General features: G+C 47.1%; 210 protein-coding genes, 4 pseudogenes and 1 riboswitch. Of the genes and pseudogenes, 153 read left to right on the top strand and 61 right to left on the bottom strand.

Features of this window, described 5'->3' with window-relative positions:
- Positions 1–85 precede the first annotated feature (85 nt).
- Positions 86–442 (bottom strand): winged helix-turn-helix transcriptional regulator, encoded by a 357-nt coding sequence (locus AB1L17_RS11375; protein WP_412844751.1) that lies wholly within the window; start codon positions 440–442, stop codon positions 86–88.
- A gap of 113 nt (positions 443–555) precedes the next feature.
- On the opposite strand from AB1L17_RS11375, the gene AB1L17_RS11370 reads away from it, so the two are divergent.
- From AB1L17_RS11370 to AB1L17_RS11355, 4 genes are all read left to right on the top strand, one after another.
- Positions 556–1842 (top strand): MFS transporter, encoded by a 1287-nt coding sequence (locus AB1L17_RS11370; protein ID WP_412844752.1) that lies wholly within the window; start codon positions 556–558, stop codon positions 1840–1842.
- 296 nt (positions 1843–2138) lie between these two features.
- Entirely contained in the window at positions 2139–3731 is a 1593-nt protein-coding gene (locus AB1L17_RS11365; protein ID WP_412844753.1) for a sensor domain-containing diguanylate cyclase, read from the top strand.
- A 136-nt stretch (positions 3732–3867) separates the two neighbouring features.
- Positions 3868–6162 carry a S9 family peptidase gene (locus AB1L17_RS11360; RefSeq protein ID WP_412844754.1) on the top strand — a complete coding sequence of 765 codons (2295 nt, stop codon included), beginning with the start codon at positions 3868–3870 and terminating at the stop codon, positions 6160–6162.
- A 127-nt stretch (positions 6163–6289) separates the two neighbouring features.
- Positions 6290–7126: an alpha/beta fold hydrolase gene (locus tag AB1L17_RS11355; protein WP_412844755.1), complete on the top strand. Its 837-nt coding sequence runs from the start codon at positions 6290–6292 to the stop codon at positions 7124–7126.
- Positions 7127–7158: 32 nt separating this feature from the next.
- Here the strand turns inward: AB1L17_RS11355 and AB1L17_RS11350 are convergent, their stop codons facing one another.
- The 3 genes from AB1L17_RS11350 to AB1L17_RS11340 all read right to left on the bottom strand — a co-directional run bounded on the left by AB1L17_RS11350 (position 7159) and on the right by AB1L17_RS11340 (position 9303).
- Complete coding sequence (locus tag AB1L17_RS11350; RefSeq protein WP_412844756.1) at positions 7159–7485, bottom strand: hypothetical protein; 327 nt, start codon at positions 7483–7485, stop codon at positions 7159–7161.
- 8 nt (positions 7486–7493) lie between these two features.
- Complete coding sequence (locus AB1L17_RS11345; protein WP_412844757.1) at positions 7494–7910, bottom strand: hypothetical protein; 417 nt, start codon at positions 7908–7910, stop codon at positions 7494–7496.
- 307 nt (positions 7911–8217) lie between these two features.
- Positions 8218–9303 (bottom strand): RDD family protein, encoded by a 1086-nt coding sequence (locus tag AB1L17_RS11340; protein WP_412844758.1) that lies wholly within the window; start codon positions 9301–9303, stop codon positions 8218–8220.
- A 194-nt stretch (positions 9304–9497) separates the two neighbouring features.
- Between AB1L17_RS11340 and AB1L17_RS11335 the strand changes: the two genes are divergently transcribed.
- The 10 genes from AB1L17_RS11335 to AB1L17_RS11290 all read left to right on the top strand — a co-directional run bounded on the left by AB1L17_RS11335 (position 9498) and on the right by AB1L17_RS11290 (position 21042).
- Positions 9498–10301, top strand: a complete 804-nt coding sequence (locus tag AB1L17_RS11335) for a hypothetical protein (protein ID WP_412844759.1) — start codon at positions 9498–9500, stop codon at positions 10299–10301.
- On the top strand, positions 10302–11207 hold the full coding sequence (locus tag AB1L17_RS11330) for a DUF3307 domain-containing protein (protein WP_412844760.1): 906 nt from the start codon (positions 10302–10304) through the stop codon (positions 11205–11207). It abuts the gene before it with no gap.
- Between the two features lie 269 nt (positions 11208–11476).
- The gene (locus AB1L17_RS11325; protein WP_412844761.1) at positions 11477–14074 is read left to right on the top strand and encodes a winged helix-turn-helix domain-containing protein; all 2598 of its coding nucleotides are present in this window, start codon (positions 11477–11479) and stop codon (positions 14072–14074) included.
- 159 nt (positions 14075–14233) lie between these two features.
- Positions 14234–14404 (top strand): hypothetical protein, encoded by a 171-nt coding sequence (locus AB1L17_RS11320; protein ID WP_412844762.1) that lies wholly within the window; start codon positions 14234–14236, stop codon positions 14402–14404.
- 351 nt (positions 14405–14755) lie between these two features.
- Positions 14756–16501 carry a peptide-binding protein gene (locus AB1L17_RS11315; protein ID WP_412844763.1) on the top strand — a complete coding sequence of 582 codons (1746 nt, stop codon included), beginning with the start codon at positions 14756–14758 and terminating at the stop codon, positions 16499–16501.
- Positions 16502–16586: 85 nt separating this feature from the next.
- The gene (locus tag AB1L17_RS11310; protein WP_412844764.1) at positions 16587–17558 is read left to right on the top strand and encodes an ABC transporter permease; all 972 of its coding nucleotides are present in this window, start codon (positions 16587–16589) and stop codon (positions 17556–17558) included.
- The gene (locus AB1L17_RS11305; RefSeq protein ID WP_412844765.1) at positions 17555–18535 is read left to right on the top strand and encodes an ABC transporter permease; all 981 of its coding nucleotides are present in this window, start codon (positions 17555–17557) and stop codon (positions 18533–18535) included. The genes AB1L17_RS11310 and AB1L17_RS11305 overlap by 4 nt, the downstream gene beginning before the upstream one ends.
- On the top strand, positions 18511–19557 hold the full coding sequence (locus AB1L17_RS11300; RefSeq protein ID WP_412844766.1) for an ABC transporter ATP-binding protein: 1047 nt from the start codon (positions 18511–18513) through the stop codon (positions 19555–19557). The genes AB1L17_RS11305 and AB1L17_RS11300 overlap by 25 nt, the downstream gene beginning before the upstream one ends.
- Positions 19554–20528 carry an ABC transporter ATP-binding protein gene (locus tag AB1L17_RS11295; RefSeq protein WP_412844767.1) on the top strand — a complete coding sequence of 325 codons (975 nt, stop codon included), beginning with the start codon at positions 19554–19556 and terminating at the stop codon, positions 20526–20528. The genes AB1L17_RS11300 and AB1L17_RS11295 overlap by 4 nt, the downstream gene beginning before the upstream one ends.
- A gap of 298 nt (positions 20529–20826) precedes the next feature.
- The gene (locus AB1L17_RS11290; protein ID WP_412844768.1) at positions 20827–21042 is read left to right on the top strand and encodes a hypothetical protein; all 216 of its coding nucleotides are present in this window, start codon (positions 20827–20829) and stop codon (positions 21040–21042) included.
- 71 nt (positions 21043–21113) lie between these two features.
- Here AB1L17_RS11290 and AB1L17_RS11285 read toward each other — a convergent pair whose 3' ends face one another.
- Positions 21114–21284 (bottom strand): hypothetical protein, encoded by a 171-nt coding sequence (locus tag AB1L17_RS11285; protein WP_412844769.1) that lies wholly within the window; start codon positions 21282–21284, stop codon positions 21114–21116.
- A gap of 423 nt (positions 21285–21707) precedes the next feature.
- Here AB1L17_RS11285 and AB1L17_RS11280 point away from each other — a divergent pair.
- The 5 genes and pseudogenes from AB1L17_RS11280 to AB1L17_RS11260 form a co-directional block, all read left to right on the top strand.
- Positions 21708–21965 (top strand): annotated as a pseudogene (locus AB1L17_RS11280) (peptide ABC transporter ATP-binding protein); the annotation flags it as partial.
- Between the two features lie 74 nt (positions 21966–22039).
- Positions 22040–22576: an oligopeptide/dipeptide ABC transporter ATP-binding protein gene (locus tag AB1L17_RS11275; protein ID WP_412844770.1), complete on the top strand. Its 537-nt coding sequence runs from the start codon at positions 22040–22042 to the stop codon at positions 22574–22576.
- A gap of 564 nt (positions 22577–23140) precedes the next feature.
- A complete protein-coding gene (locus AB1L17_RS11270) occupies positions 23141–24196 on the top strand; it encodes a DUF5050 domain-containing protein (protein ID WP_412844771.1) in 1056 nt (351 codons plus the stop codon).
- 623 nt (positions 24197–24819) lie between these two features.
- Positions 24820–25650 (top strand): hypothetical protein, encoded by an 831-nt coding sequence (locus AB1L17_RS11265; RefSeq protein ID WP_412844772.1) that lies wholly within the window; start codon positions 24820–24822, stop codon positions 25648–25650.
- Between the two features lie 12 nt (positions 25651–25662).
- Complete coding sequence (locus AB1L17_RS11260; protein WP_412844773.1) at positions 25663–25845, top strand: hypothetical protein; 183 nt, start codon at positions 25663–25665, stop codon at positions 25843–25845.
- Between the two features lie 77 nt (positions 25846–25922).
- Here the strand turns inward: AB1L17_RS11260 and AB1L17_RS11255 are convergent, their stop codons facing one another.
- Positions 25923–27221, bottom strand: coding sequence for an MFS transporter (locus AB1L17_RS11255; RefSeq protein ID WP_412844774.1), 1299 nt, complete (start codon positions 27219–27221; stop codon positions 25923–25925).
- A 191-nt stretch (positions 27222–27412) separates the two neighbouring features.
- A complete protein-coding gene (hisC, locus tag AB1L17_RS11250; protein WP_412844775.1) occupies positions 27413–28528 on the bottom strand; it encodes a histidinol-phosphate transaminase in 1116 nt (371 codons plus the stop codon).
- 229 nt (positions 28529–28757) lie between these two features.
- Between hisC and AB1L17_RS11245 the strand changes: the two genes are divergently transcribed.
- Positions 28758–30215, top strand: coding sequence for an aminotransferase class I/II-fold pyridoxal phosphate-dependent enzyme (locus AB1L17_RS11245; RefSeq protein WP_412844944.1), 1458 nt, complete (start codon positions 28758–28760; stop codon positions 30213–30215).
- A 131-nt stretch (positions 30216–30346) separates the two neighbouring features.
- On the opposite strand, the gene AB1L17_RS11240 is transcribed toward AB1L17_RS11245, so the two are convergent.
- From AB1L17_RS11240 to AB1L17_RS11230, 3 genes are read right to left on the bottom strand one after another with little or no spacing between them, the layout of a single operon-like run.
- Entirely contained in the window at positions 30347–31441 is a 1095-nt protein-coding gene (locus AB1L17_RS11240; RefSeq protein ID WP_412848869.1) for a GerAB/ArcD/ProY family transporter, read from the bottom strand.
- Positions 31442–31444: 3 nt separating this feature from the next.
- Positions 31445–32566, bottom strand: a complete 1122-nt coding sequence (locus AB1L17_RS11235) for a Ger(x)C family spore germination protein (RefSeq protein ID WP_412844777.1) — start codon at positions 32564–32566, stop codon at positions 31445–31447.
- On the bottom strand, positions 32563–34089 hold the full coding sequence (locus AB1L17_RS11230) for a spore germination protein (RefSeq protein ID WP_412844778.1): 1527 nt from the start codon (positions 34087–34089) through the stop codon (positions 32563–32565). The genes AB1L17_RS11235 and AB1L17_RS11230 overlap by 4 nt, the downstream gene beginning before the upstream one ends.
- 262 nt (positions 34090–34351) lie before the next feature.
- Between AB1L17_RS11230 and cyoA the strand changes: the two genes are divergently transcribed.
- The 8 genes from cyoA (at position 34352) to AB1L17_RS11190 (ending at position 40472) form a co-directional block, all read left to right on the top strand.
- On the top strand, positions 34352–35257 hold the full coding sequence (gene cyoA / locus AB1L17_RS11225) for a ubiquinol oxidase subunit II (protein ID WP_412844779.1): 906 nt from the start codon (positions 34352–34354) through the stop codon (positions 35255–35257).
- A gap of 36 nt (positions 35258–35293) precedes the next feature.
- Positions 35294–37267 carry a cbb3-type cytochrome c oxidase subunit I gene (locus AB1L17_RS11220; protein ID WP_412844780.1) on the top strand — a complete coding sequence of 658 codons (1974 nt, stop codon included), beginning with the start codon at positions 35294–35296 and terminating at the stop codon, positions 37265–37267.
- The gene (cyoC, locus tag AB1L17_RS11215) at positions 37267–37863 is read left to right on the top strand and encodes a cytochrome o ubiquinol oxidase subunit III (RefSeq protein ID WP_412844781.1); all 597 of its coding nucleotides are present in this window, start codon (positions 37267–37269) and stop codon (positions 37861–37863) included. Before AB1L17_RS11220 ends, cyoC begins: the two co-directional genes overlap by 1 nt.
- Positions 37864–38196: a cytochrome o ubiquinol oxidase subunit IV gene (gene cyoD / locus AB1L17_RS11210; protein WP_412844782.1), complete on the top strand. Its 333-nt coding sequence runs from the start codon at positions 37864–37866 to the stop codon at positions 38194–38196.
- A gap of 12 nt (positions 38197–38208) precedes the next feature.
- Positions 38209–38466, top strand: coding sequence for a UbiA family prenyltransferase (locus tag AB1L17_RS11205; protein WP_412844945.1), 258 nt, complete (start codon positions 38209–38211; stop codon positions 38464–38466).
- 66 nt (positions 38467–38532) lie between these two features.
- Positions 38533–38859, top strand: a complete 327-nt coding sequence (locus AB1L17_RS11200; RefSeq protein ID WP_412844783.1) for a c-type cytochrome — start codon at positions 38533–38535, stop codon at positions 38857–38859.
- Positions 38860–38874: 15 nt separating this feature from the next.
- Positions 38875–39447, top strand: coding sequence for an SCO family protein (locus tag AB1L17_RS11195; RefSeq protein ID WP_412844784.1), 573 nt, complete (start codon positions 38875–38877; stop codon positions 39445–39447).
- Between the two features lie 68 nt (positions 39448–39515).
- A complete protein-coding gene (locus tag AB1L17_RS11190) occupies positions 39516–40472 on the top strand; it encodes a carbon-nitrogen hydrolase family protein (RefSeq protein ID WP_412844785.1) in 957 nt (318 codons plus the stop codon).
- Positions 40473–40960: 488 nt separating this feature from the next.
- Here AB1L17_RS11190 and pdxR (AB1L17_RS11185) read toward each other — a convergent pair whose 3' ends face one another.
- From pdxR (AB1L17_RS11185) to AB1L17_RS11170, 4 genes are all read right to left on the bottom strand, one after another.
- Complete coding sequence (gene pdxR, locus AB1L17_RS11185; protein ID WP_412844786.1) at positions 40961–42421, bottom strand: MocR-like pyridoxine biosynthesis transcription factor PdxR; 1461 nt, start codon at positions 42419–42421, stop codon at positions 40961–40963.
- Between the two features lie 262 nt (positions 42422–42683).
- Positions 42684–43541, bottom strand: coding sequence for an SDR family NAD(P)-dependent oxidoreductase (locus tag AB1L17_RS11180; protein ID WP_412844787.1), 858 nt, complete (start codon positions 43539–43541; stop codon positions 42684–42686).
- A 160-nt stretch (positions 43542–43701) separates the two neighbouring features.
- The gene (locus tag AB1L17_RS11175) at positions 43702–44367 is read right to left on the bottom strand and encodes a hypothetical protein (RefSeq protein ID WP_412844788.1); all 666 of its coding nucleotides are present in this window, start codon (positions 44365–44367) and stop codon (positions 43702–43704) included.
- A 207-nt stretch (positions 44368–44574) separates the two neighbouring features.
- Positions 44575–45453, bottom strand: a complete 879-nt coding sequence (locus tag AB1L17_RS11170) for a hypothetical protein (RefSeq protein WP_412844789.1) — start codon at positions 45451–45453, stop codon at positions 44575–44577.
- Between the two features lie 454 nt (positions 45454–45907).
- Between AB1L17_RS11170 and AB1L17_RS11165 the strand changes: the two genes are divergently transcribed.
- A complete protein-coding gene (locus AB1L17_RS11165; RefSeq protein WP_412844790.1) occupies positions 45908–47110 on the top strand; it encodes a hypothetical protein in 1203 nt (400 codons plus the stop codon).
- Positions 47111–47222: 112 nt separating this feature from the next.
- On the opposite strand, the gene AB1L17_RS11160 is transcribed toward AB1L17_RS11165, so the two are convergent.
- Positions 47223–47885, bottom strand: a complete 663-nt coding sequence (locus tag AB1L17_RS11160; RefSeq protein WP_412844791.1) for an NAD(P)H-dependent oxidoreductase — start codon at positions 47883–47885, stop codon at positions 47223–47225.
- Between the two features lie 334 nt (positions 47886–48219).
- Between AB1L17_RS11160 and AB1L17_RS11155 the strand changes: the two genes are divergently transcribed.
- The 7 genes from AB1L17_RS11155 to AB1L17_RS11125 all read left to right on the top strand — a co-directional run bounded on the left by AB1L17_RS11155 (position 48220) and on the right by AB1L17_RS11125 (position 53882).
- Positions 48220–48582: a winged helix-turn-helix transcriptional regulator gene (locus tag AB1L17_RS11155; RefSeq protein ID WP_412844792.1), complete on the top strand. Its 363-nt coding sequence runs from the start codon at positions 48220–48222 to the stop codon at positions 48580–48582.
- Positions 48583–48688: 106 nt separating this feature from the next.
- On the top strand, positions 48689–50215 hold the full coding sequence (locus AB1L17_RS11150; protein ID WP_412844793.1) for a YcdB/YcdC domain-containing protein: 1527 nt from the start codon (positions 48689–48691) through the stop codon (positions 50213–50215).
- An 83-nt stretch (positions 50216–50298) separates the two neighbouring features.
- Positions 50299–50847, top strand: a complete 549-nt coding sequence (locus AB1L17_RS11145) for an RNA polymerase sigma factor (protein ID WP_412844794.1) — start codon at positions 50299–50301, stop codon at positions 50845–50847.
- Positions 50834–52531: a YcdB/YcdC domain-containing protein gene (locus tag AB1L17_RS11140; RefSeq protein ID WP_412844795.1), complete on the top strand. Its 1698-nt coding sequence runs from the start codon at positions 50834–50836 to the stop codon at positions 52529–52531. The genes AB1L17_RS11145 and AB1L17_RS11140 overlap by 14 nt, the downstream gene beginning before the upstream one ends.
- A gap of 145 nt (positions 52532–52676) precedes the next feature.
- Complete coding sequence (locus tag AB1L17_RS11135; RefSeq protein WP_412844796.1) at positions 52677–53153, top strand: DUF1579 family protein; 477 nt, start codon at positions 52677–52679, stop codon at positions 53151–53153.
- A 136-nt stretch (positions 53154–53289) separates the two neighbouring features.
- Positions 53290–53592 (top strand): DUF2089 family protein, encoded by a 303-nt coding sequence (locus tag AB1L17_RS11130; protein ID WP_412844797.1) that lies wholly within the window; start codon positions 53290–53292, stop codon positions 53590–53592.
- The gene (locus AB1L17_RS11125) at positions 53589–53882 is read left to right on the top strand and encodes a hypothetical protein (RefSeq protein WP_412844798.1); all 294 of its coding nucleotides are present in this window, start codon (positions 53589–53591) and stop codon (positions 53880–53882) included. The genes AB1L17_RS11130 and AB1L17_RS11125 overlap by 4 nt, the downstream gene beginning before the upstream one ends.
- An 89-nt stretch (positions 53883–53971) precedes the next feature.
- Here the strand turns inward: AB1L17_RS11125 and AB1L17_RS11120 are convergent, their stop codons facing one another.
- Together AB1L17_RS11120 and AB1L17_RS11115 are read right to left on the bottom strand one after the other, a co-directional pair.
- Positions 53972–54556: an N-acetylmuramoyl-L-alanine amidase family protein gene (locus AB1L17_RS11120; RefSeq protein ID WP_412844799.1), complete on the bottom strand. Its 585-nt coding sequence runs from the start codon at positions 54554–54556 to the stop codon at positions 53972–53974.
- 116 nt (positions 54557–54672) lie between these two features.
- Positions 54673–55209, bottom strand: coding sequence for a hypothetical protein (locus tag AB1L17_RS11115; RefSeq protein ID WP_412844800.1), 537 nt, complete (start codon positions 55207–55209; stop codon positions 54673–54675).
- A gap of 218 nt (positions 55210–55427) precedes the next feature.
- Here AB1L17_RS11115 and AB1L17_RS11110 point away from each other — a divergent pair, with 218 nt between their 5' ends.
- The 4 genes and pseudogenes from AB1L17_RS11110 to AB1L17_RS11095 form a co-directional block, all read left to right on the top strand.
- Positions 55428–55778, top strand: a complete 351-nt coding sequence (locus tag AB1L17_RS11110; RefSeq protein ID WP_412844801.1) for a sigma factor-like helix-turn-helix DNA-binding protein — start codon at positions 55428–55430, stop codon at positions 55776–55778.
- A 173-nt stretch (positions 55779–55951) separates the two neighbouring features.
- Complete coding sequence (locus AB1L17_RS11105) at positions 55952–56506, top strand: C39 family peptidase (RefSeq protein WP_412844802.1); 555 nt, start codon at positions 55952–55954, stop codon at positions 56504–56506.
- Between the two features lie 106 nt (positions 56507–56612).
- On the top strand, positions 56613–56909 hold the full coding sequence (locus tag AB1L17_RS11100) for a transposase (RefSeq protein WP_412844803.1): 297 nt from the start codon (positions 56613–56615) through the stop codon (positions 56907–56909).
- A pseudogene (locus AB1L17_RS11095) lies at positions 56857–57516 on the top strand (IS3 family transposase); the annotation flags it as partial. The gene AB1L17_RS11100 and the pseudogene AB1L17_RS11095, both read left to right, overlap by 53 nt.
- A gap of 81 nt (positions 57517–57597) precedes the next feature.
- Here AB1L17_RS11095 and AB1L17_RS11090 read toward each other — a convergent pair.
- Positions 57598–58431 carry a leucine-rich repeat domain-containing protein gene (locus AB1L17_RS11090; RefSeq protein ID WP_412844804.1) on the bottom strand — a complete coding sequence of 278 codons (834 nt, stop codon included), beginning with the start codon at positions 58429–58431 and terminating at the stop codon, positions 57598–57600.
- A gap of 141 nt (positions 58432–58572) precedes the next feature.
- Positions 58573–59661 (bottom strand): suppressor of fused domain protein, encoded by a 1089-nt coding sequence (locus AB1L17_RS11085; RefSeq protein WP_412844805.1) that lies wholly within the window; start codon positions 59659–59661, stop codon positions 58573–58575.
- Positions 59662–59806: 145 nt separating this feature from the next.
- On the opposite strand from AB1L17_RS11085, the gene AB1L17_RS11080 reads away from it, so the two are divergent.
- The 7 genes from AB1L17_RS11080 to AB1L17_RS11050 all read left to right on the top strand — a co-directional run bounded on the left by AB1L17_RS11080 (position 59807) and on the right by AB1L17_RS11050 (position 65947).
- A complete protein-coding gene (locus tag AB1L17_RS11080; RefSeq protein ID WP_412844806.1) occupies positions 59807–60985 on the top strand; it encodes a DUF4272 domain-containing protein in 1179 nt (392 codons plus the stop codon).
- A complete protein-coding gene (locus tag AB1L17_RS11075) occupies positions 60966–61694 on the top strand; it encodes an alpha/beta fold hydrolase (RefSeq protein WP_412844807.1) in 729 nt (242 codons plus the stop codon). The genes AB1L17_RS11080 and AB1L17_RS11075 overlap by 20 nt, the downstream gene beginning before the upstream one ends.
- Entirely contained in the window at positions 61691–62536 is an 846-nt protein-coding gene (locus AB1L17_RS11070) for a DUF2785 domain-containing protein (RefSeq protein WP_412844808.1), read from the top strand. The genes AB1L17_RS11075 and AB1L17_RS11070 overlap by 4 nt, the downstream gene beginning before the upstream one ends.
- Positions 62537–62895: 359 nt before the next feature.
- Complete coding sequence (locus AB1L17_RS11065) at positions 62896–63468, top strand: TetR/AcrR family transcriptional regulator (RefSeq protein WP_412844809.1); 573 nt, start codon at positions 62896–62898, stop codon at positions 63466–63468.
- 57 nt (positions 63469–63525) lie between these two features.
- Complete coding sequence (locus tag AB1L17_RS11060) at positions 63526–65409, top strand: alpha/beta fold hydrolase (protein ID WP_412844810.1); 1884 nt, start codon at positions 63526–63528, stop codon at positions 65407–65409.
- The gene (locus AB1L17_RS11055; protein WP_412844811.1) at positions 65406–65702 is read left to right on the top strand and encodes a hypothetical protein; all 297 of its coding nucleotides are present in this window, start codon (positions 65406–65408) and stop codon (positions 65700–65702) included. The genes AB1L17_RS11060 and AB1L17_RS11055 overlap by 4 nt, the downstream gene beginning before the upstream one ends.
- A complete protein-coding gene (locus AB1L17_RS11050; RefSeq protein WP_412844812.1) occupies positions 65699–65947 on the top strand; it encodes a hypothetical protein in 249 nt (82 codons plus the stop codon). The genes AB1L17_RS11055 and AB1L17_RS11050 overlap by 4 nt, the downstream gene beginning before the upstream one ends.
- A gap of 33 nt (positions 65948–65980) precedes the next feature.
- On the opposite strand, the gene AB1L17_RS11045 is transcribed toward AB1L17_RS11050, so the two are convergent.
- Together AB1L17_RS11045 and AB1L17_RS11040 are read right to left on the bottom strand one after the other, a co-directional pair.
- Positions 65981–67612: a peptide ABC transporter substrate-binding protein gene (locus tag AB1L17_RS11045; RefSeq protein WP_412844813.1), complete on the bottom strand. Its 1632-nt coding sequence runs from the start codon at positions 67610–67612 to the stop codon at positions 65981–65983.
- A gap of 235 nt (positions 67613–67847) precedes the next feature.
- Complete coding sequence (locus AB1L17_RS11040; RefSeq protein WP_412844814.1) at positions 67848–68417, bottom strand: DoxX family protein; 570 nt, start codon at positions 68415–68417, stop codon at positions 67848–67850.
- Between the two features lie 247 nt (positions 68418–68664).
- Here AB1L17_RS11040 and AB1L17_RS11035 point away from each other — a divergent pair, with 247 nt between their 5' ends.
- On the top strand, positions 68665–70731 hold the full coding sequence (locus AB1L17_RS11035) for a methyl-accepting chemotaxis protein (RefSeq protein WP_412844815.1): 2067 nt from the start codon (positions 68665–68667) through the stop codon (positions 70729–70731).
- A 36-nt stretch (positions 70732–70767) separates the two neighbouring features.
- Positions 70768–71364, top strand: a complete 597-nt coding sequence (locus AB1L17_RS11030; RefSeq protein ID WP_412844816.1) for a histidine phosphatase family protein — start codon at positions 70768–70770, stop codon at positions 71362–71364.
- A gap of 84 nt (positions 71365–71448) precedes the next feature.
- Here AB1L17_RS11030 and AB1L17_RS11025 read toward each other — a convergent pair whose 3' ends face one another.
- The gene (locus AB1L17_RS11025; RefSeq protein WP_412844817.1) at positions 71449–72315 is read right to left on the bottom strand and encodes an RNA polymerase sigma-70 factor; all 867 of its coding nucleotides are present in this window, start codon (positions 72313–72315) and stop codon (positions 71449–71451) included.
- A gap of 43 nt (positions 72316–72358) precedes the next feature.
- Positions 72359–73531 carry an NAD(P)/FAD-dependent oxidoreductase gene (locus tag AB1L17_RS11020; protein WP_412844818.1) on the bottom strand — a complete coding sequence of 391 codons (1173 nt, stop codon included), beginning with the start codon at positions 73529–73531 and terminating at the stop codon, positions 72359–72361.
- Positions 73532–73677: 146 nt separating this feature from the next.
- Here AB1L17_RS11020 and AB1L17_RS11015 point away from each other — a divergent pair, with 146 nt between their 5' ends.
- The 3 genes from AB1L17_RS11015 to AB1L17_RS11005 all read left to right on the top strand — a co-directional run bounded on the left by AB1L17_RS11015 (position 73678) and on the right by AB1L17_RS11005 (position 76537).
- A complete protein-coding gene (locus AB1L17_RS11015; RefSeq protein WP_412844819.1) occupies positions 73678–74418 on the top strand; it encodes a GNAT family N-acetyltransferase in 741 nt (246 codons plus the stop codon).
- A 179-nt stretch (positions 74419–74597) separates the two neighbouring features.
- The gene (locus AB1L17_RS11010; RefSeq protein WP_412844946.1) at positions 74598–75155 is read left to right on the top strand and encodes a sigma-70 family RNA polymerase sigma factor; all 558 of its coding nucleotides are present in this window, start codon (positions 74598–74600) and stop codon (positions 75153–75155) included.
- Positions 75152–76537 carry a hypothetical protein gene (locus tag AB1L17_RS11005; protein WP_412844820.1) on the top strand — a complete coding sequence of 462 codons (1386 nt, stop codon included), beginning with the start codon at positions 75152–75154 and terminating at the stop codon, positions 76535–76537. Before AB1L17_RS11010 ends, AB1L17_RS11005 begins: the two co-directional genes overlap by 4 nt.
- Before the next feature lie 152 nt (positions 76538–76689).
- On the opposite strand, the gene AB1L17_RS11000 is transcribed toward AB1L17_RS11005, so the two are convergent.
- Positions 76690–77565, bottom strand: a complete 876-nt coding sequence (locus tag AB1L17_RS11000) for a dimethylarginine dimethylaminohydrolase family protein (protein ID WP_412844821.1) — start codon at positions 77563–77565, stop codon at positions 76690–76692.
- Positions 77566–77756: 191 nt separating this feature from the next.
- Between AB1L17_RS11000 and AB1L17_RS10995 the strand changes: the two genes are divergently transcribed.
- A complete protein-coding gene (locus AB1L17_RS10995; RefSeq protein ID WP_412844822.1) occupies positions 77757–78494 on the top strand; it encodes an IclR family transcriptional regulator in 738 nt (245 codons plus the stop codon).
- A gap of 277 nt (positions 78495–78771) precedes the next feature.
- Complete coding sequence (locus tag AB1L17_RS10990; protein ID WP_412844823.1) at positions 78772–78963, top strand: hypothetical protein; 192 nt, start codon at positions 78772–78774, stop codon at positions 78961–78963.
- 166 nt (positions 78964–79129) lie between these two features.
- Here AB1L17_RS10990 and AB1L17_RS10985 read toward each other — a convergent pair whose 3' ends face one another.
- Positions 79130–80383, bottom strand: a complete 1254-nt coding sequence (locus tag AB1L17_RS10985; RefSeq protein ID WP_412844824.1) for an ATP-binding protein — start codon at positions 80381–80383, stop codon at positions 79130–79132.
- Positions 80384–80583: 200 nt separating this feature from the next.
- Positions 80584–80705: riboswitch (SAM riboswitch) on the top strand.
- Positions 80706–81015: 310 nt separating this feature from the next.
- Here AB1L17_RS10985 and AB1L17_RS10980 point away from each other — a divergent pair.
- The 36 genes from AB1L17_RS10980 to AB1L17_RS10805 all read left to right on the top strand — a co-directional run bounded on the left by AB1L17_RS10980 (position 81016) and on the right by AB1L17_RS10805 (position 112574).
- Positions 81016–82038 carry a sugar ABC transporter substrate-binding protein gene (locus AB1L17_RS10980; protein ID WP_412844825.1) on the top strand — a complete coding sequence of 341 codons (1023 nt, stop codon included), beginning with the start codon at positions 81016–81018 and terminating at the stop codon, positions 82036–82038.
- A 74-nt stretch (positions 82039–82112) separates the two neighbouring features.
- Positions 82113–83603, top strand: a complete 1491-nt coding sequence (locus tag AB1L17_RS10975) for a sugar ABC transporter ATP-binding protein (RefSeq protein WP_412844826.1) — start codon at positions 82113–82115, stop codon at positions 83601–83603.
- A 1-nt stretch (position 83604) separates the two neighbouring features.
- The gene (locus AB1L17_RS10970) at positions 83605–84603 is read left to right on the top strand and encodes an ABC transporter permease (RefSeq protein ID WP_412844827.1); all 999 of its coding nucleotides are present in this window, start codon (positions 83605–83607) and stop codon (positions 84601–84603) included.
- 144 nt (positions 84604–84747) lie between these two features.
- Positions 84748–85932 carry a glycerate kinase family protein gene (locus tag AB1L17_RS10965; protein ID WP_412844828.1) on the top strand — a complete coding sequence of 395 codons (1185 nt, stop codon included), beginning with the start codon at positions 84748–84750 and terminating at the stop codon, positions 85930–85932.
- Between the two features lie 56 nt (positions 85933–85988).
- Complete coding sequence (locus AB1L17_RS10960) at positions 85989–87329, top strand: SLC13 family permease (RefSeq protein ID WP_412844947.1); 1341 nt, start codon at positions 85989–85991, stop codon at positions 87327–87329.
- A 98-nt stretch (positions 87330–87427) separates the two neighbouring features.
- Positions 87428–88114, top strand: a complete 687-nt coding sequence (locus tag AB1L17_RS10955) for a response regulator transcription factor (protein ID WP_412844829.1) — start codon at positions 87428–87430, stop codon at positions 88112–88114.
- Between the two features lie 3 nt (positions 88115–88117).
- A complete protein-coding gene (locus AB1L17_RS10950) occupies positions 88118–89482 on the top strand; it encodes a HAMP domain-containing sensor histidine kinase (RefSeq protein WP_412844830.1) in 1365 nt (454 codons plus the stop codon).
- Positions 89483–89494: 12 nt separating this feature from the next.
- Positions 89495–90373 (top strand): PepSY domain-containing protein, encoded by an 879-nt coding sequence (locus AB1L17_RS10945; RefSeq protein ID WP_412844831.1) that lies wholly within the window; start codon positions 89495–89497, stop codon positions 90371–90373.
- Positions 90374–90443: 70 nt separating this feature from the next.
- A complete protein-coding gene (locus AB1L17_RS10940) occupies positions 90444–91955 on the top strand; it encodes a YcdB/YcdC domain-containing protein (RefSeq protein WP_412844832.1) in 1512 nt (503 codons plus the stop codon).
- 336 nt (positions 91956–92291) lie between these two features.
- Positions 92292–92621, top strand: coding sequence for a DUF2085 domain-containing protein (locus AB1L17_RS10935; protein ID WP_412844833.1), 330 nt, complete (start codon positions 92292–92294; stop codon positions 92619–92621).
- A gap of 99 nt (positions 92622–92720) precedes the next feature.
- The gene (locus AB1L17_RS10930; protein WP_412844834.1) at positions 92721–93536 is read left to right on the top strand and encodes an alpha/beta fold hydrolase; all 816 of its coding nucleotides are present in this window, start codon (positions 92721–92723) and stop codon (positions 93534–93536) included.
- A 135-nt stretch (positions 93537–93671) separates the two neighbouring features.
- Positions 93672–94415, top strand: a complete 744-nt coding sequence (map, locus tag AB1L17_RS10925) for a type I methionyl aminopeptidase (protein ID WP_412844835.1) — start codon at positions 93672–93674, stop codon at positions 94413–94415.
- Between the two features lie 125 nt (positions 94416–94540).
- Positions 94541–95098, top strand: a complete 558-nt coding sequence (locus AB1L17_RS10920) for a DNA-3-methyladenine glycosylase I (protein WP_412844836.1) — start codon at positions 94541–94543, stop codon at positions 95096–95098.
- 29 nt (positions 95099–95127) lie between these two features.
- Positions 95128–95604 (top strand): DinB family protein, encoded by a 477-nt coding sequence (locus AB1L17_RS10915; RefSeq protein WP_412844837.1) that lies wholly within the window; start codon positions 95128–95130, stop codon positions 95602–95604.
- A 462-nt stretch (positions 95605–96066) separates the two neighbouring features.
- Complete coding sequence (locus AB1L17_RS10910) at positions 96067–96405, top strand: sigma factor-like helix-turn-helix DNA-binding protein (RefSeq protein WP_412844838.1); 339 nt, start codon at positions 96067–96069, stop codon at positions 96403–96405.
- Positions 96351–96578, top strand: a complete 228-nt coding sequence (locus AB1L17_RS10905; protein WP_412844839.1) for a hypothetical protein — start codon at positions 96351–96353, stop codon at positions 96576–96578. The genes AB1L17_RS10910 and AB1L17_RS10905 overlap by 55 nt, the downstream gene beginning before the upstream one ends.
- Entirely contained in the window at positions 96575–96772 is a 198-nt protein-coding gene (locus tag AB1L17_RS10900) for a hypothetical protein (protein WP_017251814.1), read from the top strand. Before AB1L17_RS10905 ends, AB1L17_RS10900 begins: the two co-directional genes overlap by 4 nt.
- Before the next feature lie 252 nt (positions 96773–97024).
- Positions 97025–97678 (top strand): hypothetical protein, encoded by a 654-nt coding sequence (locus tag AB1L17_RS10895; RefSeq protein WP_412844840.1) that lies wholly within the window; start codon positions 97025–97027, stop codon positions 97676–97678.
- A gap of 359 nt (positions 97679–98037) precedes the next feature.
- Positions 98038–98529 (top strand): hypothetical protein, encoded by a 492-nt coding sequence (locus tag AB1L17_RS10890; RefSeq protein ID WP_412844948.1) that lies wholly within the window; start codon positions 98038–98040, stop codon positions 98527–98529.
- Complete coding sequence (locus AB1L17_RS10885) at positions 98529–98720, top strand: hypothetical protein (protein ID WP_412844841.1); 192 nt, start codon at positions 98529–98531, stop codon at positions 98718–98720. Before AB1L17_RS10890 ends, AB1L17_RS10885 begins: the two co-directional genes overlap by 1 nt.
- Before the next feature lie 2 nt (positions 98721–98722).
- Positions 98723–100060, top strand: coding sequence for a phage tail sheath subtilisin-like domain-containing protein (locus AB1L17_RS10880; protein ID WP_412844842.1), 1338 nt, complete (start codon positions 98723–98725; stop codon positions 100058–100060).
- Entirely contained in the window at positions 100061–100513 is a 453-nt protein-coding gene (locus AB1L17_RS10875) for a hypothetical protein (protein ID WP_412844843.1), read from the top strand.
- Between the two features lie 14 nt (positions 100514–100527).
- Complete coding sequence (locus AB1L17_RS10870) at positions 100528–100914, top strand: phage tail assembly chaperone (protein WP_412844844.1); 387 nt, start codon at positions 100528–100530, stop codon at positions 100912–100914.
- A 238-nt stretch (positions 100915–101152) separates the two neighbouring features.
- Positions 101153–103702 (top strand): glycine zipper domain-containing protein, encoded by a 2550-nt coding sequence (locus tag AB1L17_RS10865; RefSeq protein WP_412844845.1) that lies wholly within the window; start codon positions 101153–101155, stop codon positions 103700–103702.
- Positions 103699–104289: a hypothetical protein gene (locus AB1L17_RS10860; RefSeq protein ID WP_412844846.1), complete on the top strand. Its 591-nt coding sequence runs from the start codon at positions 103699–103701 to the stop codon at positions 104287–104289. Before AB1L17_RS10865 ends, AB1L17_RS10860 begins: the two co-directional genes overlap by 4 nt.
- A 15-nt stretch (positions 104290–104304) precedes the next feature.
- A complete protein-coding gene (locus tag AB1L17_RS10855) occupies positions 104305–105258 on the top strand; it encodes an XkdQ/YqbQ family protein (RefSeq protein WP_412844847.1) in 954 nt (317 codons plus the stop codon).
- Positions 105259–105261: 3 nt separating this feature from the next.
- Positions 105262–105510 (top strand): hypothetical protein, encoded by a 249-nt coding sequence (locus AB1L17_RS10850; protein WP_007727547.1) that lies wholly within the window; start codon positions 105262–105264, stop codon positions 105508–105510.
- Complete coding sequence (locus AB1L17_RS10845; protein ID WP_412844848.1) at positions 105510–105944, top strand: DUF2634 domain-containing protein; 435 nt, start codon at positions 105510–105512, stop codon at positions 105942–105944. Before AB1L17_RS10850 ends, AB1L17_RS10845 begins: the two co-directional genes overlap by 1 nt.
- Positions 105932–106753 (top strand): baseplate J/gp47 family protein, encoded by an 822-nt coding sequence (locus tag AB1L17_RS10840; RefSeq protein ID WP_412844849.1) that lies wholly within the window; start codon positions 105932–105934, stop codon positions 106751–106753. The genes AB1L17_RS10845 and AB1L17_RS10840 overlap by 13 nt, the downstream gene beginning before the upstream one ends.
- Positions 106750–107394 carry a hypothetical protein gene (locus tag AB1L17_RS10835; protein WP_412844850.1) on the top strand — a complete coding sequence of 215 codons (645 nt, stop codon included), beginning with the start codon at positions 106750–106752 and terminating at the stop codon, positions 107392–107394. Before AB1L17_RS10840 ends, AB1L17_RS10835 begins: the two co-directional genes overlap by 4 nt.
- A gap of 3 nt (positions 107395–107397) precedes the next feature.
- Positions 107398–107709 carry a hypothetical protein gene (locus tag AB1L17_RS10830; RefSeq protein WP_412844851.1) on the top strand — a complete coding sequence of 104 codons (312 nt, stop codon included), beginning with the start codon at positions 107398–107400 and terminating at the stop codon, positions 107707–107709.
- Positions 107706–110681, top strand: coding sequence for a hypothetical protein (locus tag AB1L17_RS10825; protein WP_412844852.1), 2976 nt, complete (start codon positions 107706–107708; stop codon positions 110679–110681). Before AB1L17_RS10830 ends, AB1L17_RS10825 begins: the two co-directional genes overlap by 4 nt.
- Before the next feature lie 11 nt (positions 110682–110692).
- On the top strand, positions 110693–111055 hold the full coding sequence (locus tag AB1L17_RS10820) for a YomQ N-terminal domain-containing protein (protein ID WP_412844853.1): 363 nt from the start codon (positions 110693–110695) through the stop codon (positions 111053–111055).
- Position 111056: 1 nt separating this feature from the next.
- Positions 111057–111194 (top strand): XkdX family protein, encoded by a 138-nt coding sequence (locus tag AB1L17_RS10815; protein WP_412844854.1) that lies wholly within the window; start codon positions 111057–111059, stop codon positions 111192–111194.
- Between the two features lie 81 nt (positions 111195–111275).
- Complete coding sequence (locus tag AB1L17_RS10810) at positions 111276–111731, top strand: phage holin family protein (protein ID WP_412844855.1); 456 nt, start codon at positions 111276–111278, stop codon at positions 111729–111731.
- 6 nt (positions 111732–111737) lie between these two features.
- Positions 111738–112574: an N-acetylmuramoyl-L-alanine amidase gene (locus tag AB1L17_RS10805; RefSeq protein ID WP_412844856.1), complete on the top strand. Its 837-nt coding sequence runs from the start codon at positions 111738–111740 to the stop codon at positions 112572–112574.
- Between the two features lie 46 nt (positions 112575–112620).
- Here AB1L17_RS10805 and AB1L17_RS10800 read toward each other — a convergent pair whose 3' ends face one another.
- Complete coding sequence (locus AB1L17_RS10800) at positions 112621–113124, bottom strand: S4 domain-containing protein (RefSeq protein ID WP_412844857.1); 504 nt, start codon at positions 113122–113124, stop codon at positions 112621–112623.
- Between the two features lie 361 nt (positions 113125–113485).
- The gene (locus AB1L17_RS10795) at positions 113486–114592 is read right to left on the bottom strand and encodes a glycosyltransferase (RefSeq protein WP_412844858.1); all 1107 of its coding nucleotides are present in this window, start codon (positions 114590–114592) and stop codon (positions 113486–113488) included.
- Positions 114593–114742: 150 nt separating this feature from the next.
- On the opposite strand from AB1L17_RS10795, the gene AB1L17_RS10790 reads away from it, so the two are divergent.
- Together AB1L17_RS10790 and AB1L17_RS10785 are read left to right on the top strand one after the other, a co-directional pair.
- Entirely contained in the window at positions 114743–115846 is a 1104-nt protein-coding gene (locus AB1L17_RS10790) for a glycosyltransferase (protein ID WP_412844859.1), read from the top strand.
- 128 nt (positions 115847–115974) lie between these two features.
- Entirely contained in the window at positions 115975–117117 is a 1143-nt protein-coding gene (locus AB1L17_RS10785; RefSeq protein WP_412844860.1) for a histidine kinase N-terminal domain-containing protein, read from the top strand.
- A 72-nt stretch (positions 117118–117189) separates the two neighbouring features.
- Here the strand turns inward: AB1L17_RS10785 and AB1L17_RS10780 are convergent, their stop codons facing one another.
- The 6 genes from AB1L17_RS10780 to AB1L17_RS10755 all read right to left on the bottom strand — a co-directional run bounded on the left by AB1L17_RS10780 (position 117190) and on the right by AB1L17_RS10755 (position 125336).
- Positions 117190–118233 (bottom strand): acyltransferase family protein, encoded by a 1044-nt coding sequence (locus tag AB1L17_RS10780; RefSeq protein ID WP_412844949.1) that lies wholly within the window; start codon positions 118231–118233, stop codon positions 117190–117192.
- Positions 118234–118411: 178 nt separating this feature from the next.
- Positions 118412–118720, bottom strand: a complete 309-nt coding sequence (locus tag AB1L17_RS10775; RefSeq protein WP_412844861.1) for a protein YxiS — start codon at positions 118718–118720, stop codon at positions 118412–118414.
- A 79-nt stretch (positions 118721–118799) separates the two neighbouring features.
- Positions 118800–119003, bottom strand: coding sequence for a cold-shock protein (locus AB1L17_RS10770; RefSeq protein WP_412844863.1), 204 nt, complete (start codon positions 119001–119003; stop codon positions 118800–118802).
- 115 nt (positions 119004–119118) lie between these two features.
- Complete coding sequence (locus AB1L17_RS10765) at positions 119119–121479, bottom strand: ATP-binding protein (RefSeq protein WP_412844864.1); 2361 nt, start codon at positions 121477–121479, stop codon at positions 119119–119121.
- A 189-nt stretch (positions 121480–121668) separates the two neighbouring features.
- Positions 121669–122376: a tyrosine-type recombinase/integrase gene (locus tag AB1L17_RS10760; RefSeq protein ID WP_006211811.1), complete on the bottom strand. Its 708-nt coding sequence runs from the start codon at positions 122374–122376 to the stop codon at positions 121669–121671.
- Positions 122373–125336: a Tn3 family transposase gene (locus AB1L17_RS10755; RefSeq protein ID WP_024631230.1), complete on the bottom strand. Its 2964-nt coding sequence runs from the start codon at positions 125334–125336 to the stop codon at positions 122373–122375. The genes AB1L17_RS10760 and AB1L17_RS10755 overlap by 4 nt, the downstream gene beginning before the upstream one ends.
- A gap of 244 nt (positions 125337–125580) precedes the next feature.
- On the opposite strand from AB1L17_RS10755, the gene AB1L17_RS10750 reads away from it, so the two are divergent.
- The 5 genes from AB1L17_RS10750 (at position 125581) to qacH (ending at position 130622) form a co-directional block, all read left to right on the top strand.
- A complete protein-coding gene (locus tag AB1L17_RS10750) occupies positions 125581–126654 on the top strand; it encodes an endospore germination permease (protein ID WP_006211809.1) in 1074 nt (357 codons plus the stop codon).
- Entirely contained in the window at positions 126651–128177 is a 1527-nt protein-coding gene (locus tag AB1L17_RS10745; protein WP_006211808.1) for a spore germination protein, read from the top strand. The genes AB1L17_RS10750 and AB1L17_RS10745 overlap by 4 nt, the downstream gene beginning before the upstream one ends.
- Positions 128174–129337, top strand: a complete 1164-nt coding sequence (locus AB1L17_RS10740; protein ID WP_006211807.1) for a Ger(x)C family spore germination protein — start codon at positions 128174–128176, stop codon at positions 129335–129337. The genes AB1L17_RS10745 and AB1L17_RS10740 overlap by 4 nt, the downstream gene beginning before the upstream one ends.
- Before the next feature lie 356 nt (positions 129338–129693).
- Complete coding sequence (locus tag AB1L17_RS10735; RefSeq protein WP_486599181.1) at positions 129694–130242, top strand: TetR/AcrR family transcriptional regulator; 549 nt, start codon at positions 129694–129696, stop codon at positions 130240–130242.
- Positions 130243–130244: 2 nt separating this feature from the next.
- Entirely contained in the window at positions 130245–130622 is a 378-nt protein-coding gene (gene qacH / locus AB1L17_RS10730) for a quaternary ammonium compound efflux SMR transporter QacH (RefSeq protein WP_412844866.1), read from the top strand.
- Positions 130623–131173: 551 nt separating this feature from the next.
- Here qacH and AB1L17_RS10725 read toward each other — a convergent pair.
- Complete coding sequence (locus AB1L17_RS10725) at positions 131174–132643, bottom strand: IS1380-like element ISPaen1 family transposase (RefSeq protein WP_412844867.1); 1470 nt, start codon at positions 132641–132643, stop codon at positions 131174–131176.
- Between the two features lie 303 nt (positions 132644–132946).
- Positions 132947–133523: pseudogene (locus tag AB1L17_RS10720) on the bottom strand (recombinase family protein).
- Positions 133524–133669: 146 nt separating this feature from the next.
- On the opposite strand from AB1L17_RS10720, the gene AB1L17_RS10715 reads away from it, so the two are divergent.
- Entirely contained in the window at positions 133670–136636 is a 2967-nt protein-coding gene (locus tag AB1L17_RS10715; protein WP_017474138.1) for a Tn3 family transposase, read from the top strand.
- 37 nt (positions 136637–136673) lie between these two features.
- Here AB1L17_RS10715 and AB1L17_RS10710 read toward each other — a convergent pair whose 3' ends face one another.
- The 4 genes from AB1L17_RS10710 to AB1L17_RS10695 all read right to left on the bottom strand — a co-directional run bounded on the left by AB1L17_RS10710 (position 136674) and on the right by AB1L17_RS10695 (position 139825).
- Positions 136674–137240 carry a hypothetical protein gene (locus AB1L17_RS10710; protein WP_412844868.1) on the bottom strand — a complete coding sequence of 189 codons (567 nt, stop codon included), beginning with the start codon at positions 137238–137240 and terminating at the stop codon, positions 136674–136676.
- Entirely contained in the window at positions 137237–137599 is a 363-nt protein-coding gene (locus AB1L17_RS10705; protein WP_412844869.1) for a response regulator transcription factor, read from the bottom strand. Before AB1L17_RS10705 ends, AB1L17_RS10710 begins: the two co-directional genes overlap by 4 nt.
- A gap of 12 nt (positions 137600–137611) precedes the next feature.
- Positions 137612–139234, bottom strand: a complete 1623-nt coding sequence (locus AB1L17_RS10700) for a GGDEF domain-containing response regulator (RefSeq protein WP_412844870.1) — start codon at positions 139232–139234, stop codon at positions 137612–137614.
- 111 nt (positions 139235–139345) lie between these two features.
- Complete coding sequence (locus AB1L17_RS10695) at positions 139346–139825, bottom strand: hypothetical protein (RefSeq protein ID WP_412844871.1); 480 nt, start codon at positions 139823–139825, stop codon at positions 139346–139348.
- A 78-nt stretch (positions 139826–139903) separates the two neighbouring features.
- Between AB1L17_RS10695 and AB1L17_RS10690 the strand changes: the two genes are divergently transcribed.
- Positions 139904–140107, top strand: coding sequence for a YwbE family protein (locus AB1L17_RS10690; RefSeq protein WP_412844872.1), 204 nt, complete (start codon positions 139904–139906; stop codon positions 140105–140107).
- Positions 140108–140205: 98 nt separating this feature from the next.
- Positions 140206–141462: an aminopeptidase gene (locus AB1L17_RS10685; RefSeq protein ID WP_412844873.1), complete on the top strand. Its 1257-nt coding sequence runs from the start codon at positions 140206–140208 to the stop codon at positions 141460–141462.
- A gap of 188 nt (positions 141463–141650) precedes the next feature.
- Here the strand turns inward: AB1L17_RS10685 and AB1L17_RS10680 are convergent, their stop codons facing one another.
- The 3 genes from AB1L17_RS10680 to AB1L17_RS10670 form a co-directional block, all read right to left on the bottom strand.
- Positions 141651–142076, bottom strand: a complete 426-nt coding sequence (locus tag AB1L17_RS10680) for an NUDIX domain-containing protein (protein ID WP_412844874.1) — start codon at positions 142074–142076, stop codon at positions 141651–141653.
- 124 nt (positions 142077–142200) lie between these two features.
- Positions 142201–142758, bottom strand: a complete 558-nt coding sequence (locus tag AB1L17_RS10675) for a cysteine hydrolase family protein (RefSeq protein ID WP_412844875.1) — start codon at positions 142756–142758, stop codon at positions 142201–142203.
- 267 nt (positions 142759–143025) lie between these two features.
- Entirely contained in the window at positions 143026–143574 is a 549-nt protein-coding gene (locus AB1L17_RS10670) for a GbsR/MarR family transcriptional regulator (RefSeq protein ID WP_048034792.1), read from the bottom strand.
- A gap of 260 nt (positions 143575–143834) precedes the next feature.
- Between AB1L17_RS10670 and proV the strand changes: the two genes are divergently transcribed.
- The 4 genes from proV to AB1L17_RS10650 all read left to right on the top strand — a co-directional run bounded on the left by proV (position 143835) and on the right by AB1L17_RS10650 (position 149000).
- Complete coding sequence (gene proV / locus AB1L17_RS10665; RefSeq protein ID WP_412844876.1) at positions 143835–145061, top strand: glycine betaine/L-proline ABC transporter ATP-binding protein ProV; 1227 nt, start codon at positions 143835–143837, stop codon at positions 145059–145061.
- Positions 145058–145903 carry an ABC transporter permease gene (locus AB1L17_RS10660; protein ID WP_412844877.1) on the top strand — a complete coding sequence of 282 codons (846 nt, stop codon included), beginning with the start codon at positions 145058–145060 and terminating at the stop codon, positions 145901–145903. Before proV ends, AB1L17_RS10660 begins: the two co-directional genes overlap by 4 nt.
- A gap of 17 nt (positions 145904–145920) precedes the next feature.
- On the top strand, positions 145921–146847 hold the full coding sequence (locus tag AB1L17_RS10655; RefSeq protein ID WP_412844950.1) for a glycine betaine ABC transporter substrate-binding protein: 927 nt from the start codon (positions 145921–145923) through the stop codon (positions 146845–146847).
- Positions 146848–147002: 155 nt separating this feature from the next.
- Entirely contained in the window at positions 147003–149000 is a 1998-nt protein-coding gene (locus AB1L17_RS10650; protein WP_412844878.1) for a glycoside hydrolase family 5 protein, read from the top strand.
- Positions 149001–149061: 61 nt separating this feature from the next.
- On the opposite strand, the gene AB1L17_RS10645 is transcribed toward AB1L17_RS10650, so the two are convergent.
- The 4 genes from AB1L17_RS10645 to AB1L17_RS10630 form a co-directional block, all read right to left on the bottom strand.
- The gene (locus AB1L17_RS10645) at positions 149062–150483 is read right to left on the bottom strand and encodes a DUF1254 domain-containing protein (protein WP_412844879.1); all 1422 of its coding nucleotides are present in this window, start codon (positions 150481–150483) and stop codon (positions 149062–149064) included.
- A gap of 81 nt (positions 150484–150564) precedes the next feature.
- Positions 150565–150951 (bottom strand): Type 1 glutamine amidotransferase-like domain-containing protein, encoded by a 387-nt coding sequence (locus tag AB1L17_RS10640; RefSeq protein ID WP_412844951.1) that lies wholly within the window; start codon positions 150949–150951, stop codon positions 150565–150567.
- Positions 150952–151030: 79 nt separating this feature from the next.
- On the bottom strand, positions 151031–152503 hold the full coding sequence (locus tag AB1L17_RS10635; protein WP_412844880.1) for an amidase: 1473 nt from the start codon (positions 152501–152503) through the stop codon (positions 151031–151033).
- A gap of 87 nt (positions 152504–152590) precedes the next feature.
- Positions 152591–153439, bottom strand: coding sequence for a helix-turn-helix domain-containing protein (locus AB1L17_RS10630; RefSeq protein ID WP_412844881.1), 849 nt, complete (start codon positions 153437–153439; stop codon positions 152591–152593).
- Between the two features lie 125 nt (positions 153440–153564).
- On the opposite strand from AB1L17_RS10630, the gene AB1L17_RS10625 reads away from it, so the two are divergent.
- A complete protein-coding gene (locus tag AB1L17_RS10625) occupies positions 153565–154176 on the top strand; it encodes a DedA family protein (protein ID WP_412844882.1) in 612 nt (203 codons plus the stop codon).
- A 10-nt stretch (positions 154177–154186) separates the two neighbouring features.
- Here the strand turns inward: AB1L17_RS10625 and AB1L17_RS10620 are convergent, their stop codons facing one another.
- On the bottom strand, positions 154187–155704 hold the full coding sequence (locus AB1L17_RS10620) for a vWA domain-containing protein (RefSeq protein ID WP_412844883.1): 1518 nt from the start codon (positions 155702–155704) through the stop codon (positions 154187–154189).
- Between the two features lie 227 nt (positions 155705–155931).
- Between AB1L17_RS10620 and AB1L17_RS10615 the strand changes: the two genes are divergently transcribed.
- The 5 genes from AB1L17_RS10615 to AB1L17_RS10595 all read left to right on the top strand — a co-directional run bounded on the left by AB1L17_RS10615 (position 155932) and on the right by AB1L17_RS10595 (position 162370).
- The gene (locus AB1L17_RS10615; RefSeq protein ID WP_412844884.1) at positions 155932–156996 is read left to right on the top strand and encodes an AAA family ATPase; all 1065 of its coding nucleotides are present in this window, start codon (positions 155932–155934) and stop codon (positions 156994–156996) included.
- A gap of 3 nt (positions 156997–156999) precedes the next feature.
- Positions 157000–158799 (top strand): vWA domain-containing protein, encoded by a 1800-nt coding sequence (locus AB1L17_RS10610; RefSeq protein ID WP_412844885.1) that lies wholly within the window; start codon positions 157000–157002, stop codon positions 158797–158799.
- 120 nt (positions 158800–158919) lie between these two features.
- Complete coding sequence (locus AB1L17_RS10605; protein ID WP_412844886.1) at positions 158920–160125, top strand: chromate transporter; 1206 nt, start codon at positions 158920–158922, stop codon at positions 160123–160125.
- A 350-nt stretch (positions 160126–160475) separates the two neighbouring features.
- Positions 160476–161075: a TetR/AcrR family transcriptional regulator gene (locus AB1L17_RS10600; protein ID WP_412844887.1), complete on the top strand. Its 600-nt coding sequence runs from the start codon at positions 160476–160478 to the stop codon at positions 161073–161075.
- Between the two features lie 65 nt (positions 161076–161140).
- Positions 161141–162370 (top strand): MFS transporter, encoded by a 1230-nt coding sequence (locus AB1L17_RS10595; protein ID WP_412844888.1) that lies wholly within the window; start codon positions 161141–161143, stop codon positions 162368–162370.
- Between the two features lie 46 nt (positions 162371–162416).
- On the opposite strand, the gene AB1L17_RS10590 is transcribed toward AB1L17_RS10595, so the two are convergent.
- Positions 162417–163595: an oxalate decarboxylase family bicupin gene (locus tag AB1L17_RS10590; RefSeq protein ID WP_412844889.1), complete on the bottom strand. Its 1179-nt coding sequence runs from the start codon at positions 163593–163595 to the stop codon at positions 162417–162419.
- A gap of 182 nt (positions 163596–163777) precedes the next feature.
- Between AB1L17_RS10590 and AB1L17_RS10585 the strand changes: the two genes are divergently transcribed.
- Entirely contained in the window at positions 163778–163960 is a 183-nt protein-coding gene (locus AB1L17_RS10585) for a DUF4241 domain-containing protein (RefSeq protein WP_412844890.1), read from the top strand.
- Between the two features lie 12 nt (positions 163961–163972).
- Here AB1L17_RS10585 and AB1L17_RS10580 read toward each other — a convergent pair whose 3' ends face one another.
- A complete protein-coding gene (locus AB1L17_RS10580) occupies positions 163973–164536 on the bottom strand; it encodes a YEATS domain-containing protein (RefSeq protein WP_412844891.1) in 564 nt (187 codons plus the stop codon).
- Between the two features lie 153 nt (positions 164537–164689).
- Here AB1L17_RS10580 and AB1L17_RS10575 point away from each other — a divergent pair, with 153 nt between their 5' ends.
- The 12 genes from AB1L17_RS10575 (at position 164690) to AB1L17_RS10520 (ending at position 177979) form a co-directional block, all read left to right on the top strand.
- Positions 164690–165277, top strand: a complete 588-nt coding sequence (locus AB1L17_RS10575; RefSeq protein ID WP_412844892.1) for a TetR/AcrR family transcriptional regulator — start codon at positions 164690–164692, stop codon at positions 165275–165277.
- Between the two features lie 352 nt (positions 165278–165629).
- The gene (locus AB1L17_RS10570) at positions 165630–166718 is read left to right on the top strand and encodes an ABC transporter ATP-binding protein (RefSeq protein ID WP_412844893.1); all 1089 of its coding nucleotides are present in this window, start codon (positions 165630–165632) and stop codon (positions 166716–166718) included.
- On the top strand, positions 166715–167869 hold the full coding sequence (locus AB1L17_RS10565) for an alkaline phosphatase family protein (RefSeq protein WP_412844894.1): 1155 nt from the start codon (positions 166715–166717) through the stop codon (positions 167867–167869). Before AB1L17_RS10570 ends, AB1L17_RS10565 begins: the two co-directional genes overlap by 4 nt.
- On the top strand, positions 167870–168757 hold the full coding sequence (locus AB1L17_RS10560; RefSeq protein WP_412844895.1) for a carbohydrate ABC transporter permease: 888 nt from the start codon (positions 167870–167872) through the stop codon (positions 168755–168757).
- 16 nt (positions 168758–168773) lie between these two features.
- Complete coding sequence (locus AB1L17_RS10555) at positions 168774–169595, top strand: carbohydrate ABC transporter permease (RefSeq protein WP_412844896.1); 822 nt, start codon at positions 168774–168776, stop codon at positions 169593–169595.
- Positions 169596–169627: 32 nt separating this feature from the next.
- On the top strand, positions 169628–170953 hold the full coding sequence (locus tag AB1L17_RS10550) for an ABC transporter substrate-binding protein (RefSeq protein ID WP_412844897.1): 1326 nt from the start codon (positions 169628–169630) through the stop codon (positions 170951–170953).
- Between the two features lie 34 nt (positions 170954–170987).
- Entirely contained in the window at positions 170988–171722 is a 735-nt protein-coding gene (locus AB1L17_RS10545; protein ID WP_412844898.1) for an HAD hydrolase-like protein, read from the top strand.
- The gene (locus tag AB1L17_RS10540; protein ID WP_412844899.1) at positions 171719–172651 is read left to right on the top strand and encodes a sugar phosphate isomerase/epimerase family protein; all 933 of its coding nucleotides are present in this window, start codon (positions 171719–171721) and stop codon (positions 172649–172651) included. The genes AB1L17_RS10545 and AB1L17_RS10540 overlap by 4 nt, the downstream gene beginning before the upstream one ends.
- Before the next feature lie 25 nt (positions 172652–172676).
- A complete protein-coding gene (locus AB1L17_RS10535) occupies positions 172677–173618 on the top strand; it encodes an NAD(P)-dependent oxidoreductase (RefSeq protein WP_412844900.1) in 942 nt (313 codons plus the stop codon).
- Positions 173619–173830: 212 nt separating this feature from the next.
- Positions 173831–176113 carry a DEAD/DEAH box helicase gene (locus tag AB1L17_RS10530; RefSeq protein ID WP_412844901.1) on the top strand — a complete coding sequence of 761 codons (2283 nt, stop codon included), beginning with the start codon at positions 173831–173833 and terminating at the stop codon, positions 176111–176113.
- Positions 176103–177485: a ribonuclease H-like domain-containing protein gene (locus AB1L17_RS10525; RefSeq protein ID WP_412844902.1), complete on the top strand. Its 1383-nt coding sequence runs from the start codon at positions 176103–176105 to the stop codon at positions 177483–177485. The genes AB1L17_RS10530 and AB1L17_RS10525 overlap by 11 nt, the downstream gene beginning before the upstream one ends.
- 32 nt (positions 177486–177517) lie before the next feature.
- Complete coding sequence (locus AB1L17_RS10520; RefSeq protein WP_412844903.1) at positions 177518–177979, top strand: hypothetical protein; 462 nt, start codon at positions 177518–177520, stop codon at positions 177977–177979.
- Between the two features lie 234 nt (positions 177980–178213).
- Here the strand turns inward: AB1L17_RS10520 and AB1L17_RS10515 are convergent, their stop codons facing one another.
- Both AB1L17_RS10515 and AB1L17_RS10510 read right to left on the bottom strand, forming a co-directional pair.
- Positions 178214–178474 (bottom strand): hypothetical protein, encoded by a 261-nt coding sequence (locus AB1L17_RS10515; RefSeq protein ID WP_412844904.1) that lies wholly within the window; start codon positions 178472–178474, stop codon positions 178214–178216.
- An 82-nt stretch (positions 178475–178556) separates the two neighbouring features.
- A complete protein-coding gene (locus AB1L17_RS10510; protein WP_412844905.1) occupies positions 178557–179144 on the bottom strand; it encodes a GNAT family N-acetyltransferase in 588 nt (195 codons plus the stop codon).
- Positions 179145–179260: 116 nt separating this feature from the next.
- On the opposite strand from AB1L17_RS10510, the gene pdxR (AB1L17_RS10505) reads away from it, so the two are divergent.
- The 9 genes and pseudogenes from pdxR (AB1L17_RS10505) to AB1L17_RS10465 all read left to right on the top strand — a co-directional run.
- Positions 179261–180682, top strand: coding sequence for a MocR-like pyridoxine biosynthesis transcription factor PdxR (gene pdxR, locus AB1L17_RS10505; RefSeq protein ID WP_412844952.1), 1422 nt, complete (start codon positions 179261–179263; stop codon positions 180680–180682).
- A 93-nt stretch (positions 180683–180775) separates the two neighbouring features.
- Positions 180776–181345 carry a TetR/AcrR family transcriptional regulator gene (locus tag AB1L17_RS10500; protein WP_412844906.1) on the top strand — a complete coding sequence of 190 codons (570 nt, stop codon included), beginning with the start codon at positions 180776–180778 and terminating at the stop codon, positions 181343–181345.
- Positions 181346–181359: 14 nt separating this feature from the next.
- A complete protein-coding gene (locus tag AB1L17_RS10495; RefSeq protein WP_412844907.1) occupies positions 181360–181722 on the top strand; it encodes a DMT family transporter in 363 nt (120 codons plus the stop codon).
- Positions 181719–182141, top strand: coding sequence for a YvaD family protein (locus AB1L17_RS10490; RefSeq protein WP_412844908.1), 423 nt, complete (start codon positions 181719–181721; stop codon positions 182139–182141). Before AB1L17_RS10495 ends, AB1L17_RS10490 begins: the two co-directional genes overlap by 4 nt.
- Before the next feature lie 222 nt (positions 182142–182363).
- Complete coding sequence (locus AB1L17_RS10485; RefSeq protein WP_412844909.1) at positions 182364–183194, top strand: MIP/aquaporin family protein; 831 nt, start codon at positions 182364–182366, stop codon at positions 183192–183194.
- 54 nt (positions 183195–183248) lie between these two features.
- A complete protein-coding gene (glpK, locus tag AB1L17_RS10480; protein WP_412844910.1) occupies positions 183249–184748 on the top strand; it encodes a glycerol kinase GlpK in 1500 nt (499 codons plus the stop codon).
- A 147-nt stretch (positions 184749–184895) separates the two neighbouring features.
- On the top strand, positions 184896–186566 hold the full coding sequence (locus AB1L17_RS10475; protein WP_412844911.1) for a glycerol-3-phosphate dehydrogenase/oxidase: 1671 nt from the start codon (positions 184896–184898) through the stop codon (positions 186564–186566).
- 13 nt (positions 186567–186579) lie between these two features.
- Positions 186580–187134, top strand: coding sequence for a glycerol-3-phosphate responsive antiterminator (locus tag AB1L17_RS10470; protein ID WP_412844912.1), 555 nt, complete (start codon positions 186580–186582; stop codon positions 187132–187134).
- Positions 187135–187868: 734 nt separating this feature from the next.
- Positions 187869–188180 (top strand): annotated as a pseudogene (locus tag AB1L17_RS10465) (cupin domain-containing protein); the annotation flags it as partial.
- Here AB1L17_RS10465 and pdxR (AB1L17_RS10460) read toward each other — a convergent pair.
- Complete coding sequence (pdxR, locus tag AB1L17_RS10460; protein ID WP_412844913.1) at positions 188144–189601, bottom strand: MocR-like pyridoxine biosynthesis transcription factor PdxR; 1458 nt, start codon at positions 189599–189601, stop codon at positions 188144–188146. The pseudogene AB1L17_RS10465 and the gene pdxR (AB1L17_RS10460) sit on opposite strands and share 37 nt — an antisense overlap.
- Before the next feature lie 127 nt (positions 189602–189728).
- Here pdxR (AB1L17_RS10460) and AB1L17_RS10455 point away from each other — a divergent pair, with 127 nt between their 5' ends.
- The gene (locus AB1L17_RS10455; RefSeq protein WP_412844914.1) at positions 189729–190691 is read left to right on the top strand and encodes a proline dehydrogenase family protein; all 963 of its coding nucleotides are present in this window, start codon (positions 189729–189731) and stop codon (positions 190689–190691) included.
- On the opposite strand, the gene AB1L17_RS10450 is transcribed toward AB1L17_RS10455, so the two are convergent.
- The 5 genes from AB1L17_RS10450 to AB1L17_RS10430 are packed head-to-tail and all read right to left on the bottom strand — an operon-like array spanning position 190692 to position 194484.
- Positions 190692–191822 carry a sensor histidine kinase gene (locus AB1L17_RS10450; RefSeq protein ID WP_412844915.1) on the bottom strand — a complete coding sequence of 377 codons (1131 nt, stop codon included), beginning with the start codon at positions 191820–191822 and terminating at the stop codon, positions 190692–190694.
- Positions 191764–192459 (bottom strand): response regulator transcription factor, encoded by a 696-nt coding sequence (locus AB1L17_RS10445; RefSeq protein ID WP_412844916.1) that lies wholly within the window; start codon positions 192457–192459, stop codon positions 191764–191766. The genes AB1L17_RS10450 and AB1L17_RS10445 overlap by 59 nt, the downstream gene beginning before the upstream one ends.
- A gap of 20 nt (positions 192460–192479) precedes the next feature.
- Positions 192480–193049 (bottom strand): peroxiredoxin family protein, encoded by a 570-nt coding sequence (locus tag AB1L17_RS10440; protein WP_412844917.1) that lies wholly within the window; start codon positions 193047–193049, stop codon positions 192480–192482.
- A 17-nt stretch (positions 193050–193066) separates the two neighbouring features.
- Positions 193067–193774 (bottom strand): cytochrome c biogenesis CcdA family protein, encoded by a 708-nt coding sequence (locus AB1L17_RS10435; protein WP_412844918.1) that lies wholly within the window; start codon positions 193772–193774, stop codon positions 193067–193069.
- Positions 193775–193791: 17 nt separating this feature from the next.
- The gene (locus AB1L17_RS10430) at positions 193792–194484 is read right to left on the bottom strand and encodes a hypothetical protein (RefSeq protein WP_412844919.1); all 693 of its coding nucleotides are present in this window, start codon (positions 194482–194484) and stop codon (positions 193792–193794) included.
- A gap of 192 nt (positions 194485–194676) precedes the next feature.
- Between AB1L17_RS10430 and AB1L17_RS10425 the strand changes: the two genes are divergently transcribed.
- The 8 genes from AB1L17_RS10425 to AB1L17_RS10390 are packed head-to-tail and all read left to right on the top strand — an operon-like array spanning position 194677 to position 207146.
- Positions 194677–197052, top strand: coding sequence for a DUF8815 domain-containing protein (locus AB1L17_RS10425; RefSeq protein ID WP_412844920.1), 2376 nt, complete (start codon positions 194677–194679; stop codon positions 197050–197052).
- Positions 197049–197975, top strand: a complete 927-nt coding sequence (locus tag AB1L17_RS10420) for an ABC transporter ATP-binding protein (RefSeq protein ID WP_412844921.1) — start codon at positions 197049–197051, stop codon at positions 197973–197975. Before AB1L17_RS10425 ends, AB1L17_RS10420 begins: the two co-directional genes overlap by 4 nt.
- Positions 197972–198832 (top strand): ABC transporter permease, encoded by an 861-nt coding sequence (locus AB1L17_RS10415; protein WP_412844922.1) that lies wholly within the window; start codon positions 197972–197974, stop codon positions 198830–198832. The genes AB1L17_RS10420 and AB1L17_RS10415 overlap by 4 nt, the downstream gene beginning before the upstream one ends.
- 3 nt (positions 198833–198835) lie before the next feature.
- Complete coding sequence (locus AB1L17_RS10410; protein ID WP_412844923.1) at positions 198836–200530, top strand: DUF8809 domain-containing protein; 1695 nt, start codon at positions 198836–198838, stop codon at positions 200528–200530.
- 30 nt (positions 200531–200560) lie between these two features.
- Entirely contained in the window at positions 200561–201544 is a 984-nt protein-coding gene (locus AB1L17_RS10405) for an AAA family ATPase (protein ID WP_412844924.1), read from the top strand.
- Positions 201541–202422 (top strand): DUF58 domain-containing protein, encoded by an 882-nt coding sequence (locus AB1L17_RS10400; protein ID WP_412844925.1) that lies wholly within the window; start codon positions 201541–201543, stop codon positions 202420–202422. The genes AB1L17_RS10405 and AB1L17_RS10400 overlap by 4 nt, the downstream gene beginning before the upstream one ends.
- 16 nt (positions 202423–202438) lie before the next feature.
- Complete coding sequence (locus tag AB1L17_RS10395; RefSeq protein ID WP_412844926.1) at positions 202439–204313, top strand: vWA domain-containing protein; 1875 nt, start codon at positions 202439–202441, stop codon at positions 204311–204313.
- Positions 204303–207146 carry a VWA domain-containing protein gene (locus AB1L17_RS10390; RefSeq protein ID WP_412844927.1) on the top strand — a complete coding sequence of 948 codons (2844 nt, stop codon included), beginning with the start codon at positions 204303–204305 and terminating at the stop codon, positions 207144–207146. The genes AB1L17_RS10395 and AB1L17_RS10390 overlap by 11 nt, the downstream gene beginning before the upstream one ends.
- Positions 207147–207208: 62 nt before the next feature.
- Here the strand turns inward: AB1L17_RS10390 and AB1L17_RS10385 are convergent, their stop codons facing one another.
- Positions 207209–209344 (bottom strand): multicopper oxidase family protein, encoded by a 2136-nt coding sequence (locus AB1L17_RS10385; RefSeq protein ID WP_412844928.1) that lies wholly within the window; start codon positions 209342–209344, stop codon positions 207209–207211.
- 305 nt (positions 209345–209649) lie between these two features.
- Here AB1L17_RS10385 and AB1L17_RS10380 point away from each other — a divergent pair, with 305 nt between their 5' ends.
- Both AB1L17_RS10380 and AB1L17_RS10375 read left to right on the top strand, forming a co-directional pair.
- Positions 209650–210348, top strand: a complete 699-nt coding sequence (locus tag AB1L17_RS10380; RefSeq protein WP_412844929.1) for a class I SAM-dependent methyltransferase — start codon at positions 209650–209652, stop codon at positions 210346–210348.
- A 209-nt stretch (positions 210349–210557) separates the two neighbouring features.
- Entirely contained in the window at positions 210558–212282 is a 1725-nt protein-coding gene (locus AB1L17_RS10375; protein WP_412844930.1) for a methyl-accepting chemotaxis protein, read from the top strand.
- 325 nt (positions 212283–212607) lie between these two features.
- Here the strand turns inward: AB1L17_RS10375 and AB1L17_RS10370 are convergent, their stop codons facing one another.
- Both AB1L17_RS10370 and AB1L17_RS10365 read right to left on the bottom strand, forming a co-directional pair.
- Entirely contained in the window at positions 212608–213747 is a 1140-nt protein-coding gene (locus AB1L17_RS10370; protein WP_412844931.1) for an ABC transporter permease, read from the bottom strand.
- On the bottom strand, positions 213744–214487 hold the full coding sequence (locus AB1L17_RS10365) for an ABC transporter ATP-binding protein (RefSeq protein WP_412844932.1): 744 nt from the start codon (positions 214485–214487) through the stop codon (positions 213744–213746). The genes AB1L17_RS10370 and AB1L17_RS10365 overlap by 4 nt, the downstream gene beginning before the upstream one ends.
- Before the next feature lie 214 nt (positions 214488–214701).
- On the opposite strand from AB1L17_RS10365, the gene AB1L17_RS10360 reads away from it, so the two are divergent.
- The 6 genes from AB1L17_RS10360 to AB1L17_RS10335 all read left to right on the top strand — a co-directional run bounded on the left by AB1L17_RS10360 (position 214702) and on the right by AB1L17_RS10335 (position 219415).
- Positions 214702–215121: a hypothetical protein gene (locus AB1L17_RS10360; protein WP_412844933.1), complete on the top strand. Its 420-nt coding sequence runs from the start codon at positions 214702–214704 to the stop codon at positions 215119–215121.
- A 109-nt stretch (positions 215122–215230) separates the two neighbouring features.
- The gene (locus AB1L17_RS10355) at positions 215231–215872 is read left to right on the top strand and encodes a SurA N-terminal domain-containing protein (RefSeq protein WP_412844934.1); all 642 of its coding nucleotides are present in this window, start codon (positions 215231–215233) and stop codon (positions 215870–215872) included.
- Positions 215873–216038: 166 nt separating this feature from the next.
- Complete coding sequence (locus tag AB1L17_RS10350; protein ID WP_412844935.1) at positions 216039–217544, top strand: spore germination protein; 1506 nt, start codon at positions 216039–216041, stop codon at positions 217542–217544.
- 35 nt (positions 217545–217579) lie between these two features.
- Positions 217580–218761 carry a Ger(x)C family spore germination protein gene (locus tag AB1L17_RS10345; protein WP_412844936.1) on the top strand — a complete coding sequence of 394 codons (1182 nt, stop codon included), beginning with the start codon at positions 217580–217582 and terminating at the stop codon, positions 218759–218761.
- 28 nt (positions 218762–218789) lie between these two features.
- Positions 218790–219017 carry a hypothetical protein gene (locus tag AB1L17_RS10340; RefSeq protein ID WP_412844937.1) on the top strand — a complete coding sequence of 76 codons (228 nt, stop codon included), beginning with the start codon at positions 218790–218792 and terminating at the stop codon, positions 219015–219017.
- 47 nt (positions 219018–219064) lie between these two features.
- Complete coding sequence (locus AB1L17_RS10335; RefSeq protein ID WP_412844938.1) at positions 219065–219415, top strand: DUF2512 family protein; 351 nt, start codon at positions 219065–219067, stop codon at positions 219413–219415.
- Between the two features lie 56 nt (positions 219416–219471).
- Here AB1L17_RS10335 and AB1L17_RS10330 read toward each other — a convergent pair whose 3' ends face one another.
- Entirely contained in the window at positions 219472–220308 is an 837-nt protein-coding gene (locus AB1L17_RS10330) for an oxidoreductase (RefSeq protein WP_412844939.1), read from the bottom strand.
- A 336-nt stretch (positions 220309–220644) separates the two neighbouring features.
- On the opposite strand from AB1L17_RS10330, the gene coxB reads away from it, so the two are divergent.
- The 4 genes from coxB to AB1L17_RS10310 are packed head-to-tail and all read left to right on the top strand — an operon-like array spanning position 220645 to position 224534.
- A complete protein-coding gene (gene coxB, locus AB1L17_RS10325) occupies positions 220645–221685 on the top strand; it encodes a cytochrome c oxidase subunit II (RefSeq protein ID WP_412844940.1) in 1041 nt (346 codons plus the stop codon).
- A 57-nt stretch (positions 221686–221742) separates the two neighbouring features.
- Positions 221743–223587, top strand: a complete 1845-nt coding sequence (ctaD, locus tag AB1L17_RS10320; RefSeq protein WP_412844941.1) for a cytochrome c oxidase subunit I — start codon at positions 221743–221745, stop codon at positions 223585–223587.
- Positions 223587–224213 carry a cytochrome c oxidase subunit 3 gene (locus AB1L17_RS10315; RefSeq protein ID WP_412844942.1) on the top strand — a complete coding sequence of 209 codons (627 nt, stop codon included), beginning with the start codon at positions 223587–223589 and terminating at the stop codon, positions 224211–224213. Before ctaD ends, AB1L17_RS10315 begins: the two co-directional genes overlap by 1 nt.
- Positions 224214–224216: 3 nt before the next feature.
- On the top strand, positions 224217–224534 hold the full coding sequence (locus AB1L17_RS10310; RefSeq protein WP_412844943.1) for a cytochrome C oxidase subunit IV family protein: 318 nt from the start codon (positions 224217–224219) through the stop codon (positions 224532–224534).
- Positions 224535–224807 lie beyond the last annotated feature (273 nt).

Below are 224807 nucleotides of genomic sequence, written 5' to 3'. Positions count from 1 at the left end.
AGATGAACCGCCGTATACCGAACGGTACGTACGGTGGTGTGAGAGGACGGGGGTTAGTCACCCCCTCCTACTCGATTGTCTCCACCTAACTCGACTCACTGCGCCCCTCCTCCTGCTCTTTCTCATACAACTGCCGCAAATGATTTCGTCCCCACTGGCTCATCACCTGCAAAATCGGGGTAAGACTTTTCCCATAATCCGTTAGATCATACTCCACCGTAATGACTTTTTCGCTATACTCCGTACGGCTGATCAATCCATCTGATTCAAGCTCGCGGAGGGCCTGCGACAGCATTTTTCCTGTTATTTCAGGTATTAACCGTTTCAGTTCACCATACCGGCATGTTCTGTGGCTGAGGTGCCATAAAATACGGGCTTTCCATTTTCCCCCGATGGAATCAACGGTGACCTCGACAGGGCAGTAGTATCTCTTTTTTTTCATAGACAGGTTCCTCCCAGTGCCAATGATCGGTGGGTAGTTACAAATAAGTGTCTAATTGTCGTACAGTTTTGGCTCCCTTTATGATGAAGGTAATGAACGAAGGGAGACAATCGATGAATCCATGGTTTCCGAGTATTAGCACGTATAAACGGACGGTAAAGCTCATCTTATTATGGAACCTTATTTTCTGCTTAGGTCAAAGCGTTTACCTGGTCTTGTACAATCTTTATTTAAATGAATTTGTACCCGAGTATGAAATTGGACAGATTGTTGGACTTGGCTACCTGTCCTATGCAGGATTCTCTCTTCTAGGTGGCATTCTTTCCGACAGGATTGGACCTAGAAAGACGCTCATCATGGGGATTTTTTTCCTGGCAAGTGGTTATGGTGGTGGGAGCTTAGCAGAATCATCGGATTTTTTGTATTTCTGGTCCATCGTGACAGGGCTTGGTCAGGCGTGTACGATGGCGATGTTTGTGCCTGTTTTGACAGAGTATTCGGATAGGGAAGACAGAATGCGTTTATTTAGTATTGCTTATGGTTCGGGGACGTTTGCGTTATTTGCTGGTACGTTGTTGGCGGGGCTCGTAACAGATTCCTTTCAACAATTTTTGTCCTTTTCGGGAATAGCGAGCATGCGTATCACCGTATTGTTTGCTGCGTCATTTGTCTTACTGAGTGTGATTCCATTACTTTTGGTAAAAACGAATACGTCATCCATGGAATCGAAGCTGATATCCCCTGAGCATTCTGAGGTTGAGAAGAGGAGAGTGTATATACCTGTCAGTCTTTACGGGATGACGCGGTTTATGGAGGGGATGGGTGTTGGCTTAATCATGCCGTTTGTGAATTTGTTTTTGGTCGGCCGTTTTGAGCTCGGAACAACGATGATAAGTGTGGTCATGTCCATTGCTACGTTAGGAACTGTCTTCATGATGTTTCTCACTCCTATCATATCCCGTAAGCTCGGTGAAGTAAAATTACTCGTCATTTATCAAATGATTGGTTTACCGACCTTGATTTTGTTAAGCTTTACCACGAATTTATGGGTAGCAGCCCTATGCTTCCTCTTTTTCCGAACGATGTACTACTCGACCCTTCCGATTCAATCCAAAGTCATTATGGACATCATCGATAAATCGAGAAAAGGCTTGGTTAGCAGCGTTGGATTAATGTCGAATACGATTGGCATCGGTTTGGTCAGTCCACTCAGTATGAATTTGGTAGCAGATTTCGGAAATTATTGGGGTTATGTGTACAGCTTTATTCTGTCCTTCATATGCCTGGTTGTATCTGTAACTAGTTTCTATTGGTTTTTTGAACGGAATAGAGAAAGGCTCATAGTAGTTCACAATCGTACAAAGAAAGAACATATGGACCAATACAACTGTCAGGAGTAATCTATGATGAAAAAAATGACGATAGCAATTTTTGAAACATTTCAAAAGAAAATAGCGGAGTATTATCATCAAATGAGCAAAAAGTCGTAAACAATGAAGCCACCTGATATGGGTGGTTTATTTTATACCCGCGAAGCCAACAGACAGTTGCTTGAACTTCTTTGTGTACTTGAAAGGAATATGACCGAGTGTTAGACTGTTCAATATTCATTGCACCATTGATGATAGAACTTTGCCAATATTGCTGCCGAATTAAGCAAATAGCTACATCCTGAATACAAGCAAGGGGGCATCCGATGCCTATCTTACAAATAAAAGAAAACCACTCGAAAAAGATTAGCCTGGTGACAATTTTAACAGGACTAGTCTCCTTATCTGTTGTTCTGACTGTCACCATTCTACTTATCTCCTTCTATCAATCCAAAAAACAGGCACTGATTAACACGACTTTGACCTTAAATCACACAAGTGCAATAAACATGAGTCACACCATAGACTCTTTGATAAAATCCATGCGGAGTAGCTTACAGTATTCGGCGAGCATCTTTTCCAATATGCACGTGATGAATGGGGAAGAAATATATGCGAAGCTGGAACTGATACGTCGTACAAACAACTATTTTAATTCGGTTACGGTGGTGGATGAAACCGGGCTTGTTCGAAGTGTGTCTCCCGAATCAATTGGTACAACAGGAACATTTATGACAACGGAAGCGGCGAAAACGGCCTTGGCATTAAAAAAGCCCTATATCTCTGTACCATATACGAAGGCAAATTCGAAACGTCTCAGTTTACTTATTAGCGAGCCCATTTTCGATAAAGACGGAATATACCGGGGGTTTATCGGAGGAACGATTTATCTTCAAGAAGATAACATTTTACATTCGATCTTTGGAAGTAATCCAACAGACGAGCTAGGCTCATCTTTCTACATTGTAGGATCGAACGGTCATTTGTTGTTCCACCGTGATACAAGTCGGATCGGAGAGGATATCAGTGTGAATCCAGCCGTACGCAAGTTGATTCAAGGGAAAAGTGGCTATGAACAAATCGTCAACTTGAGGGGACAGATGGTATTAGCGGCTTACGTGAAGGTTCCAGAGAATGACTGGGGTGTCGCTGTCGTGTCACCAATCAGTGTTGTTTATGAACAATTAGATCGTGATATTCAATCCGCTTTGTTGTACATGCTACCGCCATTTTTATTATTAATGCTAGTCGTGATCGGGCTCGCGCACAAGGTAGCAAGACCTTTCGTATCTCTGGCCGACCTTGTGAGCAAAGTTGGGAGAGAAGAGGTTGAACTATCTGAAGGAAAACAGCATTGGAATCGAGAGGCTGAGCTGTTAACTCGTGCCCTTCGCTATGCATATACCAATATCAAAAAACAGACAGATCAATTAGCTCATGACGCCAGGACAGATCCTTTGACAGGACTAACAAATCGAAGAACACTTGAGGAGACCATGCATCAATGGATAGAGGAGCAAACCTCTTTTTCTATTATCATGATGGACCTTGATCGATTTAAATCCATTAACGATACGTATGGTCATCAGTCTGGAGACGAAGTGCTGAAGCATTTTGCGAAAATTATTTCTTCCTCACTTCGACCCGATGATGTAAGCTGTCGCGTCGGAGGAGAGGAATTTGTTGTCCTTGTATCACATGCGCGTGCTGATGAGGCCTATCAAGTGGCAGAACGAATTCGCCATACGCTGGAAACAAGTACAAATCCAATCGGGCAGCCTCTGACAGTGTCACAGGGCATAGCGCACTATCCTTCCCATTCCGATTCGGCTGAAGAGTTGATGCATATGGCTGACGAAGCTTTGTATAAGGCGAAGAGATCGGGAAGAAACCAAACAGTCATAGCGGATGTGGTGTAATCCGTGCTAAGAGCGAAGAGGCGAGTGATCGCCTCTTTCATCATAAAAACGTGAAATTCAGATATATTGTCCTCACAATTACATATGCATGATATAAATGGATAAAAAAGGAAAAATATGAAAGAGAGGGGTTCAAATGAAAAATGTTGTCACACAGGAGCAGTATGAGAAGGCAAAACGCTTGCATCCTTCCAATTATTACGAGGCAGTACTCAACGCTTTTGTCAGGCCACGCTGGATTGGGGGGAATCGGTTCTGGTACATCCGTGAAATCCGTCTGGAAAAGGGTACGGGCAGGCAATATGTGATCGTGGATGCTGAACAGAATACGAGTCAGCCAGCATTCGATCACGCACGATTAGCTATCCATTTATCGGAATTTTCAGGTAAAAAGTACAGTGCTGAAACATTGCCGCTTGGAGAACTTGTGTTTACCGAGAATGGATCGGCATTCCAGTTTGAGGTGGGAGGTACTGTTTGGAGCTGTGATTTACAGGAATACAGCTGCAAGCCCATCGATCATGTTTCTAAGCCGTCGATGGATGAACTGCCGTCTCCAGATGGAAAATGGGTGGCATTCGTATACAAACACAACCTGTATGTTCGGTCCCTCGAAAACGGAAAGCGTATCAAGCTGACCCGCGACGGTAAGGCTTACTATGATTACGGAACCCAACCCGAATGTCGACTCTCGACTGTTGCGGAGCGCTTGGAAAACATCAAGCTTCCTCCAGTGGCCATTTGGTCACCCGATTCCAAGATGCTGTTGACCCATCAGCTTGACCAAAGAAAGGTGCGCGCCATGCATCTGATCCAATCGGTTTCTAACGGAGAAGCAATCAGACCAGTGCTCCACTCGTACCGTTATCCACTGGTTGGCGATCAACACGTTCCGTTGGCAGAGCTGGTCATCTGTGATCTTGAGAGACAAACCACAGTCCGGATGGCAGGCGAGCCGTTAATGGCAAGTCCAGTCTCACCTCTTACACCGGGGATGCAAATGGCCGGATGGTCATCCGACAGTAAACAGGTATATGTCGCCCGAATGTCCCGTGATGCCCGCTCTGTCGATTTTTCCGTAGTCGATCCTTGTTCTGGTGAGGTTTGCACGCTACTACGGGAACAAAGCGATACGTTTTTGCACCAAGACCTGCATAATCTCGGGGCATCTAATCCTAATATTCGGTTATTGGCCGATGGATCGTTCATCTGGCATTCAGAGCGCGATGGGTGGAGCCACCTCTACCATTGCGATGGGATTACGGGGGAGATTCGCAATCCGATCACAGCGGGTTCCTGGACGGTACGTAGGCTGATGGCAGTGGACGAGCAGCAGGGATGGGTGTATATCACCGGAGGGGGGCTTGAGGAGGGGCGCGATCCTTATTATCAACACCTGTATCGTGTTCGCCTGGATGGAACCGGTCTCTCGTTGCTGACGCCTGAAGATGCAGAGCATGATGTTGTGTTTTCTCCCACTATGAAGTTTTTCGTCGACACGTTTTCGAGAGTTGATTTGCCGCCTGTTTCTGTACTCCGCTCGGTAGATGGCAGCCTGATTCGCGAGTTGGAGCGGGCTGATGTGGAATTGTTGCTCGAGATGGGGTACCAGCTTCCAGAAAGAATTACCGTCAAAGCGCGGGACGGCGTGACCGATCTTTATGGGGTGCTGCTGCGTCCATTCCCGTTTGATCCTTCTCGCAAGTATCCGGTTGTGGATTTCATTTACGGGGGACCGCAGATCATCAACACGCCTAAGGCGTTCGCGCTTGATCCGAGTCGGTCGCATGATCCGCTTGGCGGTGGACAATCATTGGCGCAGTTAGGGTTTATCGTATTGATCGTAGATGGAATGGGGACGCCGTATCGATCCAAATCGTTCCATGACATCTCAAATGGAAAGTTGGAGGAAGCAGGAGGCTTGCTTGACCATGTGACAGCCGTAAAGCAATTGGCTGAGCGCTACCCGTATGTGGATGTGGAGCGGGTAGGAATCTGGGGCTCGTCAGGGGGTGGCTACGCCTCGACAAGGGCAATTCTCTCTTTTCCTGAGTTTTACAAGGTTGCGGTTTCAGCGTGCGGCAACCATGATCAACGGCTGTATATCTCAGCTTGGGGAGAAAGGTATCAAGGGATATATGACCCGGAATTGTACAGAGCTCAAGATAATGCGAGTCTGGCACCCAATCTGGCCGGAAAGCTCTTACTGGTGAGTGGAGATATGGATGAAAATGTGCATCCCTCCCAAACGATTCGGATGGCGGATGCACTGATTAAAGCGGATAAAGATTTTGACATGCTGCTTTTACCTAATCGGCATCACGGTTTTTCCTTGGACCCGTATTTTATTCGCAGAAAATGGGAGTATTTTGTCAGGCATTTGCTGGGTGCAGAGCCTCCGTGGGGAAACTGGCAGATTCATAACCCGTAGGGGGATCGCCACCTGAAGGGTCTACGCCTGCTTTTTACAGCACACCTGATAAGGTGTGTTTTTTGTTGCAGGTAAGATAGCTACGCGCGCAGAAAGACTAACTATTCAGAAAGAGGAGGGCTGCAAAATGATGCTTCAAGGCGCTAAGTACATCAAGCTGGAACCGGGTGTTGAACTATTTGTTCAGGACATCGGAAGTGGCGAGCCGATCGTTTTTATTCCGGGCTGGACGTTTACGACGGAAGTGTTTCATAAGCAAGTAGAACATTTTCAGAAAACGAATCGCGTCATTGTCATCGACCCGCGAAGTCATGGCAGATCGTCCATTTCTCTGCATGGAAATGATTATGCGACGCATGGATCAGATTTGGCAAAAGTGCTGGAAGCATTGGATTTGCACAACGTTACCTTGATTGGCTGGTCATTTGGATGCCTTACGATGTGGGAATATATCAGGCAGTACGGAACGCAAAATCTGAAGTCACTGGTCTTCATCGACCTGTCAGCAAAGCCATTATCCAACAATCATGAACAAGACTGGGTAGAGGGACCACTGGATGAGATTGCGGCAGCCTATTGCACTTTTTTGAGAGATTCGGAAAAGCAGCGGGAGTTTATTACCGGATATGCGACGGAAGTGATGGTGCAGAGAGAGCTTGCGGAGCAAGAGTTACAGTGGATCGTGGAGCAATCGTTGAAAACACCACACTACATCGCGGCCAATTTGTTTGCGTCCGGGATGTTCTCTGATTACCGGGAGGAAGCCAAGCGTGGAAGTGCAGCTGTCCCGACCCTGACCATTGTGGCTGAGCATTGGGCGGATAAAGCAAAGGGATTTGTTGAAAAGCATGCACCTCAATCTGCCATAGAAGTGCTTGGTGGACATATGATGTTTTGGGAGCATGACGAGAAATTCAATCAGGTGATTGAGCAGTTCATCACCCATGCTGCGCCGCAAAAATAAAAGAGGCTCTACAAAAGTAGAACCTCCGTCTATTACCAACCTCTTTGATGTGGGGTCTGGATTTGATTGGTTTCTTGATCGATGGTGCGAGCCATCTCTTTGATTTTGGCCAATCCATCATCAATTTGGCGCTTGTTCGCTGCAATACGGTTTGCTAACGAGGTTAATTGAGTGGATTGTGGTGGGTATGGTGCATTTGCCAAAGTCATCAGCTCTTGTTGAGCGCCGTCCAGGTTAATCGCGGCATTGGCTACCATATCCACTGCAAAGGCAATTTTGTCTGCGATATGGTCAACCTTATTTGCCACGTGATTCGTGTGCTGGTTACCCCAACCATTCGAATTATTTACGTACGACATTTTATCACCTACTTTTGTACTTTGTCAGTGATCTCATCAATTTCTTTCACTTTGCGTGCAATTGCATCCGTATGTCCATCAATAGCGTCGGTAAGCTTGTCAACATCCTTCACGTTCTTTTGAACTTCTGCAAGGTTGTTCAAGGTGTTTTTCACTTTACCGGTGATACCATCAGCGATTGTACCAACAAGCACCTTGATGTGATCTGGTGCATTTTGACCAACCTGAGCAACGAGACTTTCGATCAGCGGCTGAATTTCACCCAGTGTTGTTTGCGCATTGATTAACTCACGCGAGCAAGAATTTAATTCGTTGTCAATTTTGTCAGAATCGCGGTCGATTTCTGCCTGGATATCTTTAATATCTGCAAGTACCTTGTCGATTTGATTGCCGAGCTCGCGGACTGTCCCTTTCCCCATGAACATGAAACATGCACCTCTCAAAAAATATTAATAGTAACTCTTAAGGATTAAGAGCGCTACCCATCGTGGTGGAGGCAGAAGACCTGGTGGAATTCTGACCTAATACTAGAAAATTAGAACTAATCGGAATAGAATGGATAGAAAAAATGGTTACTCCTACTACTTTAACATTATATGTAAAGAAGCACTACCCTTCAATTATACATATAAACCATTTTTTTCAATCCTCTTTTTGTCCTGTCTATAAATAGGAATAGAGTCCCTACTTTTAGAAAGAAAGAGAAGCCACCGGATGAGGGTGGCTTCTTTGTTACTTAACCTCACGAAAACTCGAGCTGACCTTCTGGAGCTCTTGCTTGAGGGAGTCAAATCTTCTCTCTTCTGTCCAAGCCATGATTTGGTGAAAATGCGTAGGTGTCTCAACCAATGTTACTATATAGGCAACTTTGATGCCGTCTATCTCGCCTTTGGCATTGAATTGAACAGCAACCTGGTTGTCTACTACGGTAAGATTCGGTTTATCAACCGATACATCCTCCGCTGCTACTAGAATGTTTGCTGCAATGGAATCAGTGTAATCCTGAAGCGTGAAGGAACTGTCTAATTCCTGTTTGGAATCTGATAGTACGAGTAAATACTTTTCCTTGTATCGATTAGAGATTGCCAAGCCAGCCTCGTCGTGAAGGGATGAATCCTTGCCCCAATCGGAAGGCGCAGCGATTTGAAGCTTTTTATCCTTGCTATAGAAGATTTCCTCGGTAGGCGTGTGTGCTGCGATACGTATCACTCCAAAAATCGCAGAAATAACGAGAAAAAGTGCCGTAAGGGAGAAGATGATAGCAAGAACCTTTGTTTGTTTTTTGCTAACGTTATTCAGATCTTTCACTTTCACGACATACGTATTTGCTGCCATATCACCTAACCGCTGTCTCTTGTCTGAAGCTAGCACACTAATACCTGCTGGCAACCCGCCTATAAGGAATGGATTCGTTTCGAATAGACGAATGAGTGAACGAATGAATGATTTCCACAGTCCTGGCGGTCGTCCTTCCGCGTTAACGGCTATGATGCGACATGTGAATTTGCCGATCGTATATCCTGTGAGTCCTTCCAGCACCACATAATAAGAAGGGATCGTAATGACGAAAACAATAACGAAAAAAAGAACATAGTCTTTATCGGCCAGATCGATAAATAAGAATAACCCAAATGTGAAGCAAATGAGAAGAAGATAATCAAGAATATGGGCTCCCCATCTCGTAAAAAAAATCGTTGCCCGGTCGTATGATTTCGATAAATCCCCGATGCTTCTTGGCTCCGGTGGGGGGACTGGGTCTTGTTGGGGAAGGGGAGAAAACTCAGTGGATGCCGGTTGTAATGGTGGTTGTTGCTCCAATTTTGTACACCTCCTGAAAAAATGTAAACATATTACATTTAACCATTTTAAAAATTGTATTGTCAATTCCAAAATGGAAATTGGAACTTCGATAAAAACATCGAATTTTATCAGAATGAGATAAAAACATCGAATTCGGTTATAATTAGATCATAACATCGAATTCGATTGCGAGTTGGATAGGAGGGGCTTGTGTGTTGAATCCAGTCTCCATTTTTATTATGGATGTCAGTAGATCAAGTGAGCTTGGAAATCCGGATGAGTTAACTCGTTATTTAAGTGAAACTGTGCAACGAATTCATGCTTGGACGAACAACGTTGTGTCCGTCAAAGTAAAGCATCGACTGGGTGATGAGATCATTTTCATAAGTGATCATTACTCCACCGCTTATACGATTGCCTTTTTTATTCATTTGAGCTGGAAATATAAGAAAAACACTCCGTACTTTGGGATAACATTTGGTAACATAGATAGAGAGATTTCTTCTATTGATCTTGAAACATGGAATCATCCATTGATTAAACAAGCCAGAGTCGCTAATGATCGGTTAAAGAAGGAAAGCAACAGATTGCCTTTTTTGTTTCAGATAGAGAAAACGACTTTCTATCATCCATACCAGGAGGAGTACCAAGAATATTTGGAAGAGATCATTGCCCTCATTAATCTCATGAATGAATTTCAGGCGCAAGTCATCAATGAGCAAACAGAACAACAGAAGCTGATCTTCTTTTTATACCTGATTTACCAAAAACAAACGCATATCGCAAAGCTGCTAAATAAATCAGGCTCTACCATATCGAATCAATACCGAAATGGGAAAAGTGAAATGATCCAAAAGAGTTATGAGAAAATTCTAGGGAGTCTATCTCTTATTCAAAAGCTGGTTCATCACCGTTCTCATATGGATATGACCGGTAAAGACCTTACGCAATCGATTACTTCCGATCTAAAATCACGTATCACGTCCATTCTTAATGAAAGAAGAGGGCTGGAATGAATGTTAGTATTAGGGCTGATCGTAGCACATTTCATTGCCGATTTTTATTTGCAGACGGATGAGATGGTCGTGCATAAGCAAAAAAACTTACGCAAGCATACCATTCATCATCTTGTCATCATGCTCCTGACATTCACCGTTACTTTTCTGTTTTCATCGACTCCTTCTTATTCATGGAGTGGGGTACTATTCCAAATCATCCTCCCATCATGTCTCATTGCCCTCCTTCATTACCTCATTGACAGCGTAAAAATAAGACTAGAAGGAATGCTCGTACCGAAAGTAAAGGCTAATGTAGAAGGCTTGTATAAATTAGTCATTTTCATGATTGATCAGCTCCTTCATATCGCTATCTTGCTAGTGGCTTGTCAGCTGTTTTTTCAAATCAATTCTATGCAGGTTATCGTTGAAATTTTAAAGGTATTGCAAATAGTAAAAGGGGAGCAAACAGTATTGTCCCCAGTAGAAAGTGTCTTGTTTATGGTCATGATGTTCATCATCGTCACCACGGTTAGTGGACATATGATCAGGATTTTGATTGGAGTCATGCCCAATCATCACACGAATCTGGAAGGGAAATATTTATTTAAAGCAAAAGTCGACGAATTGAAAATGGAAGAATTTTCTAAGCACCTGGATATTTCAGAGGAGTTTTCGTATACCATTATTAAGCAAGCGCAGAGTTCCAGGGGAACCATCATCGGTTACATCGAAAGATTATTGGTTGTATTTCTTACCATTTACGGTGCATATCCTGCAATCGGATTTATTGTTACGGCTAAGTCCTTTGCGCGGTTAAAGCAATTAGATGACAGAGAATGGGCCGAATATTTTATTCTGGGTACATTAACCTCCATGTTCATGGGGTTACTGTGTGGAATCGTCATTCGTAATGTCTTGGGGTAAGTTGCAACCACCTAGGGAAACCCGACTCTTACAACGGTCGGGTTTTTTGTTTGAATACAACGTTCATAAAAAAATTATGCACGCTAGCGTCACTTTGCTGTATCTTTAAGCTGAGCAATATTTCCTATCTTTATATGAGCCAAACTATTCCCCGTTAGCCAGCCACTCAGCGTTTCACATCATCCATGACAAGGCTACTTTCAACGTTTTCCTTCATACAATGACACTTTCCTTTTGCAATGTTATTTCTTCTAGTCAGGGAGATGCGCATGGAATCATTAACGTACAGTCAGCTTATTGCTACCAAGTTTCATATTCCTAAGTACGGTTCGGACTTGTTGTTTCGACAGCAAATATGGAAAGAAATCGATGAGGCGAAAGCTGCCAGATTGATCCTCGTATGCGCGCCAGCCGGATTCGGAAAAACGACAGCAGTCAGCCAGTGGGCACAAAGCTCCGGTAAACCAACCGGATGGATTTCCTTGGATGAATCGGATAATGATCCTGTTCGCTTTTGGCGATATTTTGCCAAGGCAATCGATATGGTACAGAAAGGCTTGGGCAAGACGTCTTCAACGTTACTTCATCCACAGTACACAGCTTCTGCCGAGAAGCTGATGTCCGTGTTACTCGAAGACATTGCGGATATGGAGAGCGATTTTTATCTCGTATTGGACGATTACCATCTTATCAAGGAACCTTCCATTCACGAAGGATTGCAGACATTGATTCAGCATGCTTCTTTCTTTATGCATGTCGTCCTCATTACGCGGGAGGAACCGCCTTTTGCCCTCCATCGTCTGCGGGTCCGGAAACAGTTGAAGCAGCTGGGCTCTGACACCCTTCGGTTTAATGAGGAGGAGTGCCGCCGTTTATTTCATGAGCAATTGGGCCTAACTCTAACTGACCATGATATAGGCTTGCTTAGTAAACGAACGGAGGGATGGGTTGCCGGTCTGCAATTAGCAGCCTTGTCTCTACAGGGGAAGGCCGAAGCGTCCAGGGTCATTCAGCATTTTTCCGGTAACGACAAATATGTGGAGGACTATTTGTCAGAGGAAGTATTGAAACGGCTGCCAGAATCGGTTCAGATGTTTTTGTTGAAAACGTCCATATTGCCGCGTCTGACAGGGGAGCTATGCGCAGCTGTTACTGGAGACTCTGATGCTCACGATATCCTCCGTACGCTGGAGAGATCGAATTCGTTTGTCATCGCGCTGGACGGCGTACATGAATGGTATCGCTACCACCATTTGTTCGCAGACATCCTCCATACACACGTAAGGAAAAAGCATAATGAACTGCTGCCGACCCTGCATATCTCGGCGAGCGGTTGGTTTGAAAGCCACGGATGGATGATGGAGGCGATCGAGCATGCGCTTCTCGGACAAGATTGGAACCGAGCGAGCCGTTTGATCGTGGCGAATGCGCCGTGGATGCTGAAACAGTACGAGAATAGTACACTGCGCAGATGGATGAAATATTTCGAGAAGACCTGGCTGGAGGGCCAACCCGAGCTATGCCTTGCATTTGCCTGGCTGCATGCCGTGTCGGACGAAATTGATCAGGCGGAAATACTCCTTCGATTGGCTGAGGAGGGTACGCTGCTTCAGCATGGAAGCTTCGACGATTGCCGGGTGGAAATTTGTGTGCTTCGAGGTTATATCGAGGTCTTACGGAGAAATGTTGACCTTTCTCTCAAATACATGGAAGAATCTGTTCAAATGAAGCCCAAATTCAGCCGCTATTTTATCGTTGGCATTGAGCTGAATTCGGATGAGCCTTACGTGCTTCGCAGTCGTGTGGCCATGAATGGATATTTGTCCAGCGTGAATGAATACTATCCCAAACTAAGAGCGATCTGGAAGCATAGTGGCCTTGGTATATTGGCTTATGGCTCGATCGTGATGGCCGAGCTTTATTATGAGCAGAACGATTTTGAGCAGTTGAAGTATTTCGTACCACGAGCAATCCAGCTGGGAACGATATCGTTGAACTTCGGAGTATTGGTCCCTGTGTATTTGACTTTGGCCCGATGGCGAAAAGCAGAGAAACGTAGCCACGAGATGTGGCTGGCCATGGAGGAAATCACCGCACTATGCCGTGAGCATGATGCTCCTTTGCATTGGATGTCTTTTGTAGAAACATTTTACGCCAGACTTTGGATCGAAGAAAATCGACGGGAAGAAGTAGTGAAATGGGCGGAAACCTACAGTAAGATGAACGTAGATATGGTCGCTTCCAGACATGAGTTTGAACGAATGACGCTGGCCCGGGCTTACCTCTACTTAAAAAACGACAGTGCGGCAATCATGCTGCTGACCAGCTTAAAGCACGAAACGGAAATGAAGGATCGACTCGGAAGCAGGATTGAAACCGAGCTTCTACTCAGCCAAGCATACCTGCTCCAAAACAAGCAGCATGAAGCAATGGAGAGCATACGCAAGGCGGTGACGTTAGCCGCGCCAGAAGGGTACGTACGCGTATTTCTGGATGAAGGCCCTGGCGTTGCCAAAATGCTATATTCACTCTATAAAAGCAAAAATGTTTCCAAGCAAGAGCTCGCCTATCTCTCTATGCTACTGAAAATTGTCGAGAAAGAATTTCCCACGCTAGATATTCAAATTCGCGTATCCCCTGCACTGGACAAATTGACGGAAAGAGAGTCGGAAGTGCTGGCACTGATCAGTGAAGGGTTATCCAACTCGGAAATTGCGGACAAGCTGCATCTAACGCTGGGGACGGTGAAAGGGCATGTTCATCAAATTTTTAGCAAGCTCCAGGTGCGAAACCGGACACAAGCAATGGTCAGGTTAAGAGAGAATGAAATCGGATTGCCAGAAACCCCTATGAAACCACAAAAATAGTTACCCCGCCTTATTCGGTGGGGTTTTTTCTTTGTGTAAGGAGCATGACAAAAAGACATAACTTTAGTTGGTATTGTTCGCAAAAGACTGTTGATACCATATTTTTGGTTCACCTAGATGTTTGCAGGGTGACGACGTCATTTAATAAAGGTGAGAAATATGGAGAATGCGCTCATTGGATTTATCAGTACTCTTATTGTGGGGACTGTCATTTTCGTCAGTGTCTGGTGGGAAGGTACGTATTTCAGTTGGAAATTTACAAAGTGGTTCTTCGGTATTTTGTTTGCAATAGCGTTAGGAGTCGGAGGGTATTCGTTTACCATTGGATAAGCACTGTCGAAATGGCGGAGATTAACAATATTCTATTGATAAATAAAATTTTATTGAATGAAATAGATTTACCAAAAACAAACAGTTGTCACAATCGCTTCTACCGTGATGACTGTTTGTTTTTGTCTGCCTCCCTTTCTTTTACCTTACCTATCAGCTTTTTGGTCTACTTTTCCTATTAATGAGCCTTTCACACATGATTATTATAGGTCTTTATATTTTACTTATTTTTCTTTATTAAAAAAATATTCTCAAAATAGAAAATTTTATTTAGAATTAAAGACAAACCTTTGCACAGATAGTACTTTCTGGAAAAAGGTTTAGAAATCATGAGAAAGAGGGGGATATGCTTTGAAAAAAGGGAAAGGTTGGTTGAAGCCGTTGGCACTGCTTTCGTTAACCGGCGCGCTGTTAGTCGGTTGTTCGAGCAGCAACACCGCTTCACCAGGGACTGCAACACCAGCACCAACACAGAAACCGGTGGAACAGGTTGCTCCGCAGGCGACCAGTACGGACGATGAGAAGCCAGTAGATGGAGGGACATTTACGCATTCTTCACCTTCTGACATCGTAACCATCAATCCATTATTCCAGACAGACACGACATCCGGTGAAGTCATGGAGTATACGCAGGCTTATCTGTACAACTTGGATAAAACCTTTGCCATGACGGTATACCCTTGGTCAATAGCTGCTGAATTACCGAAAGTGAGTGAAGATGGATTAACTTATACAGTAAAGATGAAAAATACAGCGAAATGGTCTGATGGTAAGCCAATCACTGCAGACGATTTGGTTTTTACGATTAATACAATTATAAATCCTGAAGCGGCTTCACCGTTAATTTCCCAGTTTGAGCAAGTCAAGGAAGTTAAAAAGCTGGATGACTACACGGTAGAAATCCATATGAAAAAATTGCATGCGCCATTTGCTTTCGCGCTCATTCGCCAACTGGTACCGTATCACGTGCTAAAAGATGTTCCAGCAAAAGATTTACAAGCACATCCATATGGAAAAGACCCGGCTAAGACACCGACTTCCGGTCCATTCAAATGGACGGAGTGGAAACAGAAGGAGTACCACGTCCTGGATGCTAATCCTGATTACTGGGGCGAAAAGAAGCCACATATTCAAAAGGTAATCTACAAGATTTATGCGGACCAAAATACGGAAGTACAGGCTCTGATCAAGGGCGATGTCGATCTGGTTAATTCTATTCCTATCCCTCAGATGGAAGCGGTAAAAGCGAAGGAACATATTAGCGTCTCGACAGAACCAGGTCCTTCTTATGAGTACCTTGCTTTCAACTTTGACAAGAAAAACTTCCCGAACAACTACGGTCTGTTTGAGGGCCAAAAAACTCGTCAGGCCATTTCTCATGCCATCAACCGTCAAGGGATCATCGACAATGTCTTGAAAGGAACGGGTAAATTGATGAACGCACCATTCCTGCCAGGTACATGGGCAGATCCGGGTGATGCGGCCGTTCATTACGAATATAGCGCAGAAAAAGCAAAACAACTGTTGAAAGAAGACGGTTGGGTACCTGGCACAGATGGAATTCTCACCAAAGACGGCAATCGCTTCTCCTTCGAATTCATTTTCAACTCGGGGAACAGTCGTCGTGAACAGGCAGCGGTCGTGATCCAGCAAAACCTGAAAGAGGTTGGTATTGAAGCGAAACCAAAAGCTTTAGATTTCTCGGCTCTCGTTGACCAGTATGCGAATCCTGGAAAATTCCAGGCTATGTTACTAGGTTGGCAATTATCTGATCCAGATCCGGATGGCACAACGACTTTCACGAAGAAGGCATTCCCACCTGGCAATAACGCAGGTTGGTATGACAATCCCAAGCTGGATGCGCTGTGGGCAAAGGGTGTATCTACTGTAGTACAAGAAGAGCGGGCAGCAATCTATAAAGAAGTAGGAAAAGAAATCTCGACAAACTTGCCTTACGTATTCATGTACCAGTACGGAACGCCGAAAGGCATGAACAAACGCGTCAAATTTAAAGATGCTGACAAACCATCGTCCATGATTCCTTATGGCGAACTCCATGGCTTCCTGAACTGGTGGATCGTAGAAGAGAAAAAATAGGATTCGCATGTAGCGGTAACAAAACGATCAAGGGAAGGGAATAATTATTTCCCTTCCCTTTTTTCAAATGAAAGGAGGATGCTGATTGGCTGAATATTTGGTACGTCGCGTACTGCAATCCATTCTAGTCTTGTTTTTGATTACAGTGGTGTCATTTGGACTGATGCATGCAGCGCCGGGGGGCCCTCTCAAAGTAATGCTCTCTCCCGGACTATCTCAGGAAGCACAACTCGTTCAAATGAAAAATTTGGGGTTGGATCAGCCTGTCCATGTCCAATACATACGTTGGATTGGTAATTTGCTCCAAGGTGATTTGGGACATACCTTTAAAAATAACATTCCGGTTGGCGATATTTTGTGGCCGACCGTCTGGAATACGTTTGTACTCATGTCTGTGGCGTGGGGGCTTTCCATGCTGATCGCCATCCCATGGGGAATTTACAACAGTACACGTCAGTATTGTCTGTCAGATCAAATCGCCTCGATTGTAGCCTATCTGGGCTTTGCTATACCTACTTTTTGGTTTGGGATTATGCTGCAGCAATTGTTTGCGATGCAGCTAAACCTATTGCCATTATCCGACATGTGGACGATGGGGAAGGAAGGACAAATAAGCGACCTGATTTTGCACTTGATCCTTCCTGTCACGGTGTTAACATTGGTGAACATTGCCCAATATGTCAAATATACGCGCGCGAGTATGCTGGAAGTATTGGAACAGGATTATGTTCGAACGGCTCGTGCCAAAGGAATGAAAGAAAGACGGGTCATTTTCCGCCATACGCTGCGTAACGCATTGATTCCTGTCGTGACCATCATCGGATTAGATTTGCCGACTCTCGTAGCAGGAGCAGCGTTGACAGAGAGTGTGTTTAACTGGCCTGGCATGGGCCGTCTGTTTGTGGAGATGGCTGTAGCCCGTGAGTACTCTGTTTTGATGTCGATCACGCTCTTGATTTCATTTATGGTCATCGTCGGTAATTTGCTGGCGGATTTAATATACGCACTGGTTGACCCGCGCGTACAGCTTGGACGAAAAGGAGGCAGGGCAGCATGAGTCAAGTGCAGCTACAAGATGACACTGTGGTTGAAACGAATCGACCGGGTGGACAGCTACCGACGAATCCTGTTGGCCAAAAGCCTCCTGGACTCTGGGCAACGGCAGGCAAAAAGTTTATGCGCAATCCGTATGCTGTTGGCGGATTGATCGTACTCCTGTTTTTTATTGGGGTTGCTGTATTTGCCGATTGGATTGCACCGCATGACCCGGCAAAGGTTGATTTTATGATCGTGAACCTGCCGCCTGGAACAGAAGGGTATGTGCTTGGTACGGATGAACTCGGCCGCGATATTCTTTCCCGTCTCATTCACAGCAGTCGGGTGTCGATGCTGGTTGGTTTTAGCGTAGCTTTTGCTGCGGTTGTTATCGGAACACTGATTGGTGCAGTTTCCGGATATTTTGGCGGATGGATTGACACCATCTTCATGCGTCTTGTAGATGTGATGAACTCGATTCCGAGCCTGTTTTTCAACATTCTCGTTCTTGCTCTGTTTGGAGCTGAATTTGTCTACATGATCCTGATTCTGTCGCTGACGAGCTGGACAAGTGTGGCACGTCTGGTGCGCGGGCAGTTCTTGCAGCTGCGGGAGATGCAGTATGTGGAAGCAGCGAGAGCAATCGGCGTTTCGCATTGGGGCATTATTACGCGTCACCTGATTCGCAATGCAATGGCTCCGATCATTGTGTACGCAACGCTGATGGTTGCTTCTGCGATTTTATCAGAGTCGGGTCTCTCTTATTTAGGTTTGGGAATCCAACCGCCTGAAACTAGCTGGGGATTAATGCTGAGCAAGGCACAGGAGTTCATGCTGGTCGATCCTTTGCAAGCGCTTTATCCAGGTCTTTGCATTTCGCTCGTCGTGCTTGCGGTCAACTTCGTCGGAGACGGCATCCGCGATGCATTCGACCCACGTAAGAAAAAGAAGAATCCGAAAAGGAGGTTGAACAAGTGGAACGCAACATCCTCGAAATAAAAAATTTGACCACTTGTTTCTTTACGGATGATGGAACTGTCAAGGCAACGGATCGAGTGAGCATCAACGTGGGGAAAGGGCAGACAGTGTGCCTGGTCGGGGAATCCGGTAGTGGGAAGAGTGTGACGTCGCTTGCGGTCATGCGACTGATTGATTATGCAGGTGGATTTATTCAGAGTGGAAACGTCATGTTTCATGGAGAGGACCTCGCGGCAAAAGACCTGGACGAAATGATTGACATTCGTGGCAACAAAATCGCGATGATCTTCCAAGATCCGATGTCGGCGCTCAATCCGGTTTTTTCCGTTGGTGACCAAATTGCAGAGAGCTTGATGCTGCATCAAAATATGAGCCGACAGGATGCGTTTAAAAAAGCGATTGAAATGCTGCGGTTGGTTGGTATCCCGGCTCCAGAAGTACGGGTCAGGCAGTTCCCGCACGAAATGTCTGGAGGAATGTGCCAGCGCGTGGTCATTGCAATGGCGCTAGCCTGCAATCCGCAGATGCTGATAGCAGACGAGCCAACAACTGCACTTGATGTTACGGTTCAGGCGCAAATTTTGGATTTGCTCAGACGGCTGCAAAAGGAATTGGGCATGTCGATTTTGCTGATTACCCACGATATGGGGGTAGCCGCAGAGATGGCGGATCGGATCGCAGTCATGTATGCAGGAACGATTGTGGAGGAGGGGACAGTCGAACGGATTTTTGACGAGCCCCGACATCCTTACACGATCGGCTTACTGCAATCCATTCCCGGATTTGAAGGGGAGCGCGGCGGTGAATTGTATACGATCCAAGGCACAATCCCGAGCATCACCCAATTGCCGACAGGCTGCCGTTTTCACCCGCGTTGTCCGCATGCGATCGACAAATGCCGAAAAGAGGAACCCATCTTGCGCGAGGTGGTTACGGGACAACAAGTGGCTTGCTGGTTGAATGAAGATGTCAACAATCAATTCATAAGAAATCAGCGCGCAAATTCAGCCGCTGGAAACAAAGCAGAGGTGAACCGCCAATGAATCGGGAGTATTTGATCGAAGCAAAAGAAATCAAAAAGTATTTTCCGATTAAGGCTGGCTTGCTGAGCCGTGTCGTCGGTCATGTAAAAGCGGTAGATGATGTATCCTTCGGCATTCGGCCAGGTGAGACATTCGGGCTCGTAGGAGAATCGGGCTGCGGGAAGTCGACGCTCGGGCGTGTCGTGCTGAATTTGCAGAGGGCGACGAGCGGAGAAGTGTTGTTTGACGGAACCAATATCCATCAGGTGAACAGCCAAGAGAATTTGAAGCTGAGACGGGATATGCAGATTATTTTCCAGGACCCGTTTGGTTCGTTGAATCCGCGGTTTCTGGTAAGCGATATTATTGGTGAGCCGTTACGAGTTCATCTGCGTGTGTCGGCAAAAGAAATGGATGAGCGGGTAGTCGAACTGATGAGTCTCGTCGGACTAGATCCTTCGAGGCGGAATCGGTATCCGCATGAGTTTTCCGGCGGACAGCGGCAACGGATCGGTATCGCGCGATCGATTGCGCTCTCTCCGCGGTTTATTGTGGCAGATGAAGCCGTTTCTGCGCTGGATGTATCCGTACAGTCACAGGTTTTGAACCTGATGATGAAATTGCAAAAAGAGATGGGGCTGACCTATCTATTTATCGCGCATGGTCTGAATGTGGTGCGCCATATTTCAGATCGGGTAGGCGTAATGTACTTGGGGAAAATGGTGGAGATTGCACGAACGGATGACTTGTTTGCACAACCACTGCATCCGTATACGGCGGCATTGTTGTCGGCGATTCCGAAGCCTACTCCGCATCGGAGGCAGGAGAGAATCGTCTTGCAAGGGGATGTACCCTCTCCAGCCAATCCGCCGTCTGGTTGTCGTTTTCATCCCCGTTGCCCAATGGCGCAGGAGAGATGCAGCCAGGAGATTCCAGAGCTCATCGAGGTTGGGCAGGATCGACAGGTAGCGTGTCATTTCCCATTGGCATAGAGCTTGGAAAGGTGGAAATTCACTCTCATTTATCTTTTGAGATAAAAAAGGGTTGAGTTTCTATAAGAGGATGTGCTAGTCGCCCCCTCCTGCTCAACTTCCCGAACAACTACGGAATGTTCGAAGGAGAAAAAACCGGTCAGGCAATCGCACACGAAATGAATCGACAAGGTATTATCGATAATATCGTGAAAGGTACCGGAAAATTGATTGACGCGCCGTTTTTACCAGACACATGAGCAGAGCCGGGCGATCGGCAGTCCATTATGAATATAGATCAGAAAAAGCAAAGCAACTGTTGAAAGAAGAGGGTTGGGTATCTGGAAAAGACGGAATCCTCGAAAAAGACGGCAATCGCTTCTGCTTTGAATTCATTTTCAACTCGGGGAACAGTCGTCGTGAGCAGGTAGATTACTTCCTGACAAAGTACTTTGTGAATACCGAGAAACGTGGTATAAGCCATGGAATCAGTGAGACACTCATGAACGACATTCGAAACCATCGGCAAGACTAGAACCACGAGCTGGTACCGACTGCATAACAAAAGAGAAATTAAGAAAGCCCCCAAGTGGAGGCTTACTCAAACTAATTGGGATTATATTGGTCATTGGCACCGCCGCCACCACCGGGGAGATCGGGGCGATTACCACCAGGTATACCATGCCCTCCCCCTCTAGGATCCTTGAATGCAAGCGCAGCACTAGAGACTGACATAACCATCACGATTGCTAAAGCAATGGCTAAAAACTTTTTCATAGTTTCACCTCCTTACTGAATATCATGACAATATATTAACATATTTGGGGTTTTATGTAAATCTATTGAGAGACGAGTAATGAGATTAACAAAATATTTCGGGGGTGAAGGAGGGATGGATAAAGCTCAACAAATTACGGTTCAGGTATTGAAAATACATGACCATGCGGTAGTTCCTCAGTATACGAGAGACTTGTAGCTACAGAAGATGTCATCATCGGTTCAGGAGAAACCGCTGAAGTTCGAACAGGTCTAATAATAGCCCTTCCTCCTGGATACGAGTTGCACATCAGACCAAGGTCAGGTGTAAGTGTGAAACCGAAGCTAATAGTTAGTAATGCACCAGGGACGTTGATGCAGGGTACCGGGGGGAGGTCGCGATTCTGATCGATAACATGTTCCAACCGATACAGAAGCTTGAATATGACCCCTGAAATGCTGATAGCAGACGAGCTAACAAATGCTATTGACGTTAGTTACGGTTCGGGCGCAAATTTTGGATTGGCTCAGACGACTGCAAAAGGAATGGGGCATTTCGATTTGCTGATTACCCATGACATGGGGGGAGCTGCAGAGATGGAGGATCGTATCGCGGTCATGTATGCAGGAACGATTGTAGAAGAAGGGATGGTCGAGCGAATTTTTGACGAGCCCCGACATCCTTACACGATCGGCTTACTGCAGTCCATTCTCGGATTTGAAGGGGAGCGCAGCGGTTTATACGATCCAAGGAACCATAACCGAGCATCACCCAATTGCCGACAGGCTGCCGTTTTCACCCGCGTTGTCCGCATGCGATCGACAAATGCCGAAAAGAGGAACCCATCATTGCGCTATCTCCACGGTTTATTGTGGCGGATGAAGCTGTATCGGCGCTGGATGTGTCCGTACAGTCTCAGGTATTGAACCTGATGATGAAACTACAAAAAGAGATGGGGCTGACCTATCTATTTATCGCGCATGGTCTGAATGTGGTGCGCCACATTTCTGATCGGGTAGGCGTGATGTACTTGGGGAAAATGGTGGAGATTGCACGAACGGATGACTTGTTTGCACAGCCACTGCATCCGTATACGGCGGCATTGTTATCGGCGATTCCGAAGCCTACTCCGCATCGGAGGCAAGAGCGGATCGTCCTGCAAGGGGATGTACCATCTCCAGCCAATCCGCCGTCTGGTTGTCGTTTTCATCCGCGTTGCCCAATGGCGCAGGAGAGATGCAGCCAGGAGATTCCAGAGCTCACCCTGGTTGGGCAGGATCGGCAGGTCGCGTGTCATTTCCCTTTAGGATAGATGCTTTGAACGATCCCACCACTTAGGCTAGCGCCTTGAAGTGGGGGATTCTTGGGTAATCTCTCGCAACCGAGAGAAGTTTACCAAGCTATCCCCGTAGTTCCTACGGTTATGACAAAACGTGTACATTGGACTCTGCTCTCTGACCTACTGCTTGGTTTTCGCTTTTCGGTCAGAGAGGGCGAATGTGCTTGAACATTTTACGTGGCAGAGCGTTTCCTGCCACAACCCCAAATGTTCAGTTTTCAATGAGCAATCTGTACAAGTCAATTATACCCGTTCTTGTAAGTCAATCAAAGAAGTAGTCGGACAATTAGGAAGGCTAAAGCCTTCCCTTGTCCGAAGCCGATTCATCCCCCACTTTCGTCAAGCTATGCATGACTTGGAACTGGGAGTCTCCTCGGCTAAATACGATAAAAGGAAATACTCATCGCTTAGGCGGGTGTTTCTTTTTTTTGTTTGAAAAATTCACTAAAGATATCCATTTTGCGATAGACAAAAGCGAAGGCGCTTTGATACATATAAGTCAGTGCTTGTTTATTGTAAAAAAATGGGGGTGGTATCGTGAAAAGAAAAAGCATTGCGAGTCTGATCGTTTCCGTTACGCTATTCTTGTTGTTTACGCTCTATGGTTGTACCACAAGTACTTCAGAAAGCAGCTCACTGGGTAGCTATGCATCTCCTGGCTCAGTAGCAACGCAAGGAGATTGGATCTATTACAATGACAATGGTTTGTACAAAACGAAGCAGGATGGGAGCTCCTTGCAAAAATTGAGCACCGATTGGGCTGATGACATTACTGTCGTGGGAGACTGGATTTATTACATACGCAATAAGCCTTATGAATCGCTTTACAAGCTGGAGCTTGACACCTACGATATCAACGATACTTATGAAGATATGTATGAGCTCATCAAAATCAAGACGGATGGCAGCTCCAAAACAATCGTGAAAAGCGCAGATATGACACTACTCAATTCGAATGTGGAAGATCCAAATAACGTGTACGGTAGTTATGTAATAGACGACACGATTTACTTTCTTTCTAATTGGGCCGCTCTCTACAGGATGGATATCAATGGCGGAAATGAAAAGCGACTGCTTGATTATGTAGGAGGTCTGTATTTCTATCAGGATTGGATTATTTATACCACGGATAACGTGGGTCAGCTGTATAAAATGAAGAGAGATGGAACGCAAAATACGCTCATGAGCGAGGAGGAGCTAGAGGTAATCGGCGTGTCCAACGATTTTATCTACTATACAAAATGGGTAAACGAAAATGGCGTTGTCGATGTATTCAAAATTGGATTAAACGATTCGAAGGCGTCGCTGGTCAAGCAAGGGTTTTTGGGAACAGAAGATATGATAGTTTCTGGAAGCTTTATGTACTACCTTTCTAATCAGAGCGATGCGATTACCTTGGAGCGAATGAATTTAGAGGATGGCCAAATAACAACGCCCCATCCTTTTAGTGGATATTCCAGTCTGAAAATGAGTGGCAGTCGTGACTATCTCTTCTTAAATGGCTTTAAAAATTTTGATGACTCGACTCAACAGTTTTTCCAACTGAAATGGGGCGATACAAAAGTGGAAAAGGTAGGGCCAAAAGCGAAGTAAGGAGAAGAGCCACCTCAGAGGGGTGGCTCTATTGATATGGTTAATTATTCGGGGCATGAAGCTGACTTCGTTTTGAATATCAAAATCAGGAACACGAGCATATACTGATACGGTATCTTCCCTTTTTTCTCAAAACCGTCATTGAATTTGAAGGCGAGAACGCCAAGGATTGTGGAAATGAATTGTGCCAATGGCAGCAACATTGCCTGTAACAAAACGGGCACGGAAGTGGAAAAGCAGCACCCATAAGAGGGGTCTAAACAAAATCAAAACGGCATAAGGTATGGGGTATTACCAAGATGGATGGATAGCATTCGTGTTTGATAGCGGTGAAAATTGGGCAGACAGATAAGGGAGCGTTACGTGAAGAAGTACATCTCCAACACCGATAGGGGGCACGCACACTTGTTGAGATCATTTAAACCATTGAAGAAGATTGAGGAGAACAGCAAGATCGTACAACAGACGATACAGTACATAGGTAATCAAAAAGTTAGTACGATTACGATAGAAATGCCTAAAAAACTACCTAAATGTAGGTAGTTTTTTCCTATTGTGGAAAGTGAGTAGAATCGTTAAAATAATGAATAATGTAAAACTTTACCAGAAGGAGAGGTTTACAGGTGCTAAAGAATCTCGTGCAGAGCAATGTGAAAATTGTTTTTTCTGTTCTTGGCATCTTGTTCATTCTGGTCTCCTGGATCGTATTTGAAATGTTAAAAGGTTTGCTGCCAGATTTGATAGTAGACATACATACGTGGATGTTTAAACCGATCGAATGGCTGTTTTTTCTAGCACCACCAAATGAGGAAAACAAACTAGCTTCATTAGGCTCTGTACTAGGCTTGTCTATCCTGTATTCCGCCATTTTGGTAGGCATGGTACTCATTATCTTGTTTATCTGCAGCAAGATCAGAGGGAACGACATCGAGTTTCAGATGGAAGTGAAATATTGTGAGAAGGAGTTGGCCAATGCGATCTATAGCCTGGATGGCAGCGGGCAATCAACAGCGATTATCAATGCAAATGCCATCACATTTATGAAGGCATTTGAAATGGAAGTGAAGACGATTTACGGCTTGAAACCGGACGAGCTATGCTGTTATTGGATCGTACCCACGAATAATGACAAGCAGTTTGAAGTGTTTTACTTAACCGAGTTGAAGGATTTCGACACGGTACGAACACTTTTATTGTCTTCAATGCTTCAAGAAGATTGCAGAATTGCCGATAAACAAGTAAAGGGACGTATTCAAAACACCGACATTGAACAATTTGCGATTGTAAAAAACTTTGGCAAGTTCAGGCTCGGATTCGCGGTAGCTGTTTACAAGAATGACACATTTACTCCCGAAAATATGCAGGAGTTCGAGCGGCTAACTACGTATATGTTACTATTGGGATTCGTTACCAAGTTTGTGAATAAGGTCAAAACCTTAAAGAGAGCTAGTTAGGAGTGGGATACGATGAAATTGGCTGAGTTCTTCTCGAAAAGAGGCAACGAAAATGCTGTTTACTCGAAAAATCTCTCTTCCAAGAAGAAGATTCCCAACAGCAAATTTACTCCTGGCTTTGCTAGCTTAAAACAGATTGTTGATGAACATAGTCCGAATGAGCGACATGATGATAAAGCGGTTGGAGGAAAGTAACACTGCCTGTGAGCAGTGTTACTTTTTTGTTTTGGGGCTATTTTGGATAGAGAAGAAGCCACCTGTTGAAGGTGGCTTTAACTTTTCGATATGTCCACGCAATGCTGCTTGCTCTTGCTGTGGGACCAGATCAGGACAGGGACCAGCAGCAACGATAGAACGCCTCCGGCAAGCGAGAGTGTTGCGTAGCTGGAGTTTGCGACAACCATACCAGACAGGGCTCCGCCGGATGCACCAGCCAAGGCAATCAAGACATCAACCGTGCCTTGCGTTTTCGCACGAGTGGCGGGCTGTGTTGCATCTACGATGAGCGCAGTACCACTAATTAAGCCAAAATTCCAGCCCAGTCCGAGCAGCGCAAGAGCGGTAATGAGTAGCGGCATGGAATCTGCTGGCGCAAAAGCAGCAAGCATGCTGGCTGCAAGCAGAATGACTCCGGAGGCATACGCCATTGTGGAGCGCCCGATCTTGTCAACCAGTACACCCGTCAAGAGGGAGGGGAGGTACATCGCGCCGATATGGATACCGATGACGATTCCTACTTCGCCCAGACCATGTCCGTGGTGCTGCATATGTACAGGCGTCATCGTCATAATGGCGACCATGACGATCTGCGTTAAAATCATGACGGTGGCTCCCACGATAAGTCCTCGGTTGTTGCCTGCAAGAGTATGCTCATTCAAGACGGATGGGGAGCTCTGATCTGATTGCTGTGCTTCCGCGATTGCTTTCGAAACGACGAATGGGTCAGGTCGAAGCCATACCAAAAATACGAGACCAGCCAGAATGAAGGCAGCGGCGCCTAGGATAAAAGGACCAGCCAATGCGGGGACACCGATTGACGTAGCAAACCGCCCCATGACTTCCACCAGGTTTGGACCTGCAACTGCCCCGAATGTAGTGGATACCATGGCAATGCTAACAGCAGTAGCTCGTTGTTGAGGCTTTGCCAAGTCTGTTCCTGCATAGCGGGCTTGCAGGTTAGTAGCGGTACCTGCACCGTATAGAATCAAGGAAGCGAACAGAAGGACAACACTATTTGCTACCGCTGCAATTACGACCCCAATCGCGCCTATTCCACCGGCTAAGAATCCGGTTGCGAGTCCGAAACGACGTCCAAAGCGTTGAGAGAGTCGCCCGACCAGCCATGCAGCAACGGCAGAGCCAAGCGTGAGCAATGCGGCAGGAATTCCGGCGAGACTTTCCGATCCGAGCATATCCTGGGCGAGGAGCGCTCCTACAGTGACACCTGCAGCCAGTCCTGCACCACCGAAAATTTGAGAAATGACCACGATCAACAGCGTTCGTTTGTATAGTCTTTGCTGCTTATCTGGAGAGTCGATGTAGCTTTGCAAATCTACGGGTTTGAGTGACATCTGAACCACCTTTCTATGGCGTACAAGCTTTCGTGAAGTTATGAAATTTCTGTCATTACCGCGTGTGGAAATGAATGGAGAAAGCTGCATTCAGTATAGTATTGGGGACGGGTAAACACAAGGATAATCCAGCCTAAAAAGCACTTTGAAAAAGCAAAAACACCGGACTTTTTCTAGCCGGTGTTTTTCGTTCATTTTCCTATCGTAAGCAACAGCTCACGGAGGTTTTCAATCAGAATTTGATTTTCTTCTAGCGTACCTACACTGATCCGGATATGCTCCGGCAACCCCCAAGTGTCCCCATAGCGCAATATAATCCCTCGTGCCAGCAGCTCTTGATAAATAGCACCCGCATTTGGCCCCAATTTTGCCAAAACAAAATTAGACATACTCACGGTATAGGAAATATTCATTTCATCGAACGCGTCATAGAGCTGCTTGCGGCCCTTCGTGTTTTCCGCGAGGGATTTATCATAATGCTCCACATCTCCAAGGGCGGTAATAGCGGCTGTTTGTGCCAACGAATTGACGTTAAACGGCTCTTTTACTTTTAAGATTTTTTGGATCACGAATGGGTGAGCGACGCCAAAACCGACTCGAATACCTGCTAGTGCATAAATTTTGGAGAATGTTTGTAAAACGAGGATGGGGTAACCTTGACGGACAAACTCCATACCGGTTGTGTAATCCTCTGCTGTTGCGTAGTGACTGTAAGCAGCGTCGAGTACCAGGAGCACCCCATCTGGTAATTGATCTAGCAAAACCGCCAAGTCTTGACGAGTCAAGTATGTGCCTGTCGGATTGTTGGGGGAACAAAGGTAGACAAGCTTAGTTCTATCAGTGATCGCTGCCAAAATGGCGGAAACATTGAATGCGTAATCAGCCTCAAGCGGGACTGTTTTGATGGCAGCCCCCATTACATGTGCGCCGAATTCATATTCACGAAAGGTAGGAGAAGGAACAACGATTTCGTCCTCGGGCTCCAAGTAGGTTTCGGAAAGGAGCTTGATCAGTTCGTCACCACCGTTTGTGACAAGCAAGTGCTCCGGGGATAGTTTAAGATGATCGGCCAGATGCTCTTTCAGAGTGGTCGTATTGGCGTCAGGGTAACGATGCAGCTCCGGGAGTGAGCCGAGAATGGCTCGGATGATCTTCGGGGATGGGCCGAGCGGATTTTCATTCGATGCTAATTTTATGACATGGGAAAGTCCGTACATTTTTTTCAATTCCCAAATTGGCATTCCAGGTTGATAGGATTGTATCTTTTCTAATGTTTTTCTTGAGTGGATCGTTGGCAGCTTGCTCATGCTATGGCCTCCCAAACTTCATGGTAGCACCACTGTAAGTGAAATCTACAGCACTGTAACCAGCCAATTCATGAAAGATGAAACGTACCAATTTACGGGAAAGTACACAAATTGGATGGTTCATAAAAGTCAAGATTGGATCATGTAGGAAGGTTCTGCTTGTTCTATAATCAGCCCAGAAACATCACTCATTCAAACAACACGGAAGGATAGTGAGGTGGGAGAAATGTTGATTCAGGGGCAAACGCCGCTTTTTAACGGGCTGAGAAAGCATGCCCAGAAGAATCCAATCCAATTCCATATACCAGGTCATAAGAAGGGGAAAGGGATGGATCCTGAATTTCGATGGTTCATGGGAAAAAATGCACTTTCCATCGATTTGATTAACATTGAACCATTAGATGATTTGCATCAACCAAAAGGAATCATTAAACAAGCGCAGGAATTGGCTGCTGAAGCTTTTGGCGCTGATCACACCATATTTTCTGTTCAAGGTACGAGCGGTGTCATTATGACTATGATTATGGCGGTATGTAATCCTGGTGATAAAATTATCGTGCCACGGAATGTCCACAAATCAATCATGAGTGGAATCGTTCTATCGGGTGCGACACCTATCTTTTTGCATCCAGAAATAGACCCTGTCTTCGGGATCTCGCATGGAATTACACCACAATCGGTGGAGCAAGCATTGGAGCAGCATCCTGACGCGAAGGCTGTTTTAGTCATCAACCCAACCTATTTCGGAATTGCTGGTGACTTGAAGAGTATCGTTCAAATCGCGCATGCAAGAGGAGTGCCTGTCCTCGTAGATGAAGCGCATGGCTCACATGTTCACTTCCATCCAAAGCTTCCGCTGTCAGCGATGCAAGCAGGTGCAGATATGGCTGCAAGCAGCATGCATAAATTAGGAGGCTCTCTGACGCAGAGCTCGTTGTTGAACATTCAGGGAAATCTTGTTTCGATCCAGCGTGTACAAGCTATTTACAGTATGCTCACGACTACGTCCACTTCCTATTTATTGCTCGCTTCGCTGGATGTGGCGAGAAAGCGGTTGGTTACATCCGGGAAAACTCTGCTGGATCAAACGATTCAGCTGGCAAATGAAGCACGGGCACAAATCAATAAAATTGATCATTTGTACTGCATCGGTAGGGAAATTATCGGGACAAATGGAGCGTTTGCTCATGATCCGACCAAGCTGGTCATTTCGGTAAAGGACCTCGGCATTACGGGGTATGATGCTGAAAAATGGCTCCGTGACCGCTATAACATTGAAGTGGAGCTATCTGACCTGTACAACATCGTTTGTATTATCACACCAAGTGATACCAAAGAAGATTTGCAGATTCTTGTCTATGCATTGGAGGAGCTGGCTGCTGGGTCCGAGGACCAAGTAAACAGAGGGGACCGCCCGAAAATGCAGCTGCCCAAAATACCCGTACTCGCTGTCACCCCGCGCGATGCTTTTTACGCACCGACGGAGATGATTCCCGTCGAACAATCCGTGGGAAGAATTATCGCAGAGTTTGTCATGGTATATCCGCCGGGTATTCCGATTTTTATCCCGGGTGAGATCATTTCGGAAGAGAACCTCATCTATACGAAGAAAAACATGGAGGCAGGCCTGCCGGTGCAGGGCTTTGAAGACCCCGCGCTACAGACCATACGCGTCATCAAGGAGTAACCAGACAATAGGAATTGAATGTAAAAGAATAATAATACAAAACTCGCAGCACAAATTGCCGTTGCGTTAAATCGTAGCGAATCATAGGAGGAAAGGCCGCCTTAGGGTGGTCTTTTTCTTGTGCCTACTTATTAGGGGTTCCCTACTGCTTTTCCCCCTTTGATCCGGAAGAGAATGAGTAAAAAAATCGGCAGCAGCAGGAGCACATATCCATACTTGTAATAGGAGTGATTGACCTGCAAAAGTTGTTGATGATTGGAAAACGCGAGTAAAGATATGAAAAGCGTAATCAAACAGACGGGCAAGCTCAGCTTTTTGTAAGTGGTGGAAAGGAGAAAGGCAAGACATTCACAGATGGCGTACAAAAATACCGCTAATCGGATGAAACAGCCTGCTGTCATGGTATACAAACCATAAATGTCCCCTCGGCTTATAAATCCCAATTTTATTTGTCTGACTGTATTTTGCACGGGCCAGTCCAATTTTTCCGAGAGAGGCAACCCAAATACAGCAATGGCACTCATCAGCATCGATGCGCCCAAAAAAACGTTAAATAAAATAAGAAAGGAGAAACCATTGAAATCATGACGCACTCCGACCCTTTTTGTCTGAAGCAGGAGGACCAAGATCAATTCCCCCCACAATGCGACATAGTAAAGCGATCCCTCCAAAGCTGGCCCCCAGCCATTGTCGAGGATCGGTAAAATGCGGGCATATTCTTTTTCTTGCATGAGTGTTAGTCCAACAAGCGGTCCGGTTATCATCGTCATCAAAAAAAAGATGACGGCCATTCTAGCGATGGATTCAATGTTTCTTTGCAAGCCAAACCAGATGAGAAACATGAAGCCCGTTCCAATTGCCCAAAGAGGCGTTTCGGGCAAAAAGGTAATTTTGACAAATTCCTCAAAGCCTCGCAGCGTCGTAACAGAAGCAAATGAAAAATAGGCGATTAAGATCACAGACAAGATCACAACAGTTGCTCTGCCGGCGATCTCAAATGTTCCAGTTAGCAACGAGGTGTTGGGAATCTTGCTTCGCAGAATGCTTAAGAGAAGGACGAATAAGATACCTGCTGGAATGCTGATGAGAGCAGATATCCAGCCGTCTTTGCCAGCCGTATGAATCAGCGGTTTAATCAAGATGACGTGTCCCATTATGGGGAGGCTCAATACATGGATCGAGACCCACTGGAATCTTGAAATCGTGCGGACGTCCAACGATCCCACTCCTTATTTTTCGCCAAGTTGCTCAGCCAGAAGTCCATTTAAGAGGAGCTTGCTCTGAACATTCACCTTTACATCCAGCTGTGAAAATTGTTCTGGCCATTGCTGTTCCCAGACTTTCCATTCTTTTGGATACTTGCGATGCACATATTCATGAAAACCGAAAATGTCCGCTTTGTTCTGTTGCGCGATAGCAACGGCCGAATTGATTTCCTCTTTAATGATATGACTCATTTTCATCTGCAACCATTTATACGTCTCGGTGTCCATAGGAATGGGATGATCGAGACTTCCGATAATTGCCTGTGGATGGACAGTTACCTGGATCTTTAGCTGATTATGTTCGAGAACGGGACGGATTTTTGCTCTGGAATCCAAAACCTCGATTGACCCGTATTGTCCAGGCTTCTTTAGGGGAACGATGACAACCGTGCTTTTTATTTGCCCTGTGACCCACAATAATCCGCGCACCTGCGTTTCATTGATGGAGGAGACAGCCTTTCCGTCTTTGATAATGACTGCCCCCGCTTCTCGACTTTCTTTCAGCGACTTAAATGGATGACTGATTGGTAAATATCCCACCTTTTCTTTGGTCGCGAGCATGCGCATGAGGTCGAGTGAACGGACAGGCGGGTATTTGCCGACAGCTCGACTTGCTATCATTTCTTCATTGATTTGCAGCGGCTGGATGTCGTTCGTATTTCCTTTTGTACGCAGGAGAGATTCTGCTTTCCCTTCTACATAAAGAATCCAGTGGCGTCCGGATAATTCCTGATCGCGAAAAAATAAGTCAAGGGGACCAATGATATCTTTTTTGGCTGCCTCGGTGCCAATGGCTAAGTACTGCATATGATGATAGCTAAGCTTGTACCCCGAGTACTCGATCATATTTCGGGCTGCGTCGAACATGGTATAACCTGTCGATTGGATAATCGTACTTGATGTTCCTCCTGCCTCTGCTTTTCCACTGCTTGGCTTCATGACGTTCACAGTAAGGACATAGCGGCCTTCCTCGTTCAGATCGATCCCGACAGCTGTGACGAATCTCGTTTCCGTGAGCTCGATGTTATTCCAGCATCCACCCAAGAGGAAAGTCAGTAAACCTACCACAACAGCGAGCGTCTTCATGAGCCATCTCCCTTATGCTTCTTCAGCGAGAAAGGGGACCCACCAGAGCTTAGTTTGATTAACCAGAGAGGAAAGCGAATCAAAAAATCCTTCCAATATTGCAGTCTCAAAGGTGCTAAAGGAGCCAGATAGGGTACGCCAAATGAACGGAGATCACACAAATAAATAGCGACCATATAAAAGACGAGAAAATTGCCGTACAGTCCAAGCACCGAAGCGGCAAAAATCGAAACGAATCGCAGAATGACGACCACATCGGAAATGGCAGGGAAAATAAACGAAGTGATGGCCGAAGCGGCAATGACAATAACGGTCGGCGCTCCTACTAACCCTGCACTAACGGCAGCCTCACCAATGACCAAAGCCCCTACAATGCTGACAGCTTGTCCAATGGGACGGGGCATACGTACGCCGGCCTCACGGAGCCATTCATACACGATTGCCATAATAAGCAGCTCGATTGGCAAAGGGAACGGAACACCTTCTCTGGCATTGATAAAACTGAATAACAACGTGGGTGGTACTAAATCTTTGTGGAAATTTTCAAAAGATATATAAAGAGATGGGAGAAATGCTGAGACAAAAAATGCTGCGTAACGAAGCAAGCGTAAAAAGCTGGCATAGAAGGGGCGAGAATAGTAGTCCTCCGGATTCTGGAAAAACTCTTGGAACGTAGCTGGTACCATGAGGGCAACGGGACTGCCATCCACTAAAATAGCAACACGCCCTTCCAAAATTTTGGCTACCAGGATGTCCGGTTTTTCACTGTTGTAGATCGTAGGGAAAATAGAAAACGGTTCGTCTTCGATCCATTGCTCGATATAACCAGAATCCAGGATGGCATCCATTTTAATGACAGATAGGCGCTTTCTCACCTCCTCGATCAATTCTTCCTTCACAATTCCACGGACGTAGGCGAGACATACTCTTGTATTCGATAGTGTACCGATCCAGTAGGTTTCAATTTGGAGATTGGGATTGTGATATCTTTTGCGAATGAGTGAGAGATTTGTGTCAATCGTTTCGATAAAGCCTTCGCGTGGCCCACGAATGACTGCTTCTTTAGAAGGCTCCTCCACACTTCTTTGTCCGAGCGATTTGGCTCCGATAAGAATGCATTGTGTCTGGTTATGAATAAAAAGAACGATATAGCCGCGGGAAAGCTGATCGAGCACTTTTTCAAGTGTGTTTTCCTTCCACGCCATCGAAACATGTAGAACCGAATTCATAATATGATCAACGATGCCTTCGTTTAGATTGCTAATGGTATTCATCAGCGGCCCAATGATATCTCGATCCATTACATCTTGATTCGTCATGCCTTTTAGGAATAGCAAAGAAGCTTGTTGAGATTGATTTGCCCCAAGCCAAAAGGTTCGGACGGCTAGGTCACTTGTGAACCCAAAATGACTGCGAACGGTGGTCACATTTGCCTGAAGGTCTTCCTGCAGGGGAGTTTCTTGGGCTTCTTGCGTCTGTTTTATGTGATGGATGGATAGCTTTCTCCTGAACTTTTTGATCACGTAGCTTCACCTAATCAACCAATTTTGTGGAAGTGCTCTTATCTTACCCACCGATTTCCAATTCCATGCGAGTAGAACAGGACCTTCTTACACATAGAAGGTCCTGTTTATGTCTAAATCGTGTCCAAATTGCTGCGAAATATTGAACATGGCTGGTTGATCCACTTCGTCATTGGCTGGTGACACTCCATCGGTCCGGCTTTAGAGTAAGACTTGTTTCAATAGTACCCCGTGCATGGTGATAGGAGATGAGGACAAGGACATGAAGACGTCCAAGACAGTACGCTGTATGTCATTTTTGTTCATGTTCATCCTGCTGTTCTTGACGACCGGTTGCGCTGATAACTATATCGTGCTCGATCCGAAAGGACCCATTGGTGAACAGCAAAAGGACTTAATGATTTTATCCACGCTTTTAACGTTAATTGTGATTGTTCCTGTACTAATTCTTACTTTTGTCATTGTATGGCGATACCGTGACAGAGAAGGAAGAAAGGCGAAGTACACGCCGAATTGGGAGCACAGCACGAAACTGGAAATCATTTGGTGGGGCATTCCCATCATCATTATTGCGTTAATCGGGATCGTGACTGTTCGGTACACGTATTCTTTGGAGCCATCCAAGCCGTTGGAATCCGAGAAGAAACCGATCACGATTCAAGTGACGAATTTGGATTGGAAGTGGCTGTTCCAATATCCTGAACAAGGCATTGCCACTGTGAACTATGTGCAGTTCCCAGAGGATACGCCAGTACGCTTCGAAGTGACATCTGACGCCCCGATGAATTCATTCTGGATTCCACAGCTTGGCGGTCAGATTTATGCCATGTCCGGGATGTCTATGACTCTTTACCTGCAAGCAGATGAACAGGGTGAGTACATGGGATCTGGTGCGAACTTTACCGGAAAAGAATTTGCGAAGATGTTCTTTACAGCGAATGCGACTTCCCAGGAAGACTTTGATCAATGGGTGAATCAGGTGAAACATACTTCCCCTGAGCTGACGCTGGATGGTTATAAAGAGCTAACCAAACAAGGAACATCGGACGTACGTTATTTCTCCGCTTTCCCTGAAGGTTTGTACGAGATGACTGTGACCAAGTATGCTGCTTCACACAATCATGGCTTATCTACGAGAGTGCAACCGCCAGCGCGGGTGAAAGAATAGTCGGTTGAAATTAAAAGAGGGAGGAGAGGGACAACGATGTGGGAGAGTGTGAAAGAATTCGCCTCTGAATTTTTCGTAACAGGCGATCCACTTATTTACGGTGCGGACGTCAGCATTGTGCTCAGTATCATCGCAATCGTATCGGTGCTGACTTACTTTAAAAAATGGGGATGGCTCTGGCGTGAGTGGCTGACAACTGTCGATCACAAGAAGATCGGTATCATGTACATTCTCGCTTCCGTTCTCATGCTGTTTCGAGGAGGGGTAGATGCTCTCCTGATGCGGGCTCAGCTCGTTATGCCTGAGATGCAGTTTTTGAGTGGGGATCACTACAACCAGATTTTTACGACGCACGGCGTTATCATGATTCTGTTTATGGCGATGCCGCTCATGTTTGGTTTGTTCAATGTCATCGTGCCGCTGCAGCTCGGTGCACGTGACGTAGCTTTTCCGTTTCTGAATGCGCTCAGCTTCTGGCTGTTTTTCTCAGGGGCGATGCTGTTTAACTTGTCCTTCGTTATTGGAGGATCACCGGATGCCGGATGGCTGGCTTACCCGCCGTATTCGGAGCTAGCCTTTAACCCGGGACCGGGTCAGGATTTCTACATTTGGGGGATTCAGATCTCAGGTATCGGTAGTTTGATGACCGGAATTAACTTTATCGTCACGATCTTGAAAGTACGGGCTCCTGGTATGACTCTGATGAAAATGCCGATGTTCTCCTGGTCGGTTTTGTCGAGCTGTATCGCGATTGTTTTCGCATTCCCAATCTTGACTGTGACATTGGCTCTGTTGTTTATTGACCGCTATTTGGGTGGACATTTCTTCACCTTGGATGGCGGCGGTAATCCGATGATGTACATCAATTTGATTTGGATGTGGGGTCACCCGGAAGTTTATATTATCGTTCTGCCAGCATTCGGGATCTTCTCCGAAATCGTTGCGACGTTCTCACGTAAAAAGCTGTTTGGTTACAAATCGATGGTATTCGCGATGATTATCATTAGCGTTCTCTCGTTCCTCGTATGGGCGCACCATTTCTTCACAATGGGCTCCGGGGCGGACGTCAATGCGTTCTTCGCCGTCACGACAATGTTGATTGCGATACCGACGGGTGTGAAAGTGTTTAACTGGCTGTTTACGATGTTCCGAGGAAAAATCACGTTTGAAACGCCGATGCTGTGGATGGTCGGGATTATCCCGAACTTCGTCATCGGAGGGATGACGGGTGTTCTGCTATCTGTAGCACCTGCTGACTTTCAGTATCACAATAGCTATTTCCTCGTTGCGCACTTCCATCAGGTAATCATTGCGGGGGTTGTGTTTGGATTCTTCGCTGGTTTGTACTACTGGTGGCCGAAGATTTTTGGCTTCAAGCTGAATGAGCGTATTGGTCGTTGGGCTTTCTGGCTGTGGAACATCGGGTTCTACCTGTGCTTCATGCCGCAATACGCATTGGGCTTGATGGGAATGACACGTCGCATTTACACGTACGGCTGGGACAAAGGCTGGTTCGAAATGAACCTGGTATCGACAATTGGTGCCGTGATCATGGGTGCTGCCTTCCTTGTTCAAATTTGGGATATTGCGCACAGCATCAAGCACATGAAGAAAGATACAACAGGCGACCCATGGAATGCGCGTACGTTGGAGTGGTCGATTCCTTCTCCAGCTCCGTTCTATAACTTTGCCGTAATGCCGCAGGTCACTTCTCAAGATGATTGGCATGAAAGAAAGCTGCGCATCGAGCAAGGCTTGGAAAAGCCGGCAAAAGTAGAGCTGGAACCGATTCATATGCCGAAAAACTCCGGTATTCCGATTGTGATGTCTATGTTCTGGTTCTTTGTTGGATTCGGTTTGATCTTTGACTGGCTATGGATGGCTGTACCAGGGTTTATCGGTGTGATCGCATGTATGGTTGTTCACTCGTTTAACTACGACACAGACTATTACGTCACGGTAGAAGAAATTAAACGTACAGAGGCTGCAGCAGGGAGGGTGATTTCGTAATGGCTAATGTGAATGCAGGACATCATGATCATCATCCAGACCAAGAGGAATTGCGCACGTTTGCCTTTTGGATCTACCTCATGACGGATGTCATCTTGTTTGCGACCTTGTTTGCGACTTATATCGTACTGCAAGGGAACACGGATGGTGGACCAGGTCCAAAAGATCTTTTTCAGATGAATGGTATTTACGCGAGTACGTTTATTTTGCTGACCAGTAGCTTTACAAGCGGTCTTGCAATTCTCGCTATGAATAAGGGTAATCGTCTTGCTTTGATGAACTGGCTGGGAGTAACCGTATTTCTGGGAGCATCCTTCTTGTTCCTGGAAATTAACGAGTTCATGCACTTGGTAAGTGAAGGCGCAACGATTGGTACGAGTGCATTCCTGTCTGCCTTTTACACATTGGTAGGAACGCATGGCTTGCACGTGGCGCTCGGTATTGGGTGGATGATCATCGTCATCATGCAAATCGCGAAGCGCGGTATTACGCCAGTGACCAAGCGAAAAGTCAACATCATCAGCTTGTTCTGGCACTTCCTTGATGTTGTTTGGATTTTCGTGTTCACCATCGTGTATGTGATGGGGGTGAATTAATTGAGCAAGCAATCTGTACATGGAACGGCAGAACAGCACGGTGGTCATGGCTCGCTGAAATCGTATGTGATCGGTTTCGTCTTGTCGCTTGTATTCACGATCATTCCCATTCTGGCGCTAGAGAACGGTTGGTTGGATAGCGATAAGAGACTCATCATCTATTTAGTAGCGGCTCTGTTCCAGTTTATTGTCCAGTTATTCTTCTTCATGCATTTGAAAGAAGAGGATAAACCGCGTTACAACTTGATGTCGCTCTTACTCGGGCTCTTCATCGTATTCCTCATTGTGATCGGTTCCATCTGGATCATGATGTACAACATGGTTGCCCTATAAGGACCAAATACAATCGGGGGTACCACTCTCACAATGGCTTCGTCCTGCGTGCTAAATAACATTGGGGACTGGCAGCTAGACCAAAAAATGACTCGCACGAAAGACCGGCCACTTGCTTGCGGACGACTGAAATCTCGGGGCGTACTACTGTACGCCCTGATTCTCGGTCTTGCGGGAGAGCAGGTGCTATTTTATAAAGTCAACGCGTTGGTGGGGTGGCTCGGATTATTCGGGATGTTTGTATACGTAGTGTTTTTGGGTGCATGGTAATGGATTCAGCAGGCCGTCCCTTTTTGTAAGGAAAAGTTATTCCCGTAGGAAAGGTAGGGAGTTTTCGTGAAAGCCATCAAGTATCTCATGATAGGTTCGCTGCTCTTGGTAGCAACTGCATGCAGCAGTGGCACCACAGAAGAAGAGACAGCAGTTGCAGATGCAGATAAAAGTGCAATGAAGCTATACAAAAATAATTGCATGAGCTGCCATGGTAACGATTTATCCGGTAGGGTGGGTCCAAGCTTGCAGCAAGTTGGCTCGAAAATGACGGAGGAACAACTCGTTGAAATAATTACGGTCGGCGCAAATGGAATGCCTGGTTATGAAAAAGTGCTTAGCGCAGAGGAAATCGGTCAGTTAGCGAAGTGGCTCTCTGAGAAAAAGGAATAGGAGAGGGGCGTTACAGTGAAAAAAGCAGCATGGTTGGTCTTGCTGAGTATCATGATGGTTCTGGTAACCGCGTGTGGTCCTGCAAGATATGATTACAACTATCCGGTTAATGAATTTGCTTATACGGACCAGGAAGGGAAGCCTTTTTCATCGAAAGATCTGGAAAATAAGGTATGGGTTGCTAACTTTGTCTTTACGTATTGTGGAACCGTTTGTCCTACGATGACAGCAAACATGGCTGAATTGCAGAAAAAAGCAAAAGAAGCTGGCGTTGATGTGGAGTTTGTTTCCTTCTCGGTTGATCCAGAAAGAGATACGCCAGAGGCGTTAAAGTCATATTTGGGTAAATTCAATGCTGACTTCTCCAATTGGCATGCATTGACTGGCTATGGATTTGATGAGATCAAAACGTTTATTCTCAAGTCATTCAAGACTCCGATTGAAAAGGACTCTAATTCCGATCAAATCATCCACGATACGTTTTTATACTTGGTCGATCAAAAAGGAACAGTGGTTAACCGTTATGAAGGAATGACGGACGTGCCTTATGATCAAATTATCGAGGATATAAAATCGTTGCAGGAGTAGGGGAGCTAGTCGGGTACACCGAATAATAGGTAAGCAAGACAGATGCTCTATTTGGGAGGGGATGTAACATGTCAATTCAGCAACATAACGTACGAGTAGCAGTTGTTCAAGCTGCTTCGGTCATAATGGATCGTGATGGAAGTACGGAAAAGGCGGTTTCACTGACATTGGAAGCAGGTGAAAAAGGAGCGAAAATCGTTGTTTTTCCCGAAGCTTTTATCCCTGCGTACCCGAGAGGCCTTACTTTTGGAGCAAAAGTGGGCAGTCGTACCCCAGAAGGGCGTAAAGACTGGTTCCGTTATTGGGACAATTCGATTGTCGTCCCGAGCGAAGAGACAGAGAAGCTCGGGGAGGCAGCCCGCAAGGCTGGCGTGTATATCGTCATTGGCGTGATTGAAAGGGACAATGAAAATAGTGGTGGCACCCTATATTGCTCCGTCTTGTTTTTTGGACCAGATGGTGCGCTGCTCGGCGTGCATCGCAAGCTGAAGCCGACTGCATCCGAACGGTTGATTTGGGGCGAAGGCGACGGAAGCACATTGCCGGTATTTGATACTCCATATGGCAAGCTTGGTGCCTTGATTTGCTGGGAGAATTACATGCCGTTGGCAAGAGCAGCAATGTATGCAAAAGGTGTTCAAATCTATATCGCGCCTACGGCTGATGCGAGAGATGCATGGCAAGCTACTATTCGGCATATCGCATTGGAAGGCAGATGCTTCGTTTTATCCTGCAATCAGTACGTGACCAAAGATATGTATCCGACTGATTTGGCCTGCTACGACGATTTGGTATCTTCACCAGACGAGATGAGCAGAGGTGGAAGTGCCATTGTTGGTCCATTAGGTGACTATATCGTCGAGCCTGTTTTTGGCCGAGAGGAAATTCTCTATGCGGATCTGGATATTCGGGATATCGCTTTGAGTCAATTCGATTTTGATGTCGTCGGACATTACTCGCGGCCCGATGTTTTTCAGCTTCTGGTGAATGAAGAGAAGCAAGAGAATGTGAAGTGGGTTAAATAGTAAAAGACCTCCATTGCTTGATAAAAGCGGTGGAGGTCTTTTTTGTAGTTGCTGTCGTGGGGGGAAGAAGCGCATTTCCAGTCTACGCTTCAACCTACGCCCCGCAAGGGGGGGAGACTGTCCGCTCAGGAAAAAATGGCGGGAGCGCTTCAAACGTGGAAATTTCGAGGAAGTTTTTCATAGGTGAAGCTGAAATTCCCCGCCATTTTTTCCTGAGCTGGGATGGGCTCCAGAGGCGCTTGGACTGGAAATGCGCTTCTTCCTACGTAGCTATGGCAAACACTTGCAGGTGAATCCAAGTAGAAAAATACTGAACCCAAGCGTCCTGTCCTAACATGCAAAACTGTTTAAAAGCCTGAAACAAACAAAAGCTGTACGAAAGTCCTGTCACATGTTTGGAAGGAGACCGCCCGAACGTAGAGAGGATACAGGCGACTGGAAAACATGTGGCAGGGCTTCCCCCGAACACATTCGTTGGTCGACAACTATTACAAAACAGCACTTAACGCAGCTGCAAATTTAGCAACACCCAACGTGATTTCCTCTTCTTTTGGCCGCGCAAATGTAAAGCGGATATAGCCGGAATCTGAACCATACACACTGCCAGGCACGAAAACGACGCCTCTGCGCATGGCTTCTTCAAACAACAGGTTATCATTCACATCCGGGATAATTTTACACCACAAGTGTAAACCACCTTGAGGGACAGTAAAGGATATTTCGTTTGGCAGTTCCTTTTGCAATGCTTCCACAAGCAAATCTCGTCTGTAAAGTAAATGCATGCGTAATCGCTCTAAGTGCGGCAGGAATTTATCGGAATGTAAAAACTGGGCCGCAATTTTTTGGGGAACGACACTCAAGCCAAAATCCATCTGCTGACGGGCATCTGCTAAACGCTCGACAACAGAATGCGGCGCCACCATCCAACCGACTCGTAAACCGGATGCTGCAATTTTGGAAAAGGAACCAATGTAGAGAACGGAACCAAGCTGATCCAACGATTTGAGCGGTAATGGAGGCTTGCCGTCATAGGAAGTGAGACTGAATGGATCGTCCTCCACAATCGGAAGCCCTAGCTCGCTAGCTACATCCAACAGCTGCGCGCGCCGTGCTGGATCAAGACAAATGCCAGTTGGGTTTTGAAAAGTAGGGTTGATAAAGATCATCTTGATCCGATGCTTTTTATATAAGGCCCGTATATCTTCCGGATCGATTCCGTCATTGCTGACAGGCAGGCGGAAGAGACGAAGTCCAGCGGATTGAAACATGGGCAATGAATAGCAATAAGAAGGGTCTTCGATGGCAACCGCATCGCCGGGCGCAAGCAGACATTGTGTGATCAAATGCAGTGACTGCTGTGAACCTGACGTAATGAGAATGGAAGAGTCAGTTGTTTGGACATTACGATATCGGGCCAAATACGAGACCAACTCTTCACGCAATGGCGTAAAGCCTTGAGGATTGTCATATCCCAGATATTCTGTGAAGGGGTTTTCCTTCATCAGAGTACTGATTTCCTTGCCTGGTGAGAGCTGGGAAGACAATTCTCCACTGGCAAAATCGATGAGGCTGCTGTCTTTTTGCAAGGCCTCTCTGATCCGGCGCAGATAGGACAAATTGGGGAGAAATTGACCACCTTCTACATATCGATGCCAGTTGGGTGTATGCTTTGGAGTGGCCTCCCATTTATTTTTACACACACGAGTACCGCTTCCTGTTCTGCTCTCGATGATGCCCAATGCCCGAAGTTCCTCGTACGCTAAAATAACAGTGCTTCGGTTTACTCCTAACTGCTCAGCTAATTTTCTCTCAGAGGGGAGCAGGCTCCCAGGAGGAAACTCTCCATATGAAATTCTGCGTTCAATCTCATCAGCTATTTGGTGGTACAGCGTTTGACTGCTAGACCGATCAGGCTTCCAAATGATAATCACAACCTTGCACATATTCATTGTTTGTTATATGGGGTAAACAATTTCATCATATCATTGTTAGGAAAAGTACATGTGACAAAAGCGTTCCAAACTGTTGAACATGGATGGGTAAAATAATCATAAATTGGATGGTTCCCTTTCTATAGTAAAAGGATATAAAGAAAGGTTAGGTGTGATCTAGTAAGATTAGGTTTCCATGTTGGGGTGATGAATACTCGTGATAATAGAAAAGAGCCACGTTCTTTCGGGAGCGTGGCTCTTTTGTCTTCGATTCATCGTCTTAGATATGCGAGGGGATGACAAATGTCGGATTATTTTGATTCAAAATATCTTCCATGCGCTGTCGTACCGTCTCTTTATAAGAAGGATCAGGCATGATGTAAAAGCGATTGCTTCTAATCGCCAGGAAGGTGAGGTCAGCTACTTCCTGCGGAGAGATTCCTTGCTCGACGCCTGAGCGGATGAATTGGTCAATGGCGGTGCTTATAGGTGATGGGTCTGCGATATCTCCTGGCTTACTGTATTCGGCAGGTCGATTGCGATGAGCGTCACATATTTGCGTTCGTACAAAGCCGGGACATAAGACGGAAACACCGATTTTGGATTGGATTGTTTTCAATTCGTGATAGAGGGATTCTGTCAGGCTGACTAACGCGTGCTTACTAGCGCGATAAATGCTGTTACCTGGTCCAGATTCAAGACCAGCGCGAGAAGCGGTGTTCACGATGTGGCATTCTGTCCCTTGTTGTAGCATCAACGGTACAAAAATACGTGAAGCGTGAATGGCACCCCACAAGTTCACATTCATGACCCATTGCCAATCGGCCAGGGTGCTTTGCCAGATTGTCGTACCTGCGCCAACCCCCGCATTGTTGAATAACAGGTGCACAGCACCGAACGTGTCCATTGTTTTTTGTGCCAGCGTCTGGATATCACTTTCTTTGCCGACGTCGGTTATGACTGTGAGGATGTTTGCACCAGCCGCTGTTAATTCCTGCTCCGCTTTTTGGAGTGCGGCTACCTCCACATCAGCAAGAACAACCTTCATCTGTTCCTCTGCACAGCGTGTTGCCAATGCCCGACCGATTCCACTGGCTGCTCCGGTAATGACTGCTACTTTGTTTGTAAAATGATTCACAACGCACCTCCGAAAGAGATTTTTATAAACGTTTTTATTAATTGTTATGATTATAGTAGATATTTTAACGTATTGTCTATAAAAAATTCGTTGGTTTAGTGTATATGGTGTGCGAATGATTGTTTCAAAAAAAATGCACCCGGTTAAGGGTGCATTTTGATTATTGTACTTTATAAGACTGCAAAATTTCTTGCGCGAGCGGTTTCCATTCTTCCATTTGTTGCTCCGTGCAGTTGAAGGTAGTCATCAGCATTTTGCCATCGAGTTCTGTAAAGAAAATGAGATTGTAAATTTTCGTATCGACGCCAGGAGTCAGCAGTTCGAATACACCAACGTTTTTCCCGTTAATTTGGAGTACCTCGTCTCTATACCAGGTAGCATCTGGGTACATACCGGAAAAAGCTTGTTTCATTGGGTCTTTCATGTCTTTGATGATGCTGTCTTGTACTGGTGTTTCCGTATGGTTAAAGGCGATGTTAATAGAGCCCTTTTCATCGGTATAAATCAAGGATGGGCGATTTTCCATCGGGTATTTTACTTTCGCCATCTCTTCAGTCATGATCGTAAAGCCTTTTGGAATCAGGATTTCTACTTTGTCGTTAAGAACCTTTTTCGCTTCGAGCTTGTCGTTCGTCGGAGCTGTTGGTGCTGGTGTAGCCGAATCAGTTTTTGGCGCTTCTGTCGTTTTTGCGGCCTCTGTCGTTTTTGCGGCCTCTGTTGTTTGTGCTGCATTTTGTTCAGCTGGCTTGGTTTCAGCAGGTTTGTTCGAACAAGCAGAAACAGCCAACATGGAGAGCAGCAAAGCTACGGATACTAGTTTTTTCATCTGAATTGATCCACCTTTTTATACAAAATTGGAAAAGTACGGAATTTCATTTCCGATTCTATCATGGTGTGTATAATACTGGAAATAGATGAGGTTAATTATGAATATTCAAACAAAAGTTATGCTAGCTTACATGCTCAAAGGTCTTAGGACAAAATACACCCATATATTTCGTGTGAAAATGGGTGTATTTTCCTATTTTTTGTACTATCTGTTTCGTATCTTTTCACTCAAATAGCGAACAGCAAATCGGACAAATGCGAAGTTAAATCCCATATAGACGCCAAAATTGTTTAGCTGTGCAACATGCCCGAGCATAACAAAACGATTGAAGCGGGCCTTTTGTCCTTTTGGCACTTGCAGTCTGCCATTAATGCGCAAGGTGCTCCAGCCCCACAGATGGTTGAAGCAGTAATGAAGTGCCTCAGACGACAGATCTACATCACATTCGAGGGGATCGCATGGGAATTCGACTAGCCCGTCTGCCAGAGAGAAGCGAAACGTTTTTTGATAGTCGGATAAATAAAAGGTGACGGGCTTTACGATTGTGAGAAACAGCGAATGATTATCTTCCCGAATTTGTTTCTTGAAGTCCAAGCCAGCGCGGTTGAGCTCGTCCAATTCGATTTTGACCGAAGTAAGAAGAGTAGGAGATGAAGACATATTCTCATAGTCAAGCGAGTAGAGGGAGAGCGCTTTGCTGGGATCGTGATCAGCATGCGGGGTCCACGTATCGCCAGGGTATAAAATAATCGGCTCGGCTTCCGTTTCTTCCTGCAGTAAGCGATACACTTTGTCTACTCGATTGATCGCATCATTCATGTAATAGTTTTCGTCGTGACAAAACCAGGCGAAGCTGGCGAAGGGAATCACATAGAGGGGGTGAAGGACTTCCACCTGTTTTTTCACCCGGGCTAGCTTTTCCATGGCTCGTTTTTTGCGGAGCAGATAGTCTTCCTTGTTCCCCGCCCAGCCCGCATACGAGAATTGCGTCCATAATAGATCGATGTCGCCGACACGGTCAAGGATATCCTTCGCTTCTTGGGTGGTGCTGACCTCGCAATCGTTCAGATTCAGGATGGTCATGTCAGGTGTCCTGATACATAGCCAGGAATCACCTACAGGAAAAGGTCGACACAAGACAGATACATCGTCGGACAGCGAATGCCATTTGTCCGGGGAGAGCTCAATGACTTGCTGAAAGCCAAAAGCACGGCACCATTCGACTACTTTTTTATCTTCTGACTGTTGATAGAGGATTGTGATCCGGTTGCGATACTCCTCGGGTATTTGACGCAGACTCTGTGGATGAAAATGATCGGGATGCTCATGAGAAAACCAAATATGCGTAATCTCGACAAAATCCTCAGGCGTGAAGCGGGTTTTGGTAGCGATTTGCTAAAAGGGATGATCCTGCTGGGGAGGAAAGTGTTACAGGAATTTGAAAAAAATATTTTGTAAGGGATTTGTGTCACAAGCTGTGCATGAGGAGGATCGTAACAAGTGAACAGCAATCAACGAATCGAAAGGATGAACCGATATGAAAAAGCAAGCCCTTGTTACTGTTAGCATGGCAGCACTTCTTCTCTCCGCGGTGTCCCCGTTGGGGATGGCGCAAACACAAACACAAACCAACATGGTAGTCGCTGCGAACAAAGCCCAAGCGATTACTTTAGATCAGCTCGTCAAAGAAATGGACAAAAAGCAGCCTGTCTCCATGTACATAGAATCGACACATACATCGAAGTTCAAGCAAGGTACCAAGACCGAAAAGGCAAAAACATGGGATAACACGATGAAAGGGGAGTGGAGAGAGGAAATCTCAGACGGGAAAAGAGTCCAGCATGCTGTAGGGAAGGCAGGACAGGTGGCTGCGTATCAAGAAGGCGGCAGCGGATTTGTCCACTCCGCAACGATTGGTGCATACGATAATGAAATCAACAAGACGAAGCGGGAGCTGCAACGATTGAAAGTAGCATTGCCGGATTCCAAGGTGGCAATCACCGTGAAGGAAGCACAGCTGTTGGATCGAGCGGTTTATCACGTCGCCAAAAAAGAAGATGCGAAGATAGATGGCAAGTCTCACAACTACCAGGATGACCTGTGGATTGACAAAGAAACAGGGCTGCTACTCAAACGCACATTCACCCACAATCAAGCACAAGCATTTTCGTACACTGTAGACAAGGTGGATTTCCAACCAGTATTTGATGAGAAAATATTCGAAGTAAGCATTCCAGCGGGTGTAGAGCAGCGCAAGTTTTCTCCTGAGGTGGAAAAGGTAATTGCCGAGGTGACGAAGCTGTTCCCAGATACTGCACAGTTTTCCGATTACGATGATTATGGCGTCGAAGGTGACTGGCAGCAACTGAAAATGTTCGAAACGCAAAAACGGGTGTACAGTCCCACTCCTCGCGCAGAGGCATTCGTCGTCATGGATACCCGTACAAACGAATTGAGTAAAGTATTGATTCAAAATCCAGATTGGGTATCGAAAAAGCTTCCTGCTGAGAAGCTGGCAAAAGAAAAAGCAGCCGAATTTCTGAAACAGCTGGTGGGCGATCAGGCTAGCCAGTATAAAGTAGACGCAAAGATCGAGCAGGGCGGTGGCGGCGGCATATACGAAGACTATGAGTATGGCTTTGTGACAGCAGACGTGACGTTCCGTCCAGCCAATGGCAAGGGGATCAAGATTTCTGTGGATCAAGCGGGGCGTATCGTGGGCTTTCAGTATACGGAATAAGACTTAGTATCAACTTGACAGCTGTCGTTTGTGCGATGGCTGTTTTTATGTTTTCTATGCAACAAAGTCGCCATTGCTGGCGACTTTGTCATGTTGAGTGAATAGCCGTTTTTTACCAAATAAAACGTACGATTTCTTCCTTCGCTTGTCTCGTTTTCGCACGGGGCTCATTTTTTCGGTAGCCGAAAGCGACCATGCACGCTACGCCGAAACGCTCTCTGTCGAGGAGTCCCTCCGCTACGAGGATATCCTCGACCTTTTCTTTCACAAAGCCTTCAATCGGGCAGGAATCGATGCCGATCATAGCAGCCGACGTCATCATATTGCCAAGTGCGATGTACGTCTGTCTGGATGCCCATTCGAACATGACTCGCTCGTCGTCAAACAAGGCGAAATCGTTTTTCAGGAAGTGATCGTAAGCAGCTCCTTTTTGCTGTACGACGTTTTCCGGCAAGTCTTGCGTGTTTTTCATTATATGTTGCACATAATCGGAATCAGCGGCCATTTCTTGTTTGGTTCGCGCCAGTACGATTACGAAGTGGCTTGCGGTCGGCAGTTGTTTTTGCGCTCCCCATACTACTGGTAACAGCTTCTCTCTAACAGCTGGATCTTGCACCACGAGGAAGTTCCATGGTTCAAAACCAAAGGAGCTGGGCGACAGGCGTGCCGTCTCCATTATAAAAGCAAAGTCTTCATCGGCAATTTTTTTATTCACATCAAACTCTTTGCACGCATGTCTGAATTGATAGGCTTCGATAATTTGTTCTTTTCGCATGATGTCATCCTTCTTTCGAATATAGTTAGGAAACAGTTGGTAGAAAGCGGGCGATTTCCTCGATGAGGGTCTCTCCCTGTTCCCACGGCACTAAATGTCCGGAGTTGATATCGCAATTGCGATTGAGTAGCCAACGACTATGGATGAGACTGTCCAGCTTCAGTCTTTTTTCACTAGGATCGACGGTTTTACCCGAACTTGTTTTTCCATGACCTACCTCCTTTAAAAGTGTTTTACAAAACTGAGCATACCGAATACACTAAAGAAAAGTAAGTACGCACTTTTTCGGTTAATACTTACGAAAAGGGAAGTGAGTGGGATGAAGAGGCCATCGATGATGTACCTATTAAATGGCAAGGAATATCCTTGCCCGATCGAGCTTGCCGTCTCGGTTTTTGCGGGAAGATGGAAGGTCTCGATCATTTGTCAGCTGCTCAGAGGGAAGAAAAGATACGGAGAGCTAAAGAAAAATATCATCGGTGTGAATCATAAAATGCTGGCAGAACAATTGCGGGAGCTGGAAGAAGCAGGAATCGTCAAGCGTGAGGTATACCCCGTCGTTCCGCCAAAAGTCGAGTACGAGCTGACGGAGCTGGGGCAAGGCTTGGGACCTGTCATTGAGCATTTGCGAGAATGGGGAACGCATTTTCAAACAAAGGCACCTGAAGAGTCTCGATCTACTGGTCACGGCTCATGAATACCGCCACCTGAAAGGGTGGATTTTTTTTGTAACCTCCCTGTGGTTTTTCCGACTATTACATAGGACAAAAAACAAACACAAAATTCCTCGGGAGGGAACAACTGTGAAACATACGAAGAAATTGGCAAGTACGTTATTGATGGCAAGCCTGCTTACGACAACGCCTCTATGGGGGCAAACCCCAACGATGACTGCACAAGCAGCGACTGATCAAGGTCAAGAAGTGAAGCTGTCACCAGCAGCAGAAAAAACACTCCAGACGCTCTACACCATCCAGCCTGAATTGAAGAGCATGGATAAAATGATCTACGGACCGAAAAATGGAGTGTACGAGCTGAGGTTTGACACAGTAGTGGCTCCAGACAAAATGCAGCTGTATGCCAGTGTGAACCTCGATGCAACGACAGGCGCACTGCATAGCTACGAAAACGAACAGGAAATGCAGAAGCAAAACAATAAGCCAACGGAAGAGGTTGCCAAACAAAAATCAGCCGCATTTTTGCAAAAGCTGTTGGGTGACGATTTCAAAAAGTACAAAGCCACCCAGACAACAAAGGGTGAGTGGGATGCGGTCACATACACGCGCCACGAACATGGTGTACCTGTTTTCACAGATCGTTATGTCGTTGGCGTCAACAGTACGAGTGTCATGTACGTGAATACGTTCGAAGGTGCTCCGCTTCGAGCAGCATCTTCCCTGTTTGCCAAGCCGGGAAAGGTATTGTCCCAAGAAGAGGTTACGGGGAAGGTTGCATCGCTTATGGAGCTCACCTATTCGGCGCATAAAAAAGAGACAGGAAAGCCGGCATTGAAATACTCGCTGGAATCGACAGGATACTTGAATGCCGTGACAGGGGAAGAAATCGAGAGTGCTTCTTCCCATAAAACTCGCTACTCTGACGCAATAGCGGTCAAGCCAGGCGGAAAGAGGTTCACAGCCAGCAATGCCGATGAAGCTGCGAAGGTGCTGACAGAGGAGTTCCAAATCAAGATGGATGGAGTCAAGTTAGAGACGGATACGCATACCCCAGCGGAAATGAAAGGGGAAGGGGAAACGATTTACAAGTCCAAGGGAAGAGGCGTCAGTATCACGGTCTATACAAATAATAACGAAGTGACCGGCTTCCAAGTCCGCGGAAAAGCCGAGAGCGCCAGCGCTACACAGCATGGCAACAAACCGGCAAACGCCCAGCTTTCATACGAGCAAGCCAAGGAAAAGGCGGTTCAGTTTTTGCAGCCGTACCTCGACCCTAGTGTGAAAGAGTTGAAGATCGATCAGAACAAGATTATGATGCCTTCTGCTACGGCATACAGCTTCAGCTTTTACGCTCTGCATGACGGTGTGGTTGTGACAGACCAGCAATACCTCGTCAACGTAGACGGACAGACCGGGGAAATCGTGAATTTCATGGACTATTTTACGAAGCCATCTGCTCCTTTCCCGGACAAAAAAATCGCCATCTCCAAAGAAGCAGCCGCAAAGCAGTTTTTGAAAGACCGTCCTGCTGTGCTGGGCTACATGTTCCCTGTTCAGAACGAAAAGGTACAAGCAAAGCCGACTCTGGTTTATTCCATCGACACGGTGTCTTACTTCTTGCTTGATGCGGTAACAGGAGAGTCATTCAAATAATCATATTCGATCCCGCTTCCCATCATGAGGGGCGGGATTCCATCATGTAGACATGTCAATCGCGACAAGAGGAGGAAGCAGCCTTGGATGCTCGAGAAGAGCGAGATCAGCAAGACATATCGGGGATATACAGGATGTATTCCAAAGAAGTCTATCAATATCTCTATCATTTTATCGGAAGTCGAGAAGCAGCAGAGGATTTGACCCAAGAGGTGTTTGTTCGCGTCATTAAATCACTGCACAGGTTCGAGGAGCGCTCGAGCATGCGTACCTGGATTTTACATATTGCCAAGCATGTCGCCATTGATGAATACAGAAAGAAACGGCTGCAAACAATTTTTGCCGGAACATTATTGAAGCTGTTGCCCAGCACAGAGGGTTTGCCGGAAAAAGAGCTGCAGGACAAAGAAGAACGCACTCATTTTGAAAAAGCGCTGCTGCAATTGAAGCCGAAATATCGAAATGTCATTGTATTGCGGGGAATCAGGGAATATACCGTGAAGGAAACGGCGGAAATTCTCGGTTGCACCGAGGCCAAGGTCAAGGTGGATTTTCACCGTGCGATGAAGATGGTAAAAGAAACGGCGTTGCACAACTATGAAAAGGGGGATGTCGTACATGAAATTTCCTAGCGATGAAGAAGTGTTACAGGAATTTCGAAACAGACCGGATGCAGTCCCCCACAGCGAGTTTTTGCACACATTGGAAAGAAAACTGATCGAGGTCGATGAAAAACATCGCAGCAGAGGCAAAATCCGTCGCACGACAGTCCGATTGGGAGTATCCGCTGCGGTTCTGCTCGCGGTCTTTTTGCTTGCGCCGATTTTTACACGTATCATTACCAATCCGGATTCCATCATGACGACTCAGCCAGAAGCACCGCTCGTATTAAAGGGACAGGAGCTAAAGCTTGGGGACGTATCACTCGCAGCCAAACAAACCTTGGAAAAGCTGTTCAATCTCGTCCCAGAACTTAAGACGATAGAGGCAGAAGTTATTGGAAAAGAAGATGGGGTCTATGAGATTATTTTTTATCAAGTGGAGCAAGGAAAAGAACGACGGTACGCGTCTGTCGAGATGATGGCCGCTACGGGGAAAATTAGCAGCTACGATAATGAGATGGCGATAAATGAGGAAGCCCCTCCGCCTACAGAAACGCAAGCGAAGCAAATGTCCGCTGCCTTTTTACAAGTGCTGTTAGGAGACGAATTCAAGCAATACCAAGCGAGTCAAACTAGTGGCAACGAATGGGATGCCGTTACCTATATGCGCTATGAAAATGGGTTACCTGTTTTCTCGGACCGCTACGTTGTTGGCGTCAACAGTAAGGGTGTCACCTATGTAAATACGTTTGAAGGTGCGCCACTTGAAATATCGTCGGAGTCATTTGCCGAACCGGATTCGGTATTGTCCGAAGAAGAGGTCGCAGAGAAAGTCGCGTCACTCATGGAGCTTACCTATTCCGCAAGCGCAAGCCATACTGGACAGCCATCATTGGAGTACTCTCTTCAAACAACTGGATATTTGAATGCCGTGACAGGAGAAGAAGTCTGGGGGGAATCGTCGCATAAGAACCGATACTCTGATCCAATCCCAGTCACGCCAGGAGGCAAGAAGGTCACTGTTCAAACGGAGACGGAAGTGGCGAAGGCTTTGGTAGATCAGTTTCAGATGAAGCTGGACGGATTTAACCTTACCGTAGATGATCGTACCTCAAAAGAGATGAAGGGGGAGCAGAATACGATCTACAAGGCCAAAGAAGGGCGAGGCAGAGTGAACGTCTACTCCCACAACGGGACTATCACGGGCTTCCAGATACAGCGTAGAATAGAGACGGCCAGCTCCACCCAGCATCAGAACAATCCCGTAAATGCCCAGCTTAGCTATGAGGAGGCAAAGGAAAAAGCCGTTCAGTTTTTGCAGCCTTATCTGGACAGCAGTGTGAAGGAATTGAAGATCGATGAGAGCAAGATTGCGATGCCTTTTGCGACGGCGTATAGCTTCAGCTTTTACGCTCTTCATAATGGCGTGGTTGTTTCTGACCAGCATTACCTCGTCAATGTGGATGGGCAAACGGGGGAGATCGTAAATTTCATGGACTATTTTAGCCAGCCGACAGGACCTTTCCCGGATTTGGATTCGGCCATATCGAGGGAAGAAGCAGCCAAGCTATTTTTGCAGAACCATCCAGCAGAATTGGGTTACATACTTCCGATAACGGGTGAGAAGCTGCAACAAAAGCCGCTACTGGTTTATACGATGAACACGATTTCTGGCTTTATGCTGGATGCCGTAACAGGAAAGGTATTCGAGTAAACACATACACTCTCCCGCTTCTCATCATGAGGGGCGGGATTTTTGTTGGCTCGGAGAATGTAAATAGCAATCGATAAGAAGCATGCATTCCATGAATACCCTAGAATAAACAGTAATTCACTGCCCGATAAGGAGGAATTTTTGAATGACGAATGAACATGTCAATCATACTTCACAAGTGGTGCCCGAGCCAGATCCAGCCCTCTCTCGCCTGAACGTTTTTGTAGGGAAATGGATGACAGAAGGACTGATTACGGAAAGTCCGTCAGGGCCAGTCGCGAAGTTGAAGGCAATCGATACATACGAGTGGCTGCCTGGGGGATTTTTTCTGATTCACCATGTAGATGGCATGATGGGTGATAAAGAAGTCAAAACCATTGAGATCATCGGCTATGATGCGTCTAATCAGGTGTACTTCACTCACGCTTATGACAATCAGGGGAGTATGGGTTCCTATTATGCGAATCTTTTGGGCAGAGATTGGACGATCACAGGGAATACCGAACGTTTTTCCGGTAAGTTTAGCGTTGATGGCAAAACACTTATTGGTACCTGGGAATTGTTGGGGAATGATCAGAGTTGGGTGCATTGGATGGATATTCGATTAACGAAGGTAGAGTAAAAAAGTGGAGGATCAGAGAGGGAGCATCAGATGAGGATGCTCCTTTTCACTTGTTGAATTTAATTTTGTTCAAAAATACTTGAATAAAATTAAAATATATATTAATATAATTAAAGAACAGGAGGCGAGGCGATTCATGGAGCGCGACGAAATTCCATCTTGGGTGTTAGCTTTAGACAAGGAGACCCTCGAATTTGTCAGGAAGTTTATCATCAGTTCGGGCTCTCTTAAGGGTATGGCCGATGAGTATGGGGTATCGTACCCGACTGTCAGAGCCAAGCTCGATCGCATCATTAAAAAGATTGAATTACATAGCAAGGAAGCAGAAGTAGAGTTCGTGCAAATGATCAAAAATCTGGTCATCGACGAACGGATGAGTCTGGAGGTAGCCAAGCTCATTATCGAAAAATACAAACAGGAAAGAGATGAGAGCAGATGAGTACAGGGATGACTCAATTTATGGTTGCGGTAGGTATTGTGGGCATTCAAAATGTAATCGGAAGGCTGCTGCCACAGGCTTTTTGGGGAGCTGTTATCCCGGTTAGCTACGTCGGGTATTTGGTCTATGGTTATATGACCGGACTATTTAAAGAGGGCAGTGAGCTTACCATGGTATTGGTAGGCATTGGTGGGATCGTCATTCTATCATTGGCGTGGGCGGAAGGCAGAAGAGCCATGAAGGCGAAGAGGAAGAAAGAGATGGAGAGAATGGAGCTGCTTGATCTTTAACGACTTTGAAAGAATAAACAAATGGCTGCCGATTTTCTCGGCAGCCTAAAGCTCTCCTAGACAAGTCTTTTATAAATCAACGACTGCTATTATTGGAAATACTCAAGCATTGCTCTACGTACACCGCGAGCAAAATCTTCAGCGGCTTCATCCAACGTTGGACCGAGGTTTTCTAATGCTGTCTCATTAGAAATGAATTCTACCTCAATAAGTGCTCGTGGATAGTCAGCATTACGAGGATTACGGAGAATACCTAAAGATTTTCGTGGTGTATCCGTATCTTTAATTACTCCCCGATCTCGTGTGCCAAGGGCATCTACTACTTTTCGCTGAATGGTTTCCGCAAAGCCTTTATCTTGTGGACGGGTTGCAGCATAAATCGTTTCCGTACCCTTAGCGGAGGCCCCTGCTGAATTAAAGTGAACACTAATTACACCATCCACTTTTTTCTGTTCTCCCATATCCGAGCGATCATTAATGGATACCTTAGTATCATCAACCCGCGTCATGTAAACAGTTGCTCCAAAATCCTCTAGGGTATTAGCAACAGCTTGTGCAAACATAAGGCACAAGTCATCCTCGAAAATTTTTTCACCATTCAAAGTGCCACTTGATCCATTGTCCGAACCACCATGACCAGGGTCAACCAAAAACTTCAATCCATCAAGACTCATAATACCTTCCTCCTAAATATTGATGTAGTAAGCGACATGAATTTGACTGTTCAATTGTCGCTTTCATCAATAAAGGAGAAAAATAGAGACCAAATACAACCACATAATAAAATTTATTATCTATCCCCTTGCAAACTACTTAGTTTCCATTCGTTATCTTCCTTTGTGAACATTAGTTCTAGTGTTCCTGAGTAAGTCTCATCGTTTATCCATACTTCATAATTTGTAATAAATCGTCCATCTTTATATATATCGAAAGACCTCTGACGAAAAGTGCTTCCTTCGGTAACGAACGGAATGCTTATGATTTCGTTATTCACTTTATAAATAAAATTCCTTCCATCTACAGTAGCTTCCTTGGAAATATATTGTTTGACTTTTTCATTCTCACCTTTCATCATGGCTCGAAACATTTCTCTTGTCTGTAGATCAATGATATCTCGCATTTCGTAGATTTTAGTATTCGTATCATTTTTCTGTTTTTCCACAACCAAAGAGGCTTCAAGTTCTTTGTTTTTGTTTTTCAATTGAGTGATTTCAGCTTGTAGCCTTTCAATCTCGGCTTGATTCGCATTTACGGTTTGCTCGTTAGAACATGCTACCATGACTAAAGCTATGAGGATAAACATGATTAGAACTAAGCTCTTTTTCATCCCAAAACCTCCCATGATTAATAAAAACCATTATAAACCAAATTTAACACATTTTTATACGATTCATCATTGAGCCCAAAGATGCCTTTTTCAACCTTCACAAAACACGATAGTACATTTTATCGTATTTTCCATCGAAAGAAAAAATGTAATAATTTATGAAAAATGGTTGTTTTTTACCTTGTGTATTTACCTAGTAAGGTAGGACGGTGATAAGCATGAATGATGAATACTTAATAGAAGAGTGCAGGAGAGTTTTAAGAAGGATCGCATGGCGTATACAGTATCGAACAAAGAAGATTTCTGTACAAGAGCTTCCAATCATTGAAAATATATGTGGGCAGAATATAATGTCATCTGTGGATTGCAAGCTGTATGTAGAAGAACTGTTGAATTCCCTTCCATCTAAAGCGAGATTTATTATTGAGCATGTAGTGATTAATGGAGTACCCGAAGAAATAGTCGCGCAGCAATTAGGCATTTCCCAACAAGGAGTAAACAAATATAAGCGAAAGTATTTGCAAATTCTTCGACAAAAAGCAGTCTCGGATAAGTTCACTTCTTTATAATGACTGCTAGAGATTTCTGATCCATATCATAAATCCCTGATTTAATCTTCATGTAACAAAAAATTTGGATTGTGGTTGTATTTTGTCTCTATTTTTCTCCTTTATTGATGAAAGCGACAAATTGACCGGTCGAATTCATGTCGCTATTACATCAACATTTAGGGGGAAGTAATATGTCAGTTAAGCAATTTCAAAGGCTATTTGATATTCAGTATTGGAGCCAAGCTGATGAAAAATGGGGTAGTGTGATAACGTCTTGCGGTAACTCTATGAGAGCAGAAGGTTGTATAATTACAGCCGCAGCTATGATTTTCCATAGTTATGGTGATAAGGTAGACCCTTTGATTGTGCAAAAAGAGTTAAGGGCAATCAAAGCACAGACAGCGTCAGGAAGAGCTGATTGCCCTTTTGATTGGGCATCAGCATCAAAAAAATATAATCATAAATATAGCGGAAAATTTACCGGAACCTTCGAAAAGTTAAAAAAAGATATGATGGATCTTGTGATGAATAAAGGTGTTCCGCTTATGGCACGTGTTCCGAATCATACCGTTACAATCAGAGGATTTTCGGGTCTTCTACCAGTTATTGATCATTGGCCGAATTTCGAGAAAATTACGGCAGATATGTTTCTAGTTCATGACCCTGGTAATGTAAAAAATAAAAATCTCCAAGATGTAATCAATCAACGTGGTGAATTTGAATACTACAATTACTATGAGAATTAAAGAAAATCCCTTGTCTAAGAGGGGTTAAGGCTGCCGAGGAATGATATGCTCCCCTTTAAATAGACAGGTGAAATAATAAAACCTGCTATTGAAGGGGAGCTTTTTCATGTCCAAAGTAAACTATAGTGCGTCAGAGAAACTGGCCGTTCTTAGAGAAATCGAGAGCGGTCAGATCGGTGTGATGGCTGTAGCTAAAAATTTCGGTGTTAGCAAAACAACCTTGGCAAAATGGAGAGGGTGTTATGAGGTATACGGATACGAAGGATTAGAGATTCAATCCCGCAATAGAAGTTACTCGGCGGAGCTTAAGATTCAAGCTGTTCGATATTATTTATCCGGTCAATACTCCCAGGCGACTGACACTTCATTTGCGCCGACAAACCCAAACGCGAATCAACCATAAACGGGTAAGACGCCTGATGAAACTGGCCGGAATCCAGTCGATTATTCGTAGAAAGAGAAAAAAATATGTACGTTCAACTCCTCAGCATACCGCTGAGAATCTGTTAAACCGTGAGTTTTACGCGACAAGATCTAATGAAAAGTGGGTAACAGATGTCACGGAATTCAAATATGGCAGTGGAAAGAAGGCCTATTTAAGTGCGGTTTTGGATTTACATGATAAGGTGATTGTCTCTTATGCTTTCGGGCATTCCAACAACCATGCTCTTGTAATCCGAACGATGAAATTGGCCTTGCAAACCGTACAGGGAAGCAAGCCTATGCTTCACAGTGATCGAGGATTCGAATATACCTCTTCGAGATTCAAAAGGTTGTTTGGGCGCAAAATCACCCAGAGCATATCCCGAGTTGGCAGGTGTATAGACAATGGGCCCATGGAAGCTTTCTGGGGAACACTGAAATGCAAGAGGTATTATTTACATAAATACGCTACCTTTAAGGAACTTGAAAAAGACATTGAGGACTACATTCATTTCTACAATAACGAGCGATTACAGGCAAAATTAGAAGGCCTCAGTCCGATGGAATTCAGGACCAAGGCCGCTTAACCAATGTTTATTATTTGTACGGTCTACTTGACGGGGCGCAGTTCAGAAGTCGCAGCCTCTTTTTTGTTGGATGGCTTACTTTCAATCATTAATTTCATATCCATTTTCAGCAACTTTGACTTCTTTTTTGAGCAGATGTAAATCACTAATGCTTTTTCGATCGACTAGCAGAATCGAAAGTTCTTCAAGTTTGATCAGTGGATGTATAGAAGTTACTTTAGTCCCTCTAATATCTAAATATTCAAGCTTAGGTGTATACTGTACAGCCGCTATATCTGTGACTGGTGCATTCATAATTTGTAGACGTCCCAAATTCGGTATTTCTTTAATAAAATCTATTGAAGTAATAGGATTATTTGATACATCCAAGAAAACAACATTGGGTAGTTCAATGAATGATAAATCCTTTATTCTATTATTCCTAATCGATAAATGTGTAATAGATTTACTATTTTGAAGTATTTTCAAATCTGATAAATCCCCCTCATCCAGTGAGAGGCTAGATAGTTTACTATTAAATAAAGTAGGTAGTTGATCTTCCCGAAAACCGATGATGGAAAGATATTCAAGTTCATTTAAATCCTTTAGAAATAGATAGTCTTTCACATTTATTTTATACAAAGTTAGAGATTTAAGGTTTTTCATTTTAGATATTACAGATAAATCAATCTGTACATCTTTTTGTTCCAGAGGAACACTATTTGTATCTAAACTTAGTTCTTCGATATTTAAAAAATCCTCTACTTTGATATCCTGAACTGTTTTATTTGTTGATTTAGATAAGGCTTCTAATAGAACAGGGGAGAGCTTTTCCATTTGATCGTGTTCTTTCGTGAATTCATGTAAAGTCTTTTCGTTAGCTTCGCATCCACTTATTACGCCTAAAATGATCAACAGTGTAATCCATTTTTTCAAGATTTCATCCCCCACTTTCGATCAGTTGTTATTATGATAGGACGTAAAATTCCATAAAATGGTTTCCTGTAGACCGGCACAAATGAAGCAGCCCATAGCTGACAGGGCTGCTTCACACACTCGATCTAACGAGGAGCACATTCATTTCATAAACTTTGATTCTCCGTTAAAAATCCAATTCGTATCATCACCAGTGGAATGCTGAATCAATTGCTCAGACCCGTTCATTTCGGCATACTGCTGTTCCTCTGCGGTAATCGGGATCATCCATAACAGATTCACGGGATCACCCGCCACGAGCGGAAATGGAATGTTCGGAGCATCCTCTGGCTTCGCGAGCAGCATGGAGGAGAAGCGGCTATCTGCCTCGCTGATTTCCTGGCACGGTATGGTGTGACCTTGTGCGAGGAAAGTCATGTAAGACCACGGCAGAGAGGTTTGACCACTTATGTAGGACAGCAATTGTTTTTCGTTTTTGGCGAGCCAGTTGGTTTCGCAGGCAAAGGCCAGCTCGAATCGGCGCAGGAATTCCGGCTCCTCTGTGTACATCTCGACTTTTGGCTGACGCAAAATCGAGACGCCGAGTGTCAAAGCATAGGTAACATCTCCTTTTTCGATTGTCACCATCGCCTTGGGTGGCCAGTGACCGCCGTCGATGCCGTAATACTGTTTGACCGGGCCGAGAGTGGAAGTGATTGCATCCAGAAACTCCTGCTGAATGTCTGGCCAAGGATTGTCATCCCAGCTCGCCCAAAAATGCTGGGCAGCCTCGATACGGGCAAACATGGCGTTCGTCTCTGGTGTTCCCACCGGAAAGCATAAGTGGGATTCAGCGATACAATCTCTCGCATACGAAGGATAATGGGAGCCGTCCGGGGAAGGGCCAGCCCAGCCAGGGATCACACACAGCACCTCATCCTCATACAGGAGTGCCGCCGCATCGCCTTCCTCCAGCCAGACGATCGCGAGCAGCTCTGGGTCCAGCCTGTCTGCTCCATCCGGATGAGCGCAGCAATCCCGTGTAAGCATAGGAGCTCGACCATCCTCCATGGCAGCAAAATCGATTGAGTCAGGTGCTGGTCCGTAATTTCTAACCCAGCAGGAACGAATGCTGGCATGCTCTTCACCTGGATAATCCCATAAATAAAAAAAGACGCCGTTCTCATCTTCTTCGACAAAAGCTTGAATCGGACAAATGGGGGAGAACTCCTCCAAAAGGATGTTTTTCATAGGATTCACCTTCAATCAACGTGATAGATTCGCCGATAAATATAAAGATTTATGCTTGATTAAACAGGGATAGAATACCATAATTAACTATTGATTACAAAATTCAATACTATGAAAATTTTCCGCCAGCAAAGGAGGGAGCCGGATGAATCATTGCACCATCTATGTCTCCATTCAACAATGCGAGCAAGTAGTCGCAGCGATTGTTGAGGCTTTTCGTGAACAATTGGTAGAGGTATCCGCAGATGAGCGGACCGTGACAGTTACGGATAAAAAGTGGTTTAGCAAGAGCAAGATCACGTTCAATCTTATGCGCGAGGACGATGACCAAGAAGCGTTTCTCCAGATGAAAAAAGGGATGTACGGCTTCTTCGCACAGATTGAAACTTCTCATGAGCAAATTCAACAGAAGCTGTTGCATCAAATTACAGCGCTCAATGTGGCGGTAGGGATCGTGGCAAGCAAGGAAATTGACGAGAAGATGTTTGCATCCATCAGGGCGATTGCAGACGAAGTGCACGGAATCGTTTTTCTTCCAACGGGCGACATGCTGGATAAACAAGGCAGGCTGATTCTCAATACGGCAGGAGAATCGGAGGTGGACGATTTTCTGGTAACGGTCAGCGTGGATCTGATCGATGGACACATTCAGCCTTCCGAGTCAGGAGAAGCACGCAAGGAACGAAGCATCAAGCTGTTGCAAGAGCAAGGTATTCCGTACATTCAGCATCTTCCAGTCATCGTCGGGGATGAGGACGCGGTCATCAGGAGCAAGGATGAGATCGTTAAGCGTGCGATTGCCCTGTGCTTGATTGCGGTATATGCAGGTGGCATCGCTGAAAACGGACAAATCAAGGAAGAGCGGGAGTTCATCGAGGAAGTTATCGAGCAGTTTGGCGCTGCTGAATTTTTCACCGAAAAAGAGAGAGATTTCTTGAATGATCCACAGCCAGATCGTACCGATACGATTCAAATGGTGTGGATGTACGAATGCTACTGGGTGCTGTTGTGGGCCCTCGGGTATGTAGAAGAGCTCGAATTCCCAGATGGAATTTGTGATGTGAACACTGCGATTGACGCTCTCAGAAGCGCAGGTGACTACGGCGCCTTCTACAGCAATGCGGTTGTGAGAAGCAAACAAGAGATTCTCGACCAGGCGGATTTGATCTACCGTTACGACTGGGCATGCGTGGACGCGCGCATCAACAATCGAACGGTTGCGGGCGGTTTGAATGACGAAGTCGTCGTAGAAAGACATCGAGCACTGAATTGGCTGGTCTGTTACATGGAGGACGATTGGGATCATGTGTCGACGGATACATAGGCAGTATTTCCGAAAAAGTGGGACACCGTGCGTCATCTTCCTAGCCGGAATGGGCGATACCGGTGAGACATGGAAGATCGTTCAAGACCGGATATCGCAGGAAGCGTCGACCTTATCCTATGATCGGGCGGGTATTGGCAGGAGTCCAGCGGCGGCAGTCGTACCGCGGACTTGTCGTGATCTGGTCGAGGAGCTGTATGACCTGCTACAGGAGATCGAGGTGCAGACCCCCTGTATCTTGGTTGGCCATTCTTTTGGCGGTTTGGTCGCTAGACTGTTTGCCAGCCTGTATCCACATCTCGTTTCGGGAATGATTCTGGTTGACGCTGCCCCCGAATATAAGGAGCTCGCGTATGAAAAGGTTTTGCCTGAAAAGCTGATAGCAGCCAACAGGGAATATTACGAGAATCCGATGCTGAATCGAGAAAAGATTGATAAGAGACGGAGCTATCAAGAGATCTTTGATCATTTTCGGCAAACCGACATACCACTCTCGATTATCACAAGAGGCTTACCGGACGTATGGGACGAGGAATGGCCGAACGAGGAAATTTTGAAAATCGAACAAAATCTGCAAGCCGATTTCAGTAGGCTATCTACAGCAAGCAAGCATAGAATTGCCGGTCGAAGCAGGCATTATATTCATCATGATGAACCGGATATCGTGATCGAGGAAATTATAATCATGTTGAGGGAGACGAATACGTGAGTGATACAAGAACAAAGCTCAAGCTAGATCTACAAAGATTGGAACAGGAACAATACCGGCTGCGTGAAGGGGAACAGCTGCAGGATTTCGTCGAACTATTGCTGCAATACATTGGTGACCCTGATCCGGAGCTGCGTGATAATCTCATCTACCCGGTATTTTATTATTGGATTCTCGACGAGAACCAGCTGACGGAAGCCCAGTTGCGCAGCCTCCTGAGAGAACTGACTGACGAACAGCATTTGTTCTATCAGATCGGCAACGATGGTGACCCATCCGTATTTACGAGAACATTCTCTGCGCTGCCGATCGCATTGATTGTGCGGCGTCACAGGCAGAAGCCATTTTTGGAGCTCGCTGATTTTCTGCACGTGAAAGATGCCATGCTTCGCTATTTTCAAGAGGAAAAGGATTTGCGCGGCTATTTGTCCGAGGGCGGCTGGGCTCACAGTACGGCTCACGGTGCAGATGTGTTCGTAGAGCTGGTGCAGTGCCAAGAAAGCGATGAAGCTGTGCAGCGAGAAGTTCTTCGTGCGATTCAGGGCGTACTGGATAACGGAAAGCATATTTTCAATGACGAAGAAGATGAACGTCTCGCGAGCATTGTTGATACGATGATAGACAAAAACTTGCTCCCAGAGCACGAGCTCACTGACTGGATCAATGGCTTGGCAAGATGCGTAGAGCTGCCGAAGAGTCGTGCCCAGGTAATTGCTAGGGTGAACAGTAAAAACTTTTTGCGCAGCCTTTATCTCAGACGGGCAAGAGATAGCCGGGAAAATGAGCTGGCGGCTGCCATGCTAGCTGCTGTAACGAAACTAAACAGGTTTGCGATCAATTAATGGGTAAAGGTTGATGCCGGAACAGACGGCATCAGCCTTTTCTTTTATATACTAAGTATTTAAAGGTAGCGATGAACCAACAAAGCTGGTAAGAAGAAAAAGCGCAGGGCTCGCAGACATTGACATCGCCTACCCAGTCGGAGCTTCAAAAAGGGGACCACGCTTGTCGAACACTTCTTCCTCGAGAAACTTCCGCCCGTAGGGTGGCTTTGGCTCGACGGTTCCCTTTTTGAAGTGTAGACGGACAGTAATTCCCCCCTGCAGGCGTGTCAGAGTCGAAGAGAACTGCGCTTTTTCTTCCCCTCCACTACACACCCGAACGATTGACAATCTTTCACTAGGACTATATAGTTCTAATTATGAAACGAACATCGAACCGTGACCATGTTATCGCCACTGCATCTGATTTGTTTTTGCAAAAAGGACTCATGAATACCAGCATGGATGACGTCGTAGCCCACAGCAAAGTCTCCAAGTCCAACATTTATTATCACTTCAAAAGCAAGGAGGAGCTCGTCGTAGCTGTGCTCAGCTACAGAATGCACGTGCTGAGAGTCGCAATGGAAACCATTCTGCAACGAACAGATCAGCCTGTGACAGTACGGATTGAGCTGATTTTTACCACCTTGGCAGAAGAGCTGGAAGGACGCTCCTGCGTAGGAGGCTGTCCGATTCTTTCCTTACTCTCAGCACAAATACCAGAAGTCAAAGCGCGAATTAACGAGTTCCTGATCGAATGGCAGACCATGGCGGAAAAGCTGCTCGTGGAGGGAATCGCCCGTGGAGAGTTCAAGGAAACCATCTCGATTCCACAGACGGCAGTCTTGCTCGTGACCATTGTGGAAGGGGCCATGCTCATGGCTGAATCACATGGCAATGCACAGGTACTCGTAAGCACGGGTCAGACACTTCTACACTTGATTCAAGTGTAGGATTTTTTTGAAGTCAATTAGTACTGAACGGTACTATAAATAAAGGAGGCAGAAACAATGGCTGTCGTTTTTGTAACAGGCGCGACTGGGTTTATCGGAAAGGAGGTCACGAAGCGGTTGGCACGGGATGGTCATACCGTATTGGCTCTCATTCGTTCGTTGGATAAGTGGAATGAATTGCTCATGCAGATGACACTGGCAGAAAGGTCAAATTGTACAGCGGTGCGGGGGGATCTGCGACAAGCGGGCTTGGGATTATCGACGAGTGATTACGAGCAGGTACTGCGCGCAAATGTCATGATCCATGCAGGTGTCCCAATGGATATTTCGATGGATGAATCGGTTGGGCGGGAAGTAATTTTACAGGGAGCAAGTCACCTAATCGCCGTAGCAAACGAATTGCATGAGCAAAAACGTCTGCAAAAGCTGATTCACATTGTTGGGTACATGAGTCCATTTGACGATGAGAGCGGGAAGCTGGCTACGGATGTTTTCTCGCAAAACGATCTGTTCCGCGAGGCAGGTGGCTACGAGAAATACAAGTTCCTTGCTGATTTATATCTCAGACAAGAGGCACATCAAAAAGGACTGCCGCTGGTCGTCGTGAATCCGAGCACGATCATTGGACCGCGAAGCACTGGGAACACAGAACAAACAGATGGCTTGGGGCTCGTGATCAGCTCCATGCGGCGAGGAAAATTCCCTGTTCTTCCGGGTGGGAAGGAGTGGTGGCTGCCCTTGCTTGCCGTAGACGATTTGGCCGAGGTCATTGTCGGTATTGTGGAGGCAAAGCAGATCGAACATCAAACGTATTACGCTTTAAATGAGCGGAGTACTACGCCGTCCTTTTCGGAGCTGATTTCGTTGATGGCCAAAGAATTAAGGATGAAGCCACCAGCGATTCCTTTCCCAGTATCGGTGCTGAAAAAAATCCTGCATAACGGTGGCAGCCGCTTGCTCGGAGTACCCGCCAACTCGATGGATTTCATTGTAAAAAAAGACTTCCCGCTCGCTCCCTTTCAGCAAATGAAAGCGCGAAAAGGCATCGGTGATTACCAGGCAGTTGCTTATCTTCCCAGTGTGATAGCTAACCTGGATTATCGTTTGTCGGTCAAGGATCAGAAAGTACCTCTTCACATTCACCGAGAGCAAATCGCAGGTATGGCCGCGTACAAAAAAGAAGGCGCGGGTACTCCATGGCTGCTCTTGCACGGGCTTTTCAGCGAGATGAGTGATTTGCTGCCGCTAGCGGCACAGCTGGGTGGGTACGCTGTATGGTTACTGGATTTGCCCGGGTTTGGCAGATCGCCCTATCATCATCATGACAAGCCGATCGAGGGCATTATCGAAGCAGTGGCAGATGCATTGCGAGAGATGCCGTCTCCCGTTCATGTGGTGGGGCATTCATTTGGCGGGTATTTGGCGTTGGAGGCCGCAAAACGAGTGCCGGAAAAAGTCGAGAAGCTATACCTTTTGCAGCCGCCACTTCATGCGCCGAAGTATTCTCCACTGCTGGCGGGAGTGGGGAACAACGCAGCCATTCTTCAGCGTTTTTTGCAAAAGGGGGCGTCGCCTGCCAGATTGGAAAAGACATTGCTTGCGCAGGGGGTGTTTCAATCCATGGAAGAAATGCCAATTGGCTACGCAGAGAAAGTGGGAAAGCTCCTGCAATCCCCGCGCATCAGCAAGACGCATACGGACGTGCTGCGCTATTTTATGAATGATTTTCAGCAAATGGCGTTGGAGCAGCCACTTCCTTTTCCTGCCCAGGTCGTCTGGGGGACGCAGGATAAAACGTATCAGCTCACAAAAGAAGCAGAGGCTGCTTTCACGAAAGCGAATGTAGGGATCAAAAGACTCTCTGCCGCTCATCATTTTCCAATTAGCCACCCACAGCTTACGGGAAACGTTTTGCAACAGATGAGGAACGGCAAGGCATGATAGCGATGAATCGTTTCTTCAGAAGGGGCGTGGTAGAACGGGACCACGCTACTTTTGATATAGCCAGAGTGAGCGGGAAGTCGTATGACGTATATGTCAAAGAGCATATTTTGGAACCCGCAGACATGCCGAGCAGCACCTTCCTTCTGAGCGACTTGCCTCATCTACCAGATGTCACTACCATCTACCATTTTAAAGAGAGCACTGGCGGCGAGTCAGAGATTTACCCCGATCCACTTTGGGAGGACGGAAGGGGGCAGCCGATACGTATTTGCGAATGGGGCGGGCCATGAAGCTGCTGGCGACGGCGCGAGGACAGATCGAAGCTGACCACATCAAGGCGATCTTCCGTGATCATATGAGCTTTCCCGAAGCCATATGCCGACATGACGAAGTGGTGGAGGCGACTGGAGCAGAAGAGCTGGTCGGTCGCACCTTGTTTTCCATCGTGATGAATCTGACAGAGGGACAGTTCGAGCTGTCCAACGGTCAGCCGTGCAACACGCCGTACCATACGTACCGGTTTTCAGCCACGTAAAAAGTAAGAGCGTGGGCATCATGCCCGCGCTCTCTATTTTTCAATATATGCGTATTTAAAGTACGAACCGCCGAGCGGGAAGATCACAAAGTCCTTGACCTTGTCGTTTTTCACATAAGCGTTGCCGCGGAAGTGCAGTGGTGCGAGCGGCATTTCTTCCATGAGAATCTTCTCAGCATCGAACATCAGCTGCTTGCGCTTTTGCTCGTCCGTTTCATAGTAGCTCTTGTTTAGCAGCTCTCGGTATTCCTTGTTATCGAAACGAATGACGTTGTTGCCACCCAAGTCCTTGTACATTTCGAGGAAATTGATCGGGTCATTGAAATCGGCTCCCCATAGCCAGATACCGAAGTCGTACTTGCCATTTTGGACATCTTCATTGAACACCTTCCATTCCGAGGTGCGAATGTCAATGTCGACACCCAGCGTTTGCTTCCACTCGTCCTGTAGCGCTTGAGCCAGCTTTTTGTCCGTTTCCCCGGTGTCATAGTAGTACGTGACCTTTGGGAATTGTGTCAGCCCGAGCTCTTTTAAGCCCTCTGCCAAAAGCTGCTTCGCCTTCTCTACATCTTCTTTAAAGTAGCCGTCTGGATTCAGCCCCATGGAAACGGGAACCCAGCCATAAGCGGGCGGAACACCTGTCTGGAGGATGTTATCCACCAATTTCTGTCGGTTGATGGAATACGAGAATGCCTGACGAATTTTTTTGTTGGTGAACGGAGGCTTCTCTGTATTGAAGATAACGGCCTTGGTGCCGGGGTTATCTGCGACGAGCAGCTTGCCCTCCTCTTTGATTTGACCGACCGCATCCGGCGACAAGCCAAAGGAAGGGTAGCCTCCCCAATCCAGATCACCATTTTCAAACATAGACAGGGCGGTGTTGTTATCCTCGATGATGGCAATACGGATCTGGTCTAGCTTGACGTTGGCACGGTCCCAATAGGTAGGGCTTTTGCTGAAGGTGAGCTTGGATTTGTGCTCCCACGTATCCATGATAAACGGGCCATTGCCGACAATCGTTTTCGCTTCTGTTGCCCACTGGGGATTGCTCTCGATGGTCTTTTTATGAAGAGGATAGTAAGTAGTGAATGAGGTCAATTCGCGGAAAAACGGTGTTGGTGAGCGCAAGGTGAAATCTAGCGTGTAGTCGTCCTTTGCCTTTACCCCGACGTCCTCCTGCTTGCCTTTTCCGGTGTAATAATCCTCGCCTCCTTTGATGTAGAAGAGTTGATAGGCGTAGCCGGAAGCGGTTTTGGGATCGAGATTGCGCTTGATGGCATACTCAAAATCGTGCGCGGTAACAGGATCGCCATTACTCCATTTGGCTTCCTTTCGAATGGTAAAAGTAAAATGAGTGAAGTCAGGAGTATGCGTGTAGCTTTCCGCGATGGCATTGATCATCTGGCCCTGACGGTCGACACTGGTCAGTCCTTCGAAGGTGAGGTTGATCATGTCCATTGAGGTCGAATCTGTTGCAATTCCGGCGTCCATGGTAGAGGGCTCACCTGTGATGCTCCATTGCAGGACCATCGGTTCTGTAGCAGCAGGTTTTGTTGTCGCTCCCGTTGGAGGAGATTGGACGTTTTCGACGGGCTTCGAGCTACAGCCGACGGAGAGACTAAACAGCAATACAGCAGTAGAAATGCCTAAGAGCCACTTGTTCATACATACCTCCCGTACAATTATTTGAAAAATAAGAAAATTCAAGGTTCCTCAAAAGAATAATGCACAGGGAGAAGGAGAGTCATTCAACACAATGTATAAATATTCATGAAAAATCACGGTTACAAACGGGGATAAATTCATACAAATTGTCCGTTACCTAATTAAGGATTTATCCGATGCAACAACAAAAGCCACCCGTAGAAGGTGGCTTTTGCATGAAGATGGAGAGACAGATTTACTTGTTCATCGGAAAAACGCCATCCCGCGATTTCCGTGTCCAAGGTGTACCGAGATAAGAAAGTGCCCAGCGATCCAGACCGTACCAGCCGGCTACCTTCCAAGCCATAACGAGCCAGGTTGCAAAAACAAAAAGGAGCGGGTTGCTGCTGACCGTTCCTGCGAACAGAAAGCTGACGTTCATCAAACCACCGAAGAATGCCGCGATCCCTGTCAGGCAGCCGAGAATCAAGCCGAGTCCGACGAGAACCTCACCCCAAGCGACGAGGAAGCCGAACACCTTGGCATTTGGCAATACGACATTTTCCAGGAACCAGGCATACCACGCCGTTACGTCCTTTCCCTCGGCTGCTTTCGCAAGCGATCCTTTTACGAACCCTTGAATCGCTCCGCCCGCCGCATCTCCGGTCCAGTTATCGGCCTGGACTTTTTTCCATCCGGCGGTAATCCATGCATATCCGACATACAGTCTGATGATTAACCAGATCGCAGCAGATTTCGTGCTGGTGAACAGGAAGTGTGATACGGGATTTTCAGGAATAATAATTTCGTTTTGACGATTATGCATGTGGGTTTCCTCCTACATACGTTTTGAACATCTTTGTTCGAGCAGATTTTAACATAACGAATGGCGAAACGGCCCGGTTTTGGGCATAAGTTCATACGGTGTTCATTGACACTATAAGCACGGTGTTAATGGTGAATCGTAGTGTTTATATTCCCAAAATAAAGTAAATTCATGAAAGGATTGACAAGTTAAGTTATGGTAAATTATGTTGAATAATGTTAAAAAATTCACAACATGGAGCAGACCTATGAAACGAATGTATATGTCTTTTCGTACTAAGCTTACCTTGATGATTTCCTTATTTACGATGCTGGTTGCCATCGTGCTGTCCTTTATCGACTATGCACAGTTCAAGACCAGCATTGTTTCTAACCAAGCCGTACAGTATCAGCTGGTAGAGGAGCATGTCACGAATGCAGTGAAAAATGTGGATATGGCGTATAGTGTTTTTGAAAAAGACATGGAAACCCGTATGCAACATACACTGCAAATTTTAACGAGCAACTATCGGGAAAATCCGGCGGTTGAAACGTGGGATTATGCAGCCCTGCGTGAGCAGTTCGGGATGGATATTTTCATTATCGACCGTTCGATTAAGGTTGCTCATTCGAGTGTCAAATCGGATATTGGACTTGATTTCAGCAAGGCCGGGGCATTTACGGAGCTATTGAAAAAGCGCATGGATGGAAATGAGTTTTCTGCCGATGGCATGGAGGTTTCCGTCAACACGGGTCAAATCAAAAAATTTGCTTACCTACCTACGTTTGACCATCAGTATCTGTTTGAAGTGAGCGTGAATTTGCAGGACAGCGATCTTTTTCAGACCTTTAATTTCCTTGCTGTTTCAGAGGCAATCACGGAGAAATACGACATAGTAAAAGACATCCTGGTCTTCTCGCATGATGGGTATGCCTTGGGAAGAACAGGGAGCGACGGGAAAGCCATGCGGGTGATCGACAGTCACTTGCCGATTTTTATGGAGGCATATCAATCTCAAGAGATCAGAGAATTTCATGAGAAAAGAGAGGAGCACGACCTCACCTATCGCCTCATCCCGTACAAGCTAGGCAAAGATCCGAACGATCTCAGTCGCTCACGTGTCATCAAGATTGTGTATGACAATACCGAGCTGAACAAGAAGCTGGCGGATAATCTGGAGTCTGTTGTCTGGAAGCTGGTTTGTTCAGTAGCAGGAGCGTTGCTGCTATCCTTCCTGCTGAGTCGCTGGATTACCCGCCCGATTGACCGAATGAGGGAGATCATTACGCAGACGGCTCAATTTGATTTGCGCGAAAAAATCGTGGTCAGCGAGCAGGGTACACAGGATGAGATCGGATTGACAACGAAGTCGATCGTCGTCATGCGCGAGCAATTGAGCGAGGTCGTAAGCAAGCTGTCTGTGGTATCCCGCTCGGTCGCTGAAAATGCGCAAAACGCGAAGCAGTCCACCGATAAAGTGAGCGAGCAGTCCAGCGGAACCGCGGAGGCTACGGGTATTTTGCTAGCGCACATGCAGGAGACGATGGCTGCCACAGAAGAAATGAATGCGACCTTGAACGACATGGAGACAGTCATTCACACGATTTCGAAAAGAACGGAAGAAGCGGCTTCCACCGCACAAGATGTCAGCTCGCGGGCAACTGCATTGCGAGAACATACGGTTGCTGCAGATAAAATGACGACAGAGCTCTATATGAATGTGAAGGCGCAAACGGAAATCGCAATCGCCGAATCGAAGGAATCGATGGAAAAAATCAATCTGTTGGCAGAGACGATACTCATGATTTCTGAGCAGACGAACCTGTTGGCGTTGAATGCGGCGATAGAAGCTGCTCGTGCAGGAGACAGCGGTAGAGGGTTCTCCGTAGTGGCTGATGAGATACGAAGATTGGCGACGCAATCGTCTGAGGTCGTCATTGATATTCAACGCATTATTCAGGTCGCCCGCGAATCCGTAGACAATCTGGCTACTAACTCGTCGAGTGTATTAGACTTCATCGACACGCGGGTCAGCTCTGACTATGACAGCATGATGGAAACATCGGAGAAGTACAATATGGATGCACAACGATTCCATACGTTGCTGGCGGAATTCAGTGCTTCTTTTGAAGAATTGAATTCCACGATCAGCAGTGTGGTTACGGTGGTGGAGCAAGTGACGAACGCCATGGAGAAAAGTGCACAAAGCGTGGAGGCGATTACAGAGCAATCTCGCATTATCGCGGACAACAATCAACAGATGGCGGCCATTTCTGAGCGGAATGTTGGTTTGACGCAGACGATGGAAGAGATCGTGCATCGGTTTAAAATATAAGTGGGACCCCCTTTCTGGTGAAAAACGGAAAGGGGGGTGTCATGTATTTATAGAACAAGTATTCCATGGGAGGGAATATATGAGGACCTTTATTTACATGAAAAGGGGTGGTCAGATGCCAACCACATTACTCAATTATTGAAAGATGAGGCAATAGATACGTTCATTTCAAGTCCGTATAAAAGGGCGATGGCAACAATCGAAGAATTAGCGCAGTTCGTAGGTAAAGAGATCGTCGTTTTTGAAGATCTTAGAGAACTCGTTTTTATAGGAAACGATCAAATCATGGCCGATAACGAATTGTACCCATTAGTAAAGAAGATGTTTTCTGAACCAGACTTTTCGTTGCCTGGGGGAGAATCTATTCGAATTTGTCGGAATCGCGCGGTAAAAACGTTGAGAACGATTTTAGATCAATATAGAGGACGGAAAGTAGTAATAGGAACACATGGTGCCATTATGACATTGATGATGGGGTACTTTGACCCTCAGTACGACTTGGAGTTTTTATTAACGACGTCAAAGCCCGATATATACAGGATGGAATTTCAGGATGATGTATACGTGAAAACAGAACGATTGTGGAAGGACGCGAATCTCTCTACTGACCCAACTACGAAGGAAAAGAAGTGACGATTGAAGTAATCGTCAAATAAAACCGATTCAAGCACGTACAAGAAAAGCCACCGAATTTAGGGTGGCTTTTCGCTTTAATGGCTACGACTCTATGAATCTGAGCTTATCAGGATTTCTGACAAAGTAGAGGCTGCGAATGACTCCGTGTTCCATATGCAAAAACACTACGGTGTCAATCCTCCCGTCCTGTCTGATCACAAACCCGGTCTGGTCGTTTAAAGGTGCAAGCTCTATACAGAAATCTGCGTGCTTCGAGAAGCCGCGCATCAAACCGAGCAAGAAGGAAGCAACGCGTTCGCCAGATAGGATTGGACGCAGGGCTGCAGTGACCTTGCCGCCGCCGTCGGAGAGGAGTACAGCATCTGTGGCGAGCAACGTGAGTAAGCTCTCGACATTTCCGTGCTCCAGCGCAGACAGAAAACGACTGATCCATTCTTCACCGAGCTCTTTTTCTTGAGGGAGAGCAGGTTCCTCTGGGACAATCCCCATTTTCTTTTTCGCCCGACTAATGATCTTGCGGCAGTTCGCTTCGTTTTTTCCAACCAGCTCGGCAATCTCGTCATATTGAAAGTCAAAAGCTTCTCGCAAAACAAACACCGCTCTTTCTGAGGGAGACAGCCTCTCCAACAGGACGAGCATCGCGTAGGATAGCAAATCTTTGGTAATGACAGAATCATAGCTGTCAGTATCAGGGGTAGAGATGGGCTCTGGCAGCCACGGTCCTGTATACAGCTCCCGTTTTTTGCGGGCGGATTTTAACAAATCGAGGCAGCGGTTGGTGGTCATTTTGCACAGGTAAGCCTTCGGTTCGGCCATCTTTTCCAACGAGACACCATGGGCCTTCACGAATACATCCTGCACGATATCCTCCGCATCTGTGGCCGAGCCGAGCATCTGATAGGCGAGCCGGAACATGAGCCCTTTATATTGTTCGTACAGAGCCTCCATGGCTGTGTCACTTCCTCTAGAATTGTATCCGTTCTCTATTGCCTTATTTTATCATGCTGGCAATATTCCAGGTGAACTGGCGAATTTTCCACCCTAATTTGCCTGTCAAAATAATATCCAGCCCCCATTTTCTCGTCCAAACCATTCCACGTTCAGGGCCGAGTCCAATGCAGTAAACGTCCATGTAGCTTTTGTGTGCGGGAGCAGGGATGCCGTCCAAATCTGCCAGTACAATTTTGCCCAAACGTACCGCCTGTCCGGAGGCTTCCTTGCAGGTCATCGTATCCGCCTGCCCGTTGGCTGGATCTACGATGCGTGCACAATCGCCAATACTGTACACCCCGGGCGTACCTGCTACGCGATAAGACTCATCGACGACCACCTGTCCGCGTGTGGTGAGTGGCAAGGCCATGCTGCGCAATGCGGGATTGGGTAAGAGTCCGAGCGACCAGACGCACAGCCCGACAGCAAGGGTGCGACCACTTGCCAGCGTCAGGATTCCGTCCCGCTCATGAAGTGCTTTTTGACTATGCAGAATGGTTACACCGCCATCTGTGAGTGCATTTTCCAGCTTGCGTCCCATTTTGGCAGGACCTTCTGTAAACAAGCGATCTTGAGCATTGATGAGATAGACCTTGACTTCGGCAGGATTGATTCCGAGGTTTTTCGCTTCCTCGTGCATGGCAAAAGCCAGCTCCGCAGAGGTTTCCATCCCGCTGATGCCCGCTCCCGCAACGGCAATCGTCAACAATCGCTGACGTTCGGGTGCTGTTTTCTCATGCACAGCTTGGCGCATGTTCGCAAGCCACTTTTCCCGAACGGACCCGGCAGCCTCCACTCCCGTCAAAGCGATGCCTCCTTGTTCGGGCTCTGGTTGGCGAATGACGCTTCCTACTGCCAGGATGAGAATGTCGTAGGGCAGCGCCTGCTCTTGGCCGCTATTGTTCAAGAAAAGGAGGGTCTTCTCTTTCCCTTTGATCGAGGTGACAGTACCTTGCACGAATTCGACGCTCTCTGGAAACAGGCTTTTTAGCGGAATCGAGATGTCAGTTTTGGCAGCTGCCGGTTTGAACAGCAGGACTTTGCGCAGGTGATGAGGCTCTTTATCGATTAAGATAAAGCGGATCGGGCGTCCCTTGCACGTATCCCGAACGGCTTTTAGCGCGTTGATACCTGCGTACCCGCCCCCGACAATCACACATGTTACTTCTTTCATCCCAATCAGCTCCTCGGTTGGTTTGACCATATAACGAGGTGTGGAGCGATTGTGTGACAAAAACCAAACAGGAAAATGTCGAAGAAAATCGAATAGGGAATAGATGGAAGGATAGACACATCAGAGTTCGTAGGAGGATAGCAAGCATGTCATACCACGTATATACTTTCGCGCAAAGATCGGATCTAGACGATCAAGCTGATGAACTCATCCAAGCAAGCTGGTCTGCCTTCATGCTGAATGATGAAGTGGCTAACGAATATTACAGTCATCTGTATGACTGGTTTCCCTCGTTTCAATTCATGCTGACAGACGAAGCTGACAAGGTGATGGCCGTAGGAAATGCGATTCCGTTTTATTGGGATGGCACTGCAGAAGGGCTGCCAAAAGGCTGGGATGATGTCTTCTTGCAAGGGATTGAAGGCTATCGCCAAGAAAAGCAGCCCAACGCTTTATCAGCGCTCTCCATTTCGATTGGTCCCGAATACCGCGGACTAGGACTCAGCAAGCAGATGGTTACGGCGATGAAGGATATCGCCAAGGAAAATGGCTTGACGTACATGGTGGCTCCCGTGCGTCCGTCGCATAAGCACAAATATCCGCTCACACCAATGGACAAGTTCGTACAGTGGAAAACGTCCGATGACGCTCCGTTTGATCCGTGGGTGCGTACGCATTGGAAACTGGGAGCTACGATTATGCAGGTGGCGCCGGAATCCATGCTGATCAAAGGAAGCTTGAAGGATTGGGAAAGCTGGACGAGGATGAAATTCCCGGAGTCAGGATCGTACATTATTCCAGACGCATTAGCTCCGGTGCAGGTTGACGTGGAAAAAGACGAAGTAGTATATATCGAGCCGAATATTTGGATGCAGCACTTCCTGTAGCGATTTACCAAGTGGCAGCAGGCGCGATCCAAAAAGATTTGGTTTTTGGAAAAGGACGAACAAACAGCGAAGTAGCCGTTGTGGACATCACATCGGTTTCTTTTTGCATTTTCTGTCACCTTTTTGCCGTGAGAAGGATCATACCTACTAGCAAGCAATCAACGGATGAGGTGAACGGGTTGAACGAAGCAGAAACAATGCCAGCCAGTCTGGAGGTTACACGGGAAGCCAGACTGAAATGGCTGATGCAGCAATACGGGGAGAAGATTTTTCATCTGGTGAGTCTCACGGTAAAGAACCATGCCTTGGCAGACGATATTACCCAAAACGTGTTTATCAAAGCCTATCGGCATCTCGATCAGTTCCGCGGGGATGGCCATATCAAGCATTGGCTCTACAAGATCGCGATGAATGAAAGCAAAAAGCATTTTCGATCGTGGTCGTTCCGCAACATTTTTCCGACGATGGATGATCATCTGGGCGACATGATGGATCGGCAGGCGAACAACCAGGTAGAGGAAGAAATTCTGAACCGGGTGAAGCGGGAAGAGGTCGTCACGTACATTCAATCCCTCGCACCGAAGTACAGGCAGGTGATCCTCCTGCACTATTACGAAGACCTGTCGATTACAGAAGTGGCGGACATTCTCTCGGTTTCGCAGGAGGTTGTCCGTACGCGATTGCACAGAGCCAGAAAGCAATTAAAGGAGACCATGTCGAAGGAGGTAACAGGATGAGCGACGATCGCATGTGGAGAGAATGGAGCCAATCAGCCAAGCAAGCTGTTCGGGAGAAATATCCGTTTCAGTTAGAAAAATTGGAGCAGGATGTGTTTGCCAAAATAAAGCGTGAAAAGCGTCGCCGTCGCTGGCAGGTAACCTCTTGGGCAGCGGGTGTGGCAGTTGCTGCCCTGTTTTTCTTCCAGATTGTTCAACCTTTCAACGAGGGCGAAGCTTTATGGGGACTGACGGGGGCCGAGAAAGGTCAGGAAGCATTTGAGTGGATCACGCCAGATGAAGGCTTTATGCATGCGTTGAAGAATGGCTATCCGATTCTGCCTGAGGTGAAATTGGAAAAGGACGGGTATGTTTTTCAGATTCGGGATACCATGGTCGATCACAGACGAATTACGTTTACACTGTTAATCTCCGGTGAAAAAATGGAGGAGATTGCGCGAATTCCAGACGAATCGAAAAGAAATGAGTTAATCTATGGGGGACTTCGTGTAGATTTGGGCGACTTGAGAGAAATAGGTGGTGCAAGCAGAGATTTTCAACAGATCGATGGTGTGCAGTATCTTATCTACAGGGCGAATTACCGAATCAACGAGAAAGTAATGCGGACGATCTTGAATCAGCCTAAGCCTGTTCTCCCGTTGCAAATCGTAGATGCGCACAAGAATGGAGAAGAAAAAGTGGTAGCGGAGCTGTTGCTGCCGCTGCCCAAGTCCGTGACCGTAGCCGAAAAAGTCATCGAACCTGCCGCAGGGGCAGATACTGCGCTAGAAACAGCAGATTCGGTGACGAGTCTTCAAGTCAACAAAATGATCGCTTCGCCTACTGTGACGGAAGTAGAGCTTGAAGCGAATTTCAAAGAGGGATATGAGCTGCATCGGTTAGAAAATATGAAGCTGGTCGATGGAAGCGGGAAAGAATATCAGCCAATCGACGACAAGCTGAATGCAAACGTGAAGCAAGTGATGGGGACCAATACTTACAAGGCGCAGTTTATTCCATCGCTGTTCTTCGAGGAGCTCCCGGAAAAACTGGAGCTGCGCTTCGACAAAGTAACGATGAGACGATCCCTTGAGGATACCTTCGTGCTTGATTTAAACGCGAAATATCCGCAAAGCATTCCGTTTGGAAAAAAGAAGCAGCTGCACATCGAAAAGGCTTATTACGAAAAAGGCAGACTGGTCATTGTCATTCCGAACAAAGGGCCGGAGGAGATTAGCCTGCGTGTAGACGGTAAGAACTACCGGAATTTAACTCCAACAGATGATATGAAAAGCGTCTTGATTGACTTTGAGGTACCGAAGAAGGAAACGTACGAGGTAAAAATGTCCGGGCTTGAGTGGGAGAGAGTTACGGTGGACGGTGTCATTCCGCTTACCAAATAACGCTTGTAGTAAAAGAGGTATAGGATGGCCAGTTGGTCATTTTATGCTTCTTTTTGTTGGCGGGAAGGGTTTTACACATAATCAAAATTGATAAAAAAACGAGCCAGTAGAGAGTCATTTCCCAGGCTCGTTTCTTGTTTTTTCGTACACTTTTACACCCGTTCCACCGGGCTTGTCAGGCAAGTAGGTCCACCTGTTCCCTTATAAGAAATCTCATTGCCCTCATACTCGTATACAGTCGCACCTGCGTCGAGAAGACGTTGCTTGGTAATCGGGTTGCCTGCCACGACCATGCACACACGAGGCGCGAGGGCGAGAACGTTGCTGCCCAGATTTTCATACTCATCATCCGGTACTTCAATTAACTGAATGCCTCTGTCGATGAGCAGCTGACGGAAAAATACAGGCATCAGCTTGGAATAGACGACAGCCAAATCATGATCGACCATACTGATGACTGACATCAGATGCAGACATTCCGCAGGTCCACGATCATACGGAAGCTGTACCACGATGATTTCATCTGTAAAATCCTTAACCATTTCCGTAATTTGAGCGATAGCTGCTTCATTCGTGCGGAAGCCAAGGCCAATGGCAAGCGTTTTGTCATCCAGCCAGACGAGATCGCCGCCATCTGACAAGGCGTCTCCAGTGAGTTGCCCCAGGATCGGAATATTGTTTTCTTCTAAAAAGGCTTTGTATACTTCTGCTTCTCCTTGACGGAGTTCTTTGCCAGATTTGAGGATGATCGCCCCTTTGGAAGTAAATTTTACGGGGTCGTGTGCGTAAATGGAATCCAGTCCGGTTTTATCGGATTGTGGCAGGTGCAGGACGTTTTCCACATGCTCGCGCAGGATTGCTTCGAATTTGGCGTACTCATGAAGAGCCGTGTCCCAGTCCGGGCGATCTGTATAGTTGAAGGTTTTCCACGATTGATCGAGATGTTCTTGGCTAATAAATGCTTGATGGGGATGCTTGATGATGACCGTTTTCATCTTTTTGACCATGGATTGGCTGCCTTGGAACATAGTTGCCTCCCTTTATTCCACATTGCAGAATATTATTCATATTTCGAAATGTTCACCATTAGTTTACACATTCTGATTTCTGACTGTCAATCTGTGATTCCTACCTGGAGTTTTTTTGCGATTCACAAAATTAGAGCAAATGGTTTAACATAGTTTCATAGGAGAAGATAGATAGAAAAGGGGGGATGACCGTGATTCAATCGTTTGATCGAGCGATGGCGATTGCAACGGCACTTTCGTCGGACGAGCATAGAAAATGGTGGACGATCAATGATTTAGCGAAGGAATGCCAGCTCCCGGTCAGCACCATTTATCGACTGTTGTACACGTTGATGGGTCATGGATTGGTAGAGCAGGATGCTGCGACCAAGCAATATACGTTGGGGATTAAATGGATGGAATTCGGCTTGCGCGTGCTCGATCGGATCGATTATCGCAAAGTAATCAAGCCGATGATCGAGGAGCTGGCCAGAGAAGTGAACGAGAGCGTATACTTCAGTCAGCCTAGCGGACTCGAATCGATTGTCGTTGATCGTGTAGACAGTCAGCACAATATTCGCATCTACGACCAGTTGGGCTTGCGGATTCCGATGCATATCGGTGCGGCCAATAAAGTCGTGCTGGCCCATATGCCTGTGGAGGAAGCACGACAAACCGTAGTGCAGTTGGTGGATGAAGAGCAGGTGCCTGTTTTTATGGAGAAACTCATGGAGATCAGAGCAGCTGGTCATGCAGTCAGCTTTGCGGAGCGGACGGAAAATACGGCGTCCGTCGCAGCGCCGGTGATTGACTACAATCAAAAGGTAATCGGGGCGTTAAGCATTGGAATTGTTACGTATGATTTGAAGGAGGAACGGCTCCAGTATTTGATTGAACGGGTGAAGGATGTCGCTCACAAAACTTCGCAACGGCTAGGCGGCCTGTCATAGGCCGGCTGGCCTTTTTTTTTGCTCTTTTCACCTTATAGATTTTGTTAATAATACTAAACAAAATAAGTGATAAATTAATAAAAATAAAAAATATATTGACATCTTTTATACATATATTGTAAAAATGTATTTGTATCAAATTTTGGGAGGTTTTTACATCGAGATTTGCAGTTGAAGTTTTAGATTTAATTTCATCATTATCGATCAAATAGATCGTATCCTGCTCCCCAAAGAAATACGGTGAGTGCAACAAGAATTAACTGGAGGGGCTAGAGAAATGGCTTGGATTATTGCAACAGAGCTATTCAGAATTTTTTTTGCTTATGTAGGCGGGTATATGATTCTACTAGGCTTGCAAACTTCCTATAAATGGATAAATGGAAAAGAAGCCAAGATTACCTTTTCCCAAAAAATGATGGTTCTCACAATTAGTGTGGCTGTCGATATCATTTGGAGATTTGTTTTTTAATCATCAAACGACATAAAGCAAAAACTCGATCTTCCGTGGAGAAATCGATGCCATTACAGGAGAGTGGCTGCCACACTAATCAAGAGAGACACCAGGGGGAGACTCCTGGTGTTTTGTTTTGTATAAACGGAAAAAGGCACAGTTCCACTGCAAAACCTGCATGCAGTTACTGTGCCTTATACGGGAGCATAATGGTGAACTTGGTCCCTACTCGTGGTTTGCTTGATACATTAACGGATCCACCAATCGCATGGATGACATGGTAGGAATAAGTCAGTCCAAGACCGGTCCCACTCGATTTCGTAGAAAAGTAAATGGTACCGAGACGGCTGATCTGTCCTGCATCCATGCCGACACCGTTATCCTTGATGACCAACAGTGCTTTGTTTCGCTCAATGAGCAAGCCGAGGGTAACTTTTCCGTCCGAAATATCTGAGCAGGCCTCGATTGCATTTTTGATGAAATTCACGAGCACCTGCTTGAACTCGTCTGGGTTGGCCTTGATCTTCACGGGTTTCTCAAAGGCTTGCAGCTCCAGCTCTACGTTATACATATTGGCAAACGGGAGCATCACTTCACGAATGGCATGCAAAAGCTCGCAAACATTAATCAGCTCATGCCGTTCCTTGAGCGGCTTGGAAATCGCAAGGTACTCGGTCAAGATGGCTTCTGTCCGTTGGATTTCGTCCAGACTGATGCGAATGTATTGATCGACTTTTACCAAATTTTCCGGAGATTCCTGTATCAATTTCAAGAAGCCTTTGACTGCTGTCAACGGATTTCGTACCTCGTGTGCGAGCGAGGCGGCAACGTGGCTCATCGTCTGGATTTTTTCATTTTGCGCGTGGCGGATGAACAGCTCCTTATCCGAAACGCATTTGCTGAAAAGCGACATTAATAGCCAGAGCCCGAAAAAGTTTTGAATGGGAATGAGAACTGTATAGTAGACGAGATTTTGTGATACATAGGTCGGGAAAAAGTAATAAGTAATCCCCAAAGCAACACTGGAAAAAATCGCACTCGTCATAAAAAGATACAGTGTTTTCCGATAACTGGCTTTGTAGTGCTTGTAAATTAAGAGTGCCAACAAAAAATTTACGGCAAGGATCAGCATCGCAACCCATGTTCCTTGGCCGCCTAGATAATACCGATAAACCAAGGCTTCGATCAGAAGGAGCAAGGCAACCTCAATACCGCCATAAACCAGTCCGAACAGGATGATGACATGCCGTATATCAAAAATCATGCCGTTAGTAACGCTCGGGGCAAAGGTCATCGCAAGAATCATGCAGGCAGAACTGGTAATGATGATAAACGAACGGCTGTAGTTCCTCATTTTGTCGCGGTAATAAATGTTGAAAAACACAAAAGGAATAATCGCAAAAAACCATTGCAGAATGACTTCTTTTAATAGACTCATGTAGCATCCCCATCGCAAAAATTTGCTAGGCTTGTATCAATCTACGATAATTCGACAAGACACAACAAAATCCCTCTCGTATTTACAGTGAGAATTGGAATAAATATCTAGAAATTCTTTGTATAACCTAGTTGACAGATGGGTAATGCCCGGATTATATTCTGTATATACTAATACAAACGTTTTGAAAATAAACACTACTCTTATCAAGAGAAGGCTGAGGGAATGGCCCTATGAAGCCCGGCAACCTAGCGCGAGAGATGATGATTCTTTCGAGCCAAGGTGCTAACTCCAACAGGTAGAAATACCTGACAGATAAGAGGCGAGAATCTTGTCGATTTTTGTCCTCTTTCTCTGTGGAAGAGGATTTTTTGCGTAGCTAACGTGGGGAAGTGGGGAAGAAGCGCATTTCCAGTCTACGCTTCGGCCTACGCCCTGCTGTGGGATTGACTGTCCGCTCAGGAAAAAATGGCGGGAGCGCTTCAAACGTAGAAGTTTCAAGGAAGTAGCCCATAAGTGAAGCTGAAATTCCCCGCCATTTTTTCCTGCGCTGGGGCGGGCTCCAGAGGCGCTTGGACTGGAAATGCGCTTCTTCTACGAGGATTTTGAAAAGAAAAAGGGGGAACATCAAAATGAAAAAGAAACTAGGGCTGATTACTTCACTTGTATTGGCTGCGTCAGTTCTCGTAACGGCATGCGGTGGCGGAGCAGCAACAGGAACCGGAAGTACGACCGAAGGCGCTTCGGGGGAGAAGGCGAAGAGAATCGCACTCATCATGCGTCAAAATGTAGGGACATTCTCTGCCCAATACATCAATGGTGTGAAGACAGAGGTCGAGAAAAACGGCGGCGAGCTGACCGTTTTTAATGCAGATACCGATCTGGCAAAAATGGCGTCCAACCTCGATGCGGCCGTGAATCAAAAATTTGATGGCATTCTGATCGACCATGGTACGGCAGAAGCCTTGCAGCAGGGTACACAAAAAGCTGTGGATAGAAAAATTCCGGTCGTCCTGTTTGATACAGACATCAACATTCCGGGCGTGCCAGTTGTGGCGCAGGATGACAACAAATTGGCTGAGCTGAGCCTGGAGAAGCTGGCTGCAGATACGAACGGCAAAGGCAACATCGTAAAAATATGGGTAGCGGGCTTTGCGCCAATGGAAAAACGCCAAGTCACGTATGAAGCTTTCCAGAAGAAGTACCCAGATATAAAAGAAATCGCCGCATTCGGTTCTGCGACCAACAATACGGCACTCGATACGCAAACACAGATGGAAGCCATCTTGAAAAAATACCCGAACAAAGGCGACATCACAGCAGTATGGGCAGCTTGGGATGAATTTGCCAAAGGGGCAACTCGTGCCATCCAGCAAGCAGGCCGTACGGAAATCAAAGTATACTCCATCGATTTGAGCGATGAGGATCTGCAAATGATTCAGGCGGAAAACTCTCCGTGGACTGCGACAGCAGCGGTAGACCCATCCAATATCGGGCGCATTCATGCCCAAACCGTGTTCCAAAAAATCAAAGGCGAGCAAGTGCCAGACAACGTGAAGCTGAATCCAGTGCTGGTGAAACAGGAAGACCTGCCGAAGGATAAAAAAGTAACGATGGGCGACCTGTCCCAATACGTAAAAGAGTGGGGTAAGTAAGCGCGTCAAAATTGGCTGTTCCCGTTGATTCGTATCTATCAACGGGATTTTTCCTTATACAGGAGGTGTGAAAAATGTCCACATTGCAAATGAAAGGGATGACGAAGCAGTTTTCCGGGGTTCCTGCCCTGCGATCCGTCGATTTTGAGGTGCGCGCAGGAGAGGTTCATGCACTGCTCGGTGCCAATGGCGCAGGAAAAAGCACCCTGATGAAAATTCTCACGGGAGCGTATCAGGCAGATGGCGGCACGATCACCATCGATGGCCAGACTGTGACGATCCAATCTCCGCAGGACGCCAAAGCATTGGGCATCCAATGTGTGTATCAGGAAGTGGACACCGCCTTGATCCCGTATTTGAGCGTCGCCGAAAACATACTGGCGGGTCAAATTGTCCAGGCGAAAACCAAAGGACTGATCAACTGGCAGAGCTTGTACAACGAGTCGGAGCAGATTTTACAAAGCTTCGGCTTCTCCATTCCGGTGAGGATGCTGGTCGAAGAATGTACGCTTTCGGAAAAGCAATTGATTTTGATCGCACGGGCTACCGTACAAAAAGCCAAGTACGTTATTTTCGATGAACCGACTGCGCCGTTGAGCACCAAGGAGAGCGAGCGACTGTTCCAAATCATTGCACAGCTGAAAAAAGCAGGCGTCGGCATCATTTACATTTCCCACAGGCTGCCGGAAATTTTTGAAATCTGTGATCGGATCACGATTATGCGCGATGGTCAGCATGTCGTGACCTCAGAGACGACTGCGACGAATATGGACGAAGTGATCGCGAACATGCTGGGCAAAAGCTTCGACGAGGAGTTCCCGAAGCTTGCGGTGCCGATTGGCGAGACGATTTTGGAAGTGTCCGGAGTTGCTGGTGGCAAAGTGCGTGGGGTCGATTTGAAAGTACGCGCGGGAGAGATCGTGGGTGTCGTCGGTCTGGTCGGAGCAGGGAAGACTGAGCTCGCCCGATTGCTCTTTGGTGCGGATGAGGCAAAGGCTGGTGCGATCCGACTACATGACGTACGAATCCAACTACGCTCGCCCAAAGACGCCGTTGATTCAGGCATCGTGCTCGTCCCGGAGGAGAGGCGTAAGGAAGGGATTTTTGTAGAGGAGTCCGTGCAGAACAACCTGTCTGTCGCCTCGTTGAAAAAGAAATCCTTGCTAGGTTTCATCAAAAGAGGGGCGGAAACGGCGAACGCAAGAGAGCTCGTGCAGCGTCTTGGTGTGAAAACAGCCGATATCAAGCAGCTGGTCGGTTTTCTCAGCGGCGGAAACCAGCAAAAAGTCGCGATCGGAAAATGGTTAGATACGAACTCGGACATCTTCATGTTTGATGAGCCGACAAAAGGTGTGGATATTGGCGCAAAAAGCGATATTTACCGCCTGATCGGAAGGCTGGCGGAGCAGAAGAAGGGCGTCCTGTATTTCTCCTGCGAGTTTCAGGAGGTCATCGGGATTGCAGACCGGATTCTCGTCATGTTTGAGGGTAAGATCGTGAAGGAACTGAGTCGCGAGGAAGCAACGCAAGAACTGATTATGTACTACGCAAGCGGAGGTGAGTAACGTGGCAGATAAAAAGTTTAGCCTTTTTGATTTTGTATACAAATACGGAACGGTTGCAGTCATTGTCATTGTCATGTTGTTATTCAGTCTGACCAACCCGTATTTCTTCACGTACGACAACTTGACGGACATTCTACGGTCCATCTCGATTGTGACGTTTGTTGCGATTGGTGTTACGTTCTCGCTAATTGTCGGGGGCTTTGACCTGTCTGTGGGCTCGACGGTTTCGTTGACCACGGTCGTCTCTGCTTCCATGATGGTTTGGTATGAGCAAGGAATCTTCACGACATTGGTTGTACCGATTGTACTCAGCTTGCTCGTCGGGCTGGTCAATGCTTTTCTCGTCGTAAAAATCCGCATTCCTGATTTGCTCGCGACACTGGCAATGCTCTACATCGTAAACGGCATTCATATGACGTATTCCCAAGGGTATTCCATCTACGCCAACATGCCGATGCAAGACGGCACGCAGGCTCCGGGCAAATTCCAGGAGTGGTTCCTCTGGCTGGGCCAAGGAGAAATTCTCTCCGTTCCGGTACCTGTCATTTTGACCTTTTTGCTCGTCGCGATTACGCATGTTTATTTGACCTATACGAGACAGGGGCGGATGCTGTACATGACAGGCGGTAATTTGGAAGCAGCCCGTCTGTCGGGGATTCCCGTGAATCGCTATCGTACCTTGGCTTATGTGCTCTCTGCTCTTTTTGCAGGCTTGGGCGGGATGCTTTTGGCGGCGCGGATTGGTACTGGCCAAGTGAATAGCGGGGGCTCTATGCTGATGGATGCGGTAGCGGCTGCTTTCGTGGGCTTCTCCGTTTTTGGGGCAGGGAAGCCAAACGTGTTCGGTACATTTGTCGGAGCGATTCTGATTGGGGTATTGCTCAACGGCATGACGATGCTCAATCTGCCGTATTACGCTTACGATATCATTAAAGGAACGGTATTGGCGCTTGCACTGGCTGTGACGTATTATCAGCTGCGCAGAAAACGAAACGCTTAGATTCGTAACGTTCCTCTTGCTTTTCTCTCATCAATTTCTCATCTTCCTATTATTCCCTTCTCTTTTTTGGAGCTTAGTATTGGTCTTACACAAGTGAGACAAATGCGAAAGCAAATTCAGATAAAGAGAAGGGATGTTGTTTTTATGCGTATACTCGTAGTGCCTTCGGGCTTTAAAGAAAGTTTAGATGCCGAGCAAGCAGCAGAGTGCATGAAAGAAGGAATCCTGCGCGTGCTGCCGCTCTCCCAAGTACAAACGCTGCCGATGGTTGACGGAGGAGAAGGCTTTACAAAAGCGATTGTGAAAATTACGAATGGTTCGATCATTGATAAGGAAGTAACAGGACCAGTAGGAGAAAAGGTTTCCTCCCATTTCGGAGTGTTCGGATCAAAGACGACAGGTCAAACCGCTGTAATCGAGATGGCGGCAGCGGCCGGACTCCGATTGGTTCCAAGAAGCTTGCGTGATCCGCGCAAAACAACGACACATGGCGTGGGTGAATTAATCAAGGCTGCGCTGGACTTGGGGGCAAATCGTATTTTGCTAGGCTGCGGTGATTCAGGAACCTCCGATGGCGGGGCAGGTATGGCGCAAGCACTTGGCGCAAAATTTTTGGATGCAAACGGTCAAGAAATCCGCATTGAAGGCGGAATCTCGCTGGCAAACGTAGCGAAAATCGACGTTTCTGGCATGGACAAAAGACTGAAGCAGGTGCAAATCGATGTGGCTTGCAACTGGTTTAACAAGCTGTGTGGGGAAAACGGGGTCGCACGCGTGTTTGGCCCGCAAAAAGGAGCAACTCCTGAGCAAGTCGTTGAGCTGGAAGAAGCACTCGAACAGTTCGCAGCTGTTATTGCGCGGGACTTCGGAATGGATGTTAGAGAAATGCCGGGTAGTGGCGCTTCGGGAGGCTTGGGTGCTGGACTGCATGCGCTGACGGGTGCGAATCTGTATCCACGCTACGACATCATCATGAAGTACATTGATTTGGATCGTATGCTTCAGGAGACGGACCTTGTGTTTACGGCGGAAGGAAGCATTGATTTTCAGACACCGCGAGGAAAAATTCCAGTGGAAGTGGCGAAGCGGGCGAAGAAGCATGCCCTGCCGGTAGTGGCATTGGTTGGGACTGTTGGCAAAGGTGCCCGACTCAATTATGAGCATGGCATTGATGCGTACACGAGTATTTTGCCGATGCCGTCTACGTTGGAAGAAGCGTTCTTGCATGCCCAGAAATGGCTGACTGATTGCTCGGAAAGCTCCATGAGAACCATCATGGTTGGCCTGCAGCTCGCAAATCGTTTAATGGCGAAGGAGCAAGTATCGTGAGTGCACAGACTGTAGCAAAGGAAAGACCTGCCTGGGTCCTTCCAATTGCCTTGATTATGTTCGTTGAATTACTGCTTATGCTGCCTTCTTCCCTGACTTTTGAAGCGAAATGGAGCTTGTTCGGCTTTTGCGTCGCGGTGATCCTGTGGACGACAACCTCGCTGAACTCAGCCTATGTAGCGATTGGATCTGTGTTACTCCTGGTCGTGACAGGGACGGCTGACCAGGAAATTTTGTTCGACTCGCTCGCCTCCGATGTCATTTGGTTAATGATTGGGTCGTTCATTCTCGGCGGTGCTCTTCAAGTGACCGGCTTGGCAGGCAAACTCACAGATCTGGTCGTGAGCCGCGCGAAGAATGTAAAAAGCTTGTTTTGGCTCTTGACGGTCGTCGTTCAATTTCTCGCTTTCTTTATCCCATCTACCTCTGGACGCGCAGCGGTGCTACTGCCTGTTTTCCACTCGCTGACCTCCGAAATCGGGAACAAACAAATTACGAAAGCCATGGCGATCCTGATTCCGACGATTATTTTAGTATCGACCAGCTCCACCATGATCGGAGCGGGCTCCCATTTTATCGCACTCGATATGCTGAAGGAGTTCAATGGGGAAGGGATTAGCTTCGCGGAGTGGCTGTTGTGGGGACTGCCGTTTGGGGTAGTGGCCAGCATCGTTACTTGCCGGATTGTTCTGGCTCTGTTTCTTACCAAAGAAGAGATGCAGCGCCCACTCACGAGCAAAAAGCTCTCCCTCACCTTGTCCCGCAACGAAAAATATACGGTAGCCGTGATCGGGGCGATGGTCATCTTCTGGCTGACAGAACGTTTTCACGGAATCGAGATTGCTACCACGACAGTCGTCGGTGCCTTTCTTTTGACACTGCCGAATGTGGGTGTCATGAAATGGAAGGATGGCGTGCAGTCTGTCTCGTGGAACCTGATTCTGTTTGTAGGGGCAGCCATTGCACTTGGTAAGTCGTTGCTGGAGAGCGGCGCGGCAGAATGGATCATGAAGAAGCTGTTCTCGATTACCGAGCAGATGGAAGGGGAATCGTCGCTTCTGATCATTGTCGTTATTACTTTGCTGACACTGACGTCGCATCTGTACATTACATCGCATACGACGAGAGCAGTCATTCTCGTTCCACCGCTTCTCTACTTTGCGAGCAGCCTTGATTTGAATGAAGTGACCGTGTTGTTCTTAGGAATCGTCGGCATGAACTACTGCTTGACCTTTCCTGTCAGCTCCAAAGCATTGCTCATGTTCCAGGAGAGCGGCAAAGAGACCTTTCTGCCCAAGGATTTGCTGCGGTTGAGCATGTATGCAGGTGTGGCTCACGCGATCCTGATGGTTGTCTTCTATTACGCGTACTGGCAATGGGTGGGATTATCGATATAAGTAAAAAATTATATCTTTCGTACGGATTACTCTTTGATCCACAGTCAATATTTGCTAAACTCAACTGGATAATGGATGCAATGGCTTAGGAGGATTACATGTCGGAGCGAATATTAATTGTGGAAGATGAAGAGAAAATTGCTCGTGTGATTCAATTAGAGCTGGAATATGAAGGATACGAGAGCGAGATCGCCAAAACAGGGCTCGAAGCGATGGAACAATACACGCAAGGCGGTTGGAACTTGATTTTGCTCGACGTACTGCTGCCTGGCTTGTCAGGCATAGAAGTGCTTCGCCGGATTCGGTCCAAGGATTCCGCGACACCAGTCATTTTATTGACGGCCCGAAATGCGGTCGTGGACAAAGTGAATGGGCTTGATCAAGGTGCGAATGACTACATCACGAAGCCATTTGAAATCGAAGAGCTGCTGGCTCGCATCCGTTCCTGCCTCCGCCTGTCCCAAATGACAAAGAAAGTGGAAGCCAGTTCGAAGGTAGAAGTAGCGGATTTAAGCCTGGATGAAAAATCGCGGGAAGTCACGAGAGGCACCAGTCAGATCGAGCTGACGCCGCGTGAATTCGATTTGTTGCTGTATCTGATGCAGAATAAAAACCAAGTTCTGAATCGTGAACAGATTCTCACACACGTATGGGGATTTGATTACTTCGGAGACACGAATGTCGTTGACGTGTACATTCGTTACTTGCGCAAAAAGGTGGACCAAGGGTATGAAGCCCCGCTTTTGCATACAGTACGAGGCGTTGGTTATATGCTGAAGGGGTAGATTATGAAAATCAAAAATAAAATTCATTTGTTCTCGACGGTCGCACTCTTGCTTCTGTTGCTCATGGTCAACAGCTTCATTTACTTCGTGTTCTACAAAGTGACAACAGATGGGGAGCTGGATCGTCTACAACGAGAGGTCCTGCACATCCAGAGCGGCCTCAATCAGCCTGGTGTGGAAAAATTCGACACTGCTACGCTGCTGCAGCCGTATTTGCCATCGAACGGTATGATCCGTGTTATCGATCAGCAATCACGGGCCTTCGTCACGCAGGAAGTAGACAGCACGCAACCAATTCCGGCACCTAAGCCCCTCTTTGAAAGAAAAGCGAGTGAAGGTGTCTTCGATGTCAACGGAGCGAAATACGCATACGTCAAGGTCCCGATCATTTGGAAGAATGGCAAAATTGTCACGCTAGAAGTGATTGAAAGTATTGCGGGTTTGCAAGAGAATTTGAACCTGCTGCAAAACGTTCTGCTATTTGCTTCGCTGTTCGTGCTGATTCCTGCATTTTTTGCGGGACGCATGCTGAGCAATCTGATTTTGCGACCAGTCAATTCGATGATTCAAACAATGGAAGCCATTCAAGCGCGCAGTATTTTTAAGAAAATACCACTCGAAAACACATCCAAGGATGAATTGCACGCGTTAGGAAGTACCTTCAACAAGATGATGGATTTATTGCAGCAAAACTTTGAGAAACAACAACAGTTCGTTTCAGATGCTTCTCATGAGCTGAAAACGCCGCTGACCGTAGTAGAGAGCTATGCGAAGCTATTGAAGCGTTGGGGGACGAAAAAGCCGGAGGTTCTGGCCGAGTCGGTTGAAGCGATCTATTCGGAGGCCGTGCGCATGAAGGATATGACCAATCAAATGCTCCTTCTCGCCAACAATAGCGCCGAATGGAATCTAGATGTAAATGAAATCGACTTGATTCCGATGTGCCAAACCACCATCACGCAATTAACCAATGCGTATGGCAGGTCCTTTCAACTGGACGCAAACACCGAATCGGTTCCTGTGATGGCCGATGAACAAAAACTAAAACAAGTGCTCGTCGTTTTACTCGACAATGCGATGAAATACAGCTCAAATGAAATTGAAGTGGGTGTAGGGATTCAAGGGGACCGCCCTTATTTTTCGGTTAAGGATTACGGAATGGGGATTCCCAAGGAAGATTTGCAGCATGTTTTTGATCGTTTCTTCCGTGTAGATAAAGCCCGCAGCCGAGAAACAGGGGGCGTAGGACTAGGTCTTTCTATTGCGAAACAGATCGTCGATGCCCATCAAGGTGATATTGCACTAGATAGTGAAGAAGGGAAATGGACGCTCGTGACCGTTTTTTTGCCGGGGCACGTTAAGAAATAGCAGGAGGTACGTATGGATAAAAAATGGAAAATAGGGCTGCTGGCGAGCTTTTTGCTGGTCACCACGGCATTTGGCATGCAACGGATCTTCGCGAGTATGGATTTGCAGTCATTATCAGAGGAGGAAGTCAAACAGATCGTGACGGCTCGCTATCCGGGGAAGATTGAATCGATCTCCATGACGGATGTAGGGGAAAACAGCATTTACAATCTTCAGCTTCTCAATGAGCGCGGAACGTACAGTGTGATGGTGAATGCACAGACTGGCGAGATTATTGATTTGAAGGAGCTATCCTTAGTCGCAGCCACAGCACAACCGAAGGCAAACGAAACGGCGACGAATCCAACGCAGCCGGGTTCAAAACCGACAGGCAGCACAATACAACCGAATGGCAGCGGGAAGGATGCTTCAGGCAACGCGACCAAGCCAACAGGAGCGGGGACGGTAGGGACTGTTGCGCCAGGTAAACAACTGCCAGCTACTACCCAACCCCCAACCCAGACACAACAGCAGCCGAAACCAAATCAAAGTCCGAATCCACCAGCACAGCCACAGACCAAAATTACCGAACAGCAAGCGAAGCAGATCGCGACGGAAAGAACAAGTGGCGGCACGATCGATGATGTTGATTTAATCGAGACAAAGAGTGGGGCAGTCTATCGCGTAATCACGAAAAAAGACTCCAAAACGGTAGATGTACGCGTCCATGCCATTACCGGAAAAGTGCTTTCGACGACCACAATCGAGAATGGCTCTACCAATGATGATGACGATGATGATCAGACACCAGCCGATAAAAATGGGAGTGCTCCGGCGGATACATCAACAGGTGATGACACGAACTCCAATGACACCGACGACGATGATCTGGATGATGGTGATGATGATTAGGATGTAGATTTCATATAGAGAGAGCCGTCAGTGTCAGCATTGACGGTTTTTTCGTTCGGGAGGGAAATCGATGATTACATATCCGACAGAAGCGGTTCGGGAGACGATGGAGAGATGGTTTGGTTTGTTTCCTGTTCTGCGTGAGACTCGTTTGCAAATAACGACTTACGATGAGTGGGAAGTTTGCGAGCTGGAGGTAGGTCATTATGGTACAAGACTGGAAATACATAAAGCAACTGGTTATGTGACAACCTTCCGTCTGGAAAAAGAAGACCAGAAAGCGTTGTTTCATGGCGAGAGAATAAATGCCGAGTCAGCAACTGCTAGAGCAACAGAGGTCGCTGAAAGACTTTACGGGGACCATTTGAAAGAGATGACGAGAGATCGTCTTGCTAGATTGTATAAGGAAAAGGTGTGGAGGCTTTCCTACCGTTATTTCTTTCATGGCATACCGTTTTCAGAAGTGTTTTTGCAGATATGGTTAGATGAGTCAGGGAATTTGACTGAAATAAACTATCGGGGATTTGAAGACTTTGATCGAAGAAATAAGCCGAAAAAACCAAACGTAATGACAAAGGATGAAGCCAAGCTAGCGTATCTTGCTCTTTTTCAAAAAAACATGGTGCTCGTATGCGATGAACAGGATGAAGCGAAGCTGAAGTATATCCCGGATGAAGCAGCATTTCGCGATCTGGCTATTCATGCGGAGACAGGACAGCCCACAAAAATTTTCCAAGGTAGTAGTTCACCCGTACAAGGTAAGTCAGAGGTTATTCGGGTCGCTGGACAGGGACAATCCATTATTCTGGCAACCGTACCGGAAATGGAAGCATGGGTCAAGGATCAATTTCAAACTGATATCACTCATCCTGATATAAAAATGCATACGCTAGTGACACCGAATGAGGATCAGATTATTTTCAATCCAATCAGTGCAAATTATAAATTCTCTCGTGATACCAAGCATCTTGCCTTGCCTCCAACTGTCTATTACACCTGGCCGTTACCAGAAGAAGAAGGGGCAGAAACCGTCTACGATCCTGATTTGGTATGGATCTCACTCAATCAAACAACGAAAGAAGTACTCGCTTTTTCTGTTAATCAAAAAATCGACCATATAGCGCCACGGCTTACGGAGCAGGATGCTTTGCAGATTGGGACGAGCTTTTTGGAGAAGTACATCGATCAGGGAATTACCGAGCTTCACTACAACGAGGTGAGTCGTCTGCGAGGTACGGGAATTACGTATGAGTTTTATGAAAGAAGACAAGGAGTCGTTCTGACCAATCGAATTTACAGGGTGAAAGTGAATCCGTGGACAGGACAGGTAACAGGCTTCTACAAACATGATGCCCGCACAAACAAAATACTACCTGATTTTGACGCATGTATGTCCGCTGAGGAAGCAGCAGAGATATTTCTCGATCAATACGACGTGGAACTGGATTATATCCAAATTGAATACAGACGTCCAGGTAGAAAGGAAAAGGATCAGGTTCCATTTCCAGCTTATTGGCTCAAACACGCGAGTCCTGAGCGTTATAAATATGTGGACGCGATCACGAAAAAGCCATGTCGATGATTTCACTCTCGATAGTAAAATAGCTGGAAACTGCGGATACGATATTTACGTAGAAAGATAATGAAGGGAGAGGATGTATCTGTTTTTTGTTGGATTAACGGCTTGCTTGATCGCATGGATAGCTGGAGGAGTATTGCTGTATCAAGGTGATTATGTAATGGGCGGGGTCTTGATCGGAATAGGCCTTCTTCTATTTATTTGTATGATCATCTTCTATCGTAAGAAGCGTAACAATTGTTCGTTAGATTGCAACTATATTCCAGTTGATTGTCCGGTTCCAGAATGCGGTATACCCGATTGCGATTGCAAGCCAGATTGCTCACATTGAGGTGGCTGATGAAGATCAATATGCAGTGGATTCCATGTCATCGGCGCGCAGATCGTTCCTTATATATAGCGGGTAAAAAAATGCCGCTATGTGCCAGATGTGTTTCGATATTGGCTGGATACTTGATCGCGCCAGTTTTTGTAGGGATGCATCTCGTGACCTCTTACTATTTGATTGGATTGCTTTTACTGCCAATGCTCATTGATGGCTTTACTCAACAATGGAAGTGGCGGACGAGCAATAACAAGCTCCGATTTTTAACAGGGTTTAGCTTTGGTGTCGGACAGTCGTTACTCATTTCCAATCTCGTTTGGTTTTTGGTTGAGAGACTCAGGTGAATAAAATGCGGAATGTTTCTTTGTGTGACGAATTTCAATTTTATGGTAATCCTTTCACCTGGGACATCCCTCCTATATAATACTGATGGGGGGATATTAGTGATCCATTATAAGACTTACATACGTGGTGAAGATTACGAATGGGTGACTTTTGTCCATGGGGCAGGGGGCAGCTCATCGATTTGGTATAAACAACTGAAGGCATACAAAGAGAATTTCAATGTTCTTCTCGTAGATATGCGTGGTCACGGAAAATCTAAAAGCATCCCAGGCAAGCTTTTTAAAACATACAGCTTTGATGATGTCAGCAGAGATATCATAGAGGTTTTAGATCATTTAAAAATCGCTTCCACCCATTTTGTAGGCATTTCCTTGGGGACGATCATCGTGCAAATTATTTCGGAGCAGGCACCAGAGAGAATGCGCTCTATGGTGTTGGCAGGAGCTGTGACACATCTGAACGTCCGATCACAGGTGCTGATTACGCTGGGGAATATGGTCAAGCATTTCATCCCGTACATGTGGCTGTATCGACTGTTTGCATGGGTGATCATGCCGAGCAAGCGTCATAAAGAATCGCGTTCCTTGTTCATCCGAGAAGCCAAAAAGCTTTGTCAAAAAGAATTCAAAAGATGGTTCAAGCTGACAAAAGGCATCAATCGATTCCTGGGTACCCTTTTTGATAAAGAGCCTCCCATCCCTACCTTGTTCATCATGGGAGACGAAGACCATATGTTTTTGCCCTTCGTCCAGATGCGGGTGAAAAAAAGGCAATATGCACAGTTGAGTCTGGTCGCTGACTGTGGCCATGTCGTCAATGTCGACCAGCCGGAAGAATTTAATCGTATCTCCATTGGATTCATTCAAAAGCAGTCGACCTCATCGCAAGGATTGTATGCACTGAATCCAGCCTAGCTCCGCAAGAGTAGAGCCGCAGAAAATGCTTCTGGGGTTCTTTGTTTTTTCTACAGGTTGCGATTGGTGAAGAATAATGTTCCAATGTAGGAAATGGATCAGGGTAATTTACATTCACGAACAGGAGGGAAACACATGTCGATTCAAAATGAACATGATCTGATCTGCTTGAGGCGGATCGGTAGCATTGTGGCAGAAGCAAGAGAGACGATGATAAAAGCAGTGCGGGCAGGCGTAACAACAAAAGAACTCGACCAGATAGGCGAAGAGATCTTGGCGAAGTACGGCGCGCGATCTGCACCGAGTATCACCTATGATTTTCCAGGGCATACATGCATCAGTGTCAATCACATTGTTGCGCACGGCATCCCAGATGATACCGTCCTGCAAAATGGCGATATCATCAATATTGATGTATCGGCAGAGCTGGATGGATATTTTGCGGATACAGGTGCTTCCATCGTGGTAGGGGCAGGAGAAGCGGAGAAACAATCTTTGTGCGAATGCGCCGAGGAGTCGCTGTACAAGGCGTTGGATGCGGCCAAAGCCGGATCGAAGCTAAGCCAGATTGGGCGCATCGTTCATCAGGAGGCCAGGAAAAAAGGCTTCACTGTAGTGAAAAACCTTACAGGACATGGCATCGGCAAAAGCCTGCATGAAGAGCCGGCGTACATTTTGAACTACTACGACAAAAACGATAGACGCTTGCTCGCAGAAGGTCTCGTGTTGGCGGTTGAAACATTCATTTCAACGGGGACGGAATATGTGGAGGATGGCAGAGACGGTTGGGCGATTATTACACCAGATAAGAGTTACGTAGCTCAATACGAGCACACCATCGTCGTCACGAAGGGGAAACCCATTATTTTAACAGCTTGATTACAGGGAGACCTCAGATGGATGAGGTCTCTTTTTTGTGAAAGAAAAACTTGCAGAATACCCAATGATTGTATATTCTTTATGTAAGAATATATGTTCGCGTGTTGTGAAGGAGGCTTCTTTCCGTGAATCGATGCGGTTGGGTGAATCAGGATCCGATCTATATGGATTATCACGATCACGAGTGGGGAGTTCCTGTCTATGAGGATCGTTTGCTCTTTGAATATTTGAATTTGGAAGGCGCTCAAGCCGGGCTTAGCTGGTACACGATCTTGAAGAAGCGGGAAAATTATCGGCGGGCGTTTGATAACTTTGAAGCAGAGAAGATCGTTCAATACGATGAAGCCAAGATCGAGCAATTACTGGCAGATGAAGGTATTGTTCGAAATAAGCTAAAGGTTCGCGGTGTCGTGAAGAATGCCCACGCGTATTTGCGAGTTGTGGAGGAGTTTGGGTCGTTTAGCAGCTACATTTGGGCGTTTGTAGGCGGGAAGCCGATTCACAATCATTTTCAGGAAATGAAGGACGTGCCTGCTTCTACCGAGATTAGCGACAAGATGAGCAAGGATCTGAAAAAGCGCGGTTTTACATTTGTCGGTTCAACGATTTGCTACGCTTATATGCAAGCAGTCGGCATGGTGAATGATCACGTAGCTACGTGTGATCTCTATAGAAGAAACTAGGACGAGCTTACGGAGAGGGGGATGTTGGCATGAACGAAAATGATCTCTTAATCTTAAACTTTGAGGAAGTAAGACGTAGAAGCATCAAAGTATGGAAGGCAATTCCGCAAGATATGCTGCACTGGAAGCCTGACGATAAAGCGTTCACGTGTGGCGAAATGATCCGTCATGTCATGGAAGGTGAGTTTTTGTATCACCAGATTTTGATCCAACGGGGCAGTGCCGCTTTGTCTGCCATTCCCAATCCATATGAAACAAAAGAGTTTTCGACGGTAGAGGAAGATTTGGCATTTGCGAAGCCGTATCGGGAACAATTTCTCAGCTTCGTCAGAGGTCTCTCCAAGACCGACTTGGAAAGTGTCCGCATCGATCGTTCCGATGTAGGCTATGTCCGCACGCTTGGAGACATGCTGCTGCGAATCGCCTATCATGAGTCGGTACATACCGGTCAGCTGCTAGATTATATGAGAACGATGGGCGTCGATCGTCCGAATATTTGGGATTAACAAGAGTAGACAGCCCTTGAGCTTGAGGAGCCAGGCGGTCTATACGCTGTAACCTATGAGCCGATCCCTTTTGGGAACGTCTATTGGAGCAACCGTAGGTGCGGGAACGCCTACGGTTTTATTTTTGTTTCTACTATTTCTCCGAGCTCCTTCTTTATACCTTGCATAATGAGTTGCTGATAAAACTCGAAAAGTATGAGAATTATGTACTTTTAAAGTGTAGGGAGCAATAGTTGTGTAAGGATAATCGAATACTTCAACACAGGCACGATCTCCACTTGAGATCGTGTTTTTTATGTCTTTTTTTTGAGCTTGTGCAGAAGATGGACAGGAAAAAAATCTCCAAAAATCTGGTAGAAAGAACTTGAACTTACAGCATTAGTATGAGATACTTGTACTATAAAGAGAACGAATGTTCCTGTTTTGCGGATGGATGTTCGAAAAAGACAGAAGGTGAAGCATGTGACAGATGAGCAGTTGCAAGAGCATTGCAGAAAAGTACTCAAGAGGATTGCTTGGCGATTGCAGTACGCGGCCAAGAAGCGGTTGTACAGGGAGACGTTCATCCGTGAGGGGATGAGGGGAACGGAAGCGATCGAGGACAACCTGTCGGACCTGTATGTTCAGGAGGTGTTGATGCAGCTCCCTGAAAAAGCCCGGATCATTATCAAGCATGTCGTCCTGCAAGGAATGACAGAAGAACAGGTAGCGAAACAACTAAATATGACGAGACAAGGAGTGAGTAAATGCAAAAACAAATATTTGCGCCAATTGGCCGAGAAGCTGACTCATTCAGCGTAACCCTCCAAAGAGCAAAGTCAGGTGATAATCGGGCCGTACTGACGGTCCTCGACTTTTTGCTCCCGGACATGGAGTATCTTGCAGCTTTTATTAGACAGCCTCGTGAAGAGAGTATGCAAGAAATGAAAACCGCGATGCTCGAAGCAATCCGCAGTGGAGAAGTGATGCTATGATGACAATCGATTACGTGCAGGTGCTTGCTGTTGTCGTGTGCTTTCTAGCTTTAATCGTCACGTTTAAGCAGGTGGATTTGCAGATTCGCATTAACAACCTGTTCAACCTGCAATTAAAGGCAAACAAAGAGAAAAAGAAAGAGCAGCTCGAACAAAAAAAGGAGACCCCGACTGACGATCGGAATCCCCATTGATGGCTATGGGCAAAGAATACAACTGGTGAGTATCCTCTTTGCCCCCTTTTATTATACAAGAAAATGCTGATGCAAAGGAGATACGTACGAAATGATAGAAGCGGCATTAATCGGAGCAGCTGTCTTATTGATCGGAGTTATTATCGGACAGATCATGATGTCTCAAAGATTAAGAAAATGCGCAAGAGTCAACGAAAACCGTTAAGCAGCGCAACAGACTTCATATATACATGACCGAGGGGGAATAGAGCCTTGATCAGCAAAGATGTTTTCATGGAAGCAGTATGCGAGGTGTGTCCGGCGACGTGCTGGGGTAAGAAAGCACATTGCCAGGTTCATGATCAGCATGTGGGAAAAATCGAATCTTGCCCGGAGTGGGACAAGTACTTGCGGGATCAAGAGACAAAAGCGCCCCAGAAACCAGCAGCAGCTAGACCAAACGGCTTTCACCGGCTGAGTGAGCAGGCACCCGAGTTGGATTTTCTCCAGAAAACCGAGGAAGAAATCCGCGACTACAATTACATGCAGATCGAGATCGTCCGTATCCAGCGTTTTTTGCGCGAGGCGGGGGAAGGAATGGTCGCACAGTACGGACTGGATGCAGGCATGCCAAAAGGAAAAGGCATAAACGGAGATAAAACGCATGCGGAGGTCGCACGCCGGGAACGGAAATGGAAGAGGCTGCAAAATCTGCAGGATAAAATCGAACGGATCAACCAAGCGGTAGAGATGATTCCGGGTGAGCAGGAACGATTGGTGGTAGAAGCCTTGTTGGACGGGGATAAGAACAATCTGATTGCCAAAGAAATCGGCGTGTCGCGGCAGCGGTATTATGAGATCAAGCGCAGCGCTGTGATGAAAATGGCACGGGCGATGTATGGGAGCCAAGCTCAACCGACTGGGTAAAAACGTATGGCGAGAAGCTGTCTGAGGAGGACAGCTTCTTTTTATTTTTACAAGTGTGGTATCCGCTGACAAAGGTTGACACTACCTGACACATAGGGTCATTTTCCCGGTTTTTCCTCCGAATCGGTTATACTTGAGTCAAGCGAAACAAGTAAGAGAGATATGAGCCATCCGATGAAGCTGTCGGGTGGCTTTTTATGTACACCGACGACTCAAATGTCCGGCGAGCGGGGAACAAGGCGATTAGCGCCACACGATTTTGCGAGTTCAAAGCCATAGGCTACTCGCTCCCTGCTCGGCGGGCATTTTGCCGTGGATGCCTTGCCAAGTGAAATAGTGGGGGGAAGAAACATGTGACGATGACAGAGAGAAATACCGCAAGTACGGGTGGTGGGAGCGTGACCGATCGTGAGCTGGCTGTTCTGATCGAACTGGTGAAGGAAGCGTATCCAGAGCTGGGGACTGTTGTGAATGTGGACGATTGGATGGCGCAGCGGTTTTCGCCGCCTATCGCGTTTCTTTTGACGCAGGGGGTCCGCGAAGAAGGAAGAAGCCTCACTTCTTATCAAGTGGTCTCAGAAGCAGCCATCGTCCTCCATTATGCAAAGGTAGCGGGTGTGTATCAGCCGCTTTCAGCTGAGCCGTTGCGCGAGCTCCTTCGCCAGAGACATTTCAGCTATCAAGGCAAGACGTCTGGAATGTCCATCGAGATTGACAGCTCCACCATGCGTATTTGGCGGGACAAAAAGGACCGGACAGAAATTGCGTTCCAGTTCACGTACAACGTAGCGGTGCAGAGAGCGGTCACAGACAAAATCAACGAATTTGATATTGAGGGGGTCCGATCATAGTGGCACGAAAAGAACAACAGGCACAGGCAACAGAGCTTGTGCAAACCAAACAAGAGTGGATCAAGAGCGCCGCCTATCTTTGCGCCGAACGGTTCGAGGTAGCAGGTGCTCTTTTTTCTGAAGCAGATGATCAACTACTGGCAGAAGGACAAGTGAAAAACCGACTGACCAAATACAAAGGCGGGGTGTAAGCATGACTATTCAACGTGAACGTCCGGGTGTAACGGTCGAACTGATCGCAAAAGCAAAAGAACGTGTAGTACCGAAGAGCGGTGTCGTATTGGTGCCGTACCAAGCAGAATGGGGTGCGCCAGATGAGCTCGTGAAGCTGGGTAGCTTTGAGGAGCGACTGGCGAACACTTTTGGCAAGGTCGATACCGTGGAGCTGGCAGCAGAGGGCGGAGCGACGATTCTCGCCTACCGCATGACGAATGGCACAGCCACAAAAGCAGCGTATGAGCAGGTCGATGCGATCAGAGTCGAGGCCCTGTATCCGGGTCTGGTCGGTAATCAATTGAAGGTTACCATCACTGCGTCTACGTCCGAGCCAGGCAAAAAAGAACTTCAGGTAGCAGGCCCACTGCAAACAGAGAAGTTTTCGTTTGCCGATGCGAATGAGCTGGCAGCAAAAACGAACCAATCCAATTATGTGCGCGTGAAAAAACTGGGTGAGACTGCCGTTACCATCGTTCCAGAAACAGCACTGACAGGAGCGACAAGCGGTACCGCAGCGCTTACTTCTGCTGATTCGACCAAGCTGTTCATGGCGGTTTCCGGGGCTGATTTTGACGCGATGTATTTACCTTTTGACGATGCGGCGGTACAAGCGGCAGCGAAGCAATTCATGAGCGATCGCCGCAAGCAAAATAAGAAGCTGAGCACGCTGGTCATCGGTGGCAAGTCGGTGGATGACGAAAACATGACGAAGCACATCGAGCGCTCTGTGGCGCAAAATGCCCGTTTTGTCGTCAATAATGCCATTGCCGGTCAGCACAACAACGGGAAAGTATACGGAAGCCTGGAGTGGGCCGCATGGGTAGCAGGCATGATCGCAGCAACACCTGCTCATGAATCGCTGACAGCCGTCGTCGTTCCGTTGAAAAAAGCGCTCAAGGATTGGGGACACACCGATATTTTGAGTGCGCTCGGCTCTGGTACGCTAATCGCGACTCGCGACGGAGATGTGTACATCATCGAGAGCGCCGTTAATACGCTGGCTGTATTGGGTACGCATGAGCGCGAGGATTACGGAAAGATTCGTGTCAGCATGACGCTGGATCAGATCGTCAACGACATCAGCCAAGTCGGCAAGAAATACAAAGGCAAGCTCGGCAACAACGATTTGGGCGGCGCAGTGTTTGTCTCTGCCGTCAACGCGTACCTGACCGTCCGCGAGCAGCAGGGCGCGATTGATACGGGCTGGACGTTTACCGATCAAAAGAACGGCATGGGGGATCGCCGTGGCTTCCTCTTGTCTGCGAAGCCGCTTGATGCCATCGAATACTTTGACATTGACTGGGAGGTGCTGTAAATGGCAATTGCACGCGATATTAAACTGAAGAACTGCCAAATTTACGATGAAAACGGAGACCCGATCTTCGGTACCTTGGAAGGCAAAATGGTCCTCAAGGTAGAGTACGGCGACACGAATCGGCTGCAAAAAGGAAAAATCCAGACCGTCAACGACTGGCATGTTGAAGTGACATTGAAAATTACCGCAACCAACGCTGCGCTGAAATACTACTGCGTCGAGCAGTTGACCCAAGGCAAGACACCAGTCCTCCCATTCCTGATCGGCGAGACGCTGGACAAGGAAGCAGGCAACTCCGAACGCGTCCGCATCTCCAACATCGTGCTCAACCCAGACGAAATCACGTTGTGGGAAGCCAAAGCGGACGGCAACGATCACGCGACATACGACCTGAAAGGAATGTCCATCGACAAGCCGGACTACCTGGATGAATTGCCAACCTACACTGAATAGGAGAGTGAATGGACATGAACAACAACAAACTGCAAAAATATTTGGCTAAAGCCAACGAACAAGCCCAGCGAAAAGAAATCACGGTAAACATCGACGGTGACGAATGGAAGGTTCGCCAGCTGAATTTGTCCGAGCTGCGTGATTGCGAGCGTATGGCTGACAAAGGCGAGAAGACCGATTGGTTCCTGTACAACGATGCTCGCTTGGTGAAGGCCACCGAGCACGATTTCCCTTGGAACCAGGAAGAGCTGAAGAAAGCGTACAAAGTCGGCACCAAGTACGAGCTCGTCGAGAAAATATTCCGCGACAATCCAGAAGGCTACACCAAGCTGCTCAATGCTGTGCGCGAGGTCAATGCCAGCCAGACGGAAGAAGAAGCCATTGAAGAAGCAAAAAACTAATCCGATCTGACGGCGAGGCCTGGCATATTTGCCGTGCTTTTTTGAAAGGCAGGGGCCGACCGTCGGATCTACTAGAGTATGAGGTTGATTTGTACAAGCAGAAGCTGTTTATTTTTGCTTGTCAGATAATTGAGGCGGAGGATGAGGAAAGGGCTGGGGGGTAGGTTCTTCCGGCTTTTTTCGGGTTCCTGCTGGGAGTGGAGAGAAGGAGACATCAGGGGAGACAGGGGGTGAAAGAATGGCAACTGAAAAAGCGAGATTAAAAGAAGCTCGCAAGGAAATGAGCAATATGGTCAAGGAGACAGAAAAGCTCACGAAGGCCATGGGCGAAACCAGTAAAGAGATGCAAAAGATGGCTAGAGAGTTCTCCGAGGGTATGTCGCAGATGCTGCAGGACATGCGAAAGCTGCGTGAGGAAACCAACAAGCTGGACAAAGTGACTGTGAAGCCGAAGATTGAGTTCAAGGACATGATGGGCAAGCTGGGCGAAGTAAAGAAGGAGCTTCTCGGGCTCGGAGGCTTGGTTACTGGAGTAGCTTTGGGAGCGAGTATGGCTTCTGTCACAGACGAAGCGAAGTTAGTCGCAAGAGAACGCGGATATTACGCGGCGAATAAGAAATCAGAAGATGAAATCAGGAAATTTGAAACTACTGCAAAAGAAATGACGATGCTCAATCCTTATATGACTCTTTCTCAGGCGATGGCTCTCATTTCCAAAGGGGAGCTAGCTAACGCTGCAAATGGTGCTCAATACGCAAAGCAAGCAGCACTGCTCAACGTTACGACCAAATTTGCTCCAGAAGATACTGTGAAGATGATGGCGGCAATTGGGTCGTCTACTCAAATACAAGATCCAAAGAACCTGGCAAATGCGATCCAGCATATGAGCATTTATGGTGGGGGCAATGTCAACCTCAAGTTCGTAGAAGCAATGGCGGAACTGAATGCTCAAAAAGGCAATTTTCTTCAAACACCTGAACAAATGGCGACGAGTTTTGAGGCCATGGGTAAGGTTTTGAACGATACAAAGTCATTTAGTATTCTGCGCGAAGGTGCATTGAAACAGTTAACCGCTAATGGCGCATTGACTAGTCAGTTCCAGGCCGAATTTAAGAACCAAGGTATGAGCGAAGAAGAAGCAAAGACCAGGGCTGTAGAAGAGGCGAAAAGGTTAACAACGGCTCTTCATACTGGAGATAAAGACGCTCAGAACATTGCTTTGGCAAAGGTACTGCTATCCACATCCTTAATGAAGGGCGATCAAGTTAAACAACAAGAAATAATGACGACTTTGGCAGGGAGTGGTGGGAAGGAACTATCGTCTAGCTTGGAGGAAATAAAGAAAACCGCTACAGGTGCGAGTGGTTCGAAAGTAAATGAATCCGAGGCGCAAATCGCTTACGATGCGGCTTTCAAAGAGAATGAGTTCATGAAGACGATGCAGGCGCAAGCCACAGCGAAAAATGCAGCGATGGCCGCGGTCACACAGATTGCTAGCGATTTGTCTGGGGTAGCTGTAGCCATTTCGAATGCAACTGAGGGATTTTTTAACTGGTTTAATACTTGGCCGCAAGAGATAAGGGTCGGAGCTGTTTATTTTGTAGGTGCCGTTGCAGCAGCTTCTACGTTGGGGGTAATGCTTACCAGTACAGCTGTAGCCATGAAAGGTTTATGGACGACAACTGGAGGCGTTTTTAGCAGATTTAAAAATTGGTTAGGTGGACGCAAAAAGGGCACTGATGCTGACGCGGGAGGTTCCCATTCAGATTCTGACAATAAAGCACCGGAGAACTCTTCCCTCACTCCTCAAAAAGGTGATTTTGACGCAGGAGGTAAAAACTGTTGCTGCTGTTGTTGTGATGATAAGGAAGAGTTAAATAGGAACAAGAAACCGAAGCCTTCCTTTAAATATAACCCAAAGAAAAAAGGTGCTCCAACGGGCTCGAAAGCAGGAAATAAACCCGATCCGGACGCTGGCGGTACCAAAGGAGAAGCGAACAAAGCTGACGGCAAGGGTAAAAATGGCTCCCCGACTACCTCGCAAGCAGGAAATAAACCTGCTACACATACTGGCGGTGCCCAAGGAGAAGCGGGCAAAACGGACAACAAAAGCAAAAACAGTGCCCCAACTGCTTCACCGGCAGGAAACCAACCAGGTCCGGATAGTGGCGGCCAACAAGAACAAGAAGTAGATGGGAAAGCTACCAACAAAGGTGGCTGGAAAAGAATGCTTAAAGGAGGACTCAGACGAGTACCTCTACTAGGAACGGTATTAGGCATCAAGGATATAATAAACTCAGAAAACAAGTTGGATACTGCAGCAAAAGTAGGGGCAGAAACCCTTGGTGGTTGGGGAGGAGCCGCAGCGGGAGCGGCTACTGGAGCAGCGATCGGTTCAATTTTACCTGGCATAGGTACAGCAATTGGTGGTGTAGTCGGCGGCCTTATTGGTGGTATGGGAGGTTCATATGCTGGTGGCGCTCTATACGACGGAGTTAAGTCGTGGTGGAATAAACCTTCTAGAAAATCAAAGAAAAGGCAAAGCTCAACACCGACGGGTCCTTCGGTTCCAAATCACTCACCCGTCAGCAACACTCCAGAAAAGCCGCAATCTGTCATCATTAACATTCCACAAATCACAATCCCACTTCACGTACAAGGCGTCCTGCAGGATATCCCGACCATGTTGAAAATGCTTAACGACCCGTCTGTCGCCCAAAGGATTAAAGACATCATCGAACGCTCACTGCTCGATGCACTAGAGACGAGGGGAGGGGTAACGACATGATCCGGCTGCAAGGCAAATATAGGCTGACGTTTCCGGTCACACCTGCGGAAATCCAGTTTCGCGGCTACGGCAATGACATCGAAAGCACGACATCCATTACGTTATTAGCGGGCAATCGCATCTCTTCCAGACGTCCGAAGTCCATCTCCTTTGACTTCTTTTTACCCGGAGACAGTACGGCCCCCTATGTCGAGGTGCAGGGCTATCAAGGCCCGAGACAGTGGCTAGCCGGATTGGATCGCTTAACGGGTACTGAGGTACTTTTGACCATTGACGAGCTCGATTTGGCTTGGAATGTACTTATAGGGCCATGTGACGGCAAGTTTCTTGGGAAAAACGTCGATTTTCACGGTTCGATTGAGCTCCTGTTGTTTGTCAAAGATGAATTCATTACGTGGAGCAATCAGACACAGCTTCTATCCCCAGGTGCCGTCATCACGAAACAGCAGCCAGCTCGTCCGAATACGAGCGGGAAGATAGCCAAGAAGACGCAGAAACAGCAAGCAGCTCCTCGCATAGACAGCAAAAAATCCGAGGACAAGCGAAGAGAGATTAAGGAAAAGATTGAGAGAGAAAACAGAATGTAACGGAGGGCAGATGAAATGAAAGTCATTTACGGAAAAGAACAGACCCGCTATGACCTGACCCCGGCCGTTACCGAGCTGTCCTGGTCATCATCGAGGGGACAAATCGCCCAAAATTGTGATGTGAGAATCAAGGAAGGCCCGCCGCTGCAATCGGCGGGTTTTTTAATGCTCTTTGCGGGTGCAGAGCTCAAAGAGTCCCAGCAGCTTTTCCATGGCCCGTTGGTTCGCTTCGACAGAGATGATCGCACAGGAGACTTATCCGCATCAGCGTACGAGCTGGGCTGGTATTTGCAAAAGAACGAAGTCTCCAGACTCAAGCTGGACGGGGACGCAGGGACAGAGCTTGCGCGAATCATTAAGGGTGCCGGAATCAGTTTTAGCTGCCCGGCGTTCGGTTTTACAATCAAGGAGAGAATCTCATCCCAATCCTATACGTCCCTCTTTACTTCGCTGACTGAGCAGGCCTACGAAAAGACAGGCATCCGCTATTTCGTGCAATACCAGCGCGACAAGCTGACGGTACTCCCCGAGGGGAAGAACAGCATTATCCCGATGTTCAAGGCGAGCTTGCTCACGAGCAGTTCAACGGGTGAGAGCATCGAGGATGTATACACCGTCGTGACAGTCGAGCGTTACCGGGATGATCGGGTCGTGAGCAGTGCAACGAAATCAAACGATAGCCTGGTCAAACAAATCGGGCGCATGCAAAAAGTCATCGACGCAGGTGAGGATAAAAACGTAGCTGGATTAGCAGCCAAGCAGCTTGCAGAGTTGTCCAAAATCCCCAAGACACGCTCCATTTCGGTCAGGCACGAGGATGAAAATGCTGCTAGGCTACGCGCGGGCTGGCTCATCAAGATCATGGAAAAAGACAACAAAACCATCACGGATTGGATCGTCACCAACTGCCAAGCACGCTGGCAGGGCGGACAATACACGATGGATCTCCAATTGGAAAGGAGGACGTAAGGGATGCATTCAGTTATCGCAAAACTGAGAGGGCATGCTCAGGATGGGATCGAGAATACGCAAGGGGAATTCGGCAAACTTTTGTCTCTATCTCCCCTGTCTGTAAAGCTGGACGAGGACCCGACACCCTTGGAGCCTTATGAGCTGTCGGCACTGCGTTCTGCCCAATTGAAGCCCGAAGATGTGGGCAAAAAAGTAGCCCTGTTGCGTTGCAACAATGAGCAATACCTCCTGCTTGGGGTGGTGGAATGATGTTTCCTGAGCTGAGCGGTGACGAATCGATGTTGATGCAATCCTCTGATAATCCGATCCCATGGACGTACAAATTCGATTGGGTCACCAGGCAGTTTTTGATAGGGCCAGATGGTCGATATTTGCGCACTGCCTCCTACGCAGAGTATTTGGAGGAGGCGGTAAGGAAAATTTTATATACTCGTCGCTTCCGTTATGAGATTTACTCTGAACGATATGGTGTTGACTTTTCCTACGAAACGGGGAGGATGCGTTCAGGGATTTCGCTAGCCACGGTCAAGATACAAGCACAAGAAGCGTTGGAGGCTCACAGTGAGATTGAGCGCGCCGAAGTAGTAGACATCAATTACGAGGGGAATAGAGTCATTTTTTCACTGGAGATAGAAGGAGTAAGAGGCACAACAAGAACGGAGGTGGCCGCATGGCAAAGATAAGACCGCCCAAACCGCAAATGCCATTACTGCGTGAATCGCCGGACCATATTTATCAACGGATTGTCAATCGGGCGACTGCATATGCGCGGGCAAAAGGGGAGATGCCGCCGCCAACAGAAGAAGGAGAGATGTTTTATGACATGTGGTACCCGCTGGCAAGCGAATGGGCAGAGCAGCAGCAAATACAAGAGTACGAGTTTTTGCAAGCCTTCCCGGTGTGGGCAGATGGAGAGTTTTTGGAAGCACATGGTTACGCCGACGGTGTCGATAAAAAGGATGGCGAAGACACAGAAGCTTATCGAGACCGAATTCTGGAGAAGAAGCGTACCGAGGAAGGTACTGGTCGCGTAGAGGATTACGAGCGGTGGGCTATGGAGATTGAAGGCGTCGGTGGGGTAATAGGAATAGAACACGATCGAAACGATGTATCTATTGATTTGTATCTCACGAATCAAAATGGTCAGCCTGTTACGCCAGAATTTGCAGTAGAGGCTCGCTATAAATTAGAAGCAAAACGAGTCGGCGGTCACGATCTTCACTGTTATCCCGCCGAGACATTCGCAGTAAACATTCAATTCAAGCTGATCATGAATGACGAATCAAAGAGAGCGGACGCGATCACACAGATTACTAGTCAAATCAAAGCGTATTTGAAAGGGCGAACTACCATCGTGTATCAACAGCTAGGTGCACTCTTTTGGGTGGATGGCGTTGCGGATTACACGGACTTTACTCTTAACGGTGCCACAGCAAACATCAATAAACCAAACAAGGCCGTCTCTTCACTAAATTTAGTGGTGCTGCCATGATTCCACAAAGATATTGCGAAATGCTCCCTCCCTATTGGTACGAAAATCACGTAGCAGATACGCATTTTCAAGCTACCGGTGGTGAGATTGATTACCAAAAAGAGAAGAGCAAGGACGTACAGAATCAATTTTTGCTCCCCTATGCTACCTGGGGGCTGGATATATGGGACTGGATGTTTTTCGGATACAAGCAGCAAGGAACAGATGAAGGACGCCGACTGGCTATACGTAGAAAAAATCTGGCAAAATCCAAATTCACAATCCCGAATCTCATGCTAATGGGGAAGCTGGCAGGAGATATAGTCCAGATTCATGAAGATTTTATCAACAAAATGATGACCTTTGAATTCTCAGATCAGGATGTCGTATCGTTAGTTCAGTTGTCAAAAGACTTTTCGCGAATGCGGCCGGTTCATGTCAAACAAATGAAATCCCTCGTCAAATCTGTAGCTGAGAATATCAGTGTCATGGGAAAAGCTAGAGCTCATAACATTGATTTTTTAGTGTGTGGAACGTTTTATCCAGAGGATGATTTGGACGGACGCATTTATCGTGAGTCCATAGCGATCTCAGAGGCAGTTCGACACCACACAATCGATTATTGTTTAACAAATATGTTTTACGCCAGTCAGGAGGTGTAACCATTGGCAATTGTTCAACAAAAGCTTGTGGAGTTACTCCGTGATAGCCTTAGCAACCATGTAGCGAGTGCCCTTGTCAACGTGAACGGTGCGATTAAGGCATATCCTATTCACAAAACAACGATAAATGGGCTAAAGGTAACCAAGTATATTTTTTTAAACGATGTGCAAGCGCAGGGACAGATACACAGCGCGTCTCTCGTTGACAGCACTGGCAACACTTTGGCCAATAAACCATTGAACATTACAAAAGGTGACAGCGGTTTGCTGATCGCTTTTGAATTTGAAGTGAAGTTGGAGGTGAGTGCTTCATGAGTTATCAGAAAAATGTGTGGGTGGATCATGTTGTTGATCCGGTCACGGGAGAGGTTGTTCAGCAGGGGACGAAGTTTACGGCAACGCGTGCAAATAATTTCGAGCAGGGAATTGCCGATGCACACACTCTTGCCGAGACGATCGCCAATACGTTCGGCGGTAGTTACGTCACTGCTATGAACGGCCAAGTCCCTGGGCTCGTGTTTTCTTCAACCGGACTGACAGCAAATTATACAGCAGGGATTGCTTATGTGAATGGTGTACAGTTCAATATCTCAGCAGGTTCGATTACGCTGAATCCCACTCAAGGTCAATACATTTATGTAGATGCAGATGGGGGGGTGAAGCAGACGAGTTCTCAAGCTGTTGCAGAGGCAAAATGTTGGTTGTGGTATTTTGCTACAGATGCAAGCAAAGTTACTATTTCAACGGATCACAGGAAGATGATTAATCGCTCGACCTTTGCGAAAAAGTCGGAACTAGACGCCACGAGTGCGATTGTCACGGATCATGAAAAGCGGATTGATTCGTTGGAAGCGCAAACGTTGAATAGTCCGAAACAGCTGGCAACGTTGAAGCACGGTTTACGGATGGTGACGACAGATCGGGCTACGCCGGTCGATATTGTGAGTGTTAAAGGGCGGACGCTTGTTAATTTGGCAGGTACAAAAACACATAGAACAACCGGAGATGTCAGTACAGTTTTAACCCCTCCTGCAAATACGTTGATGGATAACGCAGTTGAACAAAATGTAAAAACACCAAACACATCTGAAGGATATATCATAGTTACGGATGTAGCTAATAGATTTATATTCAGGTCGAGCAAATACTATATGTTTATGGCTGATATTAAACTTAATTACAGAAAATCAGGACTTGGTATTGTCAAATTGGGTGGAGAAAATGGCATAGGTGCAACTCCTATTGATATGTCTAATTATGGTGGCTGGCAAACGGTAAAACATAAAGTTCATATCAGGGACACTGACATACATTCAGGTGTTATTGCGGGTATATGTTATGCAGGTGGCGTTTTTGCAGAAGCAGAATTCGATATTAAAAATGTAAGAATCTATGAAATCGATAAAACTACGTATGACCGGATTGACAACGATCCTGAATACACAGGTGAAAAACTAGCCGAGAAATTCCCATACGTCGATGCCGTCCAGCATCTGCAAAATCCCACATTCGTCAAGTACGGCAAAAATCTGCTGCCACCGTTTACTGAGTGGACACTTCATGCGAATGCAAAAGTGGTCGAACCGTACAAATTGCAATTGGATGCAACAAGTGTTAATCAATACAGTGTTGTTATATTACCTGGCTTGCCTAACCAACCGTATACACTTAATGTTCCTGGATCTTCAAGTAGGGTTTTCTTTGCTGAATGCTTAAACGAGACTGGCAATTGGCTAACAGGGACAGCAGGATCGCAGGGTCAGCCAATTACCTTCATGTCTCACCCAGAGACAAAGCAAATTAAGGTATATGTCCATTCTACTGGTGCAGGAACATATACCTTCACCCACCCACAGTTAGAACTAGGCAACGTTGCCACATCATTCGTACCAAAAAATGACGAGTATCTTTACTTGAGAACGGCTCTTGCTTCAAACCTGGATGGCACGGTTCACGACACGATTTTCGAACGTGAAGGGAAGATATTCAAGTTAGCACGATTCAAAGAGATCATACTGGACGGGTCCATAAATTTTAACCTACAAGCAGACAAAATTGGTCATAAAAATATTACTGTTTTGTCAAATGGTACAGTAGAATGGGGGGCAGTTCATGGTACGAAGTTCGATGGTAGTATACTTGATAACATAACTATTGGAGGATTCGATATCGCTGATAATGCGTACATGACTGGTGGGGGATTATACCTTACAGTCAAAGATACCGACTCAGGCTGGGGGGAAGGTTACAATCCATCAGTTGCAGAAATTAAAGCATTCTTTAATGGCTGGGTCATGCATGATGAAAGAAATGTTAATCTCCCATATACGTCGGGAAATAGACGTTGGAGAAAACTGATATTCCCACCTGGAGATGGGCAGGTAGGGGTTGATTACAATGTAGCAACTACTCCTACAACCATTGTACCAGGCTTCACCCCTTACAAACTCAGCTATCAACTCAAAGAAGCTGTCGAAGAACCGATTCAAGTGGAAGGCAGCCTTTCTTTCCATGAAGGCCCAAATGCTATTGAATTGAGTGAAGGGGTGATTGCTAGAGAGAACACTAAACCTGATATTCACGTTAACTTAGATAATACCATTTCATACTATATTAATTTTCCACCGCCTACTAATAGTGCATTGGAGAATAGAGTAGGAAAGATATTGGGTATTTTCAAAAATGGTGTCCTCGATCCAAAATGGATTATTGACCGCAGTGGTTCCTTTACAAACGGAAGAGAACGTGCTTTTGTGCCAGAAGCGAATTACGATAAAACAGCAGATTATACTGTAACCTACGTCATACTGGACAAATACAGACTTACCGGCCCGGCTATCGAAGCATCGATACAATACGCAACCAGCGACAAATCTGTACTAAACGAAGTCGTGCAGCAGGTTTCAGACAACGAGATGCGCCTGTCGGTCGTTGAGACGACATATGCTCGGAAGCAGCAAGGGCAATGGATTGCACCAGTGATGTTGAATGGATGGGTAAACGACAATCAATATAACACAGACATAGGCTATCTAAAAGATGAATTCGGCTTTGTCCATTTGAAAGGACATATAAAGAACGGGAGCCAAACGCCGTTTTCACCAATCTTCAAATTGCCAATTGGGTACAAAACCACTAAAAATGTAGCCAACATTCTCTCTTCTCACAACGGAACGAACGAAGTGATAGGTAAAGTTCTAATCCATTCCAACGGAGAAGTGCAATTCGTAGCTGGTTCTAATTATTTGTATATTTTGGATGGCATCATGTTCCATGCCGAACAGTAAGGAGGGAAAGTATGCTAATACAAGTAAATAAAATCGACCAGGAGGGGTTCTTTTTAGAGCCTGTCCTTTTTGATGCAGAGCAAGTAAAAATGCACGATGCTGGGGCAATTTCACTCGGTATTGACATCGTCAGTGAGCTAATTCCAGAGGGCATGTACAAACCAAAATGGAATGGCCTACAGTGGGAAGAAGGCCTAACACAACAAGAGATCGACGCAATCAAAAGCAAGCCAACGCCTCCAACAGAGCTTGAAATCATCGGTCAACAGATGGTAGAAAAAGAACTCCAAATCATGGGATTGCAGTCCGTCAACTCTCAGCTCGGTAAATCCATCGAGAACCTTGAACAAAGACTATCTCAAGGGGGATTGTAGCATGACAGACTTTCAAAAATGGAAGTATTACTACGATCGCGGCTGGGCAAATGATTCTCAGCTCCAACAGGTTGTATCCTTTGGTAAGATCAGTGCGGAAGAGTTCGAGACAATCACTGGTAAAAAGTATACAGCCTAGGCGTTCTTTAAAATCAACTGGCCCCGTCCTCAGCGGGGCTATTCCTTTTTCCCAAAAACCTAAAACAAGGAGGAGACACACGTGAAACCCCTACACAGCCTAGAAAGCATCGCAACCCCAGCAAACGCTTGGGCGACAACAGCAGGTGCCATCGTGTCGCCTGCCTTTCACTATCTATACGGCACCAACCGCCAAGACATCCTAATCGTCCTCTTCTTCATGATCACCCTCGACTGGATCACAGGCATCTCCGCCGCCAAAAAAGACCAATCCTACTCCTCCGACTACGGCCTGTCCCGAATCCCCCGCACCCTATTCCTCATGTCCCTCCCAGCCGTAGCCAACCTCCTGGACCGCGTCATGGGCACCCCAGGCTTCTTATTCTACGGCGTCACCTTCGGCCTCATCTACCACACCTGGAACAGCCTGACCGCCAATGCCCACCGCGCAGGCTGGCCGATGCCCAAATCCGTTGAGAAATTAGTCAGCGCCGAAATCAAGGCAAAGGCCGAGCGCGCCAAACGAAAGGAGCCCTAGTAATCAATGAAAATCACCGAGATGCTACTAACGAACGTAAACGCCCGCCCCAAAAAGAAGATTACCCCCAAAGGAGTCGTCATCCACTGGACAGCCAACGAACGCAGCGGGGCAAACGCCGTCGCCAACCGCAACTATTTCAACAAACCAACGACAGTCGCAAGCGCCCACTACATCGTGGATGACAAACAAATCATCCGCTGCCTGCCCGAGAACGAGATGGGCTACCATGTCGGGGCGAAAACTTATTCACAGGCAGCCTTGACCAGACTGAGCACCTACCCGAACAACTGCACGATTGGAATTGAAATGTGCGTCAATGCAGATGGAAGCTTTGAGAAAATGTACGAGCAAACCGTGGAATTGACCGCAGATATCTTGAAAAGACATGGCTGGGGAGTCGAGCACCTGTGGCGTCATTACGACATTACGGGGAAAAACTGCCCGGCCTTTTTTGTCGTTAATGATACGGCTCAAAAATATACAGGAATGCTGGCGAAGGACGCATGGGCAAAGTTTCAACAGGATGTCCACAGGTTTCTCACAGCTTATCCACAAAAACCACAGCCTGATGTGGATAAGTGCATGGTTGAACTGACACTTACTTCAACAGGTAAGCTAATTGATGATGTTTCCTATGTGCCCATCCGGATGATCGTGGAGGCAGTGGGTGGAGTCGTGGAATGGGAGCCTGCCACGCAAAAAGTAACCGTGAACGGAAAAGAATTAACTTTTGTAAAAGACCAGGGAACTACCTACGCGAAAGCAAGAGAACTGGCTGCCTTACTCGGATTGCAAGTGGAGTGGGACGAGCCAAGAAAAGCAGTGGTATTGAAGAAATAACGGAAAAAGCCGCAGATCTTGTCTGCGACTTTTCCCATACATACTTTTACCCAATCCGAATCTGAATCATATCCGCTGCACTCAAAACAGCACTAGGCTTCGTCTCTTGCTCATTCAAACGAATCTGTCCGTCCTTGATCTTGCGGACAATCTGACTGCGGCTCCAGCCTTCTATCTGCTCTGACAGTAGCTTGTCGAGGCGGAAGCGGGCCTCTGTGCATTCAATTCGTATCGTCACTTCCTGAACGCCTTTTTCCTGGTATTCAAGCAAGGGGAGGGTAGGTAGTGGGGCGATCTCTTCACCAAACTCCGTATCTGGCACCTCCCGATGATCTGTGAAGGCTTTGTAGATGGCCAGCTTTTCGTTCCACGTATGATTTTTCTCGCATTTATAGATAGCGAAGCGATAGATGTTTTTGCCGTTTGCGTTGTGGCGGCGGATGTTGGTATCGAAAAAGAGGACCGTTCGTCCGCAATTGCTGCAGTATCGCCGCACAGGCTGATTTTCCTGATTGTCGCGTAATACCCACGTATGCTCAATGGTATGCATAGTCCTTCACCTCGTGTAGAAAGTGAAAGGAACGCACCTGCTATTTGGATGTCCTGTAGGGCAGACCTGTTTGTGGACACAAAAAAACGGAGATTCCCCATAGCGAACCTCCGTTAGGATCTACACCTACAGATTTCGTTACGTTCCTTTGTAATGGGAAAAAAGGGCAGACTGCACCTGTGCGAAAAACGGATTTGTTTTCCGAAGGGCAAGCTATCCAGTTTTTTAGGCCATTACAAAGTAGTTGTTGGCATACGTAGTTACCGTACCCTTTCCATCCAAATAGTCGTAAAATCAACATACCATATTGTGGGTTAATTTCCAAGGGGGAGCGTGTTGGTGACAGTAGGCGTTTTCTCGCTCATAGGACCACCTCTCGCTTCTGTGAGGAGGACGAGGAACGCATGGAGCTCGCTGAATAATGATCGTAAACATGGGATTCTTGTGCCTTGCCCATGCGCTCCATGCAGCGTCCCAAATAGTGAAAAGCATGAAAGCTCCCCAAGCCTTGCTCACTATAATGCTCCCACTGTTCGTCGCCGATCTCCAAGCAACGCTCAAAAGCTTTAATTGCCTCGGGATACAGGCCGTGCTCCATCAGGAAAACTCCTTTGTAAAAATGAAGATCTACATAATTGGGATAGATCTGGATGGCTCGCGCAATACCGGGCCATGCTCCGCGCATGCTGCCATGCTGGAAAAGAATATCAAATTTCAGCTTGTAGCAGATTGAAGGGGGAGGCTGCTTCGTGGACAAAAAGCCTTTGATTGCTTGATTCACCAGCGTAAAAGCATCCTCCCATTGTTTGGCGCGAAAAAATTCGTTCGCCAGATGATAATCGCACCACGGATCTTGCCTGGCTTGTTTCTTTTCTTGTCGTAGGAGCTTCAAGTTGCGCAGAGCTTTTTGCTTACATTTGACGGCATCGTCCATATACCCAAAGTGGTGGATATGCACAGGCAGCAAAGGGATGGGGAGATCCCGAGAAGCGGTCGCAGGCCATTGGAGCACTTCGTGAATGTCCCGTACAAATTGGAACCCTTTTTTGTTGCGAAATAAACGGATTTGCCCGGAGCGATAGGCGGTGTGGCGCGAAGCTTGCTCTTTTTGCGAACCGATGTAATGAATGATTTTCATGAAAAAGGCGTCGTCTTTGCTCGCGCCCACAGCCTGACGAAGCTCTCCCTGATTCTCTTCCTGTAATACTTCATCTGCATCCAGCCATAGAATCCATTCTCCCTTGGCAGCTTGTAATCCGGTGTTTCTTGCTTTTGCAAAGCTGTTTTCCCAAGGAGCTTCTACAACTTTCGCTCCAAATTTACGACAAATCTCCTGTGTGCCATCTGTTGATCCTGTATCGACAACAATGATCTCGTCTACCACCATATGTACGCTGGACAGACATGCCTCGATTTGGTCTGCTTCGTCCTTGACGATCATGCATAGTGAGAGGAGAGGAGGGGTCATTCGGTTGATCACCTTCTTTTCGTCGTTGTCAGAACATATCGTTACACCATATTCTTGCGAGCTGATGGTTATGTAAGTATGGATACATAAAGGAAGAGGAAAGGAAATAGGATGTTGAGAAAATCATTTTCTGGGGAGGGGGCGATCTGCATGTTTACGATTAGCCTGTGCATGATCGTTCGGGATGAGGAAGAGTCCATCGGCCGATGCTTGTCGACGGTCTGCGATTTGGTGGATGAAATCATTATTGTCGATACGGGGTCGACCGATCGAACGAAAGAAATTGCATTGACCTACGGGGCCAAACTGTTCGATTTTACATGGGAAGATGATTTTTCTGCTGCTCGTAACTATGCATTTGCCCAGGCCAAGATGACGTACATTTTTTGGCTCGATGCGGACGATGTGCTTTTGGAAGCGGATCGACAGGGATTAGCAGCACTGAAGGCGATGGACCCTTTCGATTACGACAGTGTCTCAATGCCGTATCAATTGAAGGTAGATGAGCGAGGTGAGCCTGTTCACAGTTTGCGAAGGAATCGACTCGTCAGGCGGACGAGTAACTTTATCTGGCATGGGGCCGTCCATGAGTTTTTGGCTGTCACAGGGAAAATCCTTCACAGCGAGATCGCCATTACTCACCAGAAACTGAAGCCGTATACCGATCAGAATTTGCAAATTTATTTAAAGCGTAAGGAAAAAGGCGATGTTTTTGATCCGCGTGACCAATTTTATTTTGCGAATGAATTGTTCGACCATGCGAGGTATGAAGAGGCGGCTCTGCAATATGAACTGTTTTTGGACGAAGGGCTGGGCTGGATCGAGGACCAAATTTTGGCGTGCTCGAAGCAGGCGGAGTGTTACGCGTATTTGAAGCAACCTGAAAAACAGATTCAATCCTTGACCAGAGCACTTGCTATTGACCTTCCGCGTGCAGAGATTTGTTGCAGGATGGGGGCTTTTTTTGAAGAGAAGCTGGATTTCCTGAAAGCCATTTATTGGTATCGGCAGGCGACGTTATTGGAGCGGCCACAAAGCTCAATGGCCAAGGTAGATGAATCGGCGTGGACGTGGTTGCCTCATCTGCAGCTGTGTTATTGCTATGATCGGATCGGGGAGAAAAGAAAGGCAAAGATCCATCACGACATGGCAAAGCTGTATTACCCTACCCATCCGAGTGTACTGTACAACGAAGCATATTTTGCAAGTCTGAAGGAACTCGATGCGGTAGAACAATCTATGGAGCTACGGTAAGGTAGCTCCTTTCTGCTTTCTCCCAAAATTTCTTTTCAAAAGAAGTAGTAAAAATATTTAGTTAATTAAAGATATTGATAGTATAATGTGATGGAAAGGGTTATGCCTATTATTCAGAGTGGGGACAGATGCCGATGGATGACTTGGCAGTATATTTGGACGAGCACGAGGCAACGATCGTGAAAGAATTCAAGCGACGAATAGCCGTTTCCGATGGTGATCATTACAAAGGCTTGATTCATCTGAATGGGCGAGCACTGTATCGGATGGTCATTGAATATTTTCGTTCGGAAATTACTCTAGAGGATATTAAAGATTTGGCCTACAAAGTGGCATACGAACGGAACCGTGCAGAGACGAACATTGGTGATTTTGTATCCAATGTCTGCATGGGCCGAGAACTGGTTCTCGATCTTCTCCAAAAAGGTCCGTTTTCGCCTGCCACTTTAATGCCTGCTCTACTGAAGATTAACGAATGCTTTGATGTCTTTCTGGTTCACGCTGTTTTCAAATACACAGATCTCAAAGACAACGATTTGGAAGAGAAGAAGCTGTTTATCGAGCGTTCTCACAAAGACAGGCTAACGATACTCGGGCAGATGGCATCCAGCTTCGTCCACGAATTCCGCAATCCGCTAACGTCCATTATGGGATTCTCTCGATTGCTGAAGGAGGATTATCCGAATCTCCCTTACGTAGAGATTATCGAAAATGAGCTGCGGCAATTAAATTACAGAGTTTCACAGTTCTTGCTGGTCTCGAAAAAGGGGGCGGTCTATAAGGAGATGGAGGTTTTTAACGTTTGGGAGCTGTTCGATGAGATCCTATCCTTCCTCTATCCGAATATCGTTGACGTAAATGTGGATATCAAATGCAGTATCGATCCTACCTTTCAACTAAAAGGCTACAAGGACGAGATGAAGCAAGTGTTTATCAACATCATTTCCAATGCGCTAGATGCGTTGCATAAAAGGACTCGCGAAAAAGAAATTATCATCGAGGTGTCCCAAACGTCTGAAAAGTCCCTGATTACCGTTTCCAACAATGGATCGCCGATTCCGCCCGACCTGCGCTCTGTAATTTTTGAACCGTTTTTCACGACGAAGGAGCTCGGTACGGGAATTGGTTTATACGTCTGCAAAGAAATTATTGAGCGGCATGGCGGAACGATTACATGTGAGTCTTCTGATCAGCGTACGACATTTTCCATGCAATTCAAGCCCTGCGATACATGTGCAAGCGGCTTGATAACGGTGAGGGACATCGTCTAGTGTGCGCACAAAAACGACCTATTCGTGAAGGCACGGTCCGTAACAGACGTGCACATGAATAGGTCGTTTTTCTTATTTGCTGGCGTGAAGCGGCTGCCTTCGCGGTTGACGAAGGGCTTTGGCGATACCCTCCAGTTTGTTCACCAGCCAGACCAGCGCGAGTGCTAACAGACAGCTGCATCCAATAATTAACAGCAAGTACAGAAGCGAGTACCAGGTGTTTTCAAACAACCAGGCCACCTCGCCGTATTTCGCAAACAGAAAATCTTTGAACATGATCAAAAAAGCAGAGTGAAACAAGAAAACAAAATACGTCAGGCCTTTTCGAAACTTGATGTGCAGATGATCGACCAGTTCCAGAAAGAAGACCATAAGCACGAGAAAAGACAGAAGTGTGGCGAAAACAAAAGACAGATGCACCGCCACATACAGCTTGTTTGAGACAACAAAAAACATTGCAGCCGCAGTGGAAACGCCCGTCATCAGCATCACGATGGAACGGTTGTTTCGCAAAAAGGATAGAATCGATTCACGATACCAAAACAACAGGTGCCCCATGTACAGGGTAAAAATCCAGCTCGGGAGCATATGGCGAGTGGTGAGCCCGAACCAGCCCTGATGGATGTAATTGATGTACACGTACTGGAGCCCTAACAAAAGCCAAATCACGTACAAAATATTGCGCTTGGTGATCACTCGGCGGAACAGATAGGCAAAAACGTAATATTGGCAAATCATAAACACAAAGTACAGATGGTCACCCGTTTTGCCTAAAATAATGTTCGTAAAGTCTTGGGCAGACTGGGGCATCCCTTTTTTCAACAAGTAATGATACAGGACGCCAGATACGAGGTAGGGAACAAAAATATACAGGAGCTTCCCTGAAAAAAACTCGCGAGCAGTAGGGCTCTTCGCGTCAAAAGAATAGGCAGTCAAGTAACCGGTGGCGATCGTCAACAGGACAGTGCCGTAGCGACTGATCTGGTTGAGGGCCACAATCCAAAACGGATCGGTAAAAGAAAGCGCAGAAGCCGTAAAATGACCGACGACAACGAGAAAACTTGAGAAGAGCTGGATGTAAAACAGAGATTTTAATATTTTCGAATCTGTATACATATAGAGATTCTCCATTTCATCGTTTGTCGGCTGCCAGTGTCGCTCAAACAATTCCATGATAATAAAGCTTTCTTTGATTTGTATTTGGACGGGGGGAGATTAGAGGAGGGGAGTCCTGGAAAAAGAAAGAAAGCCACACTGGCTTGTGTGGCTTTCGCGCTTGTGTGGCTTTCATGCATTATTTCGGGTTCTTTTTCATTTCATCGATGGTCTCGCTGACCACAAACGCCAAATCGTCATTGCCAAACAGCGACAATACACCAAGAAGGGTCGCATCGGGAATTTCTTCTGCTTCTTCTTTGGGAACGGTATTGTCCAGCATTTGAGTCAGCAACGCATTCTCCCCTTGGGCGGGGTAGGCAAGGCGGTATAACTCGCGTGCATCCAGACCGTGATTCACACACCATTGCGCAAAAACAAGAATCATCATGCCCTCGTCGCGCTGATAGGCTTGAATCACCTGATCTTCCATCTCTTTTCGGTTCATGGGCATACTCCTCTAACATTCGTACGTCATGAGCTTATTGTAGAGAAGAGGACGAATACCCGCAAGGAAAAAAGAGTGCTCAAGAGTTTCGCTTGTTGTGGTTGGTCAGGACCGGCAGCATTCGCGTGTCTTTTACCATATTGGAATGGCAAAAGGGGCAGCTCGGGCTCTTATCAAAGGAAAAGTTATCTCTCATCCAGCACGTACAGCCATCGTTGCTGCACGTCCATACATCTGTTTCCTCTTCTTCGATTGGAACGGCTGCTTTTTTTGAGAAATACACATGAACTCCTCCTTTGCAGGGCATCGGGCACACAGTAACCTCTATTAATGTGTGATGGAAAGCTCATGAATATACCAAGATTTTCTTTGCTAGATGGAAAAAAGAGGCCGCATTCCTACAGTTCATCGGGAATCAGGATTTGACCCGTTGCTTCATGATTGGTGATGGCCAGTAAAATGGTTTTGGACAAGGTGTCTGGATGATAAGGCTTAATCAGATAACCGGTTGCCCCCAAATCAAATGCCTTTTTCTTTTCCTCAAAAGCGCTGGAGATCACGATCGGAATGGTCCGCAGTTCCGGGTTTTTACGTATTTCCTCAATGACCTTCCATCCACTCTCGCCGTCCTTCAAGATAAGGTCAAGCACCACGGCATCGGGTCGCAGCTCCTCAATGGCTGCCACTGCTTCAGACGCCGTAGAAAAAGAGTAAACACGGAATCCAGAGCTCGTCAGTTCCTCTCGCAATAGCTCGGTTAAATTCAGATCGTCCTCGATGATCACAACGTTTCCTTTGGATAGACCAGCGGGAGCGATTGCCTCTTCCGTACTTCCCTGATAAGGATGGGACAAGGAATGCTCAGCCAACGGAAGAGCCACTGTAAAAGTACTGCCCTTACCCGATTCCGACGTGACGGCAATTTCTCCATGATGCATATGGACGATTTCGCGCACGATGGCGAGACCGAGACCTGTTCCGCCGATCTCACGTCGATCCGAGTTATCTACGCGATAAAATTTAGTAAACAGGTAAGGGAGGGCCTCTGAAGGAATTCCTAGCCCTTCATCCTGGACTGCCACGAGCAGGCGGTTCTCTTCCTGTCGACAAATCACCCGGATTGGGCCGCCCTGCGGTGAGTATTTGACGGCATTGCTGATGAGATTTACAAACACTTGACGCAGCTTGGCTCGGTCTCCATAAACAACGGTTTGCTCGGTTTGCAAATCGAGTTCGAATCTATGGAGGGGGGACTGGACCCGATAAAGTCCGAAAACATCCTGAACCACTTGATCGATCGCAACGTTCTCTACCTCATACGTTTGTCTGCCGGATTCCATGCGCTGCAGATCGAGGAAATCGTTGATCAGTGCAGTCAGGCGAGTCGCTTCCTGATAAATGGTCGCTATGTACCGCTGTTGACGCTCAGGCTTGAGCTCTTTCGTCAACAGCAGCTCCGCAAAGCCGAGTACACTGGCGAGAGGGGTACGCAGCTCATGGCTGACCGTACTGACGAATTCCGATTTCATTTGGTCGATCTCGTATTCCTTGGTGAAGTCGCGGTACACGAGCAGGGTACTCCATTTCTCCTGATTCCGGTACAGCGGCTCTGCATAGAGCTGAATATAGCGTACTTGCGGTCCAGACATCTGAAATACAATACTGCCTGAAGGGATGGCACCTTCGTCTAAAACAGCAGCCCTGACATACTGGATCAGCCGATCGGGCTCTGCGGTTCGACTTTGCAGATAGGAAAGGAACTGTTCCAAGTCAAAGCCTTGCGAAGCGAGCTGGTTGTCGTAGCGGAGCAGCTCACAGAAATTCAGGTTCACTTGCAGCGTTTCTCCACTCAAATCAATGAGCTGAATGCCTTCTTGCACAGAATCAAGCATATCCTGAGTCATTTTGCGCTGTCTTTCTGTCTCCTCAAACATCGCGAGCTTGTCGAGCGCCAAGGAAATCTGCTTGGCGAGCCCGATGATGACCTGAAGTTCCTGATCCGTGAATTTCCTATCGATCCGAGAGAGGATGATGCATGCGACGATTGTCTGATGTGCGTCTAAAACGGGAAGGTAGAGCTCGTATGTGCGAGACAGTTCCTCCGTGTAGCCGCGCTCAGCGTCTGTGCTTTCCCGGATCAGGACAAATGGCAGGCGCGTTTCCTTGATTCGCACCAACGGACCATCGTCCATGCCTTTGCGCAGCTGGTCCAGCCCACTCTGGGAAACGCCAAAGCTGGCTGAATCCCGATCGGCATTCAGCATGACAATGACACCTTTATCGGCATCCATGACCTCCGTTGTATTGCGAATGATACTTGAGAGTAGTTCGGTTTTATCCAACGTATTCGCCAGAGAGAGAATGAAGCGGTTTTTCTTTTCCAAATATCGTTCATTTTCCTCCGTCTTGCCCAGCGCTTCTTGCAGCTCTTCTTGCTGCATCATCAGTTCATCCTGCTGGGCTTGTAGCTCTTCGTTTTGAGCCATGAGAACTTCTTCCTTGGCTTGAATTTGCCTGATCAAATAGTCGAGGGAGCGGGAGAGCTTACCGATTTCGTCAACCCTGTTCAGATCCTGCAAAAGAGGTGTACCTCCATTGGCAAACCGCTCGGCATCTTCGGATAGACGAACCAACGGCCTGCCGATATCCCGCGTGGTTTGAATGGTGACGACTACCATGATCACGAGCACCATCAGCACGTACACGATAAACCAGGTGCTTTGCTGTGACAGCTCTTGGAACAGGAATTGGTTTTTCATATAGGGGTAGCGTCAGGAAAATGCAGATTTACAACGTTAAGGAAATTACAATATTAAAAAGCCCAATTTCTCAGTATTAAAATTGAGAAATTGGACTTTTTTAGTTACTCCAGAAACGCGCCCTTTAATTGAATATCTTAAATAGGGGTAGTACCAGCGAAGCTGACACCACCCGCAAAGTAGATGTTATTAAATGGGAAATTTGTTGATGACCTCGTTGTACTCCTGCTGTGCATCAGTGATTGCCAGTTTTGAATAGACTTCCAACGACTTCCGGCTTTCGTGGCCGGAATACGGTTGTATGAGTGCGTCATCGATGCCCTGCTTTTTAAGCCAAGTCAACAGGAAATGTCGTAGCTTATGCGGCGACAGATTTTGTACAAGACCGGCTTCCTCCGAATATTTAGCCAAAATCTTTCGTATTCCCCGATCCGTATATTTTTTCTTCCACGATGATTCGAACAAGTAAACCGCCTGCTTCTTTTTCATTGAATCGGCGTGCATGGCCAGCATTTCCTTGAACGATTGAGGGAAAGGGACAATGCGATCCTTATTCCCCTTGCCCTTATTAATCCGGATTTGGCAGTAGTGGAAATCAACATCGGACAATTTGATATTGATCAGCTCGCTTACCCGAACGCCGGTATATAGCAGCGTCTTGACGATCATCATGTCTTGAAAGTTCTTCGCTTGCCAAACCACATCGTAGTAGCGCTTAAGCTCCTCTTCTGTAGGTACATAGGGGAGCTTCTTCGCTGTTTTTGGAACCTCTACCTCCAGCTCTGCTCGAAGATGCTGAAACAGGCTTTTGAGATAGTCATAATCTGGCCGTTCCCCTCGGAGATACTTCGCCAGCTCCTTCGCTTTGCGTTTCGGGGATATGCGTCTTTCACTCACGCAATAACACCTTCTTCCAACGGAAGGCGTTCACTCATGTTCAGCCTAAATGTGCCGTAAGGGTTTACGTGCGTGTAGATCAGCGGGGTAAGCGCCCGCAAGTCTTCCGAAGTCATCATATCGAACCATTTGCGGTCGGATAGGATGCTTTGAAGCATAATGGTATTGATGTAAACCAGGCAGTTTTGCAGAAGGTGAAGAGACAATACGGCTAGCTCTTGATCTTCTAACCGGTTGGTAGCGATTTCTCCACCTTTGCCGTAAAAGATAAAGCTGTTGGCCGAGTTCCAATTTTCCACGACATTCAAGCCTTCATTGATCTCGCGGCGCAGCTCCTCCGAGTGCAGGTAATCGCAGAGGAATATCGTTTTGACTGCTTTGCCGAGTTCCCCCAAAGCTTGATAGGTCGGATGCTTTAAATTATTACGGGTAAATCGTTTCAAGATTGCTTCTGTTTCGGCGGTTCCGAGTCGGAGAGCCGTAGCGTACTTCATCATTTGATCGTATTGCTGCCGAATTAGCTCCCAGTTGATTGGGCGGGTCAGCACCGGCTGCAAATTCGGATAGGCATCGGTCATGCCTGGTTCGGGCCGGTAAAGTTTTTGCGAATGAATCGCTTTGAGCCGTGGCATGAGCTGATAGCCCAAAAGGTAACAAAATGCGAACGCAACCTCGCTCTGGCCGTGTGAATCCACGTAATTCTTCTCGACCTCCATTTCGGTACAATGACGAAGCAATCCTTCCATCATGGCAGCGACTTCAGAGGAGGAGCACGATTTGAGCTGCGAGTAAATGCATGTCGAATTCTTCTCAACGTGCCAATATATCATAACGCCGCGGCCGCGGTACCGGATATGCCATTCGGTCATCAGATTTTGATCCCATGCACCAAATTTTTTTGAATCCGATGCACAGGATGTCGTGGCATCGCCCCAAATCTCCTGCATCCGAACGCGAAAAATCGCATTAACCACTTCGGATATCGCATTTCGGAGATTGTCCTTATGAATGAATTTCCTGCGGACGTACAGCAAGTCTTTGTAGCTTTCTCCATGCTCACCGGCACTCACACGTTTCAAGCCGGTATTCGTCCCGAGGCCATAAAGGGATAGGATGAGTCTCTTTTGCAGCGTATCCCTGCTTAACGCTTCGCGTACAGCAACAGTCTTGAATTTTTCAGTAAATCCGACACGAAGATCGGCCTCTTTTAAAATGTCCAACAGGCTCGTCATTGGCCAGCGCCGAAGCATCTCTGATTTTATCCGTGATAGGTTGACTGGCTCTGCTTGTGGTTCTAACGGAGATAAGCTAATCCAACCATTACCCTTCTCCGTGATCCGGACCTTGGGGTTTTTCTGGAGACCGGTATCAAGCTTTTCTAATCCATCTTTCATGGCCTGCTTCAACGTTGCAATGAATGCTTCTGCATCCAGCGGCTGCTTTAAAGCCTTATAATTTTCTTCCCGCCGTTCTTCGAAGTCTGTCGGCAAGTCATCGTCCGGATTCCGGTATCGGTTCGCTCCGGCCACCCATATTTCCTTGCAACGAAGCTTTTCCCGTAAAGCTTGCAGAACGCTTATCTCATAATTCATCCGATTAATTCGCTCTTGGCCTTTCTCGTCCTTCTCAACAATGATTTCTTTATTAACCGTCCGGATTACACCATCTACCGGGATTTCTTCGGACATTGGCAAATAATGATGGCCGGTGTCAGAATATTTCTTTACCAGTTCCAGCGCACGAATCACTGGCCGATGCACTTCATTGTTTGATCGGAATTCCAGAATGCCTAGTATTTCGGGAACCATACGGCGGTAGTGACTCCCATAGGAAGCCCGAATAATGGTATGGATTTTCTCACGGTAAGCCGGTCCGGTATGCTTGAATTCTTTTATCAAATCCCGTAACGTTTGCTCATTTACGACCGGGAAAATGACATCACGAATTACTCCGTCTGGATTGTTGACGGCAGACTGGGCCATGTTGAATAAAATGCCATACTTATTGCTTACTTTCCGTAGGTCATTCAGAATTTCCTTCTCGACCTTGCGTTCTGCCCGTACTCCTATTCGATGGACGATTTGAATAAGTAGCTCAATCAAATTGTCCGTTATCTCCATACTCCTTAGCCAGAAGAATGCGGCCAACAATGTGTAACGGATCGGATCAGGGTGGCGACGAAGTTCCCGGAGATCCTCTGTTGCGGTCCGCTGCCGGTACTTGGTCAATACTTTAAGAGGGATATCACGAAACAGATTATCCGGAAGCTCCAGATTTCGAATCGTTCGCAGCTTGCTTACTTCTCTTAACACACTTTCGACACCTGGTTTGCCCGGATCAGCTTTTAACTCTTGAAAAGAAAGAAGTCCCTCGTCGCTGCCGCCTTGGTCTTCATCTAGAAATGCGATACTATCTACGAGTGAATCCAGTTTGGACAAAGATGCCGCAGGCAACTTTTCCAATGTGACTTGGAAAAATTGTTCCTCATATGTACGGATTGCGGCTCTGATAAGTCGCTCAATGCGATCAGGCGTAGGCGGTACAACTTTCATCTCCCGAAATCGCCCGTATACGGTCTCGACCAAATGTTCGAAATCGTGATCTTGGAATAATACGCTTTTGCATAGCCAATCGATTACCTCTTCGGCATCATTGATGGTATCCTCACGAAAGCCAAAAAACTCCCTGATTTGTGTTCGATGGTAGGTAATGGAGCGACCAGTCCAATCGTATTGTGCGTACAGCTCTGCCGGTGCCTCGATCTGCTTTGCTATGTATTGAATTACTGCTTTGGGCACTTCGAATTTTTGGAAGGGGAATCGCGCTTCGTATTGGAAAAACTTAAACAGAACAGCAAACCCCAACCGAGTCTCCCCCGACTTATTGCCGACTTGCTGCATTTCGTTGGGAAGAAACGTAAAATGCTCAATTAACTCCTCCAGCTCCCAATTTCGCTTCACTTGATCCCCTCCGAGTAAAGTTCCTAAAATGGTTAGAATCGGAATTTTAATCATTAAATTTAGTATACCGAAGCATACTTAATGAGGCAATGTGGAGCAAAAAGCTATCATATTCCAATTACCTAATCAAAAACGGAACTTTTGCAAGATGGAATAGCCGAAGTGATTGGAATGAAGACGATGAGGGAAAAGTATATAATGGTGTTTCCATATTCTTCTTCAAAAGTTGAAAGAGGTGATCTTTATGCCAAAAATTCCGCTTATACAGTCATACATGATAATTATGCTTTCAGTCGGTTTGCTGAACCACGTCATTATTATACCGTTACTGCTCGGTGCTTCAGGGCGAGATGCCTGGCTGGTAGTACTTCTTGTATTAATCGCTTCGCCTCTTTGGATTGGCTCTTTGAACTACATCATCAAAAACATGAACGGCATACATTTAAAGGATTGGTTGCAGCAGCATTTCGGAATGTTTCTCTCCATAACCCTGGTTTTCATATATAGTGTGCTTGTATGGCTCATGGGACTCATTTCCTTGAAGGATACTCTAACTTGGACAATTGCAACTTATATGCCTCAAACTCCAATGCTCGTCCTTGTGGTAGCAACAATTGTCGGATGTTTCTTTGCGGCATATCAGGGGCTTCGCACCATTGCGATTGTGAGCGGGATATTGTTACCTTTCGTTGTCATTCTTGGCGACCTTGTAATGATTGCAAACTTTCAGTTTAAAGATTATACCTTGCTTTTTCCTTTGCTCGAAAAAGGAACACCTCCACTATGGAAAGGTGTTCCCTACGCTGCCAGCGGGTTGCTGGAGTTGTCGTTGCTGATGCTGATCCAGCATAAGTTAACGAAGAAACCGGGCTTCATAAGTTTGATGCTTGTTTGTCTCATTTTATCCGGGCTTACGATCGGCCCTTTGATGGGTTCGATTACAATGTATGGCCCTGATGAAGCGGCAAACCAACGATATCCTGTTTATGAACAATGGAGAATGGTTCGACTGGGCGAGTATGTGGAGCATGTCGATTTTTTCTCGATTTACCAATGGCTATCCGGTATGTTCATTCGAGTGTCCCTTTCCATGTATCTCTTGGGGGAATTATGGAAATTACAAAAGTATAAGTGGATACCTATGTTCCTAGGCGCTTTATTCATGTTGGTTGTTACATTGCTGCCTATTAGCGATATGGTCTTTCAAGACCTATTGAGCCTATATTACTTTCCATCGTTTTGTGTCTTTACAATTGGGGTCATGATCGTATATGTCGTACGAACCTCAACACGAAATAAAAGGAGTATCTACGAATGATAAAACGATTCAGAAATAAGAAGGCGGAGGTCTTACCATCGCCATCAAACAAAGTGGCAACTGTTTCACAACCGCTTAGTGAACCGTCGCTTATCCAACGCTTCCAGATGTGTCAAGATGTTAAGCGTCATGTTTACAAAATAAAAGCTGGTGATGATCAGTCGAGGATCGTTTTGCTGTACTGCGATGGTTTATGTGACAACCAACAGCTCATTCAGGATATGGTGCTGCCCCACTTGACTCGTTTTTATGAAACTTACGGATTTCATAAGAATGAGGAGATTGTTGAGTCGTGTCAATTACAGTTAGAGAGCATTTCTTTCGAGGAGTGGGAGCAACAAGTCGAAACGGATATTTTCGAGGGCAAGCTGCTTTTGTTCATTCCGGCACTAACTTCGTTGTTCTCCCTCGATATTTCCAAAAAACCGGCACGTAAGCCGGAAGAGTCTAACATTGAAGTCTCGATACGCGGTCCAAAAGACGGTTTTGTTGAAGAAGTCGGCGTCAATGTTGCGCTGATTCGGAAACGTATCAAGTCAACCAGCATGGTATACGAAACCAAAACAGTTGGCGTGAGAACTAAAACAACAGTTGCGATTCTTTATATGCGAGACATTGTTAATCCGAATATTGTTCAAGATATAAAGAAAAAATTGGATGGTATTCAAATTGACGGAGCAATCAGCGCCACTCAACTGGAAGAATTAATGGAACCGACAAGAGCTTTGTTTCCTTTGATGGGGTACACAGGAAGACCGGACTTCACCGTGAACTGCATGATGAATGGCCGCGTAGCATTAATTGTGGATGGTACTCCGGCTGCTTTGATCGCTCCAGCCAATTTGTTCTTGCTCCTGAAAACACCGGAAGATATCCACTTTACTGCTTTATCGGCCACGTTCGGGCAAACTCTTCGTTTGCTCGGGTTGTCCGTTTCACTCATGCTGCCCGGATTTTGGGTTGCCATTCTTGCGTATCATCAAGATCAACTGCCTTACTATTTACTTGCAACTATTGGCATTAACCGATTAGGAATCCCATTAGGTGTGGCAGGGGAAATGTTTCTGTCGCTCATCTTTTTAGAAATATTGCGGGAAGCCGGTGTTCGCTTGCCTTCTGCCATTGGCTCTACTGTTACCGTTGTGGGAGGTCTTATCCTGGGGGATGCAGCCATTCGGGCAGGATTTTTATCCCCGAGCATCGTTGTCATAGGAGCGATTACTCAGGTGTTCGGTTCGACTTTATCCAGCCAGTCGTTATCTGGGACAATTAGCATCTTACGCTTTATCGTGTTTATTTTGTCTGCCGCGCTTGGCATCTATGGCTTTTTTCTTGCTTTATTTATCGTGACAACCCATTTAGCCTCATTGCGTTCATGCGGTTTGCCTTACCTGGCTCCGCTTTCGCCCCCATATAAAGATTTCGCCAATGCATTGTTCCGATTACCTTGGAGATGGCGAAAAACTCGACCGGACAATCTGAATACTCACGATCCTACAAGCCAAGGGGATGGGCAGAAATGAAGACGTATAAATATATCGTTGTTCTTCTGCCCCTCATCATACTCACCGGCTGCTGGAGCAAATACGAAGTGCAAAACATGAATTATACGACAGCAGTCGGAATTGACTATGCGGAAGGTCAATACACCATCTATGCGCAATTGCTTGACTTCTCGACAGTGGCAAAGCTGGAGGGCCAACAAAAAGCGGAGCAGCCCCCGGTCTGGGTCGGTAAGGGACAAGGCTCCTCGTTTACAGAAGCAGCGAATGATTTATACAGCACTTCGCAACAGAGGTTAAACTGGGGACAAGTCTCTGCGATTCTGTTCAGCGAACGGTTGATGAAGGAAAGGAAAGTCGGTGAAGTGTTAGAACTGATCAACCGTTATCGTGAAATAAGGTACTTAGCCTGGCTATTCAGCACGCGAGATCCCCTTGACGAGATCTTAATGGCAACATCGTTTTTCAGATTGTCACCAAAGGCATCGATTCTACATAATCCTGAACAGAATTATCGACAGCATTCTATTCTCGCTCCGATCCGCCTGCAACAGTTTGTTCTGGATTCAAATGAAAAGGCTAAGTCAAGCTATATACCAGAATTATCAATTCGAAAAGACCAATGGAAGGAAAATCAAAAGCCACGTGAGTTGCTTAGATTTTCTGGCATACAAGTATATGATCAAGAGCACTATTATGCACGCATGGACATCCAAGATCTGTCCGGGTTGCCGTGGCTAAATAAACACACAATCCGACTGCCTCTTGACTTGTTTTCCGATAAAAAACTTATAGCGGTTCTCGTCGCAGAGAAACCTAAATATGACATTACTCCAAGTGTTAAATATGATAAAGCGTATTTCGATATATCCGTTTCAGTGAAGGCTGGGGTAAATGAGTTGCATGCAGACGTTACTGAACAAGAACTCACGCAAATGGCTCAAAAAGAAATTGAGCGGCAAATTAGGAAAACCTTTCAAACTGCGCTTGAGAAGAATATAGATATTTATAATCTAGGGGAATCTCTTTTTCGCAAGAATCCGCATGAATGGAAACGCATTGCATCAGGGAAACAGCATTTTGTCTTAAACGAGGATTCCTTGCAAGCTATAAGCGTTAATATGGATATCGTATATCCTGGAAGATATAAATTTAAAAAAGAGATTCTTGCTGTCCCCTAATTTTTGATTTCTTCATTGATACAAATACCTGTCATAGAATGTCTAGCGCGGCGAAAAGGTAAAGGATCGAGGGAAATAAGATCCTAGAATTACTGATTTACATATTTGCCCATATACTTTGCGGGTGGTGTCAGCTTCGCTGGTACTACCCCAAATAGGGTCTTATTCAAAAAAAACGCCTATGCTTCTTAAACTAACCTGCACCCGTTACTTTAAGTGGATTTCACCTTAAACTTGAGATTTATTTTTTAGAATAAATTGATTGTGAAACAGTGATACTACATAAAAACTCTAATCCGGTTGACAAAAAATCGTCCAGACGGTATAGTATAAATATCGAAAATATGGAGGTTATTATGTCTATTTCAAAGCATGCAAATAAGAAAAAAAATATATTGACTGCTGCATCTGAAATTGTAAAAGAAGAAGGGGTTGTCAAACTCACTTTAGAGGCGGTCGCCCAAAAAGCTGGGGTGAGTAAAGGTGGATTATTATACCATTTCCCTAGCAAAGAAGCATTAATTAAAGGAATGGTGGAAGATTGGACAAATAATTTTTTCGAGAGCATTCTAACGTTAGTTAATAACGATAATAAAGAGATAGGAAAATGGATAAGGGCTTATGTTAATACTACATTTTCCGATTTAGATAACAACAATCTAAATTCAGCATTAATGGCTGCGATGTTTATTAATCCAGATTTATTAGACGACTTCCGCCAGAAATACAATAGTATGCAAACAAAATTAATGAATGATGGGATCGACCCTGTCAAAATTACAATAGCAAGATTATCCATAGATGGTTTATGGTTATCAGAAATATTTGGAATGGCACCATTAAGCGAAGATTTAAAAGTTAAAGTTTTTGATGAACTAATCAAAATGACTCAGGAGGATGAATAACAATGTCTTATCTATATTTAGTACTTGCAATAGTTGGGGAACTTATTGGTTCTTCTTTATTAAAAGCTTCTGAAGGGTTTTCAAAACTTTTTCCTACAATAGGGGTAATAATAGCTTTCGTTGGTAGTTTTTTCTTTTTGTCACTTTCACTGAAAACAATCCCTTTAAATACTGCGTATGCAATATGGTCAGGATTAGGTATTGTTTTTACTACAATTATTTCAGTTTTAATTTGGAAAGAGAAAATTAACATGGCTAGCATTACAGGAATAATACTGATTCTTGTTGGAGTTGTAATATTGAATTTATTCGGACCAGGACATGGAGAATCTGGTCATGAAGCAAGCGAAACTATTACAATCAATGAAAAGATGGAATAACAAAAAAGAGACTGAGACATAAGTAGTTCAGTCCTTACTATACCTGAACGATTGAGAGTTTATAACTTTTAATCGTTCAGGTTTTTTGATTGTGAAAACAATGTTGGAAACAGGGTGGAATGGAGCGTAGGACACTCGACTCCAGCAAGGAAGCTCAGGTTCCTCCCCGCGGAAAGCGAGTGGCCGTAGCGCAATGGAACGAACGTGTTCAGACAAATCAAAGAGATGGGAACAGCTAGTGTTCGTCTTTTAGAAGCAATCATTTTGTTATGTCCCAAACTCTTTTTTTGTTATTCTACTCCTGCTTCTTTAGTTTAAGTACATTTCTTAACAATACCAAACAAGTATTAACATGAAATCGGAATGTGGATAACTCAGGCCTGTGGATAACCCGCCATCGCACTACGGAATGCCTGTTTCAATGCGTTTTTGGAGCCGGGCTTTTAAGTCTTCTTACGTTCTGATGTGATCCTGCGTTTTTTTGCACAACCCAAAGAAGACCTGATTTTTACAGGTCGAAATGCCGTTATGGCCAGGGATGAATCGAACCGTTAGGCCGCATGTAGAGTCGGAATGAAGCTTATGGCCAATGCTCTGAGCTTTTGCTGCATCGCATCGACGATTCCAGCGAGCGTCGGATTCGGCGCAAGCCGGATATGCTGGTAGCGACCGGAGCCGACCACATTGCCGGGTACCCGGATCACCGCTCGGCGAATCGTTTGGACTTCGCACCGCTGCAAGGTTTCCGGCATCAGCGTCTGTTTGAACCAGACCATCACGTTGTAGGCAATGGCCTTGATCCAGCTGAACAGCAGGTTGCGGAGCATGGAATGTTGGCTGTTTTGTTCCACCGCATAACCTTCTTTCAATTCATCGATGCGATTCTCGATGTTGGCGCGCTTGTTGTACGAGCGAAGCAGCATGAGCGGCTTGAGATCGGTATTGGTGACAATGGCTTGGAAGGAATAGGTCGTGAGAGCCATCGTCAATTGGCCATCGGTTGTACGCTCGGTTTCGTGGGCTTCCCGGTAGATGACACAGCGCCTGGCTTTCTCCCAGTTGGTAAGGAGAATCGGGATGTCGGCAGCAGCCCAACGATCATCCTCGTCTGCGAACGTAATGCGCTCTTCCTTTTCGTTCAGCGTCTCCCAAAAGGCGGGATGCTGCTGCAGATAAGCGATGGCCTTCTTGACGGTCGCTTTCTTCGGGAGCTTGAAGATGTACTGCCAGCCGCGTTCTTCGGCGTACGCCATGACAGCTTCGTCGGCAAAACCGCAGTCGGCCCGGATGCCTTCGACGATCCATTCCGGCGGCAGCATCGCTTCGACTTCTTTAACGAACGAGAGCAAATCCTTCATGCCGTTCATGTTGCCGGGATTCAGTTGCAAGTGGATCAGCTCGCCGCTTCCGGCGATGAAAGCAACCCGGATCTTGTACGAGGGACGTCCGTGGTAACGCGGATTGTAGCCGTTTGTCGCGCCTTCCTGCTCCCCGAACAGCGTGATGACCGTGTCGTCGATGTCGATCCAGACCAGGCGCTTTTCGCCCGTCCGCGCCTTATGTGCCAGCAAATCCCGGTTTAACGCGACAAGCTGAATCAGATGGCTCCAGGTGAGTTTGCCCAGGAAATTGCGAAAGGTGCTTTCGTCAGGAAAACGCTCGATGCCGGTAACGATCTGGTAACCAGGGTCCGACTGCAGGGCATTCATATGTGAAAAACGTGTGTGGCCGAGTAGCGCGCAGTCCAGCAGGTGATCGACGAGCTTTTCGGCCGTGTAGACACAGTTGGCTGTTTGTTCCAGATGAACGTGACTCTCGATAAGGGTGTCCAGACCGATGAGTTCCTTGAACCTGGCAAGGAACTGGAAGTTCCCGGCTTCCGTGACGGTGTTGTTGTCGAATGTGACCGGTCTCAACTTCTTCATGATCTGCTTGATTCGGCGACGCTCCGCAAGAATTTCAATTCGGCGTTCGCGGCGTGATTTTCGTTCTGGCGCATGGTTCGTTGCTTGTGGTACCATGTTGCTAGGGACACTTCCTCTCGTTGGTTATTCGTGGTGGTTTAACCTTTGACAAGAGGCTTGCAGTGTCCTGTTTATTTTGCAAAAAAATTGGCAACTTTTTATGACGAAAATGCCTTGTCACAACGTGAATCTCTCAGATTTTGGCTAGGCTACATTCCGAATTCATGATTAACATAAATATCCAGTTCCGTTCAGAAATCTTATTCAATAAAAGGGCTATTAAATGAAGTACTTAATTTTATTCAATTATCTCGAATTCAAGTATTCAATATAATGGCCCTTTAATGGAATAGGGAACGACTATTTTTTCCCTTCCGACAGCTTTCTATATAATGAAGCCCTAGACACATTTGTAATTTCACAAATTTGAATTTACAGTTATACCTCCTTCTTTATATAGCTTTACTGCATAATTCATTCCTGCGTGATTTTTATGATATTTCTTTAACCGACCTTTAAACTTTCCTTCTTTCTTAGCCAGCTCAATCCCTTCACGTTGACGCATACGGATTAGATCTCGCTCTAATTGGTTAACACCAGCCATTACCGTAATTAAGAATTGGCTGTATGGATTATCTTCTGATAAATCTAACCATGAATCCTTGAGTGATTTTAAGCTTGCTTTTTTACTTCGTATTAAATCGATCAATTCAAATAAATCCTGCGTACTTCGAGTGATTCGAGTCAAGTCTGTAACATAAATAATGTCACCTTCCCGTAAGTCCTCTAACATTTTTTGAAGTTGCTCACGATCCTTTGTTGCTCCAGAAATTTTTTCTTCAAAAATAATATCCATTCCAATTTCGTTCAATTGCTGAAATTGCCTTGAAGGATTTTGGCTAGTCGAACTAACACGTATATAACCGATTTTTCGCAAAATGTCACCTCGTTTTTGAGACAAGTCTTATGAGACTCTCTTAACTATGATTTTATCAGTCTATTACACTTGTATCAATAGAGTACACTCTATTGATATATAATTGAACTAATAAATTGAAAAATACAGAAATGGGATGATATTGAATGAAAATTGCGAGAGGTAGAGAATTGCTTACACCGGAACAGAGACAGTCTTTTATGCAAATCCCTGAAGATGAATGGATATTGGGGACCTACTTCACTTTTTCCAATCGTGATTTAGAAATAGTTAATAAGCGAAGGAGGGAAGAAAACCGTTTAGGGTTTGCCGTTCAATTAGCTGTTCTTCGGTATCCCGGTTGGCCATACACTCATATCAAAAGCATCCCAGATTTGGTCATACAATATATATCGAAACAGATTGGTGCTAGTCCATCCTCGCTTGATCATTATCCTCAAAGGGAAAATACACTTTGGGATCATTTGAAAGAAATTCGAAGTGAATATGACTTTGTAACTTTTACCCTGAGTGAATATCGAATGACGTTTAAGTACCTTCATCAATTAGCTTTGGAAAATGGTGATACTATTCATCTACTGCATGAATGCATAGATTTTCTAAGAAAAAACAAAATTATACTGCCTGCTATCACTACACTTGAAAGAATGGTGTGGGAAGCAAGGGCGATGGCTGAAAAGAAGCTATTTAATACAGTTAGTAGATCTCTTACAAATGAGCAAAAAGAAAAACTTGAAGAGATTATTACTTCGCAGCATCCATCCGAATCCAATAAAACGATATTGGGTTGGTTAAAGGAACCACCGGGTCATCCTTCACCCGAAACTTTTCTAAAAGTAATAGAACGACTTGAATACCTACGAGAAATGGAATTAGAAACAGTGCAAATTAGCCATTTGCATCGTAATCGTCTATTACAGCTTTCTCGCTTAGGTTCAAGATACGAACCGTATGCGTTCCGTGACTTTCAAGAAAATAAACGTTATTCGATATTAGCCGTCTATTTATTACAACTTACTCAGGAGCTAACAGATAAAGCGTTTGAAATTCATGATAGGCAAATACTTAGTTTGTTATCAAAAGGCCGTAAGGCTCAAGAGGAAATCCAGAAACAAAACGGTAAAAAGCTAAATGAGAAAGTTATACACTTTACGAACATCGGACAAGCATTAATTAAAGCAAGAGAGGAAAAACTAGACGTTTTTAAGGTTTTAGAATCAGTTATTGAATGGAATACCTTTGTCTGTTCAGTAGAAGAGGCTCAGGAGCTTGCACGTCCTGCCGACTATGATTATTTGGACTTACTGCAAAAACGATTTTATTCACTTAGAAAATATACGCCAACGCTATTAAGGGTACTGGAATTTCATTCTACAAAGGCAAATGAACCACTTTTACAAGCCGTAGAGATTATTCGAGGAATGAACGAATCCGGAAAGCGAAAAGTGCCTGATGACTCACCCGTGGATTTTATTTCAAAACGATGGAAAAAGCATTTATATGAGGATGATGGTACAACAATTAATCGTCATTACTATGAAATGGCTGTTTTAACAGAACTTCGGGAGCATGTTCGTGCAGGAGATGTTTCCATTGTTGGCAGTAGACAATATAGGGATTTTGAGGAATATTTGTTTTCGGAAGATACATGGAATCAATCGAAGGGGAATACGAGATTATCAGTTAATTTATCATTCGAAGATTATATAACGGAGAGAACCAGCAGCCTTAATGAAAGGTTAAAATGGTTAGCTGCCAATTCCAACAAGTTGGATGGAGTTTCTCTTGAAAAAGGAAAACTGTCACTTGCACGCTTAGAAAAAGATGTTCCAGAAGAAGCAAAAAAGTTTAGTGCAAGCCTTTATCAGATGCTACCAAGAATAAAATTAACCGATTTACTCATGGATGTTGCTCATATAACAGGATTTCATGAGCAATTCACCCATGCTTCCAATAATCGAAAACCAGATAAAGAAGAAACAATCATTATCATGGCTGCCCTTTTAGGGATGGGAATGAATATTGGCTTGAGCAAGATGGCCGAAGCCACACCCGGACTTACATATAAGCAACTAGCTAATGTATCTCAATGGCGCATGTATGAAGATGCAATGAATAAAGCCCAAGCCATTTTAGTAAATTTTCATCATAAATTACAGTTGTCCTCCTATTGGGGCGACGGTACAACATCCTCGTCAGATGGTATGAGAATGCAGCTAGGTGTTTCATCACTGCATGCAGATGCAAACCCACATTACGGGACTGGAAAAGGAGCAACTATCTACCGTTTTACTAGTGATCAATTCTCTTCTTATTACACAAAGATTATACATACAAATTCAAGGGATGCTATTCATGTTTTGGATGGATTGTTGCACCACGAGACGGATCTAAATATAGAAGAGCATTATACAGACACAGCTGGTTACACAGACCAAATATTCGGACTGACTCATTTATTAGGATTTAAATTTGCTCCTAGAATAAGAGATTTATCAGACTCGAAATTATTTACAATAGATAAAGCAAGTGAGTATCCAAAATTAGAAGCCATTTTACGTGGACAAATAAATAAAAAGGTCATTAAAGAAAATTATGAGGATGTTTTGCGATTAGCTCATTCTATAAGGGAGGGAACAGTTTCAGCCTCCCTTATAATGGGGAAACTAGGTTCCTATTCAAGACAAAACAGCTTAGCTACCGCCTTACGTGAGATGGGCCGAATAGAAAAAACGATCTTTATTTTGAATTACATTTCAGATGAATCATTAAGAAGAAAAATACAAAGAGGATTGAATAAAGGAGAAGCCATGAATGGATTAGCAAGGGCTATTTTCTTTGGAAAACAAGGTGAGCTTAGAGAACGAACCATACAGCATCAATTGCAAAGGGCCAGTGCCTTAAACATAATCATTAATGCCATCAGTATCTGGAATACCTTACATCTAACAAAAGCAGTTGAATATCAAAAACAGTCTGGTAGTTTTAATGAAGAATTATTGCACCATATATCGCCTCTAGGTTGGGAACATATTAATTTACTAGGAGAATACCATTTTAATTCCGAGAAAATAGTCTCGTTAGATTCTTTAAGACCATTGAAATTTTCTTAACGTTGTTAAAAATGGGGGAATCGTCTCGAAAATGTGCTTAGCGTTGTAAATCCGCATTTTCCTGACGGGACCCCATATACAAAAGCTCGTCATGCTCTTCCTGATACCGTACAGCGTATTGAAGCAGGTTGTTCACTTCCTGATTCACGCCACTGGACGAAGCTTTTCGCAGGGATTCATAGTCTCCTGTCTTTGCATAACTCGAAAAGGTAGGAAACACATTGGTGAAAAAGTTCGTGAAGAATGACTCGACCGAATCGACCAGCGTTTGTTCCTCTTGATTGAGCGGCAGCTTTTTGAATGCTTCCAGCGCTTGTTCCAGCTTCTTTTTCTCCAGAAATAGCTCATTGTACTCATACGGGTTCAAAAAAGCATAATAACCCCTTGCACGAAAAAAGATCTGGTTCGTGTGCTCAGCGATCTCTGCGACCAAATCTTGTTTTTGCTTGGCAGTGTGTATCGCTGTCTGATATTCGTTGAAGGCGCTGTAATTTAAATATTGAACGATGCCAGCGCCCGCAATCATCAATGACAGAAAGAGGAGCATCATCGCCATAAAGCGACGAGTGATGCTTTTTCTGATAAACGGCCAGAACCCGGTCATTCGAGCATTTCCTCTACTTTCCGGACAAGATCCATCGGGCTGAAAGGCTTCGGCATGAAGTCATCGGCACCTGCTGCAAGCATCTTTTCCTGTTCGGCATGTTGACTTTTTGCAGAGAGAATGAGGACCTTCACTGCCTTTTTGTCGTTCATTTGTTTGATCTTCTGCAAAACCTCGAAGCCCGTCAGCTTCGGCATCATGTAGTCTAAAATAATCAAATCGTACGCATTTTGCCCGATTTTTTGCAGGGCTTCCTCTCCATCGCAGGCGATATCGAGTTCATGCCCTTCATCCTCAAGCGTGTCGCCGATCAGCATGCGCAACACGGCTTCGTCCTCGGCCAACATAATCGCTGCCATCCTGATACCTCCTTACAACATTCGTTTGACCAGTCGCTTAATGCGAGCCTCTAGTTCGCGCGTGCTAAAGGGCTTGGTCATGTAGTCATCCGCACCGAGCTGGAGAGCACGGACAATGTCCTGTTCTTCCGCACGGCCTGTTAGCATAATCACTGTATATTTCTTGGCATTCGGCAAATTCCGGATTTTCTGGAGAACGTCAAGGCCGTCCATCTGTGGCATCATCCCGTCTAAAATGACGAGATACGGCTCTTGTCCCTGATGCCAGGTGGAGCCGAAGAACGCTGCACCTTCCTCGTAAGTCTGGATGTCTACGTGCATCCAACCGTCAAAGCTGGCTTTTATGGAATCAGCTAGCATGACGCGAATCATCGGATCATCATCGATAATCGCGACCTTCAGCTTCACTTTTGGAGAATCGTGCGTCTCTGTGAGAAGAGCAGCTTCAATCCTGCATCGCCCCGCATTTTTGGCAGCATACAAAGCGGTGTCTGCTGCCTCTATCCAATACGTATGTGCCTTTTGCTGATCGTCTACCTGTACGACTCCACCGGAAAAGCTCAAAGAAAACGTTCCTTCAGGAGCTTCGAACGTCAGCGAACAAAAAGCAGAGAGCATTTCTTCCAGACGCGCTTTTCCTGTCTGTACAGTCGTACGCGGCATGAGCAGGATAAATTCCTCTCCGCCGTACCGGAATAATACATCTTGTTTTTCGGCACTTTGCCCGATGAAAGCAGCAAAACGAGTCAGCACCTCGTCGCCGATCAGATGGCCGTATGTATCATTGACCCCTTTGAAAAAATCGATGTCCAAAAAAGCCAGCGAGAAAGGGGTGTTCGTTCGCTGGGCATCAGAAAGAAGCCGTTGGAATGTATCGGCAAAAGAATTGCGATTGTTGGCACCTGTGAGCTCGTCCAAAAACAAGATGCTATTCATCCAGCGCTTCCGACGTAGCTGACGTTCGAGCCGGACTGCCAGCTCTTCCATATCAAGCGGTTTGCACATGACGTCATCTGCACCCAGACGATAGGCATTCAGACGCGTCTCCCGTTCGCAATCGATGCTGATAATGGTCGTAGGCACGTATTGCTTCTTTATTTTTTCACTGATCGTCTGCATCACTTGGAAGCCACCCGTTTCCGGAATGTTCAAATCCAGAATAAAGCAGTCAGGGTTCATGTCGTGAAAATAGTCGATAGCCTTATGAGGATAGACCGTTGCGATGACAGACCAATTGCGTCTTTCTAAATATTCCTTTAGATACATAAGCAGGGTGACGTCATCATCCAGGATGAGGACCAAAGGCTGTTGCTCACAAGGGGATTCCCGTTGAAGAGTGGGGTTCTCGATAAAAACTTCCCGTTCTGGTCGCTTCTCGCAGCATAAGCTGATCAACTCTTGCAAAAACGCGCGCCATTCACTCGTCGTCCAGTTCTTGGCAGGCATGTCGTCCATTTGTTCCAGAAGAAGCTGAGACAGATCAGACAAGTCCGTCAATCCAATCGTCCCCGATGTCCCCTTCAGCGAATGGAGAAAGCGATATAGATCATCATGAGAGACAGGAATCTCTTGGTCGTACCACGTCTCAACCTGTTTGTGTATATTCATAAGAAGTGTATCTCTGTACTTAATCATGTCGTACCGTCCCCCTGTGTTGGGATGGCGCAAGCAGTAGGATCGCTTGCGCCAGTTTGATCAAAACGTCTACGATTTGGTATGGTACATGTAGCGAGGAGGAGGAAAAGCTTAGTTTTGCAAGGAGAATCCTTCTTCGATCAGGTACTGCTCGGCTTCCACGTACGATTCAAAGGAAGCTTCCAGGTTCATCCCGTGGTATACGTTCCACAAGGCGTCTTCCTGTTGCAGCAAGAGCGTGCGGTTTTGCTTGTCGATCCACGTTTGCTCCAATTGTTCGGCTTCATTCGTAGCCTTTGGCGGTGCTTCACGTTTGACAGAGAGGGATTGGATCGAAGCCTCGACTACCTTACGCAGCTCGTCCGCCGAGAAATCGCGGATGTTGACGTAGCCCTTGTCGTCTTTTTGATAGCCCTTCAAAAACGCGGCGAACACAAAGCCGTTGCCGTTCGGATGAAGATGATAGACAACGGTTTTCTTTTCATGAAGACTTTCTTCATAATGAAAATTAACCCGTTTGAGGGAGACGTCATTCCGAGTCAGCTGTGGAAAAGATTCAATAATCGCTAGTTTTTCTTCAAAAGTAAGCATGGATTCCTCCGGTGAGATGGATTTGTTTGTCGATTATATCATAGGTGGGACTTAGAACGAAAAAAGGAGAACGGAAAAATGAACGGAAAAAACCGAAAAGACATCGCAGCGGGTCTCGAAGTCGATATTGTATTAAAAGAAGACCAACGAACTGGCAAGCGTACCCGTGGGATCGTCAAGGATATTTTGACGAATTCCAGCACACATCCGCATGGCATCAAGGTTCGTTTGACTAACGGACAGGTGGGGAGAGTGCAAGAGATTATCAAAAAAGGGGAGTAATCCTCTTCAGGGGACTATGATTAGATAAATAACTAATTAGATATTGATCAAATTTATTAGTCTGTTTATAATGGAATAAAAAGTTAGGAGCTAAGTGTGTGAGGATTAAAGGGATATATGAGCTTGTTAGTGAAGAACAGTTGAAAAAGTATGCAGAGCTTGCTGTACGAGCTGGTGTAAATGTGCAAAAGAATCAATTAGTGGTTATTCATAGTGACATAGAAAATGCTACGTTTGCACGTCTAATCCAAACGGCAGCCTATGAGGCGGGAGCTTCAAATGTGGTTATGGATTGGACAGATGCACAGTCTACCAAAGAATTTTATTTAAATGCAGCAGATGATGCTATCGATCACTTTCCCGACTGGCAGGCTGCCCGCTTTAAGGAGTGGGACGATGCGGGTGCTGCTTATATCCATATTATTTCTGAAAACTTAGATGTCTTTAAGGAGGTTTCCACAGAACGGATGAGCCGCTTCCAAAAGGTCTCTCGCACCAAGTTGAAGGCTTATTACGCGAAGATTAGATCCCACGAGGTACGCTGGTGTCTTCTAGCTGTCCCGTACTTCGCATGGGCAACTAAAGTATTTCCCCACTTAAGTAAAGAAGAAGCCCTGCAATCTTTATGGCAATTAATCTTACGTGGAGCTCGGGCAGATGGAAAAAATCCTATAAAAGACTGGGAAAATCATGGCAGAGCCTTCGAGTCCCGGAAAAAAATCCTAAACGACAGCCAGTTTGAAGCCCTGCATTTTACGAATAGCCGAGGAACTGATTTATTAGTCGGCATGCCTAAAAATCACTTCTATATCGGCGGGGGTGTTATAGATAAAAAGGGAATACCGTTCTTTCCGAACATTCCCACGGAAGAAATATTTTCCGCTCCCCATAAAAATAAGGTAAATGGCAAACTAGTAGCCACTAAACCGCTTATCTATGGGGGAAGTGTCATCGATGATTTTTACCTAATCTTTAAAGATGGACGGATTACTGCCTATTATGCCGCCACTGGGCAAGAAGCGTTACAAAGTCTCATCGAAACAGACGAAGGTTCACATTATCTAGGGGAAATTGCCTTGGTCTCTAACAATTCTCCTCTTTCTCAGACAGATACTCTCTTTTACAACACCTTGTTTGATGAAAATACGGCCTGCCATATTGGAATCGGAAACGCCTCCCCTTCCAACCTTCAAAATGGCAGCAACCTATCGGAGGAAGAGTTGAAGGAAGCAGGCCTTAATACTTCACTCCTGTTAGTCAATGTGACCTTTGGTACCGAAGATATGAAAGTAGTGGGTATTAAAGAAGGTGGAACTGAAGTCCTACTAATGAAGGATGGTGATTTCCAATTCTAATTTGGCTACTCCTTAAAAACAGAGGAAAAACTGATTTCTGATGGCTTATACTTAGTTCTATTCAAATTAAATCCGTCATCGCAGCAATGTCATTAACCTGATATCAAAGAACAACTTAGGAAGATGATATACTCTACTTTTCACTTCAGAAAAAACGGACAGGCCGCAGGGGCTACTGTCCGTTTTTTTCATGATCGGTTCCGGTTCTGCAAATGCTCAATGGCTGGTACGGCGAAGCAGGCCAGATTCGACGGAAGTGCATCGAGCGAAAACCAGCGCATGTCACCAATAGCCCCGTCTTCCTCTAAATTACGTGCTTCTCCACTCAGAATAGCGACTTCGTAAATGACCGAAACCCAATGCTCGGCATTTTCCCGGCGAATGGTTTCTGCGGTGCACAGCAGGGCCTTTACCTCGACATCGAGATTGACTTCTTCTTTGATTTCACGGATGACGCTCGTCTCCAGCTGTTCATAAGGATCAACTTTTCCCCCGGGAATGCTCCACGTGTCCTTCTCTGGATCTCTGTTTCGCAGAACCAGCAAAATCTCATTCTTGTCGTTTAGGATGACAGCTCCTACTCCCAATCTAGGTACGGCTATAGTAGTCGACATGGTTTTCTCCTTTACGATCGGCAAATTCGTTTCTTCCATAATAGCATGGACGAATCGTGGGTAAGACAAGGACAAAACAAGAAACCGCCTAAAGAGACGGTTTCGAGCTGCTCAGCAAAACTTTTTAACGGTAAGAATCATGGGTAGGGGCAAAGACATCCTCTGCCGATTCCCGCACCAAAATAAATGGTTCAATATTTCCCAGTCCATGCAAGCACGTATTGTGATGAGCGATGATCTGTTCCGCAGACAGTACTTCATTGTCCGACGTAGAGTGTCCGTCTTTGACGAGAGTCACATCATAGCCGAGTGTCGTTGCTTTGCGGCAGGCACTGTCGATACAAAACTCGGTTTTGCACCCCATGATGACAAGATGGTTAATCCCGAGTGCTTGTAGCTTTTCGTGCAGCTCTGTTCCGTGAAAAGAATCAGTCGCTAATTTTTGAATCACTGTTTCTGTCGGCAGCGGTGCGATCTCAGGATGGATGGCATAATCAGTCGAACCGACTTCTCCAACATCCGCATCCTGCACATACAGGACGGGTATATCTTTGCTATATGCTTCTTCGCGTACCTTTTTGATGGTTTGGACAAGCGTAGTTGGTTCGTAAACAGGACCAAATGGCCCTTCGATAATACCTACCTGTGCATCAATAATGAGCAGAGCTGTTTTGCGAATCAATCCGTTTCCTCCTCGGGTAAGGGGGTTAGCGTTGATTTCCCCCTTGTTTGTTGTTTGGTACACCAGCAGATTTATAGGAATTTCGATTCATTTGTTTGTTCATAATAGACCACTCCTTTCATTATGTAGGAGCCGAAAAACGGGCTCTTGTTGATTGTATCACAAATCAATTAGGAAGATTTCGAATCTTGCTTCGAATGATGCGAAAAAGACTCATCCCTTACATGGAAGCAGGTAAGGAACGAGTCTTTTTCAATAACGCACTTCTTATGATTCATTTTCCTTTTTCGGTACAAACTGAAAGATATCATGTGATTCGAAGGAGTCGATCAAACGGGACAGCCACAGATAATACTCCAACCCATTTTCAATGCGCTTGATACTAAGGTCCACACGTTCTCTGACTTCTTCCGTAAGCTCTTCTGATTGCTGGAGAGCGCGAAGCTCAAGGAGCGACTTTTTCAAGGCATGCACATTATGCTCACAGGCATGTCGCCACTTCACGGAAAAGAGGTCGATGAAGTTCTGGTACCAATCCAGATTGACCTCGTAATGATCCTTCCGTGTCCCTTTTTTCCATATTTTTTCTACCATATTTAAATCCATCAATGTGCGGACGCCGGTGCTCATGCTGGTTTTGCTCATACCGAGCGCTTCGCCCATTTCATCGAGTGTCATTGACTTGTCCTGAAAGAGCAACGTGCCATACAGCAGTCCCGTTGACATGGTAATGCCATACAAATCCATGTTGCGAGCCAGAGTTTCAATCACGCGTTCCTGAGCTTTTTCGAGGATTTTTTCCTGATTCGTATCCATTTTGAAAAAAGCAGCTCCTCTAGTCATAGTAACCTGACTAGAATTGTACGTCCCTTACAGCAAAAAGTAAATGGAGATATTGTACAGTATATACGTGATAAACTGAGAATACAGGAAGTAAAGTACGTAAAGTTTTTTCTGAACGCTGAAAATGGCGGATTATCCTGCCTCATCCAGTTTGAGGTAAAAAAAATGGCTGGTTACAATTGTAAGGGTAAAGAACAGTCCGGATATCGGGCGTAAAAGTTGGAGGTGACCATATGCCCAAGATCAAAGTAGAGAATCTGACCAAAATCTTTGGACGCCAGCCCCAACGCGCATTGTCCCAGGTGAAGCAGGGGAAGACCAAGCAAGAAATATTGAAGGAAACGGGTCTTACCCTTGGGGTGAACCAAGCGAGTTTTGAGGTGCATGCAGGCGAGATTTTCGTCATCATGGGGCTTTCGGGAAGCGGGAAGTCGACCTTGGTTCGATTGTTGAACCGGTTGATTGAGCCTACAGAAGGCAGAATCCTGATTGACGGTACGGATATCGTCAGTATGAACACGGAGCAGTTACAGGAAGTAAGAAGAAAGAAGCTCGGCATGGTGTTTCAGAAGTTTGCCTTGTTCCCTCACAGAACGGTACTAGAGAACGCGGAGTACGGTTTGGAGATTCAAGGGATGCCAAAGTCCGAGAGAGAAGCAAAAGCGAAGAAGTCACTCGCACTGGTAGGACTCGAGGGATGGGAAGCAAGCTACCCTGATCAACTGAGTGGCGGGATGCAGCAGCGTGTCGGTCTGGCTCGTGCGCTTGCCAATGAACCCGATGTGTTGTTGATGGATGAGGCCTTCAGTGCCTTGGACCCGTTGATTAGAAAGGACATGCAGGATGAGCTGTTGGAGCTGCAGAGCACGATGCAGAAGACGATTATCTTCATTACGCATGATCTGGACGAAGCATTGAAAATCGGGGATCGGATCGCCTTGATGAAGGACGGGGCGGTCGTGCAGATTGGTACCCCGGAAGAGATCATGACGAATCCGGCCAACGAATACGTAGAACGCTTCGTAGAGGATGTGGACCGTTCCAAGGTGTTGTCCGCTGAAAATGTCATGAAGCGGGCGGAGACGATCACACTGGACAAAGGACCTCGTGTCGCCCTGCAACTGATGCGAGACCGTGGTGTATCCAGTCTGTACGTGGTCGATAAGCGAAAAACATTGCTGGGTGTGCTGACGGCAGACGCGGTAAACGGGGCCAAGGAAGCAGGTCAGACGCTGGAATCAGCGCTGAGGACTGAGGTTCCGACAGTCGGACCACAGACGCTTCTGAATGAGATGTTCGACCTCGTTGCGTTTTCCGATATTCCTGTAGCGGTTACAGGGGAACAAAATCGTCTTCTGGGTGTGATTGTAAAAGGAGCCGTCTTGGGCGGTTTGGCAGGTAAAGTGAATCAGCATGCTCCAGAGCCAACGAATGAAGAAGGGCAGGTGAATCCATCATGAGTCAAAACCAACTTTTGCCGAAGCTGCCACTCGACAGTTGGGTAGAAACGATAGTAGCTGGATTGGAAGAGAATTTGGGCTTCGTGTTCGACTTCATATCGGCGGGCATCGGCGGGACCGTGGACTTGTTTTCGTGGATTCTAACAGGACTGCCGTTTTGGGTCATGATCATTTTGTTTACGCTGCTGGCTTATCGCGCTGGCAAAGTGGCAATTGCTCTTTTTACCTTCATTGGACTTCTTCTGATTCAGAATCTGGGTTATTGGGAGCACTCAATGGAAACACTTGCGCTGGTACTGACTGCAGGCTTGATCTCCGTCATTATCGGGATTCCCGTCGGTATATGGTGCGCGAAGAACGAGTCCGTACAAAAGGTCGTCACACCGCTGCTTGATTTCATGCAGACGATGCCGGCGTTTGTGTACTTGATTCCTGCCATCTTTTTCTTCGGACTCGGTAAAGTACCGGGGGTTATCGCTTCTGTCATTTTTGCGATGCCACCGACGATTCGTCTGACCAACCTGGGAATTCGTCAGGTTCCTGCTGATCTGATCGAGGCTTCTGAGGCGTTCGGTTCTACCTACTGGCAAAAGCTGACGAAGGTACAGCTGCCGATCGCCAAGACGACGATGATGGCCGGGATTAACCAGAGCATCATGCTCGCGCTGTCCATGGTCGTCATTGCTTCCATGATTGGAGCAAAAGGCTTGGGGGCTGACGTGTATCGGGCCGTTACGCAGATCAAAATCGGTGAAGGATTTGAAGCGGGTCTTGCCATCGTTATTTTGGCGATTCTGCTGGATCGTCTCACGCAAAGTGTTGGAAAGAGAAAAAACGCGTAGGAGGGGTTTTCATGAAAATGAAAAAAGGAACCTTGAAAGGTTTGGCAGTCGCTCTCGGACTCAGTATGGTGATGGCAGGTTGTTCAACTGCTGCACCGCCGCAAGGAAATCAACCTGCTGAGGGCAATACGGGTACGCCTGCACCAAATAGCGTTGGGGCACAAGTTGACCATAAAATTATTGGAATCGATCCTGGCGCTGGTCTGATGAAAGCAACCGAAAAAGCCATGAAGGACTACGACCTGAAAGACTGGGAGCTGGTAGAGGGCTCCAGTGCAGCGATGACGGCAGCATTGACACAAGCCTACAAAGACAAGAAGCCAATTATCGTGACAGGCTGGACACCGCACTGGATGTTCTCCAAGTTCGAGATGAAATACCTCGAAGACCCGAAAGGCGTCTTCGGGAAGGATGAGCAGATTCACACCATCGTTCGCAAAGGACTGAAGGAGGAGCACCCAAGCGCGTATGCGTTCCTCGACAAGTTCTCGTGGACTCCTGCTGACATGGAAAAAGTCATGCTCGATATTGAGGGCGGCAAAAAGCCGGAAGAAGCAGCAGCGGAATGGGTGAAGAACAATGAAGCTACTGTCAACAAGTGGGTAGAAGGTATCCAGCCTGCTGAAGGCAAAAAATTGACGCTCGCCTACGTCGCGTGGGATTCTGAGATCGCCAGCACAAACGTTGTGAAGACGGTTCTGGAGCAAAAGCTGAAATACCAGGTGGAGTTGAGCCAAGTAGAAGCTGGCCCGATGTGGGTAGGGGTATCGAACGGCGATGTAGATGGTATGGTAGCGGCATGGCTGCCAACCACGCACGCAGACTACATGGAGAAACTGGGGAAAGATGTAGAAGACCTCGGTCCGAACCTGCAAGGAACCAAGCTCGGATTGGCTGTTCCAGCTTACATGGAGATCAACTCCATTGAAGATTTGAAGAAGTAACAGATTCGAAAAAAATGGCACTGCTCACGATGGGCGGTGCCTTTTTTGTGTTTTTCGAACACCGCCATTCTTCCCATCTTTTTCACACAAATCCGAAGTATGATTATGATTAAATCTACATAATTCATCCATGTGTAAATGGAGGTTGCCATGAAATGAAAAGAAAATTACTAGCGATGCTTTCTATTGTAATGAGCAGTCTGGTGATAGGCTCCACAGCAGGTATGCAAGCTGCTGCTGCCCAAGGGAGTCTGATGATTGCCTCAGCTTCTGTTGCTGTCGATGATCCCATAAATCCATGGGATTATCAAAAGCGGTTAGGGAGGGGGTTGGATGTGGACTGGTCAAAAACCAATCAAGGTAAGACATACTATTCTTCACAAGCAGTCCGTGATTTTAAAGCAGCAGGAGTTTCCCACGTCCGTATTCGCATCACGGAAAAAGCGGACGATAAGCTCTGGCAAACCCTTGACAAGCAAATAGAGGATTGCCTAAATGCCGGAATGATACCGGTCATCGCCTATCAAGCAGATGAATTTAAAAATGAGCCAACTGATCAAAATATTCAACAGGTCGTAACTTGGTGGACGAGGGTAGCTGAACGCTATAAAAACCATTCTCATCTGTTGGCGTTTGATCTTCTGATAGAGGCGACTGATGCATTGAATAAGCAACCGGATACACTCAATCAGCTTTATGAGAAACTGGTTACCGAAATCAGAAAAACAAATCCTACACGCATCATCATGATTTCTCCACGTCTTCGTTCCGATGCGGATTATTTAAAAGAACTGATGATTCCAACGCAACACAACGGCTATCTAATGGCAGAATGGCATTTCTATGCATCGGGACCCAGCAAGACAAATGACAGAAAGCTGTGGACAACCGGAACAGATGCTGAGAAAAAACGGATCACCGATAAAATACAGGCTGCCTTAGAATGGCAAAAAACCAAAGGTATCCCTACATGGGTAGGTGCTTGGATGCCCGGAAATTACAATGACGGTAATGATTACTCGACCCAGGAACAGGTCGTATTTGCAAACTACATGACTTCTCAGCTGATGCAGGCAGGAATTCCTTTTGCTGTCAATTCGGACACCAAGTTTTATGATCGGAAAAACAATAGCTGGATTCCTCAGATGCAGCCTGTATTCCACACGATTTTCCAATCAAAGTCCCCTGCCGATGATAAGGACAATCCGGCGGATCACAACAACAGCTCCTATACGCAGCAAGTAAATGTAGGATTTAACGCAAAGGGGAGCCTGGCGGTAGAAGAACAATATCGTTTATTGCGAGATGGACTGACGAAATTGAAACAGCAACAGATAAAGACTGACAAAGTATGGTTGCGCCTTCAAGGAGGCAGTATTTCGCAAAAAACGTACCCAAAAGATTGGACTGACAACGATATTCGCCAATGGGCTGCCATACAGAAGGAATTTGACGTCCCCTATATATTCGTCGTCAATTTCAATGATACGCCACAAAGTCAATGGGGGTTTTATAAAAGGCTAACGGATCATGGTTTGAAATTTGCTTTTATCGAGCTTGGCAACGAACAGTATTTACCCAAGTTTGCTGAATCCAAAGTAGAGGAATTTGAAGAGGTCACGAGAAGAACTTCTGAAATGACTCCACAAAAATATATTGCATTGAGTAATGAATATATCGAAGCATTTACACCCGCTGACTTGCCATTTTACGTGCAGTTTGCACCAGAAAAAGAAGAGAAAACGATAACGGATGTCTGGAATAAGGCAATAGCGCAAGCAATCAATGAAAATGGATTTCTTTCACCAAAAATAAATGGAACCATCCACTTGTACGAGCGTGATGGAGCCGGCAGTCTGAATGAAAAGCAGATTGGTGACATAAAAAATCTGGTCAACCGACCTATGCACATCGCTATTACGGAATACGGAGTCGTGGATAAGCGCGGCAAATTGTCTTTGCAACAATTCATCGAACAGGAGAAGCAGCTAACCACTCGTATTTTCAATCAACTTCAAAAAGGTGATCTGCTATTGAATCAAGTGTTATATACCGATTACAAGCAGGTGGGAGCAGCCGTTTTCCATCCAGATTATGATGGGCTGACACCAAAGGGGCAGGCGATAATTGAGCTCTTTAAAAAATACTGGTAGATCAGTTAAACCAAATGCCAAGGCACCGCTCACGATATAGGGCGGTGCCTTTTTATGCTTTCTATGGCATTGACTTGCTTTCAGTGACTGGGGGCCAATTATGCAGTTTGTCCGCCATGGCGGTATCAGGTGCAAATACCCGAAGCACGAGATTGAACTCGCCAGCAGGAAGCGAGAGCCAGTTGCCTTCCTTGCCTTTTGGCGGTTGCTGTTGCAAATACAGATCGAGGGAGCCATCCGGATTGTACGCAAGCGTTCCTGTATTGCTGCGAACCGATGCACGATCGGCTGCTGTTTTGGCTAAAAACAGCTGGTTGTCATAGACGTTGATCGACCAGAAAGCAGACGTCTTGGGAAGCTGTTCTTTTGTAAAGTGGACCGTATAGCTTTTGGCTCCCGTAAGTGGTTTTCCTGATCCATCTGTCAACGCACGATAATAGGCTTGCTCACTCGGAACGTTAGCCCCTATTCCGGAATAGGCGATGAAGGAGCGGGCGAGAAACTGGTTTCCATACGAGCCAATGGGTGAAAAGGAGCCCCAGCCATTACGAAAAGTAGTGTAGTCGGGAAAGCCATTTTGAACAATAGCCGGAGCATCCTGCAAGGCACGCTGTAGCCCCGCGAGTTTGGCTGGCCCGAGCGAAGACGGATCAAAGCCCTTTTGGATATCGATCCCGGCTTGGGCGAACTGGTCGAGCAACACCCGATCACATTCCGGCGGTGGATTACTCTGGATCATTTTCGTCATCACTTGAAAAAAGGAAAGAGACGTCAACACATCAGGAGGAATCGTATCTGAAACATCTGGCTTTTCTAGCTTTGGATGTACAGGGGTTATTGTGATTTGCTTTTCAAACGAGACGGCTTGCGGTAAGTCAGCCTCGCCTTTTACCTCGACACGGCCAATGAGCCAGACGGTGGGCGTAGGGGAGTAAATCACCGGAATATGGGCGGGAGTAGGTCCCTTCCAATTCGGGCCTGCAATGATATACTGACGGGCCTGCTGCTTGGTGGAACGATTGGAGACATTGCGAAACGTATTCGTATAGGCATCCAGCATTGGCACGGTATAGTAGCGGTTTTGCGGATTGGCGGGGACAGTCAATCGGACTGGCGTCTCTGATACATCCAGCCATGCGCTCATATACAGCGTATCGGAGTTCGGCGTGACGATATCGCGATAATCGGGAGAGGCGAGTGTGTCCGAATAATAAAACTGGTTGATCGGCGCTCGATTTTTGACCATGTCTTCCATGGTTTTCGCGGACATCACTAACGGATAGCCGTAAATGTATGCTTGAATGCCGAGTGAGTAGGCAAGCCTCTCCTGTGATTGAAGAAACGACTTAGACTGTGATAGAAGTGGCTGCTGGGCAGACGAATCGTTTGTTGTCTCTTTTGCATACGATAGGCCGGACAGGTTAAGGATCATGCATAGTATAGAAACAATGAATGTCAGGCGCTTTTTCAATAATGGAAGCATAAAAGCCCCTCCTAATTACCAGATATGGGGTTTGCACTGGTAGTTTTCTTCATAGGAGGGGAGCTTTATGCAAGCTTTTGGTTATGATGTAATAATTCGAGCTATTAGTTTTTCATTTCGAAAATGCAAGTTCTCATTATCGTTTAATGTGTAATTGGGTTGAATTGATTTTGCAGATTGCCAATTATCATAGGCTTTCATACGCACATCATCATTATAATGAGGACAAAATGAGCCGGGTAATAAACCTAGTCCCTTGAATTCCTCGAATGTTCCGTCAGTTTTTTCGCTGAAGCAAGTTTCGAACCAGCACATGGCACCAGCACTTATGCCAGCTAATAATGTTCCTTTTTCGTAGGCTTCTTTCAAGACAGCATCAAAGTTCATTGCACGCCATTTTTCAAGCATATATTGCGTATTTCCACCACCGACATAAATAACGTCTTGGTACTTTACAAAATCTTTAATATCCGGTTTGAAAGAAAAAACCCATCAACAGGCTGACCACGTCCTGCTAAAGACGTGGTGTCGCTAATTCATCCATGGATCAAGAAAATGCAGGTGCCAGCCATTCAGGACAAATCGAATACAAGGTGGACGCACCCTTGAGCAAATCCCGATCACGCCAGCGCTTGCCCACACACTGTATGCCAATGGGAAGACCTTGTTCATCGAAACCGATTGGCATGGTCACCACAGGGCTTCCCGTCACATTGAACAGACTCGTATAAAACGTCGTAGCGATCCAGTAGTTCTGTGGGGTTTCGTCTACGAATAGTGGTTGCTTGTAAATTGGCTGGTACCCGACCATTTTCGTTTTCGCCATGTGGGGAAAGGATGTCGTGCAGCTGACTGGACACAAGAATAGATCACAGTCTGTCATAAACTGCTCGAAGCTGCGAATGAGTTGTTCCCGAATGGTTAAGACGCGCATGTAGTTTTTAAACGTAAGGGGGACGAGCATGCTGGCGGAGGGGATCTCACGACTAAGACGCAAGGTCATGAGATGGGTCAAGCCCCTGATCAGAGCGGGTGTAGTTGAGTTTAGCTCCGCATCGATTATTTTTCCCCACGTTTCCCACGCTTTGCGAACGTCCAAGGGTGGTGCTGTCACTTGTTCTACGCGCATACCTCGTTGCTCTAACTTTTTCACAAATTGGCGGAGCTGTTCCCGAATGGCTCGGCTTGTCGGGTAACCCGGTAGCTCTTCCATCCAGCGAATGTGCAGAGGCTGTTCCATGGACGAGGGCGGCAAAGGCTGGGGCCCATGAGGTAACCCACTGTTACTATTGCTACCGCTAATGATAGAAAATGCTGCTGCCAAGTCTTCGATGGAGCGGGCGACTGGTCCATAGCAAGCCAGATGGCGGGACGAAGCATAATCGGCCGTTCCTTCAAAACCGGGCATGTGTCCAGTGGCGGGCACGGCTCCTTCCGTTGGTTTTAAGCTGAACACACCACAGTAGTGGGCAGGAACCCGCAATGATCCCCCAATGTCGCTGCCGATGTCCAGGTAGGAAAGTCCTGCGGCGACCGCTGCTGCCGATCCGCCGCTGCTCCCTCCTGGTGTCCTCGCCAAATCCCAAGGATTATTCGTCCGACCATATATATCGTTATCTGTTTGCATGTCCATAAGCAGTGGCGGGACATTCGTTTTTCCCAATAGAACGGCCCCTGCCTGTTTTAGCCTGTTGACTACGGCTGCGTCTCTTGGAGGAATATATCCTTTGAGTCGCGTGAATCCCGAAGTAGTCGCTAGTCCTGTCGTGGAAAATGAATCCTTGATCGTGATCGGTACCCCATGTAGTGGTCCACGATAAGTCCCTTCCTGAATTTCTTTGTCCGCTAGTTTGGCGGCTTCCATAGCTGCCTTTTCGTCATGGGCGACGATGGCGTTTAGTTCGGGGTTGAGCGAGGTGATACGCTGGAAGGCTTGACGGGTAGCTTCCTCAGCGCTTATTTTTCGTTCGCGAATCCATGTGCCCATCTCAGTAGCTGTCAAATAGGTCAGTTCATTCATTTGCTTCACTCCTTTTCACACGTTCAGCGTACGACAGGAGAACGAGGAAAACTTGATCGAAAATGCGAACCGCCAACTACTCACTCACTATTCTCTGGCTACGACGGGTATATAAATGAAGCAAAGCGAATCCGGATGGTTATTGCCGAGAAAGCGGTGGTCGTAGTATTCAAAATCATAGCGGGCATAAAGCTGGTCGGTTGCGTGTGTCATCCAGCTCCCGTAAATATATTGATATGTCAGCCTCAGATTTTGCGTGGGTCCTTTGTGCGGGAACACAAGATAACCAGATGCAGGCAGGATAATTGACTCCCATCCTTCCGTGCCATGATCCGAAGCGTGTATGCCAGCAAAATAGCCAAAGGACAGCGAAAGCCCAAAAGCATCTGGATAGCGTAGGACACCAAAACGAGTCTGGTTGGTCTTCAAGGCGACGCCCCGCCCCAAACGGTTCCAGCAATGGACGATGTCCTTTATGGAATGGGTTGCGGAGGAGTAGCCGACCAGCTTCAGCTCTTGGTAAGCAGGGACGTATACTGGCTCAATGGACTGCAGCTGGATATTTTCCAGATAAGGAACCTCGATGCGTTCTGTCATCGCGTATCGCGGCATTTTTCCTGATCGGCGCAGGGCAGAGGGAGGCAGGCCATAGCGTTTGGTAAAAGCGCGAGTAAAGGCTTCGTGCGAATCAAAGCCGTATGTAAATGCCACTTCCGTCACACTTTTTTGTTCAAAGGCTAGCGATTTGGCAGCCTCCGTCAGTCGCCTTTTCGATATGTATTGACCTACCGTTTCACCTGTTACGTGAAAAAACAACCGTTGAAAATGATACTTGGAGTATCCGGCTGCCGACGCGACCTGATCGAGTGTCACTTTTTCCGTTAACTGCTTTTCGATAAAAGAGAGGGCATAGGTTATTTGCTCCATATAGTTCATAGCTTCACCTGAAAAGAAAATAGTTTTTATTTTTCAAAGATACCATATGCCCCTGCAACAATTTTTGTAAAAAAGCCAGAATGCCAAAGAACAGGGAGAGAATACAATGAAGTAGGACAACGTTTTTGGAGGTAGCCGTGGAGCAGCATCTGGATCTTTTTTTGATGAAATACGGATATGTCGGGATCTTTTTTTCGCTAACACTTGGCGTTGTAGGGCTTCCGATACCTGATGAGGTATTGATGACGTACGCAGGCTATGCGGTTTCCCGCGGTGTTTTGCACATGCCGCTTACGGTGCTGAGTGCCTTTTTGGGAGCAGCGGTAGGGATCTCGATCAGCTATGCGATCGCTTGGAAGTGGGGGCTGCCATTGCTCCTGAAGGTCGGACCTTACTTGCATATTACGCCGAAAAAAATAGAGTCTACTCAAAAGCTGTTTGCCAGATATGGTCCATATCTTTTGCTCATCGGCTATTTTTTGCCTGGCGTACGTCATATTACCGCCTATTTGGCAGGAGTCTCTGCCATGGAGTTTCGGCGATTTGCTTTTTATGCTTATACAGGTGCATTTCTTTGGAGTATCACTTTTTTATTGTTGGGACAGGCGCTTGAAAAAGAGTGGCTCAAGGTCGTTGTTTATATACGTCATTACGGCATCACCTTTTTGCTTATCGGTACGGCGATTGGGATTGTCGTGTATATCTGGATGAAGTACAGGCATCACACCAGGACATAAGGAGCAAGCATTAGTTCCCGATAATCGCCGCACTATCTCGAACCAGGCTGACAAATTCCAGCTGTTCATCCCCGGTGGCTGTCGATTCTGCCAGCTTGAGTACATCGGGAAGCGAGCTTCTTTCGGAATAGGGGCTCTCCCGCAATATTTCTGCATACTCTGCAACGGAAGCGAGGAACGACAGCTCTTGTGACAATGCGTTTTGTACCTGTATGGGTTCGGCGATTTCCTCTACTTTTTGGGAAGAGGCATTATGGTAGCGAACGCGTACGGTCCCGAGATCTGTTTTGGCCGGGGAAGCCAGCTTCACTTCATAAAGAGCCGTCACACTATGTCCAGCACCGATCTCACCCGCATCAGTCTTGTCGTTGCGAAAATCTTTGTCGCGGACATCGCGGTTCTCATAGCCGATCAAGCGATACGAATCTACCTTCTTGGGGTCGAATTCCACCTGAATTTTTACATCACGCGCGATTGTTTGGAGGGTGCCTGTCAACGCTTCGGTAAAAATGCGGCGCGCCTCTGAAAATGTATCGATGTAGGAGTAGCTTCCTTCGCCTTTATTTGCTAATTGCTCCATCAGGACGTCATTGTAATTTCCCATGCCAAAGCCAAAGGTGCTCAAATAAATGTCCTTGCGTGCATAGTCCTCAATCGAACGCAAAATGCCCTCTGCGCCTGTTTCTCCGACATTGGCCACCCCGTCGGAGCAGAGGATCACTCTGTTGATGGCACCGGGCTTGAAGGAATTGGCTGCCATCTCATAGCCGAGCACCAGACCTTCTTCTGCATTGGTGGAGCCCTCGGGTTGCAGCTCATCGATGGCAGATAGAATCGCTTTTTTGTCTTCGGCAGAGGTAGGGGACAGCAGAACCCGACCTTCTGATCCATAGACGACGATCCCTACTGAATCTGTGGGGTGAAGCTGATCGACGAGGACCTTCAGACTTCTTTTTACGAGCTCTAGTCGGTTTTCCCGATTCATCGACCCGGATACGTCAATGACAAAGACGAGGTTAGCGGGCTTTCTGTCTTCGGCTGTTATTTCCTTCCCTTTGATGCCAATCCGAACTAATTGGTGACCCTTCTGAAAGGGAGAGGGACCGCCATCTGCTTGAATCGTGAATGTTTGATTGGTAGGTGCGGGATAGGCAGCGGGAAAATAGTTGATGAATTCCTCCACCCGAACAGCTTCTGCTGGCGGGAGAGTACCGTCTTGTATAAAGCTGCGCATCATGCTGTAGGAGCCAGTATCCACGTCAGCGGCAAAGGTAGACAAGCGATCCTCTGCCGTGGAGATAAACTTGTTGGTGCCGTAGTCTTTGAAGTACATGTCGTTTGATAATGGAGCGGACGTTTTTTTCAGGGCGTAATCAGCCTTGACGTTGGAGCTGCTGCGAGGGCTTGGGCTCGATGCCGCTTGTTGAGTCTCATTCGCACCGCTTGCCGCCAACTGTTCATTCGAACTGCACCCGATCAAGGATGCGACCAGAATGGTGATGCCACCTGCTTGCACGATTTTTTTCATCTCTATCATTCCCCCTTTTGTCTATGTGACGTGGAAAAAAAAGGAATGTTTCATTGTTATTATTCAGGTTCGGTTAACATGTGGTGCCTTTTCTTTCTTGCTCGTTATTCAATCTTCTTGTAATATTAGGAAATATTTGTGGTGTGACGGTCGCTCTAGTCAATGGAAATCAATCACAGAAAGAGGTAGATGGCTGCAAAAATCATACAAACAAGAGAGGGTATGAAATGAATCTAGGAATCAACGTAACGCAAAATCAATTGATGGATGTGCTGCTAAATGTTGCGGTAGCTCGTCCGGTATTTATTTGGGGCGCACCGGGAATTGGTAAGTCGTCTCTCGTCGAGGCGTTTGCCTCGCAGGTGGGCCTGCCTTGCGTCTCCTTACTAGGCAGTCAGCTGGCGCCAGAGGATATTATCGGTGTCCCGCAGATCGTGGACGGAAAAAGCAGATTTTGCCCACCCGCCCAAATCGCGCGAGATGAACCGTATTGCTTGTTTCTCGATGAATTGAATGCATGCTCGCAAGAAGTGCAAAAGGCGTTTTACAGTCTGATTCATGAGAGAAGAATCGGGGATTACCATCTGCCAGAAGGATCTATTGTCATTGGAGCAGGGAACCGCGCACAGGATAGCGCGATTGTTAAGCCGATGTCGTCTGCTCTCATCAACCGGATGTTCCATGTACAGCTGTTAGTATCTTATGAACAATGGATGAATTGGGCGTACAGCAACGGCATCCATTCATACGTGCTGCAATTTTTGGAGGTGCGCCCGGACTATTTGTGGTCACAGCCACCAAAGACAGAGGAACCGTTTTCTACTCCACGTTCCTGGCACATGCTCTCCGATGCGCTGAACGAATTCGGGGAGAACCTGACGACGGAAATGGTTGGAGTGCTGGCCTACGGGTGCCTGACCCCGCAGCACGCAGCTCAATTTCGGGCTTTTCACAAGAACATCCAGGGCAAATATCAGCTCAACCGTATTTTGGAGGGGGAAGCTTCTTTCCCCACTGCTCCAGAAGATCGGGACGTCCTCTATTTTCTGGCGGATTCCTTCCGTTCTCAGATCAAAAAAGAGCTGCCAGCGGATAAAGCATCTGTGGCGGAGCAGCATAAACGCTTTGCGCACCGAGCCAAAGCTCTCTTAAAGGAGCTCGCTTCCATCTCACTGGAAATGGCGCAGATGGTAGTGGCGCGGCACGAGGATGGAGATGGTTTGCCAGACTGGTTCGTCGTAGAGGTTATTCGCGATTTGCCGCGGTTGGCGATGGACAGGAAGGGCAAATAGCCGATGACCAGAGGAGTCAAAAACGACCCGTCGACGGAAAACTACGAGCAAGCCGTACATTTTTTGAGTCATCATCCGATGTTTGGTCCGCTGACTTCGCGCGCGAGCTTTATTCGTTCCGAGCGGAGTATTTGTCCGGATAACGGTTGGGTAGTCGTGACCATCGAAGGAAGCTTGTACGCACATCCAAAGCGCAGAGGAGAAGTAGGGGAATGGATTTATGTCCTCGCACACGCCCTGCTGCATTTGGGCTTTGGACATTTTGTGGAAAAAGAGCAGCCGATTTTGTGGAATATCGCATGCGATTGTTATATTACGCGTTTTTTGAGAGATATGAAGCTGGGGAAGCCGCCTGCTGAAATGGTATTTGAGCTGGATAAATCGGGTAAGAGCGAAGAGGAGCTCTATGACTGGTTTGTAGAGCATGGCGTGCCAGAGCATCTGAAGCTGTATGGAACGGGCGGAGAAAAGCAGGCAGATATGCTATTCTCGGATAAATACGTTCGATACAACTACAATCGAGATGTGAAGTGGGAGAGGCTCTTGGGGATTGGCCTGGCGCAAGCGGTGCAGAGTGCTGTCAGCGTAGCAGGCGGTTATTCGGATGCTCTCGGGAATGAAGAGAATCAGTTGTCAGAGGCACAAAAGGCCAAGCGCTGGTTCATTAACCACTATCCCTTGTTGGCTTCTTTGGCGAGTCACTTCACGATTATCGAAGATTCGCAGATTTGTCAGCGTCTGCAAATCTCGGTGGCAGCCATCGATGTAACATCCAACGAAATTTTCATCAATCCTGCGGCGGGCTTGGATGAAGAGGAGTGCAAATTCGTGATGGCACACGAGCTGTTGCACGCAGGGCTGCGGCACCATGAGCGCTGCCAAGGCCGCGACCCGTATTACTGGAATGTCAGCTGCGATTACGTGATCAATCAATGGCTGATGGAGCTCGGTGTCGGACGTTTTCCGCAAATCGGCGGGCTGTATGATCCAGATTTGAAGGGACTGTCTGCTGAGGCGATTTACGATCGGATCGTAACGGACATGCGCACGTACCGCAAGCTTTACACCTTACGAGGAATCGGCATGGGCGATATTCTGGATGGAGACGATCCGCGTTTTTGGGAAAAGGGTCCAGGAACGACGCTGGATGACTTTTATCGCAATGCGATGTCGCAAGGCTTGATCTACCACCAGGAGCGTGGACGAGGGCTTTTGCCTGCCGGTTTGGTCGAAGAGATTCGCGCCTTGGGGCAACCGCCTATCCCGTGGGATGTTCAGCTTGCCCGTTGGTTCGACGAGCATTTTCCCCCGTTGGAGAAGAGTCGCACGTATGCAAGGGCAAGCCGCAGACAGTCTTCTACACCCGACATTGCCCGTCCTGCTTGGAGCTTTCGGGAATCGGATCAGCTGGCGCGCACGTTTGGCGTGGTGATCGATACGTCAGGCTCGATGGATAACAAGCTACTCGGTAAAGCATTAGGGGCGATCGCCAGCTACAGTGAGGCGCGAGATGTTCCGTATGCGCGTGTAGTCTTCTGTGATGCGAAGGCGTATGATGCTGGCTTTCTCTCTCCCGAAGACATCGCGGATCGCGTCAAAGTAAAAGGTCGCGGGGGAACGATCCTGCAGCCGGGTATAGACATGCTGGAGAAAGCAAACGATTTTCCTAAGGATGGACCGATTTTGATCATTACCGATGGGGAATGTGATCGGTTCAAGGTAACCCGCAGTCACGCAATCATGCTGCCGAAGGGGCAGAATTTGCCGTTCGTGGCGAGGGGACCAGTATTTCGGATGGAATAGCTGGGGGAGGCTCCGTATCGATGCGGAGCCTTTTTTTCATGAACTTTTTACAATGAAAGGCTAGGAAAAACGATAAAATGACTTGTATGATGAAGCGAAGGCTGGAGAGGTGTAAAGCTAGTGAAGAATGATCTCCTGGAAGAAACCGGGCACCCAAAAAGTAGATGGGAATCTGTGCTTGAAGTTTTGCTCGTTTCAACAAAACTGGGTTTGACTTCATTCGGCGGTCCCATCGCGCATCTCGGTTATTTTCACAATGAATACATTCGACGAAGAAAATGGATGGATGAAAATAGCTACGCGGACTTGGTTGCTCTCTGTCAGTTCCTCCCTGGTCCTGCAAGCAGCCAGGTAGGGATCGGAATCGGAATCATGAGGGCCGGATTGTGGGGCGGGATTGCTGCGTGGATCGGCTTCACTCTGCCCTCGGTGCTGGCGCTTTTGCTATTTGCTTTTACCTTGCAAGGAGTAGACAGTGGCAGTACCTCGTGGATTCACGGGCTAAAATTAGTAGCCGTTGCTGTTGTTGCTCATGCTGTATGGGGGATGGGACAAAAGCTAGCGCCAGATCGGAGTCGGGTGACGATCGCGATCATGGCTGCTACGATCACACTGCTATGGCAATCAGCATGGAGCCAGGTCACGGTCATGCTCCTCGCAGGAATAGCAGGCCTACTTTTGTTCCGACATCATAAAGTTCCGGATTTGCCGGAGCTTCGTGTTCCGATCAGTCGTGCTCTTGCCATTGCCTGCTGGATTGTGTTTTTCGGACTTTTGCTTATGCTGCCTTTCCTTAGAGAGAGCACAGGCTTCTCCTTGCTAGCTTTGTATGATAGCTTTTACCGTGCGGGCTCCCTCGTTTTTGGCGGTGGACATGTCGTACTGCCCTTGCTGGAGAGGGAGGTAATTCCGACTGGCTCGGTGACGCAAGAAGCTTTTCTTACAGGCTACGGGGCTACACAAGCGGTTCCGGGACCATTGTTTACGTTTGCCGCTTATTTGGGAGCAATGATTGCCGGAGGGAGCGGGGCGATTGTCGCTACGATTGCGATATTTTTGCCGGCCTTTTTACTCGTCATCGGCGCATTGCCGTTCTGGGATTCCTTGAGGAGAAACGCAAAAATCCAAGGAATGCTGGTCGGAGTGAACGCAGCTGTCGTCGGTATTTTATTGGCAGCCCTGTACGATCCAATTTGGACGAGTAGGATTCTTGCTCCGCTGGATTTTGCGGTAGCGACTATTTTGTTTATCATGCTGGAGCACTGGAAGCTGCCGCCATGGCTGGTTGTGCTTACAGGGGCTTTGTGCGGTCTGTTGCTGTCTTAGACTGAGGTCAGCTTTTAGGCAGCCATTATCTTCCTAAGTTTTAAAAGGTCTCAAACGAACCAATAAAGCTGGTGAGAAGAAAAAGCACAGAGCTCGTAGACCTTGACAACGTCTACCCAGTCGGAACTTCCAAAAGGGGACCAGCTTGTCGAACACTGCTTCCTTGAGAAACTTCCGCCTGTAGGGTGGCTTTGGCTCGACGGTTCCCTTTTTGAAGTGGAGAAGGCCAGTGAATCCCCCTGCTGGCGTGTCTTTCTTATCGCATAAGAAGGTTTGCCAAGTATGTTTGTAACACTTATAATACTGAATAATTGTTCAGTATTTTGGGGTGGGAAGTTGGTGAAGGATCATTGAATAAAAAAAAGCAACAAACCGAGCAGACAAAGAAGAAGATAGCTGATGCAGCCAGAATTTTATTTATGCAAAAAGGCTACAAGGCCACATCAATAGAAGATATCGTGAAAGCTACTGGATACAGCGGAGGTAACATTTATTATCATTTCAAGAGCAAGGAAGGGCTGTTTTTACATCTGTTTGAAGTTTGGAACTGCGAATGGGAAGAGAAATGGCTGGCCAAGGAACAGCTCTACACGACCTCGATCGATAAATTGTATGGAATGGCTGAACATTTTGCGACCGATTTTATGAACCATCCGCTGACCAAGGCAGCTGATGAATTTTTTGACATGTCGGAGAAGCCTTCGGATGTGGAGGAGCGCATCAACGAAATGATCCAAGGCTATATTGACTTTAATCAACAGCTGCTCCAGAAGGGGATCGATAACGGCGAATTTGAAATGACGAATGTAACCGGAGTCGCCATGATCTTGGACAGCCTGATGTTTGGTTTAAATCAACACACGCGACGAATGGAACGAGAGGAAGTGCTGGCAGCTTTTCGGTTAGCGATGGATGTGTTTTTATTTGGCATTGTCAAACCGTCCCGCTAGCTTTTTTTACGCGATAATCTAGAATAGATATTCAGTGTTTTGGTAATGGATTGGAGGAATAGTAAATGGCCTTATTATTAAAAAATCAGGGAGCCCTTCTGATCCTGATGTTCAACATTTTCCTTGTCTTTACGGGGATCGGGCTTGTTATACCGATTATGCCAAAGTACATGGAGAGCTTGGGCATTACCGGGGGGACTATCGGCTTGTTAGTTGCGGCCTTTTCGCTAACGCAGCTTCTTTTTTCTCCAATAGCTGGCCGATGGGCGGATTCATTTGGAAGAAAAAAAATCATTGTGATCGGCTTGGTCGTGTTTGCTATCTCAGAAGGGATGTTCGGTATAGCGAATTCTCCAGTCCTGCTGTTTGCTTCCAGGCTGCTCGGCGGTATCAGTGCCGCATTAATTATGCCGGCTGTCATGGCTTACTCAGCAGATATTACAACGAAAGAAGAACGAGCGGCCGGGATGGGGTATATTACGGCAGCCATTACTACTGGTTTTATTATCGGTCCAGGCATTGGGGGATACATTGCTGAATTTGGTCTTCGCGTACCCTTTTATAGCGCAGGAATTGCTGGAATGATTGCTGCATTCATCACATTGTTAATTCTCAAGGAATCGAAACCTAGGGAAGAATCATTATCTGATTCTCCTTCTAGTGAAAAACAACGAAGCAGTCTTCTTTCGCAGTTAATGTACTCCTATCGAGAGCCTTATTTTTTCAGTTTGATCATTGTGTTTGTCATGTCTTTCGGACTGGCTAATTTTGAAACGGTCTTTTCATTGTTTGTCGACCATAAATTTGGATTTGAGCCGAAAGATATCGCCTTTATCATTACCTTCGGGTCAATCGCAGGCGCAGTGGTCCAGCTTACTGCCTTTAGCTGGATAATGAACACTTTTGGTGAGAAAAGGGTCATTTCGGTCTGTTTGCTCTTTGCTGGTTTATTTATTGTTCTGACGCTTTTTGTTCACGGCTTTTGGATGATTTTTGCCGTTACCTTTATCGTATTTCTGGCGATCGATATTTTGCGACCGGCCATCAGTACCCAAATGTCGATGCTTGCAAAGGATCAACAGGGTTATGTTGCTGGCCTGAACTCAGCCTTTACCAGTCTTGGTAATATCGCAGGTCCTATCGTAGCTGGATTTTTATTCGATGTGGATATCAACTATCCGTATGCGCTAGCATGTATGGTTTTGCTTATCTGTTTCGTTTTATCGCTAGGAGTTAAAAAACGCAATCTGAAGGAGGCCCATGCGGCTTCCAAACAACCATCCATTCCTGGATGATGAAGGAACGAAGACCAGTCCATTCGGGCTGGTCTTTTTCATGCATTCACGGGATATAGCCATAGCCAGGATATTTGACAACCGGCCATTTATCCTTGCGCAAAGCGTCTAGCAATTCAGGACCGACACATAGATTGGAAGCGACGAGCTCATGCGGGGTTAGCGCCATCCATTGGTTGAGTGAGACGTCGACAAAGCGGTTGCTCTTGAACATTTCCAAAAACCACACCGTTTCGGTCCCGGTATTTTGGATATAATGTCCGGTCGCAAAAGGAACGTAGCCAACATCCCCTGCTTGGTAGTCAAATGTACGAGCGTTACCGTTTCCGATGAAAACGGTCATCCGCGCTTTCCCTGAAATGTAATATTGCCACTCGTCGTTATTGGGATGCCAATGCAGCTCTCTCATCGCACCCGGATGTAGCTCTACGAGTGCTGCCGCAATTGTTTTTGCGATCGGAAAGTTGCGGGAATCGACGATGCGCACGCTGCCACCAGGTGTGATGAGTGGTCGTTGTGCGAGTAATCGATGGGAAAAAGGGAGAGGGACGGTACCGTACGGAGATTCCACTTCATCTGCTTCGATGGAGCCTGGAACCTCGCTCTGATAAATGTACACTTGCTTGTCGGGAATGTCGGTGAAGGCTGATTCCGGTACACCGAAATTCGCGGATAGCACATCTTTTGGGGTATGAGCAAACCAATCGGAGATCGATAGCGTATTCAGATCGGAAAAATGCCCATCGTCAAAAACGAGCAAAAACTCGCAGCCATCTTCAAGTCCCTGAATGGAGTGGGGGATGCCAGGGGGGAAATACCACAGATCGCCTTTGCCGATATCGGCGATAAAATTGCGGCCGCGTTGATCAACTGAAGTAATTCGTGCACGGCCAAGCAGCATGTATGCCCATTCTGCCTGCTGATGCCAGTGTAGCTCACGAACGCCGCCTGGCGTCAGACTCATGTTTACACCCGCAAGTGTAGTAGCGATCGGCAGCTCGCGTATGGTGACTTCACGAGACCAACCGCCATGATTTAACGTCATCGAGGCATCTGAGAAGGAAAATTTCAAATTGGGCAGCAAGCCCGCATCTGTGACGGGAGGAACCAGCATATTCGGATTTTGCCGATCACGCATGACATTCCGTGGACCGAGATCGACCCACCCGGTCCCGTCACTTCGCATCGGCTGGGGAACTTGATTCCCTTTGTCTTGCGGATTCATTCGGGCAACCTCCTTTATCTGTAGACAGGCATATGTTTTGTGGTACTTCATCCACTAACCATGCCTATGCAACGGCTTGCCCGTTATGCAAACATCGAAGCTGTTCTATCGTTTATATGATTTACAAAAGCCCTAATTGGCGACGAAGATCTCGAAAATCTGGGGGAAGGTAAAAACGAGAGATGCTAAGCTGGACAATACCAGGCACCGATTTATCGATTCCGATGTTTCAGACGGGATTTGGGGAAGGAGCCTATCCTGTTTATTTTGGGTTGGATGAAAACGATCAAATATGCCAGCTGGTGATTCAATTTATTTATATCAAACTTGCATTTGGTGAGGATGACAGTGAAGACGAAAGCTAGCAGGCAAGCCTCTCACCAATCATTTTTGGAAAGGGTGTCTCGCTTATCTTTCTTTGGAAAGAGAAAATAGCTGGCAGTAATCAACAGATCAATTCCCAAAACAACGGTCCATAGTCGCAGAACATGCCATAGCGAAGCTGTTCGTTCCGCATCATCGATAAAGTAGATAGTCCCGGCTAAGAGAGCCGCCCCAATGACATAGGAGAAGAGATGTCTAAACCAGCTTTTGGCGTAATGCTTGGCGTACTCCATGCCGTATAACTTGGGCTTCGTCGTCCCTTGCTTGGTGACGTATTGCTGAAATTTTTCATCCGCCCATTGAATCATGCTTTTCCCAAACGCAAGCGACACCCCGATATAGACGGCAGCCAGCGCATGAGGAATCGTAGCGGTAGCTCCGCGGTACAAATCCACGCTCGTAACGACGAGCAAAATGACATCAACAACAGGCGTCAGGGCGAGAAGAAAGAGCCCGGCCTTTTTTTGTTTGAGCACATACCTTGTGAAAAGGCCAAGTACAATGACAACCCAAAAAGCGATTTCACAGGCGACAATCATCCATGCAATAAAATTCACCGTACATGTCTCCTTTTGTGAAGTGTATTCTCCTGTATGAGAGGTTTTTATAATACAGTTGTACTAACAAAAGAATCTTATCATCGAATTTAAAATAATACAACTGTATTATTAAAGTTGCTTGTCCCTTGCCAATCTTGCTAAAATACTACTATGCCAAAAATAATCGATCATGAGAAAAGAAGAGAACAAATAGCAGAAGCAACGTGGCGTGTCATTGTCGAGCAAGGAATGGAGGGAGCGACGGTAAGGGGCATCGCAAAGGAAGCAGGACTTTCATTAGGTGCTCTGCGACATTACTTCGCAACACAGGATGAACTGTTGATGTATGCCATGCAGCTCGTAAAAGAAAGAGCGACAGCTCGTATCGCTGAAATCGCCGCCAATGAAGAATGGCCGCCAAAAGAGAGAATTAATAAAATCTTTCTGGAGCTCCTCCCGACGAATCGAGAAAAGATGGTCGAAATGGAAGTATGGTTTGCTTTTACCGCGTACTTCCAACACAAAAAAGAAGGATTTGATGCACAGCACGACGGGATATATGCTGCGATCCGCAACCTTTTGGACTCTGCTGATCAATTTCAGCTATTACGAAAACCCCTGGATAAAGACATAGAAGCAGAAAAGCTGTACGCTGTCATCGATGGTTTGGCGCTGCATGCCTTTCTCGAACCACAGCGTGTCGGTGGAGAGCGGATAGAGCGTGTGCTACTGCATCATCTGGCAACCCTTTTTGCTTAACCTACTTTACAATTCCTTACGAAAAACATGGTCAATTCTTTATACAAGATAAGAAACGAAAATAATAGCTGCTTGAAATAAAAAGCAATTAGATCAAGGAAATGTTGATCTGATTGCTTTTTTTCGTTCTTAAAGGAGTAATTGCTGCTAGCGCAGGCTGTTTTACAAAGACCACAATGTGGTTTGACACGTAGTTAACAATGCTGAATTACGATGAATGTACAAACATTTTTGAACAAAAATAAGGTTGTTGGTGTGAATTGCGAAATAAATCACAATTGTCCAATAAAGATTGAATGATGAAAACGGAATAGCTGGTCGTATATGACACAACAGGTAAGGGGTTTTCAAAATGTCGAGTATTACGTTGAAGTCATTGTCCAAGCAATATACGAGCGATAAATACACGCTGGATGATATCAGCCTGCAAATCAAAGACAAAGAGTTCCTGGTGTTATTGGGACCATCCGGTTGTGGGAAATCTACGCTGCTCCGAATGATTGCCGGGATTGAAGAGATTACCCAAGGCGAAGTGCACATTGGCGATGTTTGTGTAAATGAAGTGGAACCAAAGGATCGGGGAGTTGCGATGGTTTTTCAAAACTATGCACTCTATCCGCATATGACCGTATTCGAAAACATGGCATACGGCCTGAAAATAAAAAAGGTAAAAAAGGCAGAGCGAGAAAAGCGCATCATGGCGGCAGCAGATATTTTACAAATCAATCCGTTGTTGAAGCGGTTCCCCAGTCAATTGTCTGGCGGGCAGAAACAGCGGGTAGCGATTGGGCGGGCCATCGTGAAGGAACCGAAAGTGTTCTTGATGGACGAGCCGTTATCCAATCTGGATGCCAAGCTGCGAAATGAAATGAGAATTGAGATTAAAAAGCTGCACGAGCGCTTGGATTCCACGTTCATTTACGTGACGCATGATCAGGTGGAGGCCGTTACCTTAGGGGATCGAATCGCGATTATGGCGGAAGGGAAGTTCCGGCAAATCGGAACGCCGATGGAAATCATCGATTGCCCGGTGGATATGTTCGTTGCCAATTTCATCAGCTCACCACCCATTAATTACATGGATGCGAGTCTGAGCCAGAGAGAGGGACAAGTCTATGTGGACGTAGACGGGGTGCTGCTTGCAACCAATCTCCCCCTCGAGGTGCTGGAGCAAGCTCCTGAGATCGTAGCGGGAATCAGACCGGAGCATTGCTATCTCACCGAAGACAGTGACGATGCATTATCCATGGAGGTACTGTTCACGGAAATTATCGGAACGGATGTGTTAGTTCACCTGAAGTACAAAGCGAGCAATTTTATCGTGAAAAAAAGCTTCACCCAGACGTATGCAAAGGGTCAAAAGGTGAACGTAGGGATTAAAGCGGACCATGTCCATGTATTTGACAAGCACACGCAAAAAAATCTGAGGTGCCACCCATGAATGTACTTATCTCCATAGACGGCGTCAGTTACCAAAGCTTTGAGCGGTACGCACAGCAACGAATAGAGAATGGTTATTCCTACTGCCAAAAACTGATTACGACATTTCCCTCGGTCACATTTACTGCACATGCAGCGGCGATGACCGGGAGCCACCCGGGTAAGCATGGTGTCTTTGATAATATCGTAGCCCGCACAGATACGATGGAAAGAATCTCGTTGTACGGTGACCACGAGTATCTTTGCAACGAAGCGCTTCACAAGCAGACGTTTTTCCATTCGGTGGCGAGACAGGCAGGGACGAGCTGCTGCATACATTGGCCCATGACATCTGGAAACCCGTATATTCACCATTTGGTTACGGAATCGAGCAGCAAAAAAAAGCTGAAGGCAAACGTTTCTGTAGAAAAAATCGATCATGTCGCACTGCGTGAAACGATGCAAGCGATCAAAACGGGAACCTATGATTTTATCGCGGCAAGGTTTGTCGGGTATGATGCGCTGTCGCACCAATATGGGAAAGACTCGCCTGAGGCAATGCGATGCCTGGAGGAGCTGCTTGTTTATCTCGATCAAATCGAGCAGACGTTGAAAAAGACGCAAAAACCATTCAACCTGATCATTTTCTCGGATCATGGTCAAAGCGATATTCAATCGTTTTTTTACCCGAATGAGATTTTGGCCAAAAGTCAGTGGAAGCAGCATTTCCGAAACAAACAAATCAGATTCGTCGGGGACGGCAGCGGGGCGTTGTTGTTTTATAGCTCGTTAGATCAGCAGCAAAACAAAGAAATCATGGCGTTTTTTGAACAGTTGCCAGAAGTGCATCACTTTTATGAGCTGGCAGGGGACACGCCATCAGGGGGCAGACCATTCGGCATCCTCGATTTGAAGCATACGATTTGCGGGGAAGATATCGCTTTTCCCGAACAACCCAAATACAAGGAGATGAAAAGCCTGCACGGGTACCATCCCGCGAATGTCGAGGAGATGAATGGATTTCTCTTGTGTTTAGGAGATGCGTTTACGAAAAGCAAAGTGATCGAAGAAACGCAGATCGAAAACATTGCGCCGACACTCGCGCAGTTGTTCCGAATCGCTCATCCATGTGACGGACAACCGATCAAAGACATCCTCAAGGAGTACGAGTAAATGGGCAGACCAATCAGCAAAACGATCAAGGATAACGCATGGTCGCTTGGGTTACTTTTGCCGACATTGATCCCGTTAGTTATTTTTTGGATCTACCCGATGATCAAAACGTTTCATATCAGTTTTACAGACTGGAACTATATTTCGCCTGATTTTGATTACGTAGGGCTGGAAAACTACCAAAACTTGATGAGCGACGCGTTCTTCGGAAAAGTACTGCTCAACACGCTAGTGTTTACCTTTTTTACAGTCATTCCGCCGATCATTTTCGGACTATTCGTGGCCATCCGGTTAAACAAAATACAGAAGTTTCGCCACTTCTTTGTGGCGAGTGCGTTCTCATCGTGGATCACACCGACTGTGGTTGTTTCCATGGTATGGGTCAGCATTTTCGACACCGACTCCGGGATTGTCAATTATGTCCTCAAAGGTATCGGTATGGAGCCAGTGAAGTGGCTGGGTGGACAAACGACGGCGATGATTGTCGTCATTATCGTCACTATCTGGCAGTACATGGGGCTAGGGATCTTGCTGCTTTCCTCTGCTCTCGCGAAATTGGACCCGGAAGTTGAGAAGGCGAATGATTTGGATGGAGGGAGAGGATTACGAAAATTATTCAGAATCACCTTGCCTGCGATCTCACCGATTCTTGTTTTTCTGTTCGTCTTTTTTACGCTGAATTCTCTCAAAGCCTATGATCAAATTTATATTTTGACGCAGGGCGGACCTTCAGGAGCGACTTCGACCATTTTGTACTACTTCTACGTGCTTGCTTTTGAGTATTTTGAAACCGGACCAGCATCAGCGTTGGCGATGATTTTCTTGGTCATGTGTCTCTTGATCAGCGCACTGAATTTCTTCTTGTCCAAACTACTGTTTACCAAATGAGGTGGGAGCTTTGTCCTTGGCAAAATTAAAAACAGGCATCAATTATGCGATGTTAATTTTGTTGAGCATACTGATGGTGTTTCCGTTTCTCTGGATGTTCTTGATTTCGATCAAGCCCAAAAGCGAGGTGTACAGCGGGAGCCTGCTGCCTTCCACCTTTCATTTTGAGAATTACATCCGTGTATTCACGGAAACGAAGATGCTGCTTTATTTGTGGAACAGCATTTCTGTCAGCCTGATCATCATCGTTTTTCAAATCTTTACTGCCATTTTTGCGGCGTATGTTTTCGCGACAGCTCAGAAAAGATGGGTTCGGTACTGCTTCGTGCTTATTTTGGCGACGTACATGCTGCCATCAGCGGTAACGTACATTCCCTCGTTCATTTTGCTGTCCAAGGTGAATTTGCTGGATACGCACACCGGTTACATTCTCAGTGAGCTCATCAGCATCTTCGCCGTCTTTTTCCTGCGGCAATCGTTTGCGCAGGTGCCAAAGGATGTGGTGCATGCTGCCAAGCTGGATGGGGCGGGGCATCTGCGACTCATATTTACCGTGTATATCCCGTATTGCAAGAACGCAATTGCTTCATTGGTGTTGATCACCTTTATTTACAGCTACAACAACTATATGTGGCCCTCGCTCTTGATCAAGTCGGAGGAAAACATGTTCGTCACGATTGGATTGCGGCGGTTGTTTATGAGTCAGGCGGGCTATGGGATGGACTTCCCACTGGCGATGGCGGCATGTGCGGTTTCACTGGCACCGATGCTGATCCTGCTCGCAATCGCAAGCAAAAGAATCATTCATTCCATGGCTAATCTGTATGTCAACAAATAGACCAAGACAGCGATTTAATGGGAGGAATCATTATGAAAAATCGGAAGCGAAACACCAAGAGCCTCATGCTTTCTATCCTGAGCTCTGCGCTTATTTTTACCGGAGCTGTCGGTTGTTCGAACAACACCGCGTCTGACAGCAACGCGAGTGCATCGTCTGGCCCTAACGAGAAAATCAAGCTGGAGTTCTACTACGGTCTCGGCGGCAAGCTCGGGGAGACGATGCAAAAAATCGTGCAGGACTTTAACAGCAGCAATGAAAAATACGAGGTCGTTCCGATTGTCCAAGGTGACTACAGCGAGACGTTGCAGGCACTTCAGGCGTCGCTGGCAGCAGGCAAGCCACCAGCCTTGGCGATCAATGCGTATCCGGAATTCATGAAGCTGGCGAAAAGCGATGCATTGCTGCCGTTGGATGAGGAGATCAATCAGCCGGAGTATAAAAAGGACGATATTCTGCTGCTAGAGCAAGGGAAGTACAACGATGCGATGCTGGGCGTTCCTGCCTATGTCAGTACGCAAATGATGTACTACCGCAAAGATATTTTTGACAAATACAAGATTGACTACAATGCGCTCAAGAGCTTCGAAGAGTTGGCAGATGCAGCGAAGCTCATCAAAGAAAAAGAAGGAATCAACGGCTGGTCCATCATGTGGTACACGGAGCATATGATCGACTACGCGCGTTCTGCTGGCGGCGATATCGTGAGCGAGGACGGCAAGACTGTCACGATCGACTCGGAAGAATGGGTGTATGCGTGGGACAGCATTCGCAAGTACATTCATGAGGACAAAAGCATGGATACCGTCTATGGCGGCAATGGCTGGGAATGGTGGTACAAAACCATCGACAACGTAATGAACGGAAAATCCGCAGGCTACACAGGCTCTTCTGGTGACGGGGGCGATCTGGATTTCACCAAGGTAGCAACTGGCATGCAAAAAGGCTTCAATGGACAACCACCTAGACCTGTAGCGATTTCTGTCATGTTCAACCTGTTCAAAGCATCCTCCAAGGAACAGCAAGAGGGCGCGTGGGAATTCGTGAAGTTCTTCTCGGAGGCGGAAAAAACAGCGTACTGGGCAGTACAAACCGGCTATATTCCAATTCGCGACAGCGCAGTGAACACAGAGATTTACCAGAACAAATTGAAGGAAAATCTGTACTTCTCGGTACCTATGGAACAGGCGAAAACGAACGGGATTGCTCCTTTTGTAGACCCGACAGGCGGCAAAATTTATGCAGAAATTGAGCTGGCGAAGGACAAGGTGCTGATCGAGAACATTCCTGCCGCAGAAGCGCTCAAAGTGGCGAAAGAAAAAGCACAGAAAGAACTCGATAAGGCACTGAAGCAATAAATCATAAATCATACCGAACAGGAGAGATGGAAAAATGAAAAACGGTGTCGCATTGGCTGTATTTGATCTGGCAGGAACGTTGGTTGAGGATGATAACGCAGTGAGAGATTGCCTGCATAAAGCGGCTGTGGAATACGGTTTGAACGTGACACCAGATGAAATCAGCACGCACATGGGAACGAACAAGATTCATCTTTATCAATATTTGATTGCGAGAACAAAAGGGAATATGATCGACTTCAAAAACTTTGAAATCGATATCGACAGCACAACGCACGATGAAGCGGTCAAGCTGTACGAGCGATACACCGAATATATGATCGCGTTCTACCAGGAAAATTGCCGCGAAATCGCTGGTGCAACCGAAACGCTGAAATGGTGCCAGGAAAATGGCATCAAGGTAGCGACCGGGACAGGCTTCCATAAAGAAATCAACAGTGTCATCATGGAATCGCTCGGTTGGGTGAAGGACGGCTTGATCGATTACGCGGTAGACCTGGATATGGTGCCAGAAGGCAAAGGACGTCCGGCTCCGTTCATGATTTTCAAAGCGATGGAATATTTGAATGTGCAAAACGTCAGACAAGTCATCAAGCTCGGCGATACGCCAGCGGATATGCTCGAAGGCTACAATGCAGGCTGCAAAGCAGTCATCGGCGTCATGCAAGGCTCGACTCCAATCGAGGTATGGGGCAAGTACTATCATACGCATGTGCTCGACACCGTAAAAGAACTGCCAGAGCTGATTTTGTCCGGTAAAATCGTATGATCTACCCAGTGGAGAAGATGGCGAGTGTCGGCATAGTCTTGCCCAAGCTGTTTCCTTTTTCACAAAGCAGGCCTGAGCAGATGATTCCGAGTCTTCTTACGATCCTGGAAGACCCATTCTTTACGGCAGTGGAAGTCTCCTATATCGCAGATAAAGAGACGAGGCAGCAAGCGGCAAAGTATATGGCGTACAGCGGTGTCGAGGTTATTTTCAACGGCGGAGATGCAGCCAGAGAATTGCAGATTGATCTCAGCTCCTTGGACCCGGTCGTTCGCAACAAGTCCATCGAATCGGGCAAGATGCTGATCGACCACTGCTATGAAATGAATGCAAAAATCATGCATATCGTGACGGGCAAATTCGAAGGCGAGGAAAACAAGCCGAAAAACATCCACGCGTTTATTACTTCGGCTATGGAGCTGTGCAAGTACGCAAAAGAAAAAGCAGATTCGTACGAGCTGTACATTTCTTTGGAGATCGGGGATCGACATGTCGATCGCAAATATTTGCTCGGCCCGACTCATGAAGCTGTGCATGCAGCGAGTGTGATCCGCAGCGAGTACGACAATTTTGGCCTGTTGCTGGATCAAAGCCACCTGCCGATTATGGGCGAAAATCCGCACAAATCGTTGTGGCTGGCCAAAGATTATTTGACGCACATTCATCTCGGAAATTGTTACTTGAAAGACAGGCGAGCCAGCTATTTCGGGGATAAGCATCTTCCATTTGGCGTCAAGGATTCGGAGGTTGGCGTGGATGAGCTAACGTCATTTATCAAGACATTGCATGAGATTGATTTCTTCAAGAGCCCGAAACCAACGAGAAAGCCAGTCATGACCTTTGAGGTTGGGCGGCTTGAGGATGAATCGCCAATGCTTGTCATCGCCAATGTAAAACGTGCTTTTTACGAAGCGTGGGCCAATGCATAAACGAAAAGACTGGGGCTGGGCATAAGTGAATGTATTAATTACGGGATACTTTACCGATTATTCAAAGCAACGCGTGACGCAAGCGTTTCCGAAGGATTGGAATATTCGAATCGTGGAGCCTGAGAGAATCGAGTCATTTATCAGCGAAGCGAATGTATTGATTCCCGAGCATATCCAGGTAAACGAGGACTTGCTGAACAAAGCGCACAACCTGAAATTTGTTCAGACGGGTGCGGGCTTTGATAACGTGGATATTGAGGCGTGCACGAAGAAAAACATTTGGGTGAGCAACGCTGCTGGCGTGAATGCGAACGCAGTAGCCGAGCATATTATGGCGCTCATTCTCGGGTATTACAAAAACATCTCCTTTCTCGATCAAGCAATGAAAAATCGGGAGGATGAGACGAAGCTCGTGTACGTCGGTGGCGAGCTCGCAGGAAAAACCATCGGTACCATTGGCTTTGGCGCAATAGGCTCACGCGTAGCAGAGCTGGCAAAAGCCTTTCGGATGAAGGTGCTGGCGTACGACACCAACCCAAACAGACAGAGCGATGATGCCGAAATAGTTGATCTGGACACGCTGGTTACCGAATCTGATGTGATCACCCTGAATATTTTTCTGAATGAGTCCACAAGACATTTGGTAGACAAACAATTTTTAGCGAAAATGAAAAACGATGCACTTCTCGTCAATACAGCGAGAGGGCCGATCATCTGTGAAGAGGATTTGATCGAAGCGCTGAAAAACAATGTGATTGGCGGAGCTTGCCTCGATGTGTTTACAGTAGAGCCTCTCAGCGTAGACAGTGAGCTGCGCGCTCTGAAAAATGTCGTGTTGACGCCACATACAGCAGGTATGCCTGACGGAACCAAATTCCACGAGAAAAGGTATCAATTCTTTGTGGAAAACATAGAGCGAATCCAACGCAATGAAACGCCGCACAATCATTTGAATCAACTTCCATAAGCAAGGGCCCAAAGAACAAGCTGGGATCAGTCATTCATCGACTGGTCCCGGTTTTTTAATGCTCCCTTATCTTTGAGAGGTTTCAGCGGAAACAGTCAATTTTCTGGCTATTTTTACCCGGACGATGAAAGGAGAAAAGGGAGAGCTTGGGGCTATTTGGTATTTACTTCCCGAACATCCATTCGTAAAATAAGGGCAAGAAGGTGACGAAGATGAATGTAAAAAAGAATGTGGCGCAGGTTCTTGAACATTTGACGCAAGACGAGCGGTTCAAGGCTAATATTGCCCATTGGAAAATCATTCCCAAGCGTGAAGCCCTGACGGTTCCGTTCCCTCTGGAACTGAATCCACGAATAAAAGAAGCCCTCGAAAAAAGAGGGATTACTTCCTTGTACACCCATCAAGAAACATCCTTTCGCCATGTGCGAGAAGGCAAACATATTGTAGCAGTTACCCCCACTGCCTCTGGCAAAAGCATGTGCTATCATCTGCCGATTATCCAGACGTTATCGGAAGACGCGCAAGCACGTGCGCTTTACTTATTCCCAACCAAAGCTCTTGCTCAGGATCAAAAATCGGAGCTGCACGAGCTGATCACCGAGATGGGTCTTTCCATCAAATCAGAGACGTATGATGGCGATACACCTGCAAATATTCGGCAGATGGTACGCAAAGCAGGAAATATCGTGATCACCAACCCGGATATGCTGCATTCAGCCATTTTGCCTCATCACACCAAGTGGGTGTCGTTTTTCGAGCATCTCAAATACATCGTCATTGACGAGCTGCATACATATCGCGGGGTGTTTGGAAGCCATGTCGCCAATGTGATCCGTCGCTTAAAGCGTATCTGTGCGTTTTACGGCAGTTACCCGCAATTTATTTGCACATCGGCCACCATTGCCAACCCGAAGCAGCTGGCAGAAGCCCTGATAGAAGAAGAGGTAGAGCTGGTCAATAACAACGGAGCTCCAGCAGGCATCAAACATTTCCTTTTTTACAATCCACCCGTGGTCAATAAACAGCTCAATATTAGGCGCAGCGCTACATTGGAGGCACGCGACATTACAGAGCAATTTCTCACCAATGGCATTCAAACGATTCTTTTTGCGAGAAGCCGTGTACGTGTAGAGATTTTGCTGACGTATTTGCAGGAGCTGATTCGCCGCAAGCTCGGCCCGAAAACAATCCAAGGGTATCGGGGCGGTTATTTGCCGAGCCAGCGCAGAGAGATTGAACGCGGCTTGCGCAATGGCGACATTATGGGCGTAGTCAGTACGAATGCGCTGGAGCTGGGTGTCGATATCGGGCAGCTGCAGGCCTGCGTCATTACCGGGTATCCCGGCTCGGTCGCAAGCACGTGGCAGCAGGCAGGAAGGGCGGGAAGACGGCAGGGTGAATCTGTCGTCATCATGGTCGGCAGCTCTACGCCGCTGGATCAGTACGTGATTGCCAATCCGGAGTACTTTTTCGACCGCAGTCCCGAGACAGCGAGGATTAATCCCGACAACCTGATCATCTTAGTCGACCATCTCAAATGTGCGGCGTACGAGCTGCCATTTCGGGAGGGGGACAAATTCGGACGCGCGGAAATCGTGGAGATTCTGGAGTTTTTGACCGAGGAGCAGGTGCTGCATCATTCTCGGGGCAAGTGGTTCTGGATGAACGATTCGTTCCCGGCACACAACATCAGTCTACGGTCAGCCTCGCAGGAAAATGTCGTGATCATCGACATCAGTGAACGGGGAAATGAGCGTGTCATCGGGGAAATGGACCGTTTCAGCTCCATGACGCTCTTGCATGACGAAGCCATTTACCTGCATCAAGGGACGCAGTTCCAGGTAGAAAAGCTGGACTTCGAGGAAAAGAAGGCGTACGTCCGCGAAGTCCAAGTCGATTACTACACGGACGCGAACTTGGCCGTCTCGCTGAAGGTATTGGAGCAGGATCAGTCGCGTCCTCATGCGCAGAGCACGTTGGCTTATGGCGAAGTGGCTGTGAATGCGATGGCGACGATTTTCAAGAAAATCAAATTCGAGTCGCATGAAAACATCGGCTCGGGACCGATTCATTTGCCGGAAGAGGAGCTGCATACGAATGCAGCGTGGATCGGCTTTTCTGAAGCGCTGCTCGGTGAGATCGGGACAGAGGATGTGGAGCGTGGCTTGGTCGGTTTGGCGCATGTGCTGCAGCACGTAGCTCCGCTGTTTGTCATGTGCGACCCGATGGACCTGCACGTGATTCCGCAACGCAAGGCCGTTCACTCGCAGGAGCCGACGATTTTCCTCTACGACCGTTATCCCGGCGGCATCGGCTTGAGCGAGCAGGTATACAAGGAAATGGAGACGATTTTGACGCAGGCGGAGCGGATGATTGTTTCTTGCCCGTGTGAGTCAGGCTGTCCGTCTTGTGTGGGAGCCACAGATGATGGCAGCAAGGGACTAGCGATGACCTTGCTGCGCATCGCGCAAGGGGGAAGTACGTATGTCTCTTAAATCCAAGCTGCAACGGATGAAGGGACATCTCTCGTTAGAAGCGGACAAAGTGGCAGCGCCGGCAATGGAATCGGAACGGCCCATTCTCCCACAAGAGACGGGGGAGGAGCCAACGACGGCTGTACCAGCATATAATAGCGCCGATGTACAGATTCCTTTTGCCGACAGGTGGAAGGAATTACAGGCATCGCCTTACTTCTGGGAAGACGAGTACGTCATGATTCGCGAGGTTCGCTATCCGATTCATCAGCAGCACGGAGCTTATGCCTTTTCCGAGCTGCTTGAGGCGATCCGTATGTGGGAAGAGGCAGACAGAGAGCATCCGCTATCCGCTGCGGGCAGAAAAGCAGAGGACCTGCTGTTCTTCGATACCGAGACAACGGGCCTGTCAGGTGGGGCAGGCAATGCCATCTTTCTCTTGGGATACAGCCGCTTCGAAGGGGAACATGTCGTGGTGCGCCAGCATTTTCTTCCCGGCCCGCATGCAGAGGTGACCTTGTACCAATCGTTTTTGGAGCAAGCACAGAAGTCCTCGCATTTAGTAACCTTTAACGGAAAGTCCTTTGACTGGCCGCAAGTGCGGACGAGGCATACGCTAGTGCGCGATCAGGTGCCCGCTTTGCCTACCTTTGGTCATTTCGACCTTTTGCACGGGGCAAGGAGGCTGTGGAAGGCGGAGCTGGAATCATGCCGCTTAGGTGTCATCGAGCAGGAAAAGCTGGATGTTTTTCGCGAGGATGATTTGCCCGGGTATTTGGCTCCGGTGCGGTATTTCGACTTTTTGCATGCCCAAGACCCTGATGTGATCGAAGGTGTGCTGCGACATAACGAGACAGACGTCCTGTCTCTGATCACGATGTATATTCACATGACGCGTTTATTGGTAGGGCAAGGCACAGTAAGTGTATCGCCCGAGGAAAGCTACGAAATCGCCAGATGGTATGACGCGCTTGGGGATCAGGAGGCGGCTATGGCAGGCTATCATCTCGTCGCAGACAGCAATCATGCGTGGAGCAACCGGGCCAAGCTCGCCATCGGTCATCTGTACAAAAAGCAAAAGGATTGGCAGCAAGCCCTAACCGTTTGGGAGTCGTGTATACAGTCGTCCGGTTATGTCCCGGAAGAGGTGTTTATTGAGGCTGCCAAGCTGTGCGAGCACCAGATGAAGGATTGGGAAAAGGCGCTGCATTATACGAAGCAAGCGTATGACCAGTGGAAGAAACGCGGGAGTCTTTTGCGTAACAGAACCAAGGCTGACGCAGAGGCGTATCACAAGCGAATCGATCGGCTGGAAGGAAAGCTTCGCGGAAACGTGGCGGAAGAAGAGAGCTTGTTGTCGGGATTTTTGGATTGGGCGGGTGAGCAAGAGTAGTCCTCACACTTAGTGTTCAGAGGAGGCGTAGGATGAGACAGATTGTTGTCTGCTTTCTGTTTGTGTTACTACTTCTAGGTGGCAGTTCATCGAAGTATAATTGGGTGCACACATTTATGGGGGAGAGCGAAAACTGGAGAGTGGTCATGGAGGTCAGGCCGAATGAGAAGAAGCCAGAAACGGTTGTGTATCCATTTTACTTGACGAAGAAAATGGATAAGAAAGTGACGATGTTGTATGCGAAGACTTATTTGGTCAATGGTGGTCCTAGCATACGTTTCACAGACTTTGACTATGAAAAATTCCCGAAAGATCAACCCGTGCTGCTTTTTCGTGATCATCCGAATTACCTCTCACTTAAATTCCCATGGAGAGACACACCGAATGAACAGATGGAATACTACTTCTCTGAGTTGAAAATGGATATAAAATGGACAGACGATACGGGAGAGCATGAAGAACAAATCAAGCTGAAGCTGCAAAAAGCCCCCTGACCGAAAAAAGGGGGCTAAAAGGGAACATGCCACATTCATCACTTTTCGAGGAGAGATTACAGGCGGAGTATTAAGTACGACCGATGAAGAGATACAGGAGATCGCATGGAAATCAATTACTGAAGCGCAAGAGCTGATGCCTTATTTGGGGAATATTCGCGAGCTTCTTGCCAATAAGGCGTATTACAGTGCGGAAAGGGAATGGGAAAGCCTACAAGAGTAGCGTCCCAGCTATCAATCATCTCCAAATTGTTGTTTGATCATATCCCTCAAGCTTTGCCTTGCCTCTTCCGAATCAATTTCAATACATAATGAATAGCCTGCAGCAGGATCAGCTGGTCGTGCGTTCTCGAGTGTGTACAATTTATAGCGTCGGTTACTAGGTGGAAAGGTAACATATGCAGAATGTTTTGAAATAGGGACTAGTCCCATTTTACGCAATGCTGCTTTCGTGAACATATTTGCTGGTACATGATCAGATGAATACTGTTTCACAGCAATCTACCCCCTGTTCTTTCAAACATATTTTACCAGGAAGACTAACCAAAAGGATAGAGATTCAGAGATGATCTGAACTCTATCCTTTTAATTTTTTCACATATTTCGCCCGATACTCATCCGCCAGCATCGACATGAGAATGGAGTCATGATAGGCGTGGTTGTAATAAAGCGCTTGTCTCTGCACGCCTTCGCGCTGGAAGCCGAGCTTTTCATACGTGTGGATGGCACGCTCATTGAAGGAATAAACGTTTAGCTCGATGCGGTGCAGATTGAGAATACCGAAGCCGTAATCGAGCATCAACAGGAGCGCTTCACTGCCATAGCCTTTGCCTTGAAAGGCATTCTGGTCAATAGCTATTCGAATAAAGGCGTTTCGATTCTTTGTATCGATATCACCAATCTGGACGTCGCCAATCACCTGATCGTTTTCACATAGCGCGATCAATAAGAGGACGCTCGACGAGTCCTGACCTTTGTTCTCGATGTACTGCTGGATTTGCTCGCGTGTGAAATGCTTTTGTGTGCCGGTCAGCCTGCGAGTTTCCTTGTTAAATAAGGAGCGGAAATATAATTCGGTATCTTCTGTGCCGATCGGGCGCAGATAGACGCGTTCTCCTTCCAAAAAGCGTACCGCCACACTTGAATTCTCATGAGTAGTTGACATAGTAGATGTCCTCCTGTTCGTCCAAAACTTCTTTTTCTTAGGATAACGAGCAAGTGTATACTTGAAAATATGCAGTTTCGTAAAAGTGAAAAGGACAGATGGAGGTAAGAACCCGGATGCTCTTGACCCCGAACTGGCAGGAGAACGACAACGAGCCGCAATACGTGCAGCTGTATACCTATTTGAAAAAAGAAATCGTCGCAGGGAGATTGGCGGTGAGTAGCAAGCTGCCGTCCGTTCGCAAGCTGGCTGACTTGCTGGGCCTAAGCACAACACCTGTGGAGATGGCATACCAGCAGCTGCTGGCAGAAGGCTTTATCCAAAGCAGACCGCGCAGTGGGTATTACGTGGAGAAATTGCCTGATCCCGAAGTGAAGTCGGGTGCTTACGCGAGCGAGCAAACCATCCAGCGGCCTGTGCTGCGTGACGAAAGAGCGTACGACTATGATTTCCATCTTTCCCACAACGATTTTTCGTTATTTCCAACCATGATTTGGCGTCGTTTGTACAATGAGACGCTTCACATAGAGCAGCAAGAGAATCTTTTTTATGGGGACCCACAAGGCGAGGCAGGGCTCCGAATGCAGATCGCTGACTACTTGCGCAGGTACAGGGGTGTAGTTTGTTCGCCGAATCAAGTGGTGATTGGCGCGGATCAGTTTGGCTTGCTGTCATTGATCAGTGTAATGGTAAAACCCCAGTTCAAGCGCATCGGCGTAGAAAATCCCGGGTATTTACTGTTTGCCAATACATTTCGCCAGCATGGATATGACGTAGTGCCGATCTCGCTTACAGAGGACGGGATTAGCGTCAGCGAGTTATATGAGTCGGAGGTTCGTTTGGTTGCAGTCTCTTCGGCCCACCAATATCCGCGCGGGATGATTATGCCAGTATCCAAGCGACTGGAATTGCTCGAATGGGCCAAAAGTGTGGGCGGGTACATCATCGAAGACGATTACGACGGAGAGTTTCGTTATCATGGCAGACCGATTCCGTCTATGCAAGGTTTGCTCCCTCATTCGAATGTCATCTATATGGGGAGCCTTGCGCAGGTATTGGCGCCAGCACTTGGCATCTGGTACATGGTTTTGCCACAATCTCTGCTGGATACATACTACAGCTTGTTGCGCGAGACGTTGCTGGAACAATCCTCATCTCGACTACATCAGCGTACGATGGAAGCCTTTATGGAAAAAGGATATTTTGAAAAGCATGTCCGAAAAATGCGCAAGCTGTACCGCAAAAAGCACGATGCCCTGCTGCTGGCAGTGCAAAAGCATTTTGGCGAGAGAGCAACTGTCATTGGGGCGGATGCGGGCTTTCACGTCCTGCTGCGGGTAAACAGCGAGCGAAGCGAAGAGGAGTTGAAAAGGCTGGCGATTCATGCTGGCGTGAGAGCCTCGTCGGCATCATTTACGTGGCTGGTGCCGCCTACTCCTGTGCCAAAAGAATTTATCCTCGGTTTTGCCGGTATTCCACTGGAAAAAATCGATCCCGGTATCGAGGCATTGAGCCAAGCGTGGTTTGGAGATAGTTGACAAGGAGCAAGGACCCCGTTATGCTAAGAATGCGTTTTGGAAAATATGAAAAACAAAATATTTTCCTTGTTTTCGTGAGGGGGGCAAGAGAGCATGCAGGAGCGAATCCTACAGTGCGCTTATCTGGAGATTGAGACAAAAGGCGTTCGTTTTACCATGTCTGATTTAGCTCGGCGGGCAGGCGTCAGCACCAAGACGTTGTATGCGAGCTTTCCATCAAAAGAAGCATTGATCACCAAAGTAATCGAAAAAAACATCGAGGATTTGCGTAAAGCAGAAGACCGGATTTTACATGATCCCGACTTAGATCTGGTAGAGAAAATGCAGCAGCTACTGGCACTTGTCCCGAACAACTTCTCACGAACAGACCTGCGTGTGTGGTATGAGCTGAAGCGCTACTATCCCGAGCAATGGAAGCTGATCGACGAGTTTAATCAACAGGAGTGGGAGCATGTTCGGATCATTCTGGAGCAAGGGGCAGAGGAGGGCGTGTTTCGGCGTATCCAGCTACCGATCTTGATTCAGATGTATACCGGAACGCTCAACCAATTGATTGATCAGCAGTTGGCGAACCAGCACCATGTGACGATTGGCGATGCGCTGGATGCGGTCATCGATATTTTACTAGGCGGCATCGTAGATTCTTCGTCTTCAAACAAGTAAGTAGGAGGAACATAATGAGTTGGGTCTATTTATTAATAGCCATTTTACTAGAGGTGGCTGGAACAACATCGATGAAGCTGTCTGACGGGCTGAGCAAGCCTGTCCCCAGTGTGATGATGTTTATCTTTTATATTTTGTGCTTCTCATCGCTGAGCCTCGCACTCAAGGAAATGGAGGTCGGGACTGCATACGCCATCTGGTCGGGGCTCGGAACAGCGATCATCGCAGTCATTGGTGTGGTTGTCTTCAAGGATGCCTTCACGGTCAAAAAAGTGATTGCTGTGGGTCTCATCATCGTGGGATGTGTGCTGTTGAACATTGGGGACACCTCTCACGCTTCATCCACGAAAGATACAGGAGTGACAGAGGCGAAATGAGCGCTAAAAATGTAAGAGCGATGCTCGTTTTTTTCTGGGTCACAGATGTGGCTTTTGTCGTCTACTGGCTCATTACGTTTTTGGAGCTTCTCCCTGTGGAGTACTTGTATCAGGATTATTACAACCCCAATCTGGTCGCGTGGAACCTGTCCTTTTTTCCGCTCGATATTTTGATTTCCATCACCGGCTTTGCCAGTCTGTACGCCTATCGTAGAGGAGTGCACATGTGGAAGCCGCTTGCCATGCTGTCGCTCGTTTTGACATCCTGCTCGGGTTTGCAGGCGATCGCTTTTTGGGCGTTCAAGGCAGATTTCGATTGGTCCTGGTGGATTCCTAACTTGTACCTGCTGATATACCCGTTATTCTTTTTGCCGGGTCTGATGCGAGAACTGGCAAAAGTGAGGGAAAGGGATTCTTGACAAATTTGAGTAGTGGCTATATAGTAGGTCTTAAGTTAATAGTGCTGTGGAGATTGGGAGATCAGCTAATATTTGTAAAATGAGGGCATCGGCTCTTGTTTTGCGAGTATTAGCTTTTTTATTTTCTCTCCAGACAAACGACAAAGGAGTTGGCAGAATGTAAGCGCTTTATGTGGATGAGTTCACCGCGATTTGCATTTTTCCAAAAAGGGGAGGAAGGGCATGTCTATTTATGTAGGGGAACTGATCGGGACGATGATCTTGATCATTTTGGGGGCAGGTGTTTGCGCCGGACAAAACTTGAAAAAGGCGTATTCCCAAAACGGCGGCTGGATCGTGATTACGCTGGGATGGGGGCTGGCTGTTGCATGCGGTGCGTATGCAGTAGGCAGCATCAGCGGAGCACATTTGAATCCGGCGCTTACGATTGCACTGGCTAGCATCGGTCAATTTCCGTGGGAGCATGTGCCGGGCTACGTGTCTGCACAACTGGTTGGGGCATTTATGGGGGCGACGTTCGTCTGGATCTTTTATTACCCGCATTGGCGTGAGACGGATGATGCAGGAGCAAAATTAGGGGTTTTTGCAACTGGGCCAGCGATTCCGAATACATTCGCGAATCTGTTCAGCGAAATTTTAGGTACGTTTTTCTTGGTGCTCGGTCTACTGGCGATTGGAGCGAATAAATTTGCAGAAGGACTGAATCCGTTTATTGTTGGCTTCCTGATTGTCGCAATCGGTTTATCTCTTGGCGGGACTACAGGCTATGCGATCAATCCGGCGCGTGACCTGGGACCTCGTCTCGCCCATGCCCTCTTGCCCATCCACGGTAAAGGGAAGTCCAACTGGCGCTACGCATGGATTCCTGTTGTTGGCCCGATCGTTGGAGCTGTAAGCGGAGCATTTTTTTACAAATGGACGTTTACAGATCACACACTGACAGGTGTAATAGCATTAGCGGCTTTCATGGTGATTGCCATCGTGATCGGAATGACAAGCAAAAAAACAGTCGGCAGCAAGAAGCAGCTCGCATCTGAAAGTGTGCGTTCCTAGTCATAGAGAAAAGAATGTAGGCGATTCCATATGAGTGAAGGAGGAACAGTTGTCATGGACAATAAATATATGCTTTCCCTCGATCAGGGAACTACGAGCTCTCGTGCTATTTTATTCGATAAATCAGGGGCCATCATCGGGGTTGCCCAGAAGGAATTCACGCAAATCTATCCGAAGCCGGGTTGGGTGGAGCACAACGCCGAGGAAATCTGGGAATCGCAGCTGGAGGTTTTGAAAGCGGTTTTACTGGATAATCATGTGAAGCCGGAAGAAATTGCGGGAATCGGGATTACGAATCAGCGGGAAACAACCGTGGTATGGGATAAGCACACTGGAAAGCCGATCCACAATGCGATTGTATGGCAAAGCAGACAATCGATTGATATTTGCAACCAGTTAAAGGAGCAAGGCTATGAGCAAACGGTCCGCGAAAAAACAGGATTGTTGATTGACGCCTACTTTTCTGGCACGAAGGTAAAATGGATGCTCGATCATGTAGAGGGAGCACGGGAAAAAGCCGAGAAAGGCGACCTCTTGTTTGGCACCATCGATACATGGCTGATTTGGAAGCTGACCAATGGACACGTACATGTGACCGACTATTCCAATGCTTCACGCACGTTGATGTTTAATATTCATACGCTTGCGTGGGACGACGAGCTGTTGAACATGCTGCAAATCCCAAAAAGCATGCTGCCAGCGGTCCGTCCTTCCAGCGAATTGTACGGCTATACAGACGAGAAGCTCTTTGAATTCCAGATTCCGATTGCCGGGATTGCCGGAGACCAGCAGGCAGCGCTGTTTGGTCAGGCGTGCTTTGCGGAAGGGCAGGCCAAAAACACATATGGAACAGGCTGCTTCATGCTGATGAATACCGGAGAAAAGGCAGTTGCCTCCAAGAACGGACTGCTGACGACCATTGCCTGGGGAGTGGATGGCAAGGTAGAGTACGCGCTGGAAGGCAGTATTTTTGTGGCGGGTGCCGCGATTCAATGGCTGCGTGACGGACTCAAGCTGATCGAGAAGTCGTCTGATTCGGAAAAGCATGCCTTGACTGTTGACAGTACAGATGGCGTCTATATGGTTCCTGCTTTTGTCGGATTGGGAGCGCCGTATTGGGATATGGAAGCAAGGGGTGCAATCTTTGGCTTGACCCGTGGCACGACGGAGAACCATTTGATCCGTGCAGCCCTGGAGTCTTTGGCTTATCAGACGCGGGATGTGCTTGAAGCAATGGAAGCTGATTCCGGCATCCGTCTGCAAAAGCTGGCGGTAGACGGTGGAGCTGTGGCGAACAACTTTTTGATGCAGTTCCAGTCTGATATCCTGAATACAGAGGTAGAGCGTCCGCGTGTCAATGAAACGACTGCGTTGGGAGCTGCTTATCTTGCCGGGCTTGCCGTCGGGTATTGGGGCAGCAAGGAAGATATTGTGAACAATAAAGTGGTGGAGCGCTCATTTGCACCCGATATGGCGGAGGAATTGCGCCAGGAGCTGTACACAGGCTGGAAGCAAGCGGTACAGGCAACGATGGGTTACAAGATTAGGCATTGATTTTTGTGTAAAAGAGGTCTAAAGTTAGAGATAAGTTAATCATGCTGTGGAGACTACGGAGACAGCCAGTATCAAAAGGGCAATGACCTTACATTGCTTCTTTTGGATATTGGCTGTCTTTTTCTTTTAGAGAGGATGAGGCAAACAATGAACGATCAACGCGCATTATCATCAAGCCAACGTCAGGCTAGTCTGGATAAAATGGCAAGCACGCAGCTCGATCTCTTGGTGATTGGCGGCGGGGTGACGGGAGCAGGAATTGCCCTCGACGCTGCCGCGAGAGGTCTGAGTGTCGGACTCGTGGAAAAACAGGACTTCGCTGCGGGCACCAGCAGTCGCTCAACCAAGCTCGTTCACGGAGGATTGCGCTATTTGAAGCAGGGCGATGTGCAGCTGGTGCGGGAAGTAGGCAGGGAGCGAGCCATTTTGTATCGCAATGCGCCACATATCGTCATCCCGGAAAAAATGATTTTGCCTATCGTGCAGAATGGTACGTATGGCAAGCTGGCTACCTCTATCGGCCTGTATGTTTACGATGTGTTGGCAGGAGTCGAACGAAAAGAGCGCCGCATCATGTTAAACAAACAGAAAACTGTGGAGGCAGAACCGCTTTTGCGCAGAGATATTCTGAAGGGTGGCGGACTCTACTTCGAATATCGGACAGATGATGCCAGACTTACGATTGAGGTCATGAAAACAGCCAGCTCGCATGGAGCTCAGTGCGTTAATTATACGGAAGCCACTGGTTTTATTTATGAAAACGGCAAGGTCATCGGGGTTCGCGCGAAGGATTTGCTTACGGGCACGGAATACTCCCTCCATGCCAAAAAAATCGTCAACGCAGCAGGGCCTTGGGTGGATCAGCTTCGGGAAAAAGACCACTCCCTGTTCGGTAAACGCCTCCATCTGACAAAAGGCGTGCATCTGGTCGTTCCTTATAACAGGCTGCCGTTGAAGCAGGCGGTGTACTTCGATGTATCCGATGGACGCATGCTGTTCGCGATTCCGCGCAATAACAGTACGTACATCGGCACCACGGACACGAATTACAAAGGAGTGCTGGAGCGTCCTACGGTGACACGTGAAGACATGGAGTATGTACTCCGAGCGGCGAACGAGATGTTTCCTTCCGTGAAGCTGACGGAACAGGATGTCAGCTCCAGCTGGGCAGGACTCAGACCGCTGATCCACGAAGATGGCAAGTCTCCTTCTGAATTGTCGCGGAAGGACGAGATTTTTTATTCCAAGAGTGGGCTGATTACGATCGCAGGCGGAAAATTGACGGGCTTCCGCAAGATGGCCGAGCGAATTGTGGATGTCGTGGTCAAGCAGTTGACCACAGAAGAGGGCAGGGCATTTGAAGCTTGTCGGACAGACAAAATCGTTCTGGCTGGCGGAAAATTTGACTCGGCTGCCATGATTCCGGTATTTGTGAAAACACAAGCAGAGCGCCTTCGCCCATGGGGAATTACGGAGGAACAAATCCGTGTTCTTGTCGGGAAATACGGAAGCAACAGTGAGCAAATCGTAACGATGTGCATAGAGCTTTTGACACAAAATGATCAAAATGTGTCTCCGATCGAAGCACTGCTGAAGGCAGAACTGCGCTACGCTGTAAAGGAAGAAATGGTCATGACCATGAGCGATTTTCTGATTCGTCGCAGTGGCAGACTATTCTTTGAGAGGGAAACACTGGAGCCCGTGTATGAAATGGTGGGAGAAGAGCTTGCTCATGAGCTGCAATGGTCTGACGAGAGAAAAGAACGTGAAATAAAAGCCTTTGAAGAGGAATATCATCTTGCTAAAACATTTCACTAGGAGTGATTCGTGATTGGCAAACCAGATCAATCAAGTCATACTTCCTGCTGCCCGGACATTAAAAGAATTTGATGAACTCATGGAGAGCTGCTACGAGCGCATTATTTTGTTGAATGCCCATGTTGCGCAAGTAAAGCCACTGGGAAAACGGGCCAGAGCGTTCGGAAAAAAACTGCTGATCCATGCTGATCTCATAGACGGCTTGAAGTCTGATGAATATGCGATGGAGTTTCTTGCGCAAGAAGCACAGCCCGAAGGAATCATCACTACACGGAACAGTGCCATTCTTGCCGCCAAGAAAAAAGGGCTCATTTCCATCCAACGACTTTTTCTCATTGATACGATGGCATTGGATAGCAGCCTTACCCAACTGGAGCGAACCAAACCCGATTACGTCGAGGTTTTGCCAGGAATCATTCCTCACTTGATCGAAGAAATAACCGTACGAACCAAAATCCCGGTCATTGCTGGTGGATTTATTCGCACGAAAGAGGATGTAGATCGCGCCATTCAAGCGGGTGCAACATCCGTAACAACGTCTCGCAGAGAACTGTGGACGAAATCATAAGGGCAGCAGCCTCGTCAAAAGCCGGTCATTCCACCTCACAGGAATACCGGTTTTTTGACGTATAGGAATTTATCAAATAAATTCCGGAGCGCATGACAAGGTGCTTCAGCTAGTACTTCTGGCATTGCTTCGGTAAAACTTTCTACTTAAACGCGGTCGCTCCTCCTTGAATAGGCCGCGGTAGAAAGGTATCGATGAACCAACAAAGCTGCTTTTTCTTCTCCTCCACTATGCTGACTCAAACCAGATTATCATTGCTGGTATCGAAGATAGGTAGATACCCTTTTATTCCGTATAGATGTCAGTAGTCTATGCGGATGAACGTCTCCGTGCATATACACATATAGTCACCAAAAATAAGAGGAAAGCAGGCGATTGAATGAATTATCCAAGCGCACAATGGCAGTCATCGTATTCTTCTCGGTCTGGGCAGTCTTCCTATTATCCTTGGCAAAGAGATGATTGGGGTCGAGGTCGGGACTGGGATCGTGGGCGTGACTGGCAACGAGATCATCGACGCAGATGTCCTGATTTCTGTCGGCATTGCCATCCTAGATGCTGCGGTCGCTGGCGCTAATTATCCTCTGTTTTTACAATAGATAGAAGCGGATATGTAATAGATTGGAGCCAAATCTTGAGGTGTAACTAAGATTTGGCTCTTCCTTTTGCAAAAGAGCAGGAAGGCGAAACTTTTCAGCCAATTATACTAGACAAATTAGAAAGGGGTGGAAACCATGGTGAATCAAGAGAGGCAAGCATTCTCGCTCCAACAGCTATTGGCAACACAAGCGGAAAAAGGAGAGCTGTATCACGAATTTTTGCGTGTGCCTTCCATGAGTGGAGGCATTTATCAGTTGGCGGCAGGCGACGTAGATCACCAGCAGCCGCACACGGAGGACGAGTTGTACTGTGTGATCCATGGCTGTGCACAGCTGCGAGTGGGGGAGGAGGATATTCCTGTCACTTCGGGCTCGATCGTATTCGTTGCAGCCCATGTGCCCCACCATTTTCACTCGATCACGGAAGATTTGACTGTACTCGTATTGTTCTCCTGCGGAATATACCTTAAAACAGACCTGATCCTCTCGACTCCTTCTTCAATCTCTGCCTCAGAAGTATTACCGTATCCAAGAATGATTTTATCCGCATGTCTGTCTTTGACAATGGCATGCTCCTCGACTGGGTAGACACGGACTCCTGCTTCCTCCAGAGCAGCCAGCACGTTAGGCGTGAAGCGGACTGTAGGAAAAGCAGCAACGATGTGTAACCCGGCAGCCTCACCCCAGATGCGCACACCGTCTCCAAAAGCCAGCTGAAGGGCATCAATCAAGCACTGCCGACGTTTTTTGTACAGCTTTTTCACGCGATTCACGTATTTCTCCAGATGTCCTTCCTCGATAAATACACCCAATGCAAGCTGATCAATCGAAGGCGCATGCAAATCAGATAGCCATTTCGCCTGCTGATAGGAGGCGACCAGAGCTTTTGGCAGGACGAGGTAGCCTTGGCGCAGGCCGGGAGATAGAATTTTGCTAAAAGAACCGATGTAGATGACACGCTCCGAAGCAAGTCCCTGGATGGAGCTGATGGGAGCACTCTCGTAGCGAAATTCACTGTCATAATCATCCTCGACAATGTAGCAGTCAGCTTCCCGTGCATAACGAATGAGCTGGAGTCTTCGCTGGATCGGCATGGTGCCGCCGAGAGGGAACTGATGGGAAGGCGTGACAAATACAAAGCGGGGACGATGAGCGGATAAGGATGGGAGCTGCTCCATATCCATCCCGGATTCATCTGTCGGAACAGGCAATAAACGTGCCCCTGTCCTGGTGAAAATGCTCTGGATATCGTGCGTGATCGGGTCCTCGATGACCACGTTGCTATCAGAGCCGAGCAGTACGTCCGCAATCAGGGTGAGGGCCTGTGTAGCACCGGATGTCATGATGATCTGCTCAGGCTCGCATTGCACGCCGCGCGTTCGATATAAGTAGCGGCACAAAACAGTGCGCAGCTCCGTACGTCCCTCGGGTCGATTATAGCCAAAGGCAGACATCGGAGCCTTCAGACATACGCGCTGGACCGTTTTGCCCCAGAGACTGCGCGGAAAGTGCTCAAGAGCAGGAACACCGGAACGAAAATCAATGAGTGCTTTACCGGCGTCGTTCATAGGTTGATTCGCTTGCGGCAACACAGCCTCAGTCATACGGGCGTGCTGTTCCAAATAAATGCCGGAAGCAATGAAATAACCGGAGCCACGTCTGCTCTCGATGTACCCCTCAGCCAATAGCTGCTCGTACGCTTCCAGTACAACATTGCGAGATAGTTGCAGTTCACTGGCCACTTTGCGGGTGGAAGGGAGCTTGTAGCCTGCTGTCAGTTCTCCGATCAAAATTTTGGTGCGCAATTCAGAATAAATTTGTCTGATTAATGGAATGGGTTTGTCGCGATCAATGGTCAACCATAGCAAGGCGTGTATGCCTCCTTACGTAACTGGTCCTGTCAAAATAGTTGGAAACTGGACCTAATCCACACAAGCGTACCATGGTAGGGTGAAGGAAGAGAAGAGATATGCCACTGCCAAAGGAGAGAGAAGGATGACGCCAGAAGAGAGAAGGACCGCGGAGATCTTGCGTACGATCGCCCGTGATGAACGGATAAAGGAAGCTGTCAGAACATCGCCCTTGTTATATCCATTGCTGTTGGCTGCGGCAAAACGCTATGTGACAGGTGAGACACGTGCAGATGCCATCACAATCGCCAAGCGCGTAGAAAAAATGGGTTATCGCCTGTCAGTTGAGTACATGGGGGAAAATACGCTGGATTCACAGGTTGTAGAGGAAGCGCAGCAGGAATTTCGGGCGCTGACCCTGGATTGCTCCCAGCTACATACAGCAGTCGGAATTTCCTTTGACCTGTCTCATCTTGGCTTGCTGCTTGAACCAAAGATGGCTTATGCGCACGTCGAAGAGCTGGCGGAGCAGGCAAGGCAACATGGCCAGTATTTGATGATCAGCATGGAGGAATCGACCAAAACGGAAGCAATCCTAAGCGTGTACGAGCATTTTGCACAACGGCATGAGAATGTGGGCATTACAATTCAGGCGCATTTGCACCGTTCCATGGAGGATATCCAACGGGTGCTCGCACTCCCGGGAAAAATTCGTCTGGTGAAAGGCGCATTCAAGGAGCCGCAGGAAGTCGCATTGGCTCGTTCAATGGAGTTGAACGAAAGATATCTAGAGCTGGCTGAGCTGTGTATTCGATCGGGACACGAATGCTCGCTCGCCACGCATGATCAAGCCATTGTAGACGAGCTGGCCCGCCGAGAGTATTTGCTTCGACCGAATGTAGAGGTCGAGCTGTTATACGGGGTTCGACCAGAGCTGGCCCATGCCTTGCGAGAGAAAGGGGTTCCGGTGCGCCTGTACCTGACGTATGGGACGGAATGGTACTTGTACGTGTGTCATCGTCTGGCGGAGCATCCGCCTCATGTGCATCAGGCGATTGCCGATATGTTTGATCCGACGAGAATTCATGACATAGGGTATGGCATGTAATCATTTGGATGCGGAATCATGCAAAGGTATTGTAAACCAAAAGGAATGTTGATTTCCTTGTGACTGTAATCCAACTTTTCCGCTTTGCTGCTCTATGATTTCTTTTACTAAAGATAATCCTAATCCCGATCCACCCGTATCCCTGCTCCGGGACGAATCTAAGCGATAGAATCTCTCGAAAATGAGAGATTCTTTTTCTTTCGGAATCGGCTGTCCTATATTCGTGACAGTAACCGCATAGACAGACTCGTTTTGCTTTCCTGTAATATTCACCCAGCCTCCCACGTCATATCGCAGGACATTCGTCAGGAGATTATACAGCACTTGTTTTAGACCATCTTCATCGCAGGCGACATGTGCTGCTTCTATATCGACGTCAATGGATATCTCTCTATTCCTGAACGCCAAAGAAAAATGCTCGATACAGGATTCCATAATCGTATCGATAGCGAGTACATTTATCTTATGATCGCTCGATATTTTCTTTCCTTGCCACACATTCAATTGGTGTAGCTGCTCAACCAATCGGGTAATGCGTATCGATTCTTCGTGAAGGGATTGGAATAGCTCGGCATTGCCTTGAATGATTCCGTTGCTTAGCGCTTCCAAGTATCCGTTAATATTGGTTAACGGGGTACGCAGCTCATGGGCAATATCAGCCAGCATCTTTTTACGTAGCTCTTCCACTTGCTTTAATTTCTGGCCTAGATGGTTAAAATCAACCGTTAACTGTCCGATTTCATCGCGAACACGAATCGATAGGGGATCAGGCATGTCCCCTTGAGCCATTTGTCGTGTAGCACTACCTAATTTCTTGAGCGGTAGTAGCAGTGTCTTGACGAAAAAGTAGTGAAAGATCCCTGCAAATATCGCTGCCACCAGACTGGCTTTGATTAAAAAGGTCTGCATCGTTTGCGTAAAAGCAGCGCTCTCTTCTGGACTTACAGAAGGGGAGCTGGCAAACAGCAAGCAGGCGTAGTCTTTCACAGTAACGCCAGCTAGCCAGATTGCGATACCAATGACAGCTGCATTGATCAAAATAAGCTTCCACAATATGTTGATTCGAAGAGGATTATTTTTGGTAAGCAACAAAACGATACCCCATTCCCCGGATGGTTTCGATGAGCTCACTGTCACCATCCCACTTCAATTTTTCTCTCAGCTTGCCGATGTGAACATCGATCGTTCTTTCCGTCACGACCTTTTCGTTGTGCGGATACAGCTCATCAATGATTTGTTCCCTGGTCAAAATTTGATTGGGGTGCATCATCAAAAAGTACAGAAGGCGAAATTCGTGCTGTGTTAGTGAGATGCCCTCTCCTTTGTAGTGAACTTCACCCCGTAATGCTTTTATGGTTAAGCCCCGATACGTAATTTTGCTGCACCGTTGATTCGTTCTTCGCAAAATCGATTCTACCCGTGCCACTAATTCACCAGGACTAAACGGTTTCGTTACATAATCATCTGCGCCTGATTTTAATCCTTCAATTCGACTTTGTTCTTCGACTTTAGCCGTTAACATGATAATGGGGATGTCTTCCTTCAAATCGGCCCGAATGCTTTTGCAAACTTCTTCTCCACTTACTTTTGGGAGCATCAAATCCAGAATAACAAGGCAAGGGTCGTATTTTCGAAAGGCTTCGAGTGCTTCCTCCCCATCTGACGCCTCGTATACTTCATACCCCTCTTTTTCCAGGTACAGGACGATGAGATTACGGATTTTTACGTCATCCTCCACGACTAGAATCCCGGTCCCCTTGACTGCCATTCCGAATTCCTCCCCACTCATTAACGCATCTGTGAAACCATATTTTCCATCATCTCGTAATTCATCGGACCAATAACCTTCTGTTGAATAACGCCGTTTGCATCAATAATATAGCTGGAAGGGAGCGCTACGACTTGATAGATCTCCGCTACTTCGTTTTGTTCATCCAATACAACCGGGAATGTAATTCCGAATTCATCTAAAAACGTAGGGATACTCTCTACATTTTTCTCTGATGTTGTCATATTTACAGCAAGAATCGTGACATTTTCCTCTTTGTATTTCTCGTAAAACTTCTGCATGTCCGGCATTTCCGCTCGGCACGGTGGACACCAGGTTGCCCACATATTCACGATGACCTTTTTTCCTCGAAAATCGGAAAGCTTGACGCTTTCTCCAGCGAGCGTCTGTAGCTCGAAGTCAGGTGCCAGATTGCCTTGGTTAATCCCGACAGTAAGGGATGAATCAGCTACCGCTTGCTCATTGCTGGATAGTCTTGCTTCACGCACTTCATTTTTCTTGATCGTATCGTAAGCGCCCCATCCAACCAATCCGAGCAGAATTGCAATTACGATGATATTTTTCTTCATGGGAAATCATCCTTTCATTATAACACTGGCGCGAATTGAGCCAGCCAGGCACTTAATTTTTGCAACTGCCCTGTAAACAGCAGCAAGCCCATCACGATCAAAATCCAGCCGTTAATCAAAGACAGGCGTGGCAGCCACTTATTTACTTTTTTCATGACTCCAAGTGATCTTGTAATCCATAAGGAAATCAAGAGAAAGGGCACTCCTAAGCCGAGCGAATAAAACAGCAGCAAAAAGATTCCGCTGTACATCGTTTCAGAGGAGCCAGCCAAGAGCAAAATCGACGATAAAGCGAGTCCGACGCAAGGCGTCCAGCCAGTTCCAAAAGCGACACCGACCACAAATGAATGCCATCCGTTCTTGGGACCCTTGGTTTCCCACTGCTTTTGAAACATGAGAAAACGAAGGTTCAATAGCCCGGCTGTCTGTAGACCGAATATGATAATGAGCAAGCCTGCGACCTTCTCTAATACCCCGCGATTCGCAGCAAAAAATTGACCGATCATACTGGCGGAAGCGCCCATCATCATGAAAACGACTGTAAAGCCAAGGATAAACAGGATGGAACGAGCCATCACTGTTTTTTTGGAAACACTCATCCTATCTCCACTCACATAAGAGCCCGTAAGATTCGCAACATAGGCGGGCAAAAGCGGAAAAATACAAGGGGAGAAAAACGAGAGCATTCCCGCCGCTATTGCAAATAAGATTGAAATTTGATCCATTGAAAAATCCTCCATGGTTACGATTCTTGGATACTACTTTCTTTTCTGAAGTTTAGAAAAAACAAACAACACAGCGAGATGGCTAGAAAGAAAAGCTGCTCACTGGATAATCCCACAAACACAGCGGAAGAATAGCCTTTTAAAAAGGAGCTGAAAATTTGGCCAATGCTAAACCAAAGAATGAGCTGATTGATGGCTTGAGGGTTCCCGACATTTTCTTTTCTGCTGTACATCCAGATCAGGAGTACGATCGCCAGAACAAGCTGGCTGAGCACGTACAGAAGCGATTGCATCGGATTACTGAACACAAGCAGGAACAGGGAATAGACGAATCGATAGGTTAACAAGCCCACCGCCATAGCTGCCGCATACAACCAAAAGGAGATAGTGCGCCTCTTGGCTTGAAGGTAGAGGAAACCGAGGACAACCATTGCAGCCAGCCAGATTCCGCGCTCGCCTCCGGAAAAATAAAGAAGGTAGTAAGGATTACCAAGCACGCTGACAGGATTGAAAAGAATGACACTGAACTTCCAGATCAGGAAACCCCAAAAAAGCGCATTGGATATATCCTCCATAACAGGCTTGTTTACATTGATCTGGTTCTTCAGCCAGTATTTCATGGCCAGGTAAGCGACTAGTGCAGAAAAGGCAATTGCGATCCATTCGTATTTAATAATCAATGGTCCCCAAATGATGGCGTCTTGCATCATGCGTAAGCCTCCTTTCACAAATACTGTAGAACCCGATTGTTAAGATTCATTAAAGAGGCAAAAAAAAGTGAAGCCCTCGAATCGACTTCATTTTGAAAAAACTTGTAGCTATTTGTCTGGAAGTAACGTCAATAATTGTATGAATAGAAAAGATAGGGAGTAAAAAGAATTGTCCATGGAGGTTTTGAGCGAATGAATACGGTGCAGTACAAACGGTGGTTCCTGGCCCTTTGTGCGTTCCTCCTGCTGGTAGCGGGTGGGCCTGGAGGTTTGGTTGGGACAGCCTTGGCAGAGGGCAAAATCCAGCTAGGAGTGACAGTAGGGATCGAAGGCAAGTACAGGGAAACAGGAATGGTACCCGTTGTAGTCACGGTGAAAAATGGAGGGGCGGATGTTGAAGGTGAGCTGTATGTCGCCACGGGGGAACGGGGAAATAATCAGTTCGCAGTCGCCAATTATCAGCCGGTTTCGATTGCAAGCGGAGCGACCAAGCAGGTAACGATTCTCGTTCCTGGTCAAGAACTGCATAACAGTTCCTATGTAGCCTTGATGCAGAACAATACGATTATTGCTAAAACCCCGGTAACTGGCAGGCTGTACAGTGAGGATACGCTGATGATCGGCGTGTTGGCAGAAAACCGCGACACAGCCAATTTTCTCGGCGCATTGCCAAAAGGCTCCATTCATAACGACGTCCAGGTCTTGTCGATGAAAGCAGAAAATGTTCCAGCGACAGGTACGGAGCTGCGGATGATTGACATGCTCGTCATCAACAACTTTGCTTTGGATTCATTGAATGAACAACAGATCAAAGCGATTCGTGATTGGACGAAATCCGGCGGGATGCTGATTTTAGCCGGGGGTGCCCAGTACAAGAAGTGGTCTGGCGTTTTGGCTGATTTGTCACCAGTAGAAGTGACTGGAGTGACGAGCGTACAGACACTCGCCAGTTTGAAAGTGGATAAGACTAATCCGATTGAGCTGACGTCACCCTTTACAGTAAGCAATGGGACGTTGAAAACAGGAAAGGCGCTGTACAGTGAAGGCAATATTCCACTTATGGCTGTACATAACGTAGGAGACGGAAAAGTATTGTATGTCGCTTATGACTTGGCAGCGGAACCAGTTGCCAGCTGGGCGGGAAACAGCCGTTTCTGGTCTGACACACTGATCAAAGCATTTGGCTCGTCTATAAATGATTCCAAGACGCGCATGTATGACCGCATTTGGCCACTGAGAGATGCGGCTGACCGTATTCCATCCTTGAGGATTCCAGAGGTTAGCTGGTTTGCTTTGTTCTTCGGAATTTATGCCTTGATTGCGGGGCCGGTTCTTTTCTACCTATTGCGGAGGAAGCGTAAGCAGAGCTATATGTGGGTCATTGTGCCTGTACTTTCTGTCGTGGCGGGAATAGGTATCTTTTCGATCGGTGCCATCCAGCGTGGAAGTGGTGTGAAGGTGCACCAGGTAGGTGTTATCCAGCTACAAAACAACGGACAGGCAAATACGGCGAGTGTAACTGCATTTTTCGTGCCGAGAAATGACGACTATCGCCTGACCTTAAAAGGAGAGGGCATGACAGAGCCTTTATTTGAACTAAATCAGCACGATGAGGTTCCGAAGATTTGGATCTCTATGCAGCCAGATCAGACCAATATTGATTTCCGCGATGTGGAATTTTGGTCGATGCGCAAGGTTGCAACAGAACAATCGTTATCTGATGTAGGAAAAATAGAGTCTAACCTGGCATATGAGAACGGTGCCTTGAAAGGAATGGTTACGAATAATACGAAGTTCCCGCTTCGTGATGTGACGATCTCCTCTGGTATGCAAGTACAGGAGATTCCACAATTGGCGGTTGGCAGCAGTATTGAAGTAAACCTGCCGTTTACACCGCAGCAGCAAGCAAGGCAGAATCGCAGATGGCAAAATATGGCCCATGCATTACCTCAACACATGCAGTCGAATGGCTATCAAACGGAAACACGCGAGCAGGTCATGGTAGAAATGCTGGAAATGATGGACAGAAGCTCGGGTCAGTCAGAAGTGGTGAAGCTCGTCGGTTGGACTGATACTCCAGTGGTAGAGGCTGTTGTACAAAATGAAAGCGTGGAACACAACAGTATCGCTATGGTTACTTCTGCTCTGCAAGTGACACCATCCAAAGATGGCCACATCTATTACCCGACGGGAACCTTCGATGTGACGATGTCAGGCAGCTCAGTGCCTGTAGATGACTTCGGAGATGGCTACAGACTGCCTGCTGGGGACATTACGTTTGATATTAATCTGGATCAGGAAGGGCAAGACCTCACAGTGAACAACCTGTATCTGTACACCTGGTCAGAGGACAATACTACTTTTGAAAAAGAGGTTTACAACTGGAAGACAAAAGCTTTCGAACCATTTGAAAAGGCGTTCATGAACAACGTCATGACGAGTGACAAGACAGCTACCTATATTTCGGGCGACGGAATGGTCCGCATCAAATTTGCCCACCAGTTTGAGGATCATCGCCACATTGGCTATCCAAATGTCAGTGTGGAAGGGAAGGTGAGCAAGAAATGATCCAAATTAAAAATTTGCGTAAGCGCTACGGCAAAATGGAAGCGTTGAAAGGACTTTCGCTTGAAATTGACAAAGGAACCGTGTTTGGCTTCGTCGGTCCGAACGGGGCGGGAAAATCAACCACGATGTCCATTTTGGCTACCTTATTGGAGCCGACGAGCGGAAAGGCGTACGTAGGCGGCTATGAGGTAACGAAGCATCCGAAGGAAGTACGCAAGCTGATCGGCTACATGCCAGACTTTTTCGGTGTATACGACAATTTGACAGCAGAAGAGTACCTTGATTTTTACGGAGCGAACTACGACATTCCGGCAGCAGAGCGAAAACAAATCATCCCACAGTTATTGGAGCTGGTGAATCTCAGCCACAAGCGGGATGCCTACGTCGATTCGTTGTCGCGTGGAATGAAGCAGCGTCTCGGGCTTGCTCGCTCACTGGTGCACAATCCGGAAGTGCTCATTTTGGATGAACCGGCGTCTGGTCTGGACCCGCGTGCACGGATTGAGCTGCGGGAGATTTTGAAGGAACTGCGGGACATGGGCAAGACGATTATCATCAGTTCGCATATTTTGCCTGAGCTGGCGGAGATGTGCGACGTCATCGGGATTGTAGAGGAAGGTAATCTGGTTGCCTTTGGTCGAGTCGATGAGATTTACTCGAAAATGCAAGAGCAGCGTGTATTGCGCATCCGCCTGTTGGATCGGGTCGATGAGGCGATGACGCACCTGCGGGAAATGCCGGTCATCACCAGAGTGACACGTGAAGGGAACTGGGTCGTCGCAGGCTTTTCAGGCAATGATGAGGAGCAGGTTGAGCTCTTGCGTGGGCTCGCGGTATCAGGCTTTCCTGTTGCAGCGTTCAATGAGGCTGTTGGTGATTTGGAAGAAATCTTCCTGGAAATTACGAAAGGGGTGGGCTCATGAGCGACTTGAGACGATTACGCAACCCTGTCTTGTTCAATGAATGGAAAATGCGGATGCGGACCAATCGGTCACCGTGGATCATCCTTCTGTATTTGCTCGTTTTGGGCGCAATGACGCTCATGGTGATTTTCTTTATGACAAACGGCGGCAGCTACTACAATCCGAATGATACACGCGAGCTGTTCATGATGCTGTCTGTGTTTCAGCTCGGGATGATTTGCTTTGTTGTGCCGGGATTGACCGCTGGTGTGATTTCCGGTGAGCGTGAACGGCAGACGTTGAGCGTATTGTTGACGACGAATGTCAGTGCCACACGATTGATTCTGGGCAAATGGTTGGCCTCGCTCAGCTTCATGACCTTCCTGGTGATTGCGACGATTCCGCTCTATGCCATCGTCTTTTTGTACGGAGGAATCTCACCTGCACAAGTGATCAAGGTGTTTGGCTTTTACGTCATTACCATGTTTGGCATTGGCAGCATCGGTGTGCTCATGTCTACACTGATCAAACGGACGGGAATCGCTACGGTCGTCAGCTATGCCTTGGTGTTCGGATTTGCGATTGGATCAAGTATACTGGCAGAAATTTTTAAAGAGTTCATTCGGTACCAGCGCCGGTCAGGTGGCATGACATCAGCGACCATGCCGGAATGGCCAGATCTTTTGCACAACTTTAATCCGTTGTTTGCAATGTTAAACATTTTTGAAGAAGGGCCGCAGATCAGGCTGGCGAATGTAGACCCGTTCGCAGTTTACTGCCTGTTTTTCGGGGTCGTTACACTGTTCTGCCTTTTACTTGCCATTTATCTCATTCAGCCCGTGAAACCGAGATTTCGGAAAGTAAAAGAGGAGCAGTAAGCCATGTTTACTTCTAAAGCGAACGACGAGCTGAAGTCACTGCTTGCACCGATTCGAAAGCAACTGGGCTTGCGCGTATGGATACAGCAGCTAACCGTCTATGGTTTGTGGGGGATGGGTGCGAGCCTTGTCCTCCTCCTCCTCGCTCGTATATGGCCGATTCCGTTTTATCAATGGATCGCGCTCTTGCTGCCAGTGCTTTTTGTCATCACCGGCCTGGTTCGTACGTTTTGGATGCGCCCTACGTGGCTCCAATGTGCGCAAGTGGCAGACGGAAATGGTTTGGCCCAGCGAGTGGTCACAGCGTGGGAGAATCAAGAGAATCAGTCCATGGTAGCGGGTATGCAGAGGGAAGACGCCCTGCAGCATCTGCGTAAAAACCTGCCACAAATCGTAGAGAGTGTCCGCATCTGGTCGCTTGTCCAGCGAAAGGTATATGTCACAAGCAGCCTGCTAGTGGTGTGCCTGGTGCTTTTTCTGTGGCCGAATCCTCAAGACCTGCGACTTGCCCAGATGGCTGAGGAAAAGAAAGCGATCGCGCAGGTCGAGGAAGAAGTAGAGGCAATCAAGCAGGAAGTGAAAAAGAACACAGGCTTAACCGACGCGCAGAAAAAACAGCTGGAGGAAATGCTTGAGCAGGCGAAAAAGGCGCTAGCGAAAGCAGACGATCCGGCCGAACGTCAAAATGCACTGCGCGCTGCTGAAAAACAACTGGAGAAGGTAAGAGATGCGGAGCAGCAAAAAGAAAAAGCGCTGCAAGCACTCCAACGCAGCTTGGGTAATCAAGAAGGGACACGATCCTTGGCTGGCGCGATGGAAAAGAATGATCGCCAAGCGATGACTGAGGCACTGGCGAAAATGGCAAAAGCAATGGAAGGCATGCCGCAAAAAGAACGGGAAGAGATCGCCCGCGAACTCGCTAATGCCGCAGAACAATTGAAAAAAGAAGCCGAGGCTGCAGACTCACAGCAGCTAGAGGACATCGCCAAACAATTGGCGGAGGCAGCCCAGCAAACAGCTCAGGGACAAGTGCCTCAAGCGATGACTGCACTTGAGAACAGCATGCTGCAAGCCATGACAGGCATTCAGCAGTCCCAGCAGGCTATGCTCGCAGCTATACATGCCGCTGCCTCGCTCAATCAGTCGCAAATGACGCTTGCCAGTGCAGGCGCCCAAGCAGGAAATGCCGGAGCGAGTGGAGTCGGAACAGGTATGGCAGGAGCAGGTCAGGCGACGCCAGCATCAGGGACTCCCGGAAATAACCCAAGTGCTGCAACACCAGGAGCGAACCCGGCAAACCAGCCTGGTAATGGGAACAATGGCTCGGGGCAAGGAAATGGTAGTGGAAATGGCAACGGCAATGGTAACGGAAATGGCAACGGCAACGGCTCGGGTAACGGCAGCGGTCAAGGCGGAGGTGCCGGGTTAGGGAAAGGCAGACACGAGCTAGTTACTGTCCCAGCAGATCGCATAGGCGGGGAAAACGGTCCTGTGGATACGGTCGGCGGCCCACTCGGATCAGGTCCTTCTCAATCGCAACAAAGCGGCAACTCACAGGTTTCCTCTGGTGGAACGCTCCCTTACGAGGAAGTGTACGGTCAGTATGAGCAGTTTGCCCGCGAGAGCATGGAAAAGAGCAGTATTCCCGGCGATTATCAACAGATCGTGAAGGATTATTTCACCAAAATAGAGCCTTAGTTCATTCAACAACAGGAAGGAGACACGGCGATGGCGCAGCAAACGATAGAGGATTGCTTGCAGCGAGTAGAGCTTGTCAGGCAAGAGATTGGAAAGGTATTGGTAGGACAAAAAGATGTGGTCGAGCAGCTGCTATGGGCCGTTTTTGCAGGGGGACATGCGCTTTTGGAGGGTGTACCTGGTTTGGGCAAAACATTGCTCGTACGGACGCTGTCCCAAGCTTTTGAGCTGTCGTTTCAGCGCATTCAGTTCACGCCTGACTTGATGCCGACAGACATTACAGGAACGAACATCCTGTTGGTGGATGAAAAGGGACAGCAGTCCTTCCAGTTCCAGCACGGACCGATCTTTGCTCATGTCGTGTTGGCGGATGAGATCAACCGGGCGACACCGAAGACACAGAGCGCTCTGTTGGAGGCCATGCAGGAGCGAACGGTTTCAGCAGGGGGTGTGACCCGTGCGTTGCCGGAGCCGTTTTTTGTTCTTGCGACACAAAACCCGTTGGAGCAGGAAGGGACTTATCCATTGCCAGAGGCGCAGATGGACCGCTTTTTACTGAAGATCGACGTTCCGTATCCGACAGAAGAAGAACTGAAATTGATTGTGCGGCAAACGACCACAAGCCAAGTCATCACTGTGGAAAAGGTAGCGTCAGCCGAGCAGATTGCAGAGATTCAGCAAGCTGCACGTGAAGTTCTGGTAGCAGATGCTGTTCTGGATTACGCGGTAAAGCTGCTTTTAGCGACACATCCGGGTGAACAAGCAATAGCCTCGGTGAACAAATATGTACGCAATGGAGCAGGTCCGCGTGGCGTGCAGGCGATTGTCGGCTTGGCAAAGGTACGTGCACTGTTGGCTGGCCGATACAATCTCGCGTACGAGGACGTGACGGCAGTCGCTCTGCCAGCGCTTCGCCACCGCATTTTCCTCAATTTTGAAGGAGAGGCAAACGGCATCCGACCAGACCGCGTCATCATGGATATATTGGACGGACTGGGGACGCAGAAGGTATGAGTCAACACCTGCTTGATCCGTCATGGCTCGCCAGACTGGAGCGGATGCAGATGGCTAGTCGCAAAGCGGTCAGCGGCAGCCAGGCAGGAAAGCGAAAGGCGAGACAGCTGGGCAGCTCCATGGAGTTCGCGGACTTTCGTGCGTACGTTCCCGGCGACGACTTGCGGCAGCTCGATTGGAATGCGTATGCCCGCTCAGGGAAGCTGTTTTTGAAAAAGTATTTGGATGAAACAGAGCTGCATGTGAATTTGTATATCGATTGCAGTCGTTCGATGAGCTACGGGCATCCGAACAAAATGGAACGCGCTGTCGAGATTGCAGCGGCTCTGGGCTATTTGTCCTTGTGTCATCTCGATCATGTGTCGGTCTATGCTTTTGACAGTCACATAACGGCCGCACTTACCGGGCTGCAAGGAAAGAGCCAGGCGCATCGCTTGCTCAGCTTCTTATCTTCCCTGCAAGAAGGCGGGGCCGGTAATATTCATACGGCAATGCGACAGCCCGGCGCAGTCAGTGGCAAAGCAGGCGTATCCATTGTTCTTTCGGACTTTTTGTTTGAGTCAGGCTATGCAGACGGTATCGCGTATTTGCAGGCAGCCAGACAAGAGGTCACGCTTGTTCAGGTGCTTTCCAAAGAAGAGCTTGCACCCGAGTATGCAGGAGAGCTGCGCTTGATAGATTCAGAGACAGGGCAGGCAAAAGAAGTATCACTGACCAGTCTTTTGATGGAAGAGTATCACAAGAGCTTGCGAGATTATCAACAAGAACTGTCTGCGTTTGCGTATGGAAGAGGAATCGCCAGTGTCGGGGTAGAGGCCGAACAGTCGCTGGAATCGATTGTCTTTCATGTCTTTCGTCAGGCCGGCTTGATTCGCTAGAGAGGAGAGAGACATCATGCAGTGGATGGGTTTAGGCAACCTGTGGTTCGCGCTGATTATCCCCGCCATCATTGTCCTCTACCTGCTCAAGCGAAAAGTAGAGGATCGTGTCATACCAAGTACGCTCTTATGGCAGCGCACGATGCAGAACTGGGAAGCGGTGAAGCCGTGGGAAAGGCTGCGACGCAACCTGCTGTTAGTGCTTCAATTGCTTGCTGCCTGCTTGCTTGTGCTGGCTTTGATACGCCCTGCCGTTCCGACAGAAGGAATTACCTCCGACCATACGATTTTGGTCGTGGATACATCAGGGAGCATGATGACGAAGGAAGGGAACGAGACGCGGCTGGATCGAGCATTGTCACAGGCAAAAGCACTCGTAGAGAAGCTGGGAAGCGCACAGACGATGACGATCATCGAGGCTGGACGCGAGCCGAACGTATCGGTTTCCAAAAGTGCAGACAAAGAGCTGCTCCTTCTGGCCATCGAAAAGCTTGTACCTTTTTCCGGGACATCCGATCAAATTGCGGCGTTGTCATTGGCAGGAGCCATTGCAGAGAATGAACCAGGCAGCGGAGTAGTTTGGTTGGGAGACGGAAGCGGGGAGCGCAAGATGGAGGGAGGCACCGGCCCTGCTTTTTCCGGCAGCTTTCAGTTCATGCAGCTGGGAAGCACCCGGGAGAATGCGGCTATCGGTGTTTTTGTGACCCAGCCTACGGAAAATGGGGTAGAGGGGCTGCTTCGTGTGGACAATCACGGCAGTATGCCCGCGAAAGGGAAAGTCACTATTTTTGATGAGCAAGACAAGCTGCTGGATGCAGATTCTTTTTCGATTGGAGCAGGCAGCTCCCAGACGTTTTCGTTTCAGAAGCTGGCTGCATCTAGCGTCTACCGCGCTGTTATCGAACCGGAGCAGGACGGGCTTTCCCAGGATAATGTCATGTGGAGCGTGCCATTCGCTGCCGGGAAGGGTAAAGCAGTGCTGTATTCACCAGAGGGGAACCGCTTCCTCCATCAAGTTTTGCAGACGGTCGGCAGCCTTGAGGTGGAAACCGTTCAGCAGGCTCCTGACGTATCAGCGGCTGCACGTGACCTGTGGGTTTTTGACGGGGCCGTTCCAGAGCAGCTCCCGAAAGGAAACATCCTGCTGATTGCACCGAACAAGAGGACAGATTGGCTGCCGCTTGCGGGGGAAAAAGAGCTGGATCAACAGCCTAGGCCGACATCCCCGGATGACCCGCTGCTCAAGCACGTAGATTGGCGGGACGTGCATATAGCCAAGGGGTACGTACTAGACGAGATGCCCGGTATGAAATCATTGGTGCGTGCGGGAGATGTCGACCTGGTCAGAGCTGGAATCGTCGACGGTCGACGTATTGTCATCATCGGATTTGATTTGCATGCATCAGACTTTCCGCTGCGTCCGGCTTTTCCGATTTTCATGCAAAATGTCGTGAACTGGCTGTCTCCTGGTCAAACGGCTCCAATCGCCACGGCACATCCGGGAGAGATCCTCACCATCCCGCTCACGCCTGGAGCGACATCACGTACTTTGACGTATCCGAATGGACACCAGCAGTCCATCACAGAGGACGCCACGTCCAAAACGATGCAGCTACCGGAGCTGACGGGATTGTATCGCCTCGAAGAAGGGGTGGATACAGGGACCAAGCGTACGTATTTTACGGTTCAGATGAATGAGGAAGAATCGGATATTACACCAAAAACAGTGAGTGTTGTGCGGAAGAGTGCCGAGGGACAAGGGGAGACAGAGGAAGCAACAGCGACAGATACGACAGGAGCGCTAGGAACGAAGGAGCTGACCTATTGGCTGGCGGCGTTTGCTCTCTTGGTGTTGCTGGTGGAATGGAGGGTGTATCAGCGTGGGTATTAACTTTATACAGCCGCTATTCCTGTTGCTATTGCTTCCCGTTGTGTATCTCATCGTCAGCTGGTGGCGGCGTCAAAAGCAAATGCCAATCGGCAGAAAGGCGACGATTGCCACCATTCGAACAATTTTGTTCCTTCTCCTTGTTTTAGCATTGGCAGGGATGCAGCTGTTGACTCCTGTCCAGGCGAAAACGATCGTATTTGTTGTAGACCGCTCTGCTTCCATGAAGGACGATCCGCGGATTCTCTCCTTTTTGCGCGAGGCCATCGGACAAAAGCAGGCAGAGGATAAGTATGCAGTCATTGCCGTAGGTGCGGAGGCGGCGGTCGATCAGCCGTTGACGACACGGCAGGAAGTTCAGCCTTTGGGCGTGGAAGTCAACCGGAATGCCACCAATTTGGCAGAAGGTATCCGTTTGGCATCTGCAATGATTCCTACCAATGCTAGAGGAAAAGTTGTCTTGCTGACAGATGGGCTCGAAACAAACGGTGATGCGGCACGTCAGACGAGACTGGCGCGAGAGCGGGGGATCGCTGTAGAGGCTGTTTCTTTGCAGCAGCCACAAGGGGATGAAGTCGTTCTCACGTCTGTACAGGTGCCGCAACGGTTGTATGCGGGAGAGGAGTACGGCATCAGCGTTGATATTGAAAGTACAATCGCGACTGAAGCCACTCTTCGTCTGTACGAAGGCAATCGTGAGGCAGGTCAGCAAACGGTACAGATTGACAAGGGCAAAAACCGCTTCGTCTTTTCACAAAAAGCCATGCAGGAGGGCTTTCACCGCTATCGCGTGGAGATCGAGCCGCGCCAAGATACCGTAGCGGCGAACAATCAGGCAACGGCCTATACGCAGGTAGCAGGGGCACCAGCCGTGCTCGTAGCCGAAGGTCATCCAGGTGCCGCTAGTAACCTCATTCAAGCGATGGAAGCTGGCAATATCAAGGTGGAGCTGCGTGATCTCGCTCTGCTGCCAAAGGAGCTGGAGGGCTACAAGCAATATGCCTCCATCGTGCTGGCAGATGTGCCTGCTACCAGTATGAGCGATGGCGATATGGAACGCATGCGTACAGCCGTGCGGGATTTGGGAATTGGCTTGATCATGACAGGGGGCAAGGACAGCTTCGGGATGGGGGGATGGTTCCAGACACCGATCGAAGAGGCATTGCCCGTTCATATGGACTTAAAAGGGAAGGAACAGCTTCCTTCGCTCGGGCTGCAGCTGGTCATCGACAAATCAGGCAGTATGAGCGCGGATGCCAGAGGCGCGGACAAAATGGCGCTGGCAAGGGAAGCAGCAATCCGTGCGACAACCATGATGAATGCCCAGGACCACATCGGGGTCATCGCCTTTGACGATAGTCCATGGGATGTTGTTTCTCCGCAGTCAGTTACGAAGCTGGACGAAATCCAACAGCAAATCAGCAGAATTCAGGCGGACGGTGGGACCGACATTTTCCCTGCCTTACAGCTGGGCTACGAACGTGTAAAGACAATGAATACGCAGAGAAAGCATGTCATTTTGCTAACGGATGGACAGTCTGGGATCAACGATGATTACGCGGGTCTGTTACAGCAAATGACGGCTGAAAATATTACCGTTTCTACAGTGGCACTGGGTGATGATTCGGATACATCGCTCTTGGAGATGATTGCGGAGTTAGGGAAGGGCAGATATTACTTTGCGAACGACGCTCAGTCCATCCCCAAAATCTTCAGTAAAGAAACGGCCTTAGCCAGTCGCACCTTTATCGTGGAAAAGCCCCAGGTACCGAGCTTTACAGGAGTGGGAGCATGGCCTACTCTCAAGCAGACTTTGCCGCCGGTGCGTGCTTATATAGCGACGACACCGAAGCAAACAGCGGAAACATCCTTGATGAGCGCTGACGATGACCCGATCCTCACCCGTTGGCAATACGGGCTGGGGCGCTCTGTTGCCTGGACGAGTGATCTGGAAGGCAAGTGGGCACCGGACTGGGTGGCTTGGGGAGGCAGCAGTCGTCTGTGGAACGAAATCGTTGCATGGACTTTCCCGCAAATCACGGAGGGCGCTTGGAAGACGAGCACGAGCGTGAACGGTTCTAAAGGAAACGTGACGGTTACGATGCCAGAGGGTGGCAGCCTGCCTCAAGAGATGGAGGCGGTCGTTCTCAACCAGGAGATGAAGCGTGAGGTAATTAGGCTGAAGCCGATTGCGCCAGGCGTCATGGAGGGTGAGTTCGAGACTGCTGATCCGGGCACCTACATGATTCAGATCTCACAAAAAAATCAAGGACGTGTCATGGCAAGTCAAACGACAGGCTTGACCGTTTCCTATTCGCCTGAATACGGAATGCCTGCCGATGGAGAGAAAGAGCTTCAAGAATGGTTGAGTGCTGGTGGGGGAAATCCGATTAGCAAACCAGAAGAGGCTTTTGGCGGGACACTGCCCGATAAATGGGATACCCAGTCAATCAGTGAGTGGTTGCTGATGCTTGCGGCCTTGCTGCTGCCAGTAGATATCGCCGTTCGTCGTCTACAGTTGCCCGATCAATGGTGGGCAAGGCTTTCTGGCATCTGGAGACCACGCAAGTCTACAGCGACTGATTCTGGACAACAGGCTGTGTTGACTCGCCTCGGTGAGAAACGCTCTGCTACAAGACGGACACATAAAGACCTGGCAAATGAACCGAAAGTCGTATCCACTTCTACGATTCATTCGGTAGGGACGACCGGAAGTCAGGTGAAGCCAGCAGCAGTCAAGAGCGAGCAGGGAAAAGAGAAGCAGAAGCAAACGCAGACACAGCCTGACGAAACACTAAACAGGCTACTGGCGGCCAAAAAACGTAAAAAGTCGTAGCACCAGTCCATAAACGAAAAACAGCAGCCTTGCGCATGTCGCAGCGGGCTGTTGTTTTATTATTATTGCTGTTTTTCATACACGAGAGGTATCGCCATACCAAAAGCGGTTTGACCTTTATGCAAGCGAGGCTCAGTCGCTGCCCCAGGATTGTTCGCGCGAAAAGCGACCTCATAAGTTTCGCCGGGGGCTACATGGAGAGTATCCGTCCACCATGGACTTCCTGTAACTTTTTTGCCGTCTCGACTCAAGACGAGCATGTGATGACCGTACAAATACATCGATTGATCCTTGAAGCTACGATTGACGAAGGTCATTTTTATGAGATCACCTTCTTCGACCATCAACGATTTAGCGGGAAACACGTTGCCATTTACGGTCGACAACCGCTCGAATTGACCGTCATAAAACCCGTACTGACCATCAATGAGCAGTTGATATTCCCGATCATAGTGAGAAGAGAGATCAAATGGAAGGGCAATCGGACTGCCGTAGCGTGCAGGGTCAAAGACAGGGAGCTCTGCAGCTATGGAAGGCACCACGCTGGAGCCGTTTGGACTCATCAGTAGACCCTTGTCATGCTGGTTGGCAGCTGGAGCAAATAACACAGGTCGATTTGGCATCGTAAACTGAATATCGTATCGGCCACCTGCTCCTGGCTTCAATGCTTGATTGGCAATCAAATTAGGTTCATTCACATCGGTTCCATCAATCGCAACTACCTGAAAAGGAGTTCCTTGCAGCAAATAGCTAACAGAAGCATCGTCGGCGTTGATAAAGCGAAGGCGAACCGTTGTGCCAGGAGGAATCGTTTCCATCAGTTGCGTATCTGAGCCGTTTAGCGTCAAGTCTGCGTTTTCTTCCCTGTGATGAATCAGAGTTAGATCACGAGCAGGTGTTACTGCAGCTGTAGCTGGCAAGCGATCAGCAGGCTCGACCACGACGGCACCGAAAAGCCCGTTCCTTACTTGATTAGGGGTTTGCTGATGAGAGTGATACCAATACGTTCCTGTTTGTTCCGCTCGAAAACGATAAACGGACTTTTCGCCTTTTGCAATCCGATCAAAGCGGACAGGAGCCTGCAAACCATGCCAGTGGATGTCTACCCCTTCGGCAATGTCCTTGTTCGCAAGGACGATTTCGATGAGCTCGCCCTGTTTCATACGCAGCTCAGGTCCTGGATATTGTCCATTCAGGGTCCAGGCTTCTAGCGTTTTCCCTGATGATTGACGGATGCTTGCTTTCTGTGCCGTCAGCGAAAAGGTTTGATCAGGAATTTCTTTATTTGGACCTGTTTGTACATCGGCACTTTTAGGTATGCCTGTAGAAGGCATGGAATGGGCCCTTGCTGTTACTGGGAAAGCCAAATCGGGGAGAATGTGATCGCCCTGATTTTGATCGTGTAAAGGCAGTGATTCAGGGAGGCGACTGGCTAACTGGGCTTGATTTCCCCAGATCGTCGCGATGAAGGCAGTCATCAGGATAAGTGCTGTATAACGCAAAAAGCGCATCATCAGACGTGGTTTTCCCCAATCTTCCTCAGTGGAATGGTACTGATGCTGCCACGATTGCCGAATCCAGAGAAGGGAGACCCCGGCTAAGAACACGCCCCAGGCGAGAAATAAGATGGACGGTTGCAGTGTGACTGCAGGAAAAAAGACTTGGAGGAAGAGCGCAATCAGACTTCCGAAGACGCTTGCTTGCAACGGAACGAGCAATTCTGGTGAAGATGCGTATCCTCTCCACTCCGCGTCTAATGTGTCGTCTAGCTCCGAGGAGTTTGTTTTTGCAGGCATAACATGTTTGGTCTGTAACAAAATTCGCGTATATTCTGTATCTACTTGTGACTGACTTGAGTCTCTGCTTCCTTTCCCGGCTAACTCCCACAGTCGCGGAAATGTAAAGAGCAGACAAAAGAGCAATGGTACAAATAAAAAGGGTAAAAAGCCGAGCAGCTTATCTTTTATGTAAAGCCAACCAAAGGACTCAAATAAAACCCACGTCATTACCAAATGCCCTGCAAATACAAATAGGGCCGACCATGAGAAGCATAAAGTGACGCGAGCACTGCTTATGAAAGCCCGTTTTGTCGGACGGAAAACAAGCTGGTTTGCCATCATTGTCGGGAGCAGCATGACGATGAGAAGGACGAGAAACAATCCTTGATGGATCCCGGCAAGCACTTCAAAATCAGCCATGATCAGTTCCTCCTGTTTAACAGTTCATTATTAATGATATAGAGAAACGGCTGAGGGCCAAACGTACCGAGGCAGTATTTTCACTCCGCCTTAAGTCGGATACCGCCAGAAAGAAAGTTCACTTGATCAACAATCAGGATGTCCGTTACAATTTTGGTATTATTTTTCGGTGTGTTTGAATATTTGGAAGGAGACCTTGCTGTATGTCCTACGATTTTGTACAAACATAACAACGCTCTCGAGCTCCTCCTGCCTCGTGTGGTTTGGATGCGAACAGACTGGTACAAACGAGAGGAGAAGCGAGAATGGAGAATAAGGACTGGATCAAAAGCTTTGAAGAAGAAGTTGAGGCACCATTCGCTGGGTGGGATTTCGCGAGACTGACTGCGACAGGAAGAATGCAGGATGCCCCGCTTGGCTGGAACTACGTAAGCATCGTAAAACGCAAAATGCATGGAGTTCGTTCCATGCTGGATATGGGAACAGGCGGTGGAGAGCTGTTATCTACGCTGCAGCCGTTCCCTTTGGAGACGTATGCAACGGAAGGCTATGAACCGAATGTAGCGGTGTCAAAGGCAAGGCTGGAGCCCTTGGGTGTTTGTGTGTTTCCGGTAGACGGTGAAGAAGTACTGCCTTTTATTGATCAGTCTCTCGATTTGATTATCAATCGACACGAAGCTTATTTGCCGTCAGAAATGAAGCGCCTGTTGAGTGCAGGTGGCACATTTGTTACGCAACAAGTAGGCGGTCAGGACAATCTTGACCTCAATCGATTGCTGGCCGGACTCACCATTGTGGAGCAAAAAGAGGAAATCAGCTTCACCCGTTTCTACGACATAGGTGCGATTGTTTACTACCTGAAGGCAATCGAATGGCAGATTCGCGATTTTGCAGTAGAAACGTACGCTCAAGCCTTGATTGATCTGCATCGAAAAATCGAACCGGTCGGTTACATCGATATTCCGACCCATCGATTTCTTATTATCGCCCAACAAAAGTCCTAATTAAAGCACTACCAATTGTCGATAAGACTGGTAGGGAGTGTTTAGGAAAAGCACCCTTTTTGGGTGCTTTTTTTATCGAGTACGCACCGTGTGAGAGCAGCAAGCTGATCCTTTTTCGAAAAGAGAAAACCTCCCGCAACAACGCGTTCGCTCATAGGTGAGCTGTCGCAGTACACATATTGTAACCGGCGAAGGAGAAGTGAAACAAAATGAGTAAGAGCTTGGCAACACGGGTCGTTGCTCTTGTAGCGGTGATCATAGCCGTCATGATGGCAATCAATATTTTCATGATTTACCAGAACAGCAAAGCTACTGTTGAAAAAACACTCTCACGCTCCAGCATCAACACAGCCCTGCATATCTCTCAAAGACTTGATTCAGAGAAGATATCGAAATTTTTATCTCAGCCACAAGAAACCGACGATTACTGGTCGATTCGAAATACATTGCTTGAGTATACCGAAAAGACAGGTGCCCTTTATGTTTATATTCTTCATACAGACGGTGAAAAGGTAAAGATTATGGTGGATGGAACGGCGAAAGGAGCAGAGGGAGCATCTGCTATCGGTCAAGAGACGACCTCTACGGGTATCGCTGATATTGCTCCTGCTCTGGAAGGCGGTTCGAACAGTACGCCAATCGTCAAAGACCCTGTGTACGGGGACTATCTGAGTGCATTCGCTCCGATTGAAGATCCATCCGGTCAAGTGATTGCTGTACTTGGTGTGGATACTGCGGCAGACAAAGTTGAGCTGATTAATGATCAGGTTCTGGATGAAACCATGCCACGCATCATTATCGCTATGATTGTAGTAACGATCATTGCTCTGGCTGCTGTATTCTTCGTGATCAAAAAGATGCTGCGCCCATTACAAGTTGTACAAGAGGCATCTATGCGTATTGCTTCTGGTGATCTCACGTCTACAGAGATTTCTGTTTCCAACAAAAAAGACGAGATTGGCCGAATTGTCGTTGCTTTTGGTGAGATGACGACACAGCTGCGTCAAATCATTGGAGGGGTAAAAGAGACAACCGAGCATATTGACAGCATGGCGAATTCCATTCGGGAAGGTGCCAACTCTGTTCGCGAGCAAAACAAAAATATCGTGGTCACGAGCCAAGAGATTGCGCAAGGGAATGAGCAGACAGCAACTGCGATGGAAATGACTGTGCAAACCGTTCAAGAATTCTTGAGCGAGCTATCTGAATTGAATAAAGCGATTGACGAAATGGATGCAGTATCCAATCGTGTGTCCGATATCGGAGAGAGCAGCTACAAGGTATTGCAAGAGTTTTTGGCAGATGGAACAGAGACGAACAAGCAATTTCATGATGTGCAAAATACAATGGCGATTCTTGAAGAAAAATCGAGCCGAATCAATGACGTGATTGAAACGATTCAGCAAATCGCCGGACAGACAAATCTATTGGCGTTGAATGCAGCGATCGAGAGTGCACGTGCCGGGGAAGCGGGCAGAGGTTTTGCTGTAGTAGCGGGAGAGGTTCGCAAGCTGGCTGAACAGACAGGTGCTGCTACACACGTCATTCAGGAAAGCATCAAGGACATTCAAGATCAGGTGAGACAGGCTACAGAAAAGACAAATGCAACGCTGGATCGCTACAACGCGGGTACAGAGCGCTTGGATTCCGTAACACAAGGCATTACGGCTTTGTCTGACATGACACATACACTCAAGACTTCTCTTTCGAACGTCATTGCAAGTGTAGAGACGATGAAGCAAGGCCAGAACAAGGTAAATGAATCGGTATTGACCGTAACTGCGATTTCAGAACAGACAGCAGCAGCTACGGAAGAAGTATCTGCCACGATGCATGAGGTCAGTGGCAACGTCGATCAGTTCGTATCAGAAACCGAGCAGGTGACAGACAGCATTCAGGAACTGCGCAGCAAGGTGGATACGTTCCGACTGTAAACAGATTACTTTGTCTATCAATGAAAAACAGCTCTTCTATTGGCAGGATGATGCCGAGAAGAGCTGTTTTTTTTGTTGCTGTAGTGGAGGGAAGAAGCGCTTTTCCAGTCTACGCTTCGGCCTCCGCCCCACTGTGAGTTGGACTGTCCGCTCCGGTCTGAATGGCGGGAGCCGCTTCAAAAGTAGAAGTTTCAATGAGGTTTTCGCAGAGGTGAAGCTAAAACCACTCCCGCCATTCAGACCTCCGCTTTGTCGGGCTCCAGAGGCGCTTGGACTGGAAATGCGCTTCTTCCATGCAGCCTTGTGATAATAAAGCGCTCCTTAACTACAATAACCCAATGAGCACAAGAACTATACCGTGCACACCCAATAGCACCATGCGTAACCAGCTAAATGCCTGTTTCAACTGACCATCCCGAATCGGAAAGATTGCATATCCGTTTCGTTTTTGCTGATGGCGCCAGAGACTGCCGATCTGGCTGGCTGTCATGAAGAGAAATAGCAGGCCGGCGATTATTTTTGCATATGGACCAGGCAATACAAGGACCAAGAAGGCGGATAGCAGGATGAGTCTGAAGTAGATGCCCGCAAAGTCACCTGAGCGAATAAATTTTTTGGCAAACAAATGACGTCCTGCTGTTGATTGACCGTAAGGCAGCCATTTTGTCAGGGCAATGAGCCAGGAGCGTGACTTCACCTGGTGCTGCATGGCAGGGACATCCCTGAAGTTGTTCATGAACTGATAAAAGCGGTGACGCAAGCCGCTTTCGATGGCCAGCAGGCGATACCATTGTATGGAATGCTTTTTCTTATACGATAGCATCCGCGAATGGAGCCAGAACAAGAGCGCAGCGCAGAGCAGAACGCCATAAGGAATACGACCAAAGCTTAAGAATTGTCCTTCACTCAATACCCAAGCGAGGAGGAGGTACGAAAAGACAAATCTAGCGAGCGTAAACAATCTGATTTTCTTCTGATCCGGCAATCGCAACACTACCCAACTGCTGTACACATTCCACCCCTTCAAGAGCAGGGGAATGCACCAATAAAACCACAGCTGTACGCCTTGTGCGCCTACGACCTCTGTATACATAGGCATGAGCAGAAGGAGGACGATAAACACCCCAATGCTCTGTATGACGAAGTTGTAGACGAGGGCCTTCCGGAAATAGCGTTCCAGTCTTACTTCATGCGGAGTCAAAAATAGCAAATCTGCTTCCAGCAAAAACGTGCGCAGAGGGCTTCTCACAACGACTACGGCAATCACGAGAGCCATGAAATACGGTAAAGGAAACCAGTCTGGAATCATCGCGATGATGCTGCGGTAGTAGAAGGCGAGCAAGCCCATCAAAAAGATCGCGATGAACATCAAGCCGCCATTGGCCATGTACTGGGCATACCGAATGAATTCTACGGAAAAGGCATTGAACCGTTTGCGAAATAATTGATCTACGTCTATTTTCACTGGCCGTCATCCTCTACGATATGCAAGTATATGTCGTCCAACGAGCTGTCAGGCAACCCGGTAACAAGACGAAGCTCCTCAAGTGTTCCTTGGGCTCTGATCTCGCCTTTGTGCAAGATGATAAATCGGTCGCAATGCTTCTGGGCAGTCGCCAAAATATGTGTAGACATCAAAATGCCAGCCCCTTGCTCCTTGCAGCGATTCAACCACGTCAGCAATGAGCGAATCCCCAGAGGGTCCAGTCCCAGAATCGGTTCATCCACGATGTACAGAGGCGGCTGTACGAGCAGTGCCATCATAATCATGAGCTTTTGTCTCATACCTTTGGAAAACTGTTGTGGAAAGCGGTCTTTCATTTCTTCCATGCGGAATTCTTTTAAGAGAGGACGAGCTCGTTCATAAAAAACTTCCTGATCCAACCCGTGGCTCATGGCCATCAATTCTATATGCTCCCACAAGGTTAGCTCCTCGTAATAAATGGGAGATTCGGGGATATACCCGTAGGACAAACGGTAGTTCTCCGGGTCGGTTTGAAAGGTTTTTCCTGCAATGCTGATTTCACCCGCGATTGGTTCTAAGAGTCCTAAAATATGCTTGATTGTCGTGCTTTTGCCAGCGCCATTCAGCCCAATAAGCGCAACAATTTCTTTTTCGTGTATTTGAAAGGAGACGTCTTTAATTACAGCGTGGTTAAAAGAGTACCCACCCGTCACCCCTTTTACGTCCAACAAGGTTGTCATTGTATCCTCCTTTTTATAGAAACGTCATGATCGTTATGTGAGAGAAATGCTAGATAGTCTTCCATCTATTTTAGCTGAATTCGGGATTTGGAAATACATTAGTTTGCAGCCTTTTTTTACACGAGACTGAACAAAAAGGGATAACCATACAAGCAATGCACCTCTCTTTTACATAAACAAGTAAAGTAAAGGACGAACGGAGGAGGTGGAATCTATGACAGCGGGACCATATGAAAATCAGAAAGATATCGATCAGCAAATACAGCGTATCTACTTGAAATTAGACAAATTCGAAGAACGAATTGATCAGCTTGAGGGACAAATGATCGTAGTCACGAAGTGGTTGGAACGAATTGAGCATAGACTGGGACGCATGGAAGATGTGCGTTATGATGTACTGCAAGTTTTGACGAAGCTACAGACAGAGATGGAAATGAAAGCAGAGAAAACAGAAAAAGAGAAAGATATAATCTTGCAATTACTGTCTAACGACAATCGGGATAAAGAAACCCTGGCTCAGATGATGGAAGGGGAAAAAGGAAGAAAGCAAGAGCGCTTTTTACAGGTTTGGGCAGTTCTTGGTCCTGTTATCGCCTCCGTTCTCTCCTCTTTTTTTACCCGATTTTTCATGTAGCGCATAATAAGTTCAGAATGTGGAAAAGTTGTGTAATACGCTTTCCATTTTTCTACCGTAACTTCTTTCTATACTTGGAGGGCAGATTATAGAAAGAGAGGATATCCAAGTGAAGAAGTTTGATATTTCCATGCTTTCGGTTGCCATATTATTAACGGGGTTGGCTGTTTTAGGGTTCTATCAATCATGGGCAAAAGGCAATGATCCTGTATTAGTAAAGGCCGGCGATACCTCCATTACCCAAAACCAGTTGTACGATACAATGAAAAAAATGTACGGGAAGCCAATGATACATGAGCTTGTTGCGCAAGCGTTAATTAAGCAGGAAGCCAAGGCGCAAAACGTCTCGGTGGCGCAAGAAGATATGGATAAAGAAATTGATTCGATGAAACAACAAGTAGGCTCTGAGGAAGCATTCCAAAGCTACTTGAAAAGTATAGGGATGACCGAGGCACAGCTGCGGGAACAGTTGAGCGTACTTATGACAAGGGATAAATTGCTGGATAAAGCATTCCCAGTCACCGACGAGCAAATCAAAACGTATTACGATACAAATAAAGAACAGCTTGGGTCACCGGCACCTGAGTTTGATAAAGTCAAAGATCAGATCAAGATGATGCTGACCGACCAAAACCGCAGTCAGAACTACGGTACCTGGTTAAATACGCTTCAGGAAAAACACAAAGTAGAATGGTACGATCCTTCCTTTGACACTGCCGAACCAGCTGATGCACAAACACCGGCTCCATAGAATCGATCATGTTTAGATAAGACCTTGTACTCAAATAACGAGTACGAGGTCTTTTTCTGTGTAAAGCGCCCCACTCATCGGGGGAAACCGTTGAGACCGTTTTGTTTAGTATTCAGGGCAAACGGAGAAACTGTGTTCATAATTGCTGATGTTAGGAGCAATCCGTATGTCTCAGATTGGTTACAGCTTAGATGACAACATTCACTATATCAAAGAATCGCTCGGGTACAGCAATGACATTGTGATTCGAGAGGTCGTCCTCAATAGCAGCGAGCCTGTTCGGGCAGCTGTCTTATATGCAGATGGCATGGTCGATTCGTACCTGGTACAAGCGGTATTAATCGATAGTCTCTTGTACAAGACTCGTCTGAAGGAATGGGTACGAGAGGACGAGGAGTTCATTCCCTTTTTAAAAGAGTCGGTTCTGAGTGTTGGGGATATGGGGGATTTATTCGATTTTCCCACGTTGTTTACCGCGCTGCTGTCTGGCTGTGTGATCATTCTCGTGGAAGGCTGCGCGCAAGGGATTCACATCGGGTTGCAGGAGTGGAAGGACAGAGGGGTAACCGAACCTTCATCACAAACGGTCATTCGTGGTCCACGGGAAAGCTTTACGGAGACATTGCGAACGAACATTACGCTGCTACGAAGACGTATTTCCAATGAAAAGCTGTGGATAGAAGTAAATCGAATCGGCGAGGAAACCAATACAGAAGTAGCCATTGTGTATATGAAAGGGATTGTGGAGGAAGGTGTCGTAGAAGAGGTGCGCAAAAGACTGGAGCGAATCCGGGTGGATGGCATCATGGAGAGCGGGATGATTGAGGAGCTGATCCAGGATGAAGCTTATACACCTTTTCCCACCATTGCCAACTCGGAGCGCCCAGATGTAGTGGCAGCTAATCTATTGGAGGGACGCGTAGCGATTCTCGTAGATGGGACGCCTTTTGTTTTGACAGTACCCTCTCTCTTTGTAGAATTTTTTCATTCAGCGGAAGATTATTATCAGCGTTTTGATTTCAGTACGTTGATTCGCATGCTGCGATTCGCCTGTTTTTTCATTGCCCTGCTCGCTCCCTCGCTCTATATCGCGATTACGACCTTTCACCAAGAGATGCTTCCGACGCAATTGCTGATTAGCTTGGCAGCACAGCGGGAAGGAGTGCCGTTTCCTGCATTTGTCGAGGCCATCATGATGGAGGTTGCTTTTGAGATATTGCGAGAAGCCGGAATCCGCATGCCCCGTGCAGTAGGGCAAGCCATTTCTATCGTGGGGACGCTGGTCATTGGACAAGCAGCGGTGGAAGCGGGGATTGTTTCGGCTGCGATGGTTATTGTGGTCTCGATTACTGCGATTTCCAGCTTTATTTTCCCGGCGAGCAATATGTCGATTACGGTGAGGATTCTTCGCTTTCCTCTGATGGTCATGGCTGCTTCCTTTGGCATCTACGGGATCATTGTAGGGATGCTAGTGTTAGTGCTGCATCTGTGCAGTCTTCGCTCGTTTGGTGTTCCGTATATGGAATCGTTTGCGCCATTTTCCTTGAAGGAACAAAGGGACACGATACTACGCATGCCGATTTGGGCCTTGGACAAACGCCCTGAATCCATTACCAAAAACAATTTGCGTCGACAATCTACCGGGAATAAGCCATTACCACCCGAAAAGTAAGCGGTTTTTGACAGCATGTAAAGGAGTGGACACCAGTGAAAGGGATAAAAGTACTTCTTAGCGTCGTGCTCGTTATCATCCTGGCTGGGTGTTGGGATCGCAAAGAACTGAACGATCTGGCGATTGCTGTCGGGATCGGTATTGATAAAGTACAAGGGGGCTATCAAGTTTCGGTACAAGTAGTAGACCCGGCAGAAGTCGCAGCCAATAAAGGAAAGCCTGGACGGGCGCCCGTTACACTTTTCACCATGAACGCTCCGACGATTTTTGAGGCTGTGCGTAAAATGACCACGATATCTCCACGGAAGATTTATATGGCGCACACGCGGATGCTCATATTTGGCGAGTCCATCGCCAGGGAGGGGATTTCTCCAGTCGTCGATTTTGTCTCACGTGACCATGAGTTTCGAACTGACTTTTATATCGCCATAGCAAGAGGAACAACGGCACGCGACATCTTGAAAGTAATCACACCCCTTGAACAAATCCCATCCACAGAACTGTTTGTTTCATTGGAAACATCGTCCAAAGTATGGGCGCCTACCGCGGCAGTGACGATGGATCAATTGATTACCGACTTTACGAGCAAAGGGAAGCAGGCTGTTTTGACAGGGATTCAACTAACTGGGCCAGTAGGTGAGGGGGAACAACGCAAAAATGTCGAACAAATTGATTCGCCCGTGCTTCTTCAATACACGACGCTGGCTACTTTCCGGGGAGACAAGCTGAGTACCTGGCTGAGTGAATCGGATAGTAAAGCGTTTAGCTACATAACAGGTAAAGTAAAAAGCACCGTCGGAAGCATGGGTTGCAAAGGTGGGGGACGCATAACGATGGAAGTCATGGATGCCGACTCCAAAATCGAGGCCATCATGAAAAACGGCATACCTGCGGTCAACGTTCACGTGCAATTGGAGAATGATATTGGAGAAGTACAGTGTAAGCTCGATCTGACAGACATGAACACGATCACGGAGTTGGAAAAAGAGGCGGAAAAAAACTTGGAAGCCTTGCTGAAAAAAGCTATTGCCAATGCCAAGAAAAATGGGGTAGACATATACGGATTCGGAGAAGCGATCCATAGGAAATATCCAAAAGTATGGAAGAAGATAGGGGACAACTGGGAGAAAGAATTTGCCAAGCTGCCTGTACATGTCAAAGCAGATGTGAAAATCAGGCGTTTAGGAACCATCAATAATGCCTTCGATGAAAAGTAGCTACGATACTGAATCAGGGGGAGTATGGATGTCAACGATTACTATCATTGCTGTTTCGATTTTGGTTTGCGCATACGAGCTACCCCGACTGATTCGGAATCGGCAGCGAAAAGAGATCATGGTTTTTATGACGTTGCTCGTCATCAGTGTAGGCTTGTATGCAGGGGCGGAAGAAGGAATCATACCCAATCCTGTTTATTGGATGGAAATGGTTTACAAGCCGGTATACGACGGCGTCATGACATGGCTGAAGTAAAGGAGGGGCATACTGAGTACACCCCCAGTAAAGGAGAGTAAATAGACGTGGACGGTCTTTTGATGAAGCTGCTCGTTAGTCCGGTGTTGGTCGTTTTGGCAGATGCTCTCTTTCCAGAAGTGAATTTCGCAAATTTATATCAGTCTATCGGTGTGGGCTTCGTATTGGCAATCGCTGGATATTTTTTGGACAGGGCCATACTCACATCTGGGAGTCTTTGGCTAACGACCATGTTTGATTTGATTATCGGCTTTTTGATCGTTTATGGAAGCATGGTGTTTTTGCCGACAGCTCAAATCGCTGCCATAGGGGCCGGCTTTGTTGCCATTTTCTTTGGCGTAAGCGAATATCTCCAGCATGTCTGGCTGATACGTACAGGACGAACGGAAAGAACATAACGTTCCGAGGTGCAAACACACTCCTTTGGGGGTGTGTTTTGTTTATGAATCAATCTTCATGACCTCTTTGTCACGAGTCGCTCGATCCATGTCCATGGAAGCAAATTTTTAGCAGCAATCGTAAGAGCTACGCCTTTGCCAACTGGATAGCGGAATCGCGGCTTGCGTGTGGTGGCCGCATGAACAATTGTCGAGATGACCTCATCGGGTGCAGGGGCCTTTTCCATGATCGATTCTACATGATGCATCAACTGCTTCATTTGGGATGCGTAAGGCGAGGCTTCATCGAGCTCTTGCTCCTGTATTCCTTTCTCCCAGATCGCTGTTCGAAAAGAACCGGGCTCCACAAGGACTACTTGAACGCGGAAGGGAAGCATTTCCAGACGAAGCGATTCACTGAAGCCTTCGACGGCATGCTTGGATGCAGCATACGGCGAGAGACCAGGGAAACCAAAACGACCACTAATGCTGCTGACATTGATGATCCTCCCGGATTTTTGCTGTCGCATATAAGGCAAGACCGCGCGGGTGACGTCGATCAGCCCGAACACATTTACATCAAACTGCTTGCGCCATTCTTCAGAAGAGACTTCCTCGACAAACCCACCACACGCGTAGCCGGCATTGTTTAGCAAAAGATCGATACGTCCATGTCGTTCGATGATGGACGAGATCGCCTCATGAATTTGATCAGGATTCGTCACATCGAGTGAGATGATTTCCATATGGTCGTGAGCTATATGCAAGCTTGCAAATTTGTCAAGGGGGTCCCTCTTGGTCAAATCTCTCATAGAAGCAATTACCTGAAAACCAGCCTTGACTAAAGCGACAGATGCGTGCATGCCAAAGCCACTTGAGGTACCAGTGACTAGTGCAATTGGTCTTTTTTGCATAAAAATCTCCTTTAATTTGCACGATTTGGTTACATTTAGCTAGAAAGTTCACAAATTTGTTCATAAATTTGTTAACAAAATGATAACAAATAGCCTTTGTATTAAGGAAAATTTATGTATACTTAAATGGTTACCACGCTCAGGTAGAAGTGTGCAATACTGCCCCTTACTTTCCTGTTTGTTTTTGGAATGTCTGCTAATACTTTTCCTGTTTGGGTATTATAGTTGTGAAAAGTATTGAAGGCGATTTCTTAATGCAAATAGAAGAGTACGAAGACTTCTAATTGTAAGCGTGGCTAGAACGTTACCAACACGAAGAAAGTGGGGTTCATTGGTATGAAGGGTTGGCAACAGTATTGGCGTCAGCTTTCCTTGTTTGGTTTGCTAGCGCTAGTGTTAACCGGGTGTGGCAGAGATGAGCTCTCAGCGCTCAAGCCATCTGGTCCGGTAGCTGCAATGCAGTTTGACCTGATGAAGCTGTCCTCCGCTATCATGATCGGCGTCTTCATTGTTGTTATGCTGATCTTTACGTACGTCCTTATCCGTTATCGTAAGCGTCCCGGACAGCAAGGCATTCCTAAGCAGGTCGAAGGTAATCATGCACTTGAAATTCTTTGGACGGTAATTCCTTTCTTGCTCCTTATCATTATGGCGATTCCAACTGTTACAACCGGTTTCGCACTGCACAAGGAGTATCCGAAAGAGGAGGCACTTCAAGTAAAGGTTACGGCTCATCAATTCTGGTGGGAATTCGAGTATCCTGATCTTGGAGTAGCGACTGCACAAGACTTGGTATTGCCAGTTGGCAAAAAGGTTCAATTCGTATTAAGCGCATCTGATGTTAAGCACGCATTCTGGATTCCGGCACTGGGCGGTAAAATCGACACGAACCCAGGGCAAGAAAACAAAATGTGGCTGCAAGCAGACAAAACAGGCATTTACTATGGTAAATGTGCGGAGCTCTGTGGAGCGTCCCATGCCTTGATGGACTTCAAGGTAGAAGTATTGGAACAGGCAGCATTTGACGACTGGGCAGCGAAGATGAAGGGTGCTCAAGCAAAAGAACCAGCAACAGCAACTTCTCCACTTGCAGCAGAAGGTCAACAAATCTTCGATAAGAGCTGTTTGGGTTGTCACGCCGTAGCAGGTAAAGGCGGTAAGATGGGTCCTAACCTGACAAACTTTGCTGATCGTGAGCGTGTAGCAGGTATCAAAGAGCATACGCCTGCAAACGTGGCAGATTGGCTGAAAGATCCACAAAAGATGAAACCGGGCAACAACATGCCTAACCTCAACCTCGATGATCAACAAGTGAAAGCGCTTGTAGAGTACATGGAGACACTTAGCGTGGTTCCTAAAGAAACGAAATCAAAGTAAAACCTTACTGTATTTACAATCGTCATAGGCAGTGACGCTTAAAAAGGAGGTAAACCCGTGTCTGCACATGCTTCTCATGCACCAAATCGCTCGGGGCTGTGGGATTATCTTACGACAGTGGACCATAAGAAAATTGCGATCCTGTATTTGATTGCAGGTGGAATTTTCTTCTTGGCCGGTGGTTTGGAAGCCCTGCTGATTCGTTTGCAGTTGATGTACCCAGAGCTACAATTGGTTGGTGCCAAGACGTTCAACGAATTAATTACGATGCACGGCACCACGATGATTTTCTTGGCGGTAATGCCGATCATTTTTGCTTTGATGAACGCGATTGTCCCACTTCAAATCGGTGCACGCGACGTAGCATTCCCGTTTGTTAATGCACTCGGATTCTGGCTCTTCTTCTTCGGGGGAGTGCTACTGAACACAAGCTGGTTCTTGGGTGGCGCACCTGATGCTGGTTGGACTTCGTATACAACCCTGGCTTTGAATCAGTACAGTGGAATCGGCGTAGACTTCTACGTACTCGGTTTGCAAATTGCCGGTCTCGGAACGCTGATTGGTGGTATTAACTTCCTGGTTACCATCATCAACATGCGTGCACCAGGTATGACATTCATGCGTATGCCAATGTTCACCTGGTCGTCCTTTATTACATCTGGTTTGATTCTCTTCGCTTTCCCTGCGATTACCGTCGGTCTGGTTCTGTTGATGTTTGACCGTTTGTTCGGCGGAAACTTCTTCAACCCTGACGCAGGTGGTAACGTTGTCATTTGGGAGCACTTGTTCTGGATCTTCGGTCACCCCGAAGTATACATTTTGATTCTCCCAGCATTCGGGATTATCTCTGAGGTTGTATCTACCTTCTCAAGAAAGCGTCTGTTCGGATACAGCTCCATGGTATTTGCGACTGCGCTGATCGGTTTCTTGGGCTTCATGGTGTGGGCTCACCACATGTTCACAACAGGTTTGGGTGCTATCGCCAACACGTTGTTTGGACTTGCAACCATGCTGATTGCAGTTCCTACGGGTATCAAAATCTTTAACTGGCTGTTGACCATGTGGGGCGGTCAAATCCGCTTCCCTACCGCAAACCTGTTTGCAGTAGGTTTTATCCCAACGTTTACAATTGGTGGTATGACAGGGGTTATGCTTGCGGTTCCGCCAGCTGACTACCAATACCATGACAGTTATTTCGTAGTTGCTCACTTCCACTACGTTATCGTAGGGGGTCTCGTATTCGGTCTCTTCGCTGGTCTTTACTACTGGTGGCCGAAAATGTTTGGTAAAATGCTCAATGAAACAATTGGTAAATGGAACTTCTGGACGTTCTTCATTGGTTTCCACCTTACCTTCTTCCCGCAACACTTCCTGGGTCTGATGGGGATGCCGCGTCGCGTCTTTACATACCTGAAAGATCAGAACCTGGATATGGGGAACTTTATCAGTACGATCGGTGCATTTGGTATGACGATCGGTACCATCCTATTCTTGATCAACGTTGTAGTAGCAGCGAAAAGCTCCAAGCGTGCTCCTGCTGATCCATGGGATGGACGTTCTCTGGAGTGGGCGATTCCTTCGCCACCACCAGAATACAACTTCGTTCAAACGCCTCTCGTTCGCGGTTTGGATGCGTTGTGGGTTGAGAAAATGGCTGGTAACAAAGGCATGACGCCTGCGGAACCTATCGGTGACATTCACATGCCATCGCCTTCTTTCTTGCCATTCCTGATGTCTCTCGGTTTGTTCGTGGCAGGTTATGGCTTTATCTACCACAACTATGTGGTAGTAGTCATCGGATTGCTCTTTACTCTTGGCTGCATGTTTGCCCGTTCTGTGAAGGACGATCCAGGTTATCACATTCATGAGGATGAACTCGATGAGAAAGGGGTTAAGGCTTAATGGCTACAAATCATGCACATGCAGTATTGCCTGACGAACCGGAAAAAGCCACCCTTGAAGGCAAGAATAAGATTCTTGGCTTCTGGCTCTTCCTTGGTGGAGAGACTGTTCTCTTCGGTTCATTGTTTGCCACATTTATCGCACTTCGTGATCAGGCAAATGGCGGTCCTACGTCCCAATCTTTGTTTGACATGAACCTTGTAGCAGTAGCAACACTTCTCTTGCTTACCAGCTCGATGACAAGTGTTATGGCTACACTGGCACTGCACAAGAAAGACCTGAAGAAGATTCAGCTATGGCTGACCATCACAGTAATTCTCGGTCTTTCATTCCTTGCTTTGGAGATTTACGAGTTCGTACACTATGTGAATGAAGGACTGAAAATGTCTACGAGTGCATTTGCATCTGCCTTCTACACATTGGTTGGATTCCACGGAGCTCACGTAGCGTTCGGGATTTGCTGGATCATCCTTTTGCAAGTATCTGCGACGAAAAAAGGCCTGACGGTAGTAACTGCACCGAAGTTCTATCTGGCATGTCTGTACTGGCACTTTATCGACGTAGTATGGGTGTTCATCTTTACCGTGGTATATCTCATGGGTATGATCGGTGGAAAGGTGGGATAATCTATGGGAGCACATGCTCATAATGAAGAGGTACGCAAGCCGAAAGTCAAACACGATGGTCCGAAAAGACACGTTGTTGCTTTCATCGGATCTCTCGTACTGACCGCACTGGCATTTATTGCAGTGGCGTTTGAAGCGATTCCATCAGGTTTTACCGTACCATTCATCGTTGCTTTGGCCTTTGTTCAAGCGTTCTTCCAGCTTTATGTCTGGATGCACATGGATCAAAAGGGTCATGAGTTTGCACGTATCAGTATTTTTGCAGGGTTGTTCGTAATCATGTTAGCGATTATCGTCTTTATTTTCTGGGTGTGGATCTAGGAAGTAGAGCGATGCGGGAGGACAGACATTGGGTCTGTCCTCTTTTTTGCGTTTTGGTTTTAGGAGTGGCTGTAGTGGAGGGGAAGAAGCGAATTTCCAGTCTACGCTTCGGCCTACGCCCCGCTGAGGGATTGACTGTCCGTTCCGGAAAAGATGGCGGGAGCGCTTCAAACGTAGAGGTTTCGAGGAGGTTGTTCATAAGTTATGATGAACGAGGACAGCCCCTATTCGTAACTTCGTAGGTTACTCTGGCTACACTAAGGGCAAGTACGC

Origin of the sequence: Brevibacillus jepli (assembly GCF_047229145.1) — a bacterium.
In the GTDB taxonomy this organism is placed as follows: domain Bacteria; phylum Bacillota; class Bacilli; order Brevibacillales; family Brevibacillaceae; genus Brevibacillus.
Note: the sequence above shows the minus strand (reverse complement) of the source record. Positions and strands in the feature narration are given on the sequence as shown.

Excerpts from the sequence above, each read along its gene's own strand:
- AB1L17_RS11375 (WP_412844751.1), bottom strand. The coding sequence starts at position 442 with ATGAAAAAAAAGAGATACTACTGCCCTGTCGAGGTCACCGTTGATTCC.
- AB1L17_RS11370 (WP_412844752.1), top strand. The coding sequence starts at position 556 with ATGAATCCATGGTTTCCGAGTATTAGCACGTATAAACGGACGGTAAAG.
- AB1L17_RS11365 (WP_412844753.1), top strand. The coding sequence starts at position 2,139 with ATGCCTATCTTACAAATAAAAGAAAACCACTCGAAAAAGATTAGCCTG.
- AB1L17_RS11360 (WP_412844754.1), top strand. The coding sequence starts at position 3,868 with ATGAAAAATGTTGTCACACAGGAGCAGTATGAGAAGGCAAAACGCTTG.
- AB1L17_RS11355 (WP_412844755.1), top strand. The coding sequence starts at position 6,290 with ATGATGCTTCAAGGCGCTAAGTACATCAAGCTGGAACCGGGTGTTGAA.
- AB1L17_RS11350 (WP_412844756.1), bottom strand. The coding sequence starts at position 7,485 with ATGTCGTACGTAAATAATTCGAATGGTTGGGGTAACCAGCACACGAAT.
- AB1L17_RS11345 (WP_412844757.1), bottom strand. The coding sequence starts at position 7,910 with ATGTTCATGGGGAAAGGGACAGTCCGCGAGCTCGGCAATCAAATCGAC.
- AB1L17_RS11330 (WP_412844760.1), top strand. The coding sequence starts at position 10,302 with ATGTTAGTATTAGGGCTGATCGTAGCACATTTCATTGCCGATTTTTAT.
- AB1L17_RS11325 (WP_412844761.1), top strand. The coding sequence starts at position 11,477 with ATGGAATCATTAACGTACAGTCAGCTTATTGCTACCAAGTTTCATATT.
- AB1L17_RS11320 (WP_412844762.1), top strand. The coding sequence starts at position 14,234 with ATGGAGAATGCGCTCATTGGATTTATCAGTACTCTTATTGTGGGGACT.
- AB1L17_RS11305 (WP_412844765.1), top strand. The coding sequence starts at position 17,555 with ATGAGTCAAGTGCAGCTACAAGATGACACTGTGGTTGAAACGAATCGA.
- AB1L17_RS11295 (WP_412844767.1), top strand. The coding sequence starts at position 19,554 with ATGAATCGGGAGTATTTGATCGAAGCAAAAGAAATCAAAAAGTATTTT.
- AB1L17_RS11285 (WP_412844769.1), bottom strand. The coding sequence starts at position 21,284 with ATGAAAAAGTTTTTAGCCATTGCTTTAGCAATCGTGATGGTTATGTCA.
- AB1L17_RS11260 (WP_412844773.1), top strand. The coding sequence starts at position 25,663 with ATGAAATTGGCTGAGTTCTTCTCGAAAAGAGGCAACGAAAATGCTGTT.
- AB1L17_RS11255 (WP_412844774.1), bottom strand. The coding sequence starts at position 27,221 with ATGTCACTCAAACCCGTAGATTTGCAAAGCTACATCGACTCTCCAGAT.
- hisC (WP_412844775.1), bottom strand. The coding sequence starts at position 28,528 with ATGAGCAAGCTGCCAACGATCCACTCAAGAAAAACATTAGAAAAGATA.
- AB1L17_RS11235 (WP_412844777.1), bottom strand. The coding sequence starts at position 32,566 with ATGAAGACGCTCGCTGTTGTGGTAGGTTTACTGACTTTCCTCTTGGGT.
- cyoA (WP_412844779.1), top strand. The coding sequence starts at position 34,352 with ATGAAGACGTCCAAGACAGTACGCTGTATGTCATTTTTGTTCATGTTC.
- AB1L17_RS11220 (WP_412844780.1), top strand. The coding sequence starts at position 35,294 with ATGTGGGAGAGTGTGAAAGAATTCGCCTCTGAATTTTTCGTAACAGGC.
- cyoC (WP_412844781.1), top strand. The coding sequence starts at position 37,267 with ATGGCTAATGTGAATGCAGGACATCATGATCATCATCCAGACCAAGAG.
- AB1L17_RS11190 (WP_412844785.1), top strand. The coding sequence starts at position 39,516 with ATGTCAATTCAGCAACATAACGTACGAGTAGCAGTTGTTCAAGCTGCT.
- pdxR (WP_412844786.1), bottom strand. The coding sequence starts at position 42,421 with ATGAATATGTGCAAGGTTGTGATTATCATTTGGAAGCCTGATCGGTCT.
- AB1L17_RS11175 (WP_412844788.1), bottom strand. The coding sequence starts at position 44,367 with ATGAAAAAACTAGTATCCGTAGCTTTGCTGCTCTCCATGTTGGCTGTT.
- AB1L17_RS11170 (WP_412844789.1), bottom strand. The coding sequence starts at position 45,453 with ATGACCATCCTGAATCTGAACGATTGCGAGGTCAGCACCACCCAAGAA.
- AB1L17_RS11165 (WP_412844790.1), top strand. The coding sequence starts at position 45,908 with ATGAAAAAGCAAGCCCTTGTTACTGTTAGCATGGCAGCACTTCTTCTC.
- AB1L17_RS11160 (WP_412844791.1), bottom strand. The coding sequence starts at position 47,885 with ATGCGAAAAGAACAAATTATCGAAGCCTATCAATTCAGACATGCGTGC.
- AB1L17_RS11155 (WP_412844792.1), top strand. The coding sequence starts at position 48,220 with ATGATGTACCTATTAAATGGCAAGGAATATCCTTGCCCGATCGAGCTT.
- AB1L17_RS11140 (WP_412844795.1), top strand. The coding sequence starts at position 50,834 with ATGAAATTTCCTAGCGATGAAGAAGTGTTACAGGAATTTCGAAACAGA.
- AB1L17_RS11135 (WP_412844796.1), top strand. The coding sequence starts at position 52,677 with ATGACGAATGAACATGTCAATCATACTTCACAAGTGGTGCCCGAGCCA.
- AB1L17_RS11130 (WP_412844797.1), top strand. The coding sequence starts at position 53,290 with ATGGAGCGCGACGAAATTCCATCTTGGGTGTTAGCTTTAGACAAGGAG.
- AB1L17_RS11125 (WP_412844798.1), top strand. The coding sequence starts at position 53,589 with ATGAGTACAGGGATGACTCAATTTATGGTTGCGGTAGGTATTGTGGGC.
- AB1L17_RS11120 (WP_412844799.1), bottom strand. The coding sequence starts at position 54,556 with ATGAGTCTTGATGGATTGAAGTTTTTGGTTGACCCTGGTCATGGTGGT.
- AB1L17_RS11115 (WP_412844800.1), bottom strand. The coding sequence starts at position 55,209 with ATGAAAAAGAGCTTAGTTCTAATCATGTTTATCCTCATAGCTTTAGTC.
- AB1L17_RS11110 (WP_412844801.1), top strand. The coding sequence starts at position 55,428 with ATGAATGATGAATACTTAATAGAAGAGTGCAGGAGAGTTTTAAGAAGG.
- AB1L17_RS11105 (WP_412844802.1), top strand. The coding sequence starts at position 55,952 with ATGTCAGTTAAGCAATTTCAAAGGCTATTTGATATTCAGTATTGGAGC.
- AB1L17_RS11100 (WP_412844803.1), top strand. The coding sequence starts at position 56,613 with ATGTCCAAAGTAAACTATAGTGCGTCAGAGAAACTGGCCGTTCTTAGA.
- AB1L17_RS11085 (WP_412844805.1), bottom strand. The coding sequence starts at position 59,661 with ATGAAAAACATCCTTTTGGAGGAGTTCTCCCCCATTTGTCCGATTCAA.
- AB1L17_RS11080 (WP_412844806.1), top strand. The coding sequence starts at position 59,807 with ATGAATCATTGCACCATCTATGTCTCCATTCAACAATGCGAGCAAGTA.
- AB1L17_RS11075 (WP_412844807.1), top strand. The coding sequence starts at position 60,966 with ATGTGTCGACGGATACATAGGCAGTATTTCCGAAAAAGTGGGACACCG.
- AB1L17_RS11065 (WP_412844809.1), top strand. The coding sequence starts at position 62,896 with ATGAAACGAACATCGAACCGTGACCATGTTATCGCCACTGCATCTGAT.
- AB1L17_RS11060 (WP_412844810.1), top strand. The coding sequence starts at position 63,526 with ATGGCTGTCGTTTTTGTAACAGGCGCGACTGGGTTTATCGGAAAGGAG.
- AB1L17_RS11055 (WP_412844811.1), top strand. The coding sequence starts at position 65,406 with ATGATAGCGATGAATCGTTTCTTCAGAAGGGGCGTGGTAGAACGGGAC.
- AB1L17_RS11050 (WP_412844812.1), top strand. The coding sequence starts at position 65,699 with ATGAAGCTGCTGGCGACGGCGCGAGGACAGATCGAAGCTGACCACATC.
- AB1L17_RS11045 (WP_412844813.1), bottom strand. The coding sequence starts at position 67,612 with ATGAACAAGTGGCTCTTAGGCATTTCTACTGCTGTATTGCTGTTTAGT.
- AB1L17_RS11040 (WP_412844814.1), bottom strand. The coding sequence starts at position 68,417 with ATGCATAATCGTCAAAACGAAATTATTATTCCTGAAAATCCCGTATCA.
- AB1L17_RS11035 (WP_412844815.1), top strand. The coding sequence starts at position 68,665 with ATGAAACGAATGTATATGTCTTTTCGTACTAAGCTTACCTTGATGATT.
- AB1L17_RS11025 (WP_412844817.1), bottom strand. The coding sequence starts at position 72,315 with ATGGAGGCTCTGTACGAACAATATAAAGGGCTCATGTTCCGGCTCGCC.
- AB1L17_RS11020 (WP_412844818.1), bottom strand. The coding sequence starts at position 73,531 with ATGAAAGAAGTAACATGTGTGATTGTCGGGGGCGGGTACGCAGGTATC.
- AB1L17_RS11015 (WP_412844819.1), top strand. The coding sequence starts at position 73,678 with ATGTCATACCACGTATATACTTTCGCGCAAAGATCGGATCTAGACGAT.
- AB1L17_RS11005 (WP_412844820.1), top strand. The coding sequence starts at position 75,152 with ATGAGCGACGATCGCATGTGGAGAGAATGGAGCCAATCAGCCAAGCAA.
- AB1L17_RS11000 (WP_412844821.1), bottom strand. The coding sequence starts at position 77,565 with ATGTTCCAAGGCAGCCAATCCATGGTCAAAAAGATGAAAACGGTCATC.
- AB1L17_RS10990 (WP_412844823.1), top strand. The coding sequence starts at position 78,772 with ATGGCTTGGATTATTGCAACAGAGCTATTCAGAATTTTTTTTGCTTAT.
- AB1L17_RS10985 (WP_412844824.1), bottom strand. The coding sequence starts at position 80,383 with ATGAGTCTATTAAAAGAAGTCATTCTGCAATGGTTTTTTGCGATTATT.
- AB1L17_RS10980 (WP_412844825.1), top strand. The coding sequence starts at position 81,016 with ATGAAAAAGAAACTAGGGCTGATTACTTCACTTGTATTGGCTGCGTCA.
- AB1L17_RS10975 (WP_412844826.1), top strand. The coding sequence starts at position 82,113 with ATGTCCACATTGCAAATGAAAGGGATGACGAAGCAGTTTTCCGGGGTT.
- AB1L17_RS10965 (WP_412844828.1), top strand. The coding sequence starts at position 84,748 with ATGCGTATACTCGTAGTGCCTTCGGGCTTTAAAGAAAGTTTAGATGCC.
- AB1L17_RS10960 (WP_412844947.1), top strand. The coding sequence starts at position 85,989 with ATGTTCGTTGAATTACTGCTTATGCTGCCTTCTTCCCTGACTTTTGAA.
- AB1L17_RS10955 (WP_412844829.1), top strand. The coding sequence starts at position 87,428 with ATGTCGGAGCGAATATTAATTGTGGAAGATGAAGAGAAAATTGCTCGT.
- AB1L17_RS10950 (WP_412844830.1), top strand. The coding sequence starts at position 88,118 with ATGAAAATCAAAAATAAAATTCATTTGTTCTCGACGGTCGCACTCTTG.
- AB1L17_RS10945 (WP_412844831.1), top strand. The coding sequence starts at position 89,495 with ATGGATAAAAAATGGAAAATAGGGCTGCTGGCGAGCTTTTTGCTGGTC.
- AB1L17_RS10940 (WP_412844832.1), top strand. The coding sequence starts at position 90,444 with ATGATTACATATCCGACAGAAGCGGTTCGGGAGACGATGGAGAGATGG.
- AB1L17_RS10935 (WP_412844833.1), top strand. The coding sequence starts at position 92,292 with ATGAAGATCAATATGCAGTGGATTCCATGTCATCGGCGCGCAGATCGT.
- map (WP_412844835.1), top strand. The coding sequence starts at position 93,672 with ATGTCGATTCAAAATGAACATGATCTGATCTGCTTGAGGCGGATCGGT.
- AB1L17_RS10915 (WP_412844837.1), top strand. The coding sequence starts at position 95,128 with ATGAACGAAAATGATCTCTTAATCTTAAACTTTGAGGAAGTAAGACGT.
- AB1L17_RS10905 (WP_412844839.1), top strand. The coding sequence starts at position 96,351 with ATGCAAAAACAAATATTTGCGCCAATTGGCCGAGAAGCTGACTCATTC.
- AB1L17_RS10900 (WP_017251814.1), top strand. The coding sequence starts at position 96,575 with ATGATGACAATCGATTACGTGCAGGTGCTTGCTGTTGTCGTGTGCTTT.
- AB1L17_RS10890 (WP_412844948.1), top strand. The coding sequence starts at position 98,038 with ATGACAGAGAGAAATACCGCAAGTACGGGTGGTGGGAGCGTGACCGAT.
- AB1L17_RS10880 (WP_412844842.1), top strand. The coding sequence starts at position 98,723 with ATGACTATTCAACGTGAACGTCCGGGTGTAACGGTCGAACTGATCGCA.
- AB1L17_RS10875 (WP_412844843.1), top strand. The coding sequence starts at position 100,061 with ATGGCAATTGCACGCGATATTAAACTGAAGAACTGCCAAATTTACGAT.
- AB1L17_RS10870 (WP_412844844.1), top strand. The coding sequence starts at position 100,528 with ATGAACAACAACAAACTGCAAAAATATTTGGCTAAAGCCAACGAACAA.
- AB1L17_RS10865 (WP_412844845.1), top strand. The coding sequence starts at position 101,153 with ATGGCAACTGAAAAAGCGAGATTAAAAGAAGCTCGCAAGGAAATGAGC.
- AB1L17_RS10860 (WP_412844846.1), top strand. The coding sequence starts at position 103,699 with ATGATCCGGCTGCAAGGCAAATATAGGCTGACGTTTCCGGTCACACCT.
- AB1L17_RS10855 (WP_412844847.1), top strand. The coding sequence starts at position 104,305 with ATGAAAGTCATTTACGGAAAAGAACAGACCCGCTATGACCTGACCCCG.
- AB1L17_RS10850 (WP_007727547.1), top strand. The coding sequence starts at position 105,262 with ATGCATTCAGTTATCGCAAAACTGAGAGGGCATGCTCAGGATGGGATC.
- AB1L17_RS10845 (WP_412844848.1), top strand. The coding sequence starts at position 105,510 with ATGTTTCCTGAGCTGAGCGGTGACGAATCGATGTTGATGCAATCCTCT.
- AB1L17_RS10840 (WP_412844849.1), top strand. The coding sequence starts at position 105,932 with ATGGCAAAGATAAGACCGCCCAAACCGCAAATGCCATTACTGCGTGAA.
- AB1L17_RS10835 (WP_412844850.1), top strand. The coding sequence starts at position 106,750 with ATGATTCCACAAAGATATTGCGAAATGCTCCCTCCCTATTGGTACGAA.
- AB1L17_RS10825 (WP_412844852.1), top strand. The coding sequence starts at position 107,706 with ATGAGTTATCAGAAAAATGTGTGGGTGGATCATGTTGTTGATCCGGTC.
- AB1L17_RS10820 (WP_412844853.1), top strand. The coding sequence starts at position 110,693 with ATGCTAATACAAGTAAATAAAATCGACCAGGAGGGGTTCTTTTTAGAG.
- AB1L17_RS10815 (WP_412844854.1), top strand. The coding sequence starts at position 111,057 with ATGACAGACTTTCAAAAATGGAAGTATTACTACGATCGCGGCTGGGCA.
- AB1L17_RS10805 (WP_412844856.1), top strand. The coding sequence starts at position 111,738 with ATGAAAATCACCGAGATGCTACTAACGAACGTAAACGCCCGCCCCAAA.
- AB1L17_RS10800 (WP_412844857.1), bottom strand. The coding sequence starts at position 113,124 with ATGCATACCATTGAGCATACGTGGGTATTACGCGACAATCAGGAAAAT.
- AB1L17_RS10795 (WP_412844858.1), bottom strand. The coding sequence starts at position 114,592 with ATGACCCCTCCTCTCCTCTCACTATGCATGATCGTCAAGGACGAAGCA.
- AB1L17_RS10790 (WP_412844859.1), top strand. The coding sequence starts at position 114,743 with ATGTTTACGATTAGCCTGTGCATGATCGTTCGGGATGAGGAAGAGTCC.
- AB1L17_RS10785 (WP_412844860.1), top strand. The coding sequence starts at position 115,975 with ATGCCGATGGATGACTTGGCAGTATATTTGGACGAGCACGAGGCAACG.
- AB1L17_RS10780 (WP_412844949.1), bottom strand. The coding sequence starts at position 118,233 with ATGTATACAGATTCGAAAATATTAAAATCTCTGTTTTACATCCAGCTC.
- AB1L17_RS10775 (WP_412844861.1), bottom strand. The coding sequence starts at position 118,720 with ATGAACCGAAAAGAGATGGAAGATCAGGTGATTCAAGCCTATCAGCGC.
- AB1L17_RS10765 (WP_412844864.1), bottom strand. The coding sequence starts at position 121,479 with ATGAAAAACCAATTCCTGTTCCAAGAGCTGTCACAGCAAAGCACCTGG.
- AB1L17_RS10750 (WP_006211809.1), top strand. The coding sequence starts at position 125,581 with ATGCCAAAAATTCCGCTTATACAGTCATACATGATAATTATGCTTTCA.
- AB1L17_RS10745 (WP_006211808.1), top strand. The coding sequence starts at position 126,651 with ATGATAAAACGATTCAGAAATAAGAAGGCGGAGGTCTTACCATCGCCA.
- AB1L17_RS10740 (WP_006211807.1), top strand. The coding sequence starts at position 128,174 with ATGAAGACGTATAAATATATCGTTGTTCTTCTGCCCCTCATCATACTC.
- AB1L17_RS10735 (WP_486599181.1), top strand. The coding sequence starts at position 129,694 with ATGTCTATTTCAAAGCATGCAAATAAGAAAAAAAATATATTGACTGCT.
- qacH (WP_412844866.1), top strand. The coding sequence starts at position 130,245 with ATGTCTTATCTATATTTAGTACTTGCAATAGTTGGGGAACTTATTGGT.
- AB1L17_RS10725 (WP_412844867.1), bottom strand. The coding sequence starts at position 132,643 with ATGGTACCACAAGCAACGAACCATGCGCCAGAACGAAAATCACGCCGC.
- AB1L17_RS10715 (WP_017474138.1), top strand. The coding sequence starts at position 133,670 with ATGAAAATTGCGAGAGGTAGAGAATTGCTTACACCGGAACAGAGACAG.
- AB1L17_RS10710 (WP_412844868.1), bottom strand. The coding sequence starts at position 137,240 with ATGACCGGGTTCTGGCCGTTTATCAGAAAAAGCATCACTCGTCGCTTT.
- AB1L17_RS10705 (WP_412844869.1), bottom strand. The coding sequence starts at position 137,599 with ATGGCAGCGATTATGTTGGCCGAGGACGAAGCCGTGTTGCGCATGCTG.
- AB1L17_RS10700 (WP_412844870.1), bottom strand. The coding sequence starts at position 139,234 with ATGATTAAGTACAGAGATACACTTCTTATGAATATACACAAACAGGTT.
- AB1L17_RS10695 (WP_412844871.1), bottom strand. The coding sequence starts at position 139,825 with ATGCTTACTTTTGAAGAAAAACTAGCGATTATTGAATCTTTTCCACAG.
- AB1L17_RS10690 (WP_412844872.1), top strand. The coding sequence starts at position 139,904 with ATGAACGGAAAAAACCGAAAAGACATCGCAGCGGGTCTCGAAGTCGAT.
- AB1L17_RS10680 (WP_412844874.1), bottom strand. The coding sequence starts at position 142,076 with ATGTCGACTACTATAGCCGTACCTAGATTGGGAGTAGGAGCTGTCATC.
- AB1L17_RS10670 (WP_048034792.1), bottom strand. The coding sequence starts at position 143,574 with ATGGATACGAATCAGGAAAAAATCCTCGAAAAAGCTCAGGAACGCGTG.
- proV (WP_412844876.1), top strand. The coding sequence starts at position 143,835 with ATGCCCAAGATCAAAGTAGAGAATCTGACCAAAATCTTTGGACGCCAG.
- AB1L17_RS10660 (WP_412844877.1), top strand. The coding sequence starts at position 145,058 with ATGAGTCAAAACCAACTTTTGCCGAAGCTGCCACTCGACAGTTGGGTA.
- AB1L17_RS10655 (WP_412844950.1), top strand. The coding sequence starts at position 145,921 with ATGAAAAAAGGAACCTTGAAAGGTTTGGCAGTCGCTCTCGGACTCAGT.
- AB1L17_RS10650 (WP_412844878.1), top strand. The coding sequence starts at position 147,003 with ATGAAAAGAAAATTACTAGCGATGCTTTCTATTGTAATGAGCAGTCTG.
- AB1L17_RS10645 (WP_412844879.1), bottom strand. The coding sequence starts at position 150,483 with ATGCTTCCATTATTGAAAAAGCGCCTGACATTCATTGTTTCTATACTA.
- AB1L17_RS10635 (WP_412844880.1), bottom strand. The coding sequence starts at position 152,503 with ATGAATGAACTGACCTATTTGACAGCTACTGAGATGGGCACATGGATT.
- AB1L17_RS10630 (WP_412844881.1), bottom strand. The coding sequence starts at position 153,439 with ATGAACTATATGGAGCAAATAACCTATGCCCTCTCTTTTATCGAAAAG.
- AB1L17_RS10620 (WP_412844883.1), bottom strand. The coding sequence starts at position 155,704 with ATGAAAAAAATCGTGCAAGCAGGTGGCATCACCATTCTGGTCGCATCC.
- AB1L17_RS10615 (WP_412844884.1), top strand. The coding sequence starts at position 155,932 with ATGAATCTAGGAATCAACGTAACGCAAAATCAATTGATGGATGTGCTG.
- AB1L17_RS10610 (WP_412844885.1), top strand. The coding sequence starts at position 157,000 with ATGACCAGAGGAGTCAAAAACGACCCGTCGACGGAAAACTACGAGCAA.
- AB1L17_RS10595 (WP_412844888.1), top strand. The coding sequence starts at position 161,141 with ATGGCCTTATTATTAAAAAATCAGGGAGCCCTTCTGATCCTGATGTTC.
- AB1L17_RS10590 (WP_412844889.1), bottom strand. The coding sequence starts at position 163,595 with ATGAATCCGCAAGACAAAGGGAATCAAGTTCCCCAGCCGATGCGAAGT.
- AB1L17_RS10585 (WP_412844890.1), top strand. The coding sequence starts at position 163,778 with ATGCTAAGCTGGACAATACCAGGCACCGATTTATCGATTCCGATGTTT.
- AB1L17_RS10575 (WP_412844892.1), top strand. The coding sequence starts at position 164,690 with ATGCCAAAAATAATCGATCATGAGAAAAGAAGAGAACAAATAGCAGAA.
- AB1L17_RS10570 (WP_412844893.1), top strand. The coding sequence starts at position 165,630 with ATGTCGAGTATTACGTTGAAGTCATTGTCCAAGCAATATACGAGCGAT.
- AB1L17_RS10565 (WP_412844894.1), top strand. The coding sequence starts at position 166,715 with ATGAATGTACTTATCTCCATAGACGGCGTCAGTTACCAAAGCTTTGAG.
- AB1L17_RS10560 (WP_412844895.1), top strand. The coding sequence starts at position 167,870 with ATGGGCAGACCAATCAGCAAAACGATCAAGGATAACGCATGGTCGCTT.
- AB1L17_RS10550 (WP_412844897.1), top strand. The coding sequence starts at position 169,628 with ATGAAAAATCGGAAGCGAAACACCAAGAGCCTCATGCTTTCTATCCTG.
- AB1L17_RS10545 (WP_412844898.1), top strand. The coding sequence starts at position 170,988 with ATGAAAAACGGTGTCGCATTGGCTGTATTTGATCTGGCAGGAACGTTG.
- AB1L17_RS10540 (WP_412844899.1), top strand. The coding sequence starts at position 171,719 with ATGATCTACCCAGTGGAGAAGATGGCGAGTGTCGGCATAGTCTTGCCC.
- AB1L17_RS10530 (WP_412844901.1), top strand. The coding sequence starts at position 173,831 with ATGAATGTAAAAAAGAATGTGGCGCAGGTTCTTGAACATTTGACGCAA.
- AB1L17_RS10525 (WP_412844902.1), top strand. The coding sequence starts at position 176,103 with ATGTCTCTTAAATCCAAGCTGCAACGGATGAAGGGACATCTCTCGTTA.
- AB1L17_RS10520 (WP_412844903.1), top strand. The coding sequence starts at position 177,518 with ATGAGACAGATTGTTGTCTGCTTTCTGTTTGTGTTACTACTTCTAGGT.
- AB1L17_RS10510 (WP_412844905.1), bottom strand. The coding sequence starts at position 179,144 with ATGTCAACTACTCATGAGAATTCAAGTGTGGCGGTACGCTTTTTGGAA.
- pdxR (WP_412844952.1), top strand. The coding sequence starts at position 179,261 with ATGCTCTTGACCCCGAACTGGCAGGAGAACGACAACGAGCCGCAATAC.
- AB1L17_RS10500 (WP_412844906.1), top strand. The coding sequence starts at position 180,776 with ATGCAGGAGCGAATCCTACAGTGCGCTTATCTGGAGATTGAGACAAAA.
- AB1L17_RS10495 (WP_412844907.1), top strand. The coding sequence starts at position 181,360 with ATGAGTTGGGTCTATTTATTAATAGCCATTTTACTAGAGGTGGCTGGA.
- AB1L17_RS10490 (WP_412844908.1), top strand. The coding sequence starts at position 181,719 with ATGAGCGCTAAAAATGTAAGAGCGATGCTCGTTTTTTTCTGGGTCACA.
- AB1L17_RS10485 (WP_412844909.1), top strand. The coding sequence starts at position 182,364 with ATGTCTATTTATGTAGGGGAACTGATCGGGACGATGATCTTGATCATT.
- glpK (WP_412844910.1), top strand. The coding sequence starts at position 183,249 with ATGGACAATAAATATATGCTTTCCCTCGATCAGGGAACTACGAGCTCT.
- AB1L17_RS10475 (WP_412844911.1), top strand. The coding sequence starts at position 184,896 with ATGAACGATCAACGCGCATTATCATCAAGCCAACGTCAGGCTAGTCTG.
- AB1L17_RS10455 (WP_412844914.1), top strand. The coding sequence starts at position 189,729 with ATGACGCCAGAAGAGAGAAGGACCGCGGAGATCTTGCGTACGATCGCC.
- AB1L17_RS10445 (WP_412844916.1), bottom strand. The coding sequence starts at position 192,459 with ATGGCAGTCAAGGGGACCGGGATTCTAGTCGTGGAGGATGACGTAAAA.
- AB1L17_RS10440 (WP_412844917.1), bottom strand. The coding sequence starts at position 193,049 with ATGAAGAAAAATATCATCGTAATTGCAATTCTGCTCGGATTGGTTGGA.
- AB1L17_RS10435 (WP_412844918.1), bottom strand. The coding sequence starts at position 193,774 with ATGGATCAAATTTCAATCTTATTTGCAATAGCGGCGGGAATGCTCTCG.
- AB1L17_RS10430 (WP_412844919.1), bottom strand. The coding sequence starts at position 194,484 with ATGATGCAAGACGCCATCATTTGGGGACCATTGATTATTAAATACGAA.
- AB1L17_RS10425 (WP_412844920.1), top strand. The coding sequence starts at position 194,677 with ATGAATACGGTGCAGTACAAACGGTGGTTCCTGGCCCTTTGTGCGTTC.
- AB1L17_RS10420 (WP_412844921.1), top strand. The coding sequence starts at position 197,049 with ATGATCCAAATTAAAAATTTGCGTAAGCGCTACGGCAAAATGGAAGCG.
- AB1L17_RS10415 (WP_412844922.1), top strand. The coding sequence starts at position 197,972 with ATGAGCGACTTGAGACGATTACGCAACCCTGTCTTGTTCAATGAATGG.
- AB1L17_RS10410 (WP_412844923.1), top strand. The coding sequence starts at position 198,836 with ATGTTTACTTCTAAAGCGAACGACGAGCTGAAGTCACTGCTTGCACCG.
- AB1L17_RS10405 (WP_412844924.1), top strand. The coding sequence starts at position 200,561 with ATGGCGCAGCAAACGATAGAGGATTGCTTGCAGCGAGTAGAGCTTGTC.
- AB1L17_RS10400 (WP_412844925.1), top strand. The coding sequence starts at position 201,541 with ATGAGTCAACACCTGCTTGATCCGTCATGGCTCGCCAGACTGGAGCGG.
- AB1L17_RS10395 (WP_412844926.1), top strand. The coding sequence starts at position 202,439 with ATGCAGTGGATGGGTTTAGGCAACCTGTGGTTCGCGCTGATTATCCCC.
- AB1L17_RS10385 (WP_412844928.1), bottom strand. The coding sequence starts at position 209,344 with ATGGCTGATTTTGAAGTGCTTGCCGGGATCCATCAAGGATTGTTTCTC.
- AB1L17_RS10380 (WP_412844929.1), top strand. The coding sequence starts at position 209,650 with ATGGAGAATAAGGACTGGATCAAAAGCTTTGAAGAAGAAGTTGAGGCA.
- AB1L17_RS10375 (WP_412844930.1), top strand. The coding sequence starts at position 210,558 with ATGAGTAAGAGCTTGGCAACACGGGTCGTTGCTCTTGTAGCGGTGATC.
- AB1L17_RS10365 (WP_412844932.1), bottom strand. The coding sequence starts at position 214,487 with ATGACAACCTTGTTGGACGTAAAAGGGGTGACGGGTGGGTACTCTTTT.
- AB1L17_RS10360 (WP_412844933.1), top strand. The coding sequence starts at position 214,702 with ATGACAGCGGGACCATATGAAAATCAGAAAGATATCGATCAGCAAATA.
- AB1L17_RS10350 (WP_412844935.1), top strand. The coding sequence starts at position 216,039 with ATGTCTCAGATTGGTTACAGCTTAGATGACAACATTCACTATATCAAA.
- AB1L17_RS10340 (WP_412844937.1), top strand. The coding sequence starts at position 218,790 with ATGTCAACGATTACTATCATTGCTGTTTCGATTTTGGTTTGCGCATAC.
- AB1L17_RS10330 (WP_412844939.1), bottom strand. The coding sequence starts at position 220,308 with ATGCAAAAAAGACCAATTGCACTAGTCACTGGTACCTCAAGTGGCTTT.
- coxB (WP_412844940.1), top strand. The coding sequence starts at position 220,645 with ATGAAGGGTTGGCAACAGTATTGGCGTCAGCTTTCCTTGTTTGGTTTG.
- AB1L17_RS10315 (WP_412844942.1), top strand. The coding sequence starts at position 223,587 with ATGGCTACAAATCATGCACATGCAGTATTGCCTGACGAACCGGAAAAA.
- AB1L17_RS10310 (WP_412844943.1), top strand. The coding sequence starts at position 224,217 with ATGGGAGCACATGCTCATAATGAAGAGGTACGCAAGCCGAAAGTCAAA.